At 60.0% G+C, this 230,686-nt stretch carries 194 protein-coding genes and 8 pseudogenes (1 of these 202 cut by a window edge); 74 read left to right on the top strand and 128 right to left on the bottom strand.

Annotated features, from left to right (window positions below; translation table 11 throughout):
• The 4 genes in view from AC245Y_RS32295 to AC245Y_RS32280 are tightly spaced (at most 51 nt apart) and all read right to left on the bottom strand, a layout consistent with a single transcriptional unit that may run on beyond the window.
• Positions 1 to 1,509: the 5' portion of a dipeptide ABC transporter ATP-binding protein gene (locus AC245Y_RS32295; protein WP_017997162.1), read on the bottom strand. 204 nt of this gene lie to the left of the window's left edge; 1,509 of the gene's 1,713 nt are visible here — the first part of the coding sequence; the start codon lies at positions 1,507 to 1,509; its stop codon lies beyond the left edge, outside the window.
• On the bottom strand, positions 1,506 to 2,357 hold the full coding sequence (locus AC245Y_RS32290) for an ABC transporter permease (RefSeq protein ID WP_017997161.1): 852 nt from the start codon (positions 2,355 to 2,357) through the stop codon (positions 1,506 to 1,508). The genes AC245Y_RS32295 and AC245Y_RS32290 overlap by 4 nt, the downstream gene beginning before the upstream one ends.
• Positions 2,354 to 3,292 carry an ABC transporter permease gene (locus AC245Y_RS32285; RefSeq protein ID WP_003549356.1) on the bottom strand — a complete coding sequence of 313 codons (939 nt, stop codon included), beginning with the start codon at positions 3,290 to 3,292 and terminating at the stop codon, positions 2,354 to 2,356. The genes AC245Y_RS32290 and AC245Y_RS32285 overlap by 4 nt, the downstream gene beginning before the upstream one ends.
• A gap of 51 nt (positions 3,293 to 3,343) precedes the next feature.
• Complete coding sequence (locus AC245Y_RS32280) at positions 3,344 to 4,234, bottom strand: proline iminopeptidase-family hydrolase (protein ID WP_017997160.1); 891 nt, start codon at positions 4,232 to 4,234, stop codon at positions 3,344 to 3,346.
• Between the two features lie 160 nt (positions 4,235 to 4,394).
• Here AC245Y_RS32280 and AC245Y_RS32275 point away from each other — a divergent pair, with 160 nt between their 5' ends.
• From AC245Y_RS32275 to AC245Y_RS32260, 4 genes are all read left to right on the top strand, one after another.
• A complete protein-coding gene (locus tag AC245Y_RS32275; protein WP_026157691.1) occupies positions 4,395 to 5,192 on the top strand; it encodes a helix-turn-helix transcriptional regulator in 798 nt (265 codons plus the stop codon).
• A gap of 65 nt (positions 5,193 to 5,257) precedes the next feature.
• Positions 5,258 to 6,160 (top strand): proline iminopeptidase-family hydrolase, encoded by a 903-nt coding sequence (locus tag AC245Y_RS32270; RefSeq protein ID WP_017997158.1) that lies wholly within the window; start codon positions 5,258 to 5,260, stop codon positions 6,158 to 6,160.
• Positions 6,161 to 6,251: 91 nt separating this feature from the next.
• Complete coding sequence (locus tag AC245Y_RS32265; protein ID WP_017997157.1) at positions 6,252 to 7,109, top strand: helix-turn-helix transcriptional regulator; 858 nt, start codon at positions 6,252 to 6,254, stop codon at positions 7,107 to 7,109.
• Between the two features lie 95 nt (positions 7,110 to 7,204).
• Positions 7,205 to 8,110, top strand: a complete 906-nt coding sequence (locus tag AC245Y_RS32260; RefSeq protein ID WP_017997156.1) for an NAD(P)H-binding protein — start codon at positions 7,205 to 7,207, stop codon at positions 8,108 to 8,110.
• A 6-nt stretch (positions 8,111 to 8,116) separates the two neighbouring features.
• Here the strand turns inward: AC245Y_RS32260 and AC245Y_RS32255 are convergent, their stop codons facing one another.
• The 4 genes from AC245Y_RS32255 to AC245Y_RS32240 form a co-directional block, all read right to left on the bottom strand.
• On the bottom strand, positions 8,117 to 9,046 hold the full coding sequence (locus tag AC245Y_RS32255; protein ID WP_017997155.1) for an acetamidase/formamidase family protein: 930 nt from the start codon (positions 9,044 to 9,046) through the stop codon (positions 8,117 to 8,119).
• A 285-nt stretch (positions 9,047 to 9,331) separates the two neighbouring features.
• On the bottom strand, positions 9,332 to 10,114 hold the full coding sequence (locus AC245Y_RS32250; RefSeq protein ID WP_017997154.1) for a 3-hydroxybutyrate dehydrogenase: 783 nt from the start codon (positions 10,112 to 10,114) through the stop codon (positions 9,332 to 9,334).
• A gap of 12 nt (positions 10,115 to 10,126) precedes the next feature.
• On the bottom strand, positions 10,127 to 10,867 hold the full coding sequence (locus AC245Y_RS32245; RefSeq protein ID WP_017997153.1) for an acetoacetate decarboxylase: 741 nt from the start codon (positions 10,865 to 10,867) through the stop codon (positions 10,127 to 10,129).
• Positions 10,857 to 11,993 (bottom strand): DUF3734 domain-containing protein, encoded by a 1,137-nt coding sequence (locus AC245Y_RS32240; RefSeq protein WP_017997152.1) that lies wholly within the window; start codon positions 11,991 to 11,993, stop codon positions 10,857 to 10,859. Before AC245Y_RS32240 ends, AC245Y_RS32245 begins: the two co-directional genes overlap by 11 nt.
• A gap of 537 nt (positions 11,994 to 12,530) precedes the next feature.
• Between AC245Y_RS32240 and AC245Y_RS32235 the strand changes: the two genes are divergently transcribed.
• Positions 12,531 to 13,955: an ISNCY family transposase gene (locus AC245Y_RS32235; protein WP_012755595.1), complete on the top strand. Its 1,425-nt coding sequence runs from the start codon at positions 12,531 to 12,533 to the stop codon at positions 13,953 to 13,955.
• 6 nt (positions 13,956 to 13,961) lie between these two features.
• Here the strand turns inward: AC245Y_RS32235 and AC245Y_RS32230 are convergent, their stop codons facing one another.
• Positions 13,962 to 14,699, bottom strand: a complete 738-nt coding sequence (locus AC245Y_RS32230; protein ID WP_026157354.1) for a hypothetical protein — start codon at positions 14,697 to 14,699, stop codon at positions 13,962 to 13,964.
• 225 nt (positions 14,700 to 14,924) lie between these two features.
• Here AC245Y_RS32230 and AC245Y_RS32225 point away from each other — a divergent pair.
• Positions 14,925 to 16,114 (top strand): IS3-like element ISRle4 family transposase gene (locus AC245Y_RS32225; protein WP_085989693.1). Its coding sequence is split into 2 segments (ribosomal slippage): positions 14,925 to 15,174 and positions 15,174 to 16,114, totalling 1,191 coding nucleotides; the frame shifts between segments, so codons are not numbered across the junction.
• A gap of 311 nt (positions 16,115 to 16,425) precedes the next feature.
• Here the strand turns inward: AC245Y_RS32225 and AC245Y_RS32220 are convergent.
• The 7 genes from AC245Y_RS32220 to AC245Y_RS32190 form a co-directional block, all read right to left on the bottom strand.
• Entirely contained in the window at positions 16,426 to 17,868 is a 1,443-nt protein-coding gene (locus AC245Y_RS32220; RefSeq protein ID WP_017997151.1) for an HlyD family type I secretion periplasmic adaptor subunit, read from the bottom strand.
• Positions 17,865 to 20,009 (bottom strand): peptidase domain-containing ABC transporter, encoded by a 2,145-nt coding sequence (locus AC245Y_RS32215; RefSeq protein WP_017997150.1) that lies wholly within the window; start codon positions 20,007 to 20,009, stop codon positions 17,865 to 17,867. Before AC245Y_RS32215 ends, AC245Y_RS32220 begins: the two co-directional genes overlap by 4 nt.
• Before the next feature lie 97 nt (positions 20,010 to 20,106).
• Entirely contained in the window at positions 20,107 to 20,415 is a 309-nt protein-coding gene (locus AC245Y_RS32210) for a hypothetical protein (protein WP_012760108.1), read from the bottom strand.
• Between the two features lie 67 nt (positions 20,416 to 20,482).
• Positions 20,483 to 21,703, bottom strand: coding sequence for a GTP-binding protein (locus AC245Y_RS32205; RefSeq protein ID WP_017997149.1), 1,221 nt, complete (start codon positions 21,701 to 21,703; stop codon positions 20,483 to 20,485).
• Between the two features lie 22 nt (positions 21,704 to 21,725).
• A complete protein-coding gene (locus AC245Y_RS32200) occupies positions 21,726 to 27,068 on the bottom strand; it encodes a DUF4082 domain-containing protein (protein WP_017997148.1) in 5,343 nt (1,780 codons plus the stop codon).
• Positions 27,069 to 27,305: 237 nt separating this feature from the next.
• Positions 27,306 to 28,529: a GTP-binding protein gene (locus AC245Y_RS32195; protein WP_017997147.1), complete on the bottom strand. Its 1,224-nt coding sequence runs from the start codon at positions 28,527 to 28,529 to the stop codon at positions 27,306 to 27,308.
• Between the two features lie 50 nt (positions 28,530 to 28,579).
• The gene (locus AC245Y_RS32190) at positions 28,580 to 35,626 is read right to left on the bottom strand and encodes a DUF4082 domain-containing protein (protein ID WP_487762877.1); all 7,047 of its coding nucleotides are present in this window, start codon (positions 35,624 to 35,626) and stop codon (positions 28,580 to 28,582) included.
• A gap of 578 nt (positions 35,627 to 36,204) precedes the next feature.
• Here AC245Y_RS32190 and AC245Y_RS32185 point away from each other — a divergent pair.
• Positions 36,205 to 37,515 carry a polysaccharide biosynthesis/export family protein gene (locus tag AC245Y_RS32185; protein ID WP_012760113.1) on the top strand — a complete coding sequence of 437 codons (1,311 nt, stop codon included), beginning with the start codon at positions 36,205 to 36,207 and terminating at the stop codon, positions 37,513 to 37,515.
• Positions 37,516 to 37,743: 228 nt separating this feature from the next.
• Positions 37,744 to 39,252, top strand: a complete 1,509-nt coding sequence (locus tag AC245Y_RS32180; RefSeq protein WP_017997144.1) for an O-antigen translocase — start codon at positions 37,744 to 37,746, stop codon at positions 39,250 to 39,252.
• A gap of 424 nt (positions 39,253 to 39,676) precedes the next feature.
• On the opposite strand, the gene AC245Y_RS32175 is transcribed toward AC245Y_RS32180, so the two are convergent.
• Genes AC245Y_RS32175 through AC245Y_RS32150 form a run of 6 tightly spaced genes read right to left on the bottom strand, consistent with a single transcriptional unit; the run spans position 39,677 to position 45,205 of the window.
• Complete coding sequence (locus AC245Y_RS32175; RefSeq protein ID WP_026157690.1) at positions 39,677 to 40,888, bottom strand: DegT/DnrJ/EryC1/StrS family aminotransferase; 1,212 nt, start codon at positions 40,886 to 40,888, stop codon at positions 39,677 to 39,679.
• Positions 40,885 to 41,859, bottom strand: coding sequence for an NAD-dependent epimerase/dehydratase family protein (locus AC245Y_RS32170; RefSeq protein WP_012760116.1), 975 nt, complete (start codon positions 41,857 to 41,859; stop codon positions 40,885 to 40,887). The genes AC245Y_RS32175 and AC245Y_RS32170 overlap by 4 nt, the downstream gene beginning before the upstream one ends.
• The gene (locus AC245Y_RS32165) at positions 41,856 to 42,575 is read right to left on the bottom strand and encodes an acyltransferase (RefSeq protein ID WP_017997142.1); all 720 of its coding nucleotides are present in this window, start codon (positions 42,573 to 42,575) and stop codon (positions 41,856 to 41,858) included. Before AC245Y_RS32165 ends, AC245Y_RS32170 begins: the two co-directional genes overlap by 4 nt.
• A complete protein-coding gene (locus tag AC245Y_RS32160) occupies positions 42,565 to 43,668 on the bottom strand; it encodes a DegT/DnrJ/EryC1/StrS family aminotransferase (protein ID WP_012760118.1) in 1,104 nt (367 codons plus the stop codon). Before AC245Y_RS32160 ends, AC245Y_RS32165 begins: the two co-directional genes overlap by 11 nt.
• Positions 43,665 to 44,702: a Gfo/Idh/MocA family protein gene (locus AC245Y_RS32155; RefSeq protein ID WP_012760119.1), complete on the bottom strand. Its 1,038-nt coding sequence runs from the start codon at positions 44,700 to 44,702 to the stop codon at positions 43,665 to 43,667. Before AC245Y_RS32155 ends, AC245Y_RS32160 begins: the two co-directional genes overlap by 4 nt.
• Entirely contained in the window at positions 44,699 to 45,205 is a 507-nt protein-coding gene (locus tag AC245Y_RS32150; RefSeq protein WP_012760120.1) for an acyltransferase, read from the bottom strand. The genes AC245Y_RS32155 and AC245Y_RS32150 overlap by 4 nt, the downstream gene beginning before the upstream one ends.
• 551 nt (positions 45,206 to 45,756) lie before the next feature.
• Here AC245Y_RS32150 and AC245Y_RS32145 point away from each other — a divergent pair.
• Positions 45,757 to 46,533: a LuxR C-terminal-related transcriptional regulator gene (locus AC245Y_RS32145; RefSeq protein ID WP_017997141.1), complete on the top strand. Its 777-nt coding sequence runs from the start codon at positions 45,757 to 45,759 to the stop codon at positions 46,531 to 46,533.
• A 178-nt stretch (positions 46,534 to 46,711) separates the two neighbouring features.
• Here AC245Y_RS32145 and AC245Y_RS32140 read toward each other — a convergent pair whose 3' ends face one another.
• From AC245Y_RS32140 to AC245Y_RS32125, 4 genes are read right to left on the bottom strand one after another with little or no spacing between them, the layout of a single operon-like run.
• The gene (locus AC245Y_RS32140; RefSeq protein ID WP_017997140.1) at positions 46,712 to 48,553 is read right to left on the bottom strand and encodes a glycosyltransferase family protein; all 1,842 of its coding nucleotides are present in this window, start codon (positions 48,551 to 48,553) and stop codon (positions 46,712 to 46,714) included.
• Between the two features lie 4 nt (positions 48,554 to 48,557).
• Positions 48,558 to 49,601 (bottom strand): UDP-glucuronic acid decarboxylase family protein, encoded by a 1,044-nt coding sequence (locus AC245Y_RS32135; protein WP_012760123.1) that lies wholly within the window; start codon positions 49,599 to 49,601, stop codon positions 48,558 to 48,560.
• A gap of 45 nt (positions 49,602 to 49,646) precedes the next feature.
• Positions 49,647 to 51,140: a sugar transferase gene (locus AC245Y_RS32130; protein WP_017997139.1), complete on the bottom strand. Its 1,494-nt coding sequence runs from the start codon at positions 51,138 to 51,140 to the stop codon at positions 49,647 to 49,649.
• Between the two features lie 7 nt (positions 51,141 to 51,147).
• The gene (locus AC245Y_RS32125) at positions 51,148 to 52,014 is read right to left on the bottom strand and encodes a WecB/TagA/CpsF family glycosyltransferase (protein ID WP_012760125.1); all 867 of its coding nucleotides are present in this window, start codon (positions 52,012 to 52,014) and stop codon (positions 51,148 to 51,150) included.
• A gap of 158 nt (positions 52,015 to 52,172) precedes the next feature.
• Here AC245Y_RS32125 and AC245Y_RS32120 point away from each other — a divergent pair, with 158 nt between their 5' ends.
• Positions 52,173 to 52,772, top strand: coding sequence for a hypothetical protein (locus AC245Y_RS32120; RefSeq protein WP_017997138.1), 600 nt, complete (start codon positions 52,173 to 52,175; stop codon positions 52,770 to 52,772).
• A 206-nt stretch (positions 52,773 to 52,978) separates the two neighbouring features.
• Here AC245Y_RS32120 and AC245Y_RS32115 read toward each other — a convergent pair.
• The 3 genes and pseudogenes from AC245Y_RS32115 to AC245Y_RS32105 all read right to left on the bottom strand — a co-directional run bounded on the left by AC245Y_RS32115 (position 52,979) and on the right by AC245Y_RS32105 (position 58,305).
• A pseudogene (locus AC245Y_RS32115) lies at positions 52,979 to 54,177 on the bottom strand (IS256 family transposase).
• A 676-nt stretch (positions 54,178 to 54,853) separates the two neighbouring features.
• Positions 54,854 to 56,983: a right-handed parallel beta-helix repeat-containing protein gene (locus AC245Y_RS32110; protein WP_017997136.1), complete on the bottom strand. Its 2,130-nt coding sequence runs from the start codon at positions 56,981 to 56,983 to the stop codon at positions 54,854 to 54,856.
• Positions 56,980 to 58,305: an O-antigen ligase family protein gene (locus tag AC245Y_RS32105; protein ID WP_017997135.1), complete on the bottom strand. Its 1,326-nt coding sequence runs from the start codon at positions 58,303 to 58,305 to the stop codon at positions 56,980 to 56,982. Before AC245Y_RS32105 ends, AC245Y_RS32110 begins: the two co-directional genes overlap by 4 nt.
• 613 nt (positions 58,306 to 58,918) lie before the next feature.
• On the opposite strand from AC245Y_RS32105, the gene AC245Y_RS32100 reads away from it, so the two are divergent.
• Genes AC245Y_RS32100 through fcl form a run of 6 tightly spaced genes read left to right on the top strand, consistent with a single transcriptional unit; the run spans position 58,919 to position 66,517 of the window.
• Complete coding sequence (locus AC245Y_RS32100; RefSeq protein WP_012760129.1) at positions 58,919 to 59,869, top strand: glycosyltransferase family 2 protein; 951 nt, start codon at positions 58,919 to 58,921, stop codon at positions 59,867 to 59,869.
• Positions 59,866 to 60,966, top strand: a complete 1,101-nt coding sequence (locus AC245Y_RS32095; protein ID WP_017997134.1) for a glycosyltransferase family 4 protein — start codon at positions 59,866 to 59,868, stop codon at positions 60,964 to 60,966. Before AC245Y_RS32100 ends, AC245Y_RS32095 begins: the two co-directional genes overlap by 4 nt.
• A complete protein-coding gene (locus tag AC245Y_RS32090; RefSeq protein WP_012760131.1) occupies positions 60,960 to 62,105 on the top strand; it encodes a glycosyltransferase family 4 protein in 1,146 nt (381 codons plus the stop codon). The genes AC245Y_RS32095 and AC245Y_RS32090 overlap by 7 nt, the downstream gene beginning before the upstream one ends.
• Positions 62,102 to 64,309 carry a GumC family protein gene (locus tag AC245Y_RS32085; RefSeq protein ID WP_012760132.1) on the top strand — a complete coding sequence of 736 codons (2,208 nt, stop codon included), beginning with the start codon at positions 62,102 to 62,104 and terminating at the stop codon, positions 64,307 to 64,309. Before AC245Y_RS32090 ends, AC245Y_RS32085 begins: the two co-directional genes overlap by 4 nt.
• 53 nt (positions 64,310 to 64,362) lie before the next feature.
• Positions 64,363 to 65,454, top strand: coding sequence for a GDP-mannose 4,6-dehydratase (gmd, locus tag AC245Y_RS32080; protein ID WP_012760133.1), 1,092 nt, complete (start codon positions 64,363 to 64,365; stop codon positions 65,452 to 65,454).
• Positions 65,447 to 66,517 carry a GDP-L-fucose synthase gene (gene fcl / locus AC245Y_RS32075; protein WP_017997133.1) on the top strand — a complete coding sequence of 357 codons (1,071 nt, stop codon included), beginning with the start codon at positions 65,447 to 65,449 and terminating at the stop codon, positions 66,515 to 66,517. Before gmd ends, fcl begins: the two co-directional genes overlap by 8 nt.
• Positions 66,518 to 66,820: 303 nt before the next feature.
• Here fcl and AC245Y_RS32070 read toward each other — a convergent pair whose 3' ends face one another.
• A complete protein-coding gene (locus tag AC245Y_RS32070) occupies positions 66,821 to 67,165 on the bottom strand; it encodes a YkgJ family cysteine cluster protein (protein WP_017997131.1) in 345 nt (114 codons plus the stop codon).
• A 55-nt stretch (positions 67,166 to 67,220) separates the two neighbouring features.
• Between AC245Y_RS32070 and AC245Y_RS32065 the strand changes: the two are divergent.
• Positions 67,221 to 67,912: pseudogene (locus AC245Y_RS32065) on the top strand (sugar phosphate isomerase/epimerase family protein); the annotation flags it as partial.
• Here the strand turns inward: AC245Y_RS32065 and traA are convergent.
• Positions 67,834 to 71,121: a Ti-type conjugative transfer relaxase TraA gene (gene traA / locus AC245Y_RS32060; protein WP_017997130.1), complete on the bottom strand. Its 3,288-nt coding sequence runs from the start codon at positions 71,119 to 71,121 to the stop codon at positions 67,834 to 67,836. The pseudogene AC245Y_RS32065 and the gene traA sit on opposite strands and share 79 nt — an antisense overlap.
• Before the next feature lie 286 nt (positions 71,122 to 71,407).
• Here traA and AC245Y_RS32055 point away from each other — a divergent pair, with 286 nt between their 5' ends.
• Positions 71,408 to 71,719, top strand: coding sequence for a hypothetical protein (locus AC245Y_RS32055; RefSeq protein WP_017997128.1), 312 nt, complete (start codon positions 71,408 to 71,410; stop codon positions 71,717 to 71,719).
• Positions 71,720 to 72,164: 445 nt separating this feature from the next.
• Complete coding sequence (locus AC245Y_RS32050) at positions 72,165 to 73,103, top strand: sialate O-acetylesterase (RefSeq protein WP_012760137.1); 939 nt, start codon at positions 72,165 to 72,167, stop codon at positions 73,101 to 73,103.
• A 2-nt stretch (positions 73,104 to 73,105) separates the two neighbouring features.
• Here AC245Y_RS32050 and AC245Y_RS32045 read toward each other — a convergent pair.
• Both AC245Y_RS32045 and AC245Y_RS32040 read right to left on the bottom strand, forming a co-directional pair.
• A pseudogene (locus AC245Y_RS32045) lies at positions 73,106 to 73,414 on the bottom strand (IS66 family transposase zinc-finger binding domain-containing protein); the annotation flags it as partial.
• Between the two features lie 357 nt (positions 73,415 to 73,771).
• Positions 73,772 to 74,662 (bottom strand): LysR family transcriptional regulator, encoded by an 891-nt coding sequence (locus AC245Y_RS32040; RefSeq protein WP_017997126.1) that lies wholly within the window; start codon positions 74,660 to 74,662, stop codon positions 73,772 to 73,774.
• A gap of 187 nt (positions 74,663 to 74,849) precedes the next feature.
• Here AC245Y_RS32040 and AC245Y_RS32035 point away from each other — a divergent pair, with 187 nt between their 5' ends.
• Positions 74,850 to 75,065 carry a transcriptional regulator gene (locus AC245Y_RS32035; protein ID WP_171815749.1) on the top strand — a complete coding sequence of 72 codons (216 nt, stop codon included), beginning with the start codon at positions 74,850 to 74,852 and terminating at the stop codon, positions 75,063 to 75,065.
• Positions 75,066 to 75,220: 155 nt separating this feature from the next.
• Complete coding sequence (locus AC245Y_RS32030; RefSeq protein WP_128407259.1) at positions 75,221 to 75,409, top strand: hypothetical protein; 189 nt, start codon at positions 75,221 to 75,223, stop codon at positions 75,407 to 75,409.
• Positions 75,410 to 75,465: 56 nt separating this feature from the next.
• Here AC245Y_RS32030 and AC245Y_RS32025 read toward each other — a convergent pair whose 3' ends face one another.
• From AC245Y_RS32025 to AC245Y_RS31995, 7 genes are all read right to left on the bottom strand, one after another.
• Entirely contained in the window at positions 75,466 to 76,515 is a 1,050-nt protein-coding gene (locus tag AC245Y_RS32025; protein WP_017997123.1) for a class I SAM-dependent methyltransferase, read from the bottom strand.
• Between the two features lie 174 nt (positions 76,516 to 76,689).
• Positions 76,690 to 77,748, bottom strand: a complete 1,059-nt coding sequence (locus AC245Y_RS32020; protein ID WP_020487144.1) for an alpha/beta fold hydrolase — start codon at positions 77,746 to 77,748, stop codon at positions 76,690 to 76,692.
• Positions 77,749 to 77,859: 111 nt separating this feature from the next.
• Positions 77,860 to 79,482: a GMC family oxidoreductase gene (locus AC245Y_RS32015; RefSeq protein ID WP_012760142.1), complete on the bottom strand. Its 1,623-nt coding sequence runs from the start codon at positions 79,480 to 79,482 to the stop codon at positions 77,860 to 77,862.
• 20 nt (positions 79,483 to 79,502) lie between these two features.
• Positions 79,503 to 80,393, bottom strand: a complete 891-nt coding sequence (locus AC245Y_RS32010) for an aldose 1-epimerase (RefSeq protein ID WP_026157688.1) — start codon at positions 80,391 to 80,393, stop codon at positions 79,503 to 79,505.
• 4 nt (positions 80,394 to 80,397) lie between these two features.
• Positions 80,398 to 81,405 (bottom strand): ABC transporter permease, encoded by a 1,008-nt coding sequence (locus AC245Y_RS32005; protein ID WP_017997120.1) that lies wholly within the window; start codon positions 81,403 to 81,405, stop codon positions 80,398 to 80,400.
• Positions 81,406 to 81,419: 14 nt separating this feature from the next.
• Positions 81,420 to 82,946, bottom strand: a complete 1,527-nt coding sequence (locus AC245Y_RS32000) for a sugar ABC transporter ATP-binding protein (protein ID WP_012760145.1) — start codon at positions 82,944 to 82,946, stop codon at positions 81,420 to 81,422.
• Between the two features lie 71 nt (positions 82,947 to 83,017).
• Complete coding sequence (locus tag AC245Y_RS31995) at positions 83,018 to 83,998, bottom strand: substrate-binding domain-containing protein (protein WP_012760146.1); 981 nt, start codon at positions 83,996 to 83,998, stop codon at positions 83,018 to 83,020.
• A 240-nt stretch (positions 83,999 to 84,238) separates the two neighbouring features.
• On the opposite strand from AC245Y_RS31995, the gene AC245Y_RS31990 reads away from it, so the two are divergent.
• Positions 84,239 to 85,009: a FadR/GntR family transcriptional regulator gene (locus AC245Y_RS31990; RefSeq protein ID WP_017997119.1), complete on the top strand. Its 771-nt coding sequence runs from the start codon at positions 84,239 to 84,241 to the stop codon at positions 85,007 to 85,009.
• A 500-nt stretch (positions 85,010 to 85,509) separates the two neighbouring features.
• Positions 85,510 to 86,121, top strand: a complete 612-nt coding sequence (locus AC245Y_RS31985; protein ID WP_017997118.1) for a L,D-transpeptidase — start codon at positions 85,510 to 85,512, stop codon at positions 86,119 to 86,121.
• Between the two features lie 48 nt (positions 86,122 to 86,169).
• Here the strand turns inward: AC245Y_RS31985 and AC245Y_RS31980 are convergent, their stop codons facing one another.
• From AC245Y_RS31980 to AC245Y_RS31950, 7 genes are all read right to left on the bottom strand, one after another.
• A complete protein-coding gene (locus AC245Y_RS31980; RefSeq protein WP_017997117.1) occupies positions 86,170 to 87,807 on the bottom strand; it encodes an FGGY-family carbohydrate kinase in 1,638 nt (545 codons plus the stop codon).
• 55 nt (positions 87,808 to 87,862) lie between these two features.
• The gene (locus AC245Y_RS31975) at positions 87,863 to 88,591 is read right to left on the bottom strand and encodes an SDR family oxidoreductase (RefSeq protein WP_017997116.1); all 729 of its coding nucleotides are present in this window, start codon (positions 88,589 to 88,591) and stop codon (positions 87,863 to 87,865) included.
• A 123-nt stretch (positions 88,592 to 88,714) separates the two neighbouring features.
• Positions 88,715 to 89,437, bottom strand: a complete 723-nt coding sequence (locus AC245Y_RS31970; RefSeq protein WP_017997115.1) for an HAD family hydrolase — start codon at positions 89,435 to 89,437, stop codon at positions 88,715 to 88,717.
• A 3-nt stretch (positions 89,438 to 89,440) separates the two neighbouring features.
• Complete coding sequence (locus tag AC245Y_RS31965; protein WP_017997114.1) at positions 89,441 to 90,169, bottom strand: glycerophosphodiester phosphodiesterase family protein; 729 nt, start codon at positions 90,167 to 90,169, stop codon at positions 89,441 to 89,443.
• 28 nt (positions 90,170 to 90,197) lie between these two features.
• On the bottom strand, positions 90,198 to 91,118 hold the full coding sequence (locus tag AC245Y_RS31960) for an ABC transporter permease subunit (RefSeq protein ID WP_012760153.1): 921 nt from the start codon (positions 91,116 to 91,118) through the stop codon (positions 90,198 to 90,200).
• Positions 91,119 to 91,120: 2 nt separating this feature from the next.
• Positions 91,121 to 92,086 (bottom strand): ABC transporter permease subunit, encoded by a 966-nt coding sequence (locus tag AC245Y_RS31955; protein WP_017997113.1) that lies wholly within the window; start codon positions 92,084 to 92,086, stop codon positions 91,121 to 91,123.
• Positions 92,087 to 92,099: 13 nt separating this feature from the next.
• Positions 92,100 to 93,458, bottom strand: a complete 1,359-nt coding sequence (locus AC245Y_RS31950; RefSeq protein ID WP_020487142.1) for an extracellular solute-binding protein — start codon at positions 93,456 to 93,458, stop codon at positions 92,100 to 92,102.
• Positions 93,459 to 93,613: 155 nt separating this feature from the next.
• Here AC245Y_RS31950 and AC245Y_RS31945 point away from each other — a divergent pair, with 155 nt between their 5' ends.
• From AC245Y_RS31945 to AC245Y_RS31935, 3 genes and pseudogenes are all read left to right on the top strand, one after another.
• Positions 93,614 to 94,648, top strand: a complete 1,035-nt coding sequence (locus AC245Y_RS31945) for a sn-glycerol-3-phosphate import ATP-binding protein UgpC (protein WP_017997111.1) — start codon at positions 93,614 to 93,616, stop codon at positions 94,646 to 94,648.
• An 89-nt stretch (positions 94,649 to 94,737) separates the two neighbouring features.
• Entirely contained in the window at positions 94,738 to 95,742 is a 1,005-nt protein-coding gene (locus AC245Y_RS31940; RefSeq protein WP_012760157.1) for a sugar-binding transcriptional regulator, read from the top strand.
• Between the two features lie 155 nt (positions 95,743 to 95,897).
• Positions 95,898 to 96,662, top strand: a pseudogene (locus AC245Y_RS31935) (protein-L-isoaspartate(D-aspartate) O-methyltransferase); the annotation flags it as partial.
• A gap of 117 nt (positions 96,663 to 96,779) precedes the next feature.
• Here the strand turns inward: AC245Y_RS31935 and AC245Y_RS31930 are convergent.
• The 7 genes from AC245Y_RS31930 to AC245Y_RS31900 form a co-directional block, all read right to left on the bottom strand.
• Positions 96,780 to 97,544, bottom strand: a complete 765-nt coding sequence (locus AC245Y_RS31930; RefSeq protein ID WP_017997109.1) for a FadR/GntR family transcriptional regulator — start codon at positions 97,542 to 97,544, stop codon at positions 96,780 to 96,782.
• Between the two features lie 24 nt (positions 97,545 to 97,568).
• Complete coding sequence (locus AC245Y_RS31925; RefSeq protein ID WP_017997108.1) at positions 97,569 to 98,633, bottom strand: four-carbon acid sugar kinase family protein; 1,065 nt, start codon at positions 98,631 to 98,633, stop codon at positions 97,569 to 97,571.
• Positions 98,630 to 99,622, bottom strand: coding sequence for an ABC transporter ATP-binding protein (locus AC245Y_RS31920; protein WP_026157687.1), 993 nt, complete (start codon positions 99,620 to 99,622; stop codon positions 98,630 to 98,632). Before AC245Y_RS31920 ends, AC245Y_RS31925 begins: the two co-directional genes overlap by 4 nt.
• A complete protein-coding gene (locus AC245Y_RS31915; protein WP_017997106.1) occupies positions 99,622 to 100,629 on the bottom strand; it encodes an ABC transporter ATP-binding protein in 1,008 nt (335 codons plus the stop codon). Before AC245Y_RS31915 ends, AC245Y_RS31920 begins: the two co-directional genes overlap by 1 nt.
• A complete protein-coding gene (locus AC245Y_RS31910; RefSeq protein WP_012760162.1) occupies positions 100,626 to 101,582 on the bottom strand; it encodes an ABC transporter permease in 957 nt (318 codons plus the stop codon). The genes AC245Y_RS31915 and AC245Y_RS31910 overlap by 4 nt, the downstream gene beginning before the upstream one ends.
• A gap of 2 nt (positions 101,583 to 101,584) precedes the next feature.
• On the bottom strand, positions 101,585 to 102,541 hold the full coding sequence (locus AC245Y_RS31905) for an ABC transporter permease (protein WP_012760163.1): 957 nt from the start codon (positions 102,539 to 102,541) through the stop codon (positions 101,585 to 101,587).
• 130 nt (positions 102,542 to 102,671) lie between these two features.
• Positions 102,672 to 104,306 (bottom strand): ABC transporter substrate-binding protein, encoded by a 1,635-nt coding sequence (locus AC245Y_RS31900; protein ID WP_017997104.1) that lies wholly within the window; start codon positions 104,304 to 104,306, stop codon positions 102,672 to 102,674.
• A gap of 327 nt (positions 104,307 to 104,633) precedes the next feature.
• Between AC245Y_RS31900 and AC245Y_RS31895 the strand changes: the two genes are divergently transcribed.
• From AC245Y_RS31895 to AC245Y_RS31870, 6 genes are all read left to right on the top strand, one after another.
• Positions 104,634 to 105,539: a dihydrodipicolinate synthase family protein gene (locus AC245Y_RS31895; RefSeq protein WP_017997103.1), complete on the top strand. Its 906-nt coding sequence runs from the start codon at positions 104,634 to 104,636 to the stop codon at positions 105,537 to 105,539.
• A gap of 11 nt (positions 105,540 to 105,550) precedes the next feature.
• Positions 105,551 to 106,738, top strand: coding sequence for a sialidase family protein (locus AC245Y_RS31890; protein WP_017997102.1), 1,188 nt, complete (start codon positions 105,551 to 105,553; stop codon positions 106,736 to 106,738).
• A gap of 352 nt (positions 106,739 to 107,090) precedes the next feature.
• Positions 107,091 to 108,224, top strand: a complete 1,134-nt coding sequence (locus AC245Y_RS31885; protein WP_017997101.1) for an iron-containing alcohol dehydrogenase — start codon at positions 107,091 to 107,093, stop codon at positions 108,222 to 108,224.
• A 31-nt stretch (positions 108,225 to 108,255) separates the two neighbouring features.
• Positions 108,256 to 109,242, top strand: a complete 987-nt coding sequence (gene pdxA, locus AC245Y_RS31880) for a 4-hydroxythreonine-4-phosphate dehydrogenase PdxA (RefSeq protein WP_017997100.1) — start codon at positions 108,256 to 108,258, stop codon at positions 109,240 to 109,242.
• Positions 109,243 to 109,411: 169 nt separating this feature from the next.
• On the top strand, positions 109,412 to 109,666 hold the full coding sequence (locus tag AC245Y_RS31875; protein ID WP_011649626.1) for a type II toxin-antitoxin system Phd/YefM family antitoxin: 255 nt from the start codon (positions 109,412 to 109,414) through the stop codon (positions 109,664 to 109,666).
• The gene (locus tag AC245Y_RS31870; protein WP_017997099.1) at positions 109,666 to 110,073 is read left to right on the top strand and encodes a type II toxin-antitoxin system VapC family toxin; all 408 of its coding nucleotides are present in this window, start codon (positions 109,666 to 109,668) and stop codon (positions 110,071 to 110,073) included. The genes AC245Y_RS31875 and AC245Y_RS31870 overlap by 1 nt, the downstream gene beginning before the upstream one ends.
• A 184-nt stretch (positions 110,074 to 110,257) precedes the next feature.
• Here AC245Y_RS31870 and AC245Y_RS31865 read toward each other — a convergent pair whose 3' ends face one another.
• Positions 110,258 to 110,740 (bottom strand): RES family NAD+ phosphorylase, encoded by a 483-nt coding sequence (locus AC245Y_RS31865; protein WP_017997098.1) that lies wholly within the window; start codon positions 110,738 to 110,740, stop codon positions 110,258 to 110,260.
• Positions 110,737 to 111,168: an antitoxin Xre-like helix-turn-helix domain-containing protein gene (locus tag AC245Y_RS31860; RefSeq protein ID WP_017997097.1), complete on the bottom strand. Its 432-nt coding sequence runs from the start codon at positions 111,166 to 111,168 to the stop codon at positions 110,737 to 110,739. The genes AC245Y_RS31865 and AC245Y_RS31860 overlap by 4 nt, the downstream gene beginning before the upstream one ends.
• A 139-nt stretch (positions 111,169 to 111,307) precedes the next feature.
• Here AC245Y_RS31860 and AC245Y_RS31855 point away from each other — a divergent pair, with 139 nt between their 5' ends.
• The gene (locus tag AC245Y_RS31855) at positions 111,308 to 112,186 is read left to right on the top strand and encodes an alanine--tRNA ligase-related protein (protein WP_012760171.1); all 879 of its coding nucleotides are present in this window, start codon (positions 111,308 to 111,310) and stop codon (positions 112,184 to 112,186) included.
• A 131-nt stretch (positions 112,187 to 112,317) separates the two neighbouring features.
• Here the strand turns inward: AC245Y_RS31855 and AC245Y_RS31850 are convergent, their stop codons facing one another.
• The 5 genes from AC245Y_RS31850 to AC245Y_RS31830 form a co-directional block, all read right to left on the bottom strand.
• Positions 112,318 to 113,088, bottom strand: coding sequence for an ABC transporter permease (locus AC245Y_RS31850; RefSeq protein WP_017997096.1), 771 nt, complete (start codon positions 113,086 to 113,088; stop codon positions 112,318 to 112,320).
• Entirely contained in the window at positions 113,085 to 113,873 is a 789-nt protein-coding gene (locus AC245Y_RS31845; protein WP_020487141.1) for an ABC transporter ATP-binding protein, read from the bottom strand. Before AC245Y_RS31845 ends, AC245Y_RS31850 begins: the two co-directional genes overlap by 4 nt.
• An 8-nt stretch (positions 113,874 to 113,881) precedes the next feature.
• Positions 113,882 to 114,928 carry an ABC transporter substrate-binding protein gene (locus tag AC245Y_RS31840; RefSeq protein WP_017997094.1) on the bottom strand — a complete coding sequence of 349 codons (1,047 nt, stop codon included), beginning with the start codon at positions 114,926 to 114,928 and terminating at the stop codon, positions 113,882 to 113,884.
• 52 nt (positions 114,929 to 114,980) lie between these two features.
• Positions 114,981 to 115,418, bottom strand: coding sequence for a VOC family protein (locus tag AC245Y_RS31835; protein ID WP_012760175.1), 438 nt, complete (start codon positions 115,416 to 115,418; stop codon positions 114,981 to 114,983).
• Positions 115,419 to 115,525: 107 nt separating this feature from the next.
• A complete protein-coding gene (locus tag AC245Y_RS31830; protein ID WP_026157686.1) occupies positions 115,526 to 116,389 on the bottom strand; it encodes a helix-turn-helix transcriptional regulator in 864 nt (287 codons plus the stop codon).
• 419 nt (positions 116,390 to 116,808) lie between these two features.
• Between AC245Y_RS31830 and AC245Y_RS31825 the strand changes: the two genes are divergently transcribed.
• From AC245Y_RS31825 to AC245Y_RS31810, 4 genes are all read left to right on the top strand, one after another.
• On the top strand, positions 116,809 to 117,822 hold the full coding sequence (locus AC245Y_RS31825; protein ID WP_017997091.1) for a sugar ABC transporter substrate-binding protein: 1,014 nt from the start codon (positions 116,809 to 116,811) through the stop codon (positions 117,820 to 117,822).
• 65 nt (positions 117,823 to 117,887) lie between these two features.
• Entirely contained in the window at positions 117,888 to 119,438 is a 1,551-nt protein-coding gene (locus tag AC245Y_RS31820; protein WP_017997090.1) for a sugar ABC transporter ATP-binding protein, read from the top strand.
• On the top strand, positions 119,428 to 120,447 hold the full coding sequence (locus AC245Y_RS31815) for an ABC transporter permease (protein WP_017997089.1): 1,020 nt from the start codon (positions 119,428 to 119,430) through the stop codon (positions 120,445 to 120,447). Before AC245Y_RS31820 ends, AC245Y_RS31815 begins: the two co-directional genes overlap by 11 nt.
• A 2-nt stretch (positions 120,448 to 120,449) precedes the next feature.
• Positions 120,450 to 121,448, top strand: coding sequence for an ABC transporter permease (locus AC245Y_RS31810; RefSeq protein WP_012759890.1), 999 nt, complete (start codon positions 120,450 to 120,452; stop codon positions 121,446 to 121,448).
• 15 nt (positions 121,449 to 121,463) lie between these two features.
• Here the strand turns inward: AC245Y_RS31810 and glpK are convergent, their stop codons facing one another.
• The 10 genes from glpK to AC245Y_RS31760 all read right to left on the bottom strand — a co-directional run bounded on the left by glpK (position 121,464) and on the right by AC245Y_RS31760 (position 132,621).
• Positions 121,464 to 122,966 carry a glycerol kinase GlpK gene (gene glpK / locus AC245Y_RS31805; protein WP_017997088.1) on the bottom strand — a complete coding sequence of 501 codons (1,503 nt, stop codon included), beginning with the start codon at positions 122,964 to 122,966 and terminating at the stop codon, positions 121,464 to 121,466.
• A gap of 147 nt (positions 122,967 to 123,113) precedes the next feature.
• Positions 123,114 to 124,838 (bottom strand): ABC transporter substrate-binding protein, encoded by a 1,725-nt coding sequence (locus AC245Y_RS31800; RefSeq protein ID WP_003552212.1) that lies wholly within the window; start codon positions 124,836 to 124,838, stop codon positions 123,114 to 123,116.
• Between the two features lie 81 nt (positions 124,839 to 124,919).
• Positions 124,920 to 125,216 carry a DUF2160 domain-containing protein gene (locus AC245Y_RS31795; RefSeq protein WP_017997087.1) on the bottom strand — a complete coding sequence of 99 codons (297 nt, stop codon included), beginning with the start codon at positions 125,214 to 125,216 and terminating at the stop codon, positions 124,920 to 124,922.
• The gene (locus AC245Y_RS31790; protein WP_017997086.1) at positions 125,216 to 126,127 is read right to left on the bottom strand and encodes a carbohydrate ABC transporter permease; all 912 of its coding nucleotides are present in this window, start codon (positions 126,125 to 126,127) and stop codon (positions 125,216 to 125,218) included. The genes AC245Y_RS31795 and AC245Y_RS31790 overlap by 1 nt, the downstream gene beginning before the upstream one ends.
• Before the next feature lies 1 nt (position 126,128).
• Complete coding sequence (locus AC245Y_RS31785; protein ID WP_012759894.1) at positions 126,129 to 126,995, bottom strand: carbohydrate ABC transporter permease; 867 nt, start codon at positions 126,993 to 126,995, stop codon at positions 126,129 to 126,131.
• A 2-nt stretch (positions 126,996 to 126,997) separates the two neighbouring features.
• Entirely contained in the window at positions 126,998 to 128,068 is a 1,071-nt protein-coding gene (locus AC245Y_RS31780) for an ABC transporter ATP-binding protein (RefSeq protein ID WP_017997084.1), read from the bottom strand.
• 9 nt (positions 128,069 to 128,077) lie between these two features.
• The gene (locus AC245Y_RS31775; protein ID WP_017997083.1) at positions 128,078 to 129,157 is read right to left on the bottom strand and encodes an ABC transporter ATP-binding protein; all 1,080 of its coding nucleotides are present in this window, start codon (positions 129,155 to 129,157) and stop codon (positions 128,078 to 128,080) included.
• A gap of 41 nt (positions 129,158 to 129,198) precedes the next feature.
• Positions 129,199 to 130,713 (bottom strand): glycerol-3-phosphate dehydrogenase, encoded by a 1,515-nt coding sequence (gene glpD / locus AC245Y_RS31770; protein WP_017997082.1) that lies wholly within the window; start codon positions 130,711 to 130,713, stop codon positions 129,199 to 129,201.
• 118 nt (positions 130,714 to 130,831) lie between these two features.
• Complete coding sequence (locus tag AC245Y_RS31765) at positions 130,832 to 131,605, bottom strand: DeoR/GlpR family DNA-binding transcription regulator (RefSeq protein ID WP_017997081.1); 774 nt, start codon at positions 131,603 to 131,605, stop codon at positions 130,832 to 130,834.
• A 98-nt stretch (positions 131,606 to 131,703) separates the two neighbouring features.
• Positions 131,704 to 132,621, bottom strand: coding sequence for a DMT family transporter (locus AC245Y_RS31760; RefSeq protein WP_026157685.1), 918 nt, complete (start codon positions 132,619 to 132,621; stop codon positions 131,704 to 131,706).
• A 72-nt stretch (positions 132,622 to 132,693) separates the two neighbouring features.
• Between AC245Y_RS31760 and AC245Y_RS31755 the strand changes: the two genes are divergently transcribed.
• On the top strand, positions 132,694 to 133,623 hold the full coding sequence (locus AC245Y_RS31755; protein ID WP_017997079.1) for a LysR substrate-binding domain-containing protein: 930 nt from the start codon (positions 132,694 to 132,696) through the stop codon (positions 133,621 to 133,623).
• Between the two features lie 37 nt (positions 133,624 to 133,660).
• Here AC245Y_RS31755 and AC245Y_RS31750 read toward each other — a convergent pair whose 3' ends face one another.
• Positions 133,661 to 134,152: a GNAT family N-acetyltransferase gene (locus AC245Y_RS31750; protein WP_017997078.1), complete on the bottom strand. Its 492-nt coding sequence runs from the start codon at positions 134,150 to 134,152 to the stop codon at positions 133,661 to 133,663.
• Positions 134,153 to 134,228: 76 nt separating this feature from the next.
• Complete coding sequence (locus tag AC245Y_RS31745; protein WP_017957594.1) at positions 134,229 to 134,750, bottom strand: DUF992 domain-containing protein; 522 nt, start codon at positions 134,748 to 134,750, stop codon at positions 134,229 to 134,231.
• 589 nt (positions 134,751 to 135,339) lie between these two features.
• Here AC245Y_RS31745 and AC245Y_RS31740 point away from each other — a divergent pair.
• On the top strand, positions 135,340 to 135,588 hold the full coding sequence (locus tag AC245Y_RS31740) for a YMGG-like glycine zipper-containing protein (RefSeq protein WP_012759902.1): 249 nt from the start codon (positions 135,340 to 135,342) through the stop codon (positions 135,586 to 135,588).
• 20 nt (positions 135,589 to 135,608) lie between these two features.
• A complete protein-coding gene (locus AC245Y_RS31735) occupies positions 135,609 to 135,968 on the top strand; it encodes an EF-hand domain-containing protein (protein WP_017997076.1) in 360 nt (119 codons plus the stop codon).
• Positions 135,969 to 136,050: 82 nt separating this feature from the next.
• Here the strand turns inward: AC245Y_RS31735 and AC245Y_RS31730 are convergent, their stop codons facing one another.
• The 4 genes from AC245Y_RS31730 to AC245Y_RS31715 all read right to left on the bottom strand — a co-directional run bounded on the left by AC245Y_RS31730 (position 136,051) and on the right by AC245Y_RS31715 (position 139,112).
• On the bottom strand, positions 136,051 to 136,215 hold the full coding sequence (locus AC245Y_RS31730; protein WP_003549551.1) for a DUF1328 domain-containing protein: 165 nt from the start codon (positions 136,213 to 136,215) through the stop codon (positions 136,051 to 136,053).
• A gap of 99 nt (positions 136,216 to 136,314) precedes the next feature.
• Complete coding sequence (locus AC245Y_RS31725) at positions 136,315 to 136,905, bottom strand: hypothetical protein (RefSeq protein WP_012759904.1); 591 nt, start codon at positions 136,903 to 136,905, stop codon at positions 136,315 to 136,317.
• A 92-nt stretch (positions 136,906 to 136,997) separates the two neighbouring features.
• A complete protein-coding gene (locus tag AC245Y_RS31720) occupies positions 136,998 to 137,390 on the bottom strand; it encodes a VOC family protein (protein ID WP_017997075.1) in 393 nt (130 codons plus the stop codon).
• A 99-nt stretch (positions 137,391 to 137,489) separates the two neighbouring features.
• Complete coding sequence (locus AC245Y_RS31715) at positions 137,490 to 139,112, bottom strand: ABC-F family ATP-binding cassette domain-containing protein (protein WP_017997074.1); 1,623 nt, start codon at positions 139,110 to 139,112, stop codon at positions 137,490 to 137,492.
• A 204-nt stretch (positions 139,113 to 139,316) separates the two neighbouring features.
• Between AC245Y_RS31715 and AC245Y_RS31710 the strand changes: the two genes are divergently transcribed.
• Positions 139,317 to 139,646 carry a DUF6665 family protein gene (locus tag AC245Y_RS31710; protein ID WP_012759907.1) on the top strand — a complete coding sequence of 110 codons (330 nt, stop codon included), beginning with the start codon at positions 139,317 to 139,319 and terminating at the stop codon, positions 139,644 to 139,646.
• 104 nt (positions 139,647 to 139,750) lie between these two features.
• The gene (locus AC245Y_RS31705) at positions 139,751 to 140,620 is read left to right on the top strand and encodes an aldose 1-epimerase family protein (RefSeq protein ID WP_017997073.1); all 870 of its coding nucleotides are present in this window, start codon (positions 139,751 to 139,753) and stop codon (positions 140,618 to 140,620) included.
• Positions 140,621 to 140,671: 51 nt separating this feature from the next.
• Here the strand turns inward: AC245Y_RS31705 and AC245Y_RS31700 are convergent, their stop codons facing one another.
• Both AC245Y_RS31700 and AC245Y_RS31695 read right to left on the bottom strand, forming a co-directional pair.
• Positions 140,672 to 142,261: a DHA2 family efflux MFS transporter permease subunit gene (locus AC245Y_RS31700; RefSeq protein ID WP_017997072.1), complete on the bottom strand. Its 1,590-nt coding sequence runs from the start codon at positions 142,259 to 142,261 to the stop codon at positions 140,672 to 140,674.
• A gap of 24 nt (positions 142,262 to 142,285) precedes the next feature.
• Complete coding sequence (locus tag AC245Y_RS31695; RefSeq protein ID WP_017997071.1) at positions 142,286 to 143,470, bottom strand: HlyD family secretion protein; 1,185 nt, start codon at positions 143,468 to 143,470, stop codon at positions 142,286 to 142,288.
• Between the two features lie 136 nt (positions 143,471 to 143,606).
• Here AC245Y_RS31695 and AC245Y_RS31690 point away from each other — a divergent pair, with 136 nt between their 5' ends.
• A complete protein-coding gene (locus tag AC245Y_RS31690) occupies positions 143,607 to 144,254 on the top strand; it encodes a TetR/AcrR family transcriptional regulator (protein ID WP_017997070.1) in 648 nt (215 codons plus the stop codon).
• A 35-nt stretch (positions 144,255 to 144,289) separates the two neighbouring features.
• Here the strand turns inward: AC245Y_RS31690 and tehA are convergent, their stop codons facing one another.
• A complete protein-coding gene (gene tehA, locus AC245Y_RS31685) occupies positions 144,290 to 145,291 on the bottom strand; it encodes a dicarboxylate transporter/tellurite-resistance protein TehA (protein ID WP_017997069.1) in 1,002 nt (333 codons plus the stop codon).
• Positions 145,292 to 145,359: 68 nt separating this feature from the next.
• Positions 145,360 to 145,698: a carboxymuconolactone decarboxylase family protein gene (locus tag AC245Y_RS31680; RefSeq protein ID WP_017997068.1), complete on the bottom strand. Its 339-nt coding sequence runs from the start codon at positions 145,696 to 145,698 to the stop codon at positions 145,360 to 145,362.
• 118 nt (positions 145,699 to 145,816) lie between these two features.
• On the opposite strand from AC245Y_RS31680, the gene AC245Y_RS31675 reads away from it, so the two are divergent.
• The gene (locus AC245Y_RS31675; RefSeq protein ID WP_026157683.1) at positions 145,817 to 146,734 is read left to right on the top strand and encodes an AraC family transcriptional regulator; all 918 of its coding nucleotides are present in this window, start codon (positions 145,817 to 145,819) and stop codon (positions 146,732 to 146,734) included.
• 25 nt (positions 146,735 to 146,759) lie between these two features.
• Here the strand turns inward: AC245Y_RS31675 and uxuA are convergent, their stop codons facing one another.
• Both uxuA and AC245Y_RS31665 read right to left on the bottom strand, forming a co-directional pair.
• Entirely contained in the window at positions 146,760 to 147,947 is a 1,188-nt protein-coding gene (gene uxuA, locus AC245Y_RS31670; RefSeq protein WP_017997065.1) for a mannonate dehydratase, read from the bottom strand.
• Positions 147,948 to 147,989: 42 nt separating this feature from the next.
• Complete coding sequence (locus tag AC245Y_RS31665; protein WP_017997064.1) at positions 147,990 to 148,712, bottom strand: GntR family transcriptional regulator; 723 nt, start codon at positions 148,710 to 148,712, stop codon at positions 147,990 to 147,992.
• Positions 148,713 to 148,984: 272 nt separating this feature from the next.
• Between AC245Y_RS31665 and AC245Y_RS31660 the strand changes: the two genes are divergently transcribed.
• The 3 genes from AC245Y_RS31660 to AC245Y_RS31650 all read left to right on the top strand — a co-directional run bounded on the left by AC245Y_RS31660 (position 148,985) and on the right by AC245Y_RS31650 (position 151,299).
• Positions 148,985 to 149,389, top strand: a complete 405-nt coding sequence (locus tag AC245Y_RS31660) for a DUF2934 domain-containing protein (protein WP_026157682.1) — start codon at positions 148,985 to 148,987, stop codon at positions 149,387 to 149,389.
• 54 nt (positions 149,390 to 149,443) lie between these two features.
• Positions 149,444 to 149,695 carry a hypothetical protein gene (locus AC245Y_RS31655; protein ID WP_017997062.1) on the top strand — a complete coding sequence of 84 codons (252 nt, stop codon included), beginning with the start codon at positions 149,444 to 149,446 and terminating at the stop codon, positions 149,693 to 149,695.
• Positions 149,696 to 150,024: 329 nt separating this feature from the next.
• The gene (locus AC245Y_RS31650; protein WP_017997061.1) at positions 150,025 to 151,299 is read left to right on the top strand and encodes an O-antigen ligase family protein; all 1,275 of its coding nucleotides are present in this window, start codon (positions 150,025 to 150,027) and stop codon (positions 151,297 to 151,299) included.
• 28 nt (positions 151,300 to 151,327) lie between these two features.
• Here AC245Y_RS31650 and AC245Y_RS31645 read toward each other — a convergent pair whose 3' ends face one another.
• The 3 genes from AC245Y_RS31645 to AC245Y_RS31635 form a co-directional block, all read right to left on the bottom strand.
• Positions 151,328 to 153,343 carry a polysaccharide biosynthesis protein gene (locus AC245Y_RS31645; RefSeq protein WP_017997060.1) on the bottom strand — a complete coding sequence of 672 codons (2,016 nt, stop codon included), beginning with the start codon at positions 153,341 to 153,343 and terminating at the stop codon, positions 151,328 to 151,330.
• A gap of 123 nt (positions 153,344 to 153,466) precedes the next feature.
• Positions 153,467 to 154,033 carry a sugar transferase gene (locus tag AC245Y_RS31640; protein WP_020487138.1) on the bottom strand — a complete coding sequence of 189 codons (567 nt, stop codon included), beginning with the start codon at positions 154,031 to 154,033 and terminating at the stop codon, positions 153,467 to 153,469.
• 92 nt (positions 154,034 to 154,125) lie between these two features.
• On the bottom strand, positions 154,126 to 154,308 hold the full coding sequence (locus AC245Y_RS31635) for a hypothetical protein (protein WP_026157681.1): 183 nt from the start codon (positions 154,306 to 154,308) through the stop codon (positions 154,126 to 154,128).
• Between the two features lie 405 nt (positions 154,309 to 154,713).
• Between AC245Y_RS31635 and AC245Y_RS31630 the strand changes: the two genes are divergently transcribed.
• The gene (locus AC245Y_RS31630; RefSeq protein WP_017997059.1) at positions 154,714 to 154,959 is read left to right on the top strand and encodes a hypothetical protein; all 246 of its coding nucleotides are present in this window, start codon (positions 154,714 to 154,716) and stop codon (positions 154,957 to 154,959) included.
• Positions 154,960 to 155,392: 433 nt separating this feature from the next.
• Here AC245Y_RS31630 and AC245Y_RS31625 read toward each other — a convergent pair whose 3' ends face one another.
• The 4 genes from AC245Y_RS31625 to AC245Y_RS31610 form a co-directional block, all read right to left on the bottom strand.
• On the bottom strand, positions 155,393 to 156,157 hold the full coding sequence (locus tag AC245Y_RS31625; RefSeq protein WP_017997058.1) for a glutamine amidotransferase: 765 nt from the start codon (positions 156,155 to 156,157) through the stop codon (positions 155,393 to 155,395).
• 67 nt (positions 156,158 to 156,224) lie between these two features.
• Complete coding sequence (locus AC245Y_RS31620) at positions 156,225 to 157,229, bottom strand: rhamnose ABC transporter substrate-binding protein (protein WP_012759921.1); 1,005 nt, start codon at positions 157,227 to 157,229, stop codon at positions 156,225 to 156,227.
• A gap of 51 nt (positions 157,230 to 157,280) precedes the next feature.
• Positions 157,281 to 158,291, bottom strand: coding sequence for an ABC transporter permease (locus tag AC245Y_RS31615; RefSeq protein ID WP_017997057.1), 1,011 nt, complete (start codon positions 158,289 to 158,291; stop codon positions 157,281 to 157,283).
• Positions 158,291 to 160,876 carry an ATP-binding cassette domain-containing protein gene (locus AC245Y_RS31610; protein WP_026157680.1) on the bottom strand — a complete coding sequence of 862 codons (2,586 nt, stop codon included), beginning with the start codon at positions 160,874 to 160,876 and terminating at the stop codon, positions 158,291 to 158,293. The genes AC245Y_RS31615 and AC245Y_RS31610 overlap by 1 nt, the downstream gene beginning before the upstream one ends.
• Positions 160,877 to 161,159: 283 nt before the next feature.
• On the opposite strand from AC245Y_RS31610, the gene AC245Y_RS31605 reads away from it, so the two are divergent.
• Positions 161,160 to 162,392, top strand: a complete 1,233-nt coding sequence (locus tag AC245Y_RS31605) for an ROK family transcriptional regulator (RefSeq protein ID WP_017997055.1) — start codon at positions 161,160 to 161,162, stop codon at positions 162,390 to 162,392.
• 560 nt (positions 162,393 to 162,952) lie between these two features.
• Here AC245Y_RS31605 and rpsU read toward each other — a convergent pair.
• The gene (gene rpsU, locus AC245Y_RS31600) at positions 162,953 to 163,192 is read right to left on the bottom strand and encodes a 30S ribosomal protein S21 (protein ID WP_012759925.1); all 240 of its coding nucleotides are present in this window, start codon (positions 163,190 to 163,192) and stop codon (positions 162,953 to 162,955) included.
• A 394-nt stretch (positions 163,193 to 163,586) separates the two neighbouring features.
• Here rpsU and AC245Y_RS31595 point away from each other — a divergent pair.
• Positions 163,587 to 164,196, top strand: a pseudogene (locus AC245Y_RS31595) (J domain-containing protein).
• 75 nt (positions 164,197 to 164,271) lie between these two features.
• On the opposite strand, the gene AC245Y_RS31590 reads toward AC245Y_RS31595, so the two are convergent.
• From AC245Y_RS31590 to AC245Y_RS31555, 8 genes are all read right to left on the bottom strand, one after another.
• The gene (locus tag AC245Y_RS31590) at positions 164,272 to 164,490 is read right to left on the bottom strand and encodes a helix-turn-helix domain-containing protein (RefSeq protein ID WP_017997054.1); all 219 of its coding nucleotides are present in this window, start codon (positions 164,488 to 164,490) and stop codon (positions 164,272 to 164,274) included.
• Between the two features lie 138 nt (positions 164,491 to 164,628).
• Positions 164,629 to 165,699, bottom strand: a complete 1,071-nt coding sequence (locus AC245Y_RS31585) for a lipocalin-like domain-containing protein (RefSeq protein ID WP_017997053.1) — start codon at positions 165,697 to 165,699, stop codon at positions 164,629 to 164,631.
• Positions 165,689 to 168,091 (bottom strand): ABC transporter permease, encoded by a 2,403-nt coding sequence (locus AC245Y_RS31580; protein ID WP_017997052.1) that lies wholly within the window; start codon positions 168,089 to 168,091, stop codon positions 165,689 to 165,691. The genes AC245Y_RS31585 and AC245Y_RS31580 overlap by 11 nt, the downstream gene beginning before the upstream one ends.
• Positions 168,088 to 168,747, bottom strand: a complete 660-nt coding sequence (locus AC245Y_RS31575; protein ID WP_026157679.1) for an ABC transporter ATP-binding protein — start codon at positions 168,745 to 168,747, stop codon at positions 168,088 to 168,090. Before AC245Y_RS31575 ends, AC245Y_RS31580 begins: the two co-directional genes overlap by 4 nt.
• A 125-nt stretch (positions 168,748 to 168,872) precedes the next feature.
• Complete coding sequence (locus AC245Y_RS31570) at positions 168,873 to 171,242, bottom strand: hypothetical protein (RefSeq protein WP_017997050.1); 2,370 nt, start codon at positions 171,240 to 171,242, stop codon at positions 168,873 to 168,875.
• Between the two features lie 12 nt (positions 171,243 to 171,254).
• Entirely contained in the window at positions 171,255 to 172,025 is a 771-nt protein-coding gene (locus AC245Y_RS31565) for an ABC transporter permease (protein ID WP_017997049.1), read from the bottom strand.
• Between the two features lie 10 nt (positions 172,026 to 172,035).
• A complete protein-coding gene (locus AC245Y_RS31560; RefSeq protein ID WP_017997048.1) occupies positions 172,036 to 173,031 on the bottom strand; it encodes an ABC transporter substrate-binding protein in 996 nt (331 codons plus the stop codon).
• 13 nt (positions 173,032 to 173,044) lie between these two features.
• Positions 173,045 to 173,800 (bottom strand): ABC transporter ATP-binding protein, encoded by a 756-nt coding sequence (locus tag AC245Y_RS31555; protein ID WP_017997047.1) that lies wholly within the window; start codon positions 173,798 to 173,800, stop codon positions 173,045 to 173,047.
• A gap of 216 nt (positions 173,801 to 174,016) precedes the next feature.
• Between AC245Y_RS31555 and AC245Y_RS31550 the strand changes: the two genes are divergently transcribed.
• Positions 174,017 to 174,739: a GntR family transcriptional regulator gene (locus AC245Y_RS31550; protein ID WP_026157676.1), complete on the top strand. Its 723-nt coding sequence runs from the start codon at positions 174,017 to 174,019 to the stop codon at positions 174,737 to 174,739.
• A gap of 342 nt (positions 174,740 to 175,081) precedes the next feature.
• On the opposite strand, the gene AC245Y_RS31545 is transcribed toward AC245Y_RS31550, so the two are convergent.
• Positions 175,082 to 175,981 (bottom strand): LysR family transcriptional regulator, encoded by a 900-nt coding sequence (locus tag AC245Y_RS31545; RefSeq protein WP_017997045.1) that lies wholly within the window; start codon positions 175,979 to 175,981, stop codon positions 175,082 to 175,084.
• 118 nt (positions 175,982 to 176,099) lie between these two features.
• Between AC245Y_RS31545 and AC245Y_RS31540 the strand changes: the two genes are divergently transcribed.
• From AC245Y_RS31540 to AC245Y_RS31495, 10 genes are all read left to right on the top strand, one after another.
• Positions 176,100 to 177,032: a VOC family protein gene (locus tag AC245Y_RS31540; protein WP_017997044.1), complete on the top strand. Its 933-nt coding sequence runs from the start codon at positions 176,100 to 176,102 to the stop codon at positions 177,030 to 177,032.
• Positions 177,033 to 177,128: 96 nt separating this feature from the next.
• Entirely contained in the window at positions 177,129 to 177,818 is a 690-nt protein-coding gene (locus AC245Y_RS31535) for a hydrolase (RefSeq protein ID WP_017997043.1), read from the top strand.
• 68 nt (positions 177,819 to 177,886) lie between these two features.
• Positions 177,887 to 178,177, top strand: a complete 291-nt coding sequence (locus tag AC245Y_RS31530) for a XapX domain-containing protein (protein WP_017997042.1) — start codon at positions 177,887 to 177,889, stop codon at positions 178,175 to 178,177.
• On the top strand, positions 178,177 to 180,159 hold the full coding sequence (locus AC245Y_RS31525) for an amidohydrolase (RefSeq protein ID WP_017997041.1): 1,983 nt from the start codon (positions 178,177 to 178,179) through the stop codon (positions 180,157 to 180,159). Before AC245Y_RS31530 ends, AC245Y_RS31525 begins: the two co-directional genes overlap by 1 nt.
• A gap of 102 nt (positions 180,160 to 180,261) precedes the next feature.
• On the top strand, positions 180,262 to 180,471 hold the full coding sequence (locus tag AC245Y_RS31520; RefSeq protein ID WP_017997040.1) for a hypothetical protein: 210 nt from the start codon (positions 180,262 to 180,264) through the stop codon (positions 180,469 to 180,471).
• Complete coding sequence (locus tag AC245Y_RS31515) at positions 180,468 to 180,899, top strand: DoxX family protein (protein ID WP_017997039.1); 432 nt, start codon at positions 180,468 to 180,470, stop codon at positions 180,897 to 180,899. Before AC245Y_RS31520 ends, AC245Y_RS31515 begins: the two co-directional genes overlap by 4 nt.
• A gap of 355 nt (positions 180,900 to 181,254) precedes the next feature.
• The gene (locus AC245Y_RS31510; protein ID WP_017997038.1) at positions 181,255 to 182,163 is read left to right on the top strand and encodes a VOC family protein; all 909 of its coding nucleotides are present in this window, start codon (positions 181,255 to 181,257) and stop codon (positions 182,161 to 182,163) included.
• A gap of 124 nt (positions 182,164 to 182,287) precedes the next feature.
• Positions 182,288 to 182,449 (top strand): hypothetical protein, encoded by a 162-nt coding sequence (locus AC245Y_RS31505; RefSeq protein WP_017997037.1) that lies wholly within the window; start codon positions 182,288 to 182,290, stop codon positions 182,447 to 182,449.
• Positions 182,446 to 183,132 (top strand): YoaK family protein, encoded by a 687-nt coding sequence (locus AC245Y_RS31500; protein ID WP_017997036.1) that lies wholly within the window; start codon positions 182,446 to 182,448, stop codon positions 183,130 to 183,132. The genes AC245Y_RS31505 and AC245Y_RS31500 overlap by 4 nt, the downstream gene beginning before the upstream one ends.
• Before the next feature lie 61 nt (positions 183,133 to 183,193).
• On the top strand, positions 183,194 to 184,030 hold the full coding sequence (locus AC245Y_RS31495) for an alpha/beta fold hydrolase (RefSeq protein WP_017997035.1): 837 nt from the start codon (positions 183,194 to 183,196) through the stop codon (positions 184,028 to 184,030).
• Positions 184,031 to 184,178: 148 nt separating this feature from the next.
• On the opposite strand, the gene AC245Y_RS31490 is transcribed toward AC245Y_RS31495, so the two are convergent.
• A complete protein-coding gene (locus AC245Y_RS31490; RefSeq protein WP_017997034.1) occupies positions 184,179 to 185,072 on the bottom strand; it encodes a helix-turn-helix transcriptional regulator in 894 nt (297 codons plus the stop codon).
• A 284-nt stretch (positions 185,073 to 185,356) separates the two neighbouring features.
• Between AC245Y_RS31490 and AC245Y_RS31485 the strand changes: the two genes are divergently transcribed.
• Positions 185,357 to 186,190, top strand: coding sequence for a helix-turn-helix domain-containing protein (locus AC245Y_RS31485; RefSeq protein ID WP_017997033.1), 834 nt, complete (start codon positions 185,357 to 185,359; stop codon positions 186,188 to 186,190).
• An 88-nt stretch (positions 186,191 to 186,278) separates the two neighbouring features.
• Here AC245Y_RS31485 and AC245Y_RS31480 read toward each other — a convergent pair whose 3' ends face one another.
• Positions 186,279 to 186,752, bottom strand: coding sequence for a VOC family protein (locus AC245Y_RS31480; RefSeq protein ID WP_017997032.1), 474 nt, complete (start codon positions 186,750 to 186,752; stop codon positions 186,279 to 186,281).
• A gap of 43 nt (positions 186,753 to 186,795) precedes the next feature.
• On the opposite strand from AC245Y_RS31480, the gene AC245Y_RS31475 reads away from it, so the two are divergent.
• The gene (locus tag AC245Y_RS31475; RefSeq protein WP_157628387.1) at positions 186,796 to 186,999 is read left to right on the top strand and encodes a hypothetical protein; all 204 of its coding nucleotides are present in this window, start codon (positions 186,796 to 186,798) and stop codon (positions 186,997 to 186,999) included.
• Positions 187,000 to 187,111: 112 nt separating this feature from the next.
• On the opposite strand, the pseudogene AC245Y_RS31470 reads toward AC245Y_RS31475, so the two are convergent.
• The 19 genes and pseudogenes from AC245Y_RS31470 to AC245Y_RS31380 all read right to left on the bottom strand — a co-directional run.
• A pseudogene (locus tag AC245Y_RS31470) lies at positions 187,112 to 187,527 on the bottom strand (dioxygenase family protein); the annotation flags it as partial.
• 70 nt (positions 187,528 to 187,597) lie between these two features.
• On the bottom strand, positions 187,598 to 188,518 hold the full coding sequence (locus AC245Y_RS31465) for an ArdC family protein (RefSeq protein WP_017997031.1): 921 nt from the start codon (positions 188,516 to 188,518) through the stop codon (positions 187,598 to 187,600).
• A 753-nt stretch (positions 188,519 to 189,271) separates the two neighbouring features.
• Positions 189,272 to 189,832, bottom strand: coding sequence for a hypothetical protein (locus AC245Y_RS31460; RefSeq protein WP_017997029.1), 561 nt, complete (start codon positions 189,830 to 189,832; stop codon positions 189,272 to 189,274).
• A gap of 131 nt (positions 189,833 to 189,963) precedes the next feature.
• Positions 189,964 to 190,626 (bottom strand): MreC domain-containing protein, encoded by a 663-nt coding sequence (locus tag AC245Y_RS31455; protein WP_017997028.1) that lies wholly within the window; start codon positions 190,624 to 190,626, stop codon positions 189,964 to 189,966.
• A gap of 270 nt (positions 190,627 to 190,896) precedes the next feature.
• Complete coding sequence (htpG, locus tag AC245Y_RS31450; protein ID WP_017997027.1) at positions 190,897 to 192,789, bottom strand: molecular chaperone HtpG; 1,893 nt, start codon at positions 192,787 to 192,789, stop codon at positions 190,897 to 190,899.
• Positions 192,790 to 193,323: 534 nt separating this feature from the next.
• Complete coding sequence (locus AC245Y_RS31445; protein WP_017997026.1) at positions 193,324 to 193,947, bottom strand: nucleotidyltransferase family protein; 624 nt, start codon at positions 193,945 to 193,947, stop codon at positions 193,324 to 193,326.
• Positions 193,948 to 194,089: 142 nt separating this feature from the next.
• Positions 194,090 to 194,785, bottom strand: coding sequence for an XdhC family protein (locus tag AC245Y_RS31440; protein ID WP_017997025.1), 696 nt, complete (start codon positions 194,783 to 194,785; stop codon positions 194,090 to 194,092).
• The gene (locus AC245Y_RS31435; RefSeq protein ID WP_017997024.1) at positions 194,785 to 195,114 is read right to left on the bottom strand and encodes an XdhC family protein; all 330 of its coding nucleotides are present in this window, start codon (positions 195,112 to 195,114) and stop codon (positions 194,785 to 194,787) included. The genes AC245Y_RS31440 and AC245Y_RS31435 overlap by 1 nt, the downstream gene beginning before the upstream one ends.
• A 16-nt stretch (positions 195,115 to 195,130) precedes the next feature.
• Complete coding sequence (locus AC245Y_RS31430) at positions 195,131 to 197,473, bottom strand: beta-glucosidase family protein (RefSeq protein ID WP_017997023.1); 2,343 nt, start codon at positions 197,471 to 197,473, stop codon at positions 195,131 to 195,133.
• Between the two features lie 33 nt (positions 197,474 to 197,506).
• Positions 197,507 to 197,986 carry a MarR family winged helix-turn-helix transcriptional regulator gene (locus tag AC245Y_RS31425; protein ID WP_017997022.1) on the bottom strand — a complete coding sequence of 160 codons (480 nt, stop codon included), beginning with the start codon at positions 197,984 to 197,986 and terminating at the stop codon, positions 197,507 to 197,509.
• A gap of 55 nt (positions 197,987 to 198,041) precedes the next feature.
• The gene (locus tag AC245Y_RS31420; RefSeq protein WP_017997021.1) at positions 198,042 to 198,641 is read right to left on the bottom strand and encodes a cysteine hydrolase family protein; all 600 of its coding nucleotides are present in this window, start codon (positions 198,639 to 198,641) and stop codon (positions 198,042 to 198,044) included.
• Positions 198,641 to 199,690 (bottom strand): ABC transporter ATP-binding protein, encoded by a 1,050-nt coding sequence (locus AC245Y_RS31415; protein WP_017997020.1) that lies wholly within the window; start codon positions 199,688 to 199,690, stop codon positions 198,641 to 198,643. The genes AC245Y_RS31420 and AC245Y_RS31415 overlap by 1 nt, the downstream gene beginning before the upstream one ends.
• Positions 199,677 to 200,456 (bottom strand): ABC transporter permease, encoded by a 780-nt coding sequence (locus AC245Y_RS31410; protein WP_003554934.1) that lies wholly within the window; start codon positions 200,454 to 200,456, stop codon positions 199,677 to 199,679. The genes AC245Y_RS31415 and AC245Y_RS31410 overlap by 14 nt, the downstream gene beginning before the upstream one ends.
• Before the next feature lie 10 nt (positions 200,457 to 200,466).
• Positions 200,467 to 201,381, bottom strand: coding sequence for an ABC transporter permease (locus tag AC245Y_RS31405; RefSeq protein ID WP_017997019.1), 915 nt, complete (start codon positions 201,379 to 201,381; stop codon positions 200,467 to 200,469).
• Positions 201,371 to 202,447 carry an ABC transporter substrate-binding protein gene (locus AC245Y_RS31400; RefSeq protein ID WP_003554938.1) on the bottom strand — a complete coding sequence of 359 codons (1,077 nt, stop codon included), beginning with the start codon at positions 202,445 to 202,447 and terminating at the stop codon, positions 201,371 to 201,373. Before AC245Y_RS31400 ends, AC245Y_RS31405 begins: the two co-directional genes overlap by 11 nt.
• 365 nt (positions 202,448 to 202,812) lie before the next feature.
• A complete protein-coding gene (locus AC245Y_RS31395; RefSeq protein WP_026157674.1) occupies positions 202,813 to 205,050 on the bottom strand; it encodes an MGH1-like glycoside hydrolase domain-containing protein in 2,238 nt (745 codons plus the stop codon).
• Between the two features lie 17 nt (positions 205,051 to 205,067).
• The gene (locus tag AC245Y_RS31390) at positions 205,068 to 207,752 is read right to left on the bottom strand and encodes a hypothetical protein (protein WP_017997016.1); all 2,685 of its coding nucleotides are present in this window, start codon (positions 207,750 to 207,752) and stop codon (positions 205,068 to 205,070) included.
• 11 nt (positions 207,753 to 207,763) lie between these two features.
• Positions 207,764 to 211,303 (bottom strand): molybdopterin cofactor-binding domain-containing protein, encoded by a 3,540-nt coding sequence (locus AC245Y_RS31385; protein ID WP_017997015.1) that lies wholly within the window; start codon positions 211,301 to 211,303, stop codon positions 207,764 to 207,766.
• Complete coding sequence (locus AC245Y_RS31380; RefSeq protein ID WP_017997014.1) at positions 211,300 to 211,824, bottom strand: (2Fe-2S)-binding protein; 525 nt, start codon at positions 211,822 to 211,824, stop codon at positions 211,300 to 211,302. Before AC245Y_RS31380 ends, AC245Y_RS31385 begins: the two co-directional genes overlap by 4 nt.
• 352 nt (positions 211,825 to 212,176) lie before the next feature.
• On the opposite strand from AC245Y_RS31380, the gene AC245Y_RS31375 reads away from it, so the two are divergent.
• The 7 genes from AC245Y_RS31375 (at position 212,177) to AC245Y_RS31345 (ending at position 217,821) form a co-directional block, all read left to right on the top strand.
• Positions 212,177 to 213,313: an FAD-dependent monooxygenase gene (locus AC245Y_RS31375; protein WP_017997013.1), complete on the top strand. Its 1,137-nt coding sequence runs from the start codon at positions 212,177 to 212,179 to the stop codon at positions 213,311 to 213,313.
• Entirely contained in the window at positions 213,310 to 214,107 is a 798-nt protein-coding gene (locus AC245Y_RS31370; RefSeq protein ID WP_017997012.1) for an alpha/beta fold hydrolase, read from the top strand. The genes AC245Y_RS31375 and AC245Y_RS31370 overlap by 4 nt, the downstream gene beginning before the upstream one ends.
• Positions 214,108 to 214,196: 89 nt before the next feature.
• On the top strand, positions 214,197 to 214,949 hold the full coding sequence (locus AC245Y_RS31365; RefSeq protein ID WP_003554953.1) for a maleate cis-trans isomerase family protein: 753 nt from the start codon (positions 214,197 to 214,199) through the stop codon (positions 214,947 to 214,949).
• Positions 214,950 to 215,004: 55 nt separating this feature from the next.
• On the top strand, positions 215,005 to 215,676 hold the full coding sequence (locus AC245Y_RS31360; protein ID WP_017997011.1) for an N-carbamoylsarcosine amidohydrolase: 672 nt from the start codon (positions 215,005 to 215,007) through the stop codon (positions 215,674 to 215,676).
• A 15-nt stretch (positions 215,677 to 215,691) separates the two neighbouring features.
• Positions 215,692 to 216,726 (top strand): 2,5-dihydroxypyridine 5,6-dioxygenase NicX family protein, encoded by a 1,035-nt coding sequence (locus tag AC245Y_RS31355; RefSeq protein WP_017997010.1) that lies wholly within the window; start codon positions 215,692 to 215,694, stop codon positions 216,724 to 216,726.
• Between the two features lie 128 nt (positions 216,727 to 216,854).
• Positions 216,855 to 217,337 (top strand): MarR family winged helix-turn-helix transcriptional regulator, encoded by a 483-nt coding sequence (locus AC245Y_RS31350; RefSeq protein ID WP_026157673.1) that lies wholly within the window; start codon positions 216,855 to 216,857, stop codon positions 217,335 to 217,337.
• A gap of 319 nt (positions 217,338 to 217,656) precedes the next feature.
• On the top strand, positions 217,657 to 217,821 hold the full coding sequence (locus AC245Y_RS31345; RefSeq protein ID WP_164902269.1) for a hypothetical protein: 165 nt from the start codon (positions 217,657 to 217,659) through the stop codon (positions 217,819 to 217,821).
• Between the two features lie 575 nt (positions 217,822 to 218,396).
• On the opposite strand, the gene AC245Y_RS31340 is transcribed toward AC245Y_RS31345, so the two are convergent.
• On the bottom strand, positions 218,397 to 219,650 hold the full coding sequence (locus AC245Y_RS31340; protein WP_017997006.1) for an MFS transporter: 1,254 nt from the start codon (positions 219,648 to 219,650) through the stop codon (positions 218,397 to 218,399).
• Between the two features lie 969 nt (positions 219,651 to 220,619).
• On the opposite strand from AC245Y_RS31340, the gene AC245Y_RS31335 reads away from it, so the two are divergent.
• A complete protein-coding gene (locus AC245Y_RS31335; RefSeq protein ID WP_017997004.1) occupies positions 220,620 to 221,759 on the top strand; it encodes a calcium:cation antiporter in 1,140 nt (379 codons plus the stop codon).
• Here the strand turns inward: AC245Y_RS31335 and AC245Y_RS31330 are convergent.
• Positions 221,647 to 221,958, bottom strand: a complete 312-nt coding sequence (locus tag AC245Y_RS31330; RefSeq protein ID WP_487762880.1) for a hypothetical protein — start codon at positions 221,956 to 221,958, stop codon at positions 221,647 to 221,649. The genes AC245Y_RS31335 and AC245Y_RS31330 overlap by 113 nt on opposite strands.
• Before the next feature lie 581 nt (positions 221,959 to 222,539).
• Between AC245Y_RS31330 and AC245Y_RS31325 the strand changes: the two genes are divergently transcribed.
• A complete protein-coding gene (locus tag AC245Y_RS31325; protein ID WP_017997001.1) occupies positions 222,540 to 222,875 on the top strand; it encodes a hypothetical protein in 336 nt (111 codons plus the stop codon).
• A 101-nt stretch (positions 222,876 to 222,976) separates the two neighbouring features.
• Here the strand turns inward: AC245Y_RS31325 and AC245Y_RS31320 are convergent, their stop codons facing one another.
• On the bottom strand, positions 222,977 to 223,522 hold the full coding sequence (locus AC245Y_RS31320; RefSeq protein WP_157628386.1) for a hypothetical protein: 546 nt from the start codon (positions 223,520 to 223,522) through the stop codon (positions 222,977 to 222,979).
• A gap of 296 nt (positions 223,523 to 223,818) precedes the next feature.
• Positions 223,819 to 224,010: pseudogene (gene repC, locus AC245Y_RS31315) on the bottom strand (replication initiation protein RepC); the annotation flags it as partial.
• Between repC (AC245Y_RS31315) and AC245Y_RS31310 the strand changes: the two are divergent.
• Both AC245Y_RS31310 and AC245Y_RS31305 read left to right on the top strand, forming a co-directional pair.
• Positions 224,010 to 224,162: pseudogene (locus AC245Y_RS31310) on the top strand (MarR family transcriptional regulator); the annotation flags it as partial. The pseudogenes repC (AC245Y_RS31315) and AC245Y_RS31310 sit on opposite strands and share 1 nt — an antisense overlap.
• 614 nt (positions 224,163 to 224,776) lie before the next feature.
• On the top strand, positions 224,777 to 226,447 hold the full coding sequence (locus AC245Y_RS31305) for an IS66 family transposase (RefSeq protein ID WP_011649147.1): 1,671 nt from the start codon (positions 224,777 to 224,779) through the stop codon (positions 226,445 to 226,447).
• Positions 226,448 to 226,973: 526 nt separating this feature from the next.
• Here AC245Y_RS31305 and repC (AC245Y_RS31300) read toward each other — a convergent pair.
• The 3 genes from repC (AC245Y_RS31300) to repA form a co-directional block, all read right to left on the bottom strand.
• Positions 226,974 to 228,278, bottom strand: coding sequence for a plasmid replication protein RepC (repC, locus tag AC245Y_RS31300; protein WP_017997289.1), 1,305 nt, complete (start codon positions 228,276 to 228,278; stop codon positions 226,974 to 226,976).
• A 155-nt stretch (positions 228,279 to 228,433) separates the two neighbouring features.
• Positions 228,434 to 229,414 carry a plasmid partitioning protein RepB gene (gene repB / locus AC245Y_RS31295; protein ID WP_017997288.1) on the bottom strand — a complete coding sequence of 327 codons (981 nt, stop codon included), beginning with the start codon at positions 229,412 to 229,414 and terminating at the stop codon, positions 228,434 to 228,436.
• Between the two features lie 75 nt (positions 229,415 to 229,489).
• Positions 229,490 to 230,686 (bottom strand): plasmid partitioning protein RepA, encoded by a 1,197-nt coding sequence (gene repA / locus AC245Y_RS31290; RefSeq protein WP_017997287.1) that lies wholly within the window; start codon positions 230,684 to 230,686, stop codon positions 229,490 to 229,492.

The following is a 230,686-nucleotide window of genomic DNA, read 5'->3' as shown; positions in this document are numbered from 1 at the left end:
GCAGAGATTGCGGACGATCGCGAGATCATGGGCGATGAAGATCAACGTCAGGTTCATCTTCGCCGTGAGCTCGCGGAAGAGCTCGATGATCTGCGCCTGGATGGTGACGTCGAGGGCCGCCACGCATTCGTCGGCGATGATCAGCTTCGGATTGACGGCGAGCGCACGGGCGATGCCGGCGCGCTGGCACTGGCCGCCGCTCATGCTGCGCGGTTTGCGGCCGGCGAATTCGCGTTCGAGGCCGACGAGATCGAGCAGTTCGCCGATTCGAACAGGGATATCGGCCCTGGCGACCTTGCCCTGCACCTTCAGCACCTCGGCCAGCATCTGCCCGATCGTCAGCCGCGGATTGAGCGCGTTATAGGGATCTTGGAAGACCATCGCCGTCTCGCGCCTGAGCTTTGCCAGGCCGGCACTCTTCTGCAGCGCCAGATCGACGCCGTCGAAGGTGACGTGGCCCGAGGAAAGCGGCGTGAGGCCGAGCACGGCGCGGGCAAGCGTGCTCTTGCCGCTGCCGGATTCGCCGACGATGCCGACCGTCTCGCCCGGCATGATCTGCAGGCTGACGCCGGCAACGGCGCTGACCGTCTTGGCACCGCCCCTGAGCAGGGCGCCGCCGGCTCTGAAACGCACATGGAGATCATCGATTTCGAGCAATGGCCGCCTCGCCGGTTGGCTGGCCGCGGCAAGCTCGAGCAGCGGCGCGACCGTCTCGCCCGGGATGGAAGGGTGGCTGTTGATCAGGTTGATCGTATAGGGATGTTGCGGCCGCGCCAGGATCGTCCGCTTCGGCCCCTCTTCGATGAGCTTGCCGCCGCGCAGCACGGCAATACGGTCGCAAGTCTGGGCGACGATACCGAGATCGTGGGTGATCAGAATGATCGACAGGCCGCGCCGGTCGCGAATGTCAATCAACAGCCGCAGGATCTGCGCCTGGATAGTCACGTCGAGCGCCGTGGTCGGCTCATCAGCGATCAGGATCTTCGGATTGCAGGACAGCGCCACGCCGATCATCGCCCGCTGCCGCATGCCACCGGAAAATTCGTGCGGATAGCTATCGTACTGGCGCTTCGGATCGGGGAAGCCGACTTGCGCCAGGATTTCCGTCGCCGCGGCGCGAGCCTCGCGGGCGCCGAGGCCCTGGTGATAACGGATGCCCTCAGCGATCTGATCGCCGATCCGCATCACCGGGTCGAGATGGCTGGTCGGGTTCTGGAAGATCATGCCGATCTCGCCACCGCGCACTTTCAGCATCTCGCCATCGTCGATCCGCATGAGGTCGCGCCCTTCGAGCAGCACGCTACCGCTTTCGATCTTCAGCAACGAGGAGGGCAGCAGGCGCACCAGGGAACGGCAGAACAGGCTCTTGCCCGAGCCGCTCTCGCCGACGAGACCGAGGATCTCACCCTTGCCGAGATCGAGCGACACCGCATCGAGCAGCGTGCGCGGGCCGGAATCGACATGTGCCCTGACGGTGAGATCACGGACGGACAGCACGGAGCCGCTCATTCATGCACCCCCAGCAGTTCGCCGAGCGCGTCGCCCAGCATGCTGAAACCGAAGGCGAGGCAGACGATGGAGAGGCCGGGAAACAAAGTGATCCACCATGCCGTGGTGATGAAGCTCTGTCCTTCCGCGACCATGACGCCCCATTCGGCGATCGGTGGCTGGACGCCGAGGCCGAGATAGCTGACGGCGGCGCCGCTGAGCAGCACCAGCGTCGCATCGGACATCGAAAAGACGATCGAGCCGGCGATCGCGTTCGGCAAAAGATGGCGGAACATGATGCGCGGGCGACTGAAGCCGAGGCTGACGGCGGCAACGGCATAGTCGCTGCCTTTCAGCACCAGCATCTGCGCCCGGATCAGCCGTGCATAGGAAACCCAGCCGACCAGCGCCATGGCGATGTAGAAGCTGCCGAGGCCCGGTCCGAGGATCGCGATGATCGACAGCATCAGCACCAGGAAGGGAAAGGCGAGGATGATATCGACGAGGCGCATGAACAGCGCATCGACGATCCCGCCGAAGAAGCCGGCGATCGTGCCGACCGTCGTGCCGATTACGAAGGGGAAGATGACGCCGATCAGCGCCATCTGCAGGTCGAGGCGCGCGCCCCAGATGACGCGGGAAAGGATATCGCGGCCGAAATTGTCGGTACCGAAGGGATGCAACAGCGAAGGCGCCTGCAGGCGCACCTCGGCATTCTGCATGATCGGGTCGTAGGGCGCGACGATAGGCGCGCCGATCGCCAGCAGCACGAAGAACAGCAGCAGGCCGGCACTGAGCACAAGCATCGGCCGCCGGCCGAAGAACCGGCGCCAGCCGGGGGATGCGGGGGCGGTCGCCTCGATGCTCATAGCTTCACCCTCGGATCGACGGCGACAGTGACGATGTCGGCGATGAAGTTGATGAGCACGGTGGCGCAGGCAAAGACCATGGCGACGCCCTGCACCACCATGTAGTCGCGTGAAAAGATCGCCCTGACCAGCAGCTGTCCCATGCCGGGCAGCGCAAAGACGCTCTCGACCACCACCGTGCCGCCGATCAGCCAGCCGATATTGACGGCGAGCAGGTTGATCGTCGGCACCAGCGAATTCGGCAGGACGTGCCGCCAGAAGACGATGCCTTCGGGCATACCGCGGGCGCGCGCCGCCGTCGCGACATCCGACTTCAGCTGCTCGATCATCGCCGCCCGCAGGCTGCGCGTCAGCACCGTCGAAAGCGATAGCGCGACGGTCAGGCTCGGCAGCACGAGATGCGATAGCTTTTCGCCGATCGTCGCACCATAGCCCGAAACCGGCAGCACGCCGAGTTCGACGCTAAACAGGATGATCAGCATCAGCCCCAGCCAGAAGGGCGGAAAACCGATGCCGAAGGTCGAGACGATGCGCACCGCATGATCCGGCGCCCGGCCGGCATTGCGTGCGGCGATCGCCGACATCGGTACCGCGATCAGGACCGAAAGCACGACGCTGGAGACGACGAGCGCAAGTGTCGGCTCGATGCGGGTGACGATCAGCTTCAGCACGTCGATCTTGTAGAGGATCGACTTGCCCATCTCGCCATTGGCGAGGTTCTTGAGGAAATAGACATATTGCAGCCACATCGGCTGGTCGAGGCCGTACTGGGCGCGGATACTGGCAAGGGCTGCCGGCGTCGCGCGCGTGCCGAGGATGTTGCGCGCCGGATCACCGGGGATCAACCGGACCAGAATGAAAGTGATGACGCTGATGCCGAAGATGACGGGCAGGAACTGCAGCGGTCGCGTCAGAACGAATTTATAGCGATGCATGACGGCGATCGCCCCTTTGTCTTCGTCTGGTTCGGTCCGCTTCCTGTTGCATCAGCCTGCCTCGTGCCGGGCGAGAAAATCGAGAAGCGCCGGATAATAATCCTGCGGGTTCTCATAGAACGGCATGTGGCTGGCATTGGCAAATACCTTAAGCTCGGCATTCGGCAGCGCAAGCTTCATCCTCAGCGCACAGGCCGGCGTCAGCTCGTCATGTTCTCCCGTCGTGATGAGCACCGGCAGCGTCAGCCGCGGCAGGTCGGGTATACGGTTCCAGTCCTTGAGGTTGCCGATATAGAGAAACTCGTTCGGCCCCTGCATCGTCTCATAGGGCGCCATGTTCCAATCGTCGAGCGAGCGGCGCACCGGCGCCGGCCATTCCGGCAGACGGCAGACATGGCGGTAGTTGAGGATGGTGACGGCGGCGAGATATTCCGGATGATTGTAGGTGCCTTGCGCCTCGTGCTTCTGCATCATCGAGACAGTTTCGGGACCGAGTGCCGCGCGCAGCCGTTCCAGTTCCGAGATCAGATGCGGCATATCGGCGACGGTATCTTCGAGGATCAGCGTCTTGAGGTTTTCGGGATAGGTCAGCGCGTATTCGATCGCCAGCCAGCCGCCCCAGGAATGGCCGAGCATGTGGACCTTGCCGAGCCCCAGCGCCTTGCGCACCGTCTCCGTCTCTTCGACATAACGGCCGATCGTCCAGAGCGAGAGATCGTCCGGCCGGTCGGAAGCGCCGGTGCCGAGTTGGTCGAAGGCGACGACGCGATAGCCCTTGTCGATGAGACAGGAATGCGCCTCGCGCAGGTAATCGCAGGGCAGACCCGGCCCGCCGTTCAGGCAGAAAACCGTCTCGCTGCCGGTCCCGAAACTATAGGCAACGACGCGATAGCCATCGACATCGATCTCGAATCGCTCGTCCGGCCGTATTTCACGCCACATTGATCGCTCCGGCAGAAGATTTCGCTTGCTCAATATTTGGGCACGGCTAAATTTTTACCTTAAACCGCATTCAGTGCCAGCTATAAGAAGTGATAGGGTGGGCCGCAATGCCGAACCCCGGGAGCAGCCCATGCTTGACGACCCCATTCGTGACGACCCCATTCTTGACGATATCGGAACGATCAGACGGCAGTTTGCAGCGCACGAAACGCTTGATGGACGCATCGACCAGGCCTTCGAGGCGATGAAGCAGATCGGCTTCGAGGCGCTGATCTACGACTATACACCGGTGCCTTACGATCTCGACGGCGCGATCATGATACCATCGCTGCTGAAGCTGCGGAATATCTCCGACGATATGCACGATTACTGGTTCAATCGCGGCTATTTCCGTATCGATCCGGTGCAGCAGGTGGCGCTGCGCACCTCCGCGCCCTTCTTCTGGAACTACGACCCGGACGCCGACACGCTGATCAACCGTTTCATGACCGAAGACACCGCGCCGGTGACGCGCTATTTGAGCGAACGCGATATGTCGACCGGCGTCACCGTTCCGGTTCATATGCCACGCGGCGACTATGCGACCGTCACCGGCATCCGCTTCGGCCGGAACAAAGATTTCGAACGGCACGCACTGCGCTATATCGCCGACTTCAACCTGCTTGCCCATGTTTTCCATGAGACCGCCTATTCGCTTTTCGACACGCGGGCGAAGAGCGTCGGCACGATCCGCCTGACCGAGCGGGAACGTGAATGCCTGCGCCATTCGGCGGAAGGTTACTCCGCCAAGGAAATTTCCCGCATCATCGACCGTTCGGTACCGACCGTCGTGATGCATCTGAACGCCGCGACAAAGAAACTCGGCGCCCGCAACCGAACCCAGGCCGTGGTGCGCGCCACCCATTACCGCCTGCTCGAAGACCGGCCTACCCATAATTGGCCACCCTATAACTTGTGATAGCTGCCTTCACCGTTGCCGCCGCGTTATGCTTTTTTTCATGACGCCAAGAGATGGAGACACCGGTGGGCGAAGTCACGACCAAAGAAGCTTACCTGCCCTTTCGCGACTATCGCACCTGGTATCGCGTCACCGGTTCGCTGGAGAGCGGCAAGCTGCCTCTCGTCGTCGCCCATGGCGGGCCTGGCTGCACCCATGATTATGTCGATTCCTTCAAGGATATCGCCGCCCTCGACGGCCGTCCGGTCATCCATTACGACCAGCTCGGCAATGGCAATTCCACCCGACTTCCGGAAAAAGGCCCGGATTTCTGGACGGTCGGCCTGTTCCTCGAGGAGCTGGACACGCTACTTTCCCATCTCGGCATTCGGGATCGTTATGCCTTCCTCGGCCAGTCCTGGGGCGGCATGCTCGGCGCCGAACATGCGGTGCGCCAGCCGCAAGGTCTGAAGGCGCTTGTCATCGCCAACTCGCCGGCCAACATGCACACCTGGGTTTCGGAGGCGAACCGGCTGAGGCAGGAACTGCCGAAAGAGGTGCAGGACACGCTGCTGAAGCATGAGCTGGCGGGAAGCCTCACCGATCCGGACTATATCGCCGCCTCACGCGTCTTCTATGACCGCCATGTCTGCCGCGTGGTGCCGTGGCCGCCTGAAGTGGCGCGGACCTTTGCAATCATGGACGAGGACAACACCGTCTACCGCAAGATGAACGGCCCGACCGAATTTCACGTCATCGGTACGATGAAAGACTGGACGATCGAGAACAGGCTGGACCGCATCGAAGCCCCGACGCTGCTGGTCTCGGGAAAATACGACGAGGCGACGCCCCTGGTGGTAAGGCCCTATCTCGAACGCGTTCCGGGCTGCGAATGGGTGCTCTTCGAAAATTCCAGCCATATGCCGCATGTCGAGGAAAAGCAGCTTTGCCTGGCGACCGTTTCCGGTTTCCTGTCCCGGCACGACTGAGAAAAATCGTTCCCGCCGACAGCACCATTTCTTGCCGCGGAGGTGACGCTTGAGATAGTCTTGGTCCCATTCGAGCGAACGGAACGGACCGATGAACGATCATTCGCCGACAGGAAGCGCGACAATCCTCGCAACGAGCAGGGGGCGCGGCTGGCACGGTCTGGAGGCTGAGCTGCTACGCATTCCGCCCGGCAGCACGCATATTTCAGGCACGCCCTACCATCGTCTCGGGGTCCACGTCGGCCGGCCGGTGCGGGCGCAATGCCGCTGTGACGGGCGGGAGCATCGCCGACTGCAGAAGCATGGCGATATCGACGTGGTGCCAGCCGGCCTTGATGGCGTCTGGGAGGACGACCGCGAATGCATGATCCTGCGACTGAAGATCAGCAAGGATCTTTTCCATCGGGCTGCCATCGACCTCGGCCGCGACCCCGCGACGGCAATCGTGCCGCAATTTCAACTCCGCGATCCGCGGCTCGAGGCCATCGTCTGGGCCTTGAAAGCGGAACTCGAAGCGGATGTGCCGTCCGACAACCTCTATGCCGATACGCTGGCGACAGCTTTGGCGCTCCGTCTGGTCGAGGCGGGCAGCGGCAGCTCTCGCCCAGTGGATAGCGGCAGAGCGCTCTCGCCCCGTCAGAAGCGGATGCTTGCCGACTACATCGAGGATAATCTCGACACCTCGCTTTCGCTTGCGGAACTGGCAGCTCTTGCCGGACTGAGCCTCTCGCATCTGAAGACGCAGTTTCGAAATAGTTTCGGTATGCCGCCGCATCAATATGTGCTGCACCGCCGGGTGGCTCGCGTCGAGGTGCTGATCCGAAGCTCCGGCCTGCCCTTGAGCCAGATCGCCCTGGAAGCAGGCTTTGCGCATCAAAGCCATATGGCAAACAGCATGAAGCGGCTGCTTGGCATCAGCCCCGGCACCATCACCCGCGCGCGCAATTAAAAAAAATTGGCCGATCCTGCAACGGATCGGCCGAATGCGCAGGCAATGCCCCTTAGCGGCAGTGCATCTTCCTTCGACTGCGAGCAGAGGAAGGAATGATCATGTTTGTCATCTTCGGCGCCACCGGCAAAATCGGCAAGGCAACGATAACAAGGCTTCGGGCCGAGGGCTCTCCCGTCACGGCGGTGCTCCGTAATCCCGCCAAGGCCGCACCCCTTGCGGCGCTCGGATGCGAGATTGCCATGGCTGAGGTCGGCGATGCCGATGCCATGGCGCTCGCGATGAGAGATGCGACGGCTGTACAGCTCATCTGCCCGATCGACCCTCGCGCCGCCGATGCCAGCCGCCAGATGCTGCAGTCTATCGAGCGGATGGCGGAGGCGGTCGATGCCGCCCGGCCGCCGCGCGTCCTGGCGATCTCGGATTACGGTGCGCATCTGACGATCGATACCGGCATTACCAGGCTGTTCCGTTTGATGGAGGAGCGGTTCCGGCAGTGCAGCGCCAGGATGGTCTTTCTGCGTTCGGCCGAACATATGGAAAACTGGGCACGCTACCTGAAGATCGCCAATGAGACCGGCGTGATGCCGAGCATGCACCAGCCGCTGGCACGACCCTTTCCGACCGTCTCCGCCGCCGATATCGGCGATATGGCTGCCGACCTTCTGCTGGCTGATGAGGATCATGGCCCTTCGCCGCGGATCGTCCATGGCGAGGGGCCGCGCGAATACACGGCGCTTGAGATCGCTGCGGCCCTGGGGCGATTGTTGACCCGGCGCGTTGTCGCACACGAACTGCCGCGTGCCGAGTGGCCGGCAACGTTGATCCGCACAGGACTCTCGGAAAGTTACGCCGAGCTGATCGTCAGGCTCAGTGACGCGCACAACAAGGGCCTGATCGGAGCCGAAGCCGGCATCGGCGAAATCCGCCGTGGCCGCACGGAGCTTTCCGCTGCCCTCGAAACATTTCGTCCTGACGTTCGGCAGGCTGTGTCGCGATAGCCTCAATCACGCATGGGGAGGCGTCCTTGGGCGAACCAGCCATTTCTTGGCGACACGGCAAGCCATCGTGTAGGCCGGGTCGAAGACGTTGCCGACATCGTAACGCACCACCTGGCCGAGCAGATGGCTGGCCGCCGTTCTGTCCAGACCATAATCCGATGCCAGCCAGTTCAACATTTCGCTGGTCGCGTGCTGGAGCGCCTGATCGAGGGGCCGGGCGTTGCCGATGGTGAAGATGTCTTCGGCGGTTTCCCCGCGCGGCCAGACCAGTCCGGCCTTCTTTTCCACCGTCAGCCGCACCATGACTTGGAACGTCGTCTCGACACCGGTTCCGACGATCTCGCCATCCCCTTGCACGGCATGGCAGTCGCCCAGAAAGAAAAGGGCGCCGGGGGCCGCTACTGGCAAGCGGACGGTGGTGCCGGGACCGAACAGCCGATAGTCCATGTTGCCGCCATATTCGCCGCTGGTCGCGGTCGATATCGCCTGGCCGAGGCTGGGCGCCACGCCGAAACAGCCGATCATCGGGGCGAGAGGCAGAACGAAATTTTCGAGGCCGCCGACCGGCTCGGAAAGCCGGACGGTCAATGCCTCACGGTCGATCGCCCAGATGGCGATGTCGCGCGGCGGCAGGTCGCGAACCGCCTCGGGATCGACGACATTGGCGGCGACGACGCTGCGGGTAAACCCCGTGTCCCTGGTCGGGATCATGCTGATGATCTCGACCTTCAGCGCATCCCCGGGCTCAGCACCTTCCACGAAGATCGGGCCGTTCACCGGATTGGGCCCGGATGCCTGCTTGGTGCCGTCCTTGTCATGCCCGGCGGCGTCGAGCGTCTCGGTGACCACGGTATCGCCGTCGGCGATGTGCAGGGCCGGCGGAAGAGAGCCGATGACATTGTGAAATCTCGTCGGAATGAAGCGGTGAGTGGTCATGAAATACAGCTCTCGCTCGTTCGAATGTCATGAGCCTGCGGCTGAATTGCCCGGCGGAGAGAATTCGAGACTACTGCATAATTGCTTAAACTGGAATCGACTTCAGGATTAAAATTATGCAGCAATTCAAAGGACTACAGCGTCCTTTGCGCGTCTTTTCCGACACGCAGCGCTGTAGATCAGAGATTGCCGGCACTGACGAAGTCGGGAGCAACGCGGTATCGACCGCAACATTCAACAGGGTTGAGCCTTAACGGTCCCAGATGCGATGCCTCAGCGCGACCGTTACTGCATGTACCAGCCATGGCTGACGACGAGTGACTGGCCGGTGAGAGCATTGGTTTCGAAACCGGCAAAGAGCAGCGCCACTTCTGCGACATCGTCGACCGTCGTAAACTGTGCATCCACCGTGCCGCCGAGCATTACCTTCTTGATGACCTCGTCTTCGGAAATTCCGAGTTCCTTTGCCTGTTCCGGAATTTGCTTGTCGACCAGCGGCGTCCGGACGAAGCCGGGGCAGATGACGTTGGCACGCACGCCATCCGGTCCGCCTTCCTTGGCGACCACACGAGCAAGGCCGAGCAAGCCGTGCTTGGCGGTGACGTAGGCCGATTTCAGCGGCGAAGCCTCATGCGAATGCACCGAGCCCATATAGATGATCGCGCCGCCCTTCTGCGCTTTCATGTGGGGAACGCAAGCCTTGGTGGTGAGGAACGCGCCATCGAGATGGATGGCAAGCATCTTCTTCCAGTCGGAAAAGGCGTAGTCCTCGATCTTGTTGACGATCTGGATGCCGGCATTGGAGACGAGCACGTCCACCCGGCCCCACTTGGCTACGACGGCGGCGACGCCGGCGTTCACGGCTTCCTCGCTGGTCACGTCCATCGCAAGACCGATCGCCTCGCCCGGGCCGGCAGCCGTCAGATCCTTGGCCGCCGCTTGCGCCGCCTCGAGCTTCAGGTCGGCAATGACGACCCTGGCACCCTCTGAAACGTATTTCCTTGCGATCGCCAGCCCGATACCGCTGGCCGAGCCCGTGACGATGCAGACCTTGTCCCTGAGCTTCATGGTTTGGACTCCCTATTTTGCAAGATAATCATGGACCACTTCGCCGAGGCCCAGCGTCAGGTCCGAGAGAATATGGATGGCGGATTTGACCTCAAGCACCGGCAGGTCGGCGACCGGCGCCAGCGCATGCGGAAACAGCGCCAGGGCGCCCGGACCTTCCCACGCGCCTTTCACCGTCAGATCCTCCAGATAGTAGCGCACCAGTTCGCAGATGCGCGGTGTGCAATCGACATGTGGAATGATCTTCAGCATGAAATTCGGCTGCTTCAGGCTTTCGAGGATTTTCGCCTTGTCAAGTGTTCGATGCTTGAAGCCCATCGTTGCGGTGGCGACGCGCTGACCGCCATAGTCGAGCGTGCCGACCAGCGCATCCTTGATGGATGTCAGCGACGGCTCGGCCAGTTTCTTCGGAAAGCCCCAAATCTCGCGGCCACCGGCGATCGGCGCGTCGTCGTTGAGGTACATAGAATGCACGTAACCGCCGTGTACGCCTTCATAGGTCACCGGGATGACCTGGCCGGATTCGGTATAGTCGCCAAAGCCGGTCGAGTCCGGCATGCGGATGAATTCGTACTTCACCAGCGGCTCATCGAACTGCAGCGGCTCCGGCACGACCCGGCGCAGGGCCTCCGGATCGGTGCGATAGGTGATGATCATGTATTCGCGATTGACGAACCGGTACGGCCCTGGCGGGTAGGATGGACTCGTCAGCGGCATGGCAAAGGCATTACGAACGACATCTTCAATTTTCATGGTTTTTCCCACGCAGGCGTTGCTCGGCAAGGTCGAAAATCCGTATCCCATTGGTCGGACGCGTCCGGTTGAGCCACTCTGGATGGTTCAGCGTCTCGACCACATCGTCATGGCCGGCCTTCCAGTGTTCCTCCACGGAGAGCCGCGAAAACTCATAGTCCTTGGATCCGGTTTCGTAGGCGGCACGCCTATAGATCAGGTGCACCATGGTGACGGCGCAATCATTGCCGATCCTTTCAAGAAGCTTCGCATCAGGATCGTCCTTCAGCTCAGGCGGCAGCTTTTCCATCAGCCGCTTGGCCGCCATGCGCACCGACTGAAGCTTGCGGAACTGGTCGGTGTTGAGCCGGGTACGGCTGGAAAAACGGATTTCCTTCTCGCGGGCATCGACGTCAAAGACATCCTTGGGCAGCACGCCCTTGGCGCTGAACAAATCGACCTGGAAGATGCAGAGATCTGTCTCCAACTCGCTACCACCGAGAATGCGCTGCAGCGGCGTATTGGAAACGATACCTCCATCCCAATAATAGCGGCCGTCGATCTCGACGGGCGCAAAACCCGGCGGCAACGCCCCGGAGGCGGCCACGTGTTTGGGCGAAAACGCGCAATCGCGGTTGTCGAAATAATTGAAGTTGCCGCTAACAACGTCGACTGCGCCGAGGCTGAGACGGATGGCACCTGAATTGATCAGGTCGAAATCGACCAGACCGGCGAGGGTCTCCTGCAACGGCGCGGTGTCGTAAAGGCTGATCGCGGCCATCGGGTCGCCCGGGATGTTCCATGGCGCAAAGACGCGCGGCGTGAAAAAGCCGGGAACGCCGGTCAAAGATCCCAGAAAAGCGGAGGATTCGTTGAACCATTTGCGCATCGCATTGCCATTGCCGAGAAAATGGCCGGGCAGGCCGGACGATACCCGATGCCAGAAGGTCCTGAGGTTATCGACACGCTGATCGACGGGGCTTCCGGCAATGATGGCTGAGTTGATCGAGCCGATGGATATCCCGGCCAGCCAGTCGGGGCGGATGCCAGCCTCATGCAAAGCTTCGTAAGCGCCGGCCTGGTAGGCACCCAAAGCACCACCGCCCTGAAACACCAGCACGGTTTTCTCTGTCGGAATACTACTCACGGGACGCTTTTCCTTAAATGCTGCAGCTGCTAACAAATAGCACAGGGAAGGCCATCGAGCTGCACAGGGCAGATTAAGTTTTAGTAATGCAGAAAAGCTTCTTCAGTAATCGTATTCTAAGTTATTTCAGAGGCTTGCTAGTCAAAAGCTGCGCATTCGTCGCAACCATTGAAGCATTTAGTTAGTCCTGCCGAGGGCATCTTGCAATGCAACAAAATGTGACAACGTTGGCTGTGTGGAGATGTAGACTGCGAATTCACCCACGCCAGGCCAATCCCTCATTTCAGGCTTGCTACGCCGTTCGACCAGCGTCGTCAGCTGGTTCAATCAACGAAGTCTCGCTTCGAGACAGGAGCAATCTTATGTTCCATAATATATATTACGCCGCAAATTTGTGTAAGGGCTATTTAGTAATGCGACAGTTGGGCCAGTTAGAGATGCGACAGTCTCGCCTCTCGACGCACTGGTCAAAGCCAACGTTGGGAGCAAGGATGACGATCTTCAGCCTGGTCAAGACCATGAGCGGTCGGAGTCGTCATGTCCTTTATGATCACCATGTCGCAGAAAGAGTTGCATCGCCTTGAAGTCATCCAGAAGATCCGTGACCTACGCCTGAGCGTTGTCCAGGCTGCCGAACTGCTCGGGCTCAGTCGAAGTCAGGTCCATCGGTTGCTGCAGGCCTATGACCGGGATGGTCCAGCCGGCCTCGTTTCCAAGAAACGATCGCAGCCGAGCAACCGGCGCCACAGCGAGGAGTTTCGCAATGCAGCGCTGGATCTGATCCGCGAGCACTATCTGGATTTCGGCCCGACGCTGGCTCGCGAGAAGCTGATCGAGCTGCACCGGATCTCTGTTGCTAAGGAGACGCTGCGGCAATGGATGACCGAGGCCGGCATCTGGATCTCGCGCCGGGAACGCAAGAAACGGGTTTTCCAGCCACGCGGCCGGCGCGACTGCTTTGGCGAACTGGTGCAGATCGATGGTTCGCATCACTGGTGGTTCGAGAACCGCGGCCCCAAATGCGCCCTGCTCGTCTATATCGACGATGCGACCGGCAAGCTGCTGCACCTGCGGTTCGCCGGATCAGAGAACACGTTCGACTATCTGCATGCGACTAAGGCGTATTTGCAGCAATGGGGCAAACCTCTCGCGTTCTACAGCGACAAACATGGGGTTTTCCGTAGCACGCATGCGTCAGAGAAAGACCGGACGAGCGGCCTGACGCAGTTTGGTCGTGCGCTTTATGAGCTGAACATCGACATTATCTGTGCCAACACTCCGCAAGCCAAGGGCCGTGTGGAACGCGCCAACCAGACATTGCAGGATCGGCTGGTGAAGGAGATGCGGCTTCGCGGCATCGATACGATCGAAGCTGCCAATGCCTATGCGCCTGAGTTCATTGCGGATTTCAATTCGCGGTTCGGCAAGCAACCGCGCAATCCGAAGGACATGCACCGACCGCTGGCCGACCATGAGAATCTCGATGGCGCCATGTGCCGGAAGGAAGTCCGCACACTGTCGCAGTCGCTGACGCTCCGTTACGACAAGGTCTTGTTCATTCTCGATCCGACCGAGATTTCCAGGCCATTGGCGGGTAAGAAGGTCGTTGTCTGCGACTACCCGGACGGCCGCCTCGAGATCATGCACGAGAGCTTCACCCTGCCCTACAGAACCTTCGATACATTGCGGTCGGTCCACCGGGCAGAGGTTGTCGAGAACAAGCGTCTCGACGACATGCTTTCCATCGTCGCCGAGCTGCAGGCTGGGCGGGAACAGCAGCGCAGCAAGAGCGGCCCTCGCCGCACCGGCCAGACGGATCATATGTTCGGTATTCCCGATGGCAGCCAGGGCAATGGTTATCAGAAGCGTGGCCGCAAGCCTGGCCGGCGGACGGACTTCATGAATGATCCGGAGGTGATTGCCAAAAGGCAGAAGGCGTTGATGAGGCAGCCAGCGGAATGAAGTTCGTCAGTGCACGCCGATGTCGCTTTGCGTATCCGATTCCAACTGCAGGCAGGCTGCCCAAAGTGGCGTCTTGTGGAAGGATCCGTCCTGGAGAAGAGTGAGCCCCTCTCGTGCCTCATAGAGCAAGCCGAGCCAGCATAAGCGTCGAAAGACGCCGTACTGGAGATCGGATTTCAACTCCCAGGCTTCCAGGGTTATTTCGGTGTCCGACAGAGGCGCCAGGTCTGGATAGAGGATCTTCACAACCTCCATTGGTGTGCAACCTTCTCTGGCCTTGATATTGAGAAGATTGAGGAACATGCGCCACCAGCGTAACCGCGCTCGGACCTCCTCTTCCCGCTCGGTGGCGTGGACATACGAATAGAGATAATCCGTGGCGACCAGATCAAAGAAGGCTTGCGGGTCCACCAAAAACTCCCGGCCGCGTTTGGTTGGCAGCAGCACGTCCTTTTTTCGGCGAAGAAGTTTCAGATGACGGGCCATGTCGCGCACGACCCAAAGCGGCGGCATGTCGCTTTCATTGAGCACCTTGTTCATGCTGTAGAGGTCTTCGGCTGTGAAGCTTGGCCAGAGGAAGTGCACAGCGGCCCAATGCACGAACTTGCGGTTCATGGCGCCGGTCGCAGTCAATCCTATGCCACCCTCACCGTCAGCATAGGCAACCGAAAGAAGCATGCCGCGAAGAAGTGGTGACAGCGCGGCGACATCGACGTGCCCCTGCAGGTTGATTTCCGGAAGCATCGTGCGGCTTTGATCCCCATCCTGCGCCATGCAAGTGCCAGCGAGTATCGAGCGACAAAAGAACAATTGCCAGTGAGAAAGCTAAAGCCGAAGGAAGTGTCATCACCCGCCCCCGCTCCGCCCTTTCAACCCGGCCCAGCCGGCCGGATCGGGGGCTGACTGACCTTGCCCCGTTGAAATAATCCATTTTGAAGTAAGCTCTGGCCCATTTGAGAGGACCAGAGGATGAAGCGCAATCGTTTCACAGACGAACAGATCATCGGCATATTGAAGGAGCACGAGGCAGGCACGCCGGTCTCGGAGCTTTGCCGCAAGCATGGCGTCAGCGATGCCAGCATCTATAAATGGAAGGCCAAGTTCGGCGGCATGGAGGTGTCCGAGGCCAAGCGGCTGAAGACGCTTGAGGACGAGAACACGAAGCTGAAGCGGCTTCTGGCGGATGCGATGCTCGACAATGCTGCCTTGAAAGACCTTCTGGGAAAGAAGTGGTGACGCCCGCGGCCAAGCGGAAAGCTGTCGCGCATCTGATGAGCCATCATGAGATGAGCGAACGGCGGGCGTGTAAAGCCATTGGTTTTTGCCGAATGACGGTCCGTTACGAGACCAGGCGCGACGATGATCATGAGCTTCGCGAGCGAATGAAGGCGTTGGCGCATGAACGTCGCCGCTTCGGATATCGACGCATTCATGTGCTGCTCCGGCGCGAGGGACACCTTGTGAACCACAAGAGGCTCTTCCGGCTCTATCGGGAGGAGAAACTGACGGTGCGCAAGCGCGGCGGTCGCAAGCGAGCGATAGGCACGCGAGCGCCGATGCTGGTGCCGATGGTGGCCAATGATCGTTGGTCGCTAGACTTCGTGTCGGATCAGTTCACCGATGGGCGCAGGTTGCGGATTCTGACCGTCGTCGATGATTGCACGAGGGAGTGCCTGGCGCTCGTCTCCGATACATCGCTTTCCGGTCTTCGCGTCGCACGGGAGCTTGACCGGATTATCGAGGAGCGCGGCAAGCCGAGGATGATCGTCAGCGACAACGGCAGCGAGTTCACCAGCAACGCGATCCTGCAATGGGCGGACCGGACCAAAGTTGACTGGCATTACATTGCGCCTGGCAAGCCTATCCAGAACGCTTTTATCGAAAGCTTCAACGGGCGGCTGCGAGACGAGTTCTTGAATGAAACTCTGTTCTCGTCGCTTGCTCACGCCCGGTCCGCGCTTTCAAACTGGCGTAGCGATTACAACGATCAACGCCCGCATTCAGGCCTTGGCTGGCTGACACCGGCCGAATTCGCTCAGACACTCAACCCGCGACGTGATGCGGTGCTGCGCAGCCGAAATGGCTCCGCACCGCAACCCGCCGCTACCGAACCAACAACAGCAACCAAAAACCGCTGGAGCGAACTCAAAACTGGATAAAACTTGGGGGCAAGGTCATGACCGACGGTGCTAGTGTCGCGTTTCTAACTGGCTGGCGAAGTCGCAGCGCTATTCAGCTTTGACAATTTGTGTAGCCGCAAAGTTAAAGTGTCCTGTTTCCGCAAAGTTGGAATGTCACTCTCCCTTTGTTTGATGACCTGGGAGATTGCGGATGGGACTGATTGCGATGAGCAAGCGTGATCTGCAGCGGATCGAGGTTTTGTCGAAGGTGGTCACGGACACATGACGATGGTAGCGGCAGTGCATGTGCTCACTCGGGATCTCGCCGGGGCGAACTGATCCGTCACATCCTACGGTTCGCGTATTGCGTTATCGAGGCCACGCAGCAGCGGATACAGGAAATAGGAGATCACCGTACGGTTGCCGACCTTGATTTCCGTGGACACGGTCATGCCGGGAAGCAGCCGCACCGGCATGCCTGCGGCATTCAGCCGGGTATCGGCAAGCAGGATCCGCGCCTTGAAGAAGGGGGCGGCCGGCTGGCTCGGGGTCTCTGTCTGCTCCTGTTGGCCGGTGAGGAAGGTGTCCTGGCTGATGGTTCTCACCTCGCCCGTGGCGGTGCCATATTTCTGGAAGGGATAGGCGTCGAGCTTGATGCGGGCTTCCTTGCCGACGGCTACGCGGCCGATGTCGCGCGTGTTGATCGAGACTTCGGCTTCGAGCGGCACGTTGATCGGCACCAGCGTCACGACCGGTTCCGCTTCGCGCACCACTGAACCGACCGAGCGGTGGGCGAGATCGAGCACGACGGCATCGGCGGGTGCGGTCAGCGCCACCATGTTGCGGCGCAGTTCCATCTTTTTCAGTTCCTCGTCAGCCATGTCACGCTGGCCGCGCAGTTCCACCAGTTGCTCCATTGCGGCGCGGCGGAAATCCTCGATGAAGGCCTGGCGGTCGGCTCGGAGCTTGGCATAGGCGTGGGCGGCCTCGTCTGCCCGGCCGCGGACGGCGGTCAGGTCGGACTCGACGTCAAGGCGGGCGTCACGCGAGCCGAGCAGCGTGATCAGCGAGCCGCTCTGCTTGTTATAGAGCCGCTCCCGGGCTGCCTCGATCTGAGAGAGCCCATCGCGCCTGTCGTTGAGCACGGCCTCCTGGTTCCTGCTCGCCGCAAGAGCGGCCGACTGGCCGGCGATTTGCTGCTCGAAATTCTGCAGCTGCGCCATGTAGAAGGCCTGTCGCTGGCCGAAGAGCTGCGCCTGCAGCACCTGGTCGGGCGTATCTCCCGCCATCTTCGTGTAGTCGTCGCCGGCAAGCTCGGCCTCGATGCGCCTCACCTGCGCGTCGAGCGCGGAGAACTTCGCCTGCTGCTGGTCGACATCGGCCTGGCTGAAAGTGGCGTCGAGGGTCGCGAGCGTCTGCCCGGCATGCACCACTTCGCCGACCTTCACCTCGATCGTGCGGATGATCGAGGTTTCGAGCGGCTGGACGACGATCGTTGGCTGGGTGGTGACGAGCTTGCCGGGCGCAATCACCACCTCATCGATCGACGAGACCGAGGCCCAGATGATCGCCGAAACAATCAGCGCCGTCACGCAGTACAGCGTCATCCTTGCAATGCGCGGCGGGGCGCGTTCCTCCAGCTCGACGGCGTCGGACTGGAATTCTGCAATTGCCGGCGGCAACGGCGGGCGGGCGGTGAGCTCCCTGCCCTTCCCCGAAGGGCCCTTGTCTGAAGGGCCTTTGCCTGAAGGGACCGGCAGGTTTTCGCTGGGTTTTCTAATGTGGGCGTTCATGCGACCTGCCTCATCTGCTGGGACCACAGGTGACGATAGGTCATGCAGCGCGATACGAGCTGATCATGCCGGCCGATATCGGCGACCTTGCCACGCTCGATGACGAGAATGGCATCGGCATCGACGAGCGTCGAAAGCCGGTGCGAGACGATGATGACGGTGCGGCCGGCGGCGATGCGGCTCAGATTATCGCGGATGATCGCCTCACTGTCGGGGTCGAGAGCGCTCGTCGCCTCGTCGAAGATCAACAGCTTCGGATCGGTGATAAGCGCGCGGGCAATGGCAAGCCGCTGCTTCTGGCCGCCTGACAGGTTGGAGGCGTTTTCCTCCAGCATCGTGTCAAAGCCGCGCGGCAGGCGCTCGATGAACTCCTCGGCGCCGGCGATGCGGGCGACTTCCATGATCTCTTCGATGCTGGCATCGGGCTTGGCGGCGGCAATATTCTCGCGCACCGAGCCGCGAAACAGGAAACTATCCTGCAACACGACGCCGATGCTCGTTCTCAGATGCACGAGATCGATCTCGCGGCTGTCATAGCCATCCATGCGCACGAGCCCTTCCTGGCTCTGATAGAGCCCCTGGATGAGCCTTGTGATCGTCGTCTTGCCCGAGCCGCTCTTGCCGACCACGCCGAAGAGGCAGCCCGCGGGAATGGCGAAAGAGACATTGTCCAGCGCCGGCGCGCTATCCGGGCCGTAACGGAAGCTGACCCTGTCGAATTCGATGCGGCCCTGCAGATGCGGCCGAACACCTCGCCCACGGCCCGCCTGCTCCGGCCGCTGGTTCATGATCTCGCCGAGCATGCGCACGGAGAGCGCGACTTCCTGATATTCGTGCACCATTGTGACGATCTGCACCAGTGGTCCCGAGACCCGGCCGGCGAGCATGTTGAAGGCGACCAGCGCGCCGATCGTCATCGCGCCGCTGAAGACATCGAGCGCGCCGAGGCCGATGATTGCGACGCTCATCAGCTTCTCCAACAGCCCGGTCATCGCCTGGGCGATGGTCGAGATCTTGTCGACCCGGAAACGCACGGAGATCGACTGGGCCGAATAATCGTCCCACACCTTGCGCTGGCGCGGCTCCAGCGCCAGCGATTTGACGGTGCGCATGCCGTGCACGGTTTCCACCAGCAATGCCTGCCGGTCGCCTTCGGCCTGGTAAAGCGCCTGCAACCGGCGCTGGAACGGCCCGACGAGCATCATCACCACGAGCCCGACGAGGGCGGCGAAACCGAGCACGACAAGCGTCAGCTTGACGCTGTAGAGAAGCAAGATCGGCACGAAGACCAGCAGCGAAACGCCGTCCAGGAGCGTAAGAAACAGCCGGCCGGTCAGGAATTCGCGGATGCGCCCGGTCTGCTGCATATGCTTGACGAGAACGCCGGCCGAGGCATGCTCGAATAGCGCGATCGGCAGATTGAGCAGATGGCCGAAGGTGCGGGTCGCGACGCGGATGTCGATCCTGTTCGTCGCATAAAGCAGCAGATAACGGCGCAGGAAGGTGAAGGTCGCGTCGAAGACGAGCGCGATCGCGATGCCTACCGTCAGAACCGTAAGCGTCGCATAGCTCTGATGCACCAGCACCTTGTCGATGACGAGCTGAAAGAAGATCGGCGTCGTCAGCCCCAGCCCGTAAAGCACGAAGGCGGCGAGCGCGACGTCGCGGAAGAAGCTGCGCTGCTTGATGATCTCGGGGACGAACCAGCGGAAGCCGAAAGGCCGATCCTCATCGGACATGCGATAGTTGCGCTTCAGCAGGATCACCGATCCGAGCCAGGCCTTGGCGAACTGCTCTTCGCTGAGCATCATCACCTCGGCGCGTGATGCCAGCGGGTCGAGAACGCGGATTCTCTCATCCTCCCCGCTCCCGACAGCGCCGGCGATGACCACCCAATTGCCGTTCGTCAGCTCAGCGAGCACCGGGAAGGCCTCGCCGAGTTGGAACAGGGATCGCCAGTCGAGCGTCAGATGCCTTGCTCTGAGGCCGGCATCCTTGGCCATTCGCAGCAACTGCCGCATGGCAACGGGATCGTTGCCGACGGCATAATCGTGCTGCAGTCGTTCAGGAGCAAGATCGACGCCGTGATGACGCGCTACGAGCGCAAGACAGTGCAGGTTGGTATGCAGAAAACTACTCATGGCCCACCCGAAACAATACGAGACCGAGGCTTCGATTTGAAAAGTTAGAGCGTCTTTGTGCGTCCGAATGGACGCACGGCGCTCTAGACCTGTTTTATCAGTTGAAGTTCGGCGAGGCGTTCGAAGCGCCAGCCTGCACCGTCTGAATATCGGCAGCCGCCGCAGCTGGCATATCGCCGATGCGACGGACCGCACCCGACTCGACCAACCCGCCAAGCGCCTTCTGCATGAGATCGACGGCATTGGCGAAGGCATCGACCGGCATGATGATTCGCTGGCGGAAGACCGGCTTCGGATTGTTGTTGGCGTCACGATCGGTGGCCGAGAGCGACATCAGGTCGATGCGCACGATCGTTCCGGTGATGGTGATTTCGCCGATGCCATCTGCATAAAGTTCGTTGCTCATTGTTCTCTCCTCTAGTTGATAATCAAAACGTCTTCACCTTAGGGCGCCTTACGTCCATTAGGACGCTCTAACTATTTGAATGTGCGTGCTGCCACGCCGGAAACGGGTCCCGAAGCCCGGCGGCGGTCTGCGGATCGAAGCCTGTCTCCTCACCGGTCAGGCAGTCGTCGAGCGCGGTGCGGATTGCGTCTTCGTCGAAGCCGGCGCCGATGAAAACGAGTTCCTGGCGGCGGTCGCCCCAGACCTCGTTCCAATGCCGGTCGATGAGTTGGTGGAACTGCGGATAACGCGGCCATTGCGCCTTCGGCACGGACGCCCACCAGAAACCCTTGGTGTCGATGCGGCATTGCGTACCGGCAATCGACAGCAGGCCGATCTCGTCGGGCCTTGTCGCCAGCCAGAAATGCCCCTTCGCCCGGATGAGGCCCGGCCATTTCCTGTCGAGGAAATCGCTCAGCCTCGAGGGATCGAATGGCCGGCGGCTGCGATAGACGAAGCTCGAGATGCCGTATTCCTCGGTCTCAGGCACATGCTCGCCCCAACCGAAGAGCTCCTTGTGCCAGAGGGGATGGCGGGCGGCTCTCGCTTCGCTGAAGAGGCCGGTATTCAGGATGGCGTCGAGCTTCAGCCGGCCGAAGCCAGTCTCGATGACGCGGGCATCGGGGTTGAGTGCGGCAACGATGCGGTGAACCTCGGCAAGCGCTGCAGGCGGCACATCCTGCGCCTTGTTGATGATCACGACATCGGCAAATTCGATCTGCTCGACGAGCAGTTCCACCAGCTTGCGCTCGTCGTCTCCGTCCCGGCTCTCGCCGCGATCCCTTAGGAACTCCGCGCTCGCATAATCGGCCAGAAGATTGATCGCATCGACGACGGAAACCATCGTGTCGAGCCGCGCGACGTCGCAGAGGGCTGCCCCGCTCTCGTCGCGGAAGGAGAAGGTGGCTGCGACCGGCAGCGGCTCGGCAATGCCGGTGCCCTCGATCAGCAGATAGTCGAAGCGGCCGGCGCTAGCGAGCCGGCGGACCTCGCTCAGAAGATCGTCGCGCAAAGTGCAGCAGATGCAGCCATTGGTGAGCTCCACCAGCGTCTCGTCCATCCGCGACAGGTTGGCTCCGCCGTCACGGACGAGATCGGCATCGATATTGACCTCGCTCATGTCGTTGACGATCACGGCGACTCGACGTCCCTCGCGATTGTGCAGAACATGATTGAGCACCGTCGTCTTGCCGGCGCCGAGAAACCCGGCAAGGACCGTGACCGGAAGTCTGTTGTCTGCACTCGTCATCGGTACTCCCCGCTCGCTTTTTCTACGCCGCGAGCTGCGGTCTGAATGCTACGTCCACATAGTAGTTTGTGCTGTTATAGCTGGCGCTCGGGAACAACCCGCTCGACCCATAGGCATAGACGCCGTTACTGCCGCTGAGCGCCTTCAAGTCGCCGTTCGTCACATCGGTGCTGAAGTAATTGCCGGTCGCCGAATAATTGCCGTTGGTGCTGTAGGAAACGACATAGGTCGTATCCGCGGCGACCTCGACCTGCTGGGTGAGTGTCGCGGTCTGCCAGCCGCTTGCCGTTTCGTTGCTGAAGGCGACGCTACCGAGCAGCGTGCCCGAGGCAGTCCAGAGATAGCCGTTATGCGGGCCCGTATTGTCGGCACCCTTGTAGAAGCGGATGCCGGTGATCCAGCCTGCCGTATCGGCCTGGAATTTCACGCCGAGATTGACCTGCTGATTGTCGTTGGTGGAGACGATTGCAGGCGTTGCATTGGCGGCAAAGACGTTCTGCTCCGGGCCTGCAGCCGGGTTGTTGATGATGAGCCCAACCTGGGCCGTGGCCGTACCGCCCTTGCCGTCTGATATCGCGTAGCTGAAGCTCGCCGGTCCCGAATAGGCTGCGGTCGGCGTGAAGGTCACCGTCTGGGCCTGGGCATTGTATGCGACCGAGCCGTTGACGCCGCCGCTGACACCAGTGATCGTGAGCGGATCGCCATCGGCATCGCTGTCGTTTGAAAGCAGCGCCGACGCCTGGATGGTGATCGGCGTGCCCGTATTGGTCGAGTAGCCGCTGTCATTGGCTGCGACCGGAACTGCATTCTGCGCGCCCTGCTGATAGAGCACGTCCACCCAGTAATTGCTGGCATTGTAGGAGGCGGTCGGGAACAGGCTGCCCGTGCCATAGGCATAGACGCCGTTGCCGCCGCTGACCGAACTTGCCGGCGCCGTCAGCGCGCCGCTCGTATAGTCCGTCGTGAAGTAGTTCGCGGTTGCCGAATAGAAGCCGTTCGAATGGTAGCTCGCCACATAGGTGACGCCGGCCGTGACATTGATCGGCTGCGTGAAGGAGACCGTCTGCCAGCCGCTTGCCGTCTCGTTGATGAAGGTTGCCTGGCCAAGGAGCTGGCCGCTCGTGGTCCAGAGCGAGCCGACATGCGTGCCGGTATCCTGAGCGCTCTTGTAATAGGTGAGCCCCGTGATCTGGCCGTTGGCGGAAGCGATGAACTTGACGCCAAGTTCGACCGAGTTGGCGTCATTGGCGGCGGCTGCACCCGACGTGTCGGCGCTTGTAAACAAGCTCGAGGTCGTGCCGCCGCCGGGCTGCGAATTGACAGTGAGGCTGACGGTGGCCGAGGCCGTGCCGCCATGGCCGTCCGAGATCGAATAGGAGAAGCTTGCGACGCCCGTATAGCCCGAATTCGGCGTGAAGATCACCGTGTTGGTCTGGCTGTTGAAGGTCACCGTTCCGTTGACCGCGCCATTGGCGCCAGTAATGTTCAGCGGGTCGCCATCGCTGTCGCTGTCGTTGGCAAGCAGCTTGGCCGCGGTAATCGACAGGGCCGTGTTGGCATAGGTCGTGTAGCCGTTGTCGTTGGCGGCAACCGGCACCGTGTTGCCCGTCGACTGGTTGAAGACGACATCGACCCAGTAATTCGACGACTGGTAGCTCTGGGTCGGGAAGGTCGAGCCCGATCCGACGGCATAGACGCCGTTCGTGCCGGCCAGCGCCGTCAGCGAGCCGTTGGTATGCGCCGTGTTGAAATAGCCTGCCGTTGCCACATAGCTGCCGGTCGTGTGGTAGGAGGCGACATAGGTCGCACCCGCCGTGATCTGCAGCGGCGTGGAGAAGGTTGCTGTCTGCCAGCCGGAAAGCGAGTCGTTGGTGAAGGTGACCGTGGCGACGAGCGTGCCGTCGGCCCTCCAGATAGAGCCAGTGTGCACACTGGTGTCGCCGGCGGCCTTGTAATAGCGGATGCCCGAGATCGTGCCGTTTGTGGAGGCGACGAACTTCATGCCGAGTTCCATCGCCGTATTGTCGTTGAAGCTGCCGCCGGTCGGTCCCTCACTCCCCGTAAACAGCGTCTCGCCGGCCGGACTTGGCTGAACGGTGAGGCTGACATTGCCCTGGTCCGTGCCGCCGCGACCGTCCGACAGCGTATAGGTGAAGCTTGCCGGGCCCGAATAATTATTCGCCGGCGTGAAGGTGATGGCTCCGGTCTGCGTATTGAGAGCAACCGTGCCGTGGAGCGCATTGCCGACGGCGGTGATGGTCAGCGCATCGCCATTGGCGTCGACATCATTTGCCACGAGTGCGGCAATCGAGATAACAAGCGTTCCGTTATGGCCGATGATCAGCCCGCTGTCGTCGGTGGCGACCGGCTGGCTGTTCGGGCCGGCATCGAACACCACGTCCACCCAATAGTTCGAGCCACCGGGGTTCTGACCGGGGAACGTGCTGGTGCCGCTATAGGCAAAGACGCCGCCGCCATCGACGGCCTGCAACGCGCCGCTGGCATAGGGCTCGTTGAAATAATTCTCGGTGACGGAGAAGAATCCGTTGCTGTGATAGGACGCCACATAGGTCGTGCCGGCGGCGATCTGAATCGGCGAGGAGAACATCACCGTCTGCCAGCCGGAGAGCGATTCACCCACGGACACGCCTGTTGCGAGCAGCGTTCCGTCGCCGGACCAGAGGCTGACGACGTGGTCGCCGGTATTGTAGAAGCCCTTGTAGAAGCGGATGCCCTGCACCGAGCCTGCCGTCGTTGCCTGGAAGCGCAGGCCGAGCTCGACCGGATCTCGATCGATTGCCGTTTCGACCGCAGGCTTTTCCGCCAGCGTCCACAGGCCCTGTGTGCCCGGCAGGGTGACCGTAACCTGCTTGCCGGCCGATGGTGCCTCCAGATTGACGCTGTCGTCGACGGCGCGCGACAAGATCGTATAGGTGCCGCTCGCCTGGACGACCCAGTTATAGCTCCAGCTCTCGCGGCCGGTGGCCTTGAACCAGTGCTGGCCGCCATCGGTGGAGATCTCGACACCGGCAATGATGCCGCCGCCGAAATCCTGCGCCGTGCCGGTGATGGTGACGCGCTGCCCCTCGACAAAGCTTGCGCCGATGATCGGCGAGCTGATCGACGAGGTCGGCTTCAACGCGTCGGTCGATTGAGTCGCGAGAATCAGGCTCGCATCGAGCGTGGTCGGCTGGATGCCCATGTCCGCGAACATGTTGACCATCGCCTGCTGCACGTTGGGATCAGTTGGCGTCTCCGCTCCCTGGTGGTTGGCGTTCAGGCCCCAGGACCAGAAGACGGTGCCGGCGCCGAAGACGAGCGCGCCGCTTTCGGCCCGGTACATGGTGAGGCTGTGGGTCGCCACCGCATCGCCGACCGTCGTGCCGTAGTCGCGCAGATAGGTGCTGACCGCGATGGAGGAGAGCGACAGATTGATGAGGCCATCCGGCCGGAAGCCGTTCTCGACGTCGGAATCCCACTCGTAACCGAGCAGGTTCTGCACCAGATTATAGGTCTCGCCTTCCTGCAGCTCGGCGACATCGGTGTTGCGCCAGAAGCGCAGGTTCGAATAGTCGTAAGGGATGGTGATCGTATCGGAACGGTAGCTGTCCACTTGGAACATCGTGCCGGTCAGCGAATTCTCCGGCTCCTGCCCCGGATCGGCATAGCGCGGATCACGCCAGGTGCCAGTGCCGGTACTGCTCGGGTCCGTGCTCGTGCCCCAGGTTTCTTTATAGCAGACCATCGTGCGGTAGGCCTGACCGCTGCCGTCGATACTGCTTTCCCAGCGCACCTTCCAGTAGCACTCGTTGCCGCTCCAGAAGGCGAGGTTTACACCCGCATCGCGGGCCGCCTCGACATTGGCGCGCTGCTCGGCCGACCAGTATTCGTCATGTCCGACTGAGAGATAGGCATCATGGTTCAGCAGCAGGCTGCCGCTGCGCGTCGCATCGACGCCGGAGATATAGGAAACATCGTAGCCGTTCTGCTCCAGCCACTGGATAGCCGAAGACTCGACGCCGAAGATGAAATCATGCGAGCCGCCGATCGGGCTGGTATTGGTGATGATTGGGCGGTTGTAGCTGACGGCCGAGGCGCGGCCGATCGCGGTCAGCCCGCAGCTGCAGTTCGGCGGCAGGTAGCCGATCATGTCGGCCGGATCGACGGGGACTTCGCCGTAATAGAGGCTGGCGCCGCCCCAGGCATTATAGGCCTGCCAGGTGGTATCGGATGTCTGGAAGACGATATCGCTGGTCGAGGCATCGTCGCGCACGACGAAGGGGATGATGCTTGCATCCTCGGTGCCATCCTCGCGCACGAGCTTGGCGAAATAGACGCCCGAAACGGCGTCGTCGGGAATCTCCCAGCTCGCCGATACCGACCAGTTGCCGCAATCGATGAGGCCGAGCGACATGTCGACGATCGGGTGCGGCTGGATCTGCGCCGATGTCAGCGATTGCTCTATCGAGTCGACCTTGCGCGCGCCGGCTCCGCCGTAATAGCCAATGCGGTAAATATCGATGCGGTAGTGGGTGGAATCGGTGGCGATCTTGAAATCCACCGTCTGGCCGATATTCGTGCTGATTTCGGTGGCAAAACCCTGAATGGTGCCACCGCCATCGCCCTCCAGACCCCACTCGCTGATCGGGTTGCCCTGTTTCAGGTTTTCGAGCGCGATTTTGTTGGGCGTCGCCGCAGCCGAAACCGCCGCCATCGGTGCCACCGGTGCCGCCAGTGCCCCCAATGCTGTCGGTGGCGCGGTCGTCTCAGCAGAAACGTCCTGGCTCGGCTCCAGAGAGACAGATGCTATCGAGGCCTGAAGGCGCAACGAAGTCGTGCCGAGACTGCTGGAAGAGCTGACCGGCGCCGCCGTCTTGGCGCTTCCGGTGTCGGCATCGCTGGTAACACCCGTCAGCGCGGGAGCGGCGGGCAGTGTGGCCGCCTCCTCGGAGGGATCCGGGGCAAGCACGGTGCGTTGCGATGTCGAGGAAGGCGTCTGGAACACCGTCGCAGCGGACGCTGTCTTCGTGACACTGTCTTGCGCGCCGCTATCTCCCGCAGCCGCCGGCATCGCCGTCGACGATGCGGAGGACGATTGTAGGTCGCCTGATGAAATCAGGGAAGATGTGACAGTGCCGGAGAAAGAGGATTGGACGGTTGCGCTGTCCTGATTGGCAAAGCCGTAGGAACCCTGAGTGCTTGAAGACACCACGGTCGCAGTTCCAACCAATGCGGTCCAGACAGAGGGTGGGTGACAGACGCTCGGCGTGCCGCCGGCAGTACTTAGATATTCGCGATTCCTCACATGAAATCTCAGCAAGAGCGGCGTCCCCGTTTCCCGTCGACCAGCATTGGACGAAATCATCCTGCCAGCTTTCGAAGGGGAACGTACGACAGCAATCTGGGGTATTTGGGTGATACTCCGTACTCCGATATGATGACCCACACCGCATACCCGACCCGACAAGCCCGCAAAGCAGCCTCCGGCTACTGCTCAGCGGCCGACTCTGGGTGAAGAGAAATTCTAGTTCGGTATTGTCTCGCCGGTCCGGCCGGTCGAGCCGGTACTTTTGCGTCGACCCCGGTACTCCCGCGTCCCGTGCTACCAGGCCGGAAACGGATCTTCGAGAGCCGACCAGTCCCGCGGGTCCGAGCTGGCCAGGCAGTCGTCCAACGCGGTGCGGACGCCTGTCTCGTCCATATCAACACCGATGAACACGAGCTCCTGCCGACGGTCGCCCCAAGCGCTGTCCCATCGGCTCTCGAGATGCTGGCGAAACTGTTGATGGCTGGGCCAGTCTTGTCGGGGAACGGCCGCCCACCAGAGCCCCATAGGCTCACAGCGCCGTTGCACCCCGGCAACCGACATCAGACCCACGTGACGCGGGCGCGTGGCAAGCCAGAAATGGCCTTTGGCGCGGATTACCCCCGGCCAGGGCTCGTCCAGGAATGCTCGAAACCGCTTGGGGTCGAAGGGACGTCTCGTGCGATAGACAAAGCTCGATACCCCATATTCCTCCGTCTCCGGAACATGATCGCCCGGATTGTACAGTTCCTTGTGCCACAACGGGTGAGCGGCGGCTTTTGCTTCATCGAAGAGGCCTGTACTGAGGACGGTTGCAAGAGAAACCTTGCCGAAGTCCGTCTCCACCTGGCGGGCATCCGGGTTGAGTGCAGCCACCGTCTTGCGGACTTCCGCGCGGATCTCCTCGGTCGCATCGGAGATCTTGTTGATCACGACAATATCGGCAAACTCGATCTGGTCCACCAACAGGTCGATAAGCGTCCGCCGATCCTCGCTGTCGCGCTGCAGGCCGCGATCGCGAAGCAGATCAGCGCTGGTGTAGTCGGCCAAGAGGCTTGTGGCGTCGACGACGGTCACCATCGTGTCGAGTTTCGCAAAATCGGAGAGCGAAACACCGTTTTCGTCGCGGAATGAAAAGGTTGCCGCGATAGGGCATGGCTCCGCAATGCCGGTCCCCTCTATCAACAGATAGTCGTATCGCCCCTCTTCGGCCAGTCGCCGCACTTCCGTCAGGAGATCGTTGCGCAGGGTGCAGCATATGCAGCCATTGCTGAGCTCGATCAACGTCTCCGTCGTATGCGACAGGTTACAGCCGCCGTCTCGAATAAGACTAGCGTCTATATTCACTTCGCTCATATCGTTGACGATGACCGCGACCCGCAGGCCCTCGCGATTGGTCAACACGTGGCTGAGAAGCGTCGTCTTGCCGGCGCCGAGAAAACCCGAGAGCACCGTCACCGGCAGCCGGTCGACGCTGTTTATCAGCATCCCTTGAATGAGGGCATTCGGAGCGACTGTCATTTGCGTTTTATGAGCCTCATTCGAAACCCTCTTTAACCTCGTTCGACGCGTCAAGCTGCAAGCTGCGGCCGGAAGACCACATCGGCATAATAGTTTGCCGAGTCAAAGGTGCTGGTCGGGAAGAGACCTGTGGTGGCAGATCCGCCGTAGGCATAGACGCCATTGCCGCCAGCCGCAGCGCTGGATAGCGCCGACAGCGGACCGTTGCTGACGCCGTTGGCGAAGAAGCCATCGGTAGCCACGTATGCACCGGTGGTGTGGTAGGAGGCGATATAGGTGGTGTTGGCGGCGATGGTGACGGGCGTTGTGAAGTTCACCGTCTGCCAGCCGCTCGCCGTGGTGTTGGTGAAGGTGGCGGTGGCAAGCTTGGTGCCGGTCGTGGTCCACAGATCGACGACGTTCTGTCCGTTGTCGTTGGCGTTGCGGTAGAACTTGATGGCGGTGACATCACCGATAACGTTCGACTGGAACTTGACGCCGACCTCGAGCTGCTGACCGTCGTTGAGGTTGGTCTGGGCCGGTGTGCTGGAGGCGTTGAACAGGCTGTAGGTCGCAGGCGCCACTGTCGCAGTGATATTGAAGGTCTCGTTGGCGGCAAGGCCGCCGAGGTCGGTTGCCGTCACCCTGACGCCATAGGTGCCGGATGTCGTCGGTGTGCCGCTGAAGGTCCGCGTCGTGGCGTTGAAGGCGAGCCAGGCAGGCAGTGCCGTGCCGTCGGCAGCCGTTGCCGTGTAGGTCAGCGTTTCACCGCTGTCGACATCGGTGAAGGTCGTTGTCGGTAGGACAAAGGAGAAGGCTGTGCCGACGCTGGCGTTCTGGGCAGCCGTCTGAACAGCCAGCACCGGCGCGTCATTGGCGCCATGGATGGTGACGGTCAGGTTGGCCGTGGCGGTGGCGCCGGCAGTGTCGCGCATCGTGTAGCTGAAGACTTCGCTCAGCGTGTTGGTCGACTGCCGCAATGCCTGCACGGCGGCATTGGTCTCGTTGACGGCATAACTATAGACGCCCGATGCGCTGAGCACGAGACTGCCATAGGCGCCGTTCAGCGCCGAACCGAGCGTGCCTGATGTCGCGCCGAAGCCGACTGCGGTCACCGCCTTGGTGTCACCGGCATCCGCATCGGTGTCGTTGGTCAGCACGTTGCCGCTGGCAACAACGCCGCCCGAACCGTTGCCCACGCCACCCTTCTCGGTCGCATCCCCGGCATCGGCAACCGCCGTCGGCGTCGTGTTGCCTGATGTCGACACGGCGATGTTGAAGGTCTCAGTGGCGGTGAGGCCGCCAAGGTCGGTCGTCGTGACCCTGACGCCATAGGTACCTGATGTCGTCGCCGTTCCGGAGAAGGTCCTCGTCGAGGCATTGAAGCTCAGCCAGCCAGGCAGCGCCGTGCCGTCGGCGGACGTTGCCGCATAGGCCAGCGTCTCGCCGCTGTCGACATCGGTGAAGGTCGTCGTCGGCAGCGTGAACGAGAAGGCAGAGCCGACGGTGGCGTTCTGGCTAGCCGTCTGGACCGCCAGCACCGGCGCGTCGTTGGCGCCATGGATGGTGACGGTGAGGCTGGCCGTGGCGGTGGCGCCGGCCGTGTCACGCATCGTATAGCTGAAGACATCGCTCAGCGTGTTGGTCGACTGCCGCAATGCCTGCACGGCGGCATTGGTCTCGTTGACGGCATAGCTATAGACGCCCGATGCGCTGAGCACGAGACTGCCATAGGTGCCGTTCAGTGCCGAACCGAGCGTGCCGGTTGTGGCGCCGAAGCGGATCGCCGTCACCGTCTTGGTGTCACCGGCATCCGTATCGGTATCGTTGGTCAGCACATTGCCGCTGGCAACCACACCACCCGAACCGTTGCCCACGCCACCCTTCTCGGTCGCATCCCCCGCATCGGCAACTGCCGTCGGCGTCGTGTTCGGTGTTGTCGATGCCGGACGGAAGACCACATCGGCCCAATAATTGGCAGCGTTGAAGGTGGCATTCGGGAAAATGCCTACGGTGGCGGATCCGCCATAGCGGTAGACGCCGTTGCCGCCGGCGACAGCGCTCGACTGGGCCGTCAGCGGACCACTGGTGACGGCGGTCGTATAGAAATTGTTGGTAGCCACGTATGCACCGGTGGTGTGGTAGGAGGCGATATAGGTGGTGTTGGCGGCGATGGTGACGGGCGTTGTGAAGTTCACCGTCTGCCAGCCGCTCGCCGTGGTGTTGGTGAAGGTGGCGGTGGCAAGCTTGGTGCCGGTCGTGGTCCACAGATCGACGACGTTCTGTCCGTTGTCGTTGGCGTTGCGGTAGAACTTGATGGCGGTGACATCACCGATAACGTTCGACTGGAACTTGACGCCGACCTCGAGCTGCTGACCGTCGTTGAGGTTGGTCTGGGCCGGTGTGCTGGAGGCGTTGAACAGGCTGTAGGTCGCAGGCGCCACTGTCGCAGTGATATTGAAGGTCTCGTTGGCGGCAAGGCCGCCGAGGTCGGTTGCCGTCACCCTGACGCCATAGGTGCCGGATGTCGTCGGTGTGCCGCTGAAGGTCCGCGTCGTGGCGTTGAAGGCGAGCCAGGCAGGCAGTGCCGTGCCGTCGGCAGCCGTTGCCGTGTAGGTCAGCGTTTCACCGCTGTCGACATCGGTGAAGGTCGTTGTCGGTAGGACAAAGGAGAAGGCTGTGCCGACGCTGGCGTTCTGGGCAGCCGTCTGAACAGCCAGCACCGGCGCGTCATTGGCGCCATGGATGGTGACGGTCAGGTTGGCCGTGGCGGTGGCGCCGGCAGTGTCGCGCATCGTGTAGCTGAAGACTTCGCTCAGCGTGTTGGTCGACTGCCGCAATGCCTGCACGGCGGCATTGGTCTCGTTGACGGCATAACTATAGACGCCCGATGCGCTGAGCACGAGACTGCCATAGGCGCCGTTCAGCGCCGAACCGAGCGTGCCTGATGTCGCGCCGAAGCCGACTGCGGTCACCGCCTTGGTGTCACCGGCATCCGCATCGGTGTCGTTGGTCAGCACGTTGCCGCTGGCAACAACGCCGCCCGAACCGTTGCCCACGCCACCCTTCTCGGTCGCATCCCCGGCATCGGCAACCGCCGTCGGCGTCGTGTTGCCTGATGTCGACACGGCGATGTTGAAGGTCTCAGTGGCGGTGAGGCCGCCAAGGTCGGTCGTCGTGACCCTGACGCCATAGGTACCTGATGTCGTCGCCGTTCCGGAGAAGGTCCTCGTCGAGGCATTGAAGCTCAGCCAGCCAGGCAGCGCCGTGCCGTCGGCGGACGTTGCCGCATAGGCCAGCGTCTCGCCGCTGTCGACATCGGTGAAGGTCGTCGTCGGCAGCGTGAACGAGAAGGCAGAGCCGACGGTGGCGTTCTGGCTAGCCGTCTGGACCGCCAGCACCGGCGCGTCGTTGGCGCCATGGATGGTGACGGTGAGGCTGGCCGTGGCGGTGGCGCCGGCCGTGTCACGCATCGTATAGCTGAAGACATCGCTCAGCGTGTTGGTCGACTGCCGCAATGCCTGCACGGCGGCATTGGTCTCGTTGACGGCATAGCTATAGACGCCCGATGCGCTGAGCACGAGACTGCCATAGGTGCCGTTCAGTGCCGAACCGAGCGTGCCGGTTGTGGCGCCGAAGCGGATCGCCGTCACCGTCTTGGTGTCACCGGCATCCGTATCGGTATCGTTGGTCAGCACATTGCCGCTGGCAACCACACCACCCGAACCGTTGCCCACGCCACCCTTCTCGGTCGCATCCCCCGCATCGGCAACTGCCGTCGGCGTCGTGTTCGATCCCGACGTGCTAAACATCACATCGACCCAATAGTTCGTCGACTGGAATGTGCCTGTGGGGAAGAGGCTGGCGCTGCCATAGGTGTATACGCCGTTGCCGCTGGCCGGCGCCGTCAGAGGCCCACTCGTCACATTGGAGATGAAGTAGTCGGCGGTTGTCGAATAGTGACCGGTATTCGTGTGGTAAGACGCTGTATAGGTTTGTCCGGCCGTCAGCGCCACCGGACTGGTGAAATAGGCGATCTGCCAGCCGCTGGCGGTCTCGTTGGTGAAGGTGAGGGTCGCAAGCCGCGTACCGGTGCTCGACCATAAAGAACCGGTGTGCGTGCCCGTATCCTGGCTGCCCTTGTAGAAGCGAATCCCGGTGACGGTCCCTGCCACAGAGGTCTGGAATTTGACCCCGAGTTCAACGGCTGAGGTATCGTCGGTGTTGACGACCGCTGGCGTCGCCGAACCGAACAGAGACGTGTAACTCGGTCCGCTGACGGTGACCGTTCGCCCGGCGGAGGGTGTTTCAAGGTTGATGTTGTCGTCGACGGCGCGGGACCGGATCGTGTAGCTACCGGCGACCTGCGGCGACCAGCTATAGGTCCAGTTCTCATCGCCTGTCGCTGGATGCCAGCTCGCGCCGTTGTCGGTCGAAACCTCGACGCTGGCGACCACCCCGCCGCCCGTGTCGGCAGCAGTGCCCGTAATCGTCACGTTGGATCCGACGGCCACCGTCGCGGGCACCGTGATGACGGAGGTCGGTGCAACATGGTCCGTGGAACCGGTTGTAGCGACAAGCCCGGATTGCAGCGTCCCAGGCTGAATGCCCATATCGGCAAGCAGATTGACCATTGCCTGCTGTACGCGGGGATCGGTCGGAGTCGCCTGGTTGTCGTGATTGTCGCTCAGGCCCCATGTCCAGTACACGGTACCGGCGCCGAACACCAGTGCACCGCTCGGCGCACGATAGAGCGTCAAATTGTGGGTCGACGTCGCATTGCCGGTGGTATTTCCGTAGTCAAGCAAGTAGGTGCTGACCGGAAGCGTCGTCGACGACAGCTTGACAAGGCCGGCCGGATCGAAGCCGTTATCGACCGCTTCGTCCCATTCGTAACCAAGATAGTTTTTGGTGAGCGTTGCGGTCTGGCCAGGCTGAAGATTGGCAACACTCGTATTGCGCCAGAAGCGCAGGTTGGCGTCGTCATATCCGACCGTGATGGCGGCGAGATTGCTGCCGACATCATCGACCTTGAACAACTGTCCGGTCAGTGAGTTTTCCGGGTTTCCACCGCCGACGGCGGGTGGGCTGAGGCGCGGATCACGGAATGTGCCTGTCCATTCGTTCGAAGGGTCGATGCTCGCGCCGGGCGAAAATGTCTCCTTATAGGTGATCAGAGTGCGATAGGGCGTGCCGTCGGCGCTATAGGCATTGCCCCAACGGGTGCGCCAATAGACCTCGTTACCGCTCCAGAACATCAGGTTGACGCCCGCATCGCGCGCTGCTTCGACATTGGTCCGCTGCTGACCAGACCAGTATTCGTCATGCCCAGCATCAACATAGGTCTTGTGATTGAGCAACAGGCTGCCATAGCGGTCGGCGTCGACACCCGACAGGTAGGAGACGTCATAGCCGTTCTGTTCCAGCCAGTAGATGCCCGCATATTCGGCGCCGAACAGATAATCCTGCGGACCGGCAAAAGTGCCAACCCCGCCGCGGGTCGCGATCGGTCTGTTGTAGCTGACCGCATAGGCGCGACCCGCACCCTGCCCCGTCGCCGGACCGTTGCCGCCATAGAGGTTTGCGCCACCCCAACCGTTGTAAGCTTGCCAGGTCTGGTCTGCCGTCTGAAAGACGATGTCGCTGTGGCTGTCGTCGTCGCGCACGATGAACGGGATGTGATTTTCGCCGGAGGTGCCATCCTGACGCACGAGCTTGGCGATATAGACGCCTGATACGGCGTCCTCGGGTGCGGTCCACGAGGCCGACACGGCCCAATTGCCGGCATCGACCGTGCCGGTCGTCGCATTGCGCAACGGATTAGGTTGATTCTGCAATCCGGTATGCTGAATGGTGTCGACCTTGCGCGCGCCCATGCCGCCATAATAGCCGAGCCGGTATATATCGATCCGATAGTTGGTGGAATTCGTATTGATCTTGAAGCTGATCGTCTTGCCATTGTCGACGCTGATGTCGGTCGCAAATCCCTCGATGTTGGAGCTACCGGCACCGTCGATGCCCCACTCGCTCTCTGGGTTACCCTGCTTCTGATTTTCCAGCACGATCAGGTTGCTTGCCGCAGCCGCGGCCGCCAGATTTTGCGTCGTCAACGACCGCTGCGTTGAAGGTGGCGTCGTCACCGAGCCGGAAAGAGTGCCGATACCCTTGGATGTGGCGGTGCCCGTTCCGATTTCTCCGCCGCCTGGCAACGATCCGTTCAAGATCGGCGAATCCGTCCATGTTGCGGTCCCGCGCCAGCCCGAGAGAGGGGAAAGGTTACGATCGAGAAGCGGGTCGCTGATCGAGGCGCCCATGGCCCGCTTGATCGTCGATACAAAGTCCGGCCCCTCGGTCAGCCTGGTTCCCGGTAATTGACCGTCCTGTTGGAGCACGGCGCCGCCATGGGCCCAATCGAGAATCCGCGTAGGAGAGGTAAAATAACCGCATCCGCACACACCAAAGGGCATGCCAAAAGCCAGCGAGTTAACTCCATCATGCTGCGCGGTCGCCTGCGCTGACGGGCTCGATTCGAGGATGACGACGTTGCCCGAGTGCGCACGCTCGCCCGTCACCGCGACAGAACCCTGTCCCGAAACTATCGGTGAAGAGCTTTGCGACAGATACGGAGCCAAAGGATCGTCGCCTATGAGGCTCATTCCAGCGTAGGTGCGATAAAGGGACGATTGAGCCCCGAATGCGACACCGTGCGCGTCCCGCTCGAAACTTGCAAAACCAGGCGTGTGGGCGAACAACCGAGACGCGGCAGTGTCCCCGCTTCGAACCCCTGTCTCGCGATTTGCTGTGAAAGCGTCAGGCAGGGCAGGCAAGGGCAGCGCTAGGTGGTTGATATCCACCCCACCTTCCGCGTCGCCAATCACGCCCCCACTCGGACCAACATCGTGCTCGTTGAGCGCCGCGTTGTTGTAGGGATTGTCGACAAGCGTACCATCATGCTTGTTTCCATCGGCCGTCTGCACGGATGTCGCAAGTTGAGCACTATCCTCGCGCTTATCGGCAGGCTTGCCAGGCCTTCCCTTTCCGCCGACGGTCAGCCATCGGGGAACCAACGAATCCAGCAGGAGTGAGCGTGATGTCCACCGGCGAGCGTTGCGATACATGGCGGGGCCCTCTCTCGCGAGATTATCGGGATCGATTCTACGGGGATCGTTTGCTACGAAGCCCTGAATGATAGCCCAAAAATAAGCGAGTAGGTCCTACGCCTTTCGCTCTACAGGCGGTATCCTTTGGGCAACGACATTGTTGGCATCGGCCACGTGATGCGCGAGACACGCAAGGTGTTCGTTTCGGGGCATTTTTTCCTTTGCTCCGACCGTTAAGGCGGCGCCGCCGGTCAATATCAACGTCTCGAAATCGACGATCCAAACAATGGCTCTGCCGCAAGGGATCGTTGTCCTGCGCGGCGAGCGCGCCTCTTCCTGCGCATGATCACCTGATTTCCCGGGCCAATGCCTCTGTACCGCAACGAAGGTGTATGTTGCTGCCCGGTTTAGGTTAAGCACCCTCCCCCACCTCATCAATAGTGATTAGGCGAAGCAAACAACCGCCACCTTCCTCAAGGCTTCGCCAGATTGCACACTGGCATTAAGGCTTCGGACCTGGTGCCCGACGCTCGCGTAACGCGTAAGGCGTTGAACCGGTGTCCGTTTAAGGATGCTATTGCAGGCTGGACATGTAAATGAAGCTATCGTATCGCGTTCTCAACGTGTTTTTTCCGGCGACACTTGTCATCAGTACACTGGTCTTTCTTGCCGGAACTGTACCGCCGGCTCTCGCCAATGACGCTGCTTTTGCTCCGCAAACGAAAATCCGTCTGACGATTGTCCAATGGATGCAGTCCAAAGGCCAATATGAAAGATGGGATGCGCTTGGCGGCGAATACACCGTCTCGGATGAAGGCGCTGTCTTTCTGCCCTTTCTTGGATCCGTTTCCGTCGGCAATCTCGATAACACCAGCCTCACAACCGAGATTGCCAAGCGTTTGCAAGAAAAAATCGGATTGGTTCAGCCACCCGCCGTCACCATCGAAATTCTTGAATACCCGCCAATCTATGTCGTCGGAGACGTAACCACGCCTGGGGAGTACAAATTCCGTTCCGGACTTACCGTCCTGCAATCCCTGGCAATGAGCGGTGGCCCATTCCGCGCCACAAGTCAGCAGCAATCGCAGACGATCAAACTCGCAGGCGAATTGCGGGAAATCGACCACTCGCTGCTGCGCAGCACTGCCAAATTAGCACGGCTCCAAGCAGAGATGATCGGGGCAAAGGAGATCTCGTTCGATCAGACGGTCGGCGTCGATCAGCGATACGCTGCGGGAATATACAACGAGGAACGGGTTATTTTTCAGGCTCGTGCAAATGCGCTGGACAGGCAGTCGAAGGCGCTCACGGAATTGCGTGATCTTTTGAACAGTGAAGTCGGCATGCTGGGCGAGAAGGTGCAGGGCTCGGAGGACAATATCAAATCTATCGAGGAGCAGCTGACCAGCGTCAAAACGCTGGTTTCGAAAGGCCTCACACTCTCGTCGCGTCAATTGGATCTGGAACGGTTGCTCACCACCTACCGCTCCGATCGGCTCGACCTTGTCACCGCCATCATGCGGGGCCGTCAGGCGATCAGTGAGACAACGCGAAATCTTGAGGGGCTTTATGACACGCGGCGAAGCGAAGTCGCTTCCGAATTGCAGTCGGAACAGGCAAGCCTCGATCAGTTCAAATTGAAGCGCGAGATGACGCAAAAACTGCTTCTCGATGACCTTGCGGCAGGAGGCTCGACTACCACCGACGAGGCGCTCCCGCTGACGTTTACGGTGAGCCGGCGAAGCGAAGGGCAAATCAGGCAGTTCCAGGCCTCCGAAACAACGGCGCTGATCCCGGGTGATGTTGTGAGGGTCGTTCGAACCCCAATTGCCGATCCGGTGTCTCAGGCCGCGCCCGCCGACCTGTCGCGTGAAACTGAGACACACGCCAGTCAGGCAAGCCAGTGACCCGCGAAAAGCATGTATTACAAACGAGCTCGCAGCGGACGATTGAGCAGCACCAAGGCGTTCCGACTACGTGCGCGACAAGCTGTTATAAACCCGACCAGGTCTTGAATTCGCTCCCTGCCCCAACAGGAATGCCTTTGCCGCATATCTCCGAAGCGGCGTTGGTAAACATGTCGGCGACAGCGCGCCGGAGATCCCGCCCCACAGCATAGCGGCCAAGGATGATTGATGACTTTGCGCATGATCCCAGCCAGTGGGCAGACTTATACCCAGATCCTCAAGTCGACGATGCTGATGGGCGGTTCCTCGCTCGTGAACGTCGCTTTAAGCATCATTCGCAACAAGGCCCTGGCCGTTCTGCTTGGGCCTGAAGGCGTGGGGCTCATGGGCCTCTACCAGTCAATCGTCGATATCGCGCAAACGGCCGCTGGCCTGGGACTGGGCGGCAGCGGGGTGCGACAGGTCGCCGAGGCCGCCGGTACCGGCGACGAAGCGAGGATCGCACAGTCGGCGAAGGCGTTGAGACGCATATCGATAGTACTCGGGGTGGTTGGCGCGCTCCTTCTTGCGGCGCTGGCATTTCCCGTCTCGGGGTTCACCTTCGGCGACTACCAGCACGCCGGTGGCATCGCACTGCTCTCGCTCGCCGTATTTTTCCGGATAGTGTCGTCCGGGCAGACGGCGTTGATCCAGGGCTTACGTGGCATTGCAAATCTTGCCCGCATCAATGTGCTCACAGGTTTTTTCGGCACGGTTATCACGGTCCCGCTGATTTACCTGTTCGGCGCGCAGGCGATCGCACCCTCTGTCGTAGCGATTGCGGCCGTCACAACACTCTCCACCTGGTGGTACAGCAGACGGATAGGCGCACACTCGCCGCGAATGTCGGCTCGCCAATTTGGCCAAGAGTGGGCACCTCTGCTGAGATTTGGCGCCGTGTTCATGGCGAGCGGACTTCTAACCTTCGGCGCGGCCTATGCCATCCGCATCATCATATTGAAGGATGGGGGCGTGATGGCCGCAGGATTGTATCAGGCAGCCTGGGGGTTGGGCGGTCTCTATGCCGGCTTCATTTTGCAGGCGATGGGAACGGACTTCTATCCGCGCCTGACCACGACTGCGGATAATCATGCCGAATGCAACCGCCTGGTTAACGAACAGATGGAAATCAGCATCCTTCTTGCCGGCCCCGGTCTGCTCGCCACTTTGACGTTGGCGCCGCTCATGATGAGCCTATTCTATTCTTCGGAGTTTCATGGCGCGGTTGATCTCTTGCGCTGGATCTGCCTTGGCATGATGCTCAGGATCATCGCGTGGCCGATGGGCTTCATCATCCTGGCGAAGCGTGCACAATCCATTTTCTTCTGGACGGAGGTGGCGGCCACGCTCGTGCATGTAGGGCTGGCATGGCACTTCGTATCGAAGTTCGGTACGCCAGGAGCCGGCATGGCGTTTTTCGGCCTCTACGTCTGGCATAGCATCCTCATTTACGTGATCGTGCGGCGGCTTACCGGCTTCCGCGGATCCGCAGCCAACCGCAGGCACGTGCTGCTTTTCCTGCCTGCATCGGTGCTGGTATTCTCGGCGTTTTGGGTCTTGCCGTTATGGCCGGCGATAGGGATCGGCACCTTGGCCGTAGCTCTGACTGGGATCTACTCGCTGCGCATGCTGGTCCAGCTTCTTCCGCCCGAAGTGATGCCTGCAGTGATCAGAGGATGGATCGCGAAGTTCGCCTAGAGCCTTTCCGGGTCAGATTGAATCATTCTGCCGGAACAGGTGTTCGTCCGGGAAAAGGCGATTGGCGAAGGGCATACCCCAAGGTACGTCCGAGCCGATCGCCTCTGATCCAGGTGGAGAGATGCCCGGCCCACCGGCCGCACTGCTTCGCCATGCGAAGCGATGCGGCCGGCAATTCTAGAGTCTTGCAGATTTGCTGGGCAAATCTGCGGGGGTTGGCTGAAACGGGCCTGCCTGATCGACCTGCCGGCTTGGCCGTAGAGCTTGGCTTCGACGCGCGCCGGCCGGGGTCGACCATCCGACTCCGTTTGAGCCAACAGAATGCTTCAAATTGACCAGGAAAGGCTCTAACAAAAAATGCGCATCGAAGCGATGCGCATCAGGTCCTGCGGCACAACAAAGATTGCATCACGCAATCAGGAAATCATACAAGAGCGATATCCCTATCGTGCTGTAAGGCGGGTATGTTGGCGACCTCAGCCAATGAGCTTCGAAGTGCTTCGACAACCCTGACAATGTCGAGATCCGTCATCTGAGCATAAAGCGGAAGGACTACCGTTTGCCGCTGCGCTGCCACGCTTCGCTCCAGACTTGTGGCGGCACGATAAGAACTCTGGTCGGAATAGGCACCTTCCAGATGAATGTTCATCACACCGCGCCGGGTCGAGATCCCTTGATCGAGCAGTGTCTGCATGACCTTCCGCTGGTCGACGGCATCAGGCAGTCTCACGCAAAAGCTCTGCCAGTTGCTACGAGCCCAATGCGGCTCGACCGGTGAGAGCCCAGGGATCGTAGACAGGCGCTCACGATATTGCTCGGCGAGCCGCCTGCGCTGCGCAATCAGCCCCGGCAGCCGCCGTAACTGTTCCCTTCCGACGGCAGCCTGAAGGTCGGTCATACGGTAGTTGTAGCCCAGTTCGTCATAGTCTTCGAAGATCACCTGTTTCGAGCCATGGCGAACAGCATCGGTGACGCTCATGCCATGCTGACGCCACAGCCGGAACTTTCGATCATACTCGGGATTGGCGGTGGTCAACATGCCACCATCACCTGTCGTGACGACCTTCCGGGGATGGAAGGAGAAGCAGGCAATGTCGCCATGCGGCTTGCCTATCTTTTCCCAACGCCCGTCCCACAGGATTTCGCTTCCCGTCGCGCATGCAGCATCTTCGATGACCGGGAGCTGATAGCGCTTGCCGATCTCCACGATCGAGCGGAGATCGCAAGGCATGCCAAGCTGATGCACACATAGGATTGCCTTGGTGCGGGGCGTGATGGCTGCTTCGATCAGGCTGGGGTCGATATTGTAACCATCTGCTTCGATGTCGACGAAGACAGGGACCGCATTGCAGTATCGAACAGCGTTCGCGGTGGCGATGAACGAATGGCTGACCGTGATGACTTCATCGCCGGCACCGACATCGACCGCCATCAAGGCGAGATGCAGTGCGGTCGTGCAGTTTGAAACCGCGCAGGCATGTGCGGCGCCGACAAAGGCTGCGAATTCGCCCTCGAAGGCCGCGACTTCCGGTCCCTGCGTTACCCATCCTGACATAATAACGCGGCGCGCTGCTTCGGCCTCCTCTTCTCCGAGGACGGGCTTGGCGACCGGAATCGTTGAGAGAGACGCGCTCATGCAGCTTGCCCTCCTGCCGCAGCGGTCTTCGACTGCCACCAGGCGACAAGGTCGCGAAGCCCTTGTTCCATCGATATTTCCGCTTTGAAGCCAAGGAGTTTCTCGGCCTTGCTGATATCGGCAAGACGACGGGTTACGCCGTTGACCGCGCGGGCTTCTTTGTGCTGCGGTTCGAGTGAGACCCCCATGATGCTGCTCAGCATCTGCGCAAGCTGCAGGAGGCTTATTTCCTCGCCGCTCGCGACATTGAACACCTCATCGGTGACATCGCTCTTCGCAGCCAGCAGGTTTGCCCGGGCGATGTCACGTGCATCGACGAAGTCCATCGTCTGGCTGCCGTCTCCGTAGATGAGGGGTGGCATTCCGGTCGCCAGACGCTCCATCCAGCGGATCAACACTTCGGTATAGGCACCGTAAACGTCCATTCGCGGCCCGTATACGTTGAAATAGCGCAGCGCCACATAGCGCAGGCCGTACATCTCCGCGAAGCTGCGAAGCAGCCCCTCGTTAAAGGTCTTGGCCGCGCCGTAGATCGTCCTGTTATTATATGGATGATGGGCTTCGGTGGTCGGAAAGGTCTCGGCCAAGCCCAGCACAGAGGCTGAAGAGGCAGCGACGACCTTCGACACGCCTGCCTTTACGGCAGCTTCGAGAACATTGAACGTGCCTTCGGCCAGCACATCGAAGGCAAGCCGTGGGTCTTCCGCGCATTGCGTGATGCGAATGGCCGCCTGGTGAAAGACGATGTCCACACCCTCGAAGGTTTTCGCCAGCAAGGCTCTGTCACGGATATCTCCCTCGATAATGTTGACGGACCCGCCACCTATTGCCGTGCTGAGATTGTCCCGGCGTCCGCGCACGAAGTTGTCGAGGATGATAATCTCGCGCGGCTTCTCCAATGCGACGAGATCGGCGATATGCGACCCGATCAGGCCGGCTCCGCCGGTAATGAGTACCCGTTGATCTCTCACGATCTTCCTCCACGCGATATATCGACCACAGCATCGGCTTCCGTGCGCCAGCGTATAAACTTCGCCGGCACGCCCGCCACGACTGAAAACGGTTCGACATCGGAAACAACGACAGCGCCCGCTCCGACGATCGCCCCCTTCCCGATGCTCACGCCGGGAAGAATTGTTGCGTTCGTTCCAATATCGGCCCATGCGCCGATGCGGACCGGCTTGATTTCGAGATCCGTGCGAATGATCGGCACATCCACCGGCAGTGCCGTGTGGGTCGACCCAAGCACTTTGGCGCCAGGACCCCAGCCGACACAGTCCTCGATAACCAGATCGCGTGCATCGAAATAGGCCATCGGGCCGATCCAGACATTGTCGCCGATCACGCAGGTGCCGTCGAAGCGTCCCTGGATATAGGCCTGGGCGCCGATGAACACGCCATTGCCGATTTCGAACGTTTCCGGATGTTTGAAACCGGCGCCGCCCGCGACCTGAAGTCCCGCGCCGCAGTTCCGCGCGATCGCTTGCCAGATGGCTTTGCGCATCAGAGTGTCGACGACCCCGTCACCTGTGGCGAAACGACCATAGAGGTCTATCAGGCCAGCGCGCCCGTATGATTGTCTGAGCTCTTCGACCAACCCAGTTTGGTAGTCAGGATCTGCCGGCCTTTCATGGCGACCATGGACCGCCTGCACCAGTCGAGCCTCGCCTGGGCGGTTAACTGACATAGGCGTACTCCAGCGCGGCGGCCACCTGGTCAACGTGTCGTACAGGCATCTCTGGATAGATCGGCAGCGAGAGGACCTCCCGTGCGGCGGCTTCCGAAACCGGGAAGTCCCCGGCCTGGTAACCAAGGTCGGCATGGGCTTTCTGCAGATGAACAGGGATGGGATAATGCAGCCCGGACGGAATGCCTTCCGCGCTGAGCAGGCGTTGAAGCCCATCGCGATCGTGGCTTCTTATGGCATAGACATGATAGACGTGACGCCGGTCGGCTGCTTCGACAGGGATTGTCAAATCCGTCGATCCGGCAAGCAGCGAAGAGTAGCGGCGCGCATGAGCGCGACGCGCCTCGGTCCAGTCTTCAAGGTGCCGGAGCTTGACACGCAGGATCGCGCCTTGAATGGCGTCCATGCGATAGTTAAAGCCTTTCAGCAGATGGTGATAGCGTTGCTCCTGACCCCAGTCTCGCAGCATGCGCATCGTCTTGGCCTGATCATCGTCATTCGTAACGACCATACCCCCCTCGCCGCAGGCGCCGAGGTTTTTGCCCGGATAGAAGCTGAAGCAGCCGGATAGGCCGATACTGCCGGCACGGTGGCCTTTGTATTGCGCGCCATGGGCCTGGCAGGCGTCTTCGATGACGGGTATCCCGTGGCGCTCGGCAATTGCCTTGATCGCGTCCATATCGGCCATTTGACCGTAGAGATGGACAGGAACAATGGCCTTGGTGCGGGGAGTAATCTTTGCCTCGACCTCCGCCGGATCCATCGTGAGTGTCACGGGCTCAACATCGACGAACACGGGTCGCGCACCCGTATAGCAGATCGCCGACACGGTTGCGACGAACGTGAATGGCACCGTAATGACCTCATCGCCGGGACCAACGCCCGCCGCAAGCAGGGCAAGATGCAAGGCACTCGTTCCGGTGTTGACCGCTATCGCATGCTTGACGTTGCAATAGTCGGCGAATTCCTGCTCGAAATGCGCGACCTCGTCGCCCAATACGTACTGCCCCGAGGCGAGGACGCCGAGCACAGCGGCGTCGATCTCACCCTTGATTGACTGATATTGTGCCTTAATGTCCAGGAACGGGATCATGCGATGCGCCTTGCCTCTTCGAGCTCGATGATGCGACCGCGCTGGGCTAACGACCGGCTTGCAGCTTCCAGAATGCGAACGACGCGCAAGCCGGCATGGCCGTCCGTAATGGGCCGCGAGTTCTGCTCGATGCACTCGACGAACTGATCCAGTTCGCGTTTCAGTGCTTCGGTCATATCGAGCTTGGGCGCCCACATGTCGCCGCTGCGGTAGCCAACCATCATCTGATGCACTTTCTCGCCGTAAGCCTGAGAATTGGGGTTCAGCGTGATGCCCTTGTCGTAGACCTTGATCTTTTCGCTGGGCTCCAGATCGTCGTAGACGACCATCTTGTTGCTGCCACCGATCAGCGTGCGGCGCACCTTGACCGGCGCCAGCCAATTGACGTGGATGTGTGCGATGAGCTTGCTTTCGAAGAAGAGCGTGAGATAGGCGATGTTTTCCGGCTCGCCGAGGACATGGCTCATGCCTGTCGCTGAAACAGCCACCGGCCTTTCCTGCACAACATGGTCCAGGATGGAGAGATCATGCACCGCGAGGTCCCAGATGACGCTGACATCATGCTGGAAGAGCCCCAAATTGACCCGAACCGAGTCATAATAATACATGTCGCCCAAGCCGTTCTCGACCAGTTCGCGCATCTTGCGGACGGCGCCGGTGTGGACGAAGGTATGATCCACTGCCAGCACGAGGCGTCGGCGTGCGGCCTCTTCGACCATCCGCGAAGCTTCCTCCGTCGTCGATGCCATCGGCTTTTCGACGAAGACATGCTTTCCGGCCATCATAGCCTGCATTGCGAGCTTGAAATGGGTGAAGACCGGCGTCGCGATAGCGATGGCATCAACTCTTGGATCACGCAGCACTTCCTCGAAATCATCGGTGATCGTCACGGCGGGGTAGCGGCTTTTGACAGCCGCCAACCGCTCAACATTAAGATCACAGACAGAAACGAGGTGCGCTCCGGCCGCCTCCGAGATGTTGCGCACCAGATTCGGGCCCCAATATCCATACCCAACAACAGCAATGCCGATCATTTCATTCCTCCCGACGCATACATGTCGACTGGTCCGTCATTGACGCGACCGATCACCCTGGCCGGAACGCCAATAACAATGGCGCCATCCGGTACATCTTTTGTTACAACGGCTCCGGCGCCGACCTGCGCAGCCTCTCCGATGGTCACGCCAGGCAGAATGGTGGCGTTGCTGCCAATCGACGCGTGGCGCTTGACCAGGGTCGGGACGACAATCCAGTCGGCCTCCGTCTGGAGGCTGCCATCCGGATTGACGGCGCGCGGGTATGTGTCGTTCGTAAACATGACCCCGTGGCCTATGAACACGCCGTCTTCCAGCGTCACGCCCTCACAGAGGAAGGAATGGCTGGAGATCTTGCAGCTTTTTCCGACCAGGACGTTTTTCTGGATCTCAACGAAGGTGCCGATGCGCGTTCCGGCGCCGATTGTGCAGCCGTATAGATTCACAAGATCCGGATGGTGGATAATGGTGCCGTCATCCAGCTTGACGTTTGATGCAATCATCCCTGCAAAACCCCTACTCTTGAACACGCCCAGACTTTCAGTTGAAACCAACAATCGCTTGATTGCACCCAAGGTTTCAGACCGACAGGGCTAATATTTTTCTACATTGCAAAGAGAATTGTTTTCTGCATCTGAGTAAAGAAACAAAACGTTTAAGGTTATTCACCTAAAGGCGTATCTACTTATGATGACTTACGCCCATGTTCATACATCGGCCAACGTTGGTGGCGGACTCACCGACCGCATCCGCAGCCGGTCCTACGCCGGAGACTGCGATTGTTTCCATGCATTTAGTGACCCGTCACAAACTACGGTGTAACGATGAAGTTTATCCTGAAAATTATCTAGTAACGCGTAAGACTACTTCAGATTTACTTTATATTTCCGACTTGTTATGAAAGTTGTGCGCTACTTAGCCTATATTAGCTACTGTAACGTCCCGCGAATTGTGGTATTCGATTCCTACTTTAGAGTTTCCTAAACCCCCGAATTGAGAGGGGTTGGTACTCGGAGCCTTAGTTGAGCGTAACGTGTTAGGGGAGGGTGAAGCTGTGAATTCAGCACTTATACCGAATTTGGACCTCAGGCAGGAGAACGTAGCTCTTCCCCTCAGGATAGATAATCCGAACACAGCTGTCGTGCCGGGAAGACACACGCATTCGCTTGTCATTCTCGATAATCGTGAGCTTGATCGGCAATGCCTGGCGCAATGCATGGCTGCCGAAAAGGCGGATTTGCAGATTCTGGCATTTGGATCAATTGAGGAGTGGAAGCAGAAGCGCGACGAATATCCTCCGCTTTCGGCAATCCTCTTGAACGTCGGCGGCAAAAAGATCGATGAACCGGCCGTTTCGGAGCAAATCCGGAAGCTTTCGTCAGAATTTGTATCAACGCCACTCATCGTATTGGCCGATAGCGACGATTTCGGTCAAATCGTTAGGGCACTTGAGTACGGAGCCAAAGGGTTCATCCCCGCCTCAGTCAGCGTCAGTGTCTGTATGGAGCTGATCGCGCTGTCGGTGGCAGGAGGAATTTTTGTGCCTGCAAGCGCCCTGTTCGCCATGCGTCATTTGCTGGACTCGAGCAATTCGACCGCACGCCCGCTAGCCGGCATATTCACGGATCGTCAGGTCGAAGTCGTGGAGGCGCTCCGACGCGGAAAGGCAAACAAAATTATCGCTTATGAGCTCAACCTGCGAGAAAGCACTGTAAAGGTGCATGTTCGCAATATTATGAAAAAGGTCAAAGCGACGAACAGAACGGAAGTCGTGTTCAAGCTCAACGATCTGTTTCTTTCGGGCGGCTCTGCGACAAACAGCCTGTGCTGATGCGGTCGGCCGATCAGATCTTGGATCGCATCAGGAGCGCATTCTCGCTCTAAACATCCTCGGTGGCTGCACGGCAAATACGCCACCGAGTCCGCGATTGCATCTTCAGCCTCACTTGGAAAGTCTGTCATGTACGACTCTCCAGGTGTCGCTGTTTGCATGTGCAATTTTCCCACGGCTAATTGCCGGTGCCGATAGGAAGCCTGGAAAGCGCTATTCGGATCTTGCGCAACGGGCCTCTCTGCGAATGGGGGACCAGACCCCGCGCAAGATGCCAGAAATATCGGAACTCAGGCAGCGGCGGCACATTCGGCCGCAGGCCATTCAGGCGCAGTCTGACCATCAGGCCATCGACGCCTGAATATAGTCGCAGACGCCAGCCAGCATCACGTTTGAATTGTAGAGATGTTACTTTCTCGCCGGCGCTGCTTCCGCCGACGGGAGCGTGACGAAGAACATTTGCAAGATCTGGCTGCTGACAGCGCTCAAGAATATCGGAAAACCATGCAAGCCACTCGGAATCGCTCCGATCAGGAATCTGATGAATGCTTTTTCGATCCCTGCCATACCGCCCCGAGACGACCCCATCGCCTGAGCGACCGAGTTGCGCGATGACGAGGCGCGCGCGCCTGAATTCGTCGTGGGATAGCGATGGATAGAAATCTTGCAGCCTTCGCGCCCGCTCAAACTGGCCTCTGGAGATTAAAGCGAGAAGGAAGTACGCCCACTCGACCGGATCCGGGTTGAGTGCCCCATATTCGCTCATGGTCACCTTGACCAGGTCCACCAGAAGCTCATAGGCGTGATCGGCGTCGCCCTCCTGCAACGCACAGATGGCAAGGCGGAATTTAGCTTCGGGCAGGTAGGATACATAGTCCAGGCAGCGCGCGTAGCACTGCTTGGCCTCCGCCACCCTGCCCTGCTCGAGAAGCAAGTCGCCCTGCTTCAGCAAAGCGCGATCGCTGGCTTCCCCCACGATATGGACGCTCTCTCGCCTGGAGCTACGCTGAACCTTTGTAAGATCGCCGAAGGGGCCGGACTGAATGATCTTTTCACCGAACTGCAGGCCTTTGTTCAGCATGAACCACTGATATATTTGCGGCCTGTGGCTCAGTGTGTGACACGAATGGATCAAACTGTAACCGGCTTTCGTGATACGCCGTATTTCGTCGGGATGGGCAAAAAGGTAATCTAGTCGCTCGACGACGTTTTGGCCGTCAACAAAGACACAGTTCTCCATATCGACAAAGCCAGCTGCCTCCACTGCTGCTGTGCGTTCGGTCACGAGACAGGCATTTGCCCCGGGAATCTCGAAGTGCTTGCGTACGACCTCGCCGCCCATAGTGCCGCATGTGGGGACGACGAGGCTCGAGTTGAGCGCGCGCGCGTAAGCCTCTCCGGACAGGAGCTGGGAAGCTAGCTTGCTCTCATAGGCGTGTTGCGGCGAGACCAGGCAGGGGTAACGGTCGCGGATCATCGGAAAGACCGTCTGTCGCCAGGGATAAAGGCCATAGGCCTGACCTGTGAGCATCACCGGGATGACCTTTTGCTGGCCATAGTCGTGGTAGACTTTGGGATCGATGAAATTTGGCCAGACGAAGAGATTCTCCTTCACCGCCGGCATATATTCCGGAGTCATCGTTGCGATCGCGAAATACGCCTCGATGCCCCACTGCTCCATATCGGAAAGGAAGCCCGCGCGTCGATCGCACCATGCGTCGGCGTTATGAAGGCCAAGCTTGGGAACGACGATATGGGTATTGGTGTTGGTGATTTTTATGCGACGCGACCCATGCGACCGATAACCGCTTTCAAACAGCGTCAGATCCGGTTCGTACCTGTCGCATATCTCTGCATAATCGCAGTCGCGGTTAATGACGACGACATCGAAATGTGTTGTGAGGCATTTGACCTGCTGCTGCATGTGCAGCAGCAGGTAACCGGCCGCGTTCGCATTGGGCTGATGGTCCCATTGAAAAAAAACGAGCCGCGGCTTTCGATCATTAACGTTGCTATTCATGTCCCTATCGAATGGCTTCAGGAGCAGTGAGTTCGACGTTCGCAGACGCCAGATGCGGATAAGCTTCTTGCGAGGACTTGGCGCTAAGCCTGTTCCTTACGCCGCCGGAAAGCTTCCACTCGAAATAAGCGATCGTTCTCTCAAGCCCCTCACGAAGGTTCACCTTCGGCTGCCAGCCCAGTTGTTGCGTTGCGCGGCTGATATCGGGCTTGCGCTGTGTCGGATCGTCGACCGGCAGAGGATTGAAGACGATACCGGACTTCGATCCGGTCATTTCGATCACCATTTCTGCCAATTCACGGACCTGGAATTCTCCGGGATTGCCGAGATTGATAGGGCCTGTGACTCCAGCGGGCGCACCCATCAGACGGATAAAACCGTCGATCAGGTCGTCTACATAGCAGAACGACCGTGTTTGCGTGCCGTTGCCAAAGATGGTGATCGACTCGTTTCGAAGCGCCTGAACGATGAAATTGGAGACGACGCGGCCATCGTTGGTCTGCATGCGAGGCCCATAGGTATTGAAGATCCGCGCCACCCGGATTTCCACGCCATATTGACGATGATAGTCGAAGAACAGCGTTTCGGCGCACCGCTTGCCTTCGTCATAACACGCCCGCGGGCCTATGGGATTGACGCTTCCGCGATAGTCCTCCGTCTGAGGATGGACTGCCGGATCGCCGTAAACTTCGCTGGTGGAAGCCTGGAAGATCTTCGCCTTGGTGCGCTTGGCCAAGCCCAGCATATTGATGGCCCCATGCACATTGGTCTTCACAGTCTGCACAGGATCGAACTGGTAGTGAACAGGAGATGCCGGGCAGGCGAGGTTGTAGATCTCGTCGACTTCCACATAGAGCGGGAAGGTAATGTCGTGCCGGAGTATCTCAAAGCGAGGATCGTCAAGAAGATGCAGCACATTGTCGCGCGAACCGGTGTAGTAATTGTCCACGCAGAGGACGTCATTGCCCTCGCGCAAAAGCCTTTCGCACAGGAATGATCCCAGAAACCCGGTGCCGCCGGTTACCATAATTCGCTTTTGTCCGTGCATTGGTATGCTCCGTTGTTGATGGTTGCCTCGCGGAAGCGAGGATGGTCAGTAGGCTCCCCCGCGCTTGAACACCGCAGGGATTGTGCTGAGAAGAATTTGGCAGTCGAACCACAGAGACCGGTTGTCGATGTAGAACTCGTCGAGTTGCTGCTGCAGCTCGATATCCGCATTGCTTCGTTCGGATATCTGCCAGAGGCCTGTCAGCCCCGGTGTTACCGAACGCCGCTTGTCACGAAATTCGCTGTCCATCGCTGAGAGGTGATATTCTGGAAACGGACGCGGTCCGACGATGGCCATCTGCCCCGCAATGATGTTTGCCAATTGCGGCAGCTCATCGATGCTCGAAGAGCGCAGCATATGTCCGATCACCGGAAGGACGCGCGGATCGTCCTTGAGCTTGAAGTGGCTCAACCACTCGGCGCGCATGTTGGGGTCGTCTCGGAAGACAGCTTCAAGGCGCTGCTCTGCATCCTGATACATCGTCCTCAATTTCAGGACGTGCACCGGCTTGCCTGACCGCCCCTCCCTGGTGTGCCGGAAGAAGACGGGGCCCGGATCGATGGCATAGATTGCGGCCGCTGCAAACGCGATGAATGGGGCGACGACGATCGATGCAGGGATGGCGATTGCGAGATCGAGGATTCGGCGAACCAGGTCCGAGTTCACCGAACTCCCACTGTTGGTAAGGCGAATACCGATTTCTCCGCCGACATCCGCAGGCCGCAATCCGGTTACCTTGAGGCTCGGCGTGTCGGACAGCAAAATGACTTCGGCGAACTTCCGACGCATAGCCGCCAAATCTGGTGCAAGCACGCCTGTGTCGCCCGCAATCATGGCAATGGATGGCCCGCCATCGGGCAATGCCTCCACACTATCGGGGGAAATGGCCTCCGGCCTGATGCCATACTGCCAGTGGTTCTTGAAATGGGCCACGAGAGCGGGGGTAAGGTTGCCCCCCCCTATGACAACCGCGTGCTCCCCCCAGACTCCAAGTTTCCAGCACAGGCCCCGTGCAAGCCAATGCACAAATGGCTGAACAATCAGCCCGAGAGCGAGGAACCCAATGACGGCAAGCAGCAGTCGTTCCCCCTCCGGGAGGATAATTGCTCCAAACGCCGCCAGGACAGCCACCTTGACGGCAGCTACAGTGCGCCGCCGCAGATGTTCGTGCTCATGTAACCGATATCCAGGGTAGAGGCCGGCCGATGCGTAAAGAATAATCGCGGCGAGTGCTGCGATCGCGAACGTACGCTCCGCCAGCGTGCCCTCCAAACCACTGGGGAAAAAGGACAGGACAACAAAATAGGCAACCAAATAGCTTGCAATGTCGCCGGCGGCCAGCAAGGACGAGGTTGCAAGCCGAGGAAGCCGACGCCGTAGTGCGGCGGGCATATTCAGCCCTGCCCGGTCAAAGGGATCGGCGGTCTTAGCTGCTATGGGCGGCACGGAACCTGCCGCAATCGCCCGCGACGTCATGTCACTTGATGTGGCTGCCTTCGACGGACGCGGTGTCATTGCTGGCGACGCAAATAAGGACATGATGGCTTTACACCTTTGCAGCTGCTTCTTTTGGCGCGCTTGGTCCAAAAACCGCGTCTTCGATCGGAAACTTCCGAAGCCCCAGTCTCTGGAATGCCGTCAGTGAGATGAAGGTCGGCACGACGACCGCATAGCGCCGCCACAGCCGTCGCGGCTCGCACAAAAGGCGGAACGCCCATTCGAAGCCGCTTCTTTGAATGATCCTTGGAGCCTGCCGCTTGAGGCCGGCGTGGAAATCGAATGCGGCTCCGACCCCGATGAGCATCGATGCTTCCAGACGATCGCGCATGCGCGCCATCCAGAGCTCCTGCTTTGGACTGCTCAGGCCGACCCAGATGATATCGGCGCCCGATCGATTGAGCTGGTCAGCAATCTCCGTTTCCTCCCGCGTCGACAGTTTGCGAAAAGGTGGCGCATAGGAGCCGACGATCTGTGCTTGCGGAAATTTCGCGAGAAGTCGCGCCTGCAGCTGTTCGAGCGTTTCGGCCGTTGCGCCATAAAGGAAGTGGCGCAAGCCCTTGGAGCTGCCGGCATCGAAAACGGATAACATGAGATCCGGTCCATAGACCCTGTCGCTTTCGGCATGACCGGCACGTTTCAATGCCCATACCAACGGCATGCCGTCGGGTGTCACGAGGAACGCACGGTTATGTATCGACCGGAGTTCGGGATCATCTTGACATCGGACGACACCGTGCGCGTCGCGAACGCACACATATTCCTTCCTGCCGTCTTCGATCGCTGTTTGAATAAATCCGGTGGCACTTTTGAGATTAACTGCCGAAATGCGAACACCAAGGACATTAATAGATTCCGAATAGCTCGGTCGATTAAGAACCGAATCTTGACTGCTGTCTGCTAGTTGCTTTCTCATGACCTGCGCTTTCGCGATCTAAACTGTCATCAGAATATGCTGTAAGGGCGATTGCCTCCATACTTGCCGTTCCAACTATTGGACGTAGATGAGACTTCATATTTCTACGCCTTACGCGGGGATAAGTTACAATATTTGGAGTAAGGCAATGTACCCCTATGGTTTACGACGTGCTCTTTTTGATGAGTGCCGTCGCGAAAGAGCGTTTGGCCGTCGCAAAATCGAAGAAGATAGTCGCCGTCGCGCAGACAGGGCCGGGGGTGAGCGCACAAGCCGGGAGAGAGATGTGGGGATCCGACAGGCGAGATGACGGCCTCGGCTGGCGAGCAGTCAGAGCTGGACGACAGAATCCGCTGCAGAAAGATTTGAGTTCCGACAGCTACACCGTCATCAGGGAACTGCTAGCCGCCAATCAGGTGGAATGCTTACGACTGATTGTGACACAGTACCTGAAATCGGAAGGCCGGTATCAGTACGGTGGCAAATTCCAGCTTCAGGCCAGGTATGTCGCAGAGGAAGTCGCCAGATTTCTGACATCCGACGTGATCCTCAATCACCTCAAGGAAATCACGCAACCGCTTGACGTCGTTCTCACAGGCGAATGCGATATGATGATCAACACGACATCGTCGTGGCATAATGAGGTTCCCCACCACCTTGCCTGCATTGACGGAACTATCTTCGCGGACGAGTCTTTTAGGGGTATAAGATCGCATTCTACCTGCAGGATCGGGACGAAAACTCGCCAGCGACATTGAAGGTTCGACCAAGATCTCACCTCAGGGGCCTGGTAAGGAGCATGCCGGAGAAGGGGCAGGCGATGCCATCATTTTCGATGTGCGGATCGAACATGCCGGGCAAATGCCGACACTCGTTGACAGAAGCCTACGCAAGGATCGTGTCCACGGGAGTGGTGTAGCTGACGGCTGATGGCCGTGCTTTCCGACATGGGTCGGAGCGGATATCAGCGAGCCACAGCGGGCAGGCTGATTTGGGGATCATCGCTCATTTGAGCCATGGTCTCAAGGGTCATATACCTGGCGCGTTGGACGGCCCACTCGTCGTTCTGTTCGAGCAGCAGCGCGCCCACGAGACGGACGATCGCCTCGTCGTTCGGAAAGATACCGACCACCTCGGTGCGTCGCTTGATTTCGCCATTGAGACGCTCGATTGGATTCGTCGAGTGCAGCTTTGCACGGTGCTCTTTCGGGAAAGTCATGTAGGCGAGCACGTCTTCTTCGGCATCGTCCATGATGGTGGCGAGCTTCGGCACTTTCGGCCTGATCTGATCGGCGACGCTGCGCCATTGAGCGCTTGCTGCCTCCGGCGTCTCCTGGGCCAAGGCCGTTGCGATGAAAGCGGAGACGACCCGCCTGCCGCTCTTTCCGGCGTGCGCCAGCACGTTCCTCATGAAGTGAACCCGGCATCTTTGCCAGGTGGCATTCAAAACCTTCGTGACAGCAGCCTTGAGGCCTTCATGGGCATCCGAGACGACGAGCTTCACGCCGCGCAATCCTCGGCGTGTCAGCCTACGCAGGAATTCCGTCCAGATCGGTTCGGCCTCCGACGTCCCGACCTCCATGCCTAGGACCTCGCGCCGGCCATCGCTGTTCACGCCGACAGCGATAATGACGGCGACGGAAACGACACGTCCGCCGCGCCGGACTTTGAGGTAGGTCGCGTCCACCCACACGTATGGCCACTCGCCTTCAATCGGCCTGTCGAGGAAAGCCTTCACCTTGACGTCGATCTCTTCACAGAGCCGGGACACCTGGCTCTTCGAAATACCGCTCATGCCCATGGCTTTGACCAGATCGTCGACAGAACGGGTCGAGATTCCCTGGATATAGGCTTCTTGGATGACGGCCGTCAGAGCCTTTTCCGCCATGCGACGGGGTTCAAGGAAGCTCGGAAAGTAGCTGCCCTTGCGCAGCTTCGGAATGCGGAGTTCAACGGTCCCGGCTCGCGTCTCCCAATCGCGGTCGCGGTAGCCATTGCGTTGAGCAAGGCGCATCGGGTTCTTCTCGCCGAACTCAGCACCGCAGCTGATCCGACCTCCAGCTCCATCAGCCGCTCGGCGGCAAAGCCGATCATCTCACGCAACAAATCTGCATCGGCGCTCTTCTCAACAAGCGAACGCACGTTCATCATGTCATTGGTCATCGGTGGTCTTTCCGTCAGGTTGGTCTTCAACAACCCGACCCTAGCGGAAAACACTGATGGCCGCCCGCAAACCCAATCACCCGCTACAGCGCTATGAAAAGCGCGCGGGCGCTCGGCTTTGCTACCTCCCGCCACCTACACCACGTGCCGGGACACGATCTACGCAAGTTCTGCGACCGGATCGGGCCGCGACTTCGCATTGACTCGCAAAGGGCTTTCACCGTGGCACGATCAGCCCTTCGACGGATGGCCGGGACTCCTGACCGCGTTGCGGTTTTCATGACCATTGGTCCGTCTGATGTATGGACCCATTCTTATGCCGATGAAGGCTCCAATCGTCATCCGGGAGTTCGGGGAACTCTCAGTGCAAAGGTGCTGACCCAGCTCGCTGCCTACAATATTGCCCCGCCTCAGCCTGCCTCACCCTACCAGATCTCCGGATCCTGATTTTGATGCAGTATACTTATGTCGGCTATCCCCGCGCGTCTGGCGCGGGATCCGAACTGGCAAGGGTTGCAATTTCGCTTTCGAATTGGCTCACCAAGGGCATGTCTTCATCGTTCTTAACTGCTGCAGTCACCAGCAACGCGTGCACGAATGGCGGAGCGGGTTTACAAGTCGCCATAGCCGAAGGCGCTATCGCGGGCAGGAACACCGCTCGTCGCCGCGCCTTTTGTTACTCCGGCGGCGCGACGACGCTTGCGGTGTCCGCCCCAGCCTTCTGGAGATCCCTTAGATTGCCAAATTCTCCCGAACGCATGATGCTCGGATGTATTCGGAAGCTCTTGTCGTTCAAATTGCCGATGTAGCGGTTGCGAGCGAACTGCACGTATCCAGGCCCGTGGCCGGGAGCGTAGACGTATGCTGCAAGCCCGCTACTACTGCCGATCGACACGATATTGCCCTCGATACGGTTGGGGCGTGCCCATGGCGGATGCCACTCCCTGCCGGTACCGTCATCAACGCGAAAAGCCGCGCCCGATCCGTGCGTGATGACGTTTCCCGTCACCAAGTTGCTCCAGCCGCCGTTGATGCCGATCGCCGATATATTGTCCGAGAGCGTATTTCCTTCGATGCGCACACCGCTGGCCTTGCCATCGGTGTAGATCGCCCAACTGATAGGGGTCGGCCATTCATTGATATTTTCATATCCGGGAGGCCAAAACGTCCCATCGGCCCTGTTCATAAGTTGACCTGTCCCGGTAACCAGGTTGTAGCGGATGCTGCTGTTCAGGAGGTCCGCCTGCTCGCCCATCAGCTTGATGGCACCGCCATCTGCCGTCTGCTGATTGGCATTGCGGATCACGTTATGCTCGATGACTGCGTCGTGGACTGCGTCTTGTGCTCCCCACAGTGAGCCGCCGGCGATACCGAACTGCGCAGTATTTTCGACCAGGTTATGGGCGATCCTGATACTGTCGGCCGCCTGGAACCATATCCCCGCGGTTTCAAAGTAGACCCTTCCGATGTCATGAATATGGTTCGACAGGATTCTGGCTCTGTCGGATTTGCCGAAGCTGCCATAGGTTGTGCCAACGTAAATCCCATTGCCAGCCACATCTCCAATCACGTTGCCGGCAATCAAGACATCTTTGCTCTCGGAAACATGGATGCCGACGCCGACATTGTCGATGGAATTGCCGAGCAGCCGGACGCCATCCGAGTGATCGAGCCGTATGGCCCCAAAGCTTCTGGTGTCGGTACCGAACTTGCCGCTGCCCCGAGGATCCCCATCCCGAAACTGGAGCCCCGAGATAACCATCCCGTCGGCTCCATCCAGCCTGAAGAAGGTCGGCAGGATGCCGGCGACAGCCGTAGAACCGGTTGGTAGCCGATCGGTCGGGAAATAATCGAGTTGACTCTTGGCGCGGTCATACCACCACTCCCCGGGCGCATCGAGCAGCGCCGCCGCCCCGGTCAGAAAATAGCGGCTGCCTTCTGCGGTGAAGAAATAGCTGGTGCCTTGGGTATTTATCGCCCGGTTCGCGGTGTCGATTGAAACCACTGGGAGGGTGTCACTGCCCCACTGGCTGCCGGGGTGAAAACCACCTACGATGTGGGCGACTAGCCCTGCCGCATTTTTTGAGATCGGAAGATCGCCGGCATGGAAGCAAAAGCGCGTGTTACCATGCCATATATCGTCGTCCTGCGTGCACTTAGCCGCGAAAAGCCACCCTTTGCGCGGGTCTCCATCGAGTGGAGCGTTGGGAAAGCGAGCCCGCGTCTGGCGCGCGCCGCTGACGAAAAGATCGCCCACATCCCGGCCCGCAGGCAGCTTCAGTGACGCCTTCCAGCGACCATCGGCCTGCGCCGTCCAATTGCGCACAATCGGGCCGCCGTGCAGGACTGGCGCCTCGTTGCATCTCGCCGCGATGATCAGGCCCGCATCGCGAGCATCGAAGACTATCGGTTCAGCGAGATAATAATCCCCATTGCCCATTGCGATCGTATTCTGGCCGCCCTTCTGGCGCGCAGCATCCCGCGCTCTTTCAATACTGGCAAAAGGACCGTCTGTACGCCGAGAATTTGCTTTAGGAAGGTGCCCGCTCCAGGTGTCTTTGCCATCGGGAGAGACATAGAATACTGCCCGGTCCGCGGGTGCTCCGGTCACCATGCTGCTCAGTGAAGTCCCCTTCAGCTTGTCTGAAAAAGTCGCCGGCGAGGCTTCCGCGCAAGTTGCCTCCCTGACCGTCGTCTGCAGCCTCTCAGGCGCATCTGCGTTCGGGCTCACCGAGGCCAGCTTGCTCGGCTGCGGAAAGAGCATCGCAAGCAAAATGCTCAAGATCGGCGCGAAGCGCAGCCTCATGAGATTTGCAGCTCCGCCGTTGGGCTGCGGGCCGATGCTCGCAGTTGCCGGCCGGGAGCCGTCGAAACAACAACAGGCTTGTATAGAGAGAACATGATGATGGCTGTTGTGAACAGAATGAAAATCGCGTCATTCTGGATAAGGAAGATTGTCTCGGTCAGGTTCATCACCAAAACCACAACCGTGAAGACGTTCAGCCAGAGCCAGCCATAACGCGGGTCCCCGCATTGTAGGGCCGCCCCTTGGCGGAGTGCCTGCAAAAGCATCAGAGCGAACAAAGTCATTCCGCTTATTCCGAAGCTCAGCAGCGTATCGCGGAATCCATTATGGGCGTGGGGAGCCATCCATTGGATCTTTGACCAGATAATCCACGCTTCGGGATTCGCTTCTGTCCAAAACGCCTGGTAGCCGAAGCCGAGCAGGAGATGATCGGCGATCTGACCGTCGACAAGTTCCCACAAGGGCACTCGGCCCGTCAACGTGGCATCCTTGCCAAGCGCCTCAAGGAAAGGGACCAGGAATTCATGAAGCAAAAGGAGGATCCCGACGAACATTTGAACAAAAAACAGGATGAAGACGATCCGACCGATGCCACGGATTCGCTGCAACAAGGAGTAGAATCCGATCAGGCAATATGCCGATACCGTCGCAATTGTCGCGGTCATCGATCCGGAAAGGAAGAGACAAGCCCCGCCCGCCATCAGCAAGATCAAAGCGGTTCGCCGCAAGCCTCGGTTGCCGTCCATTACGACGGCGGTCGACACCAGTATCATCATACCGGCGTACCAACCAAGGCTGTTCTTGTGGATGAATATGCCGCGCACCGCGCTGTCCGTGGGCATGCGAGCGAGCCCCGGTGACACCACAAGAAGCAAAAGGCTGAGGACGATACATGTTCCGAAGGTCGCAAATGCAATGAGAAGCAGCTGCCTCGGCGTAAAGCGTATTGCCAATACATAAGCCAAAAGAACCGTGAAGAGCAGGCCGATGGCACGCCTGAAAGTCGTCGACGGGCCAACCGACCAGAAGACGGACAAGAAGGGCATAGCGACCATCAGCGGGACAAACCAATTTCGCTTCAGCGCTGTGATGAAGTGCGGAAAATTTCGTGCCAGCATCAGCAATGTAAACCCGTATACGGGTAGACAAAGCAGACGCAATATCGACCTGGCATGATCGCTAAGGCCTCCGTCGGCATCCGCGAACATTAGCGGGAAAAGCGCGCCTGTCTGAAGAAAAAGGCAGAGGCCGGCGCCCCAGCACTCTATTGTTCGCCAACTGACAGTCGGCCCATTCGCTATTCTAAGCGTGTACGCTCTCATTACCCGTCCCGACTTGCTTGGACAGATGAGAGGGTATTGATCGCGGCAATGTGGAAAGACATGAAACCCCTTTCATAGCTGCGCCACCACCAGCGAACATCCCGCCACCTCCCCAGTCAACTAACGCAAACGTAGGCGGAGCTAATCCTAACGCGCTTACCCACCATCTAAGGGCGTTGTTTAGTTTAAGCTCCCGGTTTGCCCCTCCTCCAAAAGTTGGTGCCGGGACGTACAACATTGCCCATAAGAGCAGATGTCACCTGTGACCAATCACCGGTAGCTTCACGATGAAAGATGCCGCAAAGCACGTCGCGCTGAGCCGCAGTTTTCGGTGAAGTGAGACAGTAATTCTAGCGCAACTGACTATTGGCAGGTGACGCTTAGAAGGGTTGGGATTGGTATGGTTCTGCGTCATGATCCTGGTTTTGTAACGGGAGTGCCACGCGTCAAGGCGTTGTCGGCGGTAAATCTAGCTCGAGGCGAAATCCTCACCGAGCAGAACAATACCTGTCTGCATCTCATCTCTTTCCGCCAATTCGCGCTACCAGACGCGCGAGCGTTGGCAACTCTGGTGCACCGAAGCGTCGCGCAGCGACGAGCTTGAGGAGGCGTCATGGAGAGACCGACATTCAGCGTCCTTATCAACAACTACAACTACGGTCGCTTCGTCGAACGGGCGATTGACAGCGCCTTGGGACAAGAGGCGTCCAATGTCGAGATAATCGTCGTCGACGACGGCTCGAGCGACCAGTCGCGCTCTGTTCTCGACGGCTATGACAAGCGGGTGGCGGTGCTTTTCCAGGAGAACCAGGGACAGGCCGCAGCCATAAATGCTGCTGTGAAGTTGAGCAGTGGCGACATCCTCTGTTTTCTCGATGCCGATGACTGGTGGGCGCCAGGCAAGCTGTCGGCAACCGCCGTTGCTTTCCACTCCAATCCTCAGGCATCTCTTGTTTATCACCGGCTTCAGCCAACGCAGACCGATGGCTCACCAGCCTTCAAGCCAATACCTCGGACCCTGTGTTCAGGAAATTTGTCGCCACTGCTCGCCAAATCGGCTGGTTGGTGGCCCTTCCCGATGACATCAGCCATCGCTGTAAGACGCAGCGCGTGGGATGCTGCAGGGGATATTCCCGAGCAGTTCCGTATGTCTGCCGATGCCTGGCTCACAGGCATCTATCCATTTCTCGGGGGCGTTGTCGCCTTGTCGGATCCACTCGGGTTCTATCGGATTCACAACAATAATTGGTATCGGCCAGTCGATGACGCCGCCATGCTGCGGAAGCGGATGGCCCATTGGCAGGCGACGGTTGAAGCGACGAACCGGTTTCTTTCCGCGCATGATCTGGCGGGAAGGCTGCGTCTGACTGATCACTATCCGTACCGGGTAGCCTCAGCCAGGCTGCAGGGCGCCGATACACGCACCCGGTTCAGCCTCGCGGTGGAAGGGCTCTTTTTCGCCGGAGAACCAAACTTGCTGAGGCGGACGCGTGATGCATTGCGCACAGCCTACGACTTGCCTCGACTTGGTCAGGATGTCGGCGTGTCGGAGTCTGCGGGATGAAGGCGCTGCTGCTGGTTTCCGAACTGGAAGACTACACCATCTCCTTCGCTAGCGGCGTTGCGCGACATGCGCATGTCGTCCTCGCGGTTCCGCGCCGGCGCTACGCACACCTTGCTTCATGGATCGATCCGGCTGTCGATCTGCACCTCATGGACTGGCCAAGGCACCGCTCGCTCTCCAATCCCTGGTTCCTGCACCAACTCACACGTCTTATCCGGCAGGAGCGGCCGAACGTCATTCACCTGCTGAGCAACTCGACGCTCTGGTTGAATTTTGCCGCGCCGTTCTGGCGACCGATCCCGATCGTGACCACCGTCCATGACGTGGAAGTGCATCCCGGCGATTCCGACACCCGCACGCTGCCCGCCTGGGCTCCCCAATTGATGGTGCGGCAATCGGGCCATGTCGTCGTCCATGGCGAAGGGCTGAAACAGATGGTCCTCGAGCGATATTCAAAGTCGCCTGATTGTGTCCATGTCTTGTCGCATCCCGCCATTCATCGCTACGCGGAACTCGCCCGGCGGCACAAGATGGCGCGGCGCGGCGCAGATGGAACTTTGCGCGTTCTGCTTTTCGGACGGATTTTTGCTTACAAGGGATTGGAGCATCTGATCCGTGCCGAGGCAATGCTCAAGGACCTGCTCCCCAATCTACGCATCACGGTGGCAGGCCGCGGCGACGATCCGCGGATCTTCCAGCCCCTTATGGGGGACGCTAGTCGCTATGATATTCGCAATCGCTTTATCGAGGATATGGAGGTCGCCCAGCTCTTTCTGAATGCGGACATCGTTGTCCTTCCCTACACGGAAGCCTCTCAAAGCGGCGTCCTCAATCTTGCCGCCGCATTTGGCAAACCGGTTATCGTGACGGATGTCGGCGAATTGCGAGCCACCGTTCTGCCAAACGGACTGGGAATGGTGGTTCCACCCGGGGATGCGGAACAGCTCGCGACAGCCATACGGACACTGGCGGAAAACAGCGAGCTCAGAAGCAGCTTCGGGATCAACGCACTCGCTTGGGCTACAGGTCCGAATTCGCCGCAACAGGTCGGAGCACAGGCTGCGGCCGTTTATCGTAAGGTGGTCGGGGCATGCTGATGAACACGCTCACGGATGGAAATCGGGTAGCGACGCGGAACGCAGCAGCAACCGTCCGCCACTACGTCCCGGGTGGTTGCGAAAACGGTGGCGGAATTGGCAGGCTCGTCGGCTATATATCGAACACGGCAAAGGAGGCCGGCGAAACACACCTCGTCACCGACACTAGAGGGTCTCGGTGGTCCTCCGTTGCGTCGCCTTTGCGCGTGCTCGGCGCCGTCTTGATGATGGCGAAGGACCGGATAATTGCTCCGGCACGCATTCACCATATTCATGTCGCGGGTCGCGGCAGCACCGCAAGAAAACTGATCCTGACCGAGGCTGCCCGTCTCCTCGGATGCTCTCACATATTGCACCTGCACGACTACGACTACGCGCGCGATTTTGCCGCACGCTCGCCACGTCAACAAATGCTTGTACGCCGGATGTTCCAACATGCTGACCAGGTCGTGGCACTGGGCCAGCGCGACCGCATGACGCTTACGACGCTTCTCGGCGTGGATGAGCGCCGCGTAGTCGTCATTGGCAATTGTGTGCCCGACCCCGGACCGCGCAATGTTCATGTCGGCGAGATGCCGTTGATCATATTTCTCGGCCGGCTGAGCGAACGCAAAGGCGTTCAGGAGCTTCTGCTTGCCTTAAGTCATCCGATCATGAAAGAGCTCCAGTGGCGAGCCGTGCTGGCAGGCGACGGACCTGTGGAAGACTACCGGCGTCAGGCTGCCGCCATGGGACTTTCAGATCTGGTGAAAATGCCGGGCTGGCTTGGCGCCGACGAGGCGCGGGCGTTGTGTACACGGGCAGATATCCTGGTCTTACCTTCGCATGCCGAGGGCTTGGCAATGGCTGTGGTCGAAGGGCTTGCCCATGGGCTCGCCGTCGTCACCACGCGCGTCGGCGCGCATGGCGAAGTCATCTCCGACGGTGAAACTGGCGTCTTCGTACCTGTCGGAGACAAGGATGCCCTGGCTGCGGCGCTGGCTAAGCTCGTCACCGACCCGGAAGTCCGCAACTATCTGTCGGCCAAGGCCCGCGCTCATTATCTCAATAATTTCAGTATGAAGGCTTATATGCGATCGCTGGACAAACTCTACGACGCTATCTCCGCGCAACCTCAAACAACGGCGGGTGAACGATGACTATTTCGACTGTGCCGCCAGACCGCAACACCTCGCTCTCATCGATGCGCTACGATCCCCGGCTTCAGGTAGAGACCCGTTCGGACGAAATTGATCTGACGTCAGGCCTGCGCCTTATTCGGCGACGGATGGTCATGATAATGGCCATCATCACGGTACTTATGGCGGTTGCCGCAACCGTGATTTCGGGATTGAAGCCGACTTATCATGCCGAGTCCCGGCTGATCATCCACACGCCTCTGGCGACGAAGCTCGGCACCGACGAGTCCGGCCGCAACGATCCGCTGGACGCCACATCTGAGACCGAACGGCTTCTTTCCAGAAGCATCGCAGAGCGGGTAATCCGCGACCTGCGCCTCAATGAATGGCCGGAATTCAATCCGGCGCTGCAAGAAATCTCGCCTATCGACAAGATCCGATCAATGCTTCGCGGTTGGGTCGACAGTGAAAAACCGTCCCTGCCGGTACGGGACAGCATCGAGCCCATAATCCCGAAGTACTACAAGGCCCTCCGCGTTTGGCGCGATGGCCAGGGTGACGTCATTCAGATCGGCTTCGATGCGAGCGACCCCGAACTGGCCGCCTCGGTCCCGAACCGGCTCATCAGCATCTACCTCGAAGAACGCAAGGACAGTCTGCGTGGTCGAGTGGACGCAGCAGAAGAATGGATTCTGCTGCGCATCGACGAACAGATGGGGCGCGCCAAGGCAGCACGCGATGCCGCCGACGGGTACCAGAAAATTATGGACGTCGCCTCAAGTGATGACGATCAGGTTGAACAGATCAAGTCGATCATGGAGTTGGGCGAGCGGCGGACAAAAATCGAACAAAGCCGCGTTGAAGCGAGAGCAACGATATCTGCACTCGAAGCGGCCGACGACCCCTCGCTCGCCCTGCAGAATATGGTCATTCCCGACAGCATTGGCGCAATGCAACGCGAGCTTCGTGCGCAGGAGCAAGATCTCGAGCGCCTTCTCGAGACATATGGCAACACGGCAGAATCCGTGCTCGACACGCGGGCCAAGATCCTTAAATCCCGCACCGATCTCAGCCTTGCGACCGATCGATATCTCCAATCGATACGCGCCAAGCTTGCGGCGCTCGATCATGAGGACGACGCAGTCCGGTCGGCATTGGCGGCCGCTCATGAGAAACGCGCTCGCTCCACACTGGCGCAAACCGAGTTGGCCCGACTCGAGCGCATGGCTGACAAAGAGCAGACGGCACTGGACAAGCTCGACGAGCAGCGCCGTGGCCTGGCTGCGCAAGCCATGTTGCCAGGCGCGGAACTGGAAGTCTTGTCACCGGCCGCGGTGCCGCTGGCGCCAACGGGACGCGGGCGGCTTTTCTATTTGATCGGCGCCCTTTTGGCTTCGGTATCGATCGCGGTGACGGCCGCTTTCGTGGTCGAGATGCTGGACAACTCAGTCCGCAGTTTCGACCAGATGGCCGGAATGTCGCGCATCGTACCCGCCGGATTCATCCCGCACCTCAAACGGAAAGACCGGAGAGATCCGTCGATGCTCTTCGGGAGCATCCAAGACGGGATGTTTGACGAAGCAATTCGCTCCGTGATGACTTCGCTCAAACAATCTAACGGCGGGAAACTGCCAAACACGATTGTCGTGACGTCGGCTCACAGCGGAGAGGGCAAGTCGCTTGTCGCCAGATCCCTGGCAATCGATCTCGCCGCCAACGGAATTCCGGTGCTGCTTGTCGATGGCGACCTCAGACTCGGAAATCTCGACTCGTTTTTCAAATCAGAGCTAAAGCAGGGGTTGAACGAATTCCTGTGTGGGCAGGCGGGATTGCGTGACATCATCCATCACCATCCAAGCGGCATCGACTTCATCCCGGCTGGCAATGCCAGTCTCCATCGGCGCGTCCGCTTGACTGATGCAGCTGACATCGTGGCGATGGCCGCCTCACTGGGCCAAATCGTCATCTTCGACAGCGCGCCTGTGCTCGCCTCGGCTGATACGATGCATCTGACAGCGTTAGCAGAAAGAACGCTGGTGGTCGTAAAATGGGGAAAGACGAGCCGTCGGGCGGTAGAGTTTTGCCTACATCAGCTGAAGACCGCGCGCAACGCAGAGATTGCCGTTGCCATAAATAACGTCAATACGAACAAACACGCCATGTACAACTTCCGCGATTCAGAACTGTTTGCGAGCTCACTGCGGAAGTACCACGAGTTCACGTGAGTTCGAACAGCGCGTGTCCGCCTGATTCCGCCGAAATAAATTACGGAGACCGCATGAAAAACGAAAATAAGGTTGCACTGGTTACAGGCATAACAGGTCAGGACGGTGCGTATTTGGCCGAACTGCTCCTGGAGAAGGGCTATATTGTTCACGGCCTCAAGCGACGCTCATCGTCCTTCAACACCAGTCGCATCGAGCATCTATACGAGGATCCCCATGTCGAAAATCCTCGCTTTATTCTGCATTACGGGGACATGACCGATTCAACGAACCTCATCCGCGTGGTTCAGGAAACGCAGCCGGACGAGATCTATAATCTCGCCGCACAGAGCCACGTTCAAGTCTCTTTCGAGACCCCGGAATATACGGCTAACGCCGATGGAACCGGCACCCTTCGGCTACTTGAAGCCATTCGCCTCCTGGGGCTGACAAAGAAGACCCGCTTCTATCAAGCATCGACCTCAGAGCTCTACGGCAAAGTCCAGGAAGTCCCGCAGAGCGAAACGACACCTTTCTACCCTCGATCACCCTACGCTGCGGCCAAGCTCTACGCCTATTGGATTGTGGTCAATTATCGCGAGGCATATGGCATGCACGCCTCGAACGGCATTTTGTTCAATCATGAAAGCCCGATCCGCGGCGAAACATTCGTGACGCGCAAAATCACCCGGGCGGCTGCGGCGATCCATCTTGGACTGCAGGAAAGGCTTTATCTCGGCAACTTGGACGCCAAGCGCGACTGGGGACATGCACGAGAATATGTCCGTGGCATGTGGCTGATGCTGCAACAGGATGAACCGGAGGACTATGTCCTTGCGACCGGCGAAACGCACTCGGTTCGTTCCTTCGTTGACAAGGCCTTTGCCCAGGTGGGCATGCCGATTGATTGGCGTGGGAACGGAGTTGAGGAAAAGGGATACGACAAGACATCCGGTCAGTGTGTGGTGGAGATCGATCCCGCTTATTTCCGCCCGACTGAAGTTGATCTTCTGATCGGCGATCCGACGAAAGCGCACACGAAGCTTGGTTGGAAACATGAGACCAGTCTTGATCAACTGATTGCGGAGATGGTTCGCGCGGATCTGAAAGTCATGGCACGAAATGTTCCGTCGGTCGGTGTAACCAAGGGTTTTGCCCATGCCTGAGGTGATCTACAGCCTTACCAGAAAGAGGGTCTATGTCGCGGGCCACCGCGGCATGGTGGGCTCTGCGATCGTGCGGCGTCTCGCTTCCGAGGGCTGCGAAATTTTGACGTCCACCCGCGCCGAGGTCGACCTCAGACGGCAGGACCAGGTGGAGGCCTGGATGAGTAAGCATCGTCCCGATGCTGTCTTCCTAGCTGCTGCGAGGGTCGGCGGTATTCTCGCGAACGCTACCTATCCGGCCGACTTCCTTTACGACAACTTGATTCTCCAAGCGAATGTCATCCACGCAGCCCATAGAACTCACGTCGAAAAACTGATGTTTCTGGGCTCGTCCTGCATCTATCCGAAATTCGCCGACCAGCCGATCGTTGAGGACTCACTTCTGACCGGATCGCTTGAACCCACCAATGAATGGTATGCGATCGCCAAAATTGCCGGATTAAAGCTCTGCCAAGCCTATCGCAAACAGCACGGTAGAGATTTCATCTCGGCCATGCCGACCAATCTTTACGGTCCAGGCGACAATTTTGACCTCGGGTCAAGCCATGTCATGCCGGCGCTCATACGCAAGACACATGAGGCCAAGGTCAGCGAGCAGCAAGAGATATGCGTCTGGGGTACGGGCACGCCGCGGCGCGAATTCCTGCATGTTGACGATTGCGCCGACGCCTGCCTCCATCTCATGAAAACCTATTCCGCCGAAAGTCATGTGAACGTAGGTTGTGGCGAAGACATTACCATTCTCGAATTGGCATACCTCGTCTCCAAGATCGTTGGTTTCGAAGGCAAGATCACCCGCGACCTCACCAAGCCAGATGGCACGCCACGTAAACTCCTGAGCGTCGACAAGCTCCGCAGTCTCGGCTGGTCTCCTAAGATAGGTCTGAAAGAGGGCATCGCAGATGCCTACCGCTCCTTCCTTGATGGCCATCATCTCGAACGCAGCGACAGAGCTGTGTCCAGCGACTTGATCGGTCAAAGCGACATCAGTTTCGAGAAAGCGAAGAGTTCGGCGCCGCACGCGCCCACGCTCTCGACCGTTGCGCATCATCCCTCGCCATAGGGAATTTGCACGAGGGATAACAGGGGTTTTGTCTCGGGGGGACGTATATGCTGGGACGGCGCAAATAATGCAGCCTGTAGAAATCAGGATTGCAGCGCTCATTTTCTTGATGGTCGTGTGGTTGATGATTATCGGTGCGGCGTTGGATTTTTTCGCGGTCGAAATGCCGATATCGCTTGTCGCGCTACTAGGCAGATAGTCCACATCGGATGACTCCACCGGGCCTTACCTTCGGCTGACCTTTCGGACGACAATCGCTGGAGTAAAGTCGACAGGCGAAGAGGAGCCGGACGGAACCCCGCCTCAGTTGATTGGCGGTTCCGCATCGATGTCACTGGGCGGCAAACCTGGCTTACCGAGCCCGAAGAACGCGCGCGCGGTCAAGCAAGCGTCATCCCCTGGGACGCAGGCGCGGCAGACATCAGGCCGAAGATCGTACACTTGACAGGATGTCTCTGAACCGACGCGACCGACCAATGCGGAGCAGCGCGCACCGTCGCAACGCATTCCTTGCTGGTTCGCAGCTACGAAATGCGCTGGCAGCAAATCGAGAGCAGCGTCGGTTTCCGTGGAAAATCTGGGCCAGGTCGGCGAATAGGAGCAGCAGGCTCCGCAGCCTTGGCAATTGAAATCGATCAATGATGTCATGGCCCGCTCCTACCACATAGGCCGCCAAGAGCAAAGCCTTCGGCTATGCGCTGAGCGAGCGCACCGCAGACGCGGCATCGACTACGTGAAATGGGCCATCGACTGCAGCGACGCGCTCGGCACGACGATGCTGAGCGGCCCGCGGCATTCGACGCTCGGCAAAATTCGGGAAGCCGGCCGAGCGCGGCGGAACTCAAGCGCTCGGTTTCCTCACAACACGCGATCGGCGATCATGCAGCAAAGCACAGCGTAATGATCGGGCTTGAGGCGCTGAATCGCCTCGAATGCTCTGTTCAACACGATGGACGATCTTGCGGCCCATATCGATGCGGTCGGACATCCGCATATCTGCGCCATGTACGACACGTTCCACAGCAAAATCGAAGAGACAGATCCAATCGGCGCGTTCACGCGAAACAGTGACCGCATCGTGCATGTCTACATTTTGGAGAACGACCGCCGCTTACCCGGCGGCAACATTCCCTGGGCAGAGAGGTTCAAGGCGCGACGCGCGAGCGGCTGCGACGGGTGGCTGACAATCGAGGCCTTTGGTCGAGGCCTCAAGGAGCTCGCCGCCGCGACAAGGTCTGGCGCGACTTTTCCGAGACACCGGAAGCGGTCTATCGCCAGCCTGAGCCTCCTCGAAATCCCTGGTCCGACCCAAACATCTACATCCCAAGCCCCAAGCTCTTGCCCCGCGAAAGCGACCGCTTCAACTCCATCTGCTGGGTGAGCTCCGCACGATGACCGCGGTCGGCAAGGCGAGCAACCTGGCGGATCCGCTCGACGTCCTCAACCTGATCGGGCCCCACTCGCTTCAGCTGCTCCGCGAGATCTGAGGGATCGGCGCGACCGAAGCGCGTTTCGATCGCAGTCACGATGTCCTTTGCCTCGGCAAGCGCCTGACGGCCCTCCGGTGTCGCCGCCAGCTGCTCGACGAACTTTGCCTTGTCCGTATAAGGCAGATCGTCGAGCTGGCGCAGCAGCGCTTCGCTCCGGCGGCTCGGCCCCAGAACCTCGACCCCGTCCTGCTTTTCCCGCTTCCAGCGCTCCGAGCCGCATTCAGCCGCAAGGCGACGCTGCCAGGTGTTGGCGGATTGGCGAACATGTGAAGCCAGCGCATCGATCCGCGAAAGCGCGTGCTTGCGTTCGGCGTTGTCTCCGAACAGGCCGGTCTTGCCGGCGAGCGCACCGATCGTCTCGGGCAAAGTGCTGAGTTGACTGGCAAGCGCGACCGGATCTGCATTCTCGTTCAGGATGCGGCCGCGCAACACGTCCATGGCCGCTGGCGCGTCCTTGAACACCTGCGGCGCGAGCTGCTTTGCCGCCTCCCAATCTCGGTCGAATGCCAGCATTGCCTTTGACCGTCCGACCTCTTCGACGCTCATCGCATAGGTCTTAACCGCCGCAACGAGCACGCGGCGTTCATCGCGACGTCCATCGACATTGGGGTCCTGGTGCGAAGAGCCGCCATCGGCGATGCTGCGGGCTGCGTGCGGCCGTGGTTCTTGCATTGGCTTGGGAACCGCCGTGTCCAGGATGGGCTGTATCCCTTTGCTGATTTCGTGAGATGCGACCTCACTCTCGCCCTGCCCCTGGCGATCCTCCATGCCGCGCCGATTGGCAAAGTCATGCGTGTAGTCGAGCGTCGTCTCCTTCACGCCTGAGCGGCTCAGTGTCTCTGTCAGGGATCGCTCCGTCTTGAACGCATCGATCCCTGCATAGAGCTGTACCGCCTCGCGATGACGGGTCATCGCCACGTAGGTCAGATGCCGGTCCATCGTCGTCGACGCCAGAACAAAACTCCGGTCGACGGTAGCCCCTTGCGTCTTGTGGATCGTCGTGGCGTAGCCGTGATCAAAGGCTTGGTAACGATTGACCGGTACGGTCACCTGGCGTTGCCCATCTTGCGTCTGCGCCTTGCCGTCAAGCCGAACCTGTATTGCGTCCGGTTGGACGGCGATCACCTCGCCCAGCATGCCATTCTTGACGCCGAGATCACGATCGTTCTCCAGGAAGACGATGCGGTCGCCGCGCGCAAAAGATCGCTTCCCATTGCTGGTCTGGTAGGTGAGTTCCTCACCACGATCATCCGAGGTGCCGGTGCTTCTTGAGAGCTCACCGCGCTCCTGCAACCGAGCGCGAATGCCGGCATTGATGGCAGCCACATCTATCCGCCGATGGGCCATGGCAATGCGCGTGTCGTTGGGATTGGCCGATCGGTCAGCGACGTAATCGGCAATGATCGCCTTCAGCACGTCGTCGCGGTTTGCTTTCAGCTGGATGTTGCCATGTGCTTGGTAGGCAGCAAGCCCGTCCGCAGTCCGATGCGAGGCAAAGTCGATCGAGGCCTGCTTTTGCCAATCGGCTTTTTGCCGGCGCACTTCCGACAGTTGCGCGTGACCGACGGCTTCGGCAATCGCCCGGAACGGCGCGCCCGCTCCGATCGCCTGAAGCTGTTCATGATCGCCGACCAGGACCAGCTTGGCGCCGGCCCGTTTGACCTCGTCGACAAAGCGGGCGAGCTGACGGCTTCCGACCATGCCGCCCTCGTCGATAACGAAGACGTCACGAGCATTCAGCCGACCGCGATCGGCCTGCCAGGAATATTCCCAGGACGCCAAGGTGCGGCTCGATATGCCGGACGATTGCTCCAGGCCTTCCGCGGCCTTGCCGGCCAATGCCGCGCCATGAACGCGATAGCCCTGCGCTTCCCAGGCCTGGCGGGCAGCTGCCAGCATCGTGCTCTTGCCGGCACCGGCAAAGCCGATCACCACGGCGATCTGAGAGGCGCCGGTGACATGCTCGATCGCCTGGCGCTGTTCCGCCGACAGCCCCTGCCCCGGTGAAGGATTTCCCGCCTGGATCGATCTGTCCTGTTCGGCGATCGCAGCATCGACATTGCGCTTCGCCACACCGTGGTTTTGGCGCGTCTTCATCGCAACAGTGGATGTTGCCATCGCGCCCTCAATCGTCACCATCTCGACCGTCGAATAACGTGCCTCTCCGTCACGGCCGCGAAGGCTTGAACTGTCGGGTCTGAGCTCGACCAGTGCCTTCGACGCCATGACCGCGGCAAAAGCATTCTGGAATGTCTGCGGATCGTCATTGATGTATCGATGCAAGGCCCTGGCAATGTCATAGCGGTTGAAGACGCTCTTCTCGTTGGTGATCAGCTTCAGGATCTCATCCGGGCGCCTCCGGATGGTCTCGGCATTTCGCTCGGCCGATTGCGGTGAGATGCGGACGCGCGAGACTGCCCCACCCTGCCGATTGATCTCAGTCGCATGCACACCGACATGTTCGCTCGGCTCGATCGTGATCCCGGCTTCCAGATGCGAACGATGATCGATGCGGATATCGAGCCCGGCCCTCTCAAGGTGCGTGTTGGCAAGATGCTCCCAGGCCTGTCTGATATCCTTCAGCTGCAGCTGCGATGGCGGCAGGTGATTGGCGAGAAGCCATCTGTTTTCCCGCTCGAGCAGCGTCTTGTCGCCAAGACCGGTTTCCCTCACCTGGCGCGTCGTCATCATCAGATGCGCGTGGCTGTTTCTGATGTCGCTTCCCTCGCCCGGCCGATGGATCGCGAAGTCGACGGCGGCGCCATAACGATTGGCCAGATGCAGCGCAAAGGCCCGCGTCAGCGCCAGGCGTTGATCCGGCGTCAATTCGTGTGGGAGCGCGATTTCGAATTCCCGTGCAATACGGGCGTCGCTGCGTTTCTCGGCACGCTCGGCGGCATTCCACAAGGCCGATCGCTTCATCGCCCAATAGGAGGAAGACCCAGTCGGCAAGACGATCTCGGCATGCTCGACACCTTTCCTGTTGCTAAAATCATGGGTCAGCCCATCACGCTCGTTCGTCAGCCGCTCGGCCGCACGATAGGCGGCGGACGCGACAGCGCTGCGGCCAGCGCTGCGGGCGATCGGCTTCATGCTGAGATGATAGATCGCCATCGCTTGTCCCCTTTGTTAGCGGGCTGCCGGCCCGCGCTTTGAGTTGCCCGGCAACTCGTAAGTGCGCCCTTGTGCCTTCGTCGCTTCGCGCCTTCGGGCACTGGTGGGAGCACGCGGCAATCTCCCGATGACCTCGTAAGCCGTTCAGCCGGTCGCTTCCACGCGCAGATTTGCGGGTTTCGAAGTGCTGCTCTTCGAGACAACTTCGATCCAGGCACGCCGGCGGCTCTGATCATCCATTCATTGCCGCGGCCAATGGCTCAATGGGACCAAGGGAGAAATCATCATGGCGCGCAAAACCATCGGCGAGCGGCTCGCCCAGCTGGAGGCCCAGCGAAAGACATTGCAGATCCGTCTCGGCAAGCAGGAGCGCGCCATCGACACGCGCCGCAAGGTGTTGATCGGCGCACTGGTGCTGCATCGGCTGGAGAATGACCGCGATGTGCAGATCGGCGGAGGACTGGCAGCCTGGCTCAGATCCGAACTGCCAAAGTTCCTCACCCGCGATGGCGACCGGGATCTGTTCGACGATCTGCTGAAGCCGCAGGCAAATGAGCCGACTATCGGCGATATCGGCAACGGGAGTGCAACATCATGATCCATGCCAACGAGATGAACAGTGAGACCTAGGGTCGCTAGTCCGACTTAGGTCCGGCTTTCCCTCGGCACAATCGGGCCTAGATTGTCCTGATGCTTGTTGAAAGGACGTCAGGGAGGTTCTAGCAATGTTGCCGACTCCAGTCAGAACCTCCCTGATGAATTGCCAAGTCGCCGAACCGTGTTGGAAACGAACAATGCAAAGAGTCGGGATAAAGCGAAGACTTCCCTCCGCTGATGCTTGTGGTGAGCGGTCAGGAAAAGCACAGGCTGGCTCGATCACTCGGCGACGATGTCGATGCCCCGATTATCAGGTGGCCGGTAGTGATTGCGAGGAACATATTGCGGGGATACAGACATGCCTTCATTCGGGCCAATGTCCACGCTAGGATAGCTCGGCCCGCCGGAGGCTCCAAATCATCGGTTGACATTCAAAAGGCAACGACATGCTCAAAACAATGGCAGTCGGCTTGGCCGCCTTGATCGCCATGTATGTTCTGGGCGGCATGAGCGCGAGACATGAGATCTTTCCTTGGCCACAACTTTCCGCGCTGAAGAAAATGGTTGGCGGAGAGAAGGCGGCGGCTCCAAGCCGTTATACGTTCGACGACAACGAACGACTGATCGGGGATGAATCAAAAACGCTTGTGGCCTGCCCGCCTCAGACTGACCGAACTGCTGTCTTACTCATTCTTGGCCAATCGAACGCGGCCAACTACGGTGGACAACGGCACCGCTCGAATTATGGCGCTCGCGTTGTAAACGCCTTTGACAAACGCTGCTTCATCGCGGCGTCGCCACTTCTTGGATCGACCAATACGAGGGGAGAGTATTGGACGCTTCTTGGGAACAATTTGATAGCATCGGGTCAAAATGACAACGTCATCCTCGCACCTCTCGCATATTCCGGATCTGAGGTCGCACGATGGGCGGCAGGTGGTGACTTCAATCCCGTGCTAGTCGATACAGTGAAACAGCTTCAGGGTTCCGGTTACCGGATAACGAACGTCCTCTGGGTGCAAGGAGAGGCGGACCTCGTTATGGGCACCACTGCGAAGGCCTACCAGGAACGTTTCATGTCGATGGTTGACACGTTGCGTCAGCACGGCGTCGAAGCACCCGTTTACATTTCGATTGCATCGAAATGCCTCGAACCGAGCAACGGCGGCTTCAAGGAGCATATTCCAGACAATGCGATCGTACGGGCGCAACTGGCCCTGTCAAAAAGCAGCCATGGTATCCGAGAGGGGGTAAATTCTGATGCGTTACTCGATGGAGACGACCGCTACGACGATTGCCATTTCGGGGGCACAGGCGGGGAGAAAGCGGCCCGGGCCTGGCTGAATCTTCTGCGCGGCGATCGCCATCTGGAAACCTCGCAATAGTCAGGCGTTGGAGCCTGAACAACGCTGTCGGTACAGGCCCGGCAGGCGTATTTGGGACGGCGGTGACGAGGACGCGTGCACTGCGCTGGAACGACGCCCAACCGTTCGGACACGTCCTCGCCAAGCCATGCAAGCCTCCGCCGCAGAGCAGATGGGGGCTTTCCGGCTCGATGATCTCCTCGATACGAGGAAGATGGACGGGCCGCAATTGGCGGCGCGTGTTTTGGGGTGCTGCTTGCCTGAAGGGCTATCGGCCTCGGCTCTGCATGAACGGTCGCGATAGCTGTCTCAAGGTCTTCCACCGCGAGATCCCTTCGCTTGTCCATGGAAAGGCGATCACAGATCAGGGCGGCGAGAACAATGTGGGAGCAGAAGACGGACCGCTCGATGTGCTATCGCGTGTACGTCGTGAATCAAATGCCGAACTTGCGACTGTCAGCACTTCTTGTTCTTGAGATCGTGCCTGCCTCGGCAAGGACGCTCCTCCAAACAATGAGCATACCAGGCGAAGGCGCGTCCGCGCCGGCGCCAGTTCGCGCACGGCTTGACCGGTTAAAAGGGCAGCCGCAGGAGGGTTAGCGGAGCGCCGCTCGGGAACGAGCGGAACCCGGGACCGACTGCCCCCGGCAAGCCGTTCCGCTTTGGGCGGACCCGTGGGCTCCCTCGCCTCACCTGGCCGGCCGAGCCAGTGACCTCGCGATATCGACGATGTCATCGCGCGAGGCGGTTGGGTCGTCCTTGCTCCACGCAACACCGAGCCCGATCCTGAAGTCGATGCCTCTGACAGCCTTCAGTTCGAAGTCCCGGTTCGGCAGGCCCTCGGTCCATTCCGGCGCAAAGCCGATGCCAAGGCCGGCAGAAACCAGCGACACCAGCGAATAGGTGTCGTCGCAGCTATAAGCGATGTTGCGGGTCAGATCGTATTCCTCGAATTTCTCATTGAAGTACCGCTCTGTGTAGGAGAGGTTCTTGCGATTGAAGGCGATGATCTTCTCCCCGCGCAGATCCTCGATGGAAATCTCTGCCTGCTCCGCCAGTGGGTTGCTCCTCGCCACCGCCAGCAGATAACGCTCATGGGCGATCGAGGAGAAGCGCAAGGAGCCGATGTTTTCCACCGGCCGGATGAAGCCGAGATTGATCTGGCCGTTTTCCAGGCCGCGGATGATGTCGCCGGTATTGCCGCTTGATATATGAATGCGGATATCCGGGTACTTGCGGGCGATCTTTCCAAGGAACGCCGGCAGCACGCCGGTGGTCGCCGGATAGACGGTGCCGATCCTGATCTGCCTTATCGTCTTGCCGGCCACCGCCCTGGTGATCTCGGCGGACAGATCGACCTCGCTGAGGATCCCGACGCAGCGCTCGTGGAAGATCTCCCCTGCCCGCGTCAGTTCCACCCGTCTGGTCGAGCGGATGAACAGCGCGCAGCCGAGCTCCCGTTCAAGCGCCTGCACATGGTTGGAGAGCGCCGGCTGGGCGATGCGCACCTTGGCGGCCGCCCGGCCGAAGTGCAGTTCCTCGGCCACCGCGACGAAGTAGGAGAGCTGGCGTAGTTCCATGAATGCCCTGTCCCGACGACGTCTCACGCCGCCCTCGCGCTTCAGCACTGAGCTAGGCTATAGTCGCCGTTGATAGAATCAGCTCGCGCGGGAGGTAGCCCCCGCAAAGTGTGCATACGACGCAAAAATCGCCATGTCAAGGCGAATTCGATATGGGGAAGCGATTTTGTTGCCTATTCAGTGTAAGATGGCGCGAACCGCGCTGGAGATGGGCGTGAAACAACTCGCCGATGCAGCCGCTGTCTCAACAAATACGATCGTGAGATTTGAGCGCGGCGAGGATCTGAAGCCGAGGACAATCGCAGCCATTCGGACAGTTTTAGAAGAAGCAGGGGTTATATTCCTCGATGGCGATTACTCTGGGGTCGGTGGTCCCGGAATTCGGTTGAAGGCAATGGAATGACGCACGGCAAGTCCACAGCGCTGGTCGAACTTATAGTGCGGTTCGAATCCGCTCTTCACGCGTTTTGTGTGCCCATGATCTCCTGCAAGACGTCCCGAAGTCGTGCGTCCTTGGCCGATAAAATGGCGTCTCGCAGTTTCAGGAGGCTGGGCGCATTGACAGAACGTCTCATCCGGAGCGATCGAGTGTTTTTCGAGCAGGACCGTCGCGTCGGCATCGTTCAGGGCATCGAACGGGCTCAGCGAATACTTCGAACAGACCGGCAATCAGATGCACGGTTTACCGCCGTCGCTGAAGTTGAGGTGGCTGGCGTGCTCCTGCAAGCCAGCCACCTCACTCGTTGACTTTCCTGACGAGGCCTGGAATGTGGCGCGACATTTCCAATAGAAGGCGCGACCTGTCAGGTGGCCTCGAGGATCATGTTGAGGGGCGTCTGGGCTGCACGCCGGATATGAGTGAAACCGCCTGAGCGGATCACCTCGGCCAATCGCCGCTCTCCCGCTTGCGCACCGAGTGCCAGCCCTGTCTCCTGCGCAAGCGAGGTCGGAACGCAGATCATCGTCGAGGCGGAGTAATAGAGCCGTCCAACCGGATTGATATTCTCCTCCAGCGTATCTCCGGCCATTGGTTCGACCACCATCCACGCACCGCCCTCCTTTAACGCCTTTCGGATATGAGCCGCAGCGGCTTTCGGGTCGCCCATGTCGTGCAAGCAGTCGAAGCAGGTGATCAAATCGAAATCTCGCCCGTCGAAATCCTGCGCCCTGCCGACTTCGAAGTGCAGGTTCGTCAACCCGTGTGCCTGGGCGTGCGCGGTTGCAGCGGCAATCGAGCCCGGATGGAAGTCGTAGCCCACGAACCGGGAATTGGGAAACGCCTGCGCCATCAGGATCGTCGATAGCCCGTGCCCACATCCAACGTCCGCCACCTTCGCACCGGCTTTCAACCTGTCGAGGACACCGTCAAGCGCCGGCAGCCAGTCCTGCACAAGGGCATTGACATAACCTGGGCGAAACAGCCGCGCGACGGCGCAGAACATGCAGCCAGCCTGATCGCCCCAGGCAACGCCTCGGCCGGTTTTGAAAGCGGACTGCACCTTCGGCTGGTTTTCGACCATCGCAGCAGCGGTATCGAACGCGCCGATCAGATTGACCGGGCTGTCCGGCTCGGCAAACACGAAGGCCTGTTCGGGCGTCAGCGAGAACAATCCTCGCTCATGGTGCACATAACCGGAGGCAGCCTGTGCCGCCAGCCACTCGCGCACATAACGAGGTGCGCATCCCGAGGCATCGGCAAGTTCGTCGGCCTTAACCGGCCCGGTCTCCTTCAGCGTCCTGTACAGCCCAAGAGCATCCCCGATCCGGACCAGAGGTACGCTGACCGCTCCGCCAAGGTCGCCAAGGACGCGGCCCACGAGTTCATTGAGCGTTGTTTCGTTTATTTCCGTCACGTGAATTCCTCCCGGTGCTCGGATGGCGTCCTGCCATCCGTGACGCCGAGGATGAAGCTTGCCGTCTCGGCGGGCATGAGGCGGTTGTCCCGCGTCTGCGAAGAAATCCCGCTCCTTGGAGGGACACATGTCCCATTGGCATCGGAGGAGGTCTATCCACCTGCAGAAGCGGGACTATCGGGAGAGCGCGACGACGATCGCTTGCGAGCGGCTATGCACGCCGAGTTTGCTGAATATCACCGACAGCTGGTTTCGCACGGTCTTTGCACTCTTGCCAAGCCGTTCTGCGATCGCGCGGTTGTCTAGCCCCTCCGCAACGAGGTCGAGAAGGGCGGCCTCGGCGGGTGTCAGACCGGCCTCATTGACCGCACGCGGCCGCACCGACCGATCCTGCCCGAGAAAGGCAGCAAGTTCCGTTTGAAACACATTCCACGCGGGCTCGTCCGGCAAGAGCACATGGTTCTTGCTCTCAAGCGGCACGAAGCTCGCGCCCGGAATCGCGGCGGCGAGCTTGCAACCCTGATCAAACGGCACGCGCATGTCACCGCGGCTGTGTACGATCAACGTCGGAACGCTCAGCATCGCCGCAAGATCCAGCACATCGATCCCCTGCATCTGCCAAAGCAGTTGTGCGGCGACGTCGGCCGTTGCCGTTTGCCGCTCGAGATCGCCCCACCAGCGATGCTGTTCAGGCGTGCCGTCGGGGATAAAGAGATTGGTGAAGAACCGGCAAAACGCCGGATTGTCGCGTCCCCAGCCGACGCGAACGAAATTGACAAGGGTCTCGGCTTCCAGCCGCTCCGCCTCGGTCTGAGCTCTGGCGCGGGCACCCTGACCATAGGCGTTCAAAAGCACCAGATGCGATACTCGCTCGGGATATTTGAGGGCATATGCGATAGCGAGCGCGCCGCCCTGCGAAAGACCGAGGAGGACGAAGCGCGGCTCCTCGATCGACGCCGCCACGGCAGCAAGGTCGGCGTGCCACGCTTCGACCGAGAGGTCAAAGACATGCCGGTCCGACAGGCCGCAGCCGCGCGGATCATAGCGTACAAACCGGTTGTGGGCGGACAGTGCCTGGAGCCACGGCCGCCACACCGGGCTTTCGAGATCGTAATCGACATGGCTCAGCCAGTGCGCCGCCCGCAGGATCACCTGACCCTGCCCGCAAGAGGCCATGGCAATACGGGTGCCGTCCTCGGCTGTAGCGAACCGTATGGTCTGACTGAGTTTCATCGGTCGAGAATATCGCAGCCGACGATCGCATAACAGACCTATCTCCTACGGGGGCGATTCCAATTGATCCAGCGATGGCCTGTAGTTTGTGAATTTCATGATATGCCCAGTCTATGCGAGGATAAGGCCGGCAGCTTTGCCTGCCGCAGCCATGACGGCAGCGTTGGTGTTGCCGCTGACGATCGTTGGCATCAGAGACGCGTCTACGACCCGCAAGCCTCGTGTACCCCAGACCCTGAGGCTGGAATCCAGGACCGCATCTGGGTCGCTGTCTTGACCCATCTTGCACGTGCCGACAGGGTGATAGCCGGTTTTAACAGTGCGCTTGCAATGAGCGGCGAGGGCCTCGTCACTTGTCGCGTCCGCGCCAGGGAATATCTCTTTTTCGATCAGCTCACGCATGGGGGACGCTTCGAGAACCGTCCGGGCGAACCGGAACCCTGCAATGGTCAGGCGCAGGTCATCGGGATGGCCGAAGATCTGGGTGTCGACGATCGGGTTTTCGAATGGATCGCTTGAGGCCAACGTCACCGATCCTCTCGCCTTTGGACGAAGCAGAAGCGAGTTGATCGTGACGCCATCACCGGGTTCGGTGCCCATGACGTCCCGGTCCAGGTAGACGGTCGGCACACAGAACATCTGGATCGTCGGTCGATCGTTATTGCCGTCAGGGTCGTAGAACGCGCAGGTCTCCACCCCAGTCGTCGACACCGGACCCGTCTTGAACATGAGATACTGCAGCCCAGCTTTGATCATCGGCCAGCCTCGGTCCGCACCGTAATAGCCAAACGCCCCCTTCGTGGTTGCAACGACCGGGCACTCGTAATGATCCTGCAGGTTTTTGCCGACGCCAGGCAGCACGACTTTCTTCTGGATATTATGCTTGGTGAGTTCGTCATCCGGTCCAACACCAGAAATCATCAGCAGTTTTGGCGTCTGGTAGGCTCCAGCGGCAAGAATGATCTCCCCCGCGCTCGCGGATTTCCGGCTCCCGTTGCGTATGTAATCGACGCCAGTCGCGCGATCGCTTTCCATCCTGATCGAGGTGACGGTCGCTTCCGTCTCGATGGTCAGCAGCGGATCGCTCATCACCGGTGCGAGGAAGGCATCGACGGCGCTGGACCGCCTTCTGGTCTTCCAGTCTATGGTATGCTGCATGAATCCGACGCCAAACTGATGTGCGCCGTTGAAGTCCGGGTTGTAGGGGATTCCCATGGCTTGCAGGGTTTTCACGTAGGTCCGTGTCATCGCACTTGTGTGTCCAAGATGTGAGATCTTCAGCGGCCCGCCGACACCATGGAAGTCGCCGGCAAGATGATCATTGTCCTCCTGCGCCTTAAAATATGGAAGCAGGTCGCCGTAGGACCAGGCGCCGTCATTGGATCCTTTCGGCGTAACCAGTTCGTTCCAAAGATCAAAATCCGCCTCCTGTCCGCGCATGTAGACCATCGCGTTGACGGCACTGCCGCCACCTAGAACCTTGCCCTGCGGCACAATGGGACCACGGCCGTCCAGTTGGGGCTGCGGCTTCGTTTGATGCATGGCGAGATATGTGTCTTTGGCAAGGAACTTCATATACCCGGCTGGAAAGCTCATGATCGGATTGGCTTTTGCGGGTCCGCGCTCCAGAAGCAGGACGCGCGCCTTGCCCTCGCGCACCAGTTTCTCGGCGACGACGCAGGCGGAGCTTCCTCCACCAACGATGATGTAATCGTAACGGTCACTCGCAGGCATTGGGAACTCCGTAATCGATATCAGATGCTGGAGGGGCGCATGTGGATGCTGCCAGAGATGGCTTCACCGGATTTCAAAACCTTGAGCCCGCCAAGGTCGGGCATATTGTGGCCGTTGGCCAGATGGCTCATCGGCTCAAAGCAAAAGTAGTCACGCTTGAAGCTCGTATCGAAAGTCGTATCTGATACGAACACAAAGGCGTGCTTGAAAATGGCGTCGGCAGTTAAATGGAGCGATGTATTCCGCTCCGGCCAAGTGATGAGTGCTTCACCACTCCAATCCTCGAACCCGTTGTTGACCCAATGTTGGGGCAGCGACGCCGGAGAACTAAAATCCAGCTCCTTCGGTATTTCGGTCTGGTGGCCTGGCAGCCATCCTTCGACTTCCGTCCAAAACTTGCGAGCCGGAGCAAGCAACGTCGTCTTCGGCGTCATCGGAAAGTAAGGATGCCAGCCGAGTCCGAACGGCAGTGAGCGTTGGCCACGATTTTCGACCGCAAGCGTCATGGTCAACCCTTGTTCGTCGAGGGCGAAGCGCTGCCGGGCTTGGTATTCGTATGGGGTGCCTTGGCCCTCGTGGGCGAACACCAGTTCAACCGACGTCGGTGTCCTCCGTCCGATAGACCAGTCCGCCTGCCAGCCTTCGCCGTGCAGATAGTGCTTGTCCCAATCCGTGTTCAGGCGGAAGTGATAGTCGCTTCCTTCAAACGAGAATTTATTGTCTTTCACTCTGTTGCCGAATGGCACAAGCGGGTAGCAGGAAGAGCCAAGCGCATCGACGTCGTCGGACAGGCAGGGACGCAGAAGCGCTGTCCTGGCCGACCCGACATCTCGCCAAAAGCCGAGCACAAGCCCTCCTCTTGTCGAGACGCGAAGAGACAGCGGCCCTGCCTCAAGGCTTACAATGGACATGAGATCAGCTCTTGTTACGGGACATGCTGCGCTTGATCGCCTGGATGTTGGCGAGCACCGCGATGACGATGATCAGACCGCGCACAACCTGCTGGAAGAAAGGATTGATGCCAAGCAGGACAAGGCCGTTACCGATGAGGGTGATAACGAGCACGCCCAGAAGCGTGCCAAGCATCGAGCCCCGCCCGCCAGACAGCGAAGTTCCTCCGACCACGACTGCTGCGATAACGTCGAACTCGAGGCCGGTCGCTGCGGTCGCGTTGCCCGATCCTAGTCGTGAGAGCAGGAGAATACCGGAAATTGCCGCCATTGCACCGGCGATCGCAAACAGCGCGACGCGTATCTTGGAAACACTGATGCCGCTCAGAAACGCTGCGTGAGCATTGCCGCCGATTGCGAACACGGACCTGCCGAAAGCTGTCTTTCGGCTGATGAAGGTGAACACCGCAAACAAGATCAGCATGATGATTGCGGCAGGCGGAATGCCAAGAAACGAACGATCAAGGGCGTCCAGGGTATCGTTGCGACCGATAGAAACGGGCAGCGCATCGGTCACGAACAATGCAGTCCCGCGAAGAGCACTCCACAGACCGAGCGTGCCAACGAAGGACGGGACATCGAAGTATGCTCGCAGAGCTCCGGCGATCGAACCAAGCATAGCACCGACCAAAATCGCAAGCGCGAAGGCGATCGGAGTCGGAACGCCCCACTGAAGCAGAAACGCAAGCACGACTGAAATGAACGCCACCATCGGACCGACGCTGACGTCGATTTCACCTGCAATGATAATGAGCGTAGCCGCCCACGCAGCGATCCCGATCGTAGCCGCGTCTCGGAGGATGTTGATCTGGTTATTGAACGAAAGGAAACCGTTCGCGGTGGCTGTAAAAACGACGTAAAGTATTACGATCGCAACGAACAAACTGAGTTCGTTCATATGTTGCGACAACGAGAAACGAGATCTTGTTCCTTCGGTCGCCGATTCCGACTTTGCAGTCTGGTCGAGTGACATATCGCGTCTCTCCCTCAATGTCCGGCGATGCAGGCGGCCATCAAGGCGTCCTGATCGATCTTGGGTGATTTGAATTCTTCCTTGAGGGTCCCGTCCCTGAGGACCAGCACTCGATCGCAGACGAGCGGCAGTTCCTCAATCTCGCTGGAAACGAAGATCACGCTCCGCCCTTCCGCTGCAAGCTGACGAATGATGGCGTAGATCTGAGCCTTCGCTTCGACGTCCACGCCTCTGGTGGGCTCGTCTAGGAGCAGGACGCGGCTGTTGGCGTAAACCCATCTGCCGATAACGACCTTTTGCTGGTTTCCGCCCGACAGCGTGCCGATCGGGGTGTTCGTCTGGGCTGTCTTGATATGCAGGCGCTGGATCACCTTGCGGGTGGCATCCGCCATCATCTTGGCAGATAGGGTTCCGTGCTTGCTGACGCCGGCAAAATTTGTCGAAAGCGTATTCTCGTCGACACCGAGAAGAGGAACGATCCCCTCTTCTTTCCGGCTTTCGGGCGTATAGGCGAAGCCCATGGCAATCATTCTTTTGTACCGGCCGGGTTGAGCGGCCTGACCGTCGACGAGGACTTGCCCGTGATCGTAGGAGCGGACGCCCATGATTGCCTGAAGGAGCTCTGTCCGCCCGGAGCCTAGAAGCCCGGCAATCCCGAGCACTTCTCCAGCCCTGAGTTGAAAGGAAACGGAAGTCAGCTTGGGCGCCAGGGCGATGTCTCGAACTTCCAGAACGGTGTTCTCTTGGCTTCGATTGTCCAATGCCGCTGCCTTTGAAGCCTCGGCGCCAAGCATGAGCCGAACGATCTCTCGAGTATCGGCGCCCTTGACGTCGACAGTATCGATGATGCGCCCATCGCGCATGATCGTGGCTGAATGCGCAATCTGGCGGATCTCGTTCATTCTATGGCTGACATAAATGACCGCGATGCCTTCCGAAGCGATGCGGGTCACCGCCGCCATCACCTTCTCGGCTTCGGCGGCCGCAAGCGAACTGGTCGGCTCGTCGAGAATGACGAGTTTCGGCCGTCCAAGGAGGACGCGAGCAATCTCGAGGAGCTGGCGCTCAGCCGGGCTCAGGCTTGCAACCAGGGCATTGGGGGTACGGTTGAGCCCTAGTCGTCGCATGGCCGCGGATGCTTCCGCTTCCATGTCGGCGTATTGGATGACACCGCCCTTCCTCGGCCAACGGCCAAGGAATAGGTTTTCCGCAAGCGTCATGCCAGGAACGAGACTGAGTTCCTGGTAGACGACCCGAACACCCTTTTCGAATGCATCCTGAGCGCGGCTGGATCCCGAGTGTCGCAGTTCCTCGCCGTCGATCATCACGGTTCCGCTATCGGGGATTTCAGCTCCAGTGAGGAGTCTGATCAGCGTCGATTTGCCCGCGCCGTTCTTGCCAAGTAGCGCCCTCACCTCTCCGGCCGCTACTGAAAACGATGCGTTGTCGAGAGCTAGCACGCCAGGATATTGACGTGTGCACCCCGCAATCGATGCGATCGGATGGGAAGCGAGTTCGGCCGTTCGCGATGTCTGTGTCATTCAATTTCCACCTCCGAAAAGGCGCCGCCGGTCGTCCGGTGGCCTCGACGCTCGTGACTTGGGAGGTGAGCTTACGGAATGCCGTCGGAGTGGGCCTTCAGCCACGCCTTGCCGTCTTCGGAAGATTTGTAGAGATCGATGTTGTAGGCAACCTTGATGCCTTCCGGCGGTTGCCCGTCGATCGACTTGATGGCCTGAGCGAGCGCAAGCTTCCCGAGACCTTGGCCGGAGATATCGACAACGGCCTTGATGACGGTGAAGTCGGCCAGCTCCTGAGCGATCTCGGTCGTCATGTCGCCACCGAAGACGACAACCTTTCCGGTCTTACCCTGGCTCTTTACCGCACGAGCGGCACCGAGTGTTGCACCACCTGCCTCGCCGAAAAAGGCATCGATATCAGGGTTCGACGACAGCATCGTGCTTGCTACCGAAACCGCCTTGTCAAGGACAGCGCCTTCCTGGTTTGCGACGATCTGTGCGCCTGGGACCTTTGCCTTCAGTGCCTCCTCAAAGCCCTTGCGGCGAGTCACGCACACCTCCACGAATTCGCAGTTAAGGACGGCGATCTTCGGCGCATCGTTCTTTTCCGCGATGAAGTAGTCGGCTGCAGCATCACCAAGCTTGTGACCGAAATCATAGGGATCGCCGACAGCGTAGGCCGAGATATATTCCTTCATGTCGGCGTCGTTGAGGCATGTGTTGTAGCAGACGACCGGAATGCCGGCTTCATGAGCGCGGCGGATCGCGCGATTCGAACCATCGGCGGAGACAGGCGATACGATGATGGCCTGCACGCCCGATGAGATCAGAGAGTCGATGAACGAAGATTCTTTGCTTACATCACCCTGAGCGTTGGTCTCGACGATGTCCAGCTTGCGGCCGGCATCATTCGCGCCGGTCTGGATGCCTTTGCGAACACCTGCATAAAACCCCTGAGCATCCATGTAGATGGCGCCGACCTTCAGGTCCTTGTCTTGCGCGAAAGCTGACGTGGCATGTGATCCAGCAATTGTGGTGAGCGCCAGGATCGCGGCGCGTACGATGAGCTTCATTGCTCCCTCCCGTTATCTTCAACGACAGGCTCCATGGCGGAGCCAACCGACCAGGCGAATTTAAGTTAGGTATGATTATTGTCAATATAAATAGTATTTATTTTTTTAAAGATATGGCGGGCGGCTCTTTTCGTGTGCTACAACCCAATTGACGCGGCGCACAGAAACAAGGCCTGAAAAAGAGTTTCCGGTCGTCGCAAGTTTCGGATAAGCCGCAATAGGGGTTATGGGAGGCAGCCAGTGATAATCTCACGCAACGAGTGGAAGCTCACCGACGGGGGCATCGAGATCGCATCTCGCGGCAAGCGTTCCGTTCGCGAGGCATTGCTCTCCAAGTTCGTAGAACGGATTGTCTCCGGCGCGTTGCCTGAGGGTTCTACGCTCCCCAATGAAGCGGACCTGACCGATCAATTCGGCGTCAGCAGAACGACGTTGCGCGAAGCCATGCAGTATCTATCGGCAATCGGGTTGATCCGGTCCAGAACCCGAGCCGGAACCACGGTGCTTCCGCGAGAAAACTGGAACTACCTGGATCCGCTCGTTCTTGACGTAATGCTTTCCCTCGGTGGCGATGAGTCCTTTTATACGTCACTGATCGACGCCCGTCATTTGCTCGAACCCGCCGCTGCGGAGCATGCGGCAACAAAGGCAACCGCCAAACAGCTGGCCCGAATTGCCCAGGCATTCGAGGACATGGTCGATGCAAACGCCCGTGACAACGAGGAATGGAGCCGGGCGGACCTTGAGTTCCACACAGCGATCATCAATGCCAGTGGTAACTGGGTCTTCAGGCAGTTTGCGAGCGCCATTCGTGCCGCCCTCCTTGCGAGCTTTCGCCTCACGAACCGCGCCAGTCAGTCTCACGAACAGGCCATTCAAAAGCACCAGGACGTTCTGGAAGCGATACGCGTTCGCGATCCAGTCGCAGCCAGAAAGGCGATGGAAACCTTGATCGGCGTTGCGAGAGCGGAAATAACGGACGCGCTTCGAAAGAACAAAGGGAGCCGCTAAGGCAACAAGAGTGCTTCGCTCAGCGATGGGAGAAGCTGGATTCAACGCGCGAGCATGCAGGCGCCGCCACGGGAGGCCTTCGCTCCCATCCCAAGCCCTGTTCATCGGTCTGTCGTCTCTAATTCAGGAGGCGATCATAGTTGCGGCAATGACGGCCGTCGCTATCCCAAACGATCGTCGCACCTGCTAGCGCTTGAGTACGAAGCGAAATCACCGCAACGTGACGCTGTACCTCCGTTGACTGTCGCTGAGCTCACGGTCTTGTGGCAAGAGCCAGGAGGCCATCGTAAAGCGCGGTGGCAAGCGGGTCGACATCCGGTGCCTCCTGATGGAGGCGGACGAGGATCGGTCTCAGCCAGTTCCTCGATGCCGGAGCCGACCGGTTGAGCTACCGCAGCATTATCAGCGGCAATAGCTTTTCAAGATCCTTCGGCGAGCAGTCATAGTGCCGCCACAGAATTCAGCCCAATCAAGCTTGTTCAACAAGCGGAAGGCGACAGATGAGATTGCTGGCTCTCGTGGCTGCGGCCTTTTTGCTGACGGTCTTTCAGACTCAAGCCCAGATCTATGGGCCGTATGACGGATATGACGACTTTGACGGATCCGGTTACGACGATCCATACAGCCCCTATCCGCCACCACTCGATTACGATCCAGCGCCTCCCTATCAAGAGCCCCTGCATGATCGCATGCAACCGCCGACAGGACGTGCAAAAGGAACCATCGAAATCGTGACGAGCGAGCATACGCTCATTTACACCGCCCCTTGGGGCGAGCAATTCGCTTACCCCATCGCGGTCGGCCGTGAGGGCAAGCAATGGTATGGATCTACGCGGATCGTGTCGAAGCGAGCGCATCCTGAATGGCGACCCACGGCCAGCATGCGGCAGAAGAACCCTCGGCTTCCAGCGGTGGTGAAGCCCGGCCCCGCCAATCCGCTTGGAACCCGCGCGATCTATCTCGCCGATGGCCTGTTGCGCATCCACGGCACCAACGACCCCTCGTCTATCGGCACCAACGCGTCGAGCGGGTGCTTTCGAATGTACCGTCAAGATGTTGAAGAGCTTTACGAGATCGTGCAGCCGGGAACGAAGGTCATCGTTCGGCGCTAACTGTAGCCGATCGATCGCTGATGGACCTCTGCGGATTGGCGTTGGAATCTAACTCTCGATACGCAGCTTGCGCGCCAGGGCCTGAAGTTCCTTGAACCCTTCGTAACGCTTGTCATGAATATGAGGGATCGGCCCTTCTGATGGCAGGAATGTCGTTTCGACCGCCGAGAGTGTCGTCATCGCTTCGCGTACATCCGCAAACAGACCGCCGGCGACAGCGCCCAGGATGGCGGCCCCCAGGAGCACCGGTTCCTCAGCATTTGTCGCGATGACCGGCTTACCGCTCGCATCGGCAAGCAGCTGGCGAACGAAATCGTGCTGGCCGGCGCCACCGCTGATGACGATGTTTTCAATGGTAACGCCCGCATCGACCTGCGTCTCGATGATCTGCCTGAGGCCGTAGCCGATACCGCAAAGCCCTGCCACGTAAAGAGAGACCAGGCTGCCGATATCGTCCTCCATCCCGAGACCAGCAATGATTGCGCGGGCATGCGGATCGGCAAAGGGCGCGCGGTTGCCGAGGAACTCGGGAACGACGTGCAGTCCGCTCGCAAGCATGACGGCGTCGGAAGAACGGCCCGCCTTTCGGGCGGCCATATCTGCGAGCAGAACCGGCAGCGGAACGCCCGCCCTCTTCGAAAGCTCCCGCGCTTCCGCGGCAGCCGGATGGAAGGCGAGCAGTTGGTCGATCGCCGCGCCGGCGGCACTCTGGCCACCCTCGTTCAGCCATAGTCCCGGCACCATGGCCGAATAATAAGGCCCCCAGACACCGGGCACGAACGACGGTTCAGCTGTCGATGTCATCGTGCAGGAGGAAGTGCCGAAAACATAGGCCAGATTGGCTTGTGGATCGGTACCGATGCCAACGGTTCCTATTCCGCCCGCATGGGCGTCGATCAGTCCGGCAGCGACGGGCGTTTCCGGCTTCAGGCCGAGCTCGCCGGCCGCAGCCGTGGTCAGTCCTCGACCGAGGGCCGAACCGGGCTCGACGATAGCCTGCCCGATGCGGGCAAACTCTTCGTCGGCGAGCGTGCCGAGGCCGATCTGATGAAAATAATCGCCATCCCAGCGCTTTTCATGGGCGAGATAGGTCCACTTGCAGGTGACCGTGCAGGTCGAACGCGACAGATCGCCGGTCGCTCTCCAGGTCAGGAAATCTGCAAGGTCGAAGAATTGCCACGCGGCATCAAAAACTTCAGGGCGATTTTCCCTCAGCCAGAGGAGCTTGGGCGTTTCCATCTCAGGCGAGATGCGGCCGCCGACGTAACGCAGGACGTCATGGCCGAGCGCATTGATGCGCTCCGCCTGCGGGACGGCGCGGTGGTCCATCCAAACGATGACGTCCCGGTTCGGATCTTCCGAAGGCCCGACCGGAAGCGGCTTGCCGCCTTCGCCGAGGACGACGAGCGAACAGGTGGCATCGAACCCCAGCCCCATGACGGACGCCGGATCGACCCCGGCCGAGGAAACCACCTCGCGCACTGCCGCGCAAACCGCCGCCCAGACCTCGGTGCTCGATTGCTCAACCATGGAACCCGGTTCGTGAAACAGGGTGATATTCCGCTTGGCGGACGCAAGCATCCGGCCGGTCAGGTCGAACAGGCCGGCGCGGGCGCTGCCGGTGCCGACGTCGACGCCGATGACATGTTTGGCATCTGCTTCTGGCGTGCGAGATGTGTCGCTCATGGTCTCTCCTTTGAAGTCGGCAAGGATCAGGCTAACTGCAGTCTGGGGCCGGTGTTTACAGATCCACGCTATTCGGCAGAATCACAAGATCGCGGACAGTCACATTACGCGGTCGCGACAGCATGAAAAGGACGGCGTCGGCCACTTCTTTCGGCTGCATCAGGCTGCCATTGGCCAGCGCTTCCTCCATTTTCGCCTTCGGCCAGTCGTCGAGCAAGGCTGTGACGACAGGTCCTGGCAGCACCGCACCGACGCGCACGCCGTGCTGAGCCACTTGCCGGCGCGTGGAATGGACGAAGGCCTGAACTGCGAATTTCGAAGCTGTGTAGATCGGCTCCCACGCGACCGGCACGACGCCTGCGATCGAGCTCGTAAACAGGATGTCGCCGGACTTCTGGGCAACCATGTGCGGCAGCACCGCATGGACCGAGCGGAAGGCCGCGTTGATGTTGAGGTTGAGCATGCGGTCCCAGGCATCCGGATCGCCTTCGACAATGGGACCGCCAATATAGGCGCCGGCATTGGCGTGGAGGATGTCGAGCCCGCCGGCCACGTCAAGAATGCGAGGCAATATTCCCGAGACCTCCTTTCCATCGAGAAGATCGATGACGAGCGGCAGAGCGCCTCCGCCGATCTCCCTGCAAAGAGCTTCGAGCTTGTCCTTGGCGCGGTCGATGAGCACGACCGTTACACCTGCGGCGTGGAGAGTGCGCGCACATTCCAAACCGATGCCCGATGCGGCACCTGTAATGGCGGCAACCTTGCCTTTCATGAGATCAGTCACGAGGAATATTCCTTGCAGAAGCGGGATGGGACGCGTCCATGGCTGCCACGAGAGCAGGGTTTATGCCCGAACCAGACGCCATCGGGTGAGACCGCGAATGAAAGCCTTTTGCGCCGGAGACCCTCACAGCGTGCCTCCGATATCCTCCAGGATGGCGACAAGTTGCTCCGCCCCCATGGCAACGGCAAATGCTCCAGCTGTCACCAATGTCGTATGCCGGTCAGGTCTCGGATCGGCCGGGTCGACAAATCCGACGGCCGTCATTCCTGCGGAAACGGCTGCCGCCACGCCATGACTGCTATCGTCGATCATGACGCATCTGGAGGGACGGGCTCGAAAACGCTCCGCGCAGTGCAGCAAGAGATCGGGCGCGGGCTTCGGCCGGGCGACGGCTTCGGCACTGAAAACCTCCTCTCCAAATGCGCTCCACAGATCCAATATGCCCAAGCTTTTGCGAAGCCGCTGCATCGTGCTGTTTGACGCAACGCATTTTGGTCGCTGAAGTCCGTAGACGACATCGGCAATGCCGGGGATCGGCAGCAACGAGCGTGAAAACTCTTCGAATAGACTCTGGTGCCATGTTTCAAACAATTCGGGGATATCGATAATCCCGTAATCGCGCCGGCACATCTCGCCGATGATGCTTTCTGAATTGCCGGTAAATTTGAGATGAGCCTCTGTGGCGGTGATCGCAATGCCGGCACCTTGCAGAGTTTCCGCCAAGGTGCGGCTGGCGATCGGCTCGCTATCGATCAGCACGCCGTCGCAATCGAAGATCACGAGATCAATGCTTTCCAAGCCTTGGTGGTCCGGCATACCGGGGCAATCGACGCGGTTATCGAGCATCTCTCACCTCCGCGCCTGCAATGCGAGATCCGGCCGATCCGTGGTGATCTGCCGGATCGGTTTGGCAAGCCAGTATTCGAGATCTCCGATGTCGTTTGGGACCCAGGCTCCAAGACGGTCGACCGGCACGAGTTCGGTAATCTGCTCCCATTGTGCCGTAAGCAGCGACTTCTCGACGGCGATGATATCGGAGCATTCCTTCAGCAAGCTGAGGCCGTTCATCAGACCGAGACGCTCGGCCGACTTGGAATCGAACGACGACAAAGTGCGGATATGCGGAGCAACCCTGCGTATGTCGACGAGCACGTCCGGATGAAAGCTGGTGAGAATTGACCTCTTCGCCAGGTCAAGGCGATCGACCGCAGCGGCTGCCTTGGCGGCAAGCCCCTCATAGGGCGTTCCGTCGGCATTGGTTTTCAGTTCGATATGAAGCTCGAGCGACGTGTCCTTGAAGACGGCGAGAACTTCTTCCAATGTGGGAATGGTCTCCCCGTCGCTCTCTTTGAGCCGCACCGCGCGATTTTCGCCGGGGTGAAGGTCGGCGACCAGCCCGTCGGCATCTGTCGTTCGCTCCAGCGTCGGGTCGTGAATGACAAGCACTTCTCCCGCGCGCGTCAGGTGAATGTCGAATTCGACACCGTCTACCGGCATTTGCGCGAGTTTGCGAAAGCCCGAAAGACTGTTCTCGGGCCAGAGATTGCGACCACCACGGTGGCCGATGATATGCACCATTGTCTGAATATCCTTGAAATTCGGGATGTTACTTTCCGGAGTCCACCAGTCCCTTGGTGAACCAGCGCTGCATGAAGAGAATGACGGCCGCAGGCGGAAGCATGACGAGAAGTGCCGCACTCATCGCGATGTTCCAGGCAGGTGCTGAGTCCGAGACGGGAACGAGCTGCTTCAGCCCAAGGACCGCAGTTCCCATCTCCTTGTCCGTGGTGAAAAGCAGCGGCCACAAATACTGGTTCCAGCCATAGAGAAACAGGATGATCGACAGGGCCGCGATATTGGCGCTCGAGAGTGGAAGGAGAATGTCCTTGAAGAATTTCAGCGGGCCGGCTCCATCGAGCTTGGCCGCCTCGCAAAGTTCATCGGGAACGGTCAGGAAGAATTGCCGGAAAAGGAAGGTCGCGGAGGCAGAGGCGATGAGCGGTAGTATGAGGCCGGCGTAGCTGTTGACCATGTTCCACTTCAAGGATGTTTCGATACTGTATCCGGTGAGCCCTTCAACGACACCGGAAAGACCGATCGACCCGGCCAACCAGCGCAGCGGCCCGGCGGCATCGGCGACCGCTTCATAGGTCGGGATGATGCGGACTTCGACTGGAAGCATCAGCGATACGAAAATGAGCCAGAATGCCGTCATGCGAAACGGGAAGCGAAAATAGGTTACGCCGAATGCTGCAATCAATGAGATCGCCAGCTTTCCGATCACGATGCCGGCAGTGACGATGATCGAATTCAAAAACAACTGCGAGAACTCGCCTTGCTGCCAGGCGGCGGCAAGGTTTTCGAGAAAATGCGGGCCTGGGATGACCGGGAACGGTGCCTGCTGAACCTCCTGCAACGTCAATGAACCGGCGACGAAAGCGAAGTAGAGAGGAAGGCAGACAAAGACCGCGCCAATCAGCAGTATGGCATGGCAGAAGATCGAAAGACCGAGATGACGTTCGGGCATGATTACACCTGGTAATTGACCTTGCGCTCGAGGGCGCGGAATTGAACGATGGTGAATAGGATGGCGATAAACATCAGCAGCACGGATTGTGCGGCCGACGACCCGAGGTCCAGTTGCACGAAACCATCCTGGTAAACCTTGTAAACCATGCTGTTCGTTGCACCGGCCGGGCCGCCGCGCGTGACCGCGTCGATAATGCCGAAGGTCTCAAACAGCCCGTAGACGAAGTTCATCACCACAAGGAAGAAGATCGTCGGTGAGATCAGGGGAAGCGAAATTGTGAAGAAGCGCCGAACGGGTTTTGCGCCATCGAGCTTTGCCGCTTCCAGCAGCGAAACGGGCACGGCCAACAGTGCGGCGACGAGAAAGATATAGTCGTAGCAGACATTCTTCCAGACCGACGCGATGGTCACCAGGAGCTGCGCATCGAAAGGACGCCGGTTCGGATCCCATTCGAAACCGAGCCCATGCAGAAATTGAGCGACCGGTCCGACCGCAGGATTGAACAGGAAGGCCCAGATCACGCCTGAAATCACCGGGGCGATCGCGTAGGGCAGAAGGATTATGCTTTTATAAATTCCCCTGCCCCTGACCACGAAATCGGTTGCGAATGCAAACAGACCTGCAAGCACAAGCGTTGCAACATTCTGTGCGAGGGTGAACCAGAGGGTGAATAGCGCACTGCTTCGATATTCCGGACTTGCGAACAGATTGTAGAAGTTTTTCAGCCCGACGAAGATTTGCGTGCCGCCGAACGGGTCGACCTGAACGAAGGCCAACGACAGTGCCTTGTAAGACGGTATGAAAAAGAAGAACAACAGGATCAGCAGCTGCGGCGCGACAAGTCCGAAGGCGAGCCACGGCCTGTTGAAGTGAGCGGACTTCAATCCAGCATCCGACGACGGCGCGATCAGGCGGCCCGCCGAAAGAGCGTGCGGGATGCGAAGGCGCCGGGTGGCGCCCCCCATCTCTCCGAGGGTCTTACTTTGCTGCATGAAGCTGCTCATACTGCCGAAGGATCTGGTTTCCGCGGGCCGCCGCAGCATCCAGTGCCTCCCGCGGCGTTTTTTGTCCGGTCCACACGCCTTGGATCTCCTCAACCAGAAGCGCCATCGACTGGTTGTGATTGCCAAAGCGGAAGCCGCGCGAATTGTCGGTTGGCGTGCCGCGCGTGAGTTGGAGAATGGCGACCTCGCGGGTCGGATGCTCCTTGAAATAGCCCTCGGATTTGGCCTCTTCGTAGGCGGCATTCGTCACCGGGACATAGCCGGTTTGCTTGCTCCACCAGACTTGTGTCTTCGGCAAGGCGACAAAATTCAAGAAGGCCGCAGTGCCTGCGTATTCTTCGTCCGACTTGCCTTTCAACACCCAAAGCGCTCCGCCGCCAATGGTGCTGTTCTTAGGCTCGATGCCCTCCTCATGCGGTAGGAACGTCGCGCTCCATTGAAATTTCGCACCGCTTTCAACAGCGGCATGCGCCGCGGTCGAGGCCACATAGGTCGAGCAACTGCCAGAGGTAAACAGCTGGTCGGGTGAGAGGCCTTGCCCGGCGATCTGCAGGACCCCATCGTCGAGCCACGTCTTGAGGCGTGTCACCTGGCCGACGATCAGCGGGCTCTTGTTGAAGATGAATTCGGTATCGAGACCACCGAAGCCGTTTGCCTTGGTACCGTAAGGCTGGTCCTGGATCGCGGCGTAGTTCTCGATCAGGCTCCAATAGAAGTCGTTTGCAAGCGCCATCTGGCACTTTGAAATTCCCTTCTCCTTGATAGCGTGCAACTGCTTGTCGAGTTCCTGCCAGGTCTCGGCCGGCTTGTCGAAGCCGGCTGCCTTGAAGTGATCGGCATTGTACCAGAAGATCGGTGTCGAGCTGTTGAAGGGCATTGCCGCCGGCTTGCCGTCAACGAGATAAAAGCCCGCGACCGGAGCGATGAAATTGCCCCAGTCGATCTTGTAGCCTTCCTTCTCCATAAGCTCCGGCACCGGGATGATGGCGCCGGAATTATACATGGTCAGAAAGCCTCGCTCGGCGGCTTGGATAAGCACGGGCTGCTGACCGACGCGATAGGCAGCCACCATCGCCGCCATGGTTTCCTCGTAATTGCCTTTGCTGATGCCAACGAGCTCATATTTGTCCTGCGAGGCATTGAAGTCCGAAATCAGCTGTTTGGTGATCTCGGCCAGGCGGCCGTTTGCTGCGTTCCACCACTCGATCTTGACGCGATCAGCTGCACTGGCGTCGCCTGCATTTGCCAATCCGAGCGTCATAAGAGCAGCGCCTGCCGCGAAGGACCGGAATCTCCGTCCTATGCGAGCGCCCATCGAAAATTCTGTCGTCATTTCGCTTTCCTCTCCATTGCCGTTGTGTTCGCCGACCGGCACGTCCAGCGCCGATCAACCCCTCCCAAGGTGGCGATGAAAACAAGGGTGGGGCCACTTGTTACAAATGTCAATAGCGTGTTACAAATGTATGACGATATCGAAGGGAGGATACTTTGGCAGCGATCGAACTGATTGACCTGAAGAAAAATTACGGCCCCGTCTCCGCGGTGAAGGGGATCAATCTCACCGTCGCAGATGGTGAAATGATCGTGCTGGTCGGACCGTCGGGATGCGGAAAGTCGACTTTGCTTCGTATGATCGCCGGCCTAGAAGCCATAAGCTCCGGGCACCTCAGGATCGCTGGCAGCGACGTTAGCCATGTCGATCCGGCCGACCGCAACATCGCCATGGTGTTCCAAAACTATGCGCTCTATCCTCACATGACCGTTCGGCAGAATCTCGAATACGGCCTCAAAAATCGCCGTGTCGCTCGCGGCGAGATTGATCGGCGAATCGCCAATGCCGCCAGCATTCTGGAGATTGGCGAATTCCTCGAGCGGCGCCCCCGCCAGCTGTCCGGCGGACAGCGGCAACGGGTTGCCATGGGCCGCGCCATCGTCCGCGATCCCGCCGCCTTTCTCTTCGATGAACCGCTGTCCAACCTGGATGCGAAGCTGCGTGTGCAAATGCGCGTCGAAATCCGAAGACTGCAGCGGCAGCTTAAAACGACAAGCCTTTATGTGACGCACGACCAGCTCGAGGCCATGACGCTTGCCGACCGGCTGGTGGTCATGAACGGTGGCCGGATCGAGCAGATCGGGACACCAATCGAGGTGTTCCGCCGGCCTGAAACGGTGTTCGTGGCAGGGTTCATTGGCTCACCGCCGATGAACCTGATCGATCTCGATCAGCTTGGCCCCTGCCAACTCGCGCTTCCCAGGGATACCGATGTCATCGGCATCCGGCCGAGTGCAATCAATCTCGGTGGGAGTTCAGCGCATGATCTCCGGTTCGACGCTTTCGTTGAATTGATCGAGACCGTCGGCGATGAGAATAACGTCCATTTGCGCATCGATGGCGCGGACAAGCGCGTCGTGGCCAGTGTTTCCACCAATCAGCGTCTGCAGGAAGGTGATCGGATTTCGTGTCATGTGGGAATGGATGGCCTGCATCCCTTCAACCGGGCGACCGGGCGTCGAACCGATTGACAGGGGAAGCAAACGGCATCCAACCGTCACAATTGACAACGGCAGGAATTCGCGATCCATAGCCGTCAAAGCGGAGGCGCAGATATTGCATGACGCAGAATAGAAATTCTCCATTCGCCCCCGTTGCGCTCCCAGATGAGCAAATGCAGGTGCGCGTGGTTTGGCTCTATTACATGGAGGGGCGCACGCAAGGTGAAATTGCCGAAGCACTTTCAACCAACAGGCTTCGCGTCAACAAGATCATCGCAGAAGCGCGCCGATCAGGATTGGTCACGATCACGCTCAATTCGCGGCTGACATCCTGTGTGGCTCTGGAACAGCAGTTGGCGGCGGAATTCTCGCTCACCAGGGCTATCATCGTACCGACTCCAGAGGATGAGGACCTCATCCCCGTCCTGCTCGGTCAAGCGGCAGCCGATTATCTCGTTCAGTTGCTGAACGGCGGCAACATTCGCGGTATCGGCGTCGGATGGGGAGCCACTCTGCGCGAAATGGTGCGTCATATGCCTTCACAGCGGCGACCCGAAATCTGTGTCAACTCTGTCATGGGCGGACTGACGCATGGCATCGAAATCAACACGTTTGATATCGCAAGCGACCTTGCCCGCCAGCTCAATGCCGAATGTTCCTATCTTGCCGCGCCCATTTACGCCGGCAGCCCCGAGTCGCGCGAAGCGATCGTCAGACAAGACGTCTTTGAAGCGGCCTTCCGGCAGATCGAGGCCAATGACGTCATCGTGCTCAGCATCGGCGACATGACCGAACGCTCACTGCTGATGCGCTACGGCCTGCCGAGCAACATCAACATAGAAGAGCTTGTCGCAGCCGGCGCCTGTGGTGACGTGCTTGGCCAGTTTGTCGATAAGACCGGGCGCCCGATCGAGCATCCGATCAACAGGTGCGCGATTGCTCCGGAATTTGAGGTGTTACGAGCCATTCCCAATGTCGTCTTCGCATCGGGCGGCTTGAACAAGGTTCACGCAATTGCCGCGGTTTTGTTGTCCGGCCTTGGAAACGTGCTGATTTGCGACGAAGCGACCGCACTGCAGGCGCAACTCGTTGCTACCGAGTTGAGGACGCGCGGCGGGTCATAGACCGCGCATCGACGGCCGATCCCGGCTGCGAGCTCCTCCGGATACATCCACGTGCGCCTGCGCATCTCAGGAACTCTCCGGTCGCCCATCTGTTTTACATTCTGCACCGCCCAGAAATTGCCCCCAGAGGCAATCGGCGGCAGTGGAGCTGATCCATGGATATGACGCGCATTCGAGATCGCATGGTGGAGCACCACGTGACGTGTCGTGGCATTCGCGATCAAAACGTCATCGGGGCGATGCGCATGGTGGCGCGCGAAAAATTCGTTCCTCCAGGCTCCGAGGAATTCGCCTATGAGGATGCGCCGCTGTCGATCGGCGAGGGCCAGACGATTTCGCAGCCATTCATCGTGGCTCTGATGCTCGAAAAGGCCAATCTGAATGCCGGTGACAAAGTGCTCGAGGTCGGAACGGGCTCTGGCTATGCTTCCGCCCTCATCAGCCGGATAGCAAGGTATGTCTATTCTATCGAGCGCCATGAAAAGCTGGCGCTTGAGGCTAAGGAACGGTTCGAGAAACTGGGATACCGCAACATCGACGTTCGCGTCGGCGATGGCAGCAAGGGCTGGGCGAAAGCCGCTCCGTTCGATGCCATTATCGTTTCCGCGGGCGCACCCGAGGTGCCAACCGCCTTGAAAGAACAGCTGGGGCTTGGAGGGCGGCTGATCATTCCGGTCGGCCGCGGTGAAGGGCAGCGCCTGAAACGGCTCACGCGCACCGGCGCCACCGCATTCGAGGAAGAAGATCTCGGCGGGGTGCGCTTCGTTCCCTTGATCGGCCAAGACGCCTGGACTGCTACCCATCCGATGTACACGGCAACGGCCCCCTCGTTGCCGGGAACGGTTGCCTCCGAGCCAAGCTCTCCGCAAGACGCACAGGGAGGGGGCATGGGAAAGATAGACAAATTGCCCGCGCTGCCGCATCAGCATCATCAAGCAGCAGAAATCCGGCTGACAATCGACGACGAAGGAGACATCGCGAGTTAAGAGTATGAACTCTCTACCATTTTTGAGTTGATCACCGCTTGGGAATGCCCGTCAGAAGGATAGATCGAGCACCCTGCCCTCGAACAGACGGTCCCGAGAGCCTTCGAGATGCGCCTTCATCAGTCTTTGTGCATCGTCAGGCCGGCCATCGGCGATCGCCTTGTAGATGGCGTTATGCTCTTCATAGACCTGTTCCAACCCTTGGCGAGGGCCGAGCAAAGAGAGGCCGTGGAGATGCATGCCGACGGCGATATGAGCCTTCAGCGCATCGATCGAGGCCGTGTAATAATGATTGTTGGCAGCCTCCGTCACCGCGCGGTGGAAGAGGAAATCGGCGTCGGTGCGATGAAGTTGGTGGCTGGTCGCCTCACGCAGATCCGCAAGCGCGCTGGCGATCTTCTGGATGGCCTGCTCATTGCGGCGTTTGGCGGCGAAATAGGCGGCCGCCGGCTCGATCGTCAGTCGGAATTCGTAGCAGCGCTGAATGTCAGCGATGGTCTTGACCGGCGAATAGGCAAGCTGCGTCGTCGGCGATCCATGCGCGCTGACGAAGGTGCCGGCGCCCTGCCGGGCATAGACCATGCCTTGATCGCGCAGGCGCGCCAGCGCATCGCGGACGATCGGCCGCGACACACCCAGCATCGAGGCAAGCTCATGCTCGCCGGGAAGGCGTGAATCGGGCGGATAGTTTCCGCCGCGGATACGCTCGAGCAACTGGTCGAAGACGCGATCGACCAGCTTGACGCCCTTGCCGCGTTCGGGCTTGCCCGGCGGGCCGGCTTCCGCGTTCAAAGATTCGCCATTCACTTCAGCCACGTCATTCTCCCCGACGGTATCTTACTATGCCGCCCGATTCCAAAGGACCAGTCTTATCAAACTATCGGGCTTGCCGAAGCCCCCCGACTTCACGGCGCACCGAAAATGCCGCCCGTCGGCTGCCGTGACATCGAACCACGGCACACCGGCTTCGATTTCGCCCTGCGGCGCCAGCACTCTGACCCCAAGCGCCTGGAAAACGGCAAGCGCCGTATCGCCGCCGCCGACCATCAGCATGTCAGGCCTGGTATCGTCGATGACCGATCTAACGCCTGCAGCAAAACAGCGGGCGACCTCTGCTGCATCGGCTGTCATATCGCCGGTGCAGCGCAGCAGCGCCGGCAGCGCCATGCCCTCCCCGACTTCGACCTGCCCCATCGGCGCGTCTACCACCATGCGCAGGACACCCGAGGCTTCGAGCCGGTCCATCTGGGTAGCGGTAATCGGATCGCGCGAGCCAAAAGCGAAAAGGGTGCGTCGGGTCGCTGCAAATTCCGGCACCGGCTGCCGCCCCGTTTCGCCGAGCTGGCGGGCAAGAGCAGCACCCAGACCCCGTGCGCCGACCGCAAGTGCCAGCCGCCAGTCCTGATCAACCACGATCTGGTCGAGATCACTGTCATTCTCCGCATCGGCAACGGTGACGCTGCCTGCGCGGCTCTCGAACAGATCGGCGATCGGGAGCGGCTTGTCGACGCCGCGGCCGACAACACAGCCTCTGTAGGTCACGCGCTCCTGATCGGGAATAGCGGGCGCCACGAGGATAGTCTCCAGGCCGAGCGCATCTGCCAGCGCCAGGCTCTCCGCCGCGACATTGCCCTTCAGACGGGAGTCGATCTTCTTCATCACGACTGCGGGCTTCACGCCACGAAGTGCCTCGGTCGCGAAGCGCACCCTTTCGGCAGCTTCGCGCTCGCCGAGCGCGCGCGAGGCCGTGTTGATAACGACCACGTCACAGCCAGTGGCGATGGCATCCTCTGCGGCCTCGACATCAACGGCGACCGAAATCGAAAGGCCGGCTTCGACGAAGGGCGTGCCTGTATCGAGCGCGCCGGTCAGGTCATCGGCAATGATGACGGCCTTCAGCGTCATGCGGTCTGTCCGGTGTTGACGGCGTGACAGGCGACGAGATGGCCGGGTTTTGCTTCCTGCCACGCGGGGATAACCTTGCTGCAGACATCCATGGCGATCGGGCAGCGCGTGTGGAAACGGCAGCCGGTCGGCGGGTTCAGCGGGCTCGGCACATCACCCTGCAGGATCTGGCGCTGGCGCGTGCGCTCATGCTCCGGATCGGTCTCCGGAACGGCCGACAGCAGCGCTCTGGTATAGGGATGCAGCGGATTGTCGAACAGTTCCTCGCGGCTGGCAAGTTCGGCCAGCCGCCCGAGATACATGACGCCGACACGGGTGCTGATATGGCGCACGACCGCGAGATCATGGGCGATGAAGAGATAGGTCAGCCCGTATTTTTCCTGCAAATCGAGCAGCAGGTTGATGATCTGTGCCTGGATCGACACGTCGAGCGCCGAAATCGCCTCGTCGCAGACGATGAATTTCGGCTGGCAGGCGAGCGCGCGGGCAATGACGACGCGCTGGCGCTGACCGCCGGAAAGCTCGTGCGGGTAGCGCTGGGCAAACCGCGTCGGCAGGCCGACATCGGTGAGCAGTGTCGTCACCCTGTCCTTCAGCTCGGCCTTGGTGCAGAGCTTGTGGAAGAGGATCGGCTCGCCGATCGCCTCGCCCACCGTCATGCGCGGATTGAGTGTCGAATAGGGATCCTGGAAGACGATCTGCAGGTCGCGGCGAAACGGCCGCATCTGCTTCTCGTCGAGCGTCGCGAGATCCTGGCCCTTGTAGACGACCTTGCCGCTGGTCGCCTTGTAGAGGTTGAGGATGGTGAAACCGGTCGTCGACTTGCCGCAGCCGGATTCGCCGACCAGGCTCAGCGTCTCGCCTTCCATGATGTCGAGATTGACATTGTCGAGGGCATAGACGGTTGCCGAGCGTTCGCCGAAGGCGCCGAGCTTGACGTGGAAATGCTTGACCAGGTTTTCGATCTTGAGCAGCGGTTGAGCGCCCATCACGCGGCCTCCTGCATTCTCTGGACGACGAAACAGGCGGCGCGGTGATTGGCGCTGCCGCTCAACGGTTCGAGCTGCGGCACCTTCTCGTGGCATATGGCTTCGGCAAGCGGGCAGCGCGGCGCAAATGGGCAACCCTTCGGCCGGCGGCCAGGCTCCGGCGGCGTGCCGCCGATCGAGCTCAGCCGGCTTGCCGGCGGGTCCGAAAGCTTCGGGATAGAAGACAGCAGGCCGCGCGTATAGGGATGGCTCGGGCGGGCATAGAGCTCGTCGACCGGCGCATCCTCGACCACCGTGCCGGCATAGAGCACGGCGACGCGATCGACCAGGCCGGCGATCAGCGCCAGATCATGGGTGATCCAGACGACCGACATGCCGAGCTTGGCTCTGAGATCCTTCACCAGATCGACGATCTGAGCCTGGATGGTGACGTCGAGCGCCGTCGTCGGCTCATCGGCAATCAAAAGCTTCGGATTGCAGGCAAGACCGATCGCGATCATCACGCGCTGGCGCATGCCGCCGGAGAGCTCGTGCGGATAGGCCTGCAGGCGCTCTTCCGGGCCGGGAATGCCGACAAGCCGCAGAAGTTCGACAGCGCGGGCGCGGGCCGCCGCCTTTTTCATTCCGCGATGGTAGACCAGCGGCTCACAGATCTGGTCGCCGACGCGCATCACCGGATTGAGTGAAGTCATCGGATCCTGAAAGACGAAGCCGATATCGCCGCCGCGCACCTTGCGCAGCTCGCGATTCGACATCGTCTGCAGGTCGCGGCCGTCGAATGTCGCCGATCCCTTGGTGACCTTGATCTTGTTCGGCAGCAGCCGCATCAGGCTCAGCATGGTCAGGCTCTTGCCGCAGCCGGATTCGCCGACGACGCCAAGGGTCTCGCCCTTGTTGACATGGAGATCGATGCCATCGACGACCACGGCCGGGCCGTTGCGGCCGTCGATCTCGACGGTGAGGCCCCTGACATCGAGCAGGCGGTCGGTGCTTTTCGTATCCATCATTTGCTGCCCCGCGGATTGAGCGCGTCGTTGAGTCCGTCGCCAAGGAAGCTGAAGGCAACCGAGGCAAGGCCGAGCACGGCCGCCGGAGCGGCGAGAAGGTGGGGATAATGCTGCCAGACGCGCAGGCCGTCCGAGATCATGTTGCCCCAGCTCGGCGTTGGCGGATTGACCCCGACGCCGAGGAAGCTGAAGGCGCTTTCCAGCACCATCGCCGTGCCGAGGCCGGCGCTGACCGAGACGATCAGGGGGCCGAGCGCATTCGGAATGACATAACGCTTGATGATGATCCAGTTCGACAGGCCGAGCGCCTGGGCCGCGGTGATATAGGGCCGGCTGCGGATCGACAGTACCTGGGCGCGCACGAGACGGGCGTAAGGCGGCCAGGAGATCAGCGCCATCGAGCCGAAGACGAGAATGAAATCCACCCACATGGTTTCGCGGTAGAAGGGATTGAGGGTCGCGAGATAACGCGCCTCCATCCATTTGCTGATCGGCGATTTCAGCGAGGCGTTGATGACGACGACGAGCAGCAGGTTGGGAACCGACATCGTCACGTCGGTCAGCCACATGATGGCGCGATCGAATGGATTGCCGAAGAAACCAGCGACGGCCCCGAGCACGAGGCCAATCAGCACCGCGAAGACGGTGACGATGATGGCGACGAGGAAGGCGGTGCGTGTGCCGAAGACCACGCGGCTGAAGACGTCGCGGCCGAGATCGTCGGTTCCGAAGAGGTGGCTCATCGACGGCAGGACGTTGCGGGCGTTGAGGTCCTGGCTCAAATAATCATAAGGCGTGAGGTAGGGGCCGAAGATCGCCGTGAAGCCGAGGATCAGGACGATGACGAGGCCGAAGATGGCGAGCCTGTTGCGCTTCAGCCGATACCAGGCATCGCGCCACAGGCTGACCGGCTCTTCGACGGTTTCGGTGGTGGAAAGAGGGATGGCGGACATGGTCAGCGGCTCCTTCTTGAATCATTGGCGCGCGGGTCGAGCAGCGGATAGAGCACATCCACCAGGAGGTTCGAGACCATCACCAGGAATGAGCCGATCAGCGTGATCGCCAGAATGACCGGATAATCGGAATTGATCAGCGCCTGCACAGTCAACCGGCCGAGGCCCGGCAGGCCGAAGACGAGTTCGACGAAGATCGCGCCGTTGACGATGGTGATCATGATCAGGCCGAGCTGCGTGACGACGGGCGTCAGCACCGGCCGCAGGATATGGCGCAATGCCACGATGATCTCGGGCACGCCCTTGGCGCGGGCGGTGCGGACGAAATCCTCCGACAGTACCTCGATGACGGCGGCACGCGTCTGCCTCACGATCAGCGCGATCGGCTGGAAGGAAAGGACGAGCAACGGCAGCAGGATACGGACATCGAAGATGCCGCCCCAGCCATAGGGCACGCTTGCACCCGGCAGCAGCACGATGAGGCCGACCATCAGCATCGGACCGGCGACATAGGCCGGGATCGCCCAGAGGAAGAGTGCGGAGCCCAGAATGGCATAGTCGATGCGCGAATTCTGGTTGAGCGCAGCGATCATGCCGAGCGGGATCGCGACGACGGCGGTCAGGATGATGGAACAGATCGCAAGCTGGAAGGAGACGGGGGCTGCGGCCGAGACCATTGCCCAGACGGAGCGGCCCGAGGTCAACGAATTGCCGAACTGGCCGTGCAGCAGGTTCCAGATGTAAAGGCCGAACTGGACGATGAAGGGTTTGTTGAGACCGGCACTTTCGCGAATGGCTTCGATGCGCTGCGGATTATAGGCGACGTCGCCTGGCGCGCGCAGGAAGATCAGCTTGATCGGATCGCCTGCACCATAGAAGGCCAGCGCGTAGACCGCCAGCATCACCACCAAAACGGACGGAATCCAGATGGCAAATCGGGTTAGCACGTAGCGCAGCAAGGCCACCTCCCACCTGTTGTTCGACGCGTTCCCGCTTTTGGCTGCGATCGCATCTCTTCTTTTTGATACGTGCGCGAAGGCCTTGCGGCCTTCGCGCGGGTTATTGCCGATTGGAACGGTTTCCGCCGGATCAACCGATGGAAATGTTCCAGGGTTCGACGACCTGCCAGTCAAGGTTCTTTTCCAGGCCCTTGACCTCTTTGGTAGCCCAGCGCGACATCGCCTGAGAATACCATGGAATGAAGGCCCAATCCTCGCGGAACGCCTTCTGGGCTTCCTGGGCGAGAGCGATGCGCTTCGGATCGTCCGCAGCCTTGGTCGTGGCCTCGGCAAGGGCACTGTCGACCTTGTCGTTCTTGTATCCACCGAGCTTGTTCTGCGCATTCGACGAGGTCGAGGCGATGCAGCCCGCCAGATAGGAGACGGCATCGGGAACGCGGGTGCCGACGTCGTCGCGGAAGATCTGGACCGAATTCTGATCCGGACCCGCATAGGAATCCTGCTGCGGCTTCATGTCGACGGCTGTGATGCCGAGATTCTGACGCCACTGCTCGGCGATGAACTGGGCGGCGGCCTGAATGGCCGGCGCCGAAATGCCGACGAACAGGATCTTCGGCAGGCGCTCCGGACCGCCGTAGGTCGATTCCGCAAGCAGCTTCTTGGCAGCAGCCGGATCATAGGGATAAGGCTCGAAACCGGAATTCTCCGCACCCGGAACCGAGTTGAGGATCTGGTCGGCTTTCTTGTGCGGGCCGTCGGGATAGGACGCCTTGAACAGGCCGTCGCGATCGACGGCCATGATCAGCGCCTGGCGGACCTTCGGATCGTCCATCGGCGCGCGGGAGATGTTGAACCAGAAATGCTGGCTGGTCGGGATCAGCGGGCCGGCCGAGAATTCCGGACCAAGATCCTGGATGATGGTCGAGGTGACAAGTTCGGTATGGGCGTTGAACTCGCCCGATTTGATCAGCGACGTTGCAGTGACATTATCCTCGATCGAGGTGATATCAATTCGGGCAAGCTTCGGCTTCGGTCCGAAGAAGTTCTCATTCGGCTCGAACGAGAGTTTGCCGGCGTCGATATCGATGCTCGTCAGCTTGAACGGACCGGAGAAGACCGGCTTGCTATCGGGCTTATACCAATCGATGATCTCCTCGCCGTCGCTGCCGCGCGACTGCGATGCCTTGGTGATCGGTGCGATGTGGTTTGCCAGGCGCATGAAGAAGATCGGGTCTGCGGCACCAAGCGTCACCACGACCGTCCCTTCGTCGGGTGTCGCGACACCAGTCAGTTCGTTGCCGGAGCCGGCGGCGATTTCGGCGTAACCCTTGACCCTGCTCAGCACCTGGTCGGCGCGCTGGTTCTTGGTGTTGGGCATCGAGGAGACTTCCCACGATCCCTTGACATCCGCCGAGGTGATCTTGCTGCCGTCGGAAAAGACGGCCTTCGGGTCGAGCTTGAAGGTCCAGACTGTGTTGTCGGCCGATTCCCAGCTGGTGAAGACGTAGGGCTTGATATTGCCTTCGCTGTCGAAATACATCGGCGATGCCCACCAGATCGAATTCCAGCGGAACGTCCTGCCGCCGCCGCGCAGCGGCGACCAGTCCTGGTCGAAGGCCGGATTTGCGACCTTCAGGACCTGGCCTTCATCGGCCATAACGATGCGGGCATTCATCCCGAATACGGTGAGGCCGACACCGGCTGCAAGGCCGAGCTTCAGCGCGTTACGACGTGATATTTTGGTTTTATCCGATTGATCAGACATGGCATTCCTCCCAGAGTGAATTCGGCAGCGCTCTCCCTGCACCTGCCAGGCGCAGCACAATCCGTTCCGTATCGTTCTCCCGTTATTGTAAATATGTCAACAAAAAATCGCGATTTCAATCCGAACAAAATTTTCTCCTGAAAATATATAAGTTATAACAGATAGATAACTTTTCGCGGCGGCTTCACGGCATTTTGTCTTCTTGACAAAAGCGCGGCAATATAAAAGTTCTTTGCACTCCATCGCGACAGACCGATGACAATTGCAATGCGCAGCCTCCCGGTTCGAACACGGATCGGCAAGACAGGACGCGCCGAGGAGGGCGGAATGAGCCATCACAGGATTACCGGCGTTTTCAGCGCCTCCGCAACGCCGCTGACGGCGGACAACAGGCCGGATTTCGCCCTTTTCACCGACCATTGCCGGCAGCTGCTGACCGAGGGGTGCCATGGCGTGGCGCTGCTCGGTACGACGGGCGAGGCCAATTCCTTCTCCGGAGCCGAGCGCCGTGCCATTCTGGAAGCAGCACTGAAGGCCGGCATTCCCGCCGACAGGCTTTTGCCGGGCACTGGCGTCGTCGCCATTCCCGAGACTGCGGAATTGACCCGGCACGCGCTGTCGCTTGGCGTCACCAAGGTGGTGATGCTGCCGCCTTTCTACTACAAAGGCGTTTCCGACGATGGTCTCTTCGCCGCCTATTCGCAGGTGCTGGACAAGGTCGCCGACACGCGCTTGCAGGTCATCCTCTATCATATTCCGCAGGTCTCAGGCGTTCCGCTATCCATTCCGCTGATCGGGCGGTTGATTGCGGCCTTCCCGGAGACGGTGGTCGGCATCAAGGAATCTGCGGGAGATTTCAACAACATGCAGGCGATCATCGCCGCCTATCCCGGCTTCTCGGTGCTCGCAGGCGCCGATCCGCTGTTGTTGCCGCTGCTGAAGGCCGGCGGTGCCGGCTGCATCACCGCCACCTCCAATCTCGTGGCGAATTCGCTGCGCACCGTCTACGACCATGTCCATGACGAGGCGCGCGCCGCCGATGTCGAGGCGGCGCAGGCCCGCATCAACGCCTATCGTACGCTTTCCAATTCCTACGTCCAGATCCCGACCATCAAGGCGATGGTGGGGCTGAAGACCGGCAATCCCGCCTGGAAGCGTACGCGCGCGCCGTTGATGCCGCTCGGCGATGCCGACTATGCCGCACTCGCCGAAAGCTACGCCAAGCTGCCTTGAGGAGATCCGTCATGATTTTTACCGGCCTGCCTCCGGAAGCCATTCCGGCCCTGATGACCGGGGCCATCGCCCCTCACCCCACGATCGAGGGTCGTGCGGATGCCTATCTGCCCTCCCCCTGCATCCAGAACCATGCCGCAAATCTCGCCTTCCTGCCCGACGGCACGCTGACATGCGTCTGGTTCGGCGGCACGATGGAGGGCATGGGCGACATCTCGATTTACATGTCGCGGCTGGCGCCGGGCTCCGGGCGATGGTCTGTGCCGGAAAAGATGAGCGACGACCCGGAGAAATCCGAACAGAACCCGTTGATTTTCAACGCTCCAGACGGAAACGTATGGCTGCTCTATACCTCGCAGACTTCCGGCAATCAGGACGGTTCTGTTGTCAAATGCCGGATTTCAGGTGATGGCGGCCAGACTTTCGGCCCGGTCCAAATTCTCTGCGACAGTCCCGGCACTTTCGTTCGCCAGCAGATCGTCGTCAACGGCAGGGGCGATTGGCTGCTTCCGGTCTTCCGTTGCGTCGGCCTGAATGGCCAGCGCTGGAGCGGCGATGCCGATACGGCTGCGGTGCTGATGTCACGTGATGGCGGCGCGAGTTGGCAGATGCGCGATATTCCAGACAGTATCGGCGCGGTGCACATGAACATCCTGCCGCTTGGCGGCGACGAGATGATCGCCTTCTACCGCAATCGTTTTGCCGAAGAGATCCTGTCCAGCCGATCATCCGATGGCGGCGAGACATGGAGTGCGCCCGAGCCCGCCGAACTGCCGAACAACAACTCCTCGATCCAGGCCACGATCCTGAATGATGGAGCAATCGCAATGGTTTACAACCATTCGAATGCCGGCATGTCGGATGCACGTCGCCAGTCTCTCTATGACGAAATCGAGGGTGGCGATGCTGGAGAGACCACCGTCGTTGCCGATACCAGCGCACGCAAGGCCGTCTGGGGTGTTCCACGTGCGCCGCTGAGCCTGGCGATATCAAGGGATGGCGGCAAGAGCTTTCCGCATCGCATCGATCTCGATACCGGCGACGGCTTCTGCCTCAGCAACAATTCGAAAGAGTCGCTGAACCGCGAGTTCTCCTACCCCTCGATCGTCCAGGGCGGCGACGGCACGCTGCATATCGCCTACACCTACTACCGGCGCGCCATCAAATATGTGCGCCTCGCCCCGCAATCCCTGCCGTGAGCAAAGCGGCAGCCGGAAAATTGTAAACCTGCATCCGATCGCAAGGATGCAGGATGGCAACGGCTGCGGGTTGACGGACGGGGAAATTGACAACAGGCTCAGATTATTCACCGCCGTCGCAAAGATGATGGGCCAGCGGTGCATGAAATGCCGGCATAACCATGACGAATTTCATAACACACTGATATCTTTATCGATATTGGCACAGCAACGCCGCGTTGAAGCGCGCTCGAGCGCACGTCAGATGATAAAAACTTCTGCTCTCTGGAATGCTGGCTTGACATTGACCTTACAACTTTACATTAAAGAGGACGATGATATTGCCGCAAGATCTTGCAGGGAGGACTGGTTCATGGCCAGCTTGGATTCGCCGATCACGATAGTTCGGCCGCATCTGATCGAATTCGGCGTCGGCACGGCGGGAAAGCTCGGCAAATGGGCCGCCGAAAAGGGCTATCGTCGCACGCTCGTCATCTCCGATGCCTTCAATGCCTCGCGCATCGACGTACTGGAGCTGAAGGGCGAGGTAACCGTCTTTGCCGAAGTGACGCCCGAACCGGATACGGCCAATCTCGCAAAGGTGCTGGCGGCGGCAAACGCCGCCGATGCCGAGCTGATTGTCGGCTTCGGCGGTGGCAGCGCCATGGATCTAGCAAAACTTGCCGCCGTGCTTGCCGGCTCTGCCCAGACGCTGCACGAGGTCGTCGGTCCGAACAAGGTGCATGGACCGCGCAAGGTAGCGCTTGCCCAGGTGCCGACGACATCGGGCACCGGCAGCGAGGCCGGCATCCGTGCGCTTGTCACCGATCCGGCGACGATGGCAAAGCTTGCCGTCGAAAGCCTGCATATGCTGGCCGATATCGCCGTCATCGATCCTGCTTTGACCTTCAGCGTCCCGGCTCGCACGACGGCCGCCACCGGCGTCGATGCCATGGCCCATTGCGTCGAGGCCTTCACCAACCGCAAGGCGCATCCGATGGTCGACATCTATGCGATCGAGGGGACGCGGCTCGTCGGCAAATATCTCGCCCGCGCCGTCAAGGACGGCACCGACGCTGAAGCGCGCGCCGGCCTCTCGCTCGCCTCGCTTTACGGTGGCTTCTGCCTCGGCCCGGTCAACACCGCCGGCGGCCATGCGCTCGCCTATCCCCTCGGAACGCGCTGGCATGTGGCCCATGGCGCGGCAAATGCGCTGATCTTTCCGCATGTTCTCGCCTTCAATACACCGTCCGCGCCTGAGAAAACCAAGGCGGTGATGGAGGCGCTTGGGTGTGAAACCTCCGGCAACGTCACCTCCGTCTTCGATGCGGCTTATGCTTTCTGCGCCGAACTCGGCATCGAGATGAAGCTCTCAGGCCTCGGCGTGCCGGAAAGTGATCTCGACGCCATGGCCGACGACGCCTTTGCCATTCGCCGTCTGCTCGATAACAATCCGCGAGATCTCTCTCGGGCCGACATTCGCGCGATTTACGCGGCTGCCTTTTAAGCGGTAAGGTTTTTTAGAAGGGACTCGATCGATGGACAGGAATGCGAAAGTTGCCGTGACGCTCGGCGATCCGGCCGGCGTCGGCCCCGAGGTGATCGTCAAGGCCTTGGCAGCCCTTCCGAGGGAAGAGCGCCGCGATTTCGTGATCGTCGGCAATGTCGAAGCGCTGGAGCGCGCCGACCGCGTCACCGGCACCGGACTGCGGTTCGGGCCTGCGGATGCACCCGGTGACGACAGGATCGCCGTCGACGAAGTGGCGCTCGGTGCGGCTCTACCTGAGATCGGCAAGGTCAGCCCCGTCGCCGGCGATGCCTCGGTGCGCTACATCACCCGCGCCGTCGATCTCGCCATGTCGGGTCAAGCTGACGTCATCGTGACCGCGCCGATCAACAAGGAGGCGATGAACCTCGCCGGCCATCACCATGACGGCCATACCGGGCTGCTCGCGCATCTCACCGGCTCGAAGAGCTCCTTCATGCTGCTTGCCTCCGAGCGGCTGAACACCATCCACGTCTCCACCCATATCTCGCTGAAGGGTGCGATCGAGCGCGCCAAGACCGAGCGTGTTCTGGCCACCATCGAAGCTGGCCATCGACACTTCCTGCGGCTTGGCAAAACAGCGCGCATCGCCGTCGCCGGCCTCAATCCCCATTGCGGCGAAAACGGCCTGTTCGGCACCGAGGATACGGAATTCCTGGCGCCCGCCGTCGAGCAGGCGCAGGCAAAGGGCATCGACGTCGTCGGTCCGATCTCCGCCGATACGGTGTTTGCCCGCGCCTATAACGGCGCCTTCGATCTCGTCATCGCCCAGTATCACGACCAGGGCCATATCCCGATCAAGCTCGTTGCCTTCGACACGGCGGTCAACGTCTCGCTCGGCCTGCCGATCGACCGCGTCTCGGTCGATCACGGCACCGCCTTCGACATCGCCGGCACTGGCAAGGCAAACCACGTCAACATGCTGTCGGCCATCGCCTATGCCAGGCTGATGGCCCGCTCGCCGCGGCAGAGAGCGTGATCGCGGCTTCCATGAGGACCAACAAGCGCCCATCGCCGACACAACGATTTTGAACTTCGTTATGACATCCAATAGCAGAACCGGACTCTGTCGTTCAGGAGCGTCCCGCCGTTGACGCGTCGACATTCCAAGACTACATAGCTAGACAGTCTAGCTAGGAGCAGAATCGATGGAATGGCAGTTGCAGGACGCCAAGAACCAATTTTCGAAGGTCGTGCAGAAGGCCCGACAAGAAGGGCCGCAGGTGGTGACCGTGCGGGGCGAGCGTACGGCCGTCGTTCTGTCCGCGCGCGACTACGACGCCCTGCGTGCCGGTAGGCCGACCCTCGTCGACGACTTGCTCGGTGGCCCCGCCTGGGACGATGAGTTCGCCGATGCGGTAGAAGCACGCAACAAGACTCCAAGCCGCGACGTTGCCTTCTGATGTATCTGGTCGACACCAACATCGTCTCGGAGGCGCGACGCGGCACGCCGCAGGCGGTCTCCTGGCTGCGCTCCGTCGGTCCGCTCACCATCCACCTGAGCGCGTTGACGCTTGGCGAGATCATGCGCGGCATTGCCCTCAAACAGAAATCGGATCCGAAGACCGCGGCGCATCTCACCGAGTGGCTGCGCAAGCTGCGTTATGATCATGGCGACCGGATCCTGCCGGTGACCGACGAGATCGCCGTCGAATGGGGCCGCATCGCCGCCATCCGGCCGCGTGGCGATATCGACGGGCTGATCGCCGCAACCGCGATCGTTCATGATCTGATTGTCGTCACTCGCAATGTCGGCGATTTTGACGACACCGGCGCAGCGGTGATAAATCCATGGGAGACGGACGCGTGAGCAGTCGAGGCAGCCACTTCCTCGTTTAAAATGGCCTCCTGTGCCTTTGGATAAAGGCCTTGGCTACGTCGGGCCGAGAACTATTGTCGGCGCGTTTGGTGGCAGCATCATGATCTGCTGACCAAGCCTCATCTGTCCGGCGTTTTGATCTGCTCAGCGGAAACGTTGATTGCACCGCAACCCGTCACATGCCGAACAAGCGACGATCCCAGAAGACCGGTTGGTGGAGGCTGGTGGTGATCGACGGGAATTCCGGGTGGGCCGGATTGATCAGCACGTTGCGGTCGGCGCGGGCGACGACGCTTGGGACCAGCAGGATGGCGCTGCGCTTTTCCTGGCACCAGCGCTCGCCGAAAGCCTTGCTGACGTTTGCCGGCATGCTGTCCCAGCCGGGCAGCGCGGGCTCGGAGAAAACCTCGTAGCTTAGCCCACGCGGTAGGGTGATCGTGACATAGTGCTGATTGGGTGGCAGCCGCCCGCTGCCATGGACGAGCTTTTCGAGCAGTGCCGTCGAATAATGCTCGCTCGTATAGATGATCGGGCTGCCCGACGTGTTCCACCGGCCAGGCGCGATGGTCGAGCCGGTGGCGTCGAAGATCGGATAGGTTCCGTGGGGATCTCCGATGCGGACGGATGTCAGTGTGCGGTCAAGAACCTGTGCGCTCACGCAGCGCTGCCGTATTTCAGGCTTCCGAGAATATCGAGCACGAGCTCGCCGCCGATCTCGCTCTGGATGACCACGTCGATCGGCCGCCTGTCCTCAAGCATTGCATGCGGCCGAAACAGGAAGTCGCGGGCCTCGATCTCGGTCTGCCAGACATCGAGCGCCTGGCCCCAGACGCGCGCCAGACGGGCGAGCTTTATGCCCTCGTCGGAGGAGAGCCGATGCTTGGACTTGCGCCGCTCATAGGTGGCCTTCGGAACGAGCCGATACTTGAACTGAGTATCATCAGGCGCCAGAAGCAGCGCCATGCGATCAAGCGCCTTGACCGGCAAGCCTTCCTCGATGCTGGAGAGCAGGCCAAAGGCCGAGCGCGACGCCGGTTCCCGGGCGGGCAGTCCGAGAACGTCTGCGATGACTGCAAATCCCATCATGACAAAGCTCCTTATCACTTGAGGATATATCTAGCCTCAAGTGAGGCGATGTTCAAGGGTGCCATCCCGGCTTATCTTCGATAGCGGCGGATTGCCGTGCGCGCGAGAGACCGCTATCTTTACCTAAGGCACACGAACAATGAAGGAGGTTGCCTATGTCACCGCGGGACGCCTGATCCAGCAATATCAAGACTTCTGCCTTTCCAAGGGCATCAATTTCATACGCATCGAATCCGTACGGCCGCATGACGATACCACGCTCTTCTGCAGCGCTGGAATGCAGCAGTACAAGCCCCTCTTCTCCGATCCCTCCCATAGTGGAACCGTCGCAAACAGCCAGGCTTGCCTGCGCATGGGCGACCTCGACGAGATCGGCGACGGAACTCATCTTCTCCATTTCTCCATGCTCGGCCTTTTCTCCTTCAGGGAAATGACCGTCGGCAACGCCATCGATTTCTGGCTCGAGTTTCTGGAAACGGTAGGGCTCGTGCCGGATCATGTGACGATCCATCCCGACCGCCTGGTGGAATGGACGCCGCTCTATGGCGGGCGCGTGCCCATCGTGCCGGATCCCGAATGCATATGGAGCGATGGCGGCATCAGCGGATACTGCACCGAGTTCTACAAGGATGGCGTCGAGATCGGAAACATCGTCAATCCGCTCGGAACCTGCATCGACGTCGGCTTCGGCGCGGAACGCCTCGACATGATCGTCAGCGGCGCGCCGCAAGACGATGCGCTCGGGACACTGTGCGAGACGGTCATGACCATCGTGGAAAGCGGCTACCGGCCGGGCAATAAGGAGCAGGGATACGTCTTGCGAAAACTGCTCCGCCGCATCCACAAGATGGGCGGCACGCTCGATCATCCCTTCTTCGCGGAAGAGGTCGAACGCCAGAAGCGACTGCGCGCCAAATATCTGCGTTTGCGTGACCGCCATTCCGAGATGAGTCCCGACTGGTGGTTCGACACCCATGGCATCGATCTCTCCGACATCGGGGAGACGATGGACGAATAGCGGAAGCAAGGCCTCCCGCAGACAAAGCGGGAGGCCTTGCCATATGCCGGAAAGTGTCAGCGTTTTGGCCATCCCCTGTTTGCCCAGGCGATGAGCCAGTCATGGAGATGTGCTGCCCGCATTGAACGCTTTCAGTTGCGCGCCGGCTGCAGCCGACGGAAAATCCGCTCGATCTGGGCAACAGCGGCAAAAAAGACGATGCCGGAGAAAGAGGCGAGCACGACGGCGGCAAAAAGCCTTTCCGCCTGATAGTTGAATGTCGACTGGATGATCACTGCGCCCAGCCCCTGGTTCGAGCCGATCCACTCCCCGACGATCGCGCCGATCACACAGGTGGTTGCCGAAATGCGCAGCGACGCAAAAAGCAAGGGGGCGGATCGTGGGGCGCGTAAGCGCCAGAACGTCTCCCACCCGCTCGCCGAAAGCACATGCATCAGGTCAAGCTCGCTCGCAGTCGCCAGATTGAGGCCCCGGGCGGTATTCACCAGGGTTGGGAAGAAGCAGATCAGAGCAGCAATGATGACCTTCGGAAGCATGCCGAGGCCGAAGATGAGGATGATGATCGGCGCGAGCGCCAGCACGGGGATGGTGTTGAAGAGCAGGACGACGGGAAAATAGGCGGCCTGGAACCGCGGATTATAAACAAAGGCAACCGCCAGGATCACGGCGAGACTATTGCCCAAGAGGAAGCCGAGGCCCGCCTCACCCCATGTCGGAACGGCATTCGACAGAAGGAAGCGCCATTCGATGCCAAGCGTGCGCAGGATCGCCAGCGGCGTTGGAACGATATAGGCCGGAATACCGAGCGCCGGCACCAGCCACTGCCAAGCGAGAATCAGCGAAAGGGCGCCGATAACAGGAAGGCCGATTGCCTCGGCGAATGACAACGGACGATGCATCATGCAGCCGAACTCCCCTGCTGCAACAAATGGCGCAGATGGGCGGCTGTCTCCTGGACATCGAGACTCTCGCGCCGACAGAGGCCGCGCTCGTCTTTCAGGGGCGCAAGATCGATCAACGCCTGGACGCGGCCCGGATTGGCCGCCAGCACCAGCACGCGTCCGCCGAGATAGATCGCCTCGACGACGCTGTGGGTGACGAACAGGATGGTCGTGCCGGTCCGGCGCCAGACGTCCAGAAGCTCGTCGTTCAGTCGTTCGCGGGTGATCTCGTCGAGCGCACCGAAGGGTTCGTCCATGAGCAGGATATCCGGCTGGCATTGAAGCGCGCGCGCAATGGCGACACGCTGGCGCTGGCCCCCGGACAGTTGATGCGGATAGCGGTCGGCCAGATGCGACAGGCCGACCAGTTCGATCCAGTGGTCGGGCCGCGGATCGACCGATCGCGAGACGCTGTTCTTCCCCACCTGCAGCGGCAGCGCGACATTCTCTTTCACGGTCCGCCACGGCAGCAGCGTTGCGTCCTGAAAGACGAAGGCGACCTCGCGCCGCCGGCGCGCCTCCGACGCTGTCCTGCCGAGCACCGACAGCCGCCCGTCAAGCGGCGGGAGAAGATCCGCCACGGCACGCAGCAAGGTCGACTTGCCGCAGCCAGAGGGACCGAGAATGGTCAGAAACTCGCCCCTGCCGACGCTGAGGTCGACGCCGGACAGAATGCGGGTCGTCTCGACAGCGCCGGCATAACCGACAGCCAGATCCTTGGTTTCGATGGCCGCTGCTTCAGGCAAATCCGCTCTCACGCAATCTTCGGGCGGTCGTCCGCCGTCATGTCCAGGATTTTGGCCGTATAGCAGTCCTCCAGCTTCGGCGCGCCGCTCTTGAACTGGCCGATCTTGTCGTAGACGGAAATCTGTTCGGCAAGCGCCGCCGGATCGAAACTGCCCCAGCCATCCTTACCGGTTGCTGCGTCGAAGCTCAGCGACAATATGCGCGGTATCGTCTTCAGCTCCACGGCAAGGTCGAGCTGCGGATAGGCCTCCACTGTCAATTTGACCGCCTCTTCGGGATGGTCATGCGTCCAGGCCCAACCCTTGGCGACCGCACGCAACACCTTTGCCAATGTCTCAGCATGGCCGGTCACGGCATCGTCGGTGGCAAAATAGACGTTGGCGTAGGACGGCAGGCCCGTGTCCTTCATTATCAGATCAATGCGGTCGGGGCCGATGATGGAAAGGGCTTGCGTGTTAGTGATCCATCCGGTCACTGCATCGACCTGACCGGTCATCAGCGGCCTCATGTCGAAGCCGATATTGGTGATGGTCAGGCTCGAGGGATCGATATTGTTCTTCAGCAGGATGGCATCAAGGACATAACGAGCCGTCGGCTGGATGCCGATGCGCTTGCCGATCATGTCCTTGACGGTGCGGATCGGCGCCTTGGGCAGCGAATAGAAGGCGAAAGGCGCCATGCGGAAACCGCAGGCGAAGATCTTGATCGGCACGCCGGATGACCTGGCAAGAAGAAGCTGTGCCGAATCCGAGAACTGGCCGAGCTGCGCATCACCCGTGATCACGGGCGGCACCGTTGCCGAATTGGGACCGCCAGGGGAAAACTCGACGTCGAGACCCTCGGCCTCGAACAGCCCACGCTTGACTGCGACGATATCGCCGATCTGTCCGTTGCTCATCAGCCAGTCATATTTGATGACGACCTTGGATGCGGCGGCTTTGGAGTGACGCGGCACGAACACGCTGATCCCTGCCGTCGCTGCAGCAAGGGCAAAGGCTCCGCCCTTCAGGACGGTACGCCTGCCGACCACGATTTGTTTGTCTTCCCCGTTCATTTGTTTGCCTTTCCCCTTGTTGGATTGTTGGACGACCGACCGATTGCGCTCGCTATTGCGGGCCGATGTCACCGATCGGGCCACCTGCGGACCACGCATAGATTTCCCAGAGATTGTCGTCAGGATCGGCGAAATAGACGCATCGCGCGTTCCAGACATAATCCTGCGGCGGCGCGTGGAAGAGCACGCCCGCAGCTTTCAGCTCCGCATAGGCAGCATCGACCTGCTCTGGCGAGGCGAGCTCGATGGCCGCGCAGGCCTTGTGCGCACCTTGCGGGGCACGGCGGCTTGAGACACCGGTATTCTCGGCGATATGCTCGATCTCCCAGAGCGCCAGCGTCACGCCCGCCCCTTTGAAATCGGCAAAGCCCGGAGCCCGGCGGCGCGGCTTGAAGCCAAGCCGCTCGACATAGAAGGCCGATGCTTTGTCGATGTCCTCGACTAAAAAGCAGATGTCGGTAATCGGATTGGTTTGGGCAAAAGCGGTCATATGGGCCTCCTGATGGGAAAAGCCTCGCAGACCGCAGCCTCAAGAGATTTCAAATTCGTGCGGTTGTCTTTCGCAAAGCTGCTGATCTGTCATCGGCAAGAGCCGGCTCAAAGACGGACCGAACGCTGGTATTCCTTCGGTGTCGCCCCCATCAGACGGCGAAAGACGCTGGAGAAATGCGCCTGGCTGGAAAAGCCTGTGGCATAAGCGATGTTTGCGAGCGTCTCCTTGCCATCGGCGAGGTAAAGCCGTGCTCGTTCGATCCTGCGTTCGAGAACGAAGCGATGCGGCGCCATGCCAGCCGCCCGTTTGAATTCCCGGCTGAAGTGAAAGGGGCTCATATGGGCCACCCCGGCCAGTTCCTCCACACTCAGATCGGATTTGCCAAGCAGGTTTTCGATGTAGTCGATCACCCGTCGAAGGTTCTCCGATGTCAGCGGACGATCGCCGGCTTCAGGTTTGGCGCCCAGCAGTTTTACAACGCAACAGGCGAGCGCCATCCCCAGATGCTGCATCAAAAGCGGGTCGTCGCGCCTGGTCTTCTCGGCGGCAAATGCAAGGGAGAGCGCGACCTGCAGCGTTGTCGGATCAGTCGTCGCGCTGAGCGCATCACTATCCCAATGCTCGGAATCGAAGCGAGAGCCGCCAATGCTGCTGTAGAGCGCAGGTGACTGGAAGATCGAGATATAATCCGCCGCATCGCCATCGACTTCAAGGACGGTGGCGGCCGGTTGAAATCCGAGGGTGAACGGCGGCCTCTCAACTTTGCGGAATGCCCCGCTTCCAAGCCGATAGGCATATTTGCCGTGCGCCGTGCGGTTGATCGAAATTCGATGAAGGGAGCCCCTCGAAACCATTTGCCCCGCGGCGCTACGATAGGTCTCGACAATCATGTCGCGTTGAACGAAAGCCTTGTAGCCTCCAAGGGATGGCCGGCTTATTGAGAAAATCTGCGGGTCGATATCGGGCATTGTTTCATTCTCCCTGGCAGGGGAGAGGCAAGTTGCGCGCCAAGTGGAGCGAAGCTTCGCGCTGGATATCAACGTCGCAGCATAAAACCCGACGGTGCCCCGTTAAATCGTGATTTTACGCCTGCTGTCGCGCCACACGGCACCGCGGCCCGGCAGGAGTTCGCCTTCGGCAAATTTGCTCGCATGCGCAAGAATTATGCAGTGCATGTTCTTCTTGATCGGTGGCTGCAGACTCATCGACCGCTCTGAAAACCGCCGAGGCCTCCGGAATCATCCCTGGTCGCGGGAAACCGCGGCCAGGGAAGAGCTTTCGTTTTGTCCACTCTTTCCCCCGGAGATCGTTCTTTTGGAAATTCGTTCCTATCCATCCGCATTAATCCATTTAATCTATAGACATAATTAATTGGAGAGAAATTGCGATGAATATCGAAAAGTCTGAAAACGGTCTCGGAAGACGAGAGCTGCTGAAACTGTCTGCGGCGGCCGGGGTCGCCGTCGCCGGTGCATCGCTCATCGGACAGAAGTCGGCTTTTGCCGCGGGCGAAGAACTGTCGCTGAAAGGCAAGCGCATCGCCATCAGCGCAACCGGCACCGATCACTTCTTCGACCTGCAGGCCTATAATGCCCAGATCGAGGAGGTAAAGCGCCTCGGTGGCGAGCCGATCGCCGTCGATGCCGGACGCAATGACGGCAAGCTCGTCTCGCAGCTGCAGACGCTGATTGCCCAGAAGCCGGATGCGATCGTTCAGATCCTTGGAACGCTCAGCGTCATCGATCCCTGGCTGAAGAAGGCGCGCGATGCCGGGATCCCGGTTCTGACCGTCGACGTCGGTTCGACCAATTCGATCAACAACACCACCTCCGATAACTGGGGCATCGGCAAGGACCTGGCGCTGCAGCTCGTCTCCGATATTGGCGGCGAAGGCAATATCGTCGTCTTCAACGGCTTCTACGGCGTAACCCCCTGCGCGATCCGCTACGACCAGCTGGTCAATGTCGTCAAATATTTCCCGAAGGTCAAAATCCTCCAGCCGGAACTGCGCGACGTCATCCCGAATACCGTGCAGGACGCCTTCACGCAGATCACGGCGATCCTCAACAAGTATCCGGAAAAGGGTTCGATCAAGGCGATCTGGTCGGCCTGGGACATTCCGCAGCTTGGCGCGACCCAGGCCTTGGCGGCCGCCGGGCGGACCGAGATCCGCACCTACGGTGTCGATGGCAGCCCGGAAGTGCTCCAGCTCATCGCCGATCCGAATTCGCCAGCCGGTGCCGATGTCGCCCAGCAGCCGGCGGAAATCGGCCGCACCGCCATCCGCAACGTCGCCAAGCTGCTCGCCGGCCAGACGCTGCCGCGCGAGACCTATGTTCCGGCACTGCTCGCCAACAAGGCCAATGTCGGCGAAGTCACCAAGAAGCTCGGCATCGGCTGACACTGAACACGAGCGGTCCGGTCATCGCCGGATCGCTCGCAATCTGCCCGCCCGGAGAGATCGATATGACGGCCATTTCGTTGAAGCCGCCGGTGACGGCCCGCGACGACATCATCCGCTTTGAAGGCATCGTCAAGCATTTCGGCGGTGCGCAGGCGCTTGCCGGTGCGTCGCTGATCGTCAGGCGCGGCACCATCCACGGTCTCGTCGGCCAGAACGGCGCCGGCAAGTCGACGCTGATCAAACTGCTGGCCGGTCTTCATCAGCCGGATGGCGGCCGGATCGAGATCGAAGGGCAAACATTCGACAGGCTGACACCACATCTTGCCGAAGAGCTCGGTATCCATTTCATTCACCAGGACCGGCTGTTGGTGCCGACCTTCACCGTCGGCGAAGCTCTGTTCCTTGGCCGGGAACCGCGGATATCGGGCACACCGTTCCTCGACCGGCGACTGATGCAACGTCGCGCGTCTGATATTCTCAACGACTATTTCGGTATCCGGTTGCCGAACGCCGCCTTGATCAGCGAATTGTCGACTGCCGAAAAGCAGATCGTGCAAATCACCCGCGCGCTCCTCAATCAGCCGAAGGTGCTCGTCTTCGATGAGCCGACGGCCGCACTGGTGCGCCGCGAGGCCGATATCCTCTTCCGGTTGATCCGCCGTCTGCGCGACGAAGGCGTCACCATCATCTATATCTCGCATTACCTGAACGAAATCGAAGAGCTCTGCGACCACGTCACCGTGCTGCGCAATGGGCTGGACGTCGCCTCCCTGCCGATCGGGGAGACCTCGGCTGGCGCGATTGCGCGGCTGATGGTCGAACGCGACATCAAGGAGATGTTTCCGAAGCCGCAGGTGACGCCCGGCGCGGAAATCCTCAAGGTCGAGCAGCTGTCGGCGCCGGGGAAATATAGCGACATCAGTTTCACGCTTCGCCGCGGCGAGGTGCTTGGCCTCACCGGCCTGCTCGGCTCCGGCGCAAAGGAGCTGGTCCGCACTCTCTTCGGTCTGGAGACCCCGGCTTCCGGCCATATCGAAATCAGTGGCAAGGCTGCCCGTTTCACCAATCCCACCCAGGCGGCCGGCCGCGAGATCGCCCTGGTGCCGGAAGATCGGCGTCGCCACGGCGTCGCGCTCGACCTCAGCGTCGCGGAAAATATCAGTCTTTCCAGCCTTGGCCGCTTCACGCGTTTTGGCTTTCTCGATCGCAGACGCGAACAGCAAGAAGTGGACGCTCTGATTACGCGGCTTCAGGTGAAGACCAATGGGCGGGACGCCCTGCTGCGCACGCTTTCGGGCGGCAACCAGCAGAAGGTGGCCATCGCCAAGTGGCTGAGCCGCCGTTCCGAGGTCTATCTCCTCGACGAGCCGACTGTTGGAGTCGATATCGGCTCCAAGGTCGAGATCTATACGCTGATCGGCGAACTCGCGTCGCGCGGCGCCGGCGTCATCGTGCTGTCTTCGGACCTGCCCGAACTCGTCGGCATCACAGATCGCATCCTCGTGCTCTTCCGCGGCCGCGTGGCGCGGGAATTCATCTCGTCGGAGACCACGGCGGATGCGGTGCTCGCTCAATCGACCGGATCATCCGAGGGACATCGCCATGTCGGCTGAAGTGGAATTCGCGCCTTCCGGTTTTTCCGCTGCGGAACCGCCTCCCCGACGGGCCGGCAATATTGCAGCGACCGCGTTGCGCTTCGGATCGCCGATCGCATTCGCCGCCATCCTGATCATCTTCTCGCTGACCGCACCCTATTTCCTCAGCATCGGCAATATCGGCAATGTGCTTGGCCAATCGGCCATCTCAGGTGTGCTTGCCATCGGTCTGACGATCGTGCTGATCGCCGGCGGCTCCAATGTCGTCACCGGTGGCATCGACCTGTCGCTGGCTGCCAATATGGGTCTCAGCGCCGCCGTCTATGCGAGCCTGACGCAGCTCGGCTACGGCGATGCGGCGGCAATTGCCGCGACAATCTTGACCGGTGCCCTGATCGGCACGGTCAATGCCATTGCCGTTGTCTATGCCGGCATCGTGCCGCTGCTGGCCACGCTTGCCGTCATGAACGTCGTCGCCGGCCTGGAGTTGGTGCTGACCGGCAATACCGTCCTGCCCGCCTCGACACCATTCCTGTCGGCGCTTTCCGCCTCGGATCCTTTCGGCATCCCGGTTCTTGCCTATGTGCTCCTCGGCTTCACGGCCATCACCACGGCGATCGTTCAATATACTCCGCTCGGCCTGCGTCTCTACGCCGTCGGTGAGTTTCCGGATGCGGCGCGTGCCGCCGGTCTGCCGCTTCGCCGGCTGCTGGCCGGCGCCTTCCTCGCCAGCGGCGTCTCGGGCGGCATCGCAGGCATCCTGTCGGTTTCCTATCTGAGCGGCAGCACGACCGGCGCCGGCGAGATGCTATTGCCCGTCGTCGTGACGGCCCTCCTCGGCTCGGTCTTTTCGCGCCGGCTGGTTCCGACGATCACCGGGACGCTGCTTTCGGCCCTTTTGGTCGGCTTCCTGGTCAATGGTTTCCAGCTGCTGAACATTTCGAGCACGCTGGTCAGCGGCGTCCAGGGCGTGCTCATTCTCATCGTCGTTTCTGCGACCACGCTGCTGCGCCGGCAGGAGGCCTGACCATGTCGCTCCAGACCCCTCCCCCCGCCAGCATCGACTTGCCGCGTCTCATCGCCGGCGGCCTGGTGCGCTATGGGCTGATCCTCGCCCTGGTTGCGGTGTTTGCCGCCTTCTCCGTGGCAACCCCGACTTTCCTGACGCCTGCCAACCTGCAGAGCATTCTGGTCAACAATTTCACGCTGCTGGCTATCGTCTCGGTCGCCATGACCTTCGCCGTCGCATCGGGTGGCATCGATCTTTCGGTGGGAACGGCAATGGATTTTGCCAGCTTCGCCTTCGTTTCGCTCGTCGTCGCCGGGCAGCCGGTGGCAGTCGCCGCCCTCGCGGGACTGGCCGCCGGAGCGTTCGTCGGCGCCTTCAACGCGCTCTTGATTTCCGGGATCGGCGTGTCGCCGTTCCTCGCCACGCTCGGCACCCTGTTCATCGGCCGCAGCGTTCAGCAGTTGCTGACCAATGGCGGCAATCCGGTCTATTTGCCGCCGAACGGCGTGCCGGAAGCCTTCCGTTTTCTCGGCCACGGCACGATCGCCGGCTTTCCGGTGCCGCTTGCCGCCGCCATCGTCGTCATCGCGGCCGCTGCCGTTGTTTTTGCCCGCACGCGTTTCGGCCGCGTCATCCTGTCGATCGGCATCCAGCCGGGCGTCGTGCGCTATTCCGGCATCGCCGCGCCGGCCCATGTCGCGGTGACTTTCATCCTGGTCGGGTTGATCGCGGCAATCGCCGGCCTGATCCTGACCGCAACCGTCACCACCTACATCCCCTCCTCGGGCAATGCCTTCCTGCTCAATGCCATCGGCGCGACCTTCATCGGCACCACGCTCAGCCCGCTCGGACGGCCGAATGTCGGCGGCACCGTTCTCGGCGCGCTGCTGCTCAGCATCGTCGCCAATGGCTTGCTGCTGACCGATCTGAATTTCTACTGGCAGCAGGTCGGCACGGGAACGCTGATCTTCGCCGTGCTCGCCCTGAGCTTCATCAATAGAAAGGCCGCCGGCGCGTAAGTGCCGGAAGCGGCTCTATCCCGCGGAGGCGTCCGAAATCATTCTGGATACGGCATTCTTCCAGCCGATGATCTTCGTTTGCCGCTCGGTCTCATCCATCGAAGGGCTGAAGCGGCGGTCGCAGGCCCAGGCCTGCGCAAAATCCCGCTTGCCGGGCCAGATGCCGGCTTTCGAGCCGGCAAGCCAGGCTGCGCCCAGCGCCGTCGTCTCGCGGATCGCCGACCGGTCGACAGGATTTCCGGTCATGTCGGCCAGGCACTGCATCGTCCAATCCGAAGCCGCCATGCCGCCATCGACGCGCAGCACCGTTTCCAGCTGGTTGACGCCCCAGTCCTTCTTCATCGCCACCAGCAGGTCGAGCGTCTGGTAGGCGACGGATTCAAGCACCGCGCGGGCAAATTCCGCCGGCCCGCTGTTTCGCGTCAGACCGAAGATCGCGCCGCGCGCAGCCGGATCCCAATAGGGGGCGCCGAGGCCGGTGAAGGCCGGAACGATGTAGACCTGCTGTCCGGGATCGGCCTTGGCGGCAAGCACTCCCGCCTCCGACGCCTGGTCGATAATGCCGAGGCCGTCGCGCAGCCATTGCACGGCGGCGCCGGCGATGAAGATCGAGCCTTCGAGCGCATAGGTCGTCTCGCCGTCGAGCCGGCAGGCGATCGTCGTCAGCATCCGGTTGGAGGAGGAAACACGATCCCGGCCGGTGTTCAACAGGGCAAAGCAGCCGGTGCCATAGGTGGATTTCATCATGCCGGGCTCGAAGCAGGCGTTGCCCATCGCCGCTGCCTGCTGGTCGCCGGCGACCCCGAGGATCGGAAGTTCCGCGCCGAACAGCGCCTTGTCGACGCGGCCGAAATCATCGGCGCATTCCCTGACGTCAGGAAGCATGGCGGCCGGAATGCGGAGAATGCCGAGAAGCTCCTCATCCCAGGCACCGTCATCGATATTGTAGAGCAGCGTCCTCGATGCATTGGTCGCATCGGTGGCATGCACGCGTCCACCAGTCAGATTGTAGATCAGCCAGCTGTCGATCGTGCCGAAGCAGACATCGCCCACTTCCGCCTTCTCACGCAGGCCATCGACATTGTCGAGCAGCCAGCGCAGCTTCGTTCCGGAGAAATAGGGGTCGAGCAGCAGCCCGGTCTTGGCGCTGAACAGCTTCTCGTATCCATCGGCCTTCAGGCTCTCGCACATCTCGGCCGTGCGCCTGTCCTGCCAGACGATCGCGTGGTGAAGCGGTGTCCCGGACCTGCGATCCCAGACGACCGCCGTCTCGCGCTGATTAGTAATGCCGATCGCGGCAATGTCGGCGGCATCAAGTCCGGCATCGGCGATCGCCTTGCGCACAGTATCGACGACGGACTGCCAGATTTCGGCAGCGTCATGCTCCACCCATCCGGGCTGCGGATAATATTGAGTGATCTCCGCCTGCGCCGAGCCGGCCATTTTCATGTCGCTGTCGAAGACGATCGCGCGCGAGGAGGTCGTGCCCTGGTCGATTGAAAGAATATAGCCGCTCATATCCGTCTCCGGCTCGCGCGAAACCGCTCCTGCCGAGGACAGCAGGACGCGGACGTTTCATGAGAGAAAGATTGTGGGTGCCACCGGCTTGTTGCCGGTGGCAGGAAGTGATGGCCGGAAGCCCCGTCGCTTCCGGCCTGGTCCGCCTTACTTCGACTGCCAGCTCTTGACGAGTTCGTCGTAGTTGACCGTGACCGGCTTTTCCTTCTCGTTCTCGATCTTCAGCTGCGGCGCAAGGTTGCCCTTCTTCACCGCATCCGCGTTCCAGTAAGCGAGATCATGCTCTTCGGCGAGTTTCGGGCCGATATCACCCTGGACGCCCGATTTCTCGATACGGCCCATGACCTTCTCCTGCTCGCCGCAAAGAGAATCCATGGCTTCCTGCGGTGTCTTGGCGCCGGCAGCGGCGTCACCGATAGCCTGCCACCAAAGCTGAGCCAGCTTCGGATAGTCGGGAACGTTGGTACCGGTTGGCGACCACTGGACGCGGGCTGGCGAACGATAGAACTCGATCAGGCCGCCGAGCTTCGGAGCGCGCTCCGTAAAGCTCTTGTCGCGAATGGTGGATTCGCGGATGAAGGTGAGACCGAGCTGGCTCTTCTTCACGTCAACCGTCTTGGAGGTCACGAACTGTGCATAGAGCCACGCGGCCTTTGCACGGTCCGTCGGGGTCGATTTCATCAGCGTCCAGGAACCGACGTCCTGATAGCCAAGCTTCATGCCGTCTTTCCAGTAAACGCCATGCGGGCTCGGTGCCATGCGCCATTTCGGCGTACCGTCTTCGTTCATGACAGGCAGGCCAGGCTTGACCATGTCTGCGGTGAACGCCGTGTACCAGAAGATCTGCTGCGCGACATTACCCTGCGCCGGCACCGGACCGGATTCCGAGAAGGTCATGCCCTGAGCTTCCGGCGGTGCGTACGCCTTCAACCAATCGAGATACTTCTGGATCGAATAGACCGATGCAGGGCCGTTGGTATCGCCGCCACGCGCGACGCACGAACCGACGGGACGCGAATTCTCGTCGACTTTGATACCCCATTCATCGACCGGAAGACCGTTCGGCAGACCCTTGTCACCATTGCCGGCCATCGACAGCCAGGCGTCGGTGAAGCGCCAGCCGAGCGACGGGTCCTTCTTGCCGTAATCCATATGGCCGAAGACCTTCTTGCCGTTGACGTCACGGCCGGTAAAGAATTCGGCAATGTCCTCGTAGGCCGACCAGTTGACCGGAACGCCGAGATCGTAGCCGTATTTCGCCTTGAAATCGGCCTTGTTCTTCTCGTCGTTGAACCAGTCGTAACGGAACCAGTAGAGGTTGGCGAACTGCTGGTCGGGAAGCTGGTAGAGCTTCTTGTCCGGCGCTGTCGTGAACTTGGTGCCGATGAAGTCGTCGATATCGAGGCCGGGGTTGGTAACGTCCTTGCCTTCGCCGGCCATCCAGTCGGTCAGGTTGCGCACCTGCTGATAGCGCCAGTGGGTGCCGATCAAGTCGGAGTCGTTGACCCAGCCGTCATAAAGGTTCTGCCCGGTCTGCATCTGCGTCTGGATCTTCTCGACAACGTCACCCTCTTGAATGACGTCGTGCGTGACTTTTATCCCGGTAATCGCAGTAAAGGCCGGAGCTAGAACCTCGGACTCATACTTGTGGGTGGTCAAGGTTTCCGAAACAACCTTGATGTCCATCCCCTGGAAAGGCTTCGCAGCATCGATGAACCATTGCATTTCCTTTTCCTGGTCGGCGCGAGAGAGCGTCGACACGTCGCCGATCTCTTTATCCAGAAAAGTCTTTGCCTCGTCCATGCCGGCATAGGCCGACCCGGTCATGGCCAGCAGCACGGCTGCTGTCGTCGTCAATAAATGCCTTCGCATGATATCCTCCCAGGGTTTTGCGATTGCAGTCTTCACGTCTCAGGCGGCCAGAAAAACCCTGGCCATCTGCATCAGTTTGCCTCACACGTAACGGAATACGCCAACGGCGTAGACAACGGAGAGAGCGAGAGCCCACCAGAGGCTTGATCCAGCGAGACCAAGCCAGGCAAGATGGATAAAGGCGCTGCCGAGCAGCGAAAGGAAAAGCCGGTCACCGCGCGTCGTCTCGAAGCGCAGGATTCCGATCCGGGGATTGCCGCCCGGAGCGGCGTATTCCCAGACCCCCATGCCGATCAGCAGCAATGCGATGACGACGAAGAAAGTGGCCGTCGGCCAGGTCCATGCCATCCATGAAAAATCGGGAAACGAAAAGCTCATCAAACCCTCCCCAGGGCGAAGCCCTTGGCGATGTAATTGCGCACAAACCAGATCACCAGCGCTCCTGGGATCAAGGTCAGAACACCGGCGGCGGCGAGCAGGCCCCAATCCATGCCGGATGCAGAGACGGTACGGGTCATGGTGGCAGCGATCGGCTTTGCGTCGGTCGTCGTCAGCGTTCGTGCGATCAGCAACTCGACCCAGGAGAACATGAAGCAGAAGAAGCAGGCGACACCTATGCCGCTCGCAATCAGCGGCGTGAAGATCTTCAGGAAAAAGCGCGGGAACGAATAGCCATCGATATAGGCCGTTTCGTCGATTTCCTTCGGCACGCCGGACATGAAGCCTTCAAGGATCCAGACCGCAAGCGGCACGTTGAAGAGGCAATGCGCCAATGCCACCGCGATGTGCGTATCGATCAGTCCAAAGGCTGAGTAGAGCTGGAAGAACGGCAGGGCAAAGACCGCCGGCGGCGCCATCCGGTTCGTCAGCAACCAGAAGAAAAGATGCTTGTCACCAAGGAACCGATAACGGGAGAAGGCATAGGCCGCCGGCAGCGCGGCTGCCACCGAGATCACCATGTTAATCACGACATAGGTGATTGAATTGATGTAGCCGGAATACCAGGCCTTCTCCGTGAAGATCGTTACGTAATTGGCGATCGTCGGCTTATGAGGATAAAGCGTCAGAGAATTGACGATTTCCGCGTTGGTCTTGAAGCTCATATTAACAAGCCAATAGATCGGCAGCAGGAGCACAATGATATAGATCGTCGGAACCACCCACCACCAGCGCGATTCCTCGCCGCGCCGGCGCATCAGACGGCTGACTTCATCGGAGGAGAGACCGCTTGCGACACTGGTAGCGCCAGAGATTTTTCGGCTCGCTGTCGTTTCGTTGGAGGCGCTCATTTCAATTCTCCGCGTCGTGGCTTGTCATGACGGTGTAGAACACCCACGAAAGCAGCAGGATGATCAGGAAATAGACCAGCGACATGGCAGCGGCCGGACCGAGGTCAAACTGTCCGAGGGCGGTCTTGACCAGATCGATCGACAGGAAAGTGGTCGCGTTGCCGGGACCGCCACCAGTGACGACAAAAGGCTCGGTGTAGATCATGAAACTATCCATGAAACGCAGCAGCACGGCGATCAGAAGAACGCGCTTCATCTTTGGCAGCTGGATATAGCGGAACACAGCCCAACGAGACGCACCGTCGATCTTGGCTGCCTGATAGAAAGCGTCCGGAATGGAAACGAGGCCTGCATAGCAAAGCAAGACGACCAGGCTCGTCCAGTGCCAGACATCCATGATGATGATCGTCACCCAGGCGTCGAACGGATCCTGCACATAGTTGTAATCGATGCCGATGGCATTGATGTAATAGCCAAACAAACCAATGTCGTTGCGGCCGAACACCTGCCAGATCGTGCCGACAACGTTCCACGGGATCAGCAGTGGTAGCGCCATCAGAACCAGGCACACCGGCACGCCGATGCCCGATTTCGGCATGTTGAGCGCAATGAAGATACCAAGCGGGATCTCAAGAGCGAGAATGATCAACGAAAAAATCAGGTTTCGCTGTAGAGCGGCCCAGAATCGGTCGGAATGCAGGATTTCGGTAAACCAGTCAGTTCCGTTCCAGAAGAACTGGTTGTTTCCGAAAGTGTCCTGAACGGAATAGTTCACAACCGTCATCAAGGGAATGACGGCCGAGAATGCCACCAGCACGAGGACCGGCAGGACCAGAAACCACGCTTTGTTGTTCCAGGTTTTTTCCATCATCAAGCCTCCGGTCCGGCGCGCCAAGAGTCGGCATAGATACTGATACCCGATGGCTCGAAGGTCACCCGCGGATCAGCCGGAATGTCCTCGTCCTCAGGGACGACGATCGCGATCGGCTGGCCGGCAAACTGCGCGCGGACGATCTTCTGCCGGCCGATATCTTCCACCTTGCTGACGGTCACAGGCATGCCCTCGCGGCCGACCCGAATAAACTCGGGCCGGATTCCAAGCTCTACCTTGGCCGCTGCCGAAGTCTTTGGCGCATAGTCGAGCGTCAGCGCATGCTCGCCGACCCGAACCGTGCGGCCTTCCACCTTGGCTGGCATGAAGTTCATGCCCGGAGAACCGATGAAGTAGCCGACGAAGGTATGACTCGGACGCTCGAAGAGCTCGGCCGGCGTGCCGATCTGCACGATCTCGCCATCGTACATCACCACGACTTTGTCGGCGAAGGTCAGCGCCTCCGTCTGGTCATGCGTGACATAGACCATGGTAAAACCGAACTGCTTATGCAGCCGCTTCAGCTGCGATCGCAGTACCCATTTCATATGCGGATCGATAACAGTGAGCGGCTCGTCAAAGAGAATCGCGTTCACATCCGAGCGCACGAGGCCGCGGCCGAGCGAAATCTTCTGCTTTTGGTCCGCCGTCAAACCGCGCGCGCGACGCTTGGCCCAATCTGCAAGATCAATCATCTCCAATATTTCGCGGACACGACGATCAACATCAGGCTCCGCGACTCCGCGGTTTCGCAAGGGGAAAGCCAGATTGTCATAGACAGTCATCGTGTCGTAGATGACCGGAAACTGGAATACCTGCGCAATATTTCGCTGCTGCGTCGGCAGGTTCGTAACATCCTGTCCGTCAAAGAGAATTCGCCCTTCGGAGGGCTGAATAAGGCCCGAAATGATATTGAGCAGCGAGGTCTTTCCGCAGCCTGAAGGTCCGAGCAGCGCATAGGCACCGCCATCGTTCCACTCGTGGTGCACTTCCTTGAGAGCGTAGTCCTTCTCGCTCTTCGGGTTCGGCCCATAGGCATGTCGAATATGATCGAGGGTGATACGTGCCATGATCTTCTCCTAGCCCCTCTGCCTAGCAGTGGTGATCGCCCGGCCGTCCGCGCCGAACGCCATAAGGTGGCGCGTATCGATGAAAACGGAGAGATCCGTGTCCGGGTCGACATTGAGGATGCCGTGCGCAAGCATCACCCAGCGGGTGTCGGCAAATTGCAGATGCACGAAACTTTCCGACCCGGTGATCTCCGAAATCTGTGTCCGTGCTGTCAGCCGCGCCGAATCAGCCGTCTGGGCGGTTGGTGCAAGATGATGGGGGTGAAACGCGATCGTTGCCGGCCCGTCTGGCACATTCTGAAGATGCCGCGGCACGGCAAAAATCACAGCGCCGTCGCGCAGGAAATTGCCTGCCGATTTGATTAGATCAATAAAATTCAGCGGCGGATCGGCAAAGGTTTTCGCCGTCGTCAGATCGAGCGGATTGCGATAGACCTCGACCGTCGGGCCAAACTGGGTGATCCGGCCCTCGCTGAGCGTTGCCGTATTGCCGCCCAGCAACAAGGCTTCGGAGGGTTCCGTCGTGGCATAAACGAAGATCGCGCCGGACTGGGCGAAAATGCGCGGCAATTCCTGCCGCAGTTCCTCGCGCAGCTTGTAGTCGAGGTTGGCCAGCGGCTCGTCCATCAAAACAAGGCTCGCATTCTTCACGAGTGCACGGGCAAGCGCCGTGCGCTGCTGCTGGCCGCCCGAGAGGTTAAGCGGCGTGCGATCGAGATAAGGCCCGAGTTTCAGAAGTTCGGCAGCCTTGCGTACCTCCAGATCGATGATCTTGGCATCCTTGCCGGCAATCCGCAGCGGCGAGGCAATATTCTCGTAGACCGTCAATGCCGGATAATTGATGAACTGTTGGTAGACCATGGCGACGTTGCGCTTCTGCACCGGCATGCCGGTGACGTCAGTGCCGTCGAAATGGATGGAGCCGCCTGTGGGACGGTCAAGCCCCGCCATCAGTCGCATCAGCGACGTTTTACCCGCGAGCGTCGGCCCGAGCAGGACGTTCAGCGTGCCCCGCTCGAGAACCAGATCGGTCGGATAGATATGATAATCCGCGCCCACCATCTTGGCGGCGTTTCGCAATTCCAGCATTCCGATTCCCGTGCCTCCACGCAGCGGGGACCACATGGCTCCTACCCGGCCATCGCCGGCATGGCAGCCATGTACTCCTCCAGTGACTGGGCCTGCTCTTTCGAAAGGCGCAGACCATCCTTTGTTCTCCTCCACAGCACGTCTTCGGCGTGCCGGGCCCATTCATGTTCGACGAGATAGGTGACCTCTGCCTCGTAGAGATCGCCACCGAACAGCCGTCCGAGATCATCGATGCCGCTGGCATCGCCAAGCAGCGCCTCGGCCCTGGTGCCATAGCGGCGCACCAGCCTGCGGGCATGCCGATCGGCGAGGAACGAATAACGCCGCTTCAGCTTGGCGACCTCCGCCTCGTAACCCTTGACCGCGAAGTCGCCACCCGGCAGATGGCTTTTGGCCGTCCACGGGGCGCCTTTGGCGCCGATCGCAGCGCCGATCTTCTCCAGCGCATGTTCGGAAAGCCGGCGATAGGTGGTGAGCTTGCCGCCGAAGACGTTGAGCAGCGGCGCCGCGGCACCTTCGCCTTCCAGCTTCAGCACATAGTCGCGCGTCGCCTCCTGCGCCTTCGAGGCGCCGTCGTCATACAGCGGCCTGACGGCCGAATAGGTCCAGACGATATCCTCCGGCCTGACGGGCTCCTTGAAATATTCCGACGCCGCATTGCAGAGGTAGACCGTCTCCTCCTCCGAAATCCTGACATCCCTCGGATCGGCGGTGTAGTCGCGGTCGGTGGTACCGATCAGGGTAAAGTCGCCCTCGTAGGGGATGGCGAAGATGATGCGGTTGTCAGGATTCTGGAAGAAATAGGCTCTCGCATCGTCGAACTTCTTCTTCACGACGATATGGCTGCCCTGGACGAGGCGGACGTGGTGGGCTTCGTTCTGGCCGAAGGCGGAACGGATGACATGGTCGACCCAAGGACCGGCGGCATTGACCAGCATGCGGGCCTGATGGCTGTCATTGCGGCTAGTGACGGTATCGGTGGTCTCTATATGCCACAGGCCATTCTCGCGCCTTGCCGACACCACCTTGGTGCGCGGCATGATGGTCGCGCCTTTGTCGGCGGCGTCGCGGGCGTTCAGCACAACCATGCGGGCATCGTCGACCCAGCCGTCGGAATATTCGAAGGCCTTGGAAAACAGCGCCTTCAGCGGCCTGCCGGCCGGATCGCTGCGCATGTCGAGAACGGATGTCGGCGGCAGCAGCTTACGGCCGCCGAGATGGTCGTAGAGGAAGAGGCCGAGCCGGATCAGCCAGGCCGGACGGATGCCGCCCTTGTGGTAGGGCAGCACGAAACGCAGCGGCCAGATGATGTGCGGCGCCATCGCCCAGAGAATCTCGCGCTCCATCAGCGATTCACGCACCAGGCGAAATTCGTAATGCTCGAGGTAACGCAGGCCGCCATGGATCAACTTGGTGGCGCCCGACGAGGTACCCGAAGCAAAATCGTTCATCTCGGCCAATGCGACGGAATAACCCCGCCCCACAGCATCACGCGCGATCCCGCAGCCGTTGATGCCGCCGCCGATGACGAATATGTCGTGAATCTCCCGGCTCATTCCCCCTCCGAGACTGCCATTGATTTCGCATCGCACAAAACTTGCGCAATTGCGAAAGTAACATCAGTTAAAACGAAAGGAATACGAATGTCAAACGAATGTTTGTGAGGGTCGTTGTCTAGCGAAATCTGCCGTTCGTTTCGATCAGTTTCACATTGTTTTCGAGGCATAGATTGCGGATCGAGGGCACCGGACAGTGATCGGTGATGAAGGTATGAACCTGGGAAAGCTGGCCGATCCTGACCGGTGCGGTGCGTTCGAATTTCGTCGAATCGGCAACGAGAATGACATGTCGGGCATTGGCGATGATGGCTTGGGCAACCTTCACTTCGCGAAAATCATAGTCGAGAAGCGCGCCGTCGATATCGATCGCCGAAGCGCCGATCACGGCGTAATCGACCTTGAACTGGCGGATGAAATCGACGGCCGCCTCACCGACGATCCCGCCGTCCGAGCCGCGCACCACCCCGCCGGCAATGACGACCTCGATCGCCGGAAAAAGACGCAAGCGATTGGCAACATTGATATTGTTGGTGATCACCATCAGCTCGTGATGGTCGGCGAGCGCCTCGCCTACCGCCTCGGTCGTCGTTCCGATATTGATGAAGAGTGAGGCCCCGCTCGGGATCAGTTCGACCGCGGCAATGCCGATCGCCTGCTTCTCGGAAGCGGCGATCTGCCGCCGCGCCTCGTATTTGACGTTCTCTGTCCCGCTCGGGAAGGTGGCGCCGCCATGGATGCGGGTCAGCACCTGCGCATCGCAGAGATCGTTCAGGTCCTTGCGGATCGTCTGCGGCGTCACCGAAAAGCGGGAGGCGAGCTCTTCGACCAGCACCCTTCCGCTCGTTTTCGCAATCGCGACGATTTCGGTTTGCCGGTCGGTCAAGAACATGAGCGTGTGCCTTTCGATCTGCTTTCGTTTTAAAGAAAGCGAACGGCGGCGCAATGCCTAACTGTTTGCCGGGCCGCCTTCACGGCCCGAATTTGCCGCTACCGCTTCCGCATCACGTTGACGATCAGCACGCCGAGGATTGCCATGACGCCACCAACCGCGCCGAGCGCCGTCGGCGTTTCGCCCAGCCAGACAAACCCGATCAGCGTGGCGACCGGCGGAACGCCGTAAAGAAAATTCGAGGCGCGGGCCGCCGTCAGCCGCTTCAGGGCGATCGCCCATGTGAGGTAGCCGATCGCGGTGGGGAAGATAACGAGATAGCCAACGCCCCAGTTCACCTCCGCCGGTGCGGCGGCCAGCGCCTGAATCGTCGCCGGGACGGCCGGAAACAGTGGCACGGAACCGATGAGCAGGATCCAGGCAGTGACAGCAAGTGCCGGCAACCGTCCGAGCAGCGGCTTCTGCAGCACGCTGGCGATCGCCGAGCAGAGCGCTGCGCCAAGGATGAGGACAGCGTTCGGATCGAGCTTGAAGCCGCCGTCGGAGGCGACCGCAATCAGCGCCACGCCGCCGAACGAAACCGCGGTGCCCGCCCAGCCCCAGCGGCCGAAGCGCTCGCCGAGCGCGAATGTGGCGATGAGGGCGGTGAAGACGGGCATGGTGTTGATGATGAAGCTCGCCGGTCCTGCCGCAACGGTCTGCTCGCCGGTGTTCAGCAGAACCGCATAGGCGGCGATGAAGAGCACGGCGGCAACGGAGAGGCGGAAAAAATCGCGTTTTTCCGGCATCGGCCGATAGATGACGAGATAGACGAGGGCGATGGCGCCGGCTGCCACATAACGCGCCGTCGCCAGTTCGATCGGCGTCAGTGGTCCAAGACAGATGCGGATCACCACGAAGGAGGAAGCCCAGGAGAGGATGGTGACCACGATCGCCGCAAAGGCCACCAGATCGAACCCGCCTTGCTGTTTCGTCGAAACCGGTGCGCTTGCCGCCATGCTCATTTTCACCTCCATATGTTCCTGCGACAGTGAGTAGGCCTTCGATGCGTGCTTGAAAAGCATCGCAATCGATGATCAAATGTGCGTATGGTTCACAGCTCGCCAGTGCTTCCGCCGCTCGATACGCTCGAGACCTTTGCCCGCGCCGCCCGGCTCGGATCGTTTTCGGCCGCCGCTGAGGAAAGCGGCATCACCCACGGCGCGGTGTCGCGGCAGGTCTCGCGCCTGGAACGCTGGATGGGCGTGCGCCTGTTTGCGCGCGAAGCCCGGGGCGTGCGCCTGACGCCGGAAGGCATGCGGTTTTTCGCGCGGGCCGAAGAAGCACTTACGCTGCTCGGCAATAGCGGCGAACGCTGGCTGCCTCGCCGCAACAAGGCGGTGGTTCGCCTTTCGGTGACGCCCTCTGTCGCCTCTCTATGGTTGTTTCAGCGCCTGCCGAAGCTCGAAGGAAACGAGCTGCATGTCGAGCTGACGCTCGAACACCGGCTGGCGGATTTCGGCGAAGGCACGGATCTTGCCATTCGCTGCGGCAAGGGACCGTGGGCCGGCGTGCGCGCCCTACCGCTCTGGCAGGAGAAATCGTTTCCGATCGCCGCCCCGGCGTTGGCGGAGCGGCTCGGGCAGCGCTCCGATGCCTCGGCGCTGCTCGATCTGCCGATCCTGCACGATTCGAATATTGAAGGCTGGCGGCGCTGGCTCTCTCGTGAGGGCGTCGACTATATACCGCGCGGCCACGATCGGCGCTTCGAGGACTACAATCTTGTGATCGATGCCTGCGCGCAAGGCCTCGGGATCGCGCTCGCGCGGCCACCGCTATCGGATGCCGCGATGGCCACCGGACGCGTCGTCGCTGTATCGGAGCGGACGCTCGACTATCATGTGGCCTTTCATCTGATTAGACCGGACGAGGCACTGAGAAGCCCTGCTATCGAATTCGCTAGCCGCTTCCTGCGCGAGGCCGGCCACGACGAGGCGACGATCGCTACTTTTATCGCACCCGGCCGAGCGAAAGCGTAGGCGGAAAGCTGGCGGCGGCCCCGGCGATCGCCGGTCGCTATTCCGCCGAAAACTTCAGGCGCATTTCCTTCGCCAGTTCGAAACCAGTGGCCCGATAGACGTGCTCGCCGGCATCCGAGGCATGGATGACAGCGGTCGTGCAGCCGATCGATTTTAGATAGTCGACAGCCTTGTTGGTCAACGCCAGTCCGATGCCGCGCCGGCGGAAGGCGTCGGCAACATAGACGGACCAGATGTAACCGTGCAGCCGCTGTTCCGGCTGAATAACCTCCGGAAACGGCGATTGGTGCAGCTGGCAGGATGCTGAACCGGCGATGTCGCCGTCGACGATGGCAAGGAACGAGGTCAGGCGGCGCTCTTCGCGACCGCTTCTGATGAAAGATAAAATCCGCGCCGCCGCATCAGGCCTGTAATGTTCCGGTGGTGTGCCGTAGCTGTCCCAGATCTTCAGATAGTGCCCAACCAGGATCTCGTCCTCGCTGGGCGTTGACATTCGAATATCCATCATGTCGTGATCCGGCTTGGGCATGCGAGGGTGCAAAATCTTGCCTCGGACGAGATGACGTCCCCTGCCGCGACGCGGCAGGGGACGTCACAAGGCCATATCAATTCGCTGGTGTAAGCGTCATCGAGGCGCTGCCGGCCGCAACGTTGAGGCCGAGCTGACCGGTCAGGCTGACCGTCTGCAGATGGATCGAGCCGGAGGTGCCGCCAACCAGGAGATTGGCGCCGACACCGGCGCCGAGCGTCGCTTCGGCGGTGGCGCCGACGTAGAGGCCGGCGAGCGATCCGCGGTGATAGCCGGCCGTCGGCGCGAACACGGCCCAGATCAGGCGGCTGCGCGTGGTGAAGCCAAGGTCGATGCCCAGCTTTCTCATTTCACCCGTATAACGATCCGAAAGTTCGTTGCCGACGGTCGACTGGAAGATGCAGTCGGCCTCTTTGGAGGAACCGAGCACGTAACCCGTGCCGCCACCGATATCGCAGGTGAGGTAACCGATCTTCACGCCATTGCGGAGGTCCGGCTCCTCATATGTCCTGGTGCCGAGATCGGCGGCATTGACCGCCCCAGCGCCGACAAACGTCAACGATACCGCGGCAAAAGCCGTCGCAAGAATTTTGTTCATAAGTCTCTCCTTCTCAAATCGTGACGGGAGCATACCCGGCTACTCGCCACCAGATTCGGCAACAGATAACGGACGGAACCGCAAAACGATCCCGAACCGGCATCATTTACGCATCGCATGTCAAAGCGCCTGGGAGGGCGCAAGCGATAAACACGCTTACGGTTCAGCTCCCATTGGGACATTTCGAAGGCATCTTTTCGCGTCATCCGGTTATTTCACGATGTTGTCAGGGATGGTTGCCGGAAAGGCACGATCCTGGTCGCCGTCAACTCTCGACGAGCGGTATCATGCACATCGCAGGCGCCCCTATTTGGATAGTATCGATGATCGCGCAGGTTGCCATGCCGTATAGATAGCTGTACTGTATCGAAGATACTCTCCATGCAGCAGTGCAACTGGAGAGAAACAGCATGATTGCTTGGCATTGCCGCAGCATTTCCGCTTGTTTTCCGGATTTCTGCTTCTGCTCGAACAGAAACTAAATCTGAATTTGAGAAATATAATCAGGCGATATTTTCGCGGGGGCCGAACAATCGTACGCCCGCCGATCTCTATTGGAGATAACGGGTAATTTTATCGGGAGGGAAAGATGCGCATACGCAGGACAAACATCATACTGGCGGGATGCCTTGCCGTCTCCGCCTGCCAGTCCGGCCCGACGTCGCAGGCCGTCTCGGATCGTAATTCCGAATTCGGCTGCATCGCCGGAACCGTCGGCGGCGCGATTGTCGGTGGCTTGATCGGCAGCACGATCGGCGCCGGAACCGGGCAGGTGCTTGCTGTCGGCGCCGGCATAGGCGGCGGCGGCTTCGTGGGTAACCGCCTGGCTTGCCGATAATTGGGGAGGGATATCAAGCGATGAAAACTTTGGCTTTGGTGACCACATTCATACTGTGCCAATGCGTTGGGGCAGTGGCGCAACAACAGCAACAGCCCGGATCAATGTATCAGGGCCAGATGGATCGGCTTGACGCAAATACCAGCAAGACCGTCGACCGATCGGAATACGAGACCTTCATGGGCTCGGCTTTCGGAAGTCTCGACAAGAACAAGGACGGCAGCCTGCAGTCCGACGAGACGGTGCAGATCCTGACGGTCGAGCAATTCACTTTGACCGACGCGAACCATAACGGCCGGATCAGCCGAAGCGAATTCATGCAGCGGGTGATGGCGGATTTCGCGACAGCCGACCACGACCGGGACGGAAGCCTTCAGTGACGGAGACATGAAACCGAATGTGGCAATAAAGAAAAACCCGGCGATGTGCTTCGCCGGGTTTTTATACTTTAATCTGTCCGCGTTATACTTTTCGCATCAGTCGCATGACGAGCGATACGACGAACAGCACCAGGAAAATGAAGAACAGAACCTGGGCAATGGAAGCTGACGCCCCTGCGATGCCGCCAAATCCGAGGACGCCGGCAATCAAGGCCACGACGAGAAACACCAGAGCGTAGTAAAGCATCGCAATCTCCTTGTACGTTGCTGCGGAGATAACGGAGACGGCCGCATTTGGTTCCCGTCCATCTGATGGTCGGGACATGCGGCGTCGCATCGGCTCCCTTCAGCCGAAATGAAAGGCGCCGCTGTACGTCCGGTCGCCTTCATTCGGCTCGGGAGGTTCGGCTGCATCGAGATAGGCCTTGAGCGGCCCGGTCAGCACGAACCAGATGCTGGCTCCCAACATGAAACAGGCTCCCACCGGATCGTCGATGCGGGCGATGAACGGAAGGCAGGCCGATGCAAAGAGGACGATGATCCGCACCGACCACTCCGCCTCACGTTTGGCGATGGCGCGCGCTCTCAGCGACTTGTACTCCCGGGCGCCGTACCCGCCTTGCCCTGCCTTCACAGCCGAAAGCAGCTTTCGCGCAGACGGCAGCGCCAGCATGATCAGCGCGGCGACACTGAGCGCAAAAGGTTTGCCGGCCATAACCTGCCCGCTCGCGATCAGCAGAAAGGAGAGCACGACGAGATTCCATGTCGGCTCCAGCAGCTCCGGCGGTTGCCGCGTGCGGAGATGCCAACTCCGCAACAAACCCGCCGCGCCGTGCAGTAGCGGCTGATCGATATAACGATTGATCCAGTCCATGCCGATGCGCCCGTCCCCGATTGCATGAAGAGGCCTCCGAACACCACGGAATTTGGTCATCATCGTGGCAATAGCCGTCGAATCCGCTCTTCGCTTGGAAGAAGCGGCCCGTCCGTAAGGCCGATGACGGCAAAACTTAAATCGCACGAGGGGGGTTAGCGCAATTCGTGCGCGACCTCCCAGACATGGCCTGACGGATCCGCAAAGGCCGCGGTGCGGCGGCCCCATGGACGATCGATCGGACCATTGAGCAGCGCAACCCCGAGTTTCTGCAGCTCCGCGCAAACCGAATCGACGTCATCGACCTTGATCGTCAGCAGGATGCGTGCGCCCGAACCGGGGGCTGACACGGCGGATGGCTCGACCAGCTGAGGCGCCTGCGCTGCATCGAGCAAGTTGATCATCGTTCCCGAGAATTTCAGGACAGAGGATACCGCGTCTTCATAAACGACGTCGAGCGCAAAGACCTTTTGGTAGAACGCTTTGGCCTCGTCGATATCATCGACGAACAGGGTGACGACCTCGATCCGATCCAACAGCATGGGCATTATCTCCTCCGTTGCTTCGAGCGGCCAACCGATATCGCTGGCCTGCTCTCCGCTTGTCGATTCGACGCTGACGGTTTCGACATGCTGCGCAAAAAACCGTCAGCTTCGCAGGCCGGGCGCCTCGTGGCCGGTGCGCGCTACATATTCGGTGTAGCCGCCGCCATATTGGTGGACACCCTCGGGCGTCAGTTCCAGCACCCGGTTGGAGAGTGCTGCCAGGAAATGCCGATCGTGCGAAACGAACAGCATCGTGCCCTCATATTGCGACAGCGCCTTGATCAGCATCTCCTTGGTGTCGAGGTCGAGATGGTTCGTCGGTTCGTCGAGCACCAGCAGGTTCGGCGGGTCGAACAGCATGATCGCCATGACCAGCCGAGCCTTCTCGCCGCCTGACAGGACCCGGCACCGCTTCTCGACATCGTCGCCGGAGAAACCGAAGCATCCGGCCAGCGCGCGCAAAGGCCCCTGCCCGGCCTGGGGAAACTGGTCTTCCAGCATCTGGAAGACGGTCCGCTCGCCGTCGAGAATATCCATGGCGTGCTGGGCGAAATAACCCATCTTGACGCTGGCGCCCAGCGCAACGCTGCCCTGATCAGGCGCGGTCGAGCCCGTTACCAGCTTCAGCAGCGTCGACTTGCCGGCGCCGTTGATGCCCATGATGCACCAGCGCTCCCGGCGCCGCACGACGAAGTCGAACCCCTCATAGATGCTTCGGCTGCCGTATTTCTTGTGAACGTTCTTCAGGTTGACCACGTCTTCGCCGGAGCGCGGCGCCGGCTGGAACTCGAAGGAAACGATTTGGCGGCGCTTGGGCGGCTCCACCCGGTCGATCTTCTCCAGCTTCTTCACCCGGCTCTGCACCTGCGAGGCATGCGAGGCGCGCGCCTTGAACCGCTCGATGAACTTGATTTCCTTGGCGAGCATCGCCTGCTGGCGTTCGAACTGGGCCTGCTGCTGCTTCTCGTTCTGCGCCCGCTGCTGCTCGTAGAATTCATAGTCGCCGGAATAGGCCGTCAGCGTGCCCGCATCGATCTCGATGATCTTGGTGACGATGCGGTTCATGAACTCGCGGTCGTGCGAGGTCATCAGCAGCGCGCCCTCATAACCTTTCAGGAATTCCTCCAACCAGATCAGGCTTTCGAGATCCAGATGGTTGCTCGGTTCGTCGAGCAGCATGACATCGGGACGCATGAGGAGAATGCGGGCAAGCGCAACGCGCATCTTCCAGCCGCCCGACAGCGCACCGACATCGCCGTCCATCATCTCCTGGCTGAAGCTCAGCCCCGCGAGCACTTCGCGGGCGCGGCCTTCGAGCGCATAACCGTCCAGTTCCTCGTAACGCGCCTGCACCTCGCCGTAACGCTCGATGATCTCTTCCATGTTGTCGGCTTGTTCGGGATCGGCCATGGCCGCCTCCAGATCGCGCAATTCGCCGGCAACGATGCTGACCGGACCGGCGCCGTTCATCACCTCGGCGACGGCGCTGTGGCCGGCCATCTCGCCGACATCCTGGTTGAAATAGCCGATGGTGACGCCCCTCTCAACGGAGACCTGCCCCTCGTCGGGCTGGTCCTCGCCGTTGATCATCCGGAAGACCGTTGTCTTGCCGGCGCCGTTCGGACCAACAAGGCCGATCTTCTCGCCTCTGTTAAGAGCCGCGGATGCCTCGATGAAGAGGATACGGTGGCTGAGCTGCTTGCTGATATTTTCGATACGGATCATGATTTACGCGGCGCCTGGAGAAGGAGATTTTGGCGCGCTTATGCCATGCGGGGAAAGCGCAGGATAGCCCTGTTTCCCACCCTCTCGATCAAGAATATGATGCCGAAAAGCCTGAGCGGTTTTCGAACCACATCATGCTCACCTTCTTTAATTTGCAACAGGATTGGATAATATCGCGGCTCACACCAACGGGAACTCGCGCCAATGAGCGTTCGTCCGCCGCAGTCCTTCAGACCATCCGAGCAGAATAAAAACGGTTTCAACGTCCTCGAATACGAGCTGATGTCGGAACGCGCGGATTCGCTTGGACGTCACGGACTGAAGGTGGAGGCGACGCTTGCCGCCCTGAAGGCCTGGGCTCCCGATCGCCAGAGCGCTGAGGAACGCGAGAGGCTTCTCAATGAAGCATCAGACGCCGTCTGGGCATTCTTCATCCAGCGTGAGATCTGCGGCTTGCGGAACAACCGCGACGCCATCCAGCGTTACGGCATCCCCAACGAAGTAATCGCGAGATTGGGCGCAGTGCGAAAATAGCGCGGCGACGGCTGGTGTGGCAGCCGTCCAGCCTCGCTATTGGGTGGAAATCGCCGGGGCGGAACGGTATGGCTTGATGCGGAACCAATGCGAAAGGAAACGCGATGCCAATCTCAATTCGGATCGGGAATCAGGATCTCACCGTCGATGTCTCCTCCCTCGGCGCCGAGATGCAGTCGCTCACGTCAAGCGACGGGCGCTCTTGGTTATGGACCGGCGACGCAGCCTTCTGGACCGGGCGGTCACCGATCCTGTTTCCGATCGTCGGCAAGGCCCCGGATGACAAGGTAACGATCGACGGCACGCTTTATCCGATCGCCCAGCATGGTTTTGCCCGTCGCAGCGAATTCACCCTTGCGGCCTCCACCGAGACGATGTGCCGGTTCGAACTGGTCGCCTCGGATGCGACCCGGGCGGTGTATCCTTTCGATTTTCAGCTGGCCGTCGTGCATGCGGTGGAGGGTCACGCGTTGACTGTCACGGCGGAGGTTACCAATCGCGACCGGAAACCAATGCCCTTCGGTCTCGGCTTCCATTCGGCCTTCGCCTGGCCATTGCCCGGTACTTCCGGCCGCGACCACATCGTCACGCTCGACAATGAAGGCGAGCCGGCGCTTGTGCGGCTGGAAGGCGGCCTCATCAACCCTGCGGCCCTGCCCTCCCCGTTCAAAGCCGGCCGGCTGGTGCTCGATCATTCGATGTTCGAGCAGGATGCGATGATTTTCCCTGATGGTGCGGGCGAAGGGCTGGCTTATGGCGCCGAACACGGGCCGACCATGCAGTTCCATTTCGAAAACCTGCCCAACCTTGCGTTATGGACCAAACCGGGCGCGCCCTTCCTCTGCATCGAGCCCTGGCACGGAACGGCTGCGGAAGAGGGGAGCTCGAGCGAGCTTTCGAAAAGGCCGTCCACCACGATCCTGGCGCCGGGCGCGGTGGCGAGCTTCGTCTTCACGGTCGAAATTCCGCAATAGAAGACAGCGGAAAGCGCTCGCCGGGAAGTCGGGCGAGCGCCGATGTTTCATTTAATGAGCGCCAGCGCCACCGCCGGCCTGCGGCTTCTGGGTGAGCAGCAGGGCGACGGCTGCAATGGCAAGAACCACGCCGATGACGGCGAAGGTATCGGCAAAACCGAGGATGAGGGCCTGGCGTTTGACGACCTGGCCAAGCGCCACAACGGCCTTCTGGGCTGCGACGGCATGGTCGGAGACACCATGCTGCATGAAGTAGCCGGTCAATTGGTCGAGACGGGTGCGGACTTCGTCGCGGCCGAGCGTCACCGACTGGCCGATGATGTTCGAGTGAAACTGCTCGCGTTTGGTCAGCACGGTGCCGAGTGTTGCCGTGCCGACCGCGCCGCCGAGATTACGTAGCATGTTGGTCAGGCCCGAGGCGGCAGCCGCATCCGAAGGCGCGATGCCGGCAGTGGTGATGGCGGTGATCGGCGTCAGCACCAGCGCCTGGCCGATGGCGCGCACGATGTTCGGGATCCAGAACTGGTCGCCTGCGGTATCGGCTGACAAGGTGATGTTCATGAAGCAGCTGATCGCGAAGATCGAGATGCCGAGGAAGCCGATATAGCGCGCATCGAAGCGCTTCATCATCATCGGCACGAGCGGGATCAGAAGCAGCTGCGGCAGGCCGGTCCAGGCCAGCACGTTGCCGATCTGCTCGGCATTATAGCGCTGCACCTGGCCGAGATATTGCGGCAGGATATAGACGGTGCCGAAAAGGGCGACGCCGACCAGCACGTTGACGGCAACGCCGATGCCGAAATTGCGCTGCTTCAGCAGGCGCAGCTTGACCAGCGGCTTCTCCACCGTCAGCTCGATCCAGATGAAGGCGACGAGGAAGACGAAGGCGACGATACTGAGCTTGACGATGAAGGGCGAGGAGAACCAGTCCTCCTTGTTGCCTTCTTCGAGCACCGTCTGCAGCGCCGAGAGACCGATCGCCATGCTAAAGATCCCGACCCAGTCGCCTTCCCGAAGCAGGCCGAGGCGCATCGGCTGCTTGTCGAGCGTCAGGGCAAGGGCGACCGCCATGATGGCGCTCGGGATGGCGTTGATGAAGAAGATCGTCTGCCAGCCGTAGTTTTCGGTGAGGTAGCCGCCGATGGTCGGGCCGATCGCCGGCGCGAAGGTGACCGAAAGCGCGAAGGCCGCAAGGCCGAGCGGCTGCTGGTGCTTCGGCAGCTTGGTCAGCACCATGGTGAAGGCCATCGGGATCAGCACGCCGCCGGCAAAACCCTGCAGGCCGCGCAGCACGATCATCGTGCCGAGATCATGGGCGAAGGCACAGCCAATCGAAAACAGCGGAAACAGGACGGAATTGACGAGGATATAACGGCGGAACGAGAAGACATTGCTGAAATAGGCGGTCAGCGGAATGACGACGATCTCGCCGATGAGGTAGGAGGTGGAGATCCAGGCGCCGTTGTCGACGCCCGTTCCGATGCCGCCCTCGATGTCGAGCAGCGAGGCATTGGTGATCTGGATGTTGAGGATCGCCATGAAGGCGCCGATCATGCCGGCGAGAACGGCGATCCATTCCCTGGTGCTGGCGCCGGATTTCGGCTGCGGAGCGGCGATTGATGTTGCTGCGATGGTGGACATGACACGAACTCCTCGTCCCCCGGCCTAGCTACGGTCGTTCTTGGTATCGATACTCGGCTGGACGGACATGCCGGGTCGCAGGTCGCCATTGGCGGCGGCGTCGCCGTCGAGTACGATCCTGACCGGAATGCGCTGGACGACCTTGGTGAAGTTGCCGGTGGCGTTATCGGGCGGCAGCAGGGCAAATTCCTGGCCGCTTGCCGGAGCGAGGCTGTCGACATGGCCGTGATAGGTGCGGCCGGGGAACATATCGACCTCGATATCGACGGGCTGGCCGGCCTTGACGTCGGTGAGCTGGGTTTCTTTGTAGTTGGCGATGACATAGGCAGCCGTCGTCGGCACGACCGACATCAGCTGGGTGCCGGCCTGTACATATTGGCCGACGCGCAGCGTCCGGTTGCCGACGGTGCCGTCGACAGGCGCGGTGATCGTCGCATAGGAAAGGTTGAGCTCGGCCTGGTGCTGGACGGCCTCGCTGCGGGCAAGGGCTGCCTTTGCCTGGGCCAGTTCGGCGTTCAGCAGATCGACCTGCTTGACGGCGGCATCGAGCGAGGCGGTGTCGCGGACGATCGAGGCCTGGGCGGCAGCGATCTGCGAGGCGGCCTGCTGCGCCGTCTGGACCGGGGCATAACCGCTGGTGGCGAGGTTCGAATAACGCTTGTTGTTCTGCTCGGCAAAGGTCTCGTTGGCGCGGTCGACGTCGACGGTCGCGCGGGCCGCAGCGATGGTCGACTGCTGGATATCGAGCGAAGCCTGCTTGGCGTTGACGGTGGCCTCTGCTGCGGCGACATCGGCCTTGGCCTGATCGAGGGCCGCCTTGAAGTCGCGGTCGTCGATGCGGGCGAGCGGCTGGCCGGCCTTGACTGTCTCGTTGTCCATGACGAGTACCTCGGCGAGATAGCCTGAAACCTTGGGGGCGATGGTGCTGCTGTCGGCCTTCACATAGGCGTCGTCGGTCGAGATATGGAAGCGGCCGACCGTCCAGTAATCATGGCCGTAATAGGCGCCGGCGGCGATCATCACGAGTGCGGTGGCGCCGAGAAGCAGGGAGCGGCCACCGCGCTTGCGGGCGGGCTTTTCCTCGGCAACGGGGGCGGCAGCTTCGGTGACGCGCGGCGGCTTGCCGGCGTCCAAGCTTGCCGGGGCGGCTTCGGCGGTGGTTTCGACGGCTGTATTGTTGTTCAAGGCATGCAGCTTCTTGATGGTCATTGTCTCTCTCCGGATGACGGGTCGCCGTCTCTTGGGCTGCGGCCTCTGAATTCAAGTGAAATCCCATTTAGGAAACTTGATGTTTTCCAAAATATGCACTATAAAATGGATGTCAATGGGAATTTGGAAAATCATCATGGTCCAAAATCAACAAATTGAGAGAAGGCCGCGCGGAAGGCCGCAGTTGCGCTGTGACGACGACACGAGGAGCGTGATCATCGAGGCCGCGAACACCCAGTTTCACGAGAATGGCTACGCGGCGGCCAGCATCGCCACGATCGCCCAGGAGGCTGGTGTTTCCACAAAGACCCTCTACCGGCTGTTTCCGACCAAGGCCGATCTCTTCGCCAGCACGATCTCTGAGCGTATCGTCGGCTTCCTGCTAGCGCTCGATCCCCCGACGCTCGCCGTCGCCGATCTGAGAGATGGGCTGGAGCGCATGCTGATGGCTTACGGCATGCTGTCGCTTTCGGAAGATACGGTCACCATCATGCGCCTCGTCATCGGTGAGTCGGACCGCTTCCCTGAAATCGCCACCTCCTTCTACGAACAGGCGATCCTGCGCACCAATGCGCTGATGGAGGACTGGCTGCGCCGGCAGGTCGACCGCGGCCTCATTGCGCTCGAGGATCCGCATCTCGCCTGCGGCATGCTGCGCGGCATGATGGCCATGGAGCCGCAGCGCGCGGCGATCCTGCGCCAGGAACCGCCGCCGAAGATCGAGGCGATTGCGGCACGAGCAAAGATGTGCGCCGACCTTTTCCTGAAGGGCTGCGCGCTCTGAAGCATCGCTCAGGCTTCAGAGCGCAATGATTTTCCTTACGAGCGAGCCGGTGCGGGTGCAGGAAAAAGCTTGCCCCTGATGAGCAGCCAGATCGTCCCGATCGCGATCAGGGCGACGGCGACATTGGCAAGCAGGAACAGGAAGGGCGCAAGATCGGCAACGGCCCCGATATCACCGCGCCCGACCATGCGCAGTGCTGACGTCGACAGCGCCGTGACGCCGAAGGTGAAGGCCCAGTACGAAGCCCCGAAGGGTTGCTTCATGATCCAGGGCAGCAGGCGCAGCAGCAACAAGGCCTGGAGTACGGCGTAACCCAGCATGGCATGAACAAGCATATCCGGCGGGCCGGAGGTGGCGCTCAGATAAGCGAGGCTGCCGACGGCAGGCGGAGCAAGCTGGATGCCGAGCGTCGGGCGCAGTTGCTCGGCCATGACGGGGGAGGTCATCAGGCGATGGAGCAGCACGGATTCGATTGCGAGCGCGGAAAAGAAACCGGCACCGAAGGCAAGCTGCCCCCAATCCTGATAACCGAGAGCGCTGACGACCGTCGCCGCAACGAAGGAACCGGCGCCAAGCGGCAGATAAAGAACCGCCGTCGTCGCTGCAGGATCACGGCCGCCGCGCCAGAGAAGCCCGGTGCGCCAGAGGGCGAAGAACAGCGTAAAGGCGGCACCGATGGCGAAGAGAATTTCACTGACGATTCTCGTATAGGGCAGCAGGGCCAGAGCGACGAGCATGGTGGCAACGCCGGCAAGGCCGACGAAGCAGCATTGGACGGGATGCTCGACCTCCGCCATCGCCTCCTGTCCCGCCACGATCCACTTGGCCGCATAGAACAGGGTCACGACCAGCCAGATCGCCACGGCCAGCAAACTCAGCGCCTCCCCGACGCCTGTGGGCACCGGCCACATGGCCGCTGCGGCCCTCCAACTGCTGCCGAGGCCGGCAACGCCGAGCACGATACTGAAGAAGGAAGCCGGAACGCGCGGCAACCGCAAACCGGTACCGATGTTCCGTTCGGCAGATTGCATTGTCATGGTCTGGTCTCGCTCTGGTTCGGACCGGCAGGGCATAACGCCCTGCCCTCACATGGTTGGACGAACGACTAACTGGCAATGGTCTCGGCGGCGTCGAGTACGCGCGCCGAGTAGACGAGTGCTGCACCTGCATTGACCGAGATTGCGACGCCGAGGGCTTCGGCGATCTCCTGCCTGGTGGCGCCGAGCTTTTCGGCTTCGGTCGTGTGGACCACGATACAGCCATCGCAGCGCAGCGTCACGGCAACAGCAAGAGCAATCAGCTCACGCTGCTTGGCGTCGAGGTAATTGGTCTTCTGGCCGGCGGCGGACAGTGTCTGGTAGCCCTTCACCGTCTCCGGCGCGAGCTTGGCCATCTCACCGACCCGGCCGAAAAGCTCCGCGCGGTATTCCTTCCAGTTCAACATGGCAGTTTCCTTTATCTCCAGGCGATGGCGTCGTTGCCTCGTCTTTCCGAAAGGACTATGAACCCGCGAAGAGATCCTTTGAATGCTCTATTGGCTCAATTTCTAGCGCGAACGTCTCATGGATATGCTTAGCCGCCTGATCGACCTCTCCCGCCTTCAACCGGCGCTCGACACTCGCTGCCGGCTGGAAGGCGCCTTTCATATCGATCATGAAGCCACTGCCAGAGGCAGCGTGCCCTTTCATCTCGTTCTTGGAGGAAACTGCCGGATTCGCACGTCGGCCGGCCATGAGGTGTTCATGCAGTCCGGCGATTTCGTGCTTCTTCCGCGCGGCGCGGCCCACGCCATCATCGGCACGGAGGACGCTGGGCCGGCAACGCCGTTCAAGGTTACGCATGAGGGCATGCTGCCGCTGCGCGAAAACGCACCGGCGGAGACGGCGGATGTCGATCTGCTCTGCGGCCATTTCGATTGCGCCTGGGGCTCGTCGACACTGCTGCTCGATACACTGCCCGATGTCTTTCAGGCCTCCCTGATCGGCGCGCAGTCGGAGGAAACGCTGAAGATGCTGGTCTCGCTGCTGCGTGAGGAGACTTCGCAAGAGCAGCCGGGCGCCCGCACGATCGTCACGGCCATGTGCCTTGCGCTTTTCACCATGGCGCTCCGCTCGCGCGGCGCGGCTTCGCTCGGGACGCCGGGCGTGCTGCCGCTGCTGACCAATCCGCGGTTGGTGAAATCGGTGATGGCGGTGATGGCTGACCCCGCGCGTGACTGGACGATCGATGAACTGGCCGATCTCAGCGCCATGTCGCGGGCGACCTATGCGAGACAATTCAAGGAATCTGCGGCAATGACCGTCGGCACCTTCCTGAGGGATCTCAGGATGATGCTTGCAAGCGACCTGCTGTTGCGGACACGCCGCACAGTCGCGGATATCGCCGCCGAAGTCGGCTATGAATCAGAGGCCGCCTTTGGCAAGGCCTTCAAGGCGGGCAAGGGGCTGACGCCCGCCCGGTTCCGCCAGCAGTTTTCCTGACTGTCCCTGACGCTCGAAGGTCTCCTCAGTTCGGCGGCGCGCCCAGCGCATGCAGGATGCCGCGGAGTTCGGCGAGGCCGCGCATACGGCCGATGGCCGGGTAGCCCGGGGTGACGACCTTGTCGAGATCGTCGAGCATGCGGTGGCCATGGTCCGAGCGAAAGACGATGGTGTCTTCGGGAGCGCGGCGGCTGTCTTCGGCAACCAGCTCGCGAAGAACGGAGACCATGTCGACATCACCTTCCAGGTGGGCGCTTTCATGGAATGTCCGGCCGTCGCCCTCGCGCGTCGTGGCGCGCAGATGGGCGAAGTGGATGCGCGAGGCGAAGCGCTGGGCGATCGCAGATAGGTCGTTCTCGGCGCGTACGCCGAGGCTGCCGGTGCAGTAACACATGCCGTTCGCCGCCGACGGCACCGCATCGAAGAGAGCGGCATAGTCCTCGGCCGTCGAGGCGATGCGCGGCAAGCCGAATAGCGAACGCGGCGGATCGTCGGGATGCAGCGTCAGCTTGACGCCGCGCGCTTCGGCGGCGGGCGTGACGGCCTCGAGGAATTCGACCAGGTGCCTGCGCAGCCTTGCGGCATCAATACCGCTATAGGCAACCAGCTTATCCCGAAAGGCCGGAATGGTCAGAGGCTCAGTGGTCGACCCCGGCAGAGCGGAGGTGATGATGCGGGTGATGTCGGCGACCTCATCGTCGGTCATCGACTCGAAGACCACACGCGCCCTCTCGCGGTCCTCGGTGGAATAGTGCTGGGCCGCATCCGGCCGCTCCAGGATGAAGAGATCGAAGGCTGCGAAACGCTCGTGATCGAAACGCATGGCGGTGGCGCCTGTCGGCGTCACGTAATCGAGGTCGGTGCGGGTCCAGTCGACGACAGGCATGAAATTATAGCAGACGATCGGAATGCCGCAGGCAGCCACCGCTTCGAGGCTGGCGATCCACGCCTCGATTTCGGCCTTCGCCTCCCCGCCCTTGCGCTTGACGGCATCGGGGATCGGGATGCTCTCGACAACCGACCAGACGAGCGGCGAGCGGTCGCCGGGCGTCGCCTCGATCAGGGACTGGCGTTCGCGCACTTCCTTCTCCGTCCAGGCCCTGCCGATCGGCACCTGATGCAGCGACGAGACGATATTGGTCGCGCCCGTCTGGCGGACGTCATCCAGCGTCACCGGTGCTTCCGGTCCGAACCATCTCCAACCCTGTCGCATCTCTCTTCCTTCCGTGGTCTTTCGTTTCGTGTTGGCCTGCCGTCAGCAGAAATAATCGGGGTAACGCGCGCGCAACTCGTCGACATCGGGAATGACGGCGCTTAGGTGATGGATCATCGCGTTGCGCGCAGCCGCCGCATCATGAGCGGCGAGTGCATCGCGGATGATCATGTGTTCCTGCACTACGGTATCCATACGCCCGAGCACCGGCAACGTCAGCCGCCGTGCCCGGTCGATCTGCACCTTGACCGTTTTCAGAATTGCCCAAATGCCGGGATAACCTGATATCTGCGCAATCGCCTCGTGGAAGGCCTCATCCTGCTCATGGAAGCTCGAGGCATTGCCAGTCGCGGCATGGGCCTGCTGGCGGGCAATGATGGCGTCGAGACGGGCGATATCGGTGGCGGAGGCGGTCAGCGCCGCAGCCTCGACCGTCGTGCCTTCAAGCGCCTTGCGCACGACGACTGCCTCAGGGATCGCCGAGACCGGCACCCGCGACACGACGGTGCCCGATTGTGGGTAGATATCGACCAGTCCGCCTTCGCAAAGCCGGAGCAGCGCCTCGCGCACCGGCGTGCGGCTGACGCCGAAATCATCGGCGATCCGCTTTTCCTGCAGCAGCATACCGGGCGGCATCCGAAGCGACACGATGTCTGCATAGAGGCGATCGTAGATGGCGCCGGCTGTGGTGATCCGGCGCAGCCTGCCCCCGACCTCCCGCAATGCCGGGGCGCCCAAAACTTCGGTTTCTGATGCTTGCCGCATGGATATACCGAGACGCTGAAATTCCGTGGCATACTAGTATATCAGTTTTATCGCCGTGCCAAGACATGCCTCTCAAGGTTCCGCGCTTCGCGAATTGAGCAAGTCGACCCGTGTGCCGTAGGCTCGAGGCAAAAACATGGAACGGCAATTACGGTGCGAAGCCCGGGTGAATGACAGACCTCGCAGAAATGTAAACCCGATCTCTGCACCGAGGCGCTCTTTATTTGGAACTTAGATCGGCCAAGTTGGTTGAGATCCGCAAGGAGACCCTCATGAAAAAACCAGCACAACCCAAAACGAGCGAAAATACGACCGATGGCAGCCGACCGGGAGTTCGACCCGCCGCGGACGCAGGCAGACGGAAAGCGGCTCCGCGAGCCTCAAAAGAAGTCGGCAGCCAGAGCGGCGGATCGCCGGCAGCAGGCCGCGAGGAAGAGATCCGAAGAAGGGCATATTCCCTGTGGGAGAAGGAAGGGAAGCCGGAAGGCAAGCACGGGCATCACTGGACCCTGGCCGAACATGAACTCGATGCGCAGCAGGGCGAAGCCGACAACCCTCCAAACCTGGCAGCACTGCGAGAGGCCTCGCGGCAGCATACGGATACATTTCTCGTCAAGACCGATCTCGAGGACGCCGACCAACGCGAAGCCTCCCCCGGCACACGCGAGCAGGATTGAACTTTCCGGCGCGCCAATCTCAGACCTCTTGCCAATTTCAGAAAGGTACCCGACATGACCGACAAACAGAACTTGAACGCCGGATTCACCGGAACGCCCACTGAGCAGCCGGAGGGATTGACCAAGGTCGCGAAGTCGGCAGCCAATGAGATGAAGCGTGAGGCTTATGCGGTCGCCTTCGGTGCCAGAGAGCACCCGCGCACTGCAAGCGCATTGCTGCTCACCACCGGCATTGTCGCATTCGGGCTTGGATATCTCCTTGGTCGATCATCGGCGGAAGGTTCGACACGCCCATATTGGCGATAGCGGCCGCCGCTTCACTTCAACGAGGCGCATGCATCGGTTCTTCGACCAGCCGTGCCGATCTGGATGTCGCCGCCTCCTCTTCTCTCGGCAACGCCCGTTGGCTGCTTGCTATCAACCTTCAAGCCCGCACTTCAAACGTGTTTTCTGTTGAGGCCGGACTTACCGTCGCAGCCATTTTCCACTGATCATCGAATGGAACCACGTCTGTCCGGACGCCTGTTGCTGGAATACCACGTCGAATAAAGCCATAGATTGCACCCTCATCACAGCTTGACAGCTGTGATCGCGATCCTTAGCGAGGCAGCATCGACACGGTCAGGACCGGCAAAGTGAATTATCTTAGACAACTCAAGATGGCAGTGCTTTGTCAGGGGGATGAGGCCGGAAGCGCACTCGACCGAAACAACCGCATTGCCGTCTTCCTCTTTGCAATCCTTCCAGGGCTTTCGCCGAACTTTAACTCCTTCATCCTCCTCGCGTCGATGGTGTGGGGCATCTGCTGTCTGGCGACGGGCCGCCTCGTCTTGAACCTGTCGAGATCCGACCGGCTGGTTGCCATTTTCATGTCGATCTACCCGCTGGTGATGATCGCCAGCATCTTCATCAATCCGCCTTACTCCGAAGTAGCGGACTGGATATTCCGGCTCCTGCCCTTCTTTTCGATCTGGCTGATATTGCCGCGGATGCGCCAATCTCCCGATGGCCGTCTTGTGCCGCTCTTTATCCTCGGCGCAGGCATCGGCATGATCGTCACCTTTCTTTTCAGTCTCCTGCAGATCATGTTTCTGATGGAGAGAGCAGAGGCCGGAACTTCGAATGCTGCGCTCCTGGGCGTGATAGGGATCCTGTTTGGCGGCATTGCGCTTCTCAACGTTCAATCTCCCAGAAGCGTGGAGCAAAGAGTAGCGATATTGGGATATGCCGCCGGTCTAGGCTGCGTTCTGCTTTCGGGAACGCGCTCGGCCTGGCTGGTCATTCCGATCCATATCGTCATCTTCCTCTGGTATTTTCGCAAACACAGCTTCCATCTGAGTTTGCGCAGCCTGGCTATTACCAGCTCCCTGCTGTTGGCGGGACTTATCACCCTGGGCAGCGGCCAGATCCTCCATCGCATCCAGGCGCTTCAGGAAAATCTGACGTCGCTCGAACGCACCGACGGCGAGATCACGTCGCTCAGTGCCCGGTTCGCCTTGTACAAAGGCGCACTATCGGCAATCAGTAAGGACCCGTTGACGGGTTATGGCCCGCAGAACCGGATGAGTTCGGTTTTGGCAGAACTGCCCGATAACATAAGGCCGCAGCTGCCTTACTCGCATGTCCACAACGGCTTTCTGACCGCAGGAATCGACGCCGGCGTTTTCGGTATTGCGGCACTTTCGCTGATGCTGCTGACACCGGTGATAGGCGCATTGAGAAAAGAAGCGGGACCCGGCCGGGATTTAGCGATTGCGCTCGCTCTTCTGCTCGTCAGCAGCTACGTCATCACGGGCAGCTTTGGCATCATGTTCAATCAGAAAGCTTTGGATCCGATCTTCGCTTACCTCGTCGCCCTTATTTGTGCGGATCGCGGCAGCACGCGCTTTGCCCCCGTCGTCCGGAGCTGACGTCTGGCATCCCTTGCGCCTGCAGACTCTACAACGTGCTTTGAATTGGCTGAGGCAGCCGTATTGGCTCGGCGCCGCTGAAAGCCAGATCCGAGACCTCACCTGTTGAGGAATAGCCGGAGACGAGTTCGGCCAACATCGCACGTGCCGCGACCATATCGTTCCGATCCAATACCGCATTGAGCGAGTTGAGCTTTTTCGAAAGCTCCGACCAGAAGAGGAAATCCTCGCGCGCCTTCATAATGCGAGGATGTTCGGTTGTTTCTGGGTTGTCGCCGATCAAAAGTTCTTCGTAGAGCTTCTCGCCGGGCCGAAGACCGGTTACGGACAGCTCGATATCGCCTTCGGGATTGTTCTCGTCGCGGACGGCCAGCCCGGAAAGCTCAACCATCTTACGGGCGAGATCGGCGATGCGAACGGGTTCCCCCATGTCGAGCAAGAAAACGTCGCCGCCGTCGGCCATCGCGCCGGCCTGTATGACGAGCTGCGAGGCTTCCGAAATGGTCATGAAATAGCGGGTTATGTCAGGATGTGTCAGCGTAACAGGGCCGCCTTCCTTGATCTGCTGCCTGAAAAGCGGCACGACGGATCCGGAGGAGCCGAGGACGTTTCCGAAGCGGACCATGCAAAAATTCGTTCGCATTCTGTCAGTCGCCGATTCTGCTGCGAGCGCCTGCAGAACCATCTCTGCCAACCTCTTGCTGGCGCCCATCACATTTGTCGGACGCACGGCCTTGTCTGTACTGATCAGCACGAAATTCGAGACGCCGCATTTATTCGCCGCGCGTGCCGCGACCAGCGTACCCATCACATTGTTCTTGATGCCTTCCACGGCATTATGTTCGACAAGGGGAACATGCTTGTAAGCGGCCGCATGATAGAGCGTCTGAGGTCGCCAGCTCTGCATGACATGTTCCATGCGATCCTGATCGCGGACAGAACAGAGAATCGGGACGATCTGCGTATTTGCGTGTTTGTACAGTTCGGCCAGCTTCTGCAATTCGGCATGAATATTATAAAGCGCAAACTCGTTCTGATCGATGAGGACCAGGCTCGAAGGCTCGTTGCGCAGAATCTGGCGGCATAACTCGCCGCCGATCGAGCCACCAGCACCCGTGACCATAACCACCTTGTTGCGCATCGCCTTGTCGAGCAACTCCTGCCGTGGCGCGACCGCTTCCCTCCCCAGCAGATCTTCGATCTCCAGCTCTCTGATGTCGGAGACGGCAATGCGTCCCTGAGCCAGGGCCGTGAGATCCGGCAACGTGCGAACATTGACCCTGGCTTTACGGATGTGCTCCAGGATTTCATTACGACGCTGCCGCGATGCGGAGGGAAGAGCAAGAAGCACGTTGTGCACGCCGAGAGATTCTGCAAGCACCGGAAGATCCGAGGGGTCGTAGATCGGCAAACCACCCATGACGCCGCCCTTGAGACGCGGATCATCATCCAGATAGCCGACGACATTGAGTTCGGCACTGTTTATCAAGGCACCGGCCAGCTGCCGCCCGGCCGTCCCTGCCCCATAGATCAGCACCTTGGCGAGCATATTCTTGTGAAGGATGCGCTGGTAGGCGTCCCCGAGCCAGTAGCGGATACTCAACCTCGACAGTCCGATCGCAATCAACAGCAGGAAGGGCTGGAGGATACCGACGGTTCTGGGAACACCGGGGACGCTGAGGGCAGTAAATATCGTCATGAAGGCGAAGCCGTAGATCGCAATGGCCTTCAAAACAGTAATGAAAGCAGCCATATTGGCATAACGGAAGATCGCCCGGTACATGCCCATGACGATGAAGATGGGAAGGGCCATGCACAGTGAAACGACGACCGGCAACCACTGGACACCAGTGAGCACCGTCCATTCGTTCAAACGGAAGCAATAGGCCAGCCAGATCGTCAGAACGCAAAAGCTGGAATCCACCAGCAAAGCCAGAGCGCGTTTGGCAACACGCGGCATTGCCAGCAGAGGGGCGACGAGCGCTTGCAGCGGCATCAAGAACCATCCCGAGCGCGGCGTCTCAGTGGGCGTATTTTCAGGCATTGCTTACCAGCGTCTCGCAGATCAATAGACAACCACCTTCTTGTCGCTTTCTGCAACGAGCGCAACTGAAATAATCGGAAATCAAGGTCTTCCGCACCGACTTATCTATCAGAAGTAGGTAACTTAATGCCGTATGCCCTTACGGCGGATGACCTTCCCGGCAGTCATAAACAGAATGCGTATGTCGAAGCCGAACGAGCGACGTTGGAGATATTCGACATCGAATTTTACCTTCTCCGGAATCGGCAATTCGTCCCGGCCATTGATCTGCGCCCATCCCGTCAATCCGGGCAGGAGCTTGTCGACACCATGGGCGGTGCGCAACTCTATCAGGTCATATTGATTGTAGAGTGCCGGTCGCGGGCCGACGAAACTCATCTTCCCCTCGAGAATGCACCAGAGTTGTGGCAGTTCGTCGAGGCTGGATTTGCGCAGAAACGAGCCTATGGGTGTCAGAAACCGATCCGGATTTTCGAGCAGATGCGTGGCAACCGTCGGTGTGTCGACACGCATGCTGCGAAATTTCGGCATCAGGAAGATCTGATTGAAACGTCCGACACGTTTGGACCAATAGAGGATCGGTCCCGGCGAGGTCAGTCGCACACAAAGAGCGACGACAAGGATTGGAACGAGCAGGATCGCCGCCGCAATCAAAGCCAAGAAAAAATCCACCGCCCGTTTCAAACCCATGCTCCGCAGTTCTTCCGCCTTACCGGCGGTCTTTCCGCCATCCGCCCTGTCGTGTTGCCGTATCGTCAAAGACCGTTTCGCGTCAACTGCCATCATTCTCCGGTGGCGGACGGACGAGGATCGGCAAATCTTGACCGCGGAGGCAGATCGCCACGATCAATTCGCGAAAATCGTTCACCATTTTGCGCCAACCGGTCCGTCATGAACGAATCTTCGATCAGGGCGGGATCGAGATCAATCGACGTCTGACCGGTCGCGAGCTTGACCGCGATCACGTTTGCCGCTTCCGCCTTGCAGCCAGCGCATCGATACTGCGCGCTGACGGCACCGAGAGCGCCGATCCTCTTATAGGTGATTTGCTGTTTTCTCGTCCCTGTGCTGAGCCTGACCGCCTTCGCGGTTCTCCTACGATTGAGTAGGATGAGAGCAATGCCAGCGCTTGCAAAGTAACGGATGAGGCAGCGATCGTCGCTGAATAGAGTTGAACCCGACCTGGCGCGGAGGCTATCGGACGTCGGCTACTTACATCGCCATCCGCGTCCTTTCGAACGCGACGGAGCCCAAGTCCTTTCGGACAGCGGCTTTTCTACTTTGCGCTGCATCTTGACGCATGTCTCAGCTCACCGTAGCGCGGCACAATTGTCGCCGACGGCCTATGGCCGCGCCAAGGAGGGAACAGGATGACGACTATCACCTATCATGTCGGCGAGCACGACGGCGGATTTGCCTACCGCCTGGGAAACGTCTGGTCGGAGACCTATTCGGACCACGATAGCGCGCTCGCTGCCGCCAAGTCGGCGGCCCAGCGCCAGCACATTGAAGGCCGCGATGCCGAAATTTCATATCAGCTCGCCGATGGTCGGTGGCAGAGGGAACATGCCGATGGCGGCGACCGCCCGGATACCGAAGTCGTCGACGACGAATAGGCAACCGTTGATGGGCGTCCTGGCAGAATCCTGCCTCCGCGGAAATGTGCGCATTGCCATCACTGACCCTAACGCGGATGGCATCTGTCACTGTACCGACTGACGGCAGGGGACCCGCCGCATTCACCTACTTCGCCATATGGCCGGCCGGTCAGTTCGAGAGCGATGGCGGCACTGTCGATCGGTGGACGCCAATTCTGTCCGGAGTGCGGATGTCCTCCGTGGACAAGTAAAGCCGAGCTCAAGCAGGGCGTGTCTTTCCGAAGCGTCGACGCCCCGACACACAAGCTCTGGATCAAGCGCCGCGAGGCAAGGCTGCGCCCGGTCGACGCCTCCACGCAGTTCCAAGAGGATTCGGTAGACGAGTGACCGCACCTTGCTTCAAAGAAACTGCGAGAGATTTTCGGCGCTCGCCGTCGTTCGAACGATCCCCCTAAATTTCTCGAGCGAGCCAGCGGATCATGTTGGCCATCAGCAGATCATAACCGGGCCATTTCATAAAGTCTTGGGACAGCCAGTGAGGACCGATGTCGGTCGTCCAAGCCAGAGTCCGGCCGGCGCCATAGTCGCGAACCGACAGGAGCGGCATTTGTCCGGTGCGATGGCCGCAATTAATCAGTGTTTTTGTCTCCATGTCGCCGCGGGCGGCAACGCGGTTCATGCCAAGGACATAAGGTATCGGCGATGGCACTCCTGCCAGTATCGGATGACCGATTTCATGAATGACCGGATCCAGGCCCTCTGGCGCCTCCAAGCCATCCGGTCCGGGAAAACACTCGATAGGCAGGCATTCCTCCACCGCCGTGCCGCGGAACATGGCAAGGCCATCGATGCCTTGAAAGCTGCAATATCCGCCTGCCATCATCAGCGCCCCACCTTTATCCACCCACTCCCTCAGAAGCTCGAGGCGGTTCACGGAGCGGCGGCCTGCCCTCGTCTGCGGGGTGTAGAGAAGCGACAGCGCGCCCACGTCGGACAACACGACCGCCGAATAGGCGTCAAGTCCGTCCATCGTCGTCGGAAATTCGCTTTCGCAACGCTCGCCGCCGATCTGGACGACCACGACGCCATGCGCCGCAAGGCCCTGAATGTAGCGCTCGGCACCGTTCGAATATCGCGCAGACGCTCCAACTTCATATCCCTTGGAGGCAAAGGAGGTGACGTGAAACGTCTCGCCGGCAAGCAGAACTGGCTTCATGGTGGTCTCCCGATGTCAGTTGAATCGGGTGGTGCCACTGCGGCACCACCCTTCACGTCGACGGATTTCAGAACTTGAATTCTTCGACGTTTGCCGGCGTCACGATATCCGCAGGTCCAAGAAGAACTTCGCCGTTAGCTCCAACCTTGTAGGAACCGAGCCTGCCTGCTTCGAAGGTCTCACCCTCCTTGCCCGTCAATTTGCACTGCGCGACGGCCTGGGCCGCATAGTAGGTGAGGTAGCCGAGATCCTTGACGTTCCACCAGATATCCTGGACGGAGCCGTTCTGGATATACTTCTTAATGAGGGTTGCCGGCGCCAGACCGGTCAGCTTGACCTTGCCGAGAAGGCCCGCCTGGTCCATTGCACGGGCAGCCGCGGGCAAGCCGATGCCGGCCGGGATGATGATGCCCTTGAGGTTCGGAAATGCCTGCGCCAAGGCCAGCGCCTGCTGCTGGTTGACCTGTTCGCTCTCCTGGCCATAGGCGACCTGAACGAGCTTCATCTTGGAGTATTTCTTGTCGCCCGCCATCGTCTTCTTCATGAAGTCGATCCAGGCATTCTGGTTCGTGGCCGTCGGGGTCGAGGACAGGATCGCAAACTCGCCGTCATAGTTGATCATCTGCCCCATCGATTCCAGCATCATTTCGGCCAGGCTGTCGCCGGCCGCCTGATTGAGGAAGACGGAACGGGCGGCAGTCGATACGTCGGAATCATAGGATACGACTTTCACACCCTGCTTGGCCGCGCGGCGCAAGGCAGGGGCCACGGCATTGGCGTCGTTGGCGGAGATCGCGATGACACCGACTTTCTGCGAAACCAGATTGTTGATGAAATCGATCTGCGCCTCGGCGGTTGCCTGCGACGGAGCCTGCTTGATCGCCTTGCCGCCGATCTCCTTTGCAGCCTCCTCCGCACCCGTTTGTGCAACCTGGAAATAGGGGTCTGTGTCGAGCTTGGGCAGGAAGCCGACCGTGACCGGTTCCTTGGCGCATTCCTGCGCGTTTGCCGCCGCGATGCTGGCGATCAAGCTGCCCGCGACAAGTAGAGTTTTGAAAAGATGCGATGTCATGTCGGTTCCTCCTCAAGATATCCGGTTCGGTGAAGCAGGCTAGCCCCGGAACTACTCGCCTGTTTTGACTTTGAAATATCGCGTTCGAACGCTGGCGAAGACGCGTTCCGCCGCATTGCTGGCCAACAGCGAAACGATGAGCAGAAGGCCGATGACCGTCCCCTGCGCGTCGCCGCCGATCTGCAGCAGCCCAAGGACGTTGCGAATGGTGGCGACCAGCAGAAGTGCCCACAGCACGCCGGTCAGCCGGCCACGCCCGCCGAAGACGCTGATCCCGCCCAGAAGCGCGATGGTGATAACGTCGAGCTCGATACCGACTGCGTTGTTGGCGCGAGCATTTGCAAGCCGCGCCGCGTAGACCATGCCAGCCGCCGCACAAACCACCCCTGATGTGACGAACAAGCCAAACACCGTTCGGGCGAGACGAATGCCGGAATAGCGCGCAGCGTCGGGACTTCCGCCGATCGCATAGATGCGTCGGCCGAGCGGCATCTTTTGAAGCGCTATGGCGAAAACCGGGGCAAGCAGCAGAAAGGGAAGGATGGTCAGCGGCACCGGCGATGCGCCGACAGTATCGATACCGAAATCAAGGAAGCTGTCGGGAAAGTCGTTGATCGAGTCCGAGCCGAGGAGAATGTAGGCAATGCCGCGAAACAGGGCCATGGTTCCAAGCGTTACGACAAGCGATGGAAGCCCGAGCTTCGTGACTAGCGCGCCGTTAAAACCGCCGCAAATTCCGCCGGCGACCAGCGTGACCGGAATGGCCAGCAGGAGTGGCGCGCCGTGCTGGACGAGCAAGCCGAAGATCACGCTGGTGAGAGCCAATATACTGCCGACGGACAGGTCGATTTCGCGCGCGATGATCAGCAGCACCATCGGCAATACGATGAGCGCGCGCTCTGAAATGCCGGCGACAGCCTGCGAAATATTGAAGACGGAAGTGAAGTTCGGCACGCCCAAGAGAGCGTAGGCGACGACGACGATCGTCAGCGCCGCCAGGAAATTATCCCAGTTGGCAAAGCGGGTGACGAAGTCGGGATTGCGCTCGGAGTTCGTGCTCATCAATGTGCTCCCTTGCGCTTGCCGGCGGCGCGGCGGGCGACGAGTGCGTCGATGCCGATGGCGGCGAGAATGACGAGGCCATAGACCCCTTGCAGCCAGAGGGGATCGACACGCACGAGTGTCAGCCCGTTGTTGATGATAAGCAGCATCAAGGCGCCGGCGGCGACGCCGAGCACGGTGCCGGAGCCGCCGCGGACGGCAATGCCCCCGACGACGACAGCCGCAATCACGGTCAACTCGAAGCCGTAGGCAACGCGTGCATCGACTGTGGCGTAGCGCGAAGCCCAAAGCGCACCGTCGAACCCGGCCAGAAGCCCGGCTGCCGAAAACGCCATGAGGATACGCGCCCGTGAGGGAATGCCGATGAGGCTCGCTCCGCCGGGATTGGAACCGATGGCAAACAGTTCCCGGCCGATCGAGGTATTGCGGAGGATATAGGCGACGATGAGAAGTGTGGCGATGGCGATCAGGAGCACGGCCGGAACCCCGAAAATATTCGCCGCCGTCATATCCAGCCAGGCCTGCGGCACCTGGTCCGCACTCACCTGCGTTCCGCCTGCCCAAAGGCTGTTGATGCCCCGGAAGATGGACATGGTGCCGAGCGTGACGACGATGGCCGGCACGCGGCCGTAGGTGACGATGAGCCCGTTCAGGAAGCCTGCGGCGAGCCCGATCACACAAGCCAGGGCGACACCACCCATGACGCCGATCTCGGGATGCAGATGGATCGTCGAGGCCGCTCCATAGGCTGCAAGACCGATGATCGCGGCCACGGAAAGATCGATGCTGCGGGTGATCACGACAAGCATCTGGGCGACGGCGACGATCATCAGCAGGCCGGCGTCCATTGCCAGGGCGGACAGGTTTGCGCCGCTCAGCATGCGTATGTTCAATATGGAAATTGGAATGACGACAGCCGCAATGGCCGCAAACAGCCCCAATTCCCGGCGGGCCAGAACCCGCCGCCATGTGCCCTGCGCCGCTCTTTCCGGGATCTCCGATTTTTCGTCCTGATGCGGGACCGGTTTGGCAACGATCTCGCCATCCACCTTCCTCACGATCGAATCGGTCGCGGCGCCGATCACCTTTTCCTGCGTGGCCTCGTCCCTAGAGAATTCGGCAGTGACCGCCCCTTCTCTCAGCACGATCATCCGGTCGGCCATGCCAAGCAGCTCCGGCAGTTCGGATGAGATCAGGATGATCGCCATGCCTTTGCCGGCGAGATCGGTCATCATCGCATGCACGTCGGCTTTGGTCTGAACGTCAATGCCTTGCGTCGGCTCGTCGAGGATAAGGATGCGAGGATTGGTCGCCAGCCATTTTGCCAGAACGACCTTTTGCTGGTTGCCGCCGGACAGCGCACCGACCGGCTGATCGAAGGAGTTGAAACGCAGCCGAAGACGGTCAAGAAACGGCTTTGCAATGGCAATTTCCTTTTCGCGCGACATCAACCCGCCTCGGGTCGCCTTGTCGAGCACAGTCAACGACGCGTTGTTCAGAATAGGGAAGTCCATAACCAGGCTCTGCCCGATCCGGTCTTCAGAAACATAGGCTATGCCGTTGCCCATGGCATCTTTCGGCGAGGCAAAGCGCATTGTTTTGCCATCGATTGCAATCGTTCCACCTGTCGGCTGATCGATGCCAAACAGGACCCGGGCGATCTCGGTCCGGCCACTGCCGACCAATCCGCCGAACCCCAGGATTTCGCCAGCTCTCAGTTGAAACGACACATCCTTGAACGAACCGTCACAGGACAGTCCCCTGACGTCAAGAACCACATCGCCAGGCGCCGTGTTGTTGCGAGGATAGAGCCCATCCAGGGAACGCCCGACCATCATCTGGACGGCACGTTCACGGGATAGATCCGCTGCAATCTCCGTTCCGACATGGCGACCATCACGCAGGACGGCGATACGATCGGCGACGCGATAGATCTCGTCCATGCGATGGCCAACGAACATCATCGCCACACCTTGCGGGCGGAGATTGTCCACAACCGTAAACAACCGTTCCACCTCTCTCTGCGACAAGGCTGCGGTTGGTTCGTCCATGATCAAAACGCGTGCGTCGAGCGAAAGCGCACGGGCAATTTCGACGAGCTGCTGCTCGGATGTCCGCAGCCGCCCCAAAGGGGCTGTGACGTCCACGTCAAGGCCGACGAGCGTCAGAAGGCGCGCAGCCTCGCTTTGCATCTGCCTGTGGTCAAGTTTCCAGCGTAACCCGGTCTGCCCGATGAAGAGATTTTCGGCGATGCTGAGATCGGGAAAAAGACCTGGATGCTGATGCATGACGGCGACACCGGCAGTTTGCGCCTCCAGTGGAGACGCGAACGCAACGGGCTTGCCCAGCATGACGACCTGGCCGCCATCTGGCCGATGGACGCCGGCGAGAAGCTTGACGCAGGTGCTTTTGCCTGCACCGTTCTCTCCAAGCAGGGCAAGCACCTCTCCTGCCCGCAATTCAATCGACACATTTGCGACAGCGACGGTGCCACCAAAGACCTTCGTGACGCCCTCGAGCGACGCGACGACTTGGCCGGTCGCCCTCGCCCCAGCAGCTTTTGGTCTGCCTGATACATCAAGCATCCGGCGCATCCGGAATGACGAGAATTTCCAACCACGCGCAGCGAGCCATTCCTGGTGCCTCCTCCGACCCCCTAGGGCAGACAACTCCACCCAACTCCCATCGGGCATTTATTAAAGCAGTTTACTATAATAATGCTTGATTGTGGTCAACCCACATTTTAAAGATGGCCTCTAGAGACAGGGTCCTGGCCTGCGCGATAGTTGCGTAAATTCAGCGGTCGCGTTACCGGTGCTGGCACTTAAAGCAACGTGCTTTTGAATGGTCCTTTCACGGTTGGATCGCATGGCAGGAAAAGGCAGTAATTCCGTCCAGCTTCGTCACTACAACGAGCGCGTTGTTCTGGACGCAGTGCGACGCTTTGGCCAAGCATCCAAGGCGGAGATCGCGCGGTTCGCACATCTTACCCCACCAGCTGTTGCCGCGATCGTTGAGGCTCTTGTCGCAGGTGGCTATCTGGTCGAAAATGGCAAGCGCTTCGGCGGCAAGGGCCAGCCGTCTGCAATGTACGGGCTTGCCAGCACCGGGGCTTATTCGATCGGCTTTCATATCGGCCGCAGAGCGATGGATGCCATCCTAATCGACTTTGCGGGGCAAATCTGCGCGTTCGAGACCCACGACTACGATCATCCGGATCCCGACAGCATAAAGCGCCTAGGCGCTGCCGCCATCGGGCGTTTCAATTCACAGCTTGGCGCTGTTCATAGCTCGCGCCTGATCGGCATCGGGATTTCCGCCCCTTATTTCATTGGCGGATGGGACGAGGAGCTCGGATTTCCCAGTGATGTCCAACTGGCCTGGCGGTCCTTTGACCTGAAGGGCCATTTTGCCGACACCCACAGTCTTCCTGTCATGATCGAGAATGACGCGTCGGCAGCTGCCGTCGCGGAATTGGTGTACGGGTTGGGTAAGAAATTTTCTGACTTCCTCCACATCTCACTCAGCACATTCGTCGGCGGCGGCCTTGTCCTCGATGGGACCCTGCAGACTGGTCCGAACGGCAATACCGCAGCTTACGGGCCGTTCCCGGTGACACATTCGACGCTAAGCTCCGTTCCCAAGCCGGCTGGAAAATTCGAAGTCCTGCTTCATCGTGCCTCAATCTATACCCTCGTCCATCATCTCAGGACCAACGGTATAGACATCAGGCGGGTCCGTGATCTCGACCCGATGCCGCCAGCCGCGCGCACATTTGTTTCCGAGTGGCAGGACGACTGCGCGGATGCTCTTGCCCAGGCGATTATCGGAAGCATTGCCGTCATCGATGTCGAAGCGGTTGTCATCGACGGGCTTCTCCCCGCTCCACTGCTCATGGAAACCGTTGCCCGCGTCCGGCAATGTTTTTCAGAGATGGTTCCCCCCGGCTTGATCGCACCCACGATCACCGCCGGTGCCCTGGGAGCCCGGGGTTCCGCGCTCGGAGCGAGCATTCTTCCGCTCTACCTGATGTTCGGTCCAGATACCGGCGTTCTCATGAAAAAAGGCAACGATAAGAAGCCGCTTTTGATTGGCTCTTAGGAAAGTTGATCGTGCCTTTGGCTTCCAGGGTAGAAACGAATACGTGGCGGTACGGCGGGCGGGGCGAAACAGGATACGCCATTACTTTTTGCATTCGGCTTGATGAGAAGCAGGCACAAGACTTTCGCCCGTCAGCTTCCCGGCGCTTATTCTTCCACCGGGAATCGGATGAGGGCGGGCGCGAAACGCACTGCCCATCGCGGATGTGTCAAGGGCAACGAAGATTATCCCTCGTGCATGGCAGCATGGACATCTGCGCCCGCCTTTCGATTAGGCTGACGGCGCTATAGGTCTTTGGTTTTCCGCATGTCGCGATCGCAACCGCGCAGTAATGCGGGACATACTTGAGACGCCGCTATCCTCTGGATGGGCCCCTGAAGAGCGGCGAGCTGTTCTGCAATCAGCCGCCGTGTCGGGCTGCACACCGCGCTTGATAAAAGGGCGCCAGGGACGTCGATGCTTTCGACCAGTTTCAACTCGGTACGGCGTGTTGGAAAGGAATGTCTCGGACACAAGAAGTCCTGTCCTCGACGGACAGAACATCTGTCATCCGCTCCCCTTTAGCGACCAGGAGCTCTTGCTTTCTTGGGGGCCGAAATACCGCTTTCCCGCTCAAGCTTTTTGCGAGCGAGTTTACGGACACGCCTGATGCCCTCGGCCTTCTCACGAGCACGTTTTTCGGAGGGCTTTTCAAAACGCTCCCGAAGTCGGGCCTCCCGGAATACGCCCTCGCGCTGCAACTTCTTTTTCAAAAAACGGAGCGCTTGCTCAACGTTGTTGTCACGTACCAGAACCTGCATTCTAAAACTCCTAGGATCGCTAACGCGCCTCATTAGATCCACACGCGTTGATGATCAAGCCTTGGAACGCCGATTGCCTAAATTCTCTGTCGTCACTGTTTCATGGGCACGATCGCGAATGGGGCTAGAGGTAAGTTCTGCCAGCGATTTAAGGGTCGGAGGTTTCGCAGCTAAAGGACGACTGAAAACTCCCCAATTGGACTGAGTTGCCCGCGTCAAATCGAACGCGATGATTTACCAGTTTCCTATTTGCGGCCCGGCGCGAGGCGGTCTGATGATCGCCACGATTGATCTAAGGGCAGCCGCAGCATTGCCCAGTTTGACCGGATTGGGAGATTAAAGCCAGGCCGCGTGGCAGCTTGCCGGTTCGATGAAAAACGCCATATAACGCGCGATGACGTTTGATTCGAAAATTTTTGTCGGCCTGAGGCCCACGAGCAAAAAATCAGCTCTTCCCCCCCGAGCCTTCCCAGTCGAAATGCCAGTGGGACGGTTGCGAAAGCGGCGGTACCAATCGTGCGCCCGTTGGGCGAGATGCGGAGGGTTTGTACCTGCTGTTCTGCCCGCAACATGCGAGAGAATACAATAAGGGATATAATTTCGCGAGCAATCTGTCCGATCCGGTGACCGCCCGCTATCAGAGTGAGGCAGCAAGTGGCGCCCGTAAGACGTGGGGTACCCGCGTTGATCATGCGACAGAGATGCCGCTTCCTTCGACCGTCCGCTCGGGCACGGCAAAAGCCCTTAATGCACGCAAGAGTGCTGCCCAACATCAAGCAACGAAAGCTGATCTCCAGCGACGTAAGCTCAAGGTATTGGAAGCGAAAGCCTTCGAAACGCTCGGCCTTTTGCAGGACGCGGCGCCCGAGGAGATCAGGCGCCGCTACAAGCAGATGCTCAAGCTACATCATCCAGACGCCAACCGAGGAGATCGAAACTCGGAAGCTGAGCTCCAGGCGGCAATCGACGCCCATAAAATCCTCAAGTTGAACGGGTTCTGCTAAATCGGAGACACAGTCTCTGCGGGTCAACAGGCAAGACGTCGCCGTGAAAAAGCTGTGTAGTGCGCGACGCACGTCTCAAATCTTGTCTAAAACCCCTAGAGCGGCCGCGGTCCTTCGTATCCTTGACGCGTCGAAATCCGTGTCGTTCTCCAGAGCTGTCACTTCGGCCACAGTCAGACCAGTGGTTTCTGCAACGTCATCCAGCGAATAGCCGCGAGCCGCGCGAGCTTCCGCAAGCAAGCCGCCGACGGACAGAGCAACAGGGGATTTCACAATCTTCGAGACCATGTTCATGTCGTTAAAACTCCTTTTGGCGGCCGAAAAACGTACAAAACAGTTTCATAGTTCCAACGCACTGCCCGGGTCCGGGCGATTTCCGCCGGTTCGCACCGTTCGACGTAGGAGCTGTTACCTACGTGTGAGACGTAGCAGCTAATAGCCGGTCATTTCAAGATATCCGACACCCGACGTGGAGCCTGTGAAGTTGATCGGCCCCTCCCAATAAGGCGTAGAGGTCGCCATCCAGGACTGCTCGTTCAGCGGTTTCGTCGTAATATCAAGTGACTTACTCGGCACGCGTATGCGCCACTCAACCGGCATCCGGCGCCCATCGACCGTTGCCTTCCGCGTCGGCTCCAGTTGGACGTCGTCTTTCGACAAAAGTGTCGTTCGTCCATCCGCCGATATCCAGTTCGCGGAGATAAACCCGTCCTTGTCATCACGAAGGCGAAAAGCCATCAGCTTGTCGCCGGAATTCAGATGCAGTGAGAACCAATCCCACCCCGTCTGATTGGACGCAAGCGGCTGCGACGACCACTCCCGATCCAGCCAGGCTTTGCCAGTGACCTTAACCGGCGCTCCGGATGTCATGATCGTTCCCGCCACCTCATAGAAAGGCTGCGAGTAATAGTAGCTCGCCTGCCCGTTCGCCGACTTCACGGAAAAGCCGTTTTCCCCCTGAAGAACGAGCGGGCCGGCGGCCTTGAGGTCTAAGGTGTAGCTGAAGTCCAGCCCGCCCGCAGAGACTGAAAGGTTGCCAAAGGCGTCCGAGCCGGTTCGCTCGCTACCCTCCAACCGCCAGTCGTCTATCCAAGCCCGAAATGGTCTTGCGGCAACGCCTGCCTGCCCGACGCCTCCCCGCCCCAAGCGCTCAGCGACGTACTGATGACCTTGGGTGGTGATCGCCGCGTGCCCAGCCCAGATCTGCGGATCCGCGAAACCTGCCTTGTCTCCCGGAGCCAGCGCAGAGCGAAACAGCGTCCACTGCGCTCCATATTGCCTGCCATCCTCGTCTTTGAGATTGGCAGTCACATACCACCACTCAATGCGATAATCAGGATGAGCGCCATGATCGGCGGGGAAAGAAAGAACAGAACCCCGCTCCGGGATCGCAAAACCTTGCGCATCCGATCCCAATCCGGCGAAGCCTTGCGCGAATGCCTGACCGCTCGCGCAGATCATAGCCGCCGCTATCAGGACAGATGCCGACTTTCTACCGTTCATTGGCGAAAATCCTCAGCAGGTGCGCAGGATTGATCGAGGCCAGACGCCGAACCGGCACCAGCACCGACAGCAATGCAGCAGCAAGAGCAATTGCTCCCAGCCAAAACCAGTCCATTGGAAACACCATCATTGGCAATCGCCAACCAAAAGCCTCCACGTTCACGATCGCAAGCAGGACCCACGCCAGGGTAAGACCGACCGGGATCGCAGCCATAAATGTCGCCAGCCAGAGTGCAAGTGTCCGGGCAACTTCGTAGAGCGCCAGATCCCGTCGCCGTACACCCATTGCCCATACCGGCGCGAGTTGCGGAAGCCGAATACCAGACAGCGTCAGGAGACTTGAGAACATGGCAAACCCTGCTACAGCAAGGGTGAGGACGTTCAACGCGCCGGTCACCTTGAACGTCTGATCGAAGATGGCTCTCGATTGCCGCTTAAGTGAGGCCTGGTCAACGATGGCGGTATCCGGAAGGCCAAACTCCTCGACCAGCCGACGCTTGAGATCTTGGGCTTGCTCGGGAGCAACTCGGACACCGTAGCGAAGTTTCGGGACATCGCGGTAATGATCGACGAGCGTTTTGACCCCGACTATCACTTGCCCATTCGGATTTCCATAGTCCGAGTACACGCCGACCACAGTTGCGCTCCAGCCTCCAGGCATGACCAACGGCTGGCCGATCTTGGCTTCGCCGCGACGCCACATCTGTTCGTTGATCAGAGCACCCTGCCCGGCGGCGATCCTTGCCCAAACGTCGTTTTCGGAAGCGATCAACGGCCAGTGCTCCCGGTAGGTCGAATCGTCCGCAACGCCAAAGATCTGGATCTGTTCGCCAAGCACCTCGGCGTCGACGCTCCAGATGGGCAAGACCGCTGTTGAGCGTGGTGGAAGCCAGACTCGGAGAAGCGCAGCTTCCTCCTCATCCTTGGCAGTGACGTAAAGCTCGGCAGCCAGGCGTTGATCCAGCCATCCGATGAAAGTCAGCCGGAAGCTCGATACCATCGTGCCGACACCGATGTTTGCCGACAATGCCAGCAGCAGAGCCATCAAAGCCAGCGACAAGCCGGGAAGCTGTATGCGGGTGTCGGCCCAGAACCATTCCATGAGGGCGCTTCGTGCCAAATGCTGCGCTTTGGTCAGGATGACCGCAAGAAGTCCAGGTAGCACCAGAGCTGTTCCAAGAAGCAGGCAGCCAAGTGTCGCAAAACCCGCTACCAGCCCGGGCGCAGCTATCGCCAGGATAGCAGCCAAGATCAGCAGAACTCCGCCCGTTCCCGCTTGAAAGGCAAGCGATCTGGCCGACTCTCTTGCCCATGCTCGCGGCTGGGCGGCAGCTAAAATCGGCAGCTTCCATACCCGCCACAGGCTCTGGCCAGACGAGACAGCGGTTCCTCCGAGAGCAATCGCCAGTCCAGCCAACCACCACTCCGGCCGAATGGATAGCGAGCCTGACACATTGGCACCGTAGAGGCCCCTGAGGGTCGCGGCGACACCCGGCATCAGGAGCCATGCTATGACGTAGCCGAGCATGACGCCGATCAAGCCCGATATCAGCGCCAGCATCGAAAGCTCGATCAAGAGCACCGTGATCAATGCTCGAAGCGAGACACCAAGAGATCTGAGTGTACGGAAAGTGCCTCGACGCTGTTCGAAGGTCAGGCCCGTGGCGGAATACACGATGAAGAGCCCGACGATGAACGAAAGGAAGCCGAAAGCCGTAAGGTTGAGGTGGAAGCTGTCTGTGAGGCGAGCGGCGTCTGGTTGTTCACCCGGTTCGCGGATCGTCAATCCCGCCTGATCGATTGCTTCGGTGGTGATCCTTTGATCGGCCGCGACCACCAGGCGGTCGATCTTCCCGTGCTTGTCGAGCAACCTGTCGGCGACCGATATGTCGACGAAGGCAGCACCGTCGGGAACTTTACCATCGATTTTGACGCTCATGTCGGTACTGCCACGGAGCCGCTCGGCAGTCGCGCTCGACACAAGCAACTGTCCACCGGCTGAAAAGAAGCCGGATAGGTCTAGACTGCTGGCGACGGTCTGGTTCCCGGTGTCCCTTGGCATCGTCAGAGGTTCGATACCAACCAATCTGATTCTTGTGCTTCCGAAGCGGTAGTTGCCCTCGATCACGGGCGAAACATTCAGACCCGCTCGACGCAGGCTGCCATAGACCTCGCTCGCGATGCCGTCACCGTTCTTGGCGACGATCTCCCGGAGGTAGCCTTGCTCCAGAACCGAAGCCGCCCGCGCATAGCTCGCCCTCGCCTCGGCGTTGATAGCCTGAACGCCGGACCAGAGAGCCGTCGCCAGCGCAATCCCCATGACCAGCGTCAGAAGCTGGAGAGGTCTCCGACGCCAGTGTGACAGCAGGGCTGCGAATGCGACGAAGTTCATTCGGCAATCTTCCCACCGCGAAGGACCACTGTTCGGTCCAGACGCGCTGCAAGCCTCGTGGAGTGGGTGACGAGAAGCAGAGCCGATCCCACCGTCCGGGCCAGGTTGAGCATCAGATCGAGGACGGCATCGCCTGTTTGCTCATCCAGGTTGCCCGTTGGCTCGTCCGCAAGGACGAGAGGAGGTCGAGCAGCCAAGGTTCGCCCGATTGCAACGCGCTGCTGTTGGCCTCCGGAAAGTTGCTCGGGATATCGGGCGGTGTATTCTTCCAACCCCAATTCCTCGATCAACTGCCTTTCCCAAGCGTGATCGTACCGGTTTGCAAGCTTGGCGTGGAACGAGATGTTGGCTGCGACGCTCAGTGATGGGATGAGGTTAAACTGTTGAAAAACGAGGCCGACCTTCGTTCTCCTGTATCGGGCCCGTTCGCTTTCAGCAAATAGCCCCAGATCGCTGCCATCCATCACGACCGAGCCGCTGTCTGCACGGTCGAGCCCGCCTGCCAGATGCAGCAATGTGCTTTTGCCACTGCCAGACTCTCCGGTTAGAGCAACACTTTCGCCCGCAGCGACTTCCAGATCGACGCCCTTCAGGATTTCAATCGGGCTCTCCGCAGTGGAATAGGATTTTCTAACGCCTGCGAGGGTGAGGATCATCTCGGTCTTCTCGAACACGGAGTTTGCAGAATGCAAAACCTCCGGTGACCTAAGAACTTTCGAGATGGATCGCAAGATCCGTGCGGCAGCACAAAAACAGCGGCCCGCATCAGCTTACGCTCAGTTCAAGCTGTCATGAACAGCGGTGACGTCCAAATGCGGGATTGATCCCTCTGTCTCGCCGTCAGGAAAAGCGGGTGTTCGCGGCCGTGGCTCAATCCAAGTCCTGGAAGCGGTATCTCGCCTGAGAGATCGCGTGGAAGAGGGCGATCGGTGACGCGCTCCAACAGAAGTCGAAGCTCGACACCCTGAAGATCGACCGAGATCGAGCCCTTTGCGATCAGCTCGCTTCCGCATGCCTCTAAAAACACCTCGGGAGCATGGACATGTGGCGGCGGCTGGAGCGGATCCCCGATCTTGCTGTAGCCATGGAGCTTCGCGGCTACGACGATGCGCGCGTCGCGCAGGTCGGAAAGCTTAAGTTCGATTCCGTCGACGTCGCCATGTGTTGCCGTCCTGAAGCCGAGGGTGCCGAGCCCAGTGCGCCAAACGCTTTGTTCGGGATGATCGAAACCGATGCCGCGCACATCCAGAAGCGCTGCACCGGTGACAGCCACTTCGCCGCTCCAATAGGCCGCGCGATAGCGATCCTTTATCCGCGCGCCGCCGAAACGGATCCGCACACTGCGCTCACTGAGGCCCGCTTCGGCATGCAGATCACGTCGCCACACCATGCGGTCGCCGTCGAAAAGCTGAACTTCCTCCCAGCCGGCGTGGCCGAGCAGGCGGTAAGAGAGCGGCTGATTGAGCTCGGCGTCAAACACCTCGCCCATGAAATGTTTGCCTTGGGACAGAACCGCAAAACTCCGTTCACCAGTCGTGGCAAAAGTGCGCCTCGCCCGAAGTGCAGCGCCAACGCCAGCACGGTCGAAACCGTCGGCGATGACGCCGGTGAGCCCCCCACGTGCACCGAAGGTTCCGGTGGCCGGCGCACCACCGCCGCATCGGCCCTGATGTTCGTCGCTAGCGGCGGAAGCGCCAACTCTGTGTCCGCGAGCTAGAGCTTCGACGTAGAGCCAATGAAATTGTCCCCAGGCGGAGCCAACCTCGATGAGGCGTTCCAGCTCCGGATGGTTCCAGTCGAGAATGCAGCGCCGGCCACCCACATGTGGGATCAGCAAATGGCCTTCCGGATCATCCGCATAGGCTCCATAGAGCCGGTCAACCGGCCATATCCCAGGACGGATCGCTCCCGCCGTCGTCTCATTCCATTCGAAAGAGCGCAGGGAGCGTCCCTGCTCGTCGAACGGAAACCTGGGCTTGCCGTCACGCAGGAAGACGACGTTTCGGTCGCCACCGGCAGCGGAGTTGCCGCACCATTCGGTGCCTGGATAGCAGACGAAGCGACCGGGCTCGTTGAGTTCGTGGATGGTCTTGACGGCGGCGTCCCAGTTCGTCTCGGTGATGTTGAAATCGTTGACGGTGTAGCCCACCACGTCAAGTCCGGCGATGTCGCGCCCGTAGGTGAGATTGTAGGTGGCATCATTGGTGCCAACGGTGTCGTCGGAATGGACGTGAAGATCGGCATAGAGAGGGCGCAAGGCACCCTCTTCGCTCTGTACATAGGCGATGCCCGGTGCGACGCCGGGTTCGTCATTCAGCCATGCTTCCAATTTCCACTCGCCGGCAGCAGCGAAGGAAAGGCCGGAAATCCGCGCAAATGTCCAGCCTTCCGCGGCGAATGCCACTAGCTCCGTTCGTTGCCCGCCATCCGGGGCAGTAATGACGAGCGCACCATGCAGGTCTCGACCCTGGCAAGTGTTTCCCCATATATCATCGACGCGCACGATAGCGTCGAAGAAGTGACCGCTGCCAACCAGCCGCGGCGCGATGACCTGAAGGGCCTGCGGCTGCCCGGCCGCGATTTCCAATTTGCAGTCGCCTGGCACCTCCGCAAATTTTGAGCTACCCAGCGGATCGACGAACAGCCGGAAACGGAACACCTTCTCCACGAAAGTCTGCACCCGTGTGCCGGCGCCGCCCTGCCGCCGATCGCCCAGACGGATGACGATCCTGTCGCCGGGGTTGAGATAGCCGTCGACGACGTCGATGATGACCGCCTTCTGGAAGGGACGTTCGTGTCCCTTCTGATCGAAACGCACCTTCAATGCTTGAACGGTACCTGGGCTTTGCCCCGAAACCAGAGGACCGGCGTGGTATTCGGCGGAAATATAGTTGGCGCCCGTCGGCTCCGTTGTCTGGAACAGCGCCCAGTCGGAATAGAACTTGAAGGCAAGCTTCAGCCACGCACCGTCTGCGAGGCCGACAGCTCCGACCTCATAAACGAGCTCCAATTCGGTCCACTCGCCCGCCGTCAGCGTCTGCCGCTGACAGCTTAGACGGCCGAGGAAGGGCAGAGTATCGAAATGATCGGCAAGCCCCATCGGAGAATGGGCGCTGGCTTGAATCGTCTTTTCTGGCAAAATCTTTGTCATGGGGATCGTCCGTTATTGTCCGCGCCAGCCTTCGTAGCGGCGCTCTATCCGTCGAAACACGAGGCTCTCCATCAGCCACGCGGTAAGTCCTATCAGCGCGATGCCGAGAAGCACCTGCGCCGAATTACCAACCTGCCCGCCCATGGCGACCATCCAGCCGATACCTTGAGATGCGCCGATCATCTCGGCTGCAACAAGCGCGCGCCACGCCTGGGCAAAACCGATGCGCAAGGCGGCAGTGAGGAAGGGGAGGGAGGCCGGAAGATATACATGGGCCAGCAATTGCAGCCTTTTGGCACCCAGCATGCGCGCGGCACGCACCTCGCCGCTGCTGATGGAAAGCACGCCTTCCTGAATCGTCTGGGCGATCGGAAAGGCCGATGCGATGAATATGACGACGGCAATGGAAAGATATCCGAGGCCGAAGAAGATCAGCGACAGCGGCGCCCAAGCGATCGGAGGGATGGCCATGAAGAGACCGAGCAGCGGCTGGACGAATTCGCGAAACGGCCGCCAAAGTCCGGCAGACACGCCGATGAGCACGGCGGCCACGACGGCTGCGCCGAAGCCGCCGAATTCGCGCAACAAGCTCGCCATGACCTGGCGACCCAACTCGCCCGACCGGATCCAGCGAACCCCCTCGGCCGCCACGTCCCACGGCTGCGGCAGCACATAGGAGGGAACGCGGCTTGCCGCGATGCTCCACACGACAAGGAGGAACGGAAGCGCTGCCCAGCGCCAGGACGGTTGCGGAAAACGCAGCCGCGCTGCCAACTTCTTCATCGATCGGATCTCATCGTTGAGCGGCCGCTTTTGCGGCGAAGCTGTCGTCAATGATGTCGTCGACATTCAAGCGCTTTTCGAGAAAGCCGAGGGCCACCGAGTAGTCGATGAGCCGCTGGATGAAGGCACGATCGGACGGCTCGATTTCCGCCGACCACCCAAGGCGTTTCCTCGCCTCCGTGACGATCGCTTCCGGCGGAACGATACTTCCGTCCGCGGCCGTCAGGGATTCCAGCTTAAAGTTTTGGGCGATGATCCGATTGGCCTCTTCGGGATGCTCCCGCAGAAACGCAATGGCCTTCGAATTCGCTCGCAACAGTTTCACGAGATCGTCCGGGCGTTCCTTCAGCGTCTTGGCAGGCGCTGCTATGACGTACCAGGGATAGCCGGGCAAAGCTCCGTTCACGTCGAAGACGACGCGACCTGCACCGCGGAGCACCGATTGGCTGATGAAGGGCTCCCACAAAAAGGCTGCATCGACGACGCCGGTATCGAGGGCAGCGTTCATGTTACCCACGGGCATTTGCGACAGCGCAAGATCCGTATCCGGGCTGAGGCCGGCGGCCTCTTTGAGAACGTAGCCACGCAGCAGCACGTCCATGCCGCTGCCCCTGTTGACGCCGGCAAGCCTCTTGCCCTTGAGGTCGGAAAGGGCGTGGATCGGACCGTCAGTCTTCGCGATTACCGCTGCCTGACCATAGTTGACCTTGGCGATGATTTTCGCGTCGAGACCGCGCGCCGCCCATTGATAGACCGGGGGCGCACCGATATAGGCCACATCGATTTCGCCTCCAGCCACCGCCTGCTGGATGACGGGACCATCGCCGAAACCCTTGAGCTCGACGTTCAACCCCTCGTCGCGAAAATAGCCTTTCTCCTCGGCGATCAGGGCAGGCGCATTGGCCATGGCCTGGACCCAGCCAATGCGAAGCGGCCGCGGGTCCTCGGCATGGGCAGGCAAAGCGGCTGCGAGGGCCAGAAGAACTGCGGGTAGAATGTGTTTCATCGGATGCTCCCCTTCAGGTAACGGGTAGATTGCTGGTCATGACTTTGGCGATTTCCTCCGAGAGCTGTTCGCGCAGTTGAGCGAATAAAGGATTGGCTCTCGTGCCACGCTGATCGCGAGGACGCGGCAAATCGATTGCCACTTCGGCGGTGATGCCTGTCGGCGGTAGCCCAAGGACGAGAACCCTGTCGGCAAGATAGATCGCTTCGTCGATGTCATGGGTGATGAACAGTACGGTCTTCCCCAAGCCCGACCAGATGCGCAGCAATTCATCATTGAGGGATGCACGCGTCAGGGCGTCGAGCGCTGCGAATGGTTCGTCCATGAGCAGGAGGCGCGGCTCGAGCGCCAGTGAGCGCGCCAGCGCAACCCGCTGACGCTGGCCGCCCGACAATCGGTGAGGCGGCTCCTGTGCCTGCTCTTCCAGGCCGACAAGTCGAAGAAAATTAAGCGCGACGTCTCTCTGCTCCTTCGCAGATCCACGGCGATTCATGCGCAGGCCAAAGCGAACATTTTCCAGGGCACTCAACCAAGGGAAGAGGTTTGGCGACTGAAATACATATCCAAGGACCGGATGCTCCGGGACAACAGGCACGCCGTCTATGGTGATATGCCCCGATTGCGGGCGCAGGAAGCCCGAGAGAAGATTAAGGAGCGTCGACTTGCCACAACCGGACGGACCCAGGATCGCCACGAATTCTCCCGACCGAGCCTTCAGCGAAAACCGTTCGAATACGGCGCGTCGGCTTTCGGGATAGGCGAACGCCATGCGGTCCACCGAGAAGGCGGCGCCGGATGAAACCTGCCTTGGGATAACTGGAGATGCCATGTTGCGTTAGGACGACCCTGGATTGGAGTTGCCCCAATTTTTAATACATTATAATACAGGTTATCAACGTGAAGAGTTCCCCTTGTGTGGCAGCAAAAGGGAACGCTATTCCAAAGCTTCGCTGCATCGTGGTGTTTTCGACCCTATGGAAAATAGATGAGTCTCATACGCAATAACCCGGTGGCTATGTACCTGCAGATTGCCGATCGGCTTCGTGCCGAGATCGCCGAAGGCGCCTACGAGCCGTCCGGACGGCTCCCGTCGGAATCGCAAACTACGGCACGCTTCACAGTCAGTCGCGTCACCGTGCGCCTGGCGCTCCAACAACTCGATAGGGATGGGCTGATCGAGCGCCGGAAAGGCAAAGGCACATTCGTGGCCGGCAAGCACGTGCGCCATCAAATTGATACACTGCGTAGCTTTCATGAATCGCTGAAAGTCCAAGGCTTCGATGCTACGATGCGGATCGTCGAGTTGACCGCAATTGAAACACCGTCTGCTTTCATCCCGCTGTTCGGGCCGACATGCGCACGTCTGGAACGACTTCATGTGGTGAATGACGAGCCGATTGCATTGGGCCGAAGCTTCCTGCCGGCCTTCATGTCGGAGCTGGAGCGAGAGATCGCCGAACAGCAACCAACTTATGCCTTACTGAAAGACAAAGCCGGCGCCGACATTGTCTCCGCTGAGATTGCGATCGGGGCGCGTGCTGTCTCGCCCCGGATAACATCGCTGATTGGAGCGGCTGAACATGCAGTCCTGCTTGTGCTGGAACGGAGTTCCTATTTCGAAACGGGCGCTTGCGCCGAAAAGTCTGAATTTTTTATTCGACCAGAGCGGTACCAGTTTGTCCTCGGCAGTCGAACGCCCGACCGCTGAGAGTTCGACAGATTGGATGTCTGATTTAGGCATGAAATTCTGAACGAAGCGGCCCTTGAAGGCTAGGAAATCCCCTATGCGCCGGAATCGTTGGCTCGGGACTTCCTGGCCGTCCCGAAGCTCGCGGCTGTTCTAGCGGACTGGTCACCGCGCTTGCCTGGTCTCTTGCTGCATTACCCGGGCAATCGTCACGTGCCGTCGGCTCTTCGGGCATTCATCGACCTTCTCCAGGAGAGAAGCCGGCGGTTGCAGTCGCAAAAGGGTGGGACTTGATTCTGTCCCGGTTGCCTGGATTGGCGCCTTCGAAGAACGCCGTTCAGTCCGGCAGGAGTTTGCGGCAACTCATTCCATAGTGGTCATGAACGCAGGAACCTGCTGCTCGAAGAACTTAGAGAACGACGCGATGCGCGGCGGCAGCGACTGGTATGGCGGATAATAGAGCGTCAGCCACAGATCCGGCGGCGACCAATTTTTCAGAATATGAACCAGCCGCCCGGTGCGCAGATGCTCGGCGACATGGAACTTCGGCAGCATGGCGACACCGACCCCGTCGGCCGCCATGCTCGCCAGGACTTCGCCGCTGTTGGCGCTGAACGCCCGCCCCGCTGAGATGTTGGCACTGCCGCTACCGTCCGACAATACCCAGTTTTCCCGCCTGCTCTCGCCGCTATATGCAAGGCAGTCGTCAGGGGTCAGCTGGCTTGGATGCTTCACCTCCGTAAATCGGCTACCTGGCGCAGCCACCAGGATACGCCGGACCATGCTGATTTTCCTCCAGATCGTGAACTTGTCGGACGGCGCCGCAGAGATCCGGATCGCGAGATCGTAGTCGTCGTCGATAATGTTGACGAGCCCGTCAGCGAGTGAAATCTCAAAACTTATCTTCGGGTACAACTCTTTGAAACCGGCCAGGATCGGGGGCAGAGCCTGCTGCCCGAACCAGGTCGGCGCACTGATCCGCAGGCGACCATGGTCGGCCTTGTGCGTGTTCATGAGGTCAGCGCGTGCATTCTCCAACGCCTCCATCGCCGGCTTGATCTGGGCTGCATAGATCGCGCCGTCGGTCGTCAATGAAACCTGCCGTGTCGTCCGCACGAAAAGCTGCACGCCCAACTCGTTCTCGAGTGCGGCAATCGCTCTGGTGACCGCCGCCGGCGTCATATCGAGCTCCCGCGCGACTTGCGCGAAATTGCGCTTTTCCGCAGCCATCAAGAACGTCCTAAGCGCCCTGTAGTCGTTCATTTATTATTTCATCCTGAGCAATTCATTCGAAATCTTTATTGCAATTCCGGAGAGCAGGCAAGCGAACTAGATTTCAAGCACGCACAACGAACCACATCGGCGATGAAAGGAAAACATCATGATCAAGGATATCAAAGGGCTGCACCACGTCACCTCGATGGCTTCGGACGCCCGTCAGAACAATGCGTTCTTCACCGACGCACTCGGGCTTCGCCGCGTGAAGAAGACCGTGAACTTCGACGACCCGGCGGTCTATCACCTCTACTACGGTGACGAGAACGGCACTCCCGGCACAGTCATGACCTACTTCCCTTTTCCCGACGTGATGCGCGGCCGCGCAGGCGTTGGCGAAGTCAGCGAAACGCAGTTCGCAGTGCCCAGGGGCTCGCTCTCGTTCTGGCAGGATCGCCTGTCTGCAAAGGGAGCGGCCAACCTGCATACCGACACTGCCTTCGGCGCTGCCCGCCTCCTGTTCAAGGGGCCGGACGGCGAAGGGTTTGCCCTTGTCGAAGCGGAAAACGACGGCCGCAAGACCTGGGACGGCGCCGGCATCGACGAAAGCGTCGGCATCCGCGGCTTCACCGGCGCCAAGTTCCGCCTGCATGACGCCGATGCGACGTCCGAACTGCTCGGTTTCATGGGCTACCAGCGCGCCGAAACGGATGGTGAGGTGACCCGCTTCATCATGCCCGGCGGCAATGGTGCGGACACGATCGACCTCGAGGTCCTTCCGAAGACGCCATTCGCAAGGCAGGGCGCGGGCTCGGTGCATCACATCGCTTTCGCCGTCGAGAATCGGGCAAAGCAACTCGAAGTCCGCAAGGCCCTGATGGATACGGGCTACCAGGTCACGCCGGTAATCGACCGAGATTATTTCTGGGCCATCTACTTCCGCACTCCCGGCGGCGTGCTCTTCGAAATCGCCACGAACGAACCCGGTTTCGACAGGGACGAAGACACGGCACATCTTGGCGAGGTCTTGAAACTGCCGGCACGCTACGAGCCCTATCGTGACCAGATCGAAGCCGGCCTGACCCCGCTCGCCGCCTGAGGTCGCTTTCCGACAATACGGCGGCATAACTTTCAAGACGTGCCGCCTTCCCTGCCCCATTACCTACCTTCAACCCTAGTCAAAGGAAGACACGAGATGTCCAGCAAGCTTCAGGTCCTGACCCCGCAGAACAGTCAGATCATCTTCATCGACCAGCAGCCGCAGATGGCCTTCGGTGTTCAGTCGATCGACCGCCAGGTCTTGAAGAACAACGTTGTCGGTCTTGCCAAGGCGGCGAGGATATTCAACATCCCGACCACCATCACCACCGTCGAGACCGACAGCTTTTCGGGCAACACTTTCCCGGAACTGCTCGCTGTCGTCCCGGACAATGATATCCTTGAGCGCACGTCGATGAATTCCTGGGACGACCAGAACGTCCGCGACGCGCTGGCCAAGCACGCTGCCGATGGCCGCAAGAAGATTGTCGTCGCTGGCCTCTGGACGGAGGTTTGCAACACCACCTTCGCGCTCTCCTGCATGTACGATACCGACTACGAAATCTACATGGTCGCCGATGCCTCCGGCGGCACCTCCGTCGATGCGCACAAATATGCGATGGACCGCATGGTGCAGGCCGGCGTCGTTCCGGTGACCTGGCAGCAGGTCCTGCTCGAATGGCAGCGCGACTGGGCCCGCAAAAAAACCTACGACGCGGTCACGTCGCTGGTGAAGGAGCATTCCGGCGCTTACGGCATGGGTATCGACTATGCCGTCACCCACGTCCACGGCGGCGCCGAGCGGGTCAGCCATGGCAAGCGGATCGGCCCGAACCCTGCCAAGTAGATGCGGGCATTGCTCCGGTCGTGCGCCAATTGCCGGAGCAAATTGCTTCTCAAGCGAAGGTCTTCTCCATGAAAGTCTATCTCCTGTCACTTGGTGCCGGCCTGCTGGTTGGCGTGATCTACAGCCTGCTCAATGTCCGCTCGCCTGCCCCGCCTGTCGTCGCGCTCATCGGGCTGCTCGGAATTCTTGTCGGCGAGCAGCTCGTGCCATTGGCAAAAAGCATCTGGGCTCGTGAGCCTGCCGCCGTCTCCTGGCTTCACCAGGTAAAGCCGCACATGTTCGGGCACCTCCCGAAAGGCCGGCAAAACGTGGTGGCGGTGAACCCGCCCCACGAAGATTCAACATCGGGGAAAAGCTGATGACGACGCGCCGCACGTTCCTGGGCGCAGCATCGAGCCTCGCCTTTTCAAACCTGTTTTCGCCGGCCAATGCCGCCGATCCCACCACGACCGGAGCCGCTGCCATGCACGCCGATATCGTCCTTCACAACGGGTTGATCACGACGCTTGATCGTACAAATCCGAGCGCCACAGCGGTCGCCGTCAAGGACGGTATGTTCCTGGAGGTCGGCAGCGACAGCGAGATCATGGCGCTGGCCGGGCCCGATACAAAGATCGTCGACCTCAAGGGCAAGCGCGCGCTTCCCGGCCTGGTCGACAACCATACCCATGTCGTGCGCGGCGGCCTCAACTTTAACATGGAGCTGCGCTGGGATGGCGTCCGTTCGCTAGCCGACGCCATGGACATGCTGAGGCGGCAGGTGGCCATCACACCCGCTCCACAATGGGTGCGCGTCGTCGGCGGCTTCACCGAGCACCAGTTCGCCGAAAAGCGCCTGCCGACCATCGAGGAGATCAATGCCGTCGCGCCCGACACGCCGGTCTTCCTGCTGCACCTCTACGACCGGGCCTTGCTGAACGGCGCGGCCCTCAGGGCCGTGGGCTACACGAAGGACACGCCCAACCCGCCTGGCGGCGAGATCACGCACGACGCCAACGGCAACCCGACCGGCCTGCTGCTGGCCAAGCCGAACGCCGGCATCCTCTATTCGACACTCGCCAAGGGACCGAAACTGCCTTTCGACTATCAGGTTAATTCGACCCGCCACTTCATGCGGGAACTGAACCGCCTGGGCATCACCGGCGTCATCGATGCCGGCGGCGGTTTCCAGAACTACCCGGACGATTACGCGGTCATCCAGAAACTGTCTGACGGGGACCAGCTTACGGTCCGCCTCGCCTACAACCTCTTCACCCAGAAGCCGAAGCAGGAGAAAGAGGATTTCCTCAACTGGACGGCCTCGGTCAAATACAAGCAAGGCAACGATTATTTCCGTCACAACGGCGCCGGCGAGATGCTGGTGTTTTCCGCCGCGGACTTCGAGGATTTTCGCCAGCCCCGCCCGGACATGCCGCCGGAAATGGAAGGGGAATTGGAAGACGTCGTTCGGGTGCTAGCCGAAAACCGCTGGCCGTGGCGTCTTCACGCCACCTATGACGAAACGATCAGCCGCTCACTCGACGTCTTCGAGAAGGTCAACAGGGATATCCCGCTCGAAGGCCTGAACTGGTTCTTCGATCATGCCGAGACGATTTCGGAACGCTCGATCGATCGTATCGCAGCACTCGGCGGTGGCATCGCCACCCAGCATCGCATGGCCTATCAGGGCGAATATTTCGTCGAGCGCTACGGCCACGGTGTCGCCGAAGCCACTCCGCCGATCCGGCGCATGCTGGACAAAGGTGTCAACGTCTCGGCCGGCACGGATGCGACCCGCGTTGCCTCCTATAACCCCTGGGTCTCGCTGTCCTGGATGGTCACCGGCAAGACTGTCGGCGGCATGCAGCTCTACCCGCGTGCCAATTGTCTCGACCGTGAGACGGCGCTGCGGATGTGGACCGAAAAGGTCACCTGGTTCTCCAACGAGGAGGGTAAGAAGGGACGCATCGAAAAGGGCCAGTTTGCCGATCTCGTCGTCCCGGACAAGGACTTCTTCGCCTGCGCCGAGGACGAGATTTCGTTCCTGACGTCGGAACTCACCATGGTGGGCGGCAAGATCGTCTACGGTGCCGGCACTTTTGCCACCCTGGATCAGAGCGATATCCCACCCGCCATGCCGGACTGGTCACCAGTTCGCAAGTTCGGCGGTTATGCCGCCTGGGGCGAGCCCGACGGTGCAGGCAGTCACTCGCTGCGCCGTACGGCGATCGCCTCCTGCGGCTGCGCCAGCGATTGCGGTGTCCATGGCCACGATCATGCCGGTGCCTGGACATCGAAGCTTCCTATCGCCGACCTGAAGGGCTTCTTTGGCGCCCTTGGCTGCTCCTGCTGGGCCGTCTGAGAACGCGGTCTACCCATACAAGCTCCCTTTGCGGCACGATCTGTAGAGGAGCTTCCAGACGAACGACGAGGCCAGGCGAAATGGCCGCAGCCCGGAGAAATCATGTCCGCTATTCCACTCCTTGAACCAGCTCAGCCAGCCGTCCAGATGATCGATCAACAAACCGGTCTCGCCTTTTGGCGTCGGGTCGACGGATCGTCAGTTCCTTCTCAGCGCCATGGTCGCGCTGGCAAGGGCAGCGAAGGCATTCAATCTCCCGGTGATCGCTTCGACGTCGGCGCGATGACAGGTGTTTTGAGGATACTCCTATGACGACCATCCATGCTCAAGAAACCGGCAGCTTCGCCGGCAAGGCTTCCGTCGCCGAATTCCTGGCATTGCTCGCGCTCTGCTCCGCCTACATCCAGGGTCCGCTGACGAAGGTTCTCGACTTCCAGGGGGCCGTCGCCGAGATGAACCATTTCGGGCTGGCTCCGGCGCCACTTTTCGCAGGCGGCGTGCCGATCTTCGAACTCGCCATGTCCGCCCTCATCCTTTTGGGGCGCTTGCGCTGGCTGGGGGCTCTTGCCCTGGCGATATTCACCTTGATGGCGACATTCCTTGCCCTGCGGTTCTGGGAGATCCCGGCCGGATCCGAGCATTCGGCAGCCATGAACGGCTTCTTCGAGCACGTCGGTCTTAGCGGTGCCTTCGTCTTCGTTGCTCTTGTCGACCTGCGCAAACGCGCGAGAGGAAAATAGAGTGCATCGTCCGATGCCTGCCATGATGACGTCATATCCCTCCATTTCTGAGCCGTCCTTGCGACCAACAAAGCCGGTCGGGCTGAGATCTTGAGAACGCACCGAGCTGGCGAGATCCACGAGGCCGTCATGCGACAGCTCGAGCATGAACTCGACCTCCAGGAAATGGCGCGCAAAATCGCCGATAACCAACCACCAAAGCTATCTGTCCGACCCAGACTTCCGTGTCCCCATTATTGCAAAATAGGCAATTCAATCGGCGGAATTATTGTAATTGTTCAATTCTGACGCCCGAGCCACTATCCCTTCACAAACAGATGCCCGCCGGAACCGACCTAACCATGAGGATGTATCCATGACCTTTCCATCAGCTGGATTGAAATTCGCCGTTGCCGTTGCCGTCGCTACGATCATGGCCTCTTTTGCCACAGCCGCAGGGGCTGCTGGCAAGAACGTGGCGGTTGGCGCCCAATACGACACCACTCATGTCTATGTTCCGGTAACCGACGTCGATGTCTTCGCGGCGAGTTTCGTCGCCACGTTCGGCGGTGCATCGACCAAGCAGATCGTCGCCACGGTGACGCCAACACCGAGCAGCACGACCTCTCAACTGATCCAAACGCCCGCAGGCACAGTCTCCCTGTTCGGCTTCAAGACGCCGATCCCCGATCCCTTCGGTAAGGAGCGGACAGGATATCTCGTGACGGACTTGGACCGGGCGATCCGCGATGCTCGAAATGCCGGCGCTTCAGTCATTGTCGAAGCCTTCCCTGATCCGATCGGCCGCGATGCCGTCATCCAATGGCCGGGCGGCGTCAATATGCAGCTCTACTGGCACACCAAGGCGCCGGACTATCCCAAGTTCGATACGGTCCCTGAAAACAGGATATATGTTTCAAAGGATTCCGTCGGCGCCTTCATTGATGATTTCCTGACCTTCTCGAAGGGCAAAATCCTCTCCGACGACAGGAAGGCACCCGGCGTCGAGATCGGTCGCCAGACCGACACCTACCGGCGCGTCCGTATCACATCGGACTTCGGCAACATGTCGGTCCTCGTGACCGATGGCCATCTTCCTTACCCTTTTGGCTATGAGACCACCGGTTACGCGGTGAAGGATCTCGATGCAACCCTCGCAAAGGCCACCGCTTCCGGCGCGACCGTGCTCGTCCAGCCTTATGAGTCGGACAAGCGTCGGGCAGCCATCGTTCAGTTCCCCGGCGGATACATCGCCGAGATCCACGCACCGCTTGTCTCGGAATGACCGGCCGCTCGGGCCTGCTGTGACGGCGGACGACCAAGGATGCCGCCGATGTCCAACAGAGCGTCGCCGTTTCAGGCAACGTGGCGCGCGGCGGGACATCGAGGGGCGCTATGTCCAGGTATGCGTGGACAACGCCTTCAATGCCAACCTGACGGGTGGCATCGAGGCCATTCGTTCCGACGTCGGCGAAACGATCCGCCAGGCCGGCGGCCAGAAGAATAAAAGCTGTCTCGGCGCCACGCCGAGATTCTCCCGCAGCGGGACGGCAAAGGAAAAGCACGTATGAAAAAAATCTCTCTTGCAACAGTCTTGAGCTTCGACGCCGGATACGTCGACACAGCAGGCTTTCTGGCGCTTCAGGGGCTGTTCACGGCGCATGTCACAGGTAATTTCGTGACATTCGGCGCGGCCGTCGTGCTCGGCACCTCCGGGATCATCGCCAAGCTTCTTGCTCTCCCGGTCTTCTGCGCTGTCATTCTTGTAACTAGACTGGCGAGCTTCTGGCTCGCCGGGCGCAAATACGCGGTTTTAAGCACGATGATGAGGGTGAAGCTGCTGTTGCTTGTCGTGGCGGCGGTCCTTGCGGTTTCCTTTGGTCCTTTCCCGAAAGGAGACGGATGGCCGGCGATCCTGACGGGAATGGTGCTGGTGGCCGCGATGGCGATCCAGAACGCCGCGCATAAAATCCATCTGGCGAAGGCACCACCGACGACGATGATGACCGGCAACACCACCCAAATCATGATCGATTTGGCTGATGTCATTCGCGGGGAAAGCCTGGAAGCGAAAAGTGCCGCCAAGAAGCGGATGATCAAGATGCTGACGAGCGTCTGTGCTTTCGCCATCGGCTGCGGTGTCGCCGCCGCAGCCTTCATGTGGCTTGGCATCTGGTGCCTTGCGATCCCGCCGCTGCTCGGTCTCCTGGCGCTGATCGCGGAGATCGAGACACCGGAAGGCGACGCGAAATAGCTGCTCACCCGCGATCGGCGGCCAACGTTTTCCACCCCACCTCAATCAAGGAGACAAGAGAATGGGCTACATCACCACCAAGGACGGCGTCGAGATCTTTTATAAGGATTGGGGGCAGAAGGATGCCCAGCCGATCGTCTTCCACCATGGCTGGCCGCTGTCGTCGGACGACTGGGACGCGCAGATGCTGTTCTTCCTGTCGAAGGGTTACCGCGTCGTCGCACATGACCGTCGGGGTCACGGCCGTTCGGCACAGGTTTCCGACGGACACGACATGGACCACTATGCCGCCGACGCCTTCGCTGTCGTCGAGGCGCTCGATCTGAAGAATGCCGTTCATATCGGCCATTCGACCGGCGGGGGAGAAGTCGCCCGCTACGTCGCAAAATACGGCCAGCCGGCCGGGCGCGTCGCCAAGGCGGTTCTGGTTTCCGCCGTACCGCCGCTGATGCTGAAAACCGAGACAAATCCAGGTGGCGTTCCACTGGAAGTGTTCGACGGCATTCGCAAGGGCGTCGCTGAAAACCGCGCGCAGCTGTTCATCGACTTCCCTACCGGTCCGTTCTATGGCTTCAACCGGGCCGACGCGAAGGTCTACCCAGGTGTGATCCAGAATTGGTGGCGGCAGGGCATGATGGGCAGCGCCAAGGCCCATTACGATGGAATCAAGGCCTTCTCCGAAACCGACCAGACCGAAGACCTGAAGGCGATCACCGTTCCGACCCTCGTCATGCATGGCGACGACGATCAGGTCGTGCCGATCGATAATGCCGGCCGGCTGTCGGCAAAACTGGTGCAGAACGGTACATTGATAGTCTACAAGGGCTATCCGCACGGCATGCTGACCACCCATGCCGATGCCCTGAACGGCGATCTGCTGGCATTCGTCGAAACCTGATTGTCAGTCCGGGTGCGGCTTCAGTGCCGCATCCGGACCGCGCACATCGCGTCTAAAGCTGTTTTCACCATGACGTTGTCGGCGCTTTTCCTTGAAACCGAGGTCGAGGGAAAAATCGCGGTGCAGCGCGTCTCCAGCTTCAACTCGCCTAGTGGCGATTGCGTGAGCGCCACTCCGCCGGAGCCATTCCCACAGTCTTCGAGAAGGTGTCGATGAATGCATCCTCATCAGCAAAACCGCACGTCGCGGCCACCTGGGCGATGGTATCACCGGTCCTGCCCAGCTGTGATTTAGCCCTGGTCATCCGGTACGCCGACATCCATTCGGCAACGGACTGCCCGGTTGTATTCAAGAAGCCTGAACGGAGGTCATCCACTGAAAAACCGGTCGCTTCGGCGATCTGATCGACGGTGATGTTGGCCGACAGATTTGCGACCATGTACGTCTTGATGCGCTTTTCCTGCATGGGAGACAGCCGACCGCTCGCCGACAGTCGCTGTGCGGGTGAGCGTCCGTAACGATGGGCGAGATGGGCGTTTAACGCCAGCCCTATATGGGGAAGCAGCTGATCCCTGACTTCGTCCGGCATGTCGAACATCGGCATCAGTGCTCCACCAATATTGCGGATCACTTGATCGTCTATCCCTCGGCAGGTGGCGAGGTCATCGACGCGCGGTTCGCCTGCCTCCTCGGCGAGCTCGGCAAAGTGCGAGCTCGGGATATGAAAGGCAAGCGCCTCGAAATGACCGCCAATCGAGATCGCGGCGCCATACCTCAGACTGATGAGACAGACCGAACCTTTGGGATAGGTCTTCAAAGGTGCGACGGTCTGGTCCGGACAGATGTCGCGATGATCGACATCGACGAGATAGAGCATGACCAGGAAGGCATCATCGGCCGGAAGGAAGACAGGATGCGCCGCATCTCCATAAACGTGGTCAAGATGAACGACAGAGAGCTTCGCCTCGCGAAGAGGTCTGATGACCAAGGCCCTCGCCGCATCGATGCCAAAACATGCTGCAATCCTGTCGCCGACCGCCAACGCTTCACTCAAATGTGTCTCGATCCTCCGGGCTGGGAACGGTATAGCCCAACCGTCGTGATGCCACGATTTGAGAGTTCCTATACATCTTCGAAGCATCTATCTTGAACAAAAGCATTCTCGTCGACGAGATTCTGCGCTTTTGCAGAAGGCTGCGCTGAAGGGCTGAGCCGCGAGATTAGTCTTCAAAAAACGGAAAGCTTAGCGTCTTGGTTCCTATTTCCGGTCACGTGAAATCACTCGGCGCAACGGCAACCGACACTTTCGGATGTCCTCTAAAACAGTTGTCGATCGACCAGGCGCTGGCAGGTTCCGATATTGCGGTCTTTCGCAAGGGAACGAGCGTCGTGCGGCTCGATCAGGTCATGACATCGGCAAGCGACCGCGGGTTCGTTGTCGGTGTCTCTTCGATCGGCGGTCACACGCGGCAAATCCAACACCAACATCATGTGACTACCCACGACTTTGCGGAGAACTCGATCTACATTCGCGATCTGGCCGAGGCCTACAAAGCGGATCTCAGCGGTTCTTTCGATTTTCTCCTGTTCGAAATCTCGCCTGCGGCTCTCATCAGGATCGCCGATGCTGCTGAACTTTCCGGCATCACTTCGCTCGCGGCCGAAACCGCCTCGAAAGACATCGTGCTTGCCAACCTCGCTCGGGCGCTGATCCCGGCACTCGAAAAACCGGAGGAAGCCAGCGCGCTGTTCATCGACCAGATGACTACTGCCATCGGGACCTACCTGGTTCAACGCTATGGCGGCCGGTCCGTTGCAACCCCCAACAGATCACGAAGCCTGTCGCGCATGCACGAGCATCTGGCGAAAAGTCTGCTTCTCGAGAACCTTGAAGGGGACATCTCGATCGAGCAAGTGGCGCAGGCCTGCAATCTGTCTCGCGGCTATTTCATTCGCGCCTTTCGCGAGACGACGGGCATGACACCGTATCAATGGCTTGTCAGCCAACGAATAGATCGCGCCCGCACCCTGCTGCGCACTTCAAATGCTCCGCTCGCCGAAGTCGCCATCGCCTGCGGCTTCGCCGATCAAAGTCATTTCACAAGGGTTTTCTCCAGTGTCGTTGGCGCAACGCCTGGCAATTGGCGGCGTAACGTATAGTGGCCGAGCAGAGAGACCCGTTTGGAATAGACTGAACTCGGCATCCCCAATCGCCGCTTTGAGGCACCATCCTCGTCCGCCGGCGATGCTATCCTCGAACGGCCGCTTCAATCACCCCGACGTCGATCTTCTGCATCTTCATCATCGCGTCGAAAGCTCTCTTTGCTTCAATACCGCCAGCTCGCATCGCATCCATCAAAACGCGCGGCGTGATCTGCCACGAAATTCCCCAACGGTCCTTGCACCACCCGCACTCGCTTTCCTGTCCGCCATTTCCAACGATGGCGGTCCAGTATCGGTCGGTTTCCTCCTGGCTTTCGGTCGAAATCTGGAATGAGAAAGCTTCATTGTGTTTGAAGGTTGGACCGCCGTTCAATCCCACGCACGAGACACCGGCAACCGTAAATTCGACAACCAAGACGCTGCCGACTTTTCCATCCGGATAATCGCCGGGTGCACGGATAATCGCTCCGACGGCGCTGTCAGGAAAAGTCTGCGCATAGAAATTTGCGGCTTCCTCAGCATCTTTGTCGAACCAAAGACAGATCGTGTTCTTGGCCATTTCAGTCCCTTTCATAATTCGGTTTGAGGATTTAGCGGTCGTCATGATTGAAAGACGGATGAGCCATCCAGCAGCCGACATCATTCCAAAAAAAATTCCATGGCCCGCGCAAGGGCAGATATCGCGACCGCATTTAAAAAAATCGATTCATGAAGTTAAAAAGCCGGAGAGCGATTTGCGGGGCCAAAACGTGTCGCATTTATTCAACCTCATAGCCGGCAGCTTTGAAGAAGTTTCGACATTCTGAGAGCGAGAGAGGCTGACGATATCGCCGAGGGCTTGAGAAATGGCATCGATGCTTCGGGCTGCTCGTTTGCGCAGCAAGGCTTTTAGTTTGAAAAGGAAATTATGCTCTATCTTCAATGGCTTGACCGAAAACAGAGTTCGTTAGCGCGTACTGGATCCTCGACGTGCTGGAAGTTGGCTAGCAAGCTCTTCTTCACGCCGAAGACAGCGTCAGATTGGATGTACGGGTCGTCCGGATCGAAGATGTGCGTCGTGAGCGTCTCGAAGCCGTCGCCCTTGATGATATAGTGCAGGTGGGCGGGCCGATAGGGATAGCGAGCGAGCGCGCTGAGCAGCTTGCCAACGGGTCCATCGTCCGGAATTGGGTAATATTTGGGCTTGACCGCTCGAAACCAATAGCGGCCGTCGGCGCCAGTACGGAAAACGCCGCGAAGGTTGAAGTCTGGTTGGATCCCCTGCTGCTGCACTCGTAGAAGCCCTCGTCATTGGCCTGCCAGACGTCGATAACCGCATCCTTGATAGGTTCCCCGCCGTATGGCTTGGAAGGCCCGTGGGGCCGCCGATCATGCGAGCATCTCATCAGTTGAGGAAAAGGCGGCTTACGCCGCCTCCTCCTCGTCGAGCTCCGGCTGCAAGGAATGCAGGTAGTCGACGGCGCGCTGCGCATATGCTGCCGCCGAGAAGATGGCGCGCTTGTCGTTGCCCAGAACCTTCAGCCAGCCATCGAGATAGCTTGCGTGGTCGGGGCGTGGTTCGAGCTCGGGGACGATTCCGAGATCGGCGCAGAGAAATGAGCTGCCGAGTTCGGCAATGAGCTCTTCGCGGGCGCGTTCGCTTCTGTCTTTTGCGTAGCGGCTGAGATCGCGATCCAGCCGTCGCGGCGCGGCGGTCCAGTGCGTGATCTCGTGGCTGAGGATGGCGACATAGGCGGCATCGTCCCGGAAGGCATCCAGGCATGGCATCTGGATGTAATCACGCTGAGCGGCATAATAGGCAGCCGATCCTCCGTGGCGGATCATCGCCCCGGTATTGGCAAAGAAGCGGCCGGCATTGCCGATGCGGCTCATCGGATCCTGGTGAGGTGCGATGTCGTCAAAGCGCCCGTTAAGACCGGCGATCTGATCGGTGTTGAACACCGTGTAGGCTTTGAGGAATGGAATATCCTGTTCGATCTCGGTGCCCGTCTCGGTCGTCTCGGTGCGGACGAACGAACTGGCAAAGACGACGGTTGTGCCGGTTTCGCCCTTGCGGACGGCGCCGCCGAGTTCGATGGCCTGGCGAAACGTCATCCACCTCGATGAGGCAAAGCCGCGGGCGATGGCTTCGGACCAGAGGAGCAGGACGTTGATCCCGGTGTAGGGTTGGCCGTTGTGGCGCAGTGGCCGGCTGACCTCACTTGCCGCATGTCCCATGGTCCAGGGTTTGGTCCATGGCCGCACACCCTGTTCGAGATCGGCGATGATCTTGGTGGTGATGCGGCTGTAGATATCGGATCGTTGATTGGTTTGTTGCCTGCTCATGTCTGAACCTCCGTTTCGAGGTCGCGGCCATCGCGACCTGCTACGGCGGTCCGAAAGCCGGGCTGCAAGCGCTGCCTGCACCCGCAGGGCCGAAACGCAGTGGAGGACGGCAAAGCCGTTGCCGGCGGCGCGAGCCTGGCAGGACCAAAAGCCGGGGCAGGACGCGATGGCCGCAATTCAAGTGGAAGGCTTAGATGGAGGCGGACATGGCAAATCCGTGAGCCGGTATTCCGTCGCACACATCGCAAATGAACCGAGTGCGATCCAACATCACGCGCCAATCAAGATCGTCATCCTGAGCGATGAACATCGAGGCATGGCGCGAGAATGGGCTTAACAGCCGGCTGGCAACGATCGATCGCGCTCTTGTTTGGCGAGGCAAGCAAAGCCGGAAGTATGTCGCTTCAAACTCTCTCAGCGATGTCCCTCGATGAGCGCGAGGTGGGCTTTGCAATTGTCGCCACGTGGCGGAATGTTCGCGGGACTGTGGTCGGACAGACTCACCGGGGATGACTTCACGTCACTGCCAACCGGTCAGCCGGGCTGATGTTGGAGACGGAGGGACCGCAGAGTTATTTCGGCAAAGGCAGGCGGAATCGGAATTGAGCACAGCCGTATGAAAGCCCCGCTGCTCGCTCTCTCTCATTCGGGCAGCAGGCCAACCAGACCTTATCCAGTTCACGAGCAACGCAGCTCATACCCGCTCCTAGCCAAGGCACGATGGCCGCGATTGTGTACGAAGGAAATGACAATTCAGCGCTCGAACCGATCCAGCATCCTCTTCAGTTGTGCGTTTTGCAGCCTAAGCTTCGTCGCCAACTGATCCCGGAGCAGCCGGATTTCTCCATCCAGGCTGACTGCGTCGTCAGAAACAGCGGTAGCGCCTGGAGAAGGTGGAAGAACGACAGCAATCGTTTTTGCTTTTTTGCTCTGCCTGCTGCGCTTTCGCGTTGGACCTTCGCCTACTGGCAATGCCTTTGGTGAGGGGTGCCCGGCTACGTCGGCCTCATTGGATAAGGCCGGATCAACCGCTTTCTCAAGCGTGGCGCTTTCGACATCTGCCGTGTCATCAACACTGCTTACCGCTTCTTCGGCATCATGCGAGGCTACCGACACCGCTTTGTGTTGTTCGTGAGTGACCGGCTTTTCGTTGGCCGCGCGGTCTGCGGCTTTCGACCGGTTGTCGGCCGCCGTTTCAGTCGGCTCCGCGATGGCAGATACGTCCGGCTTCACATCATCGGTCGAGCCGTGTTCTTGCTTCTGCTGGCGTCGCCGTGACACCAGCCCAGCAAGAAGTTTCCATGGAGACGCCATTTTATTCGACCTCGAATTCTACTGCGTATGCAAACTGCGAGCAAAAACGTTGGCGACGGAACGAACCGCCGCCAAAATCTTCACTTCAATAAGCATGAGAATGCGGCCAGCGCTTGACCGTCTGCTGCCGATCAACCGAGGTTGAGGCGCTTTCGCAGATCGGCATTTTCAGCGCGGAGCTTCTCCGCCAGCAGCTTGCGCAGTTTCTGGTTTTCCTCTTCGAGCTGCAGAAGATCCGAAATCTCATCAACGGCCGCCACCGACGGTGCAGCCGCTATCGACACAGCCTTCGGAGCACGTTTGACAGGCGCACGCTTGGCACCCGTCGTCCCTTCGTCAGGCTTTGCTTTGCGTCCTCTCGTCTGCTTTCCAGCTTTGGCATCCGAAGCCGCTGCCGGTTGCAAAGAAACGGCGGCTGAGGCGGTTGCAGGCACCACCTTCTTGGCGCGAGGTTTGCGCACCTTCTTCAGTCCATCGGGCGCCGCGGCGGCCGGCGTGTCAGCATTGGTTGTCGTATCTTTTTCGTCGGCCATTATGGTCTCCTGTAAAGCCGATGCATTTGTCTCTTGCTCGATCGGCAGTGTCAATAACGGCCCGGCCTGTTCTTCTTCGGATACAAGCATTCCGGTGCTTCTTGCCTGAGGAGACAATGACATAAATGGCATTGCCTCGTCCTGCATATCTTGCGCAACGGACTTGAGATCCGTGTCTGCCCAGATCGAGCTCGGTTTGGAGTTGAGTTTTCGCCGACCTGATTTGTACTCGACGGCAAAGCTGCGCTGCACTTTTTTCAATTTAAAAAAGCCTTGGGTATCTGCGGTGATGTTTCAGCGACGTTTTCAGCATCGCAACATGGCGTGCAAATAACGACTATTGCGCCGTTGGTCTATACCCTGGCGACACCAGAGCCACGGGAGCTGAGACGACAAAAGGTACCAGTGGGCCCATATGGAGCGAACGTTGCCGCTTCCAAACGCCCTTCGTGGGCTGATACTGATTCCGCGACCGCCTGGTCGAAGAGATCAGGAACGGGGCAGTTGGTCTTTATACGCATAAGGGAGCCTTTATTTGCCGTGTCCCATCGCCAAGGCAAACAGTCTTGCCTGCCGCTCCGCAAATGCCCGTGGGTTCGCCGGCTTGTCGCCATCAAGAATGCGGGCCTCATCGAGGAGGAGCCAAGCTGCATCCTCACGAAAGGCATGATCGTCCATCGATGCGATGCTTCTGACGAGCTGGCTCCGTGCGTTGATTTCTAAAACGGGCTTCGAAGCCGTCTGCAGCCGCCCTGCCCTCTGGAGCATTTTCTCAAGTTGTCGATCAGGCCCGTGCTCGGAAGCAACCAGGCAGACCGCACTTTCCGTCAATCGACCGGAGACACGCACATCGGCGACCTCCTGGCCGAGAGCACCGCGCGCGAAATCGATGAAAGCGGCAACCTCGGAAGAAGCTTCCTGCTTTTGCTCGTCGGTGCCTGCCTCGCCGGCGATGTCATTCAAATCGGCAAGGCCCTGGGTGACCGATTTGAATAACTTGCCCTCGAAATCAGGGACATTGGTGGGCCAGAAGCTGTCTACGGAATCGGTCAAAAGCAGCACTTCGATCCCCTTGGCCCGGAAGCCCTCGAGCTGTGGTGAACCATTCAACTGCTCCAGGTTCGAGCCGCTGATGTAAAAGATAGACGACTGCCCCTCCTTCATGGCTGCCACGTATTCCGTCAGGCTCCGTGTCGCGCCTTCGACAGCAGTTGTGTGGAAACGCGCCAGCTTGAGCAATTGCGGGCGGCGCTCGAAGTCTTCGTAGATACCTTCCTTGACGATTGCCCCGAAGAGGCCCCAGAATGTGCCGAACGTCTCGGTTTCGCTGTCGGCCATTTTCTCCAATGCGGTAAGGATCCGGCTGGTTACGCCTTTACGGATCGCGGTGAGAACCGGGCTCTCCTGGATCATCTCGCGGGAAATGTTGAGCGGCAGATCGGACGTATCGACGATACCGCGCACGAACCGGAGGTAACGCGGCAGTAACTCGGCGTCATCGGTGATGAAGACGCGCTTCACGTAGAGCTTCATCCGCCCCTTGCGATCCGGATCGAACAGATCGAAAGGCTGGGAACCGGGTACGAAGGCCAGCGTCGTATATTCGTGCCGGCCCTCGGCGCGGAAATGCACGTTGGTCAGCGGCTCATCGTATTGACCCGAAACGCCACGGTAGAAATCGTCGTAGTCCTGTTTGGAAATTTCGCTCTTCTGCTTGGTCCAGAGCGCGGCTCCATCGGAGATCTGCGACGGCTCGGCCGCTTCCTTATCGACGAGGCGAATGGGAACAGGTACGTGGCCGGACTGATCGCGAATGATCTTTTCGACAGTCCACTTGTTGGTGTATCTTTTTGCATCTTCCATGAGATGCAGAACGACGCGGGTACCCCTCGTCGGCGCCTCGACGGAATCGGCCGCGACGATGTCGTAGCTTCCCTTGCCGTCGGACGACCACTTCCAGGCTTCCTCCTGACCCGCACGCCGCGAGATCACATCGACCTTGTCTGCCACCATGAACGAGGAATAGAATCCGACGCCGAATTGACCGATCAGTTCAGCCTTCTCGCCGGCCTTAGCAGCCTCAAGCCGCTCCATGAACGCCTTTGTCCCCGAGCGCGCGATCGTGCCAAGCGCGTCGATCATCTCGCTCCGGCTCATGCCGATGCCGTTGTCCTCGACGGCAAGCGTCAGCGCCTCTTCATTGAGGGTCACGAGAATTCCAGGCTGTATACCGTCGGCCGAGAGTTGCGGCTGGGAAATCGAGTCGTAACGCAGCTTTTCGCAGGCATCCGCCGCGTTCGAGATCAATTCCCGGAGGAAGATATCTTTGTCGGAATAAACCGAATGCACCATCATGTGCAGGAGCCGACTGACATCCGCTTCGAATGCATGTTGCTCAGGCTGCCGCTCGTCGAATGTCGTCATCGATAATCCCCATTTTGCAGAAGTCGCGCGTCAGATGGTTTTCCGCTGATGGATTTCAAGCGCTTCACCGTTGCGGTCGATTGATTGGCGCCAATTGCCGGGGATTGCAAATGGTTTCAAAAGCGCGAGAGGTTCACCAGAACCCTGCTCTTGAGCAGGTTTCGAACTAACGACTACGTCTTTCGCATCTTGCGGGCGAACTGAGCGCCGACGACATCGGGAGCGATCTTGCGGGACGCAAGCGGGATTGGCTGCACAAGGCTTCAACTGTGGAATTCGTAATGAAAAAACTGGAGAGGTGGAAGAGCTTCCAACAATCTGAGCTCACCTAGTCCGGCGATCTCGTTCAACAGCTATGAACAATTTCGCGTGTGTGATCTTCACGCGGGTTTCGACATAGAGGTGATATTATTCAAACCTGACGACAGTCCTCATCGGGCTAAGACTGCATGACGGATGACCACGGTGACGTGGACTCTTCACCGCAGGCGCTCAGAAGCCGTGAGAATCCGCTGGGTCGAGCGGCGGCATCGCTTAGCAGTCCTCAACAGGAATGCCACCGGCAGCGATAATCGCCTCGGCGGTATCGACATCGGTTAGCGCCGCGGCTCCTATCTCGACCTCAATGACCTGCAGCCCCGATGTTCTGATCAGGTCACGGGCACCGATATCGCCCCTCAAGCGCAGAACGCTGTCGTTAAGGGACCGTGGCAAGATTACCGGGTTGCCTCGCATACCCTCAGAAGCGGCGCAAACGATTGCGGCGCCGTCCGCGACTTGGAACGCGTCAATCAGCTGATTCAGATTGTCTGTAGAAATGCCTGGCATATCGGCAAGCAACATCAGAACACCATCGGCGCCGTCGGCTACAGCAGCGGCAAATCCGGCCGCCAGTGAACTCGACATGCCCGCTCGGTAGTCTGGATTGACGATAATATGCAGGGGCAGGCCGGTGAGAACGTCCCGGATATCGTCTTGCCGATGGCCGACGACGACGACGATGGAAACGGCGCTACTGGCCTTGGCGACCAAAGCCGAGCGACGCACGAGCGGCATTCCGTCAAACATGGCCAACAGCTTGTGCCCGCCATTCGAGCCCATGCGCGTTGCCAAGCCAGCCGCCAGCACGACGATTGATACATTCGGCTTTGCTCCCATCTCTTTCCCGATCCCACCAGCGCCGCAGCGTCCTCCGTCGACGAGCTCCAGGTTACGAGGTCGCGAACGTGCAGCCGCTTAGCGTCCAGGCAAGCTATTTTCCATCTGCGTCATCGTCGGAGGGTGAGCCTCTCCATAGGCGCTACGCAGGCATCGTCTGGCGGCTGCTCGTGCGAAGCGCTTTGATGACCTGAGCAAGGATCGCTACGGCGATCTCAGCTGGATTGGATGCGCCGATGTCGAGCCCGATCGGCGCGTGGATCGTCGAAAGCGCATCGGCACCGAAGCCGTATGCGGCAAGGCGGCCTGTCCGCGCTGCGTGGGTCTTTCGGCTGCCGAGCGCGCCGATATAGAAGCAGCCGGTGCGCAATGCCTCGGCCAAGGGAAAATCATCGATCTTGGGATCGTGGGTGAGTGCGACTAAGGCGGTATAGCGGTCGAGTGGATCCGCTATCAACGCATCGACGGGCCAATCGGTGCACATCTGCGCATCGGGAAAGCGATCATGCGTCGCAAAGGCTGTGCGCGGATCGATGATGCGCACATCGAAGCCGGCCAACCTTGCCATCGGCGTCAGATACTGGCTGATATGGACGGCGCCGATGACGGCGATGCGCGGGGCAGGTATGTAGACATTGAGGAAGCCGCTGGCATCTATCGTGTCGAAAGCCATCGAGCGGCCAGACCGAAAGGCGCCTTCGACGAGCGCGGCAAATGGCGGCTCGACCGGATCCCCTTCCAGGAAGATATGCTCTTCTCCCCGAAAATCTGTCAGCAGCACGACGGCGAGACGCTTCCGGCGCGCGGCGTTCAGACGCTGCAGGCTGTCGCGGAGCATCAGCCGAGCCTCTCGACAAAGACACGGATGCGCCCGCCGCACGACAGCCCGGCGCGCCAGGTGGTCTCGTCCGCAACGCCGAATTCCAGCATCTGCGCCTTGCCGGCGGCAATTACCTCGGCAGCGGCGGTAACCACCGCACCCTCGACGCAGCCACCGGAAACCGAACCCTCGAAGTTGCCATCACCATCGACCACCAGATGACTGCCAACCGGACGCGGCGCCGAACCCCACGTCTCGATCACCGTCGCAATCGCAACAGCACGGCCCGTTTCCATCCAGTGCTCGGCCGTCAGCAGCGGGTCGGTCAGGTTCGTCTGGATGGTCATTCCTGCGGGCCTCAATCTAGTGTCGGTTTAGTTCTGAAAAGACTTCGGCAATATCCGCCTCTTTGACGCTGTCTCCTACATACCAGCTCAAAGTGTCGTAGAAGCCGAGAAAGGAGCCCTTTGTCTTGGCAAGAAGGGCCATGGCTTCGGCAGCGGAGATCGAAAGCCTGCTGACGAAGAAACCAACGAGAGCGGCCTCGGCGTTCGGGTGGGCAAAGACAAGCGCTGTCGGAGAATTGGCCGAAATCGTCGGCAGCGCCGGAGCCTCTGACCTGCATGGCAAGGTGATCGACAAGCGGATGTCTCTGGAGGATGCAGCCGCTTCGATTACAAAAGCCTCGGCATCGAGAACCCAAGCCGAACGCGACGTGTCGAAATACTGGAAATCGCGCTGCGCCAGGCCAAGCGTTACCCTCTTCGCTTCTCCTGGCGCCAGATGAAGCTTGGTGAAAGACTTGAGCTCACGGACGGGTCGTTTGAGACCCGGCTTAATCGGCCGGACATAGAGTTGCACGATTTCCTTGCCGGCAACCGTACCTGTGTTGCGAATGGTAAGGGCGGCGGTGCAGCCGGCGCCGGGCGTGATCTCGTGCGTATCGAGCCTGAGATCCTCATAGGCGAACGTGGTGTAGCTGAGCCCATGTCCGAACGGAAAGGCTGGCGTCATCGCCTTCAGATCGTAGAACCGGTAACCGACGAAAATGCCCTCGCTATAGACATGCCGGCCATGCTCGCCCGGATAGGTGTGCCAGCCCGGAATATCCTGCATGCGAACCGGCATGCTGGCGGAGAGCTTGCCGCACGGGTTCTGCTCGCCAAACAGGATGCGGGCCAGTGCTTCGCCACCGCCCTGCCCGGCATAGAAACTGGCCAGGACGGCGTCGACATCCCCGATCCACGGCATCTCGACCGTGTCTGGCATCGAGAGCACGACGACGAGCTTGCGACCTGTCGCCGACAACGCCGTGATGAGTGCATCGTGGCTGGCGGCGAGCTTCAGTGTGTCGCGGTCGTTGCCCTCGCCGTGACGGCTCTTCTCGTTTTCCGCAAACATGACAACTACATTGGCACCCTCCGCGGCTTCGACGATCGCCTCGATCGACGCAGTCACGTCGGGCTGCGCGACCGGCGAGAAGGGCAGATGCCGGACCTTCAGGCTGTCTCCTGCCCGCGCGGCAATCTGAACGAACGGACCGTCGACGCGATAGGGATTGGTGGTGGCCGAGCCGGAGCCTTGGATAACAGGAGTGACGGCGCCGTCGCCGACAATGAGAAGCTCACCCGGCCCGCCGGGATCGAGCGGCAGCGCCTGGCCCTCATTGCGCAGCAGCACGATCGATTCCGCCGCGATGTCGCGCGCCAGCACATGATGCGCCTCGAAATCCGCCGGCGTGCCGCGCCGCTCGCTCGACTTGCATTTGCGCACGAACGCCAGAACATTGGCGCAAGCCGCATCGATCACCTCGGGCGCCACGTCGCCGGCGTTGATCGCCGCATGGAGACGCGCTTTGCGGGGCTTGCTTTCCGGCATGTCGAGTTCGGTGCCGGCATCGAGTGCAGCGCCACGATCCTTGATCGCGTGCCAGTCTGACAGGACAAGCCCGTCATAGCCCCATTCACCGCGCAGCACGGTTCGCAACAGCCAATGATGTTCGGCGGCCTGGATGCCGTTCAGCGGATTATAAGCGCTCATCACGGTCCACGGCGCGCTCTTTTCGATGGCCCGCTCGAAGCCTGCCAAGTATATTTCGCGCAGGGCGCGTTCATCGACATCGGAACTGGTCGTGGTTCGCTCGATTTCGGAATTATTGCAGGCGAAATGCTTGAGCGAGGCGCCGACGCCGTTATCCTGCAATCCGCAGATGACAGCCGCCGCCATGTCGCCGCTGATAACAGGATCCTCGGAATAATATTCGTAAGCCCGCCCGGCCAGCGGCGTGCGCCTTATGTTGATGCCGGGGCCCAAAAGCAGATGAACCCCGAAATCCTGGCACTCGGCCGCCAGTGCAGCGCCCATGCGATAGGCAAGATCAATATCCCAGGAACAGCCGAGCAGATTGCCGTTGGGAAAGCACGTGGCTGGACGGGTGGCCCCGAACATGCCGCCCGATCCGTCGCCCTGTTGCCCGACGAGATCGAGGAACGCCCGCAGACTGTCTTCGTCGTTATCGCCGGCGTCGATCTGGGTGGTCGAGTAGCGCACCCCATAGGCCCCATCGGTCATGACGATCGAAGGAACACCAAGCCTGCTGATCGATGCCGTCTTCCACAGGCCACGCCCGCTCAGGAGATCGACCTTTTCGGCCACCGTCATCTGATCGACAAGCGCTCGAATTTCGGCGTCGCTCGGCTGGAACATGAGTGGTCTCCGGTACTGCGGATCAGGCGTGTGTCAACAGATCTTCTGGAGGAGTTCCATCAGCATCATCCGCTCGGCAAGCGTCAGCGTGCTCAGCGTTTCCTGCGAGATCTGCAGCGCGACCGACAGGTTGCGGGCGACTGTCACCTCGCCTTCCGGCGTCAGCGTCAGCACCAGCCGGCGCGCGTCGGTCGAGTCGGGGGCGGTGTGAACGAGGCCACGCTTCACCAGTCGATCGACGACGCCCTTGATCGTCGCCATATCCATGGCGGTCTCGCGGCCGAGATTGCCCTGCGAACAGGGCTGCAGGTCCTTCAGCCTGACGAGCGCCGCCCATTGGGTGGTGGTCAGCTTCTCCGCCATCAGGCTCGCAAAGATCGCCACGTGCCGCTGGTTGGCCTGGCGCAGATAGAAGCCGATCTGCTCGCCAAGCGCATACTGTGCCTGCTGGCCGGACCCTTCGGTCGCTGCGGTCTTTTGTCGGCCGCCTTTGTCTTTGAACGGAACGTCCATAGGATCTCTCAAATCTGCCTGTTCGTCGTGGTGACTGGCAATGGCGCTACCGAATTTACTCTCGCCATAATTTCAGAATGGCTTCTGTCGTTAGAATTTCAATCTGCTCCGAAAGCCTTGGCGCCAGGATCTCGATGACCATGGCGTGCGCCTTCAAGTCGCCGCTTGCCAGTGCGTCCTCGGCGAGGATGACCCGGTAACCGGCGTCGACCGCATCAAGAACGCTGGCGTAGACGCAGACGTCGGTCTCGACGCCCGAGAAAATCAGCGTGTCCGTTGCCGATCCTTGCAAGCGCGCAGTAAACCCGGGCGAGCCAAAGACCGAGTAGGTCTTTTTGTCGACGATGGAGCCTGGAGCGGCGATCGCCGAAAGCGGCGCCACCAGATCCAGCATGGCGACATCGAGTTCATCCAGCGTCACCGATGACCACCGACGATAGTAGGTCTTCCAGCGACCCGTGGCATCTTCGGCATTTTGGGGCACCATGAAGCGAGCAAAGACAGTCTCAGCGGGCCGCGCTTTGCTGAGCGCCACCACATTGGGAAGGATGCCTTCGATCGCTGGCGTATACCACGCCGTTTGCTCGGCGAAGAGCCGCTGCATGTCGATGACGACATGCAGCGCATTCCTGGAGAGTGGCGCGGGTGCCATCATCAGTCGGCCACCGGGACGGTGTGTTCCGCGGCCCAGGTCAGGGTGATGGTGTCGCCATCGCTCAGGACCTTGCCATCGCGGTTCTGTGCAAACAGCTTCAGCGGCAGACCGTCTGCCGTCTCCAGCAGATAGGACAGCACGGGACCTGCGTAGATGACGGTGGTGATGCGCGCCGTCAGGCTGTTGCCATCCGTCGCACCTGATGCGATCGACATCTTCTCCGGGCGCACCGCGAGCGTGACGTTCGAGCCGCTTGATGGCAACGTGCCGGTGGTCTGAACTACCGTCCCATCGGCGAGACGCACGGCGCCGTTCTCCACGGTGCCGGTGAGGAAGTTGGAATCGCCGAGGAATTCGGCGGCAAAGCGCGTCAGCGGTCTCTCATAGACGGTTTCCGGCTCGCCGATCTGGACGATGCGGCCCTTGTCGAGGATCGCTACCTTATCGGACAGCGTCAGCGCCTCTTCCTGGTCGTGGGTGACGAAGATCGTCGTCAGGCCGCTTTCGCGCTGGATGCGCAGCAGTTCGACCTGCATTTCCTGGCGCAGGCGCCGATCGAGCGCCGACAGCGGCTCGTCGAGGAGCAGCACGCTCGGCTTGATGACCATGGCGCGGGCCAGCGCAACGCGCTGCTGCTGGCCCCCGGACAACTGCTTGGGCATGCGATCGGCAAAGCCAGGCAGATGCACCATTTCCAGCGCGCGGTCGACTTCCTTGCGGGCGGCGGCGCCCTTGATGCCCCGGCGTTCGAGACCGAAGGCGACGTTCTGGGCAATCGTCATATGCGGGAACAGCGCGTAGGACTGGAACATCATGCCGATGTTACGGCCCCAGACCGGAATGTCGGTGACATCATTGTTGCCGATCGTGACGACGCCCTGGTCGGGCTTGATAAAGCCCGCGATGATGCGCAGCAGCGTGGTCTTGCCGGAGCCGGATGGGCCGAGAAGGCTGGTGAAAGAGCCTTCAGGGAACTCGGTGGTGATATCGGACAGGACCGGTGTGCTGCCGTAGGTCTTAGCGACGGAATTGACTTTAACGTTTGTCACTTGTGTCTCCGGGCTTGGCGAAGCGCGCAAAAATCAGGATGATCGTCATCGAGCCGAGCAGAAGCACGGTGGAGATCGCGTTGATTTCAGGGGTGAAGCCCTTGCGGATCGAGGAGTAGATCTGCACCGGCAGGGTGGTGTATCCGGGCGTTGCGAGGAAGTAGGAAATCACGAACTGGTCGAGCGACACTGCGAAGGCGAAGAGCGCGGCGCCAAGGATGCTCGGATAAAGCAGCGGTAGCGTCACCGAGAAGAAGGCGTGAACCGGTGTCGAACCAAGGCTCATCGCGGCTTCTTCAAGGTCGGCGCGGATTGTCTTGAAGCCCGTGCCGACGACCAGAACAACGTAGGGGATGGCGAGTGCCACATGGCCGATCAACAGGGCATGCATGCCGCGCCCGATACCGGTCCAATAAAAGAAGATCAGCATGGCCGTGCCGGTGATCAGCCAGGGAATGGCAATCGGCGGCAGCAGCATCAGTTGCAGGAGACTTCTGCCGCGAAAGGTCCGGCGCGACAGCGCAACGGACGCCATGGTACCCAAAGCCGTCGCCAGAACCGCGGTGATACTCGCGATCACCAGGCTGTTCAGACCCGCCGTCAGAAGGATGCTGTTGTCCCAGAGCGCGTCGTACCATTGCAGCGAGAAATGGAATGGCAGTTCGTAAAGTGGCGAAGCGTTGAACCCCATCGCCATCATCACGAGAATGGGCGTGTAGAGGAAGATGAGGATGGCGATGAGATAGATTGGACCGAGCGTTTTCATGATCCCTTCCTCAAGCGACCGTTCCGCGGCGCAGGACACCGGAGAAGGTTGCGAAAATTGCGAGCACGACCGCCAGCATCGTAAAGGACAACGATGCGCCCAAAGGCCAGTTGAAGGCCTGGGTGAACTGATCCTCGATCACCGTTCCCATGGTCACGCCGACACGACCGCCCAGAATGCGCGGTTCCATGAATGAACCGATGACCGGAATGAAGATCAAAACGGCGCCGGAGATCAGTCCGGGAGCCGCAAGCGGCATCAAAATCTTGAACAGGATGGTCCACCAGCGCGCGCCGAGGCTTGAAGCAGCCTCAATGATCGCGTCGTCGATGGCCACCAGCGCTATGTAGCAGGTCAGGATCATGTACGGCAGATAACCGTGAACAAGACCAACCACCACGGCATAGCGCGTGTAGAGAAAGCCGATGGAACCCGCGTCCGGAACAATCATATGCAGCAGACTGTCGAGAAAGCCGTTTTCGCGCAGCACCATGGTCCACGAAAAGACGCGCACAAGACCGTTGGTCCAGAATGGCAGGAGAATGAGGATCAACAACATCTCGCGCGTCTTGCCGAAGGTCGAGCGGACCAGCGCCACGGCCGCCAGGAAACCAAGCACGGCGCAGAACAGCGTCGTCCAGAAGCCGATCAGCAGCGACGTGATGCCGATCCCGACCAGATAGGGTTGATCGATGAACGCGCGGTACTGCTTCAGCGTAAAGACGATCGGGGTCTTGCCCATCGGTGTCGCCGACATGAAGCTGAACACGAACATGGTCAGCAGCGGCAGAAAGACGGCAAGTGTCAGCCACCCATAGGTCGGCAGCAACAGCGCCGTCGTCGAAACCCATGGCGGGAGTGGGCGCCGGCTGCGCGGACCCGAAGGTCCGCGCTCTGACGCTGATATCAGACGATCATTCTGCATAGAAGGCTTTCACTTCCTGCCAGATATTGTTGAAGGCTTCGCGCCGGTCGTCGGGAATGCCCGAGACAAAGGACGTGGTCTTCAAATATTCGGTCTTGTGTACCAGGCGGGTGAGATCGTCGGCAGGAAGTGCTGAAAGGGCTGCCGAATTTGAAGAAGCGGGGGCTCCAATCTTGGTTGCCCATTCGACATAGAATATCGGATCGATCATCCAGTTGACGAAGGCAAGAGCACCTTCTGGATTCGGAGCCGATGCCGGAACACCGAGACCATCGACCCAACCGACGCCGCCTTCCTTAGGCACTACGAACTGAACCGGAAGTTTAGAAACGCGCTTGGATCGCACCGAGCCGCCCGACCAGAACAGCGACAGGTCGAATTCCTTGGCGGCGAACGACTTGTTCCACTGATCTTCCGTCGACCACAGCAACTTGACGTTCGGCTTGATCGATTTCAGCGCGGCCGTAACAGCAGCCAGATCCTTGGGATCGTTGATGTCCTGCCCGCTCATCAGCGCGCCAACGCCGACATTGATGATGGCGTCGTCGTCCATGGCAACACGGCCCTTATAGGCCGGGTCGGCGAGGACCGCGTAACTGTCGGGAACGGTCATGCCTTCACGGATGGCAAGCGAGGTCATGCCCCAGACCCACGGAACGGCATAACCCTTGCCGTCCTTGCTGAAGTTCGGGTTGGCGCGCAGGGTCTCGTCGACTGTTGACGCGTTTGGAACCTTGCTGAAATCGATCGGCTGCAGCAGGTCTTCGGCAACCGCCTGGGCGCAACGCGCAGCGTTGAGGATAACAAGATCGTAGGCGCCCGGATTCGTGCGCATCTTGGTCAGCATTTCCGATTCCGAGCTGTAGTAGTCATGGACGACTGTGATGCCCGTCTTTTCGGTGAAAGCCTTCAGCGACCAGGCTTCGTCGGTGCCGTAGCCCTGCCAGTTGAGGACCGTGATGGATCCGGCCGAAAAGGCTTTGCGCGGCAAGGTGGAGATGCTGACGCCAGCAATCAGTGCTGCGGACATCAACTTCATTGTGTTGCGTCTGGTGAGTTCAGTCATTGTGGCACCCCTCTTGAAGATACACAGTTATGGACCATCATGACCCGCGGTCATCGACCTCAACGGATCGGCTAGCTTGAAAACAAACAACGTGCTAAAGCGCGCTTAATCATTTGTATGCATACTAAAAGCAGATGAGCATTGTCCGTGGAGCACTGACGTCTCGGCGAAATGAAGCGCGCGCTGCGACGCAGCGGCACACTACTTCTGTAAGAATAGTACATCACTTCACTGAGCGGCCGGCATGAATCCACGGATCTCCTGCAAGCTGTTCGTTCAACCCTCTGACTTTAGCATCAGTCTTTTATTTTATATGTACACAAACTATCTGTGAGGAATCGAGACCTGTCAAGCACTGCCTTGCTTTAGTGAGCGCTTGACGATGAAAAATAGACGTCGAGCCGGCGATCCTCCGCGTGTTCAGCAATCATGACGCGTATTCCGTCGCCGCCCGACACATAGTTGATGTCCTGCCCGTTGATACGGGCGGCAAGAACATCGCCCAATGCCAAGCCTGGCAACTCGATGAAACCTGCCTCGGAGACCGGAGCAATCGTGCAGGCCACCCGCCCGTTGGCGAAGACGATGCGCGACAGCGTAGTGTGCAGATCTGTCTTCAGTGCTGCGCGCCCGTTCAATGTCATCACCAGGGTTCCGGACTTGACGACCAGCTCGAGCGTTCCCGACGGCGAGACCATAGGTCCGAGCACCACATCCCGGCCGGCATGGCGCATCGTCCATCCGGTCCACGGATCGAAGTCAACAATCTCACTGGCAGCCATCAGCGGTAGCATGGCGGCCCAGATGTAGAATGGATCGGTATCGCCTTGGTCCATCGCCTCGCCGGTGACGGCATTGTAGTTTTCGGAGGCGATACGATGCTCGCGCCAATTCTTCATGAACAAGTCGTAGCTCTGGCTTGCCAGCTTGCTCGCCGCCGCCACGAAGCCGTAGCGCCGCAAGCCGAGCCAGACCATGTAGTTGACGTTCGGCCAGATTCGGCCGCGCCAGTAGACGTTGTCGGCGAAGGCCGGATCGTCTCGCGTTGCGTTCGGCAACACGAAATCACCGCCGAAGGTCGTCTCGTCGCTCAGATGCTCGAGCAGACGCTCCGCCTGCGCCGGCGTCGCGGCGCCGCACAGCAGCGGGTAGAAGCTGGTCGGCGACAACGAGCGCACGAAACCGCCGCGCCGCTGGCGATTGGCGAAGATGCCGCGGCTCTCGTCCCAGAGCATCTGCGAGATCAGCGTCCGGTGACGCTCGGCCAGAGCGGCGAATTCGCGGGCATCGTCATGCTTGCCGAGCACGGCGGCCATTTTCGAAAGCATCTCGGCATCGAGAGCGGCCGCGCAGTTAAGGCCGAGATCGAAGGTCGACAGCGTCCGGGTGACGGGATCGTAGATCGCCTCGTCATGGGTCGCGGAATTGTCCATGCCGGTCTCGTTGCGCGCGGCAAAGGCCGTCCCCTTGTAGAGGCCCTCGCCGACATCGGAGGTGCCGCAGGACAAAAGGCCGGTACCATCAGGATCGCGGTTGTCTTGCCACCAGCGCCGATTGCGCACCAGCGCCTCGTAACTTGCCTGGATCATCGATCGCTCGCCGGTCCGCTGGTAGAGCTGCCAGACGACCAGTGCGCCGAACGGCAGCTGGGTGCGATCGACCCAGGCATCGTTGGAGGTGACGATGCAGGCGATATTGCCCTGCGGGGTTGCGCCGGCCATCGCGGTCGCCATGTTCTCGCGCGCCAGATCGGCGTCGAACACGCCCGCAAGAAGGGCGGCGAAAATCTGGTCGTTGAACCAGACGGCGAATTTCCCGAGGTTCCAGATGCGGGTGACGGCGGTGTAGGAACGCGCGTTGGTTTCGTCCCAGATGGTGTTCCAGGCGACGACGTCACGCATCGCGTCGAGCGCGCCCTCGAACATGCCGGTCTGCGCATCGGCGATCGCAGCTGGCGCGCCGGCGGCAAGGCATGCCTGCGCCTTGGCGATCGCCAATTCGGCACTATCGGCGACGCCTGCGGCATAGGCGCCCTGGCGCATCATCTCAAGATTGAAACGCAGGGCAATCAACGGCGCTTCGCTCCTGCGGGTGGCGGTATAGAAATAACCGTTTTCCTCGAAGTCGGCCCGCAGCGCCTCGATCGTCTCGTGGCCAGTGACGTGCACCGGCGCCTCGGCGGTCGCAACCGCCACGAAGCGCGTTCCGACCTTCACCAGCGTGATGTTGCGACCCGCGTCATGGACCACCACATCGCCGCCATCTGAGGAGATTGCCAGCGTCAGCCAGAATCGCAGTCCCCACTCGGCCGATACCTTGCCGTTCCAGCTGCCGCGGATGGCGAAGGGGTCGGTCTTCGTCGTAGAAAAGGCGACCGTCGTGCCGCTGAGCTCGGTCTCCAGCTCGATCAGCGAGCCGTCGATGGAGTGACGGCCGAGGCGAACCATATCGCGTCGCGGCTCGATCGCGGAGGTCGTCTTGCTGCGGGTCGAATAGAGAACCGGTGTGATCCGCACGCCGAGCGGCAGGAAGACCATTTCGGCCGGCCGGTTGGACCAGCTGTTCCAGGCACGCATCAGGGGTATCGTCGAATGTTGTAGCATGGGTCTGTAACTTCCGGTCAGTTTGCCAGCTGGATGAGCTTCGGTGCGGCGGACAAGCCGCTCTTGTCGGCGGTGTCACCGAGATAAGGCGTGTTGATGTAGTAGCGATTTGCGGCCGTGTTGGCGACGCGCAGTTCCAGCGAATGGACGCCTGGAAGCAGCCACCCCAGAGCAAAGCGGTAGGGGCGCCAGCCTCTTCGATCGATCTGACGGCCATCGAGCAGCGCCGCGACCACCGTGTGGACCTCCGGCAATTCGAGGACCCACTCGGCCTCATCGCCGATTTCGAGCGCCAGCCGATAAATGCCGGTACCGGAGAAACCGGCAAAACCCTGCGTTTCCCACCCTGCAACCACCGAGATCGGCACGAATCCCGCGTCAGGGCCCGGCGCGAAGCTCCAGCCGTCGACAAGCGATATGGCACGAGCCGCGGCAAGCAGCGGCTGGTGCTCGAGATGGCCTTGCACGGTGGTCTTCTGCGTCGTCTCGCCCAGTCGAATGCATTGCACCTCCTGGGGCGCGAGCGCGACTGTCAGGTGGCTGAAGGCGGTTGCCTTTCCCACGTCTCCCGTCGTCGCGGACCAGACCTCGCACGCGAAACCGTCGCCGAAGGAAATCTCACTGATGAGGTGCGATGCGCCATCGTTGAACAACACGACCCGCCACCAACCAGCGGCCTCATACCCCACCCATTGCCAGGGTCTGCCCGTGGAATGACAGGCAAGATCTGGACCCGATGACCGAAGCGACTGCAACAGAGCGGTGATGTCGCCTTTGCCGGGCATTCCTTCGAGATGGATCGACGTGCCGACGGCACGCCCCCCTGCGCCATCGCAGACGGTGGAGAGCCGCTCGCCTGAAGACCAGACAGCACCACCCGCCGCCTTGAAGACGGCGAGCATGTGCAAGGTCTTCGTCGTCTCGAGCACGGTGACGGACGGCAGAACGACAGCATCGAAAACAAGGCCGGACGCGCGCAGGCGGCCGTTCTTGATCGTAGCGGTCGCCAAATCGGCCTCGCTGACGAACATGAAGTCGCAGCCTTCTGCTAAGAGCCCTTCGCACCAGGCGCCGATATGGGTTGCATGGCTGTGGCGCGGCCCTTCTGCGAAGCCTGTATGAAGAGGATAAAGGATCGCAACCGGCGTGCGGGGCGTGGCCCCCTCGATGAAGGCGGAAATCCGTGCCGTCTCCTCGGCAAACAGATCGTGGTAGCTCCACCACGGCTCGAAATTGATGCCCGGCCCGAAATCGAAACGTGGATTGGAAAACGGCGTCGGATCGTTGTCGCGCCCGTCCGTCTGGTAGACGCCGTGCCAGAGGAATTGCCGGGTCCCGAGGCAGTGAAGCCGGATGGCCTGCGCCCGCATCGTCTCCAGCGTCAGTTCCCATTGCCCGGCGGCACGCACGGGCGTTCGCTCGGCGCTGGCATAAGTTTCGACGACGCATCGGCTGCGACCATTCGAACGGGCAACGGAGTCGCCGAGCTTCGGCGCCAGCTGCGCCACGAAATTGTTGCAATCAACGGCCGTCTCGTGCCGGTAGGCATCGATGCCGAAGAAATCCACGGCAAGCGCCACCCTGGGGTCGATGCTGGTAAAACCGCCGTTCAGCGACCAGGAACTGATATGCGGCAGGATCTCGTGCCCGGTAAGGACGATCCCCCTACCCTCGGCCCATCGGCGCAACGTGCCGGAGAAGGCCTCGTTCATCAGGGCCGAATAGGCGGCGTAGAATTGGGCGCGCAGGCGCAGGGTTTCAGGCCCGACGTCACGCACCAGCGCCAGCAGGGCCCTGGCGAAGGTCTCTCCCGTGCCGCGCGACACGGCGTCCGGCAGGGTCGGCGCATAGAGCAGGCTGTTGCCGAGGTCACCGGAGATCTGGCTCCACTTGTAGAAACCCGCCGCCGGCTGGTCGTAGAACACGAAGCCGACGGGGTCTGGCACGAGATCACCAAGCACCTCGACCAACGGGTCGAGCCCGACCTCGGTGAATCGTTCCGCTGCCTCTGGCAGGAGATAATTGATCAACCGCGAGGTCGTCGACCGGGCGCTGACGAACACCGTGAGCACCTGCCCCCCATCGGGCACGCCGTCAAACAGGTAGGTGCACGACGTTCGGTCGCTTTCGACGACGAATGTCCGCGCCGTGACGTCGACCACCTGATCGAGACTGTCGATGCCGGCCGACGGATGCAGTAGCGCTGCCTCGACGGTCCATTCGCACCACTCGACGATGCTGCCCTCATACTGCCACGCGACGATATCGGGGCCCATCGTCCGGGTGAACGGCGGATGGACGCCGCTGATGTCGCCCCGCGCCTCTCCCGAGGACGACCAGAACAGGTGGCGCTCGCGCAGGTCATCGCGGTCCACGACCGTCCGGCCGCCGGCGTGACCGCTGATCCAGTTGTAATCGTCGTAGATTCCGAGCTTCAGCCGCAGCTTGCCGGCAATCCCAGCCGCAACACGATAGGCGTCCAGATAGGCCGGCGACAGGTAGTCATCGCGCGACATTGCGAGACGGGCCTGGATCAGGATCGTGCCGATCCCCTTCTGTTTGAAATCGGCGAGCTGCGCATGGCAAACGTCCTCTGTCGGGATCGAATGCCAGAACCAGTAGGCCGACGGGCGAAACGCGGCTGTCGGGTTCTCGAACAAGTCGCGGCGGCCGATATCCTGTCCGGTTCGGATCTGCTCCAACTCGTCTCTCCCTAGTGGCTTGCTGCCGTTACGCGTTGCATGGCTTTGGTCGTTTCCGTCCAGGCCGGCTTGTCGGGGGCGAAGCGCGCTCTCAGATAATCGGCGAGATCCTTGATCTGGCCGTCGTTCAGCGTCTGGCGGAAAGCCGGCATCGACATCACTTCAGGGGCTTGACGGCCGGTGGTCTGCGCCAGGATTGCCGGCGCCTCGACACCCTTCAGGATTGCCTGGATGAGATTGTCCGGGGTCTCCGCATGAAGATTGCTGTTGAGCGCCAGCGACGACAGGATCGTGTTTCCAGTGTGGCATGTGGCGCAGGCGCCATTAAACAGCCGCTCGCCCTTCGGCGATATGCGCGCGGCGGAAGCCTTGGCCGCTTCGCTCGCGGCAATAGCCGCCTGGCTATGCACCTTGCTCTCGGCGGGGGCCTCGTTGAGGCTTGCGAGATATGTGGCCATGGCGCGGATATCACTGTCCGGCAGCGGCTGCATGACCTCGACGACATGCGCCATCGGGCCGGCGGCACTGCCGTGATCGCGCGAATGTCCGGTGCGCAGATAGTCATAGAAGGCGTCTGCCGTCCAGCCGACCGGGCCATTGGCGAACGCATTCAGGGCCGGCGCCTCCCAGCCATCGGCAAAGCCGCCGGAAAGCCGGGCGCTGCCGCTCTTTTCCGCGCCGAGCACATTGCGCTCGGTGTGGCAGGCCGAACAGTGGCCCAAGGTCTCGACGAGATAGGCGCCCCTGTTCCACTGCGCATCGCGGGTCTCAACATATTTGAACGGCTGCGCCTTCAGGAACAGCGCGTTCCAGCCCGCCATCATCGCGCGGATGCTGTAGGGGAATTTGAGCTTCGTCTCAGGCGCCTTTTCGGCGAACGGCGCCTGCGTCATCATGTAGGCGTAGAGCGCCTGAAGATCGGCATCCTCGGCGCCGGCGAACGAGGTGTAGGGGTGCGCGGGATAGAGGTGATGGCCGTCGCGGCTGATGCCCTCGCGCATGGCACGTTCGAAGGCCGGGTAGGACCAGGCGCCGATGCCGCTTTGGACATCGGGCGTGATGTTGGTGGCATAAACTGCGCCGAATGGCGTGTCGAAGCGCCGGCCACCGGCAAAGGGTGTTCCGTCGTTTCCGACATGGCAGACATTGCAGGCGCCGGCCGCCGCCGCCAGCCGGCCGCGCTCGATGGTGGCGGCGCTGTAGACATTGGCGTCCGGCTGCTGGATGGTGCCGATCGCCGGGCGCCATGGCGATGCCATGGTCACGATACCGGACAGAGCGGCGACGGCACCGATCGCCGACAGGCCGACGTTCCACCACCTCCGCTTTATCGCGACCGGGGTGGCCGGCGTTTCGTCCGTCTTGCCGTTCAGCGCGGCAAGGACCAGTTCCGGCGTCAGCGGCAGTTCGCGGAAACGAATGCCGGTGGCATCGTAGACGGCATTGGCGATGGCCGAGGCGCTGGGAACGGAGGCGGACTCTCCGACGCCGAGCGGCGGCTCGTCCTGGCGCGGCACCATCAGCACGTCGATATCAGGTACCTCGGGGAAGGTAATCAGCGGATAGCCGCCCCATTCCTTCGACTGCACCGCGGTCGAGGAAAATTCGACCTTTTCCTTCAGCACCCGGCTGGTGGACTGAATGATGTTGCCGTGGATCTGGTGGCGCACGCCGTCAGGATTGATCATCATTCCCGAGTCCTGCGCACATGTCACCTTGGTAACCGCGATCTCGCCGGTCTTCTTGTTGACGGCGACATCGGCAACCCATGCCGCCCAGGCGGCGGCCTTGCCCGGAAACGGCCCGTGGACGTAGACGGCATAGGCAAATCCACGGCCGTAGAGCAGATCGCCTTCGCCGCTGAGCGTGCCCCACGTCGTATGCGGCACCCACTTCGCCCGTTCGGCAAGCGCGTGCACCAGGTCGACGGCGCGTGGGTCGTGGAGGTAGCGAAGCCGGTACTCGACCGGATCGACGCCGGCGGCGGCGGCCAGCTCGTCGACGTAGCATTCGTGGGCGAATGTATTCGGCATCGCCGACACGCCACGGAACCAGGAGGCGCGTGCGATCGGCGGCATGTCGTGCACGGTTACGCGCAGGTTGCCGTAGGCATAGGGTGGAATGGCGGTACGATCACCCATCTGCACGACGTCGGAAACGGGCGGCAGCTTGCCGGTGAGGATCAGGGGAAGGGTCGGCGCCAGATTGGAGGGATAGCGCGTTTCAAAATCATAGGCGGACGGACCGCCCTCCAGGTCGAGACCGCCGCGCACATCCATGATCTGGGCGGCGCCCTTCGGCTCCCAGGCATGTTCCTGTTCGCGCGTCAGCTGGACCCGGACGGGTGCCTTGACGGCCCGCGACAGCAACGCCGCGTCGGCTGTTACGTCATCGGCGCAGTTGCGGCCGTAACAGCCGGCCGCCTCCAGCCGCTCGACCCTAATCTGCTCTTCCGGCATGTCGAGCAGCAGCGCCAGATCGCGGCGCATGGGATAAGGGTTCTGGGTTCCCGACCAGACGGTCAGCCCGGCGTCATTGTAATCGGCCACCGCGCATGACGGACCGATCGAACCGTGCATCTGGTAAGGCCAGACATAGGTGCGGTTCATCGGCTGGGCGCTGCCGGCCAATGCCATGTCGACATTGCCGCGATCGGCAAGCTTGCGTGGCGTCGACGGATTGGCACGCAGCGCCGCCTCCGGCATGTTCAGATCCGGCCACTCGGGCGGCGCGCGCCACACGACCTGCAGGCTTTTCGCCGCCTCAATGGCGATTTCCTCACGGGTCGCGACAACACCGACGAAATCACCGATGGCGACGACGCCGACCAGCCCTTCGATATGCGCGACCGAGGTCTCGTCGATCGAGATCAGGCTGTTTCCGACATGCTCGCCATGATCGAATCCGGCATATGGCGGGCGAATAACGCGGCCGTGCAGCATGCCAGGCACGCGCACATCGTGGACATAGGTCCAGCGCCCGGTTGCCTTCTCGGGAATATCGACGCGCGGGCGCGACGAGCCAACCAGTTTATAGTCCGACGCCGGCTTCAGCGCCGCATTGCTGTCGATCGACAGCCTGACATGGCTGCCGACGACAACATCGCCGAAGTTCAGCTGCCAGTTCTCGCCGCCGTCGGCACGGATAGTGCCGTCCTCCAGCCGTAGCCGCTCAATCGGCACGCCGACCTTCTCGGCGGCCTTGGCGAGCAGATGGTGGCGGGCGGTCGCGGCGGCCTGGCGCAGCGGCACTGCGGTGATCTGGATGGTTTCGCTTGCGATGGTCGCCCCCTGATTGGGCGCGGCGGTCGTCGTGCCGAGAACCATGTCCACCTGTTCGAACGGCACGCTGAGCTCTTCGGCGACGATTTGCGCCAGCGACGTGCGGATGCCTGTCCCGAGATCGACGTGGCCGTTGAACGCTGTCACCCGGCTATCGGCTCCGACAGCGATATAAAGCTCGGCGGCGTCGCCCATCGACGCGTCATTGACAATGAGAAGCGTGCTCGCGGCTGCCATGTAGGCGGACTTGGGTGCTTCGCGGTGGTTCATCGCGAAACCTCCGTCATGTCGTCGGTCATCGGGTCGACTGGCCGGCCGGCTTTGGTAAGGGTTACGGCGCGCCGCACAGCGGCCAGTATCTCAACATGCGTTCCGCACCGGCAGAGATGGTGCCGCAGAGCATCGCGAATATCGCTCTCGTCGGGATCCGTATTTCGCTGAAGCAGTCCAACCGTGGCGATGATCATGCCGTTAAGGCAATAACCGCATTGCGCCGCCGCCTCTTCGATGAAAGCCTGCTGTACCGGGTGCAGAAGCCCATCCACCGCCAGCCCCTCCAGCGTGATCACGCGTCGTTTGCCGATCGCGCCAAGCGGCACAGTACAAGAGCGCACCGGACGGCCGTCAACCAGAACCGCGCAGGCGCCGCATTCGCCCAGGCCACAGCCATATTTCGGTCCATTCAGGCACAAGTCGTTACGCAAGATGTAGAGAAGCGGTGTTTCCGGTTTCGCGCTAACGCGCCAAAGAGCGCCGTTGACATTCAGTGAAACGGAAACGGAAGGCTTCATGGGAGCTCCTCCAGCATCGCGCAAATAGCCAGGCCCTTTGCTACTGGACGGATCGCTATACGGCGGGCGCCTTGGCGGCGCGTGCGCATCATAACGATGCGACTGTCACCGACATCACGCATCTACTGCCCCTCATTTTTATATAAATAGCGTATACGCTTCATATGGAGCACTGGCAAGTCGAATTTCGTTGTTGCAAACGTCGAAAAACGCGTTACGCTTGGGTATCCAATGAAACCAGCCGCCACGGAATGCTTGCTCGCTGTTGCATTTTAAAGCGTATACGCTATAAGTAAGCCAATTCGCCTATCGCCAGAGCGATACGTTGAAAAACGGAAAAAAAGGGGTCGCCATGTCCACCGGAAATGAAAAGATCGCGATCATCGGTGCCGGCCTCGGCGGCGCGGCTGCAGGCGCGCTGCTCCAGCATGCCGGCTTCAACGTCCAGATCTTTGAACAGGCCCCGAGTTTTTCCCGCCTCGGCGCCGGCATCCACATGGGACCGAATGTCCTGAAGATCTTCCAGCGCATCGGCATGGACCAGAAGCTGATCGATATCAGCAGCACGCCGGCCTATTGGTTCAGCCGGGATGGCCTGACGGGAGACTATCTCTCCCGCATCCCGCTCGAAGGTTATGGCGCGACCTATTGTACCGTCCATCGCGGCGATCTCTCTGCCTTGCAGATGGACACCATGACTCCCGGCACCGTCCAGTTCAACAAGCGATTGACCCGCCTCGAAGACAATGGCTCGGATGTCTACCTCGAATTCCAGGACGGCACCTCGGCGCGCGCCACGATCGTGATCGGTGCCGACGGCATCAATTCGCGCGTCCGCGAGACATTGCTGGGCGCCGAAAAGCCGCACTATAGCGGCTGGGTCGGTCATCGCGCGATGATCTCGGCGGAAAAGCTGAAGAAGTTCGACCTGACCTTCGAGGATTGCGTCAAGTGGTGGGGGCCGGATCGCCACATGATGGTCTATTACACCACCAGCCGCCGCGACGAATATTACTACGTGACCGGCGTCCCGCACCCCGCCTGGGAATTCGACGGCGCTTTCGTGCAGAGCAGCCGCGAAGAAATGTCGGAAGCCTTTGCCGGATACCATCCGGTCATCCAGGCGCTGATCGAAGCCACCGACGACGTCACCAAGTGGCCGCTGTTCAACCGTAACCCGCTACCGCTCTGGAGCCAGGGCCGCATGGTCCTGCTCGGCGATGCCTGCCACCCGATGAAGCCGCATATGGCTCAGGGTGCCGCCATGGCGATCGAGGATGCGGCCATGCTGGCGCGATGCCTGGAGGAAACCGGATCGCAGGATTACGCGACCGCCTTCCGCCTCTATGAGGCCAGCCGACGCGATCGCGCGACGCAGGTTCAGACCGTGTCCAACGCCAATACGTTCCTGCAGACGCAGGAAGATCCTTCATGGGTCTACGGCTACGACGTCTATGCCGAGCCTATCCTCGACAAGAGCGTCGCATGAGCGCGGCCCTTCTCTACGGCGCGAATGTCTTAGCCAACGGCATTCGCCAGCATTACCTCCGCTATGGCGGCAAGGGTCGGCCGGTCATCCTCATTCCCGGCATCACCAGCCCGGCGATCACCTGGGGCTTCGTTGCCGAACGCCTTGCCGAACGCCATGACGTCTACGTTCTCGATGTCCGGGGACGCGGCCTGTCCTCGACCGGTCCGGATCTCGACTACGGTCTCGATGCCATGGCCGCCGACGTCATCGGCCTTGCCCAGGCGCTCGGTGTTGGCGCTCCTGCGCTGCTTGGCCATTCGATGGGTGCGCGCATCGCCATGCGGGCGGCAAATACCGGCGGCGAGTTCTCCCGCCTCGCCCTTATCGATCCCCCCGTCTCCGGGCCGGGCCGCCGGCCTTATCCGAGCAAGCTGCCCTGGTATGTCGATAGCATTCGCCTCGCGCTGGCAGGCATCGATGCCGAGGGCATGAAGGCGTTTTGCCCGACATGGACGGAAAGCCAGCTGCAGTTGCGTGCCGAATGGCTGCACACCTGCTTCGAGCCTGCCATCGTCACCGCCTTCGAGGACTTCCGCAAGGACGACATCTTCCCGGATTTCGCCACACTGAAGCAGCCGTCGATGCTGATGGTCGCGGGACGTGGTGGCGTGATTGCGCCGGAAGATGTAGCGGAAATCCGTGGGCTCAATCCCGCTATCGAGATCAGCCGCGTCCCGAATGCCGGCCACATGATCCCTTGGGACGATCTCGACGGCTTCTTCGAGGCGCTTGGAGATTTCCTCTCCCGATAAACGCCAATGGCGGGTCTTTGGCCCGCCATTTTTATTGCGGCAGCGAGAGCGCCCAATGTGCGCCCGCTCACTCATCAAAGGAGCCGTCCGTGCAGAAACCCTATCGTATCGGCCAGATCGTGCCGAGTTCCAACACAACGATGGAGACGGAAATTCCGGCGATGCTGATGGCTCGCCAACTGATCCGCCCGGAGCGCTTCACCTTCCACTCCAGCCGCATGCGCATGAAGAAGGTGGTCAAGGAAGAACTGGCCGCCATGGACGCCGAATCCGATCGGTGCGCCATCGAACTGTCCGATGCCCGCGTCGACGTGCTGGGATATGCCTGCCTCGTCGCCATCATGGCGATGGGCCTCGGCTACCATCGCCAGTCGGAAAAGCGCCTGACCGGCCGCACGCAGGAAAACGACACGAACATCCCGGTCGTCACCAGCGCCGGCGCGCTGATCGAGGGCCTGAAGGTGATGAAGGCGAAGAAGATCGCCGTCGTCGCGCCCTATATGAAGCCGCTGACCGAACTCGTCGTGAACTATATTCGCGAGGAAGGCTTCGAAGTGATGGATTGGCGGGCGCTTGAAATTCCCGACAATCTGGATGTTGCCCGCCACGATCCGGAAAACCTGCCGGCCATCGTCCAGACGCTCGATCTTTCCGATGTCGATGTCATCGTGCTTTCGGCCTGCGTGCAGATGCCGTCGCTGCCCGTCATCGCCAAGGTCGAGGCCATGACCGGCAAACCGGTGCTCACCGCTGCCGTGGCGACCACCTATTGCATGCTGAAATCACTAGGACTGGAAGCCGTCGTGCCGGGTGCCGGTGCCCTTCTGTCCGGCGCTTATTGAACCTGAATTTGTCGTTTCCGGCCGCATTGCGGCGGAGGAAAACAAGGAGTGCCCCATGCAGAGTGCTGAAACCAACTATCAGGGCGTTTGGGGCAACCGCATCGGTTTCGGCCAGCGGCCGGCCCTTCTGGTGATCGACTTCCTGAAAGCCTATACGGTGGAAGGCGCGCCGCTCTATGCGCCGGGTGTTGTCGATGCCGTCGCACAAACACCAGCACTTCTGGCTGCGGCGCGCGCCGCAGGCATTCCTGTCATCCACACCCGCATTCTCTATCTCGCCGAGAACTGCGCCGATGGCGGCATGTGGGTGAAAAAGGCTCCGGTCATGATGGCGATGGTCGAGGGCAACGTGCTGGCCGAATTCTGCGACGGCGTCGAGCCGGAAAAGGGCGAGCTGGTCATCGTCAAGCAATATGCCAGCGCCTTTTTCGGCACAAGTCTCGCCTCTCTGCTTCACACGCAGGGTATCGATACCGTCGTTCTTGCTGGATGCTCGACAAGCGGCTGCATTCGCGCAAGTGCGGTGGATGCCGTCCAGCACGGCTTTCGGACGATCGTCGTGCGCGATTGCGTCGGCGACCGGCACCCCGATCCGCACAATGCCAACCTCTTCGATATCGACAGCAAGTATGGCGATGTCGTTTCGAGGGAGGATGCCATCGCCGAAATCGCCAAGATCAAGTCCGACCGTCCGCAACTTTGCAAAAACAGCCAAGCCTTCACGTAAGATAGGGGAACGAGCATGGATCAATTCAGCTTCACCGAAATCTGCCTGCATCAGTTGAAGATGTCGGGCGTCCACGAGGGCGAAAAACTCATCGTCCTGACCCAGGGCAACGAGCGCCTCGATTATGCCGACGCCTTCATGGCGGCGGGCATGCGTCTTGGGGCCAAGATGTATCACATGCGTTTACCGCCGGTGCCACCGGCGGGTGCATGGGCCGTCGGCCAGACAGGCCTAGCGGCCATGCCTGACGCGGTCGAGGCCCTGAAGGCCGCCGACATGCTGATCGATTGCATCTTCCTGCTCTTCAGCCCGGAACAGATGGCGATCCAGGCGGCCGGAACGCGCATCCTGACCGCCGTCGAACCGCCGGAAATTCTTGCCCGCATGTTGCCGACAAAGGAACTGCGCGAGCGGGTCGAATTTGCAGGAGACCTGCTGTCCAAGGCGAAGGTGATGCGGATCACCTCGGACCATGGCACGGATGTCACCTACAAGCTCAACACCTATCCGGCCGTCACGGAATATGCGTGCACGGACGAACCGGGCCGCTGGGATCATTGGCCATCCGGCTTTGTCTTCACCGGTGGTGACGATGACGGCGTCGACGGTACGATCGTCGTTGCTCCGGGCGATATTCTGCTGCCGCAGAACATCTACGTGCGCGATCCGATCTACTACACCATTGAAAACGGTTGGATCACCGACATTCGCGGTGGCCTCGACGCCGAGCTGGTCAAATCCTACATGGACGGTTTCAACGATCCGCGTGGCATGGGCATGAGCCATGTCGGCTGGGGTCTTAATCAAAACGCCAAGTGGCATCGCATGGTGCCCGGCGAATTTCCGGGCGGCATGGGCATGGAGGCCCGCTCGTTCTACGGCAATGTCATGTTCTCGACCGGCCCGAACAATGAACTGGGCGGCCCGAACGACACTGCCTGCCATCTCGATATCCCGATGCGCAATTGCTCGCTCTTCCTCGACGATGAGCCGATGGTCCTGAAAGGCGATATCGCCGTCAAGGAAATGAAGCACAGCGTCAAATCGTAATCGAAACCAACCTGCTTGGCGTGAAAACACGCCAAGCAGCCCGAGCCTCGTATGCCTTGACCGGTGAAACATGCTGTGGTGTTTCCTGCATGGACGCACTAGACGCCGCAACCGATGGACCCGCTAACATGACTGTCAAAGACATCGAACGCCCACGTGAAGCCGCGGTGTCTGAAACCGCCTATGATGTTACCGAGCAGGTGGGTCACTTGCTGCGAAAAGCCTATCAGCGGCATCTCTCGATCTTCCAGGCCAACGCCAGTGACCCAGACCTAACATCCGTCCAGTTCGTCACGCTCTGCGCGCTACACGATCTCGGACCGAGCTCTCAGGTCGAATTGGTGAAGGCCACGTCGGTCGATCAGGCGACCATCCGCGGGATTGTCGAGCGTCTGAAAGCACGTGGATTGATCGACCTGTCCAAAGACAAAGCCGACGCCCGCAAGGTCGTCATTTCTCTCCTGCCGAAGGGTGAGGCGCTGCTTCAGGACATGTATCCTCGCGCATATCTCATCAGCGAGAAAACCGTCTCTCCCCTCAATCCGGCGGAGAGAATTGCGCTGCTGTATCTTCTTCGCAAAATCGCGGACGATGAGGTTGGAGAGCGGTGACGAGATTGGCGCCCTGCCATGATGGCGTGTCGTAGAATATCGACCTCATGACCGGCATCGTCGTGGTTGACCTTCTTCACAACTTCGATCCGGGGTACGGCAGCGGCCTTCAGTCACTGGGCGTATGCCCAACAAGGACCGTCTGCTATACGCACGCGCCGCATCCCGACCGATTTCGCCGTGATCAGAGGATAAACAGCGCGGAATGAAGTCTTGCAAATGTAGTTAAGTATTTTCTAACATGAATTGCATGTCGCTCAGCTCCGCCGGGGAACAAGCGGAGGTGGGCGGCGTTCACCCGGCACACAAGGAGATTGCGATGGCTCGATATCTCGGCTCTGCCCATGGACGCCCGCTACCGCCTACGCCCGACATTGCAACGCGCATCCGCACCAACCCGCGCGTCAAGGCGATCCTCTGGTCTATTGTCATCTGCATGACCGTGCTGGTGGTCATAGCCCTGTTCTCATCCCATGTGCTCTAACCACCATTCACGTCACAGTGGCGTCACGAGTGGCGACCGCTATCGGGTCGAGCCCGATGGCGGCTCGTGGACAGTCATGGACACCTTGACAGGACTTCCGGCCGCCACGAACGGCAAGGATCTGGTGCAACTTCCAAAGCGGGACGCAGATGAAATCGCCGAGGAGCTGAACGGTTGCGAGCGTCGCGGGACTGCCAGTCCCTTGCTCTAAGAGACCGTCATCGGAGTGCCGCGAGCTATTGTCGCCGGTCGGGGCCATTTCGTGGTACCGTCAACCAACCCACTTTCAGCATTGGTGCCACCATCCCGTCATAGATGCCAAGCGCCCACCGACTGATGAAGACCGCCGTAAGTGCCAATGCCCAATTCGATCTCGCGCCGCTCTTCGGAGCGGGAATGATGCTGGCCTTGGTAGTAGGTGTCTCTTAGTGATCTGACCATCCCTTTGATTACGGGGCGGGTCCGGTGTCCACAAATCAGGGGGGTGGGGTTTTAAAGTGTGGAATCGAGAAACTTTGGTTAGCGCGTTGGGCAGTAAATCGAGAGCTTGTCTCAGGGCGAGAAAGCGCCCCTGTTCACGTCGCCAACGCCTGCTGCCTCCGCCGCAGCCTGGGCCACAGGATCAACCAGCTCACCAAAGCAAGGTTGACGCAGTTCCAAAGGAAGCCATGCAGGAAAGCCAGGCGGTAAGAGCCGGTGGCGTCGAAAATATAACCAGCGGCCAAGCCCCCACAAGCCATGCCAAGAACAGTCGCCATCAACACCAGGCTGATGCGGATACCCGCCTCACGTGGCGGCAGATATTTCCGAATGATCACGGCATACATCGGAACTATGCCACCCTGAAATAGCCCGAACAGGCCGGAGATCACATAGAGCGACGACTTGCTGTTGAAATACAGATATAGCAGCAGCGCTGCCGCCTGCATCGAGGAACCGAGGATCAACATCGGCCCGGCACCGATCCGATCGGCGACCGCCCCGGACGCCAATCGGCTGACGACACCCAGTCCAAGCATCAAGGCGATGATCTGCGTGCCCACCGCCACACCGTAGCCGAGATCCCCGCAATATGCGACGATATGGACCTGCGGCATTGACATTGCCATGCAGCACGCAAAGCCCGCGACGACAAGGACGACCTGCAACGCGTTCGGGCTTAGGCCCAGTTCGTTGCGTGCTGCTTCGGTTACCGCCTCGGCCTGGACATAGGTTACGGTCTGTAGACGCCGCTTCAACAGCAGACCGATGGGCACCATCACCAGTGGGATGAAAATGCCGATTCCGACATGGGTTGCGCGCCAGCCCTGGGTCGTCTGGAAATGCTCGATAGCCATCGGCCAAACCGCCCCGGAAAGATAGCTGCCCGAGGCCGCAAAGGCGACTGCGAGCGCCCGGTGCCTGCTAAACCAAAGAGAGAGGTCGGATATCAGCGGCGCGAAGCCGGCAGCTGATCCAAGGCCGATTACCAGCGAGAAGGCTGCGAACTGCCAAATATTGGTGGTAAGAGCAGCCAGGATGTAGCCAACGCAAAGCAGGAACGCGCCGATCAGTACTGGCACGACGATGCCGACCCGATCGGCCAGACGCCCCATTACAACCCCGCCAAAGGCAAAGCCAAGCATGGTGCAGGTATAGGGAAGCGAGGCACCGCCACGCACCGTGTCGAACTCGACTTGCAGGGTTGGAAGAAGCACCACGACGGACCAATTGCCGACGCAGGCAACGGTGCCGAGGATCAACGTGAGTACCAGCCGCCACCAGGCATACCCAGAGTCGACGTCGCCAGAATCGGGCCCACCTGCCGCAGTCATCCGCTTTTCAAACATGGCCACGGCGAGAACTCCTCAGGGTCCGATTATGAACTGAACGCTCTCGACCAATGCCAAGTGCATTCGTCTCGTATGACGAGCTTCGGTGCGTTGAATACCTGATTGACGAGCCCATCCTCAAGCCCCCGCCATCAAATCGCGCCGCAATCGTCGCAATCTCCGGCGGCGAGGCGTCGAGCCGCTTGAGCTCCGCGTCGAGCAGTATCGGGGCTATACGGTTTAGCATTAAAAAAGAGGCGCTGCAGGCTCGCCAGTTCCGTCTGGCTGAGGCCGAGATCGAAGGTCAAATCTCGCCTCAAGGATACGATGTAAAGGCCTTGTTCCACGCGTCCGCCAACCGAGAGCCCGCCCTGGCGAGCTGCTCGTCCGCAATCACCTCGGATCGAGGGGCGCTTTGATCGATGATGTCCCCTCGGCACTGCCATCGACGAATTATTGCGGGTGAGTCGGACTTCGGTCCGATGGTAGACAGCAATCTCTCTGCTAATTTCCGTTCCGCTGAGACTGCAAAACTCAGCACGAAAAGGGTGTCTGCCCCTGATCCGGAGCACCCTTTTCAAACTCGCTTTCCGCAGTCCCCATTAGCCCTCGGCGCCGATGGTTCGCGGGCGGCCAACCTCCCAGTTGATAATAGTGTATAGGTAATCTGCGAGAGAGTTCCAACGACGGCTGTCGAAACCCGGATCGTGTCTCGCGAGTCCTGCTCGAGGTCGTGACCTGGCTTGCTGCGGCTATACATTGACAAGAGCCGCTCCAAACAGGCCATGCGAACACTATATCCCGACGCCCATCGAACCCAAACTCAGTCTCCACGGTCACGAGTATGGGCAAGGTTCGGACGGATCGCTTCATGCACGGTAACACGATTTCAGGATCCAGGCTTGCTTATGACATGATTTCGAGCGCCATTGATTTTCCGACACGCCGGCTTTCTGCCACGCGTTCAATCGCCAGTCAGGAACACACATGAACGTACTGAAAGCCGGCGTCGCAAGCGAGACACATCACCCGGCAATCCCGACGTGGACGTGGCTCTCCCCGCTCTTGGCATCCCTGCTTCTCGCTGTGAAGTTTCTCCACTTCGTTCCCTCCGACGGTCCGGTGGTCCTTGTTCTTGCCGGTATCATGCTTGCCGCCACCGTCTTTAGCGCAGTTCACCACGCGGAAGTCCTCGCGCTTAAGCTCGGCGAGCCATTTGGTTCGATCCTGTTGGCAATCGCTGTCACGGTCATCGAAGTCGCATTGATCGTCTCGATTATGGTGTCCGGGGCTGAAGGCAGCGGCTCCGTCGCGCGGGATACCGTGTTCGCCGCCGTGATGATCGTGCTCAATGGCGTCGTCGGGCTTTGTCTGATCATGGGAGGAAGCCGGCACTTCGAGCAGTCGTTCCAGCTTAAGGGTGCGTCCTCCGCTCTGGCGGTGCTCGGCACCCTCGCCGCCTTGGCGTTGATCCTGCCAAATCACACGCTGACAGTTCTCGGCCCGTCTTATTCTCCACTCCAGGCGATGTTCATCGGCATCGTTTCTCTGATGCTTTGGGGCGTCTTCGTCTTCGTGCAAACGGTCAAGCATCGCGCCTACTTCTTGGATGGCCCCGCTGAAGATGTGATCGGTGAGGACATGACGGAGGTCTACCACCCGAAGCCTTCAGACCGGGAAGCCCTGGCATGCCTGGGTCTGTTGCTGGTTTCGCTAGTCGCCGTCGTTCTTCTGGCGAAGACCTTGTCGCCCTCCCTCGATGCGGCCATCGATCTTGCCGGACTGCCGCACACCTTTGTCGGCGTGGTCATCGCCGCGATCGTGCTTTTGCCGGAAGGGATTGCCGCAGCGAAATCCGCCCTCAAGAACCAGCTTCAGAATAGCATCAACCTAGCTCTCGGATCGGCCATCGCGAGTATAGGGTTGACCATACCCTCTGTCGCGGTAGTCTCGCTTGTTCTTGACCAGCAACTGGCCCTAGGCATCTCGGCCGCGAACACGACGCTGCTGGTGCTTACCTTGTTCGTGAGCACCCTGACCCTGGGGACCGGCCGCACGACGGTGCTACAAGGGGCGATCCATCTAGTGATATTTGCCGTGTTCCTGCTGGTTTCGGCGATCCCCTAGGGCTGCTTCGCGAGCTTTGCTGCGCGATCAGGGTCCGGACGGCGGCGTGCAACTTCTCTCCGAACGGGGTCACGCGATCATGATCGTGAAGCACCAGGCCACGGATAAAGCGCTCCCCACCAGCTTCCTGTAGTTGCCTCAACCCTTTGAAGCCGTCCGATTTGACCGTGACTGATGCTTTCTCTTCAATTCCGACGATCCGCCCGCGGCGGTCCTCGATTACCCCGTCCAGCTCGTCCTGATCCTTGGTCCGGTAGTGCTAGAAGGTTAGGCAGCCGCTCCGACCAGGACGCGAGTTTCAGAAGCTCGGAAACCACGAAGCTCTCCAAAAGTGCTCCAAACGCAGCGATCGCAAACGGTGAGATGATCGTCGTCGCAAATGTCTGGCAGTTCATGCGCGACAACTGGCTATCAAACCGGGTCTTCACGTCCTATGACGACATCGTCGGTCACCGCTGAAGGCCTGAAAGAAGCTCATCGACCAACCCTGGAAGATCATCTCAATCGGAATGCGCGACGGGGTGCATCGGTTCTGATCAATGCAGATTGGTATGAGACCTCCCCAGAGCGACAAAGTGGTGATCGTGCGGCCTGGCTAGCTCCTCTAAGATCGACCAAACGTGCTATTCAATTGGCTCTCCTCATACCGTTCCTGCTTATCGGTTATGCGGGACCAAGCGGGTGAGTATTTGACGCGTCTCCAGCAAACCCCTACACCGCGAATGGTCCTTTTAAAGGACACGCGCGGCTCGAGGAAACCAAGGCTAAACCTAAAACAATATGCGCGATTCACTCATACCCCGCAAAAAGACATTTAGAGACGGAGTCTTCCTCGCGCTGATCATATGGCTGCTGGTTATCCCGCTGACTTTCATGACACAAGTTTTTGCCCCTTCCGTTTTTGTTCTTTTGGAGGGGATTGGGAATTTTCAATACAAGCCTTGGATTTTTCTCGCCCCAACAGCGTGCGCGCTCATTGTGGCGTTGGTTTTCATGCCGGGATATTACAGCCCGAGCGTTATTGCGGGCTCTATTCTTTGTAGTGCTGCGGTGACAATCGCAGCCGCAATTGCTTTCCTTTTGATAATGATATCGATTCCACGATTGCATTATTGAGCCCTGCGTCAGAAGGCTACTTGTCGGAATCATTCGGCTGGACCGTCACCACGCGTATAACTCGGAATATTTCGACCGTTAGCAGTCACTAAGGCAAACACTCATTGGCTGCTCCTACGATATGAATGTAAAATTGCCCGGTGAATAATAGCGCCTTCATTGGCGAAAGACACACAATGCGCATTCTTCTCATTCTTGGCTCCCTCATCGTTGGAACGATTGCCGGCATTTGCGTATTCGGGATGATCTGGCGAACCACTGCCCCGGAAGGTGCAGTAGCGATGGTCATTGGAGGGGGCACGCCGGTTGTCCTCGGAGCTTTGGCATTTCTCGGCACAAAGGCGGCTGACGGTCGGCGACCAAGCTTTCTCGATATACGGACATGGTTTGCTCTTGTGGGGATAGCGGCGGCGGCGGCCGGGCTCTTCGTGATCTTGATCGTTGCTCTTTTTCTGGCGGTTCAGCGTGGATAGCCCGCTTGGGGCCAGAATAAGAGCGGCGATTGTAAATCGTCCGGACCGTTTGCCAGGGACAAACGCGCGAATGAACTGCTTGGCTACGGCCTCACGGCAAACGCCAAATTCCCCTGGATGAACCAGCCGCCCCTCCACATCTAAAAACATCGCCCGAGAAGCTTCGATGAACACCTGGGGATGAGTAAATCATGTCCCCCAAAAGGGTCTGAACAGCGGATGTTTGGTATTTCGTCATCGGAAGCGCCTCGTTTCTCAAGAAACTACCAGCTGATAATGTTTGAAATTTCATCTTCATCCGGCTCCCGCCGTCTATCCACATATCCAGTTGCGTATCCTCCTGCATTTCGCAGGAGAAATCAGCGGCTATGTAGAACGAGCGATGCCCGCGAGCCCTGTATTTTGACAAGCAGAACGCTTCGACCGTTGAAGTGGCCCCTTGTAGTAGAAATAGTCTCGGCCTCCGTTACCCCCGCAATCCGCGTCCCCTCGCCATTTTCCCTCGACAGAGCCATGAGCATCGGCCCAAGCGAAAACTCTCCGAGTTCCGCGCGCTTCGTAAGATCGCGCAGATATCCGCCGGCCGATTTTATGAAGTTTGATCGCTCGGGAATGCACGCCATCGCCACTGCGGCATTCTCCGGGCCCAATGCATCGCAGGCGCAGCGGCGTCAAGGAGACGGTGGATCTTCTGGTGAGAAGTGGAATGTCAAGCGAGACGATCGTCAAGAACTCGATGGGACGCGGAGCGGCGCGCCAGTTCGAGATTTCGGAGGCTCTTCTAAAGAAGCTAAGCTCGTTCGGAGTTGAGTGACCACCGAATTAGAATGACGAGTTTTCAGGGTCGTCGATTCTTGTGTGTCGTGGATTGTTGATCCTCCATCTTCGGGTAGAGGATGCGTTACGCTTCTCCAGCAGTGGACCCAATATGAGTCATGCTTACCGATAGGGAATTGGCCAGCATTACCGGAACGATAGCCAGGCGCAGCTGCGCATTGCCCTCCCGCAAGACTTCGTTCTCGGATCGCAGCACTTCTCCCTCGGTCTTGAGCGCATGCAGCTCTTCGACTAGCCCGCCGACCGGCCGACGCATTCCCACCAGACTACAGCGCCTCTACCTGCTGAACCGAGGGTCGGTTCCTTTCATGGGACAGGAGGAAATCGGGCGGGTGCCGCGTTGGCAAACAGCACCCGCGCGTCCCGTACGGCGCGGCGCCGATGCTGCGCCCACAATTCCGTCAAAGCTGTCCCCGCCAACTGTAACAATGATGACCGCCACCCTTATGCCTACCGCGCCACGTACGTGGGGCAAAATCCATGGCGGCGTTTTGGTGAGCGGTCATAGAAGTGTGCATAACCGCGCGCTTTGAGAAGTGATTGCTAGTCTGGGGATTCTCAAGCCGGGGCAAATCATGATTCGATTCTGCCATGAAGAAACGGCTCCCCTCCCCCGAGCATGCCGACACGCTTTCACTGAATGCGTTGCGCGGATTGGTGACGGGTCTTCTGGAACGGTCGCAGCAGGCAGAAGCCCGGCTTGCGAAGCTTGAGGCCGACAACATCCAGCTGCGGGAGGAAAACGCCGCCCTTCGGCTGGAGAATACCCGCCTGAAACTCGAGAACCAGCTGTTGCGCGACGAGATCGCCCGGCTGAAAAATCTGCCGCCGCGCCCGCCGTTTCGCGCCTCCGGCATGGAGAGGGCAACGGAGGCCTCTCCAGCAAACCATGTGGCCGGCAGGAAAAAGCCGCGGGGTCCGAAGCTGGATGTGGATCGGGTCAGCCGGCAGGAGATCCTACGCATCGATGCTCCGTCCGGCTCGCGCTTCAAGGGATATAGAAGCGTCTACGTCCGAGACCTGGTGCTCAAGGCGGAACTCGTGCACTACCGCCGTGAATGCTGGGTGACACCGGATGGAAAGACGGTTCTCGCTCCCTTGCCGGCCGGGATCATAGGTGGCTATGGCGCCAACCTCCGGCGGCTTTGCCTGATGCTGCACGCACAAGGACAGGTGACGACGCAGCGGTTGACGACATTGCTGAACGATGTCGGGATCGCCATCTCCAAGCGTCAGATCGTGCGGCTTCTCACCAGGCAGCTGGAGGGCTTCGTCGCCGAGGATGCCGCACTGCTGCATGCCGGTCTCGTGGCGTCGCCTTATGTGACGGTTGACGACACCGGCGCGCGGCATTCCCATAATAACTATTACACCACACAGATCGGCGGTGCGGATTTTACCGTCTTTCGCACCACGAAATCGAAGTCACGCCTGAACTTTCTGTCCCTGCTGCGCGGCGGCTATCAGGATTATGTGCTGGGTGACGCCGCATTCGATTATCTGAAAGAACGTCGCGGCAATCCGCCCGTAGTCCATGGGCTTCGGACGTTTGAGCCGCAACACTTCTGCAACCAGGTACCGTTCATGGCGCATCTGGCTGACAAAGGTGTCGATATTCTCAACCGCCAGGAGATCGGCACCCTTGCCGAAGCAGGGCTTTGGGGCTCCATCCGCCATCACGGCCTGATGGCAAATACGGTGATCGTGTCCGACGATGCCGGACAGTTCCGTGTCGGCAATCATGCACTGTGTTGGGTCCATACTGAGCGCCTTCTGCAAAAGCTGATGCCGACCACTGCAAAGGAGGAGCGGCTGGTCACGATGGTCCGAGATCTCGTCTGGCGTTTCTATAAAGCGCTGAAAGCCTACCAGCAGTGCCCTTCCCCCCAGTCCGCTCCCGCATTCCGACGACGGTTCGATAGGATCTTCACACTACGTACGGGTTATGAAGCACTCGACACGCTTCTCGAGCGACTGCATCGCAGGAAGAACGAGCTGCTAAAGGTGCTCGAGTATCCCGGCATCCCGCTCCACACCAATGCCTCCGAAAATGCCTTACGGACGTTTGTCACGAAGCGGAAGATCTCCGGTGGCACAATGAGCCAGGATGGCCGTGTTGCGCGCGATGTCATGCTCGGCCTGATGAAGACCTGCCAAAAGCTCGGCCTTTCCTTCTACCATTATCTCGGTGACCGGCTTGGGATCGGCAGTGAAGATCACCCCATCCCGTCTCTCCCGGCCACCATCCTTGCCCGGGCTTAAACGCTGGAGCCACCAACGGTCATCAGCGCTCGACGCTTCTGCCTGCCAAACCGGCAGCGCCATCGAATCTGCCCCACTTACCCCGCGCCACATGATCTGAGACAACGTAGATGAGGCGTAACGCATTGAAACCATGGTTAACATCCCGTTAACCAGAACCTATATCTCAGATTACTTCCGCCACCTCGTTGTCTTTTCTTCAGTGTCGTCGAGATCCGACGACGATCATTGACGATCGGCGGGGTGATTATTTGCCGAAAAACCTGCCCTGGCGCTCGAAGGAGCGATTGAATTCCAAGGCTTTCGGACCCTTGATGGACTTTCGCTGAGAGCCGGGGAATGCCACCCGCCTGATGAGGCCAATCACCACTGAACGATAATAACGAGCTCACAGAGAAAACAACCGCTTTCATCCCTAAAGCCTATTCGATCGCGAGACTGGCCGCGACAGTGGAGGAAATCGCTCCGCCACAGGGGATCTCACGCGGGCAGGCATTTCCAGCCAAAACAGGCACCCGCCTCCCCCTCAGCTGGCATAGCGCGGCACTCCACCATTCGCCCGCGCGAGCGCCATCAGCATCGGTCCGATTGCAAACTCGCCCTTTTCGGTCCTTCGGGTCAGATCTCTGAGATAACCGCCGGGCGAGTTGATGTGCCCTCCCCTCTCCAGGATGCAGGCGATCACCGTGGCGGCGTTTTCCGGCCCCATGCCCGAGCAGGCTTCCTCATAGGCCGAGGGACTGACGCCGAGCATCGAGCGCACGACGACGGCGGCCGACATCAGGTCTCGCCAATTGCCGATGTTTCCGCCAGGCCCATAGTCGAGAATACTGGGGCAGGCCTGGAGGACGAGGCCGAGCGGGAAGGATTTCAGGCTTGGTCCGGCGCCCGGATCGGCCGCGCCCCCCGCCCTGTTGCTCATCCGGCCGGAAGGCCTTTGCTGTTTCAATCTTCGTTCGTCTGACGGCCCGGCGTTCGGGTCGTTATCGGCCGCTGCCTTTTCGCCCTGCTTCGTTTCGAAGCGTGGTTCAAGTTCATAATTGGAGTCGGGATTTGAATTCTGTTTGTGATGCTCAATTTGAGACTCATTGGCGTCTATTTTTTGTGTTTTTATCCGTCTTTCCAGCATGTTGACGATCTCTGCACGCAGCATCGCCATCTCGTCGAGCAGCGGTGCCAGGTCTTCGGCGGTCGCCACCCGTGGAATTCGGGCAAGAAGCGCTCGAAACATCGCCGAAATACCTTCCCAATCACCGGAAACCCCTTCTTCGAGCGCCGCCGTGATCAGCTTGGAAATGTCCCGCCGGCACAACGTCAGGCGTTCCCTGGTCACCCGTAACAGCTCCCGATCGGCAACCGCCTGAGCGGCCAGGCTTTCGATTTCGACAGCACGCGCCAGAAGCGGTGCGACGCTGAAGCCGAAGGCATCGCCGATCGCCCCTGCCCTGTCGCGGCGCGCATAGCGCTTTCCATTCGGGCTATCCTTGCGCAGGATCAGGCCGGCCTCGACCAGGACAGCAAGATGCCGCCTGAGGGTCGCTGGCGTCATGCCGCGGGCGCGCAACGAAAGCTGCGCATTCGACGGGAAGACGATCAGTCCCTTTTCCTCGGAGATTTCGTCGTCAGGGTAGAAGGTCAGAAGCGCGTCGAGCACCGTCAGTGCCCGATCGGTGACGCCAAGCGCCGGCCGTGCTTCGCAGATCGCCCTGAACAGCTTCCATTTGCTGCGTTTCATTCCCGGCTCGATGGTCTCGGCCAGGTGCTGGCTTGCCAGCATGCCAAGCGACATCGGCCGCCGCCCAAAGGGCGTCGTCACATATCCACTCTCCATTTGCCTTCACCTCAGTTTAGGCAAAAGAAATCTGCTCACCAAAAAGCGGCGCCAAGACTCTTGACTGTGATTCGTGGAAATGCGATTCTCGATCTGCTAGGAATACGAGGAAGGCTTCCACGACCGCGTCGTTGGGGGCCTTTTTCTTTTGCGGTCTACTCTCCTTGTTGAACGTTTCGGCCTCGATAAGCCTTGTAGAGATCCGTCAGACTTTCGGAGAGGAAATCTCCAAACCCGACCGCATCCTTGGCCTTCAAAGCAAGTGTAAAAGTTCGTCCATCGCTCCGCAGGTCGGCGGCAACGGACTTATCGTCGGCAATCCATTTGCTCGCACGAACCTGTTTCGATGGAGTTGACCTGCCTGATGCCTTGATATGCGTCAGCAGGACGTTAAACCGATCGTCGCCTGTCTTCGCGTTGAATTCCTCGGTTCCGAGGAAGGCACGTGCCCTCTCCAGATTCGAGGGCCGCTCCAGCAGGGTCTTCAGCTCATACCAGCGATCACGTCCAATGCCCTTGGCTGCTCCGACCGCAGCCAGCAATTCGCGAGGCATGCTCGCCACCGCCAACATCTTCGATAGGGTCGCCCTGTCCACCGAGAGTGCCGAGAGAACAATTGCGTTGTCACCATCGAATTGAAGCCGCGCGATCTCACTCGCGAACATTGCCTTCTCAAAAAATGACAGATTGGCGCGCGCCGAATTCTCTTGCCCCTGCGCAACGAGATGATCGCTATCTTTCAGGTCTTTGACAACTGCGCGGACGTTTCTTCCGAGCGCCCTTGCCACTCGAAGACGTCGATGCCCGAATACCACCATATAGCGCTCGGAATCCTTGGGGTGAGGCCGCACCAGGATCGGGCTGTCCTGCCCCCGCTCCCGAATTGCCGCAAGCAATTCGTTGAACTCCTGTTCATCCTCCTCAATGCGATCGCGCACGAACGATATATCGACCAGATCCGGGTTCAGCTCGATGACAGTCTCGCCCTCCAGCAGCTTATCTGCACGGGCCGCCATCTCATCGATGGAATTCAGGATCGACTTAGAAGCGCCCCGGATGGTGTAATCAAGCACTGCCCGGTTGCTGTCGGCCGGCGTGTCGCTCATCACATTGGCGAATGGGTTTTTCCGAGCCATATCGCTATCCTCGAAGCCATGTTATCGGGTTGTTTCGACTGCAGAATCTTGCTGTTTTGACGGCGGTCAACATCATTAGAGCCTCCCCCAAGCCCTATGGATCAATCCTTGGATCTCGAAATTGACTGCATCCATGCATTCGATCGCGCGGTCATAGGTTTCTCGCGTGAAATTTGAGCGATCGAGCTCGTAGAGGGTACGTTTCGTCAAGCCGGCATCGGAGATTGCCGTTGTCTTCACCATCGGGCTCTTGAGGATTTCCTCGGCAAACATCGATTGCATGAAGCCCAGCATCTGCGCCTGCGGTACATCCGTTGGCTCAAATCTGGTGATCAGGTAACGGAGCCAGTCCATGCGCACATTGGCACCAGCCTTTTTGATTGTCTTGGTGATATTGCCGAGCATGAGCAGGAACTGCGACATCGACATCAGGTCCAACATTTGCGGATGGACAGTAATCAAGACGGAGGTCGCCGCAGTGAGCGCGGTTAAGGTGAGATATCCCAGTTGCGGAGGGCAATCGACCACCACGACGTCGTAGCGGCTGTCAACCTCCTCGAGCGACTTGCCGAGACGCGTGAAGAAGCGCTTCCCATCCGTGCCAGACTGCATCGCAAGCGGCGTGTCGTATTCATACTCTTGCAATTCCAGATTCGCCGGGACAATATCGAGGCCAGGGAAATTGGTCGGCAGAATGACGTCGGCAATCGACTTGCGCTCGTCGTCATACCGTATCGCATCGTAGAGCGAGGGATTCCGATCGAGCTCCGGCTGGAAACCGTGCAGAGCCGAGAGCGACGCCTGTGGGTCAAGATCGATGGCAAGCACGCGGTGTCCGGTTAGCGCCAAGTGCTGGGCAAGGTGAGCCGTGGTGGTCGTCTTGCCAGAGCCTCCCTTAAAGTTCACAACTGCAATGACCTGCAATTTATCGCCCGGCTTGCGGTGAGGAACATATTTCTTAGCTTCGGACTTGCCCGTCCTGTCCAGAAAAAATCGCAGCTCCAACATCTGTTCGGCAGTGTAGTATCTGCGATTTCCCGACGTTGTGATCGGCTTCGGGCCCTTGCCGTCGAGATAGAGGCGCTTCAAATTGCTCGGGGTGACGCCAAGATAGTGCGCGACCTCCGCGAGCGAAAACTGGCGCAAGTTCTTTTTCGCGTTCGGGGGAAAGTTTTCCAGACGCAGTTGATCGAGCTTGCGCGAGATTTCCGCACCTTGCATCAGGATCTTGTCGTCAAACTCAAACGACGGTAGCGGGCTAAACGCGTTCAT

The organism is Rhizobium sp. SRDI943 (assembly GCF_057653695.1).
This window is presented reverse-complemented; position numbering and strand designations above follow the sequence as displayed.

Coding starts and splice junctions, on each gene's coding strand:
- AC245Y_RS32290 (WP_017997161.1), bottom strand. CDS start 2,357: ATGAGCATCGAGGCGACCGCCCCCGCATCCCCCGGCTGGCGCCGGTTC.
- AC245Y_RS32285 (WP_003549356.1), bottom strand. CDS start 3,292: ATGCATCGCTATAAATTCGTTCTGACGCGACCGCTGCAGTTCCTGCCC.
- AC245Y_RS32280 (WP_017997160.1), bottom strand. CDS start 4,234: ATGTGGCGTGAAATACGGCCGGACGAGCGATTCGAGATCGATGTCGAT.
- AC245Y_RS32265 (WP_017997157.1), top strand. CDS start 6,252: ATGAACGATCATTCGCCGACAGGAAGCGCGACAATCCTCGCAACGAGC.
- AC245Y_RS32260 (WP_017997156.1), top strand. CDS start 7,205: ATGATCATGTTTGTCATCTTCGGCGCCACCGGCAAAATCGGCAAGGCA.
- AC245Y_RS32255 (WP_017997155.1), bottom strand. CDS start 9,046: ATGACCACTCACCGCTTCATTCCGACGAGATTTCACAATGTCATCGGC.
- AC245Y_RS32250 (WP_017997154.1), bottom strand. CDS start 10,114: ATGAAGCTCAGGGACAAGGTCTGCATCGTCACGGGCTCGGCCAGCGGT.
- AC245Y_RS32245 (WP_017997153.1), bottom strand. CDS start 10,867: ATGAAAATTGAAGATGTCGTTCGTAATGCCTTTGCCATGCCGCTGACG.
- AC245Y_RS32235 (WP_012755595.1), top strand. CDS start 12,531: ATGTCCTTTATGATCACCATGTCGCAGAAAGAGTTGCATCGCCTTGAA.
- AC245Y_RS32230 (WP_026157354.1), bottom strand. CDS start 14,699: ATGCTTCCGGAAATCAACCTGCAGGGGCACGTCGATGTCGCCGCGCTG.
- AC245Y_RS32220 (WP_017997151.1), bottom strand. CDS start 17,868: ATGAACGCCCACATTAGAAAACCCAGCGAAAACCTGCCGGTCCCTTCA.
- AC245Y_RS32215 (WP_017997150.1), bottom strand. CDS start 20,009: ATGAGTAGTTTTCTGCATACCAACCTGCACTGTCTTGCGCTCGTAGCG.
- AC245Y_RS32210 (WP_012760108.1), bottom strand. CDS start 20,415: ATGAGCAACGAACTTTATGCAGATGGCATCGGCGAAATCACCATCACC.
- AC245Y_RS32205 (WP_017997149.1), bottom strand. CDS start 21,703: ATGACGAGTGCAGACAACAGACTTCCGGTCACGGTCCTTGCCGGGTTT.
- AC245Y_RS32200 (WP_017997148.1), bottom strand. CDS start 27,068: ATGATTTCGTCCAATGCTGGTCGACGGGAAACGGGGACGCCGCTCTTG.
- AC245Y_RS32195 (WP_017997147.1), bottom strand. CDS start 28,529: ATGACAGTCGCTCCGAATGCCCTCATTCAAGGGATGCTGATAAACAGC.
- AC245Y_RS32190 (WP_487762877.1), bottom strand. CDS start 35,626: ATGTATCGCAACGCTCGCCGGTGGACATCACGCTCACTCCTGCTGGAT.
- AC245Y_RS32185 (WP_012760113.1), top strand. CDS start 36,205: ATGAAGCTATCGTATCGCGTTCTCAACGTGTTTTTTCCGGCGACACTT.
- AC245Y_RS32180 (WP_017997144.1), top strand. CDS start 37,744: ATGACTTTGCGCATGATCCCAGCCAGTGGGCAGACTTATACCCAGATC.
- AC245Y_RS32175 (WP_026157690.1), bottom strand. CDS start 40,888: ATGAGCGCGTCTCTCTCAACGATTCCGGTCGCCAAGCCCGTCCTCGGA.
- AC245Y_RS32165 (WP_017997142.1), bottom strand. CDS start 42,575: ATGTCAGTTAACCGCCCAGGCGAGGCTCGACTGGTGCAGGCGGTCCAT.
- AC245Y_RS32160 (WP_012760118.1), bottom strand. CDS start 43,668: ATGATCCCGTTCCTGGACATTAAGGCACAATATCAGTCAATCAAGGGT.
- AC245Y_RS32155 (WP_012760119.1), bottom strand. CDS start 44,702: ATGATCGGCATTGCTGTTGTTGGGTATGGATATTGGGGCCCGAATCTG.
- AC245Y_RS32150 (WP_012760120.1), bottom strand. CDS start 45,205: ATGATTGCATCAAACGTCAAGCTGGATGACGGCACCATTATCCACCAT.
- AC245Y_RS32140 (WP_017997140.1), bottom strand. CDS start 48,553: ATGAATAGCAACGTTAATGATCGAAAGCCGCGGCTCGTTTTTTTTCAA.
- AC245Y_RS32135 (WP_012760123.1), bottom strand. CDS start 49,601: ATGCACGGACAAAAGCGAATTATGGTAACCGGCGGCACCGGGTTTCTG.
- AC245Y_RS32130 (WP_017997139.1), bottom strand. CDS start 51,140: ATGTCCTTATTTGCGTCGCCAGCAATGACACCGCGTCCGTCGAAGGCA.
- AC245Y_RS32125 (WP_012760125.1), bottom strand. CDS start 52,014: ATGAGAAAGCAACTAGCAGACAGCAGTCAAGATTCGGTTCTTAATCGA.
- AC245Y_RS32120 (WP_017997138.1), top strand. CDS start 52,173: ATGGTTTACGACGTGCTCTTTTTGATGAGTGCCGTCGCGAAAGAGCGT.
- AC245Y_RS32110 (WP_017997136.1), bottom strand. CDS start 56,983: ATGAGGCTGCGCTTCGCGCCGATCTTGAGCATTTTGCTTGCGATGCTC.
- AC245Y_RS32105 (WP_017997135.1), bottom strand. CDS start 58,305: ATGAGAGCGTACACGCTTAGAATAGCGAATGGGCCGACTGTCAGTTGG.
- AC245Y_RS32100 (WP_012760129.1), top strand. CDS start 58,919: ATGGAGAGACCGACATTCAGCGTCCTTATCAACAACTACAACTACGGT.
- AC245Y_RS32095 (WP_017997134.1), top strand. CDS start 59,866: ATGAAGGCGCTGCTGCTGGTTTCCGAACTGGAAGACTACACCATCTCC.
- AC245Y_RS32090 (WP_012760131.1), top strand. CDS start 60,960: ATGCTGATGAACACGCTCACGGATGGAAATCGGGTAGCGACGCGGAAC.
- AC245Y_RS32085 (WP_012760132.1), top strand. CDS start 62,102: ATGACTATTTCGACTGTGCCGCCAGACCGCAACACCTCGCTCTCATCG.
- gmd (WP_012760133.1), top strand. CDS start 64,363: ATGAAAAACGAAAATAAGGTTGCACTGGTTACAGGCATAACAGGTCAG.
- fcl (WP_017997133.1), top strand. CDS start 65,447: ATGCCTGAGGTGATCTACAGCCTTACCAGAAAGAGGGTCTATGTCGCG.
- AC245Y_RS32070 (WP_017997131.1), bottom strand. CDS start 67,165: ATGACATCATTGATCGATTTCAATTGCCAAGGCTGCGGAGCCTGCTGC.
- traA (WP_017997130.1), bottom strand. CDS start 71,121: ATGGCGATCTATCATCTCAGCATGAAGCCGATCGCCCGCAGCGCTGGC.
- AC245Y_RS32055 (WP_017997128.1), top strand. CDS start 71,408: ATGGCGCGCAAAACCATCGGCGAGCGGCTCGCCCAGCTGGAGGCCCAG.
- AC245Y_RS32050 (WP_012760137.1), top strand. CDS start 72,165: ATGCTCAAAACAATGGCAGTCGGCTTGGCCGCCTTGATCGCCATGTAT.
- AC245Y_RS32040 (WP_017997126.1), bottom strand. CDS start 74,662: ATGGAACTACGCCAGCTCTCCTACTTCGTCGCGGTGGCCGAGGAACTG.
- AC245Y_RS32035 (WP_171815749.1), top strand. CDS start 74,850: ATGGCGCGAACCGCGCTGGAGATGGGCGTGAAACAACTCGCCGATGCA.
- AC245Y_RS32020 (WP_020487144.1), bottom strand. CDS start 77,748: ATGAAACTCAGTCAGACCATACGGTTCGCTACAGCCGAGGACGGCACC.
- AC245Y_RS32015 (WP_012760142.1), bottom strand. CDS start 79,482: ATGCCTGCGAGTGACCGTTACGATTACATCATCGTTGGTGGAGGAAGC.
- AC245Y_RS32010 (WP_026157688.1), bottom strand. CDS start 80,393: ATGTCCATTGTAAGCCTTGAGGCAGGGCCGCTGTCTCTTCGCGTCTCG.
- AC245Y_RS32005 (WP_017997120.1), bottom strand. CDS start 81,405: ATGTCACTCGACCAGACTGCAAAGTCGGAATCGGCGACCGAAGGAACA.
- AC245Y_RS32000 (WP_012760145.1), bottom strand. CDS start 82,946: ATGACACAGACATCGCGAACGGCCGAACTCGCTTCCCATCCGATCGCA.
- AC245Y_RS31995 (WP_012760146.1), bottom strand. CDS start 83,998: ATGAAGCTCATCGTACGCGCCGCGATCCTGGCGCTCACCACAATTGCT.
- AC245Y_RS31985 (WP_017997118.1), top strand. CDS start 85,510: ATGAGATTGCTGGCTCTCGTGGCTGCGGCCTTTTTGCTGACGGTCTTT.
- AC245Y_RS31980 (WP_017997117.1), bottom strand. CDS start 87,807: ATGAGCGACACATCTCGCACGCCAGAAGCAGATGCCAAACATGTCATC.
- AC245Y_RS31970 (WP_017997115.1), bottom strand. CDS start 89,437: ATGCTCGATAACCGCGTCGATTGCCCCGGTATGCCGGACCACCAAGGC.
- AC245Y_RS31965 (WP_017997114.1), bottom strand. CDS start 90,169: ATGGTGCATATCATCGGCCACCGTGGTGGTCGCAATCTCTGGCCCGAG.
- AC245Y_RS31960 (WP_012760153.1), bottom strand. CDS start 91,118: ATGCCCGAACGTCATCTCGGTCTTTCGATCTTCTGCCATGCCATACTG.
- AC245Y_RS31955 (WP_017997113.1), bottom strand. CDS start 92,086: ATGGGGGGCGCCACCCGGCGCCTTCGCATCCCGCACGCTCTTTCGGCG.
- AC245Y_RS31950 (WP_020487142.1), bottom strand. CDS start 93,458: ATGACGACAGAATTTTCGATGGGCGCTCGCATAGGACGGAGATTCCGG.
- AC245Y_RS31940 (WP_012760157.1), top strand. CDS start 94,738: ATGACGCAGAATAGAAATTCTCCATTCGCCCCCGTTGCGCTCCCAGAT.
- AC245Y_RS31925 (WP_017997108.1), bottom strand. CDS start 98,633: ATGACGCTGAAGGCCGTCATCATTGCCGATGACCTGACCGGCGCGCTC.
- AC245Y_RS31920 (WP_026157687.1), bottom strand. CDS start 99,622: ATGGGCGCTCAACCGCTGCTCAAGATCGAAAACCTGGTCAAGCATTTC.
- AC245Y_RS31915 (WP_017997106.1), bottom strand. CDS start 100,629: ATGATGGATACGAAAAGCACCGACCGCCTGCTCGATGTCAGGGGCCTC.
- AC245Y_RS31910 (WP_012760162.1), bottom strand. CDS start 101,582: ATGTCCGCCATCCCTCTTTCCACCACCGAAACCGTCGAAGAGCCGGTC.
- AC245Y_RS31900 (WP_017997104.1), bottom strand. CDS start 104,306: ATGTCTGATCAATCGGATAAAACCAAAATATCACGTCGTAACGCGCTG.
- AC245Y_RS31895 (WP_017997103.1), top strand. CDS start 104,634: ATGAGCCATCACAGGATTACCGGCGTTTTCAGCGCCTCCGCAACGCCG.
- AC245Y_RS31890 (WP_017997102.1), top strand. CDS start 105,551: ATGATTTTTACCGGCCTGCCTCCGGAAGCCATTCCGGCCCTGATGACC.
- AC245Y_RS31885 (WP_017997101.1), top strand. CDS start 107,091: ATGGCCAGCTTGGATTCGCCGATCACGATAGTTCGGCCGCATCTGATC.
- pdxA (WP_017997100.1), top strand. CDS start 108,256: ATGGACAGGAATGCGAAAGTTGCCGTGACGCTCGGCGATCCGGCCGGC.
- AC245Y_RS31875 (WP_011649626.1), top strand. CDS start 109,412: ATGGAATGGCAGTTGCAGGACGCCAAGAACCAATTTTCGAAGGTCGTG.
- AC245Y_RS31870 (WP_017997099.1), top strand. CDS start 109,666: ATGTATCTGGTCGACACCAACATCGTCTCGGAGGCGCGACGCGGCACG.
- AC245Y_RS31860 (WP_017997097.1), bottom strand. CDS start 111,168: ATGATGGGATTTGCAGTCATCGCAGACGTTCTCGGACTGCCCGCCCGG.
- AC245Y_RS31855 (WP_012760171.1), top strand. CDS start 111,308: ATGAAGGAGGTTGCCTATGTCACCGCGGGACGCCTGATCCAGCAATAT.
- AC245Y_RS31850 (WP_017997096.1), bottom strand. CDS start 113,088: ATGATGCATCGTCCGTTGTCATTCGCCGAGGCAATCGGCCTTCCTGTT.
- AC245Y_RS31840 (WP_017997094.1), bottom strand. CDS start 114,928: ATGAACGGGGAAGACAAACAAATCGTGGTCGGCAGGCGTACCGTCCTG.
- AC245Y_RS31835 (WP_012760175.1), bottom strand. CDS start 115,418: ATGACCGCTTTTGCCCAAACCAATCCGATTACCGACATCTGCTTTTTA.
- AC245Y_RS31830 (WP_026157686.1), bottom strand. CDS start 116,389: ATGCCCGATATCGACCCGCAGATTTTCTCAATAAGCCGGCCATCCCTT.
- AC245Y_RS31825 (WP_017997091.1), top strand. CDS start 116,809: ATGAATATCGAAAAGTCTGAAAACGGTCTCGGAAGACGAGAGCTGCTG.
- AC245Y_RS31820 (WP_017997090.1), top strand. CDS start 117,888: ATGACGGCCATTTCGTTGAAGCCGCCGGTGACGGCCCGCGACGACATC.
- AC245Y_RS31815 (WP_017997089.1), top strand. CDS start 119,428: ATGTCGGCTGAAGTGGAATTCGCGCCTTCCGGTTTTTCCGCTGCGGAA.
- AC245Y_RS31810 (WP_012759890.1), top strand. CDS start 120,450: ATGTCGCTCCAGACCCCTCCCCCCGCCAGCATCGACTTGCCGCGTCTC.
- glpK (WP_017997088.1), bottom strand. CDS start 122,966: ATGAGCGGCTATATTCTTTCAATCGACCAGGGCACGACCTCCTCGCGC.
- AC245Y_RS31800 (WP_003552212.1), bottom strand. CDS start 124,838: ATGCGAAGGCATTTATTGACGACGACAGCAGCCGTGCTGCTGGCCATG.
- AC245Y_RS31795 (WP_017997087.1), bottom strand. CDS start 125,216: ATGAGCTTTTCGTTTCCCGATTTTTCATGGATGGCATGGACCTGGCCG.
- AC245Y_RS31790 (WP_017997086.1), bottom strand. CDS start 126,127: ATGAGCGCCTCCAACGAAACGACAGCGAGCCGAAAAATCTCTGGCGCT.
- AC245Y_RS31785 (WP_012759894.1), bottom strand. CDS start 126,995: ATGGAAAAAACCTGGAACAACAAAGCGTGGTTTCTGGTCCTGCCGGTC.
- AC245Y_RS31780 (WP_017997084.1), bottom strand. CDS start 128,068: ATGGCACGTATCACCCTCGATCATATTCGACATGCCTATGGGCCGAAC.
- AC245Y_RS31775 (WP_017997083.1), bottom strand. CDS start 129,157: ATGCTGGAATTGCGAAACGCCGCCAAGATGGTGGGCGCGGATTATCAT.
- glpD (WP_017997082.1), bottom strand. CDS start 130,713: ATGAGCCGGGAGATTCACGACATATTCGTCATCGGCGGCGGCATCAAC.
- AC245Y_RS31765 (WP_017997081.1), bottom strand. CDS start 131,605: ATGTTCTTGACCGACCGGCAAACCGAAATCGTCGCGATTGCGAAAACG.
- AC245Y_RS31760 (WP_026157685.1), bottom strand. CDS start 132,621: ATGGAGGTGAAAATGAGCATGGCGGCAAGCGCACCGGTTTCGACGAAA.
- AC245Y_RS31755 (WP_017997079.1), top strand. CDS start 132,694: ATGGTTCACAGCTCGCCAGTGCTTCCGCCGCTCGATACGCTCGAGACC.
- AC245Y_RS31750 (WP_017997078.1), bottom strand. CDS start 134,152: ATGCCCAAGCCGGATCACGACATGATGGATATTCGAATGTCAACGCCC.
- AC245Y_RS31745 (WP_017957594.1), bottom strand. CDS start 134,750: ATGAACAAAATTCTTGCGACGGCTTTTGCCGCGGTATCGTTGACGTTT.
- AC245Y_RS31740 (WP_012759902.1), top strand. CDS start 135,340: ATGCGCATACGCAGGACAAACATCATACTGGCGGGATGCCTTGCCGTC.
- AC245Y_RS31735 (WP_017997076.1), top strand. CDS start 135,609: ATGAAAACTTTGGCTTTGGTGACCACATTCATACTGTGCCAATGCGTT.
- AC245Y_RS31730 (WP_003549551.1), bottom strand. CDS start 136,215: ATGCTTTACTACGCTCTGGTGTTTCTCGTCGTGGCCTTGATTGCCGGC.
- AC245Y_RS31725 (WP_012759904.1), bottom strand. CDS start 136,905: ATGATGACCAAATTCCGTGGTGTTCGGAGGCCTCTTCATGCAATCGGG.
- AC245Y_RS31720 (WP_017997075.1), bottom strand. CDS start 137,390: ATGCCCATGCTGTTGGATCGGATCGAGGTCGTCACCCTGTTCGTCGAT.
- AC245Y_RS31715 (WP_017997074.1), bottom strand. CDS start 139,112: ATGATCCGTATCGAAAATATCAGCAAGCAGCTCAGCCACCGTATCCTC.
- AC245Y_RS31710 (WP_012759907.1), top strand. CDS start 139,317: ATGAGCGTTCGTCCGCCGCAGTCCTTCAGACCATCCGAGCAGAATAAA.
- AC245Y_RS31705 (WP_017997073.1), top strand. CDS start 139,751: ATGCCAATCTCAATTCGGATCGGGAATCAGGATCTCACCGTCGATGTC.
- AC245Y_RS31700 (WP_017997072.1), bottom strand. CDS start 142,261: ATGTCCACCATCGCAGCAACATCAATCGCCGCTCCGCAGCCGAAATCC.
- AC245Y_RS31695 (WP_017997071.1), bottom strand. CDS start 143,470: ATGACCATCAAGAAGCTGCATGCCTTGAACAACAATACAGCCGTCGAA.
- AC245Y_RS31690 (WP_017997070.1), top strand. CDS start 143,607: ATGGTCCAAAATCAACAAATTGAGAGAAGGCCGCGCGGAAGGCCGCAG.
- tehA (WP_017997069.1), bottom strand. CDS start 145,291: ATGACAATGCAATCTGCCGAACGGAACATCGGTACCGGTTTGCGGTTG.
- AC245Y_RS31680 (WP_017997068.1), bottom strand. CDS start 145,698: ATGTTGAACTGGAAGGAATACCGCGCGGAGCTTTTCGGCCGGGTCGGT.
- AC245Y_RS31675 (WP_026157683.1), top strand. CDS start 145,817: ATGGATATGCTTAGCCGCCTGATCGACCTCTCCCGCCTTCAACCGGCG.
- uxuA (WP_017997065.1), bottom strand. CDS start 147,947: ATGCGACAGGGTTGGAGATGGTTCGGACCGGAAGCACCGGTGACGCTG.
- AC245Y_RS31665 (WP_017997064.1), bottom strand. CDS start 148,712: ATGCGGCAAGCATCAGAAACCGAAGTTTTGGGCGCCCCGGCATTGCGG.
- AC245Y_RS31660 (WP_026157682.1), top strand. CDS start 148,985: ATGAAAAAACCAGCACAACCCAAAACGAGCGAAAATACGACCGATGGC.
- AC245Y_RS31655 (WP_017997062.1), top strand. CDS start 149,444: ATGACCGACAAACAGAACTTGAACGCCGGATTCACCGGAACGCCCACT.
- AC245Y_RS31645 (WP_017997060.1), bottom strand. CDS start 153,343: ATGCCTGAAAATACGCCCACTGAGACGCCGCGCTCGGGATGGTTCTTG.
- AC245Y_RS31640 (WP_020487138.1), bottom strand. CDS start 154,033: ATGGGTTTGAAACGGGCGGTGGATTTTTTCTTGGCTTTGATTGCGGCG.
- AC245Y_RS31630 (WP_017997059.1), top strand. CDS start 154,714: ATGACGACTATCACCTATCATGTCGGCGAGCACGACGGCGGATTTGCC.
- AC245Y_RS31625 (WP_017997058.1), bottom strand. CDS start 156,157: ATGAAGCCAGTTCTGCTTGCCGGCGAGACGTTTCACGTCACCTCCTTT.
- AC245Y_RS31620 (WP_012759921.1), bottom strand. CDS start 157,229: ATGACATCGCATCTTTTCAAAACTCTACTTGTCGCGGGCAGCTTGATC.
- AC245Y_RS31615 (WP_017997057.1), bottom strand. CDS start 158,291: ATGAGCACGAACTCCGAGCGCAATCCCGACTTCGTCACCCGCTTTGCC.
- AC245Y_RS31610 (WP_026157680.1), bottom strand. CDS start 160,876: ATGCTTGATGTATCAGGCAGACCAAAAGCTGCTGGGGCGAGGGCGACC.
- AC245Y_RS31605 (WP_017997055.1), top strand. CDS start 161,160: ATGGCAGGAAAAGGCAGTAATTCCGTCCAGCTTCGTCACTACAACGAG.
- rpsU (WP_012759925.1), bottom strand. CDS start 163,192: ATGCAGGTTCTGGTACGTGACAACAACGTTGAGCAAGCGCTCCGTTTT.
- AC245Y_RS31590 (WP_017997054.1), bottom strand. CDS start 164,490: ATGAACATGGTCTCGAAGATTGTGAAATCCCCTGTTGCTCTGTCCGTC.
- AC245Y_RS31585 (WP_017997053.1), bottom strand. CDS start 165,699: ATGAACGGTAGAAAGTCGGCATCTGTCCTGATAGCGGCGGCTATGATC.
- AC245Y_RS31580 (WP_017997052.1), bottom strand. CDS start 168,091: ATGAACTTCGTCGCATTCGCAGCCCTGCTGTCACACTGGCGTCGGAGA.
- AC245Y_RS31575 (WP_026157679.1), bottom strand. CDS start 168,747: ATGATCCTCACCCTCGCAGGCGTTAGAAAATCCTATTCCACTGCGGAG.
- AC245Y_RS31570 (WP_017997050.1), bottom strand. CDS start 171,242: ATGACAAAGATTTTGCCAGAAAAGACGATTCAAGCCAGCGCCCATTCT.
- AC245Y_RS31565 (WP_017997049.1), bottom strand. CDS start 172,025: ATGAAGAAGTTGGCAGCGCGGCTGCGTTTTCCGCAACCGTCCTGGCGC.
- AC245Y_RS31560 (WP_017997048.1), bottom strand. CDS start 173,031: ATGAAACACATTCTACCCGCAGTTCTTCTGGCCCTCGCAGCCGCTTTG.
- AC245Y_RS31555 (WP_017997047.1), bottom strand. CDS start 173,800: ATGGCGTTCGCCTATCCCGAAAGCCGACGCGCCGTATTCGAACGGTTT.
- AC245Y_RS31550 (WP_026157676.1), top strand. CDS start 174,017: ATGAGTCTCATACGCAATAACCCGGTGGCTATGTACCTGCAGATTGCC.
- AC245Y_RS31545 (WP_017997045.1), bottom strand. CDS start 175,981: ATGAACGACTACAGGGCGCTTAGGACGTTCTTGATGGCTGCGGAAAAG.
- AC245Y_RS31540 (WP_017997044.1), top strand. CDS start 176,100: ATGATCAAGGATATCAAAGGGCTGCACCACGTCACCTCGATGGCTTCG.
- AC245Y_RS31535 (WP_017997043.1), top strand. CDS start 177,129: ATGTCCAGCAAGCTTCAGGTCCTGACCCCGCAGAACAGTCAGATCATC.
- AC245Y_RS31530 (WP_017997042.1), top strand. CDS start 177,887: ATGAAAGTCTATCTCCTGTCACTTGGTGCCGGCCTGCTGGTTGGCGTG.
- AC245Y_RS31525 (WP_017997041.1), top strand. CDS start 178,177: ATGACGACGCGCCGCACGTTCCTGGGCGCAGCATCGAGCCTCGCCTTT.
- AC245Y_RS31520 (WP_017997040.1), top strand. CDS start 180,262: ATGTCCGCTATTCCACTCCTTGAACCAGCTCAGCCAGCCGTCCAGATG.
- AC245Y_RS31515 (WP_017997039.1), top strand. CDS start 180,468: ATGACGACCATCCATGCTCAAGAAACCGGCAGCTTCGCCGGCAAGGCT.
- AC245Y_RS31510 (WP_017997038.1), top strand. CDS start 181,255: ATGACCTTTCCATCAGCTGGATTGAAATTCGCCGTTGCCGTTGCCGTC.
- AC245Y_RS31500 (WP_017997036.1), top strand. CDS start 182,446: ATGAAAAAAATCTCTCTTGCAACAGTCTTGAGCTTCGACGCCGGATAC.
- AC245Y_RS31495 (WP_017997035.1), top strand. CDS start 183,194: ATGGGCTACATCACCACCAAGGACGGCGTCGAGATCTTTTATAAGGAT.
- AC245Y_RS31480 (WP_017997032.1), bottom strand. CDS start 186,752: ATGGCCAAGAACACGATCTGTCTTTGGTTCGACAAAGATGCTGAGGAA.
- AC245Y_RS31475 (WP_157628387.1), top strand. CDS start 186,796: ATGATTGAAAGACGGATGAGCCATCCAGCAGCCGACATCATTCCAAAA.
- AC245Y_RS31465 (WP_017997031.1), bottom strand. CDS start 188,518: ATGAGCAGGCAACAAACCAATCAACGATCCGATATCTACAGCCGCATC.
- AC245Y_RS31460 (WP_017997029.1), bottom strand. CDS start 189,832: ATGGCGTCTCCATGGAAACTTCTTGCTGGGCTGGTGTCACGGCGACGC.
- htpG (WP_017997027.1), bottom strand. CDS start 192,789: ATGACGACATTCGACGAGCGGCAGCCTGAGCAACATGCATTCGAAGCG.
- AC245Y_RS31445 (WP_017997026.1), bottom strand. CDS start 193,947: ATGGGAGCAAAGCCGAATGTATCAATCGTCGTGCTGGCGGCTGGCTTG.
- AC245Y_RS31440 (WP_017997025.1), bottom strand. CDS start 194,785: ATGCTCCGCGACAGCCTGCAGCGTCTGAACGCCGCGCGCCGGAAGCGT.
- AC245Y_RS31435 (WP_017997024.1), bottom strand. CDS start 195,114: ATGACCATCCAGACGAACCTGACCGACCCGCTGCTGACGGCCGAGCAC.
- AC245Y_RS31430 (WP_017997023.1), bottom strand. CDS start 197,473: ATGTTCCAGCCGAGCGACGCCGAAATTCGAGCGCTTGTCGATCAGATG.
- AC245Y_RS31425 (WP_017997022.1), bottom strand. CDS start 197,986: ATGGACGTTCCGTTCAAAGACAAAGGCGGCCGACAAAAGACCGCAGCG.
- AC245Y_RS31420 (WP_017997021.1), bottom strand. CDS start 198,641: ATGATGGCACCCGCGCCACTCTCCAGGAATGCGCTGCATGTCGTCATC.
- AC245Y_RS31410 (WP_003554934.1), bottom strand. CDS start 200,456: ATGAAAACGCTCGGTCCAATCTATCTCATCGCCATCCTCATCTTCCTC.
- AC245Y_RS31405 (WP_017997019.1), bottom strand. CDS start 201,381: ATGCAGAATGATCGTCTGATATCAGCGTCAGAGCGCGGACCTTCGGGT.
- AC245Y_RS31400 (WP_003554938.1), bottom strand. CDS start 202,447: ATGACTGAACTCACCAGACGCAACACAATGAAGTTGATGTCCGCAGCA.
- AC245Y_RS31395 (WP_026157674.1), bottom strand. CDS start 205,050: ATGCTACAACATTCGACGATACCCCTGATGCGTGCCTGGAACAGCTGG.
- AC245Y_RS31385 (WP_017997015.1), bottom strand. CDS start 211,303: ATGAACCACCGCGAAGCACCCAAGTCCGCCTACATGGCAGCCGCGAGC.
- AC245Y_RS31380 (WP_017997014.1), bottom strand. CDS start 211,824: ATGAAGCCTTCCGTTTCCGTTTCACTGAATGTCAACGGCGCTCTTTGG.
- AC245Y_RS31375 (WP_017997013.1), top strand. CDS start 212,177: ATGTCCACCGGAAATGAAAAGATCGCGATCATCGGTGCCGGCCTCGGC.
- AC245Y_RS31370 (WP_017997012.1), top strand. CDS start 213,310: ATGAGCGCGGCCCTTCTCTACGGCGCGAATGTCTTAGCCAACGGCATT.
- AC245Y_RS31360 (WP_017997011.1), top strand. CDS start 215,005: ATGCAGAGTGCTGAAACCAACTATCAGGGCGTTTGGGGCAACCGCATC.
- AC245Y_RS31355 (WP_017997010.1), top strand. CDS start 215,692: ATGGATCAATTCAGCTTCACCGAAATCTGCCTGCATCAGTTGAAGATG.
- AC245Y_RS31350 (WP_026157673.1), top strand. CDS start 216,855: ATGACTGTCAAAGACATCGAACGCCCACGTGAAGCCGCGGTGTCTGAA.
- AC245Y_RS31345 (WP_164902269.1), top strand. CDS start 217,657: ATGGCTCGATATCTCGGCTCTGCCCATGGACGCCCGCTACCGCCTACG.
- AC245Y_RS31340 (WP_017997006.1), bottom strand. CDS start 219,650: ATGTTTGAAAAGCGGATGACTGCGGCAGGTGGGCCCGATTCTGGCGAC.
- AC245Y_RS31335 (WP_017997004.1), top strand. CDS start 220,620: ATGAACGTACTGAAAGCCGGCGTCGCAAGCGAGACACATCACCCGGCA.
- AC245Y_RS31325 (WP_017997001.1), top strand. CDS start 222,540: ATGCGCGATTCACTCATACCCCGCAAAAAGACATTTAGAGACGGAGTC.
- AC245Y_RS31305 (WP_011649147.1), top strand. CDS start 224,777: ATGAAGAAACGGCTCCCCTCCCCCGAGCATGCCGACACGCTTTCACTG.
- repC (WP_017997289.1), bottom strand. CDS start 228,278: ATGGAGAGTGGATATGTGACGACGCCCTTTGGGCGGCGGCCGATGTCG.
- repB (WP_017997288.1), bottom strand. CDS start 229,414: ATGGCTCGGAAAAACCCATTCGCCAATGTGATGAGCGACACGCCGGCC.
- repA (WP_017997287.1), bottom strand. CDS start 230,686: ATGAACGCGTTTAGCCCGCTACCGTCGTTTGAGTTTGACGACAAGATC.